This is a genomic window from Stenotrophomonas sp. JAG2, assembly GCF_041080745.1.
Lineage (GTDB): Bacteria > Pseudomonadota > Gammaproteobacteria > Xanthomonadales > Xanthomonadaceae > Stenotrophomonas > Stenotrophomonas maltophilia_AA.
In genome coordinates, this window is the sequence record NZ_JBEUMH010000001.1 from 1 (window position 1) to 230,686 (window position 230,686).

General features: G+C 67.5%; 199 protein-coding genes, 4 tRNA genes, 1 pseudogene and 1 riboswitch (1 of these 205 cut by a window edge). Of the genes and pseudogenes, 80 read left to right on the forward strand and 124 right to left on the reverse strand.

The window, feature by feature from the left end; all coding sequences use genetic code 11:
• Positions 1-122: 122 nt before the first annotated feature.
• The 20 genes from AB9O74_RS00005 to AB9O74_RS00100 all read right to left on the reverse strand — a co-directional run bounded on the left by AB9O74_RS00005 (position 123) and on the right by AB9O74_RS00100 (position 18,362).
• Positions 123-199, reverse strand: a tRNA-Met gene (locus AB9O74_RS00005).
• 217 nt (positions 200-416) lie between these two features.
• A tRNA-Met gene (locus AB9O74_RS00010) sits at positions 417-493 on the reverse strand.
• Between the two features lie 126 nt (positions 494-619).
• Positions 620-2,080 carry an NADH-quinone oxidoreductase subunit NuoN gene (gene nuoN, locus AB9O74_RS00015; RefSeq protein ID WP_176989302.1) on the reverse strand — a complete coding sequence of 487 codons (1,461 nt, stop codon included), beginning with the start codon at positions 2,078-2,080 and terminating at the stop codon, positions 620-622.
• A 36-nt stretch (positions 2,081-2,116) separates the two neighbouring features.
• Positions 2,117-3,625: an NADH-quinone oxidoreductase subunit M gene (locus AB9O74_RS00020; protein ID WP_019182687.1), complete on the reverse strand. Its 1,509-nt coding sequence runs from the start codon at positions 3,623-3,625 to the stop codon at positions 2,117-2,119.
• A gap of 23 nt (positions 3,626-3,648) precedes the next feature.
• Complete coding sequence (gene nuoL, locus AB9O74_RS00025) at positions 3,649-5,835, reverse strand: NADH-quinone oxidoreductase subunit L (RefSeq protein ID WP_369348014.1); 2,187 nt, start codon at positions 5,833-5,835, stop codon at positions 3,649-3,651.
• A 7-nt stretch (positions 5,836-5,842) separates the two neighbouring features.
• Positions 5,843-6,148, reverse strand: coding sequence for an NADH-quinone oxidoreductase subunit NuoK (gene nuoK, locus AB9O74_RS00030; protein WP_019182685.1), 306 nt, complete (start codon positions 6,146-6,148; stop codon positions 5,843-5,845).
• Positions 6,145-6,801: an NADH-quinone oxidoreductase subunit J gene (locus AB9O74_RS00035; protein WP_346478105.1), complete on the reverse strand. Its 657-nt coding sequence runs from the start codon at positions 6,799-6,801 to the stop codon at positions 6,145-6,147. The genes nuoK and AB9O74_RS00035 overlap by 4 nt, the downstream gene beginning before the upstream one ends.
• 9 nt (positions 6,802-6,810) lie before the next feature.
• On the reverse strand, positions 6,811-7,299 hold the full coding sequence (gene nuoI / locus AB9O74_RS00040; protein WP_121038409.1) for an NADH-quinone oxidoreductase subunit NuoI: 489 nt from the start codon (positions 7,297-7,299) through the stop codon (positions 6,811-6,813).
• Positions 7,300-7,302: 3 nt separating this feature from the next.
• On the reverse strand, positions 7,303-8,394 hold the full coding sequence (gene nuoH / locus AB9O74_RS00045; protein ID WP_121038412.1) for an NADH-quinone oxidoreductase subunit NuoH: 1,092 nt from the start codon (positions 8,392-8,394) through the stop codon (positions 7,303-7,305).
• Positions 8,391-10,625, reverse strand: a complete 2,235-nt coding sequence (gene nuoG / locus AB9O74_RS00050) for an NADH-quinone oxidoreductase subunit NuoG (RefSeq protein WP_369348015.1) — start codon at positions 10,623-10,625, stop codon at positions 8,391-8,393. Before nuoG ends, nuoH begins: the two co-directional genes overlap by 4 nt.
• Positions 10,622-11,962, reverse strand: a complete 1,341-nt coding sequence (nuoF, locus tag AB9O74_RS00055) for an NADH-quinone oxidoreductase subunit NuoF (protein WP_123730636.1) — start codon at positions 11,960-11,962, stop codon at positions 10,622-10,624. The genes nuoG and nuoF overlap by 4 nt, the downstream gene beginning before the upstream one ends.
• Before the next feature lie 3 nt (positions 11,963-11,965).
• A complete protein-coding gene (gene nuoE / locus AB9O74_RS00060) occupies positions 11,966-12,493 on the reverse strand; it encodes an NADH-quinone oxidoreductase subunit NuoE (protein WP_121038421.1) in 528 nt (175 codons plus the stop codon).
• A gap of 94 nt (positions 12,494-12,587) precedes the next feature.
• Complete coding sequence (locus tag AB9O74_RS00065; RefSeq protein ID WP_346489752.1) at positions 12,588-13,895, reverse strand: NADH-quinone oxidoreductase subunit D; 1,308 nt, start codon at positions 13,893-13,895, stop codon at positions 12,588-12,590.
• Positions 13,892-14,644 carry an NADH-quinone oxidoreductase subunit C gene (locus tag AB9O74_RS00070; RefSeq protein ID WP_346478102.1) on the reverse strand — a complete coding sequence of 251 codons (753 nt, stop codon included), beginning with the start codon at positions 14,642-14,644 and terminating at the stop codon, positions 13,892-13,894. The genes AB9O74_RS00065 and AB9O74_RS00070 overlap by 4 nt, the downstream gene beginning before the upstream one ends.
• 32 nt (positions 14,645-14,676) lie before the next feature.
• Positions 14,677-15,231 carry an NADH-quinone oxidoreductase subunit B family protein gene (locus AB9O74_RS00075; RefSeq protein WP_019182677.1) on the reverse strand — a complete coding sequence of 185 codons (555 nt, stop codon included), beginning with the start codon at positions 15,229-15,231 and terminating at the stop codon, positions 14,677-14,679.
• Positions 15,222-15,578: an NADH-quinone oxidoreductase subunit A gene (locus AB9O74_RS00080; RefSeq protein WP_026069699.1), complete on the reverse strand. Its 357-nt coding sequence runs from the start codon at positions 15,576-15,578 to the stop codon at positions 15,222-15,224. Before AB9O74_RS00080 ends, AB9O74_RS00075 begins: the two co-directional genes overlap by 10 nt.
• A gap of 112 nt (positions 15,579-15,690) precedes the next feature.
• Positions 15,691-15,775: transfer RNA gene (locus AB9O74_RS00085), tRNA-Leu, on the reverse strand.
• A 49-nt stretch (positions 15,776-15,824) separates the two neighbouring features.
• Positions 15,825-16,265 (reverse strand): preprotein translocase subunit SecG, encoded by a 441-nt coding sequence (gene secG / locus AB9O74_RS00090; protein ID WP_346478101.1) that lies wholly within the window; start codon positions 16,263-16,265, stop codon positions 15,825-15,827.
• Between the two features lie 55 nt (positions 16,266-16,320).
• The gene (tpiA, locus tag AB9O74_RS00095) at positions 16,321-17,076 is read right to left on the reverse strand and encodes a triose-phosphate isomerase (protein WP_176989295.1); all 756 of its coding nucleotides are present in this window, start codon (positions 17,074-17,076) and stop codon (positions 16,321-16,323) included.
• Positions 17,077-17,426: 350 nt separating this feature from the next.
• Positions 17,427-18,362 (reverse strand): 2-oxoglutarate and iron-dependent oxygenase domain-containing protein, encoded by a 936-nt coding sequence (locus tag AB9O74_RS00100; RefSeq protein ID WP_346478099.1) that lies wholly within the window; start codon positions 18,360-18,362, stop codon positions 17,427-17,429.
• Positions 18,363-18,759: 397 nt separating this feature from the next.
• Here AB9O74_RS00100 and AB9O74_RS00105 point away from each other — a divergent pair, with 397 nt between their 5' ends.
• Positions 18,760-19,911: a glycosyltransferase family 4 protein gene (locus tag AB9O74_RS00105; protein WP_176989293.1), complete on the forward strand. Its 1,152-nt coding sequence runs from the start codon at positions 18,760-18,762 to the stop codon at positions 19,909-19,911.
• Positions 19,898-20,752, forward strand: coding sequence for a polysaccharide deacetylase family protein (locus AB9O74_RS00110; RefSeq protein WP_369348016.1), 855 nt, complete (start codon positions 19,898-19,900; stop codon positions 20,750-20,752). Before AB9O74_RS00105 ends, AB9O74_RS00110 begins: the two co-directional genes overlap by 14 nt.
• Positions 20,753-20,824: 72 nt before the next feature.
• Here the strand turns inward: AB9O74_RS00110 and glmM are convergent, their stop codons facing one another.
• From glmM to trpB, 5 genes are all read right to left on the reverse strand, one after another.
• Positions 20,825-22,177 (reverse strand): phosphoglucosamine mutase, encoded by a 1,353-nt coding sequence (gene glmM, locus AB9O74_RS00115; protein ID WP_369348017.1) that lies wholly within the window; start codon positions 22,175-22,177, stop codon positions 20,825-20,827.
• Entirely contained in the window at positions 22,177-23,061 is an 885-nt protein-coding gene (gene accD, locus AB9O74_RS00120) for an acetyl-CoA carboxylase, carboxyltransferase subunit beta (protein WP_019182669.1), read from the reverse strand. Before accD ends, glmM begins: the two co-directional genes overlap by 1 nt.
• Positions 23,062-23,199: 138 nt before the next feature.
• Entirely contained in the window at positions 23,200-24,012 is an 813-nt protein-coding gene (gene trpA / locus AB9O74_RS00125) for a tryptophan synthase subunit alpha (RefSeq protein ID WP_346489759.1), read from the reverse strand.
• Position 24,013: 1 nt separating this feature from the next.
• Positions 24,014-24,712: a hypothetical protein gene (locus AB9O74_RS00130; RefSeq protein ID WP_369348018.1), complete on the reverse strand. Its 699-nt coding sequence runs from the start codon at positions 24,710-24,712 to the stop codon at positions 24,014-24,016.
• A complete protein-coding gene (gene trpB, locus AB9O74_RS00135) occupies positions 24,709-25,935 on the reverse strand; it encodes a tryptophan synthase subunit beta (RefSeq protein ID WP_176989289.1) in 1,227 nt (408 codons plus the stop codon). Before trpB ends, AB9O74_RS00130 begins: the two co-directional genes overlap by 4 nt.
• A gap of 95 nt (positions 25,936-26,030) precedes the next feature.
• Between trpB and AB9O74_RS00140 the strand changes: the two genes are divergently transcribed.
• Complete coding sequence (locus AB9O74_RS00140) at positions 26,031-26,921, forward strand: LysR family transcriptional regulator (protein ID WP_369348019.1); 891 nt, start codon at positions 26,031-26,033, stop codon at positions 26,919-26,921.
• Between the two features lie 120 nt (positions 26,922-27,041).
• On the opposite strand, the gene AB9O74_RS00145 is transcribed toward AB9O74_RS00140, so the two are convergent.
• From AB9O74_RS00145 to prmB, 8 genes are all read right to left on the reverse strand, one after another.
• On the reverse strand, positions 27,042-27,698 hold the full coding sequence (locus tag AB9O74_RS00145) for a phosphoribosylanthranilate isomerase (RefSeq protein WP_369348020.1): 657 nt from the start codon (positions 27,696-27,698) through the stop codon (positions 27,042-27,044).
• Positions 27,695-28,468 carry a tRNA pseudouridine(38-40) synthase TruA gene (gene truA, locus AB9O74_RS00150; protein ID WP_346491908.1) on the reverse strand — a complete coding sequence of 258 codons (774 nt, stop codon included), beginning with the start codon at positions 28,466-28,468 and terminating at the stop codon, positions 27,695-27,697. Before truA ends, AB9O74_RS00145 begins: the two co-directional genes overlap by 4 nt.
• 50 nt (positions 28,469-28,518) lie before the next feature.
• A complete protein-coding gene (locus tag AB9O74_RS00155; protein WP_369348021.1) occupies positions 28,519-28,902 on the reverse strand; it encodes a VOC family protein in 384 nt (127 codons plus the stop codon).
• The gene (locus tag AB9O74_RS00160) at positions 28,899-30,944 is read right to left on the reverse strand and encodes a FimV/HubP family polar landmark protein (protein ID WP_369348022.1); all 2,046 of its coding nucleotides are present in this window, start codon (positions 30,942-30,944) and stop codon (positions 28,899-28,901) included. The genes AB9O74_RS00155 and AB9O74_RS00160 overlap by 4 nt, the downstream gene beginning before the upstream one ends.
• 88 nt (positions 30,945-31,032) lie before the next feature.
• Complete coding sequence (locus tag AB9O74_RS00165; protein WP_319212422.1) at positions 31,033-32,058, reverse strand: aspartate-semialdehyde dehydrogenase; 1,026 nt, start codon at positions 32,056-32,058, stop codon at positions 31,033-31,035.
• Positions 32,059-32,260: 202 nt separating this feature from the next.
• On the reverse strand, positions 32,261-33,316 hold the full coding sequence (locus AB9O74_RS00170) for a 2-hydroxyacid dehydrogenase (protein WP_369348023.1): 1,056 nt from the start codon (positions 33,314-33,316) through the stop codon (positions 32,261-32,263).
• Positions 33,309-34,412 (reverse strand): chorismate synthase, encoded by a 1,104-nt coding sequence (gene aroC / locus AB9O74_RS00175; protein WP_176989281.1) that lies wholly within the window; start codon positions 34,410-34,412, stop codon positions 33,309-33,311. The genes AB9O74_RS00170 and aroC overlap by 8 nt, the downstream gene beginning before the upstream one ends.
• Positions 34,409-35,338 (reverse strand): 50S ribosomal protein L3 N(5)-glutamine methyltransferase, encoded by a 930-nt coding sequence (prmB, locus tag AB9O74_RS00180; RefSeq protein WP_369348024.1) that lies wholly within the window; start codon positions 35,336-35,338, stop codon positions 34,409-34,411. Before prmB ends, aroC begins: the two co-directional genes overlap by 4 nt.
• A gap of 148 nt (positions 35,339-35,486) precedes the next feature.
• Between prmB and AB9O74_RS00185 the strand changes: the two genes are divergently transcribed.
• Together AB9O74_RS00185 and asd are read left to right on the forward strand one after the other, a co-directional pair.
• Complete coding sequence (locus AB9O74_RS00185; protein ID WP_369348025.1) at positions 35,487-36,137, forward strand: SCO family protein; 651 nt, start codon at positions 35,487-35,489, stop codon at positions 36,135-36,137.
• A complete protein-coding gene (asd, locus tag AB9O74_RS00190; RefSeq protein ID WP_176989278.1) occupies positions 36,134-36,976 on the forward strand; it encodes an archaetidylserine decarboxylase in 843 nt (280 codons plus the stop codon). Before AB9O74_RS00185 ends, asd begins: the two co-directional genes overlap by 4 nt.
• Before the next feature lie 158 nt (positions 36,977-37,134).
• Here asd and AB9O74_RS00195 read toward each other — a convergent pair whose 3' ends face one another.
• Positions 37,135-37,476, reverse strand: a complete 342-nt coding sequence (locus tag AB9O74_RS00195; RefSeq protein WP_176989277.1) for a ribonuclease E inhibitor RraB — start codon at positions 37,474-37,476, stop codon at positions 37,135-37,137.
• A 113-nt stretch (positions 37,477-37,589) separates the two neighbouring features.
• On the reverse strand, positions 37,590-39,200 hold the full coding sequence (locus AB9O74_RS00200) for a transglycosylase SLT domain-containing protein (RefSeq protein ID WP_176989276.1): 1,611 nt from the start codon (positions 39,198-39,200) through the stop codon (positions 37,590-37,592).
• 121 nt (positions 39,201-39,321) lie between these two features.
• Between AB9O74_RS00200 and AB9O74_RS00205 the strand changes: the two genes are divergently transcribed.
• Positions 39,322-40,827 (forward strand): helicase HerA-like domain-containing protein, encoded by a 1,506-nt coding sequence (locus tag AB9O74_RS00205; RefSeq protein ID WP_369348026.1) that lies wholly within the window; start codon positions 39,322-39,324, stop codon positions 40,825-40,827.
• A gap of 55 nt (positions 40,828-40,882) precedes the next feature.
• Complete coding sequence (gene greB / locus AB9O74_RS00210) at positions 40,883-41,386, forward strand: transcription elongation factor GreB (protein WP_176989274.1); 504 nt, start codon at positions 40,883-40,885, stop codon at positions 41,384-41,386.
• A 29-nt stretch (positions 41,387-41,415) separates the two neighbouring features.
• Here the strand turns inward: greB and AB9O74_RS00215 are convergent, their stop codons facing one another.
• Positions 41,416-42,249: a DUF3025 domain-containing protein gene (locus AB9O74_RS00215; protein WP_369348027.1), complete on the reverse strand. Its 834-nt coding sequence runs from the start codon at positions 42,247-42,249 to the stop codon at positions 41,416-41,418.
• Positions 42,246-43,610, reverse strand: coding sequence for a 30S ribosomal protein S12 methylthiotransferase RimO (gene rimO / locus AB9O74_RS00220; protein ID WP_176989272.1), 1,365 nt, complete (start codon positions 43,608-43,610; stop codon positions 42,246-42,248). Before rimO ends, AB9O74_RS00215 begins: the two co-directional genes overlap by 4 nt.
• Positions 43,611-43,814: 204 nt before the next feature.
• On the opposite strand from rimO, the gene AB9O74_RS00225 reads away from it, so the two are divergent.
• Genes AB9O74_RS00225 through AB9O74_RS00235 form a run of 3 tightly spaced genes read left to right on the forward strand, consistent with a single transcriptional unit; the run spans position 43,815 to position 45,091 of the window.
• The gene (locus AB9O74_RS00225) at positions 43,815-44,492 is read left to right on the forward strand and encodes a dienelactone hydrolase family protein (protein ID WP_176989271.1); all 678 of its coding nucleotides are present in this window, start codon (positions 43,815-43,817) and stop codon (positions 44,490-44,492) included.
• On the forward strand, positions 44,489-44,911 hold the full coding sequence (locus AB9O74_RS00230) for an HIT domain-containing protein (protein WP_176989270.1): 423 nt from the start codon (positions 44,489-44,491) through the stop codon (positions 44,909-44,911). The genes AB9O74_RS00225 and AB9O74_RS00230 overlap by 4 nt, the downstream gene beginning before the upstream one ends.
• Before the next feature lie 15 nt (positions 44,912-44,926).
• Positions 44,927-45,091, forward strand: a complete 165-nt coding sequence (locus tag AB9O74_RS00235) for a DUF5668 domain-containing protein (protein WP_167390309.1) — start codon at positions 44,927-44,929, stop codon at positions 45,089-45,091.
• A 225-nt stretch (positions 45,092-45,316) separates the two neighbouring features.
• Here AB9O74_RS00235 and dcd read toward each other — a convergent pair whose 3' ends face one another.
• A complete protein-coding gene (dcd, locus tag AB9O74_RS00240; RefSeq protein ID WP_019182646.1) occupies positions 45,317-45,889 on the reverse strand; it encodes a dCTP deaminase in 573 nt (190 codons plus the stop codon).
• Between the two features lie 64 nt (positions 45,890-45,953).
• Positions 45,954-46,808, reverse strand: coding sequence for an iron-sulfur cluster carrier protein ApbC (gene apbC, locus AB9O74_RS00245; RefSeq protein WP_346490122.1), 855 nt, complete (start codon positions 46,806-46,808; stop codon positions 45,954-45,956).
• A 382-nt stretch (positions 46,809-47,190) separates the two neighbouring features.
• On the opposite strand from apbC, the gene AB9O74_RS00250 reads away from it, so the two are divergent.
• The 5 genes from AB9O74_RS00250 to AB9O74_RS00270 all read left to right on the forward strand — a co-directional run bounded on the left by AB9O74_RS00250 (position 47,191) and on the right by AB9O74_RS00270 (position 61,009).
• A complete protein-coding gene (locus AB9O74_RS00250; protein ID WP_369348232.1) occupies positions 47,191-50,136 on the forward strand; it encodes a TonB-dependent receptor plug domain-containing protein in 2,946 nt (981 codons plus the stop codon).
• Positions 50,137-50,498: 362 nt separating this feature from the next.
• Complete coding sequence (locus AB9O74_RS00255) at positions 50,499-53,306, forward strand: TonB-dependent receptor (protein WP_369348028.1); 2,808 nt, start codon at positions 50,499-50,501, stop codon at positions 53,304-53,306.
• A gap of 403 nt (positions 53,307-53,709) precedes the next feature.
• Complete coding sequence (locus tag AB9O74_RS00260) at positions 53,710-56,523, forward strand: TonB-dependent receptor plug domain-containing protein (RefSeq protein WP_369348029.1); 2,814 nt, start codon at positions 53,710-53,712, stop codon at positions 56,521-56,523.
• A gap of 220 nt (positions 56,524-56,743) precedes the next feature.
• Positions 56,744-58,852, forward strand: coding sequence for a M13 family metallopeptidase (locus tag AB9O74_RS00265; RefSeq protein WP_369348233.1), 2,109 nt, complete (start codon positions 56,744-56,746; stop codon positions 58,850-58,852).
• 144 nt (positions 58,853-58,996) lie between these two features.
• Entirely contained in the window at positions 58,997-61,009 is a 2,013-nt protein-coding gene (locus AB9O74_RS00270; protein WP_369348030.1) for a M13 family metallopeptidase, read from the forward strand.
• 91 nt (positions 61,010-61,100) lie between these two features.
• On the opposite strand, the gene AB9O74_RS00275 is transcribed toward AB9O74_RS00270, so the two are convergent.
• The 6 genes and pseudogenes from AB9O74_RS00275 to AB9O74_RS00300 form a co-directional block, all read right to left on the reverse strand.
• Positions 61,101-61,775, reverse strand: coding sequence for a rhomboid family intramembrane serine protease (locus AB9O74_RS00275; protein ID WP_121038514.1), 675 nt, complete (start codon positions 61,773-61,775; stop codon positions 61,101-61,103).
• Between the two features lie 90 nt (positions 61,776-61,865).
• Positions 61,866-62,228, reverse strand: a complete 363-nt coding sequence (locus AB9O74_RS00280) for an MGMT family protein (protein WP_346478744.1) — start codon at positions 62,226-62,228, stop codon at positions 61,866-61,868.
• A complete protein-coding gene (locus AB9O74_RS00285; protein WP_369348031.1) occupies positions 62,225-63,145 on the reverse strand; it encodes a DMT family transporter in 921 nt (306 codons plus the stop codon). The genes AB9O74_RS00280 and AB9O74_RS00285 overlap by 4 nt, the downstream gene beginning before the upstream one ends.
• Before the next feature lie 205 nt (positions 63,146-63,350).
• Positions 63,351-64,706, reverse strand: a complete 1,356-nt coding sequence (gene gorA / locus AB9O74_RS00290) for a glutathione-disulfide reductase (protein ID WP_369348032.1) — start codon at positions 64,704-64,706, stop codon at positions 63,351-63,353.
• Positions 64,703-66,109 (reverse strand): annotated as a pseudogene (locus AB9O74_RS00295) (DUF418 domain-containing protein). The gene gorA and the pseudogene AB9O74_RS00295 overlap by 4 nt, the downstream one beginning before the upstream one ends.
• An 83-nt stretch (positions 66,110-66,192) precedes the next feature.
• The gene (locus AB9O74_RS00300) at positions 66,193-66,672 is read right to left on the reverse strand and encodes a peptidylprolyl isomerase (RefSeq protein WP_176989263.1); all 480 of its coding nucleotides are present in this window, start codon (positions 66,670-66,672) and stop codon (positions 66,193-66,195) included.
• 111 nt (positions 66,673-66,783) lie between these two features.
• Between AB9O74_RS00300 and AB9O74_RS00305 the strand changes: the two genes are divergently transcribed.
• The 3 genes from AB9O74_RS00305 to AB9O74_RS00315 all read left to right on the forward strand — a co-directional run bounded on the left by AB9O74_RS00305 (position 66,784) and on the right by AB9O74_RS00315 (position 69,816).
• Positions 66,784-67,323 (forward strand): C40 family peptidase, encoded by a 540-nt coding sequence (locus AB9O74_RS00305; protein WP_369348033.1) that lies wholly within the window; start codon positions 66,784-66,786, stop codon positions 67,321-67,323.
• A gap of 146 nt (positions 67,324-67,469) precedes the next feature.
• Positions 67,470-68,231 (forward strand): C40 family peptidase, encoded by a 762-nt coding sequence (locus tag AB9O74_RS00310; protein WP_369348234.1) that lies wholly within the window; start codon positions 67,470-67,472, stop codon positions 68,229-68,231.
• A gap of 247 nt (positions 68,232-68,478) precedes the next feature.
• Positions 68,479-69,816 (forward strand): sigma-54 interaction domain-containing protein, encoded by a 1,338-nt coding sequence (locus tag AB9O74_RS00315; RefSeq protein ID WP_369348034.1) that lies wholly within the window; start codon positions 68,479-68,481, stop codon positions 69,814-69,816.
• 31 nt (positions 69,817-69,847) lie between these two features.
• Here AB9O74_RS00315 and AB9O74_RS00320 read toward each other — a convergent pair whose 3' ends face one another.
• The 7 genes from AB9O74_RS00320 to AB9O74_RS00350 form a co-directional block, all read right to left on the reverse strand.
• The gene (locus AB9O74_RS00320) at positions 69,848-71,164 is read right to left on the reverse strand and encodes a hypothetical protein (RefSeq protein ID WP_369348035.1); all 1,317 of its coding nucleotides are present in this window, start codon (positions 71,162-71,164) and stop codon (positions 69,848-69,850) included.
• 48 nt (positions 71,165-71,212) lie between these two features.
• Positions 71,213-71,977, reverse strand: a complete 765-nt coding sequence (locus AB9O74_RS00325; RefSeq protein WP_369348036.1) for a hypothetical protein — start codon at positions 71,975-71,977, stop codon at positions 71,213-71,215.
• 9 nt (positions 71,978-71,986) lie between these two features.
• The gene (locus AB9O74_RS00330) at positions 71,987-72,673 is read right to left on the reverse strand and encodes a C39 family peptidase (RefSeq protein ID WP_369348235.1); all 687 of its coding nucleotides are present in this window, start codon (positions 72,671-72,673) and stop codon (positions 71,987-71,989) included.
• Positions 72,674-72,829: 156 nt separating this feature from the next.
• Positions 72,830-74,290, reverse strand: coding sequence for an adhesin (locus AB9O74_RS00335; RefSeq protein WP_369348037.1), 1,461 nt, complete (start codon positions 74,288-74,290; stop codon positions 72,830-72,832).
• A gap of 56 nt (positions 74,291-74,346) precedes the next feature.
• A complete protein-coding gene (locus AB9O74_RS00340) occupies positions 74,347-74,985 on the reverse strand; it encodes a hypothetical protein (protein ID WP_241696481.1) in 639 nt (212 codons plus the stop codon).
• Positions 74,982-75,512, reverse strand: a complete 531-nt coding sequence (locus AB9O74_RS00345; protein ID WP_369348038.1) for a hypothetical protein — start codon at positions 75,510-75,512, stop codon at positions 74,982-74,984. The genes AB9O74_RS00340 and AB9O74_RS00345 overlap by 4 nt, the downstream gene beginning before the upstream one ends.
• A gap of 581 nt (positions 75,513-76,093) precedes the next feature.
• Positions 76,094-77,422: a dicarboxylate/amino acid:cation symporter gene (locus AB9O74_RS00350; protein ID WP_176989255.1), complete on the reverse strand. Its 1,329-nt coding sequence runs from the start codon at positions 77,420-77,422 to the stop codon at positions 76,094-76,096.
• A 149-nt stretch (positions 77,423-77,571) separates the two neighbouring features.
• Between AB9O74_RS00350 and AB9O74_RS00355 the strand changes: the two genes are divergently transcribed.
• From AB9O74_RS00355 to AB9O74_RS00375, 5 genes are all read left to right on the forward strand, one after another.
• Complete coding sequence (locus AB9O74_RS00355; protein ID WP_369348039.1) at positions 77,572-79,284, forward strand: alkaline phosphatase; 1,713 nt, start codon at positions 77,572-77,574, stop codon at positions 79,282-79,284.
• Complete coding sequence (locus AB9O74_RS00360; RefSeq protein WP_369348040.1) at positions 79,284-79,844, forward strand: WG repeat-containing protein; 561 nt, start codon at positions 79,284-79,286, stop codon at positions 79,842-79,844. Before AB9O74_RS00355 ends, AB9O74_RS00360 begins: the two co-directional genes overlap by 1 nt.
• 66 nt (positions 79,845-79,910) lie before the next feature.
• Entirely contained in the window at positions 79,911-81,200 is a 1,290-nt protein-coding gene (gene tilS, locus AB9O74_RS00365; RefSeq protein WP_369348041.1) for a tRNA lysidine(34) synthetase TilS, read from the forward strand.
• Between the two features lie 36 nt (positions 81,201-81,236).
• Complete coding sequence (locus AB9O74_RS00370) at positions 81,237-81,497, forward strand: exodeoxyribonuclease VII small subunit (RefSeq protein ID WP_176989251.1); 261 nt, start codon at positions 81,237-81,239, stop codon at positions 81,495-81,497.
• The gene (locus AB9O74_RS00375) at positions 81,487-82,365 is read left to right on the forward strand and encodes a polyprenyl synthetase family protein (protein ID WP_369348042.1); all 879 of its coding nucleotides are present in this window, start codon (positions 81,487-81,489) and stop codon (positions 82,363-82,365) included. The genes AB9O74_RS00370 and AB9O74_RS00375 overlap by 11 nt, the downstream gene beginning before the upstream one ends.
• A gap of 102 nt (positions 82,366-82,467) precedes the next feature.
• Here AB9O74_RS00375 and AB9O74_RS00380 read toward each other — a convergent pair whose 3' ends face one another.
• Positions 82,468-82,839, reverse strand: coding sequence for a DUF4870 domain-containing protein (locus AB9O74_RS00380; protein ID WP_346478729.1), 372 nt, complete (start codon positions 82,837-82,839; stop codon positions 82,468-82,470).
• A 78-nt stretch (positions 82,840-82,917) separates the two neighbouring features.
• Positions 82,918-84,285 carry a metalloprotease PmbA gene (pmbA, locus tag AB9O74_RS00385; protein WP_346478728.1) on the reverse strand — a complete coding sequence of 456 codons (1,368 nt, stop codon included), beginning with the start codon at positions 84,283-84,285 and terminating at the stop codon, positions 82,918-82,920.
• Between the two features lie 68 nt (positions 84,286-84,353).
• Between pmbA and yjgA the strand changes: the two genes are divergently transcribed.
• Positions 84,354-84,968: a ribosome biogenesis factor YjgA gene (gene yjgA, locus AB9O74_RS00390; RefSeq protein ID WP_176989247.1), complete on the forward strand. Its 615-nt coding sequence runs from the start codon at positions 84,354-84,356 to the stop codon at positions 84,966-84,968.
• A 77-nt stretch (positions 84,969-85,045) separates the two neighbouring features.
• Here the strand turns inward: yjgA and tldD are convergent, their stop codons facing one another.
• The 4 genes from tldD to AB9O74_RS00410 are packed head-to-tail and all read right to left on the reverse strand — an operon-like array spanning position 85,046 to position 92,498.
• Positions 85,046-86,491, reverse strand: coding sequence for a metalloprotease TldD (tldD, locus tag AB9O74_RS00395; RefSeq protein WP_346491884.1), 1,446 nt, complete (start codon positions 86,489-86,491; stop codon positions 85,046-85,048).
• Positions 86,492-86,545: 54 nt separating this feature from the next.
• Entirely contained in the window at positions 86,546-90,406 is a 3,861-nt protein-coding gene (locus AB9O74_RS00400) for a YhdP family protein (RefSeq protein ID WP_369348043.1), read from the reverse strand.
• Between the two features lie 30 nt (positions 90,407-90,436).
• Positions 90,437-91,924 carry a ribonuclease G gene (gene rng, locus AB9O74_RS00405; protein WP_176989244.1) on the reverse strand — a complete coding sequence of 496 codons (1,488 nt, stop codon included), beginning with the start codon at positions 91,922-91,924 and terminating at the stop codon, positions 90,437-90,439.
• Positions 91,917-92,498: a Maf-like protein gene (locus tag AB9O74_RS00410; RefSeq protein ID WP_369348236.1), complete on the reverse strand. Its 582-nt coding sequence runs from the start codon at positions 92,496-92,498 to the stop codon at positions 91,917-91,919. Before AB9O74_RS00410 ends, rng begins: the two co-directional genes overlap by 8 nt.
• Positions 92,499-92,628: 130 nt before the next feature.
• On the opposite strand from AB9O74_RS00410, the gene AB9O74_RS00415 reads away from it, so the two are divergent.
• The 3 genes from AB9O74_RS00415 (at position 92,629) to AB9O74_RS00425 (ending at position 97,229) form a co-directional block, all read left to right on the forward strand.
• On the forward strand, positions 92,629-93,363 hold the full coding sequence (locus AB9O74_RS00415) for an SIMPL domain-containing protein (protein WP_369348044.1): 735 nt from the start codon (positions 92,629-92,631) through the stop codon (positions 93,361-93,363).
• A 212-nt stretch (positions 93,364-93,575) separates the two neighbouring features.
• Positions 93,576-94,229 (forward strand): energy transducer TonB, encoded by a 654-nt coding sequence (locus AB9O74_RS00420; protein WP_369348045.1) that lies wholly within the window; start codon positions 93,576-93,578, stop codon positions 94,227-94,229.
• A gap of 180 nt (positions 94,230-94,409) precedes the next feature.
• Entirely contained in the window at positions 94,410-97,229 is a 2,820-nt protein-coding gene (locus AB9O74_RS00425) for a TonB-dependent receptor (RefSeq protein WP_369348046.1), read from the forward strand.
• Positions 97,230-97,355: 126 nt separating this feature from the next.
• Here AB9O74_RS00425 and AB9O74_RS00430 read toward each other — a convergent pair.
• The 8 genes from AB9O74_RS00430 to AB9O74_RS00465 form a co-directional block, all read right to left on the reverse strand.
• Positions 97,356-97,432 (reverse strand) — tRNA-Asn (locus AB9O74_RS00430).
• A 57-nt stretch (positions 97,433-97,489) separates the two neighbouring features.
• A complete protein-coding gene (gene rlmH, locus AB9O74_RS00435) occupies positions 97,490-97,960 on the reverse strand; it encodes a 23S rRNA (pseudouridine(1915)-N(3))-methyltransferase RlmH (protein ID WP_088434465.1) in 471 nt (156 codons plus the stop codon).
• Positions 97,961-98,044: 84 nt separating this feature from the next.
• Positions 98,045-98,476 (reverse strand): ribosome silencing factor, encoded by a 432-nt coding sequence (gene rsfS / locus AB9O74_RS00440; protein WP_179458296.1) that lies wholly within the window; start codon positions 98,474-98,476, stop codon positions 98,045-98,047.
• A 58-nt stretch (positions 98,477-98,534) separates the two neighbouring features.
• Complete coding sequence (gene nadD / locus AB9O74_RS00445) at positions 98,535-99,200, reverse strand: nicotinate-nucleotide adenylyltransferase (protein WP_369348047.1); 666 nt, start codon at positions 99,198-99,200, stop codon at positions 98,535-98,537.
• Positions 99,201-99,204: 4 nt separating this feature from the next.
• Positions 99,205-100,242: a DNA polymerase III subunit delta gene (holA, locus tag AB9O74_RS00450; RefSeq protein WP_179458294.1), complete on the reverse strand. Its 1,038-nt coding sequence runs from the start codon at positions 100,240-100,242 to the stop codon at positions 99,205-99,207.
• A gap of 31 nt (positions 100,243-100,273) precedes the next feature.
• Complete coding sequence (gene lptE, locus AB9O74_RS00455; RefSeq protein ID WP_369348048.1) at positions 100,274-100,900, reverse strand: LPS assembly lipoprotein LptE; 627 nt, start codon at positions 100,898-100,900, stop codon at positions 100,274-100,276.
• Between the two features lie 162 nt (positions 100,901-101,062).
• Positions 101,063-103,711, reverse strand: a complete 2,649-nt coding sequence (leuS, locus tag AB9O74_RS00460) for a leucine--tRNA ligase (protein ID WP_369348049.1) — start codon at positions 103,709-103,711, stop codon at positions 101,063-101,065.
• A 186-nt stretch (positions 103,712-103,897) separates the two neighbouring features.
• Positions 103,898-104,509, reverse strand: a complete 612-nt coding sequence (locus AB9O74_RS00465; protein WP_369348050.1) for a DUF998 domain-containing protein — start codon at positions 104,507-104,509, stop codon at positions 103,898-103,900.
• Between the two features lie 125 nt (positions 104,510-104,634).
• Here AB9O74_RS00465 and trxA point away from each other — a divergent pair, with 125 nt between their 5' ends.
• From trxA to AB9O74_RS00490, 5 genes are all read left to right on the forward strand, one after another.
• Positions 104,635-105,504 carry a thioredoxin gene (gene trxA / locus AB9O74_RS00470; protein ID WP_369348051.1) on the forward strand — a complete coding sequence of 290 codons (870 nt, stop codon included), beginning with the start codon at positions 104,635-104,637 and terminating at the stop codon, positions 105,502-105,504.
• A gap of 269 nt (positions 105,505-105,773) precedes the next feature.
• Complete coding sequence (locus AB9O74_RS00475) at positions 105,774-107,378, forward strand: FecR domain-containing protein (RefSeq protein WP_369348237.1); 1,605 nt, start codon at positions 105,774-105,776, stop codon at positions 107,376-107,378.
• On the forward strand, positions 107,375-109,006 hold the full coding sequence (locus tag AB9O74_RS00480; protein WP_369348052.1) for a CHASE2 domain-containing protein: 1,632 nt from the start codon (positions 107,375-107,377) through the stop codon (positions 109,004-109,006). Before AB9O74_RS00475 ends, AB9O74_RS00480 begins: the two co-directional genes overlap by 4 nt.
• Positions 109,007-109,075: 69 nt before the next feature.
• Positions 109,076-109,540, forward strand: coding sequence for a DUF4442 domain-containing protein (locus tag AB9O74_RS00485; RefSeq protein WP_176989233.1), 465 nt, complete (start codon positions 109,076-109,078; stop codon positions 109,538-109,540).
• A 51-nt stretch (positions 109,541-109,591) separates the two neighbouring features.
• Complete coding sequence (locus AB9O74_RS00490) at positions 109,592-110,323, forward strand: hypothetical protein (protein ID WP_369348053.1); 732 nt, start codon at positions 109,592-109,594, stop codon at positions 110,321-110,323.
• Between the two features lie 22 nt (positions 110,324-110,345).
• On the opposite strand, the gene AB9O74_RS00495 is transcribed toward AB9O74_RS00490, so the two are convergent.
• The gene (locus AB9O74_RS00495; protein ID WP_369348054.1) at positions 110,346-111,638 is read right to left on the reverse strand and encodes a hypothetical protein; all 1,293 of its coding nucleotides are present in this window, start codon (positions 111,636-111,638) and stop codon (positions 110,346-110,348) included.
• Between the two features lie 78 nt (positions 111,639-111,716).
• Here AB9O74_RS00495 and AB9O74_RS00500 point away from each other — a divergent pair, with 78 nt between their 5' ends.
• The 8 genes from AB9O74_RS00500 (at position 111,717) to rnfB (ending at position 119,833) form a co-directional block, all read left to right on the forward strand.
• A complete protein-coding gene (locus tag AB9O74_RS00500) occupies positions 111,717-112,394 on the forward strand; it encodes a DUF502 domain-containing protein (protein ID WP_070425632.1) in 678 nt (225 codons plus the stop codon).
• Positions 112,395-112,525: 131 nt separating this feature from the next.
• A complete protein-coding gene (locus AB9O74_RS00505) occupies positions 112,526-114,442 on the forward strand; it encodes a DUF885 family protein (protein WP_369348055.1) in 1,917 nt (638 codons plus the stop codon).
• A gap of 57 nt (positions 114,443-114,499) precedes the next feature.
• Complete coding sequence (locus tag AB9O74_RS00510; RefSeq protein WP_369348238.1) at positions 114,500-115,540, forward strand: serine hydrolase domain-containing protein; 1,041 nt, start codon at positions 114,500-114,502, stop codon at positions 115,538-115,540.
• Positions 115,537-115,956 (forward strand): VOC family protein, encoded by a 420-nt coding sequence (locus AB9O74_RS00515; protein ID WP_176989229.1) that lies wholly within the window; start codon positions 115,537-115,539, stop codon positions 115,954-115,956. The genes AB9O74_RS00510 and AB9O74_RS00515 overlap by 4 nt, the downstream gene beginning before the upstream one ends.
• Positions 115,957-116,057: 101 nt before the next feature.
• Positions 116,058-116,501, forward strand: coding sequence for a DUF2147 domain-containing protein (locus AB9O74_RS00520; protein ID WP_369348056.1), 444 nt, complete (start codon positions 116,058-116,060; stop codon positions 116,499-116,501).
• Positions 116,502-116,598: 97 nt separating this feature from the next.
• Positions 116,599-118,677: a methionine--tRNA ligase gene (gene metG / locus AB9O74_RS00525; protein WP_369348057.1), complete on the forward strand. Its 2,079-nt coding sequence runs from the start codon at positions 116,599-116,601 to the stop codon at positions 118,675-118,677.
• A 60-nt stretch (positions 118,678-118,737) separates the two neighbouring features.
• Positions 118,738-119,379 carry an HAD family hydrolase gene (locus AB9O74_RS00530; RefSeq protein WP_369348058.1) on the forward strand — a complete coding sequence of 214 codons (642 nt, stop codon included), beginning with the start codon at positions 118,738-118,740 and terminating at the stop codon, positions 119,377-119,379.
• A 28-nt stretch (positions 119,380-119,407) separates the two neighbouring features.
• Complete coding sequence (gene rnfB / locus AB9O74_RS00535) at positions 119,408-119,833, forward strand: Rnf electron transport complex subunit RnfB (protein ID WP_369348059.1); 426 nt, start codon at positions 119,408-119,410, stop codon at positions 119,831-119,833.
• A 43-nt stretch (positions 119,834-119,876) separates the two neighbouring features.
• Here rnfB and AB9O74_RS00540 read toward each other — a convergent pair whose 3' ends face one another.
• The gene (locus AB9O74_RS00540) at positions 119,877-120,224 is read right to left on the reverse strand and encodes a RidA family protein (RefSeq protein ID WP_019183404.1); all 348 of its coding nucleotides are present in this window, start codon (positions 120,222-120,224) and stop codon (positions 119,877-119,879) included.
• Positions 120,225-120,417: 193 nt separating this feature from the next.
• On the opposite strand from AB9O74_RS00540, the gene mprF reads away from it, so the two are divergent.
• Complete coding sequence (gene mprF, locus AB9O74_RS00545; RefSeq protein ID WP_369348060.1) at positions 120,418-122,982, forward strand: bifunctional lysylphosphatidylglycerol flippase/synthetase MprF; 2,565 nt, start codon at positions 120,418-120,420, stop codon at positions 122,980-122,982.
• Positions 122,983-123,028: 46 nt separating this feature from the next.
• Here mprF and AB9O74_RS00550 read toward each other — a convergent pair whose 3' ends face one another.
• From AB9O74_RS00550 to AB9O74_RS00565, 4 genes are all read right to left on the reverse strand, one after another.
• On the reverse strand, positions 123,029-124,375 hold the full coding sequence (locus AB9O74_RS00550) for a virulence factor family protein (protein WP_176989224.1): 1,347 nt from the start codon (positions 124,373-124,375) through the stop codon (positions 123,029-123,031).
• 78 nt (positions 124,376-124,453) lie between these two features.
• Positions 124,454-125,101: a DUF998 domain-containing protein gene (locus tag AB9O74_RS00555; RefSeq protein ID WP_369348061.1), complete on the reverse strand. Its 648-nt coding sequence runs from the start codon at positions 125,099-125,101 to the stop codon at positions 124,454-124,456.
• Positions 125,102-125,115: 14 nt separating this feature from the next.
• A complete protein-coding gene (locus AB9O74_RS00560) occupies positions 125,116-125,295 on the reverse strand; it encodes an oxidoreductase-like domain-containing protein (RefSeq protein ID WP_176989223.1) in 180 nt (59 codons plus the stop codon).
• Between the two features lie 48 nt (positions 125,296-125,343).
• Complete coding sequence (locus AB9O74_RS00565; protein WP_369348062.1) at positions 125,344-125,949, reverse strand: hypothetical protein; 606 nt, start codon at positions 125,947-125,949, stop codon at positions 125,344-125,346.
• Positions 125,950-126,179: 230 nt separating this feature from the next.
• Here AB9O74_RS00565 and AB9O74_RS00570 point away from each other — a divergent pair, with 230 nt between their 5' ends.
• Positions 126,180-127,316: a tetratricopeptide repeat protein gene (locus AB9O74_RS00570; protein WP_369348063.1), complete on the forward strand. Its 1,137-nt coding sequence runs from the start codon at positions 126,180-126,182 to the stop codon at positions 127,314-127,316.
• 6 nt (positions 127,317-127,322) lie between these two features.
• On the opposite strand, the gene AB9O74_RS00575 is transcribed toward AB9O74_RS00570, so the two are convergent.
• Positions 127,323-127,658 carry a zinc ribbon domain-containing protein YjdM gene (locus AB9O74_RS00575; protein WP_019183411.1) on the reverse strand — a complete coding sequence of 112 codons (336 nt, stop codon included), beginning with the start codon at positions 127,656-127,658 and terminating at the stop codon, positions 127,323-127,325.
• Between the two features lie 118 nt (positions 127,659-127,776).
• On the opposite strand from AB9O74_RS00575, the gene AB9O74_RS00580 reads away from it, so the two are divergent.
• The 3 genes from AB9O74_RS00580 to AB9O74_RS00590 all read left to right on the forward strand — a co-directional run bounded on the left by AB9O74_RS00580 (position 127,777) and on the right by AB9O74_RS00590 (position 129,939).
• Positions 127,777-129,132: an Hsp70 family protein gene (locus tag AB9O74_RS00580; RefSeq protein ID WP_176989220.1), complete on the forward strand. Its 1,356-nt coding sequence runs from the start codon at positions 127,777-127,779 to the stop codon at positions 129,130-129,132.
• Positions 129,133-129,499: 367 nt separating this feature from the next.
• Complete coding sequence (locus AB9O74_RS00585; RefSeq protein ID WP_019183414.1) at positions 129,500-129,748, forward strand: YkgJ family cysteine cluster protein; 249 nt, start codon at positions 129,500-129,502, stop codon at positions 129,746-129,748.
• An 11-nt stretch (positions 129,749-129,759) separates the two neighbouring features.
• Positions 129,760-129,939: a hypothetical protein gene (locus tag AB9O74_RS00590; RefSeq protein ID WP_019183415.1), complete on the forward strand. Its 180-nt coding sequence runs from the start codon at positions 129,760-129,762 to the stop codon at positions 129,937-129,939.
• Positions 129,940-129,984: 45 nt separating this feature from the next.
• On the opposite strand, the gene AB9O74_RS00595 is transcribed toward AB9O74_RS00590, so the two are convergent.
• Genes AB9O74_RS00595 through AB9O74_RS00605 form a run of 3 tightly spaced genes read right to left on the reverse strand, consistent with a single transcriptional unit; the run spans position 129,985 to position 131,977 of the window.
• Positions 129,985-130,866: a DUF4097 domain-containing protein gene (locus AB9O74_RS00595; protein WP_369348064.1), complete on the reverse strand. Its 882-nt coding sequence runs from the start codon at positions 130,864-130,866 to the stop codon at positions 129,985-129,987.
• Between the two features lie 11 nt (positions 130,867-130,877).
• On the reverse strand, positions 130,878-131,396 hold the full coding sequence (locus AB9O74_RS00600; RefSeq protein WP_346492441.1) for a hypothetical protein: 519 nt from the start codon (positions 131,394-131,396) through the stop codon (positions 130,878-130,880).
• Positions 131,393-131,977 (reverse strand): RNA polymerase sigma factor, encoded by a 585-nt coding sequence (locus tag AB9O74_RS00605; RefSeq protein WP_369348065.1) that lies wholly within the window; start codon positions 131,975-131,977, stop codon positions 131,393-131,395. The genes AB9O74_RS00600 and AB9O74_RS00605 overlap by 4 nt, the downstream gene beginning before the upstream one ends.
• A 135-nt stretch (positions 131,978-132,112) precedes the next feature.
• On the opposite strand from AB9O74_RS00605, the gene AB9O74_RS00610 reads away from it, so the two are divergent.
• Complete coding sequence (locus AB9O74_RS00610; protein ID WP_176989216.1) at positions 132,113-132,304, forward strand: hypothetical protein; 192 nt, start codon at positions 132,113-132,115, stop codon at positions 132,302-132,304.
• An 80-nt stretch (positions 132,305-132,384) separates the two neighbouring features.
• The gene (locus tag AB9O74_RS00615) at positions 132,385-132,966 is read left to right on the forward strand and encodes a mechanosensitive ion channel family protein (protein ID WP_176989215.1); all 582 of its coding nucleotides are present in this window, start codon (positions 132,385-132,387) and stop codon (positions 132,964-132,966) included.
• Between the two features lie 76 nt (positions 132,967-133,042).
• Here the strand turns inward: AB9O74_RS00615 and AB9O74_RS00620 are convergent, their stop codons facing one another.
• Positions 133,043-133,309, reverse strand: a complete 267-nt coding sequence (locus AB9O74_RS00620; protein WP_176989214.1) for a DksA/TraR family C4-type zinc finger protein — start codon at positions 133,307-133,309, stop codon at positions 133,043-133,045.
• A 109-nt stretch (positions 133,310-133,418) separates the two neighbouring features.
• A complete protein-coding gene (locus AB9O74_RS00625; RefSeq protein WP_369348066.1) occupies positions 133,419-133,970 on the reverse strand; it encodes a DUF2058 domain-containing protein in 552 nt (183 codons plus the stop codon).
• Positions 133,971-134,043: 73 nt separating this feature from the next.
• Between AB9O74_RS00625 and AB9O74_RS00630 the strand changes: the two genes are divergently transcribed.
• The 3 genes from AB9O74_RS00630 (at position 134,044) to AB9O74_RS00640 (ending at position 136,959) form a co-directional block, all read left to right on the forward strand.
• Entirely contained in the window at positions 134,044-134,541 is a 498-nt protein-coding gene (locus AB9O74_RS00630; protein WP_123730546.1) for a M48 family metallopeptidase, read from the forward strand.
• Positions 134,542-134,622: 81 nt separating this feature from the next.
• Positions 134,623-135,333 carry an rRNA pseudouridine synthase gene (locus AB9O74_RS00635; RefSeq protein WP_176989212.1) on the forward strand — a complete coding sequence of 237 codons (711 nt, stop codon included), beginning with the start codon at positions 134,623-134,625 and terminating at the stop codon, positions 135,331-135,333.
• A 48-nt stretch (positions 135,334-135,381) separates the two neighbouring features.
• Positions 135,382-136,959: a phospholipase D family protein gene (locus AB9O74_RS00640; RefSeq protein WP_369348067.1), complete on the forward strand. Its 1,578-nt coding sequence runs from the start codon at positions 135,382-135,384 to the stop codon at positions 136,957-136,959.
• Between the two features lies 1 nt (position 136,960).
• On the opposite strand, the gene AB9O74_RS00645 is transcribed toward AB9O74_RS00640, so the two are convergent.
• Positions 136,961-138,058 carry an HDOD domain-containing protein gene (locus tag AB9O74_RS00645; RefSeq protein WP_369348068.1) on the reverse strand — a complete coding sequence of 366 codons (1,098 nt, stop codon included), beginning with the start codon at positions 138,056-138,058 and terminating at the stop codon, positions 136,961-136,963.
• A gap of 305 nt (positions 138,059-138,363) precedes the next feature.
• Here AB9O74_RS00645 and AB9O74_RS00650 point away from each other — a divergent pair, with 305 nt between their 5' ends.
• Positions 138,364-139,461: a Glu/Leu/Phe/Val dehydrogenase dimerization domain-containing protein gene (locus AB9O74_RS00650; RefSeq protein ID WP_369348069.1), complete on the forward strand. Its 1,098-nt coding sequence runs from the start codon at positions 138,364-138,366 to the stop codon at positions 139,459-139,461.
• A gap of 81 nt (positions 139,462-139,542) precedes the next feature.
• Here AB9O74_RS00650 and AB9O74_RS00655 read toward each other — a convergent pair whose 3' ends face one another.
• Entirely contained in the window at positions 139,543-142,410 is a 2,868-nt protein-coding gene (locus AB9O74_RS00655; RefSeq protein WP_369348070.1) for a S8 family serine peptidase, read from the reverse strand.
• A 176-nt stretch (positions 142,411-142,586) separates the two neighbouring features.
• Here AB9O74_RS00655 and AB9O74_RS00660 point away from each other — a divergent pair, with 176 nt between their 5' ends.
• The 3 genes from AB9O74_RS00660 to AB9O74_RS00670 all read left to right on the forward strand — a co-directional run bounded on the left by AB9O74_RS00660 (position 142,587) and on the right by AB9O74_RS00670 (position 144,783).
• Positions 142,587-143,762: an acetyl-CoA C-acyltransferase gene (locus AB9O74_RS00660; protein ID WP_369348071.1), complete on the forward strand. Its 1,176-nt coding sequence runs from the start codon at positions 142,587-142,589 to the stop codon at positions 143,760-143,762.
• Between the two features lie 124 nt (positions 143,763-143,886).
• The gene (locus AB9O74_RS00665; RefSeq protein ID WP_019183430.1) at positions 143,887-144,228 is read left to right on the forward strand and encodes a hypothetical protein; all 342 of its coding nucleotides are present in this window, start codon (positions 143,887-143,889) and stop codon (positions 144,226-144,228) included.
• A 150-nt stretch (positions 144,229-144,378) separates the two neighbouring features.
• Positions 144,379-144,783, forward strand: coding sequence for a hypothetical protein (locus AB9O74_RS00670; RefSeq protein ID WP_176989207.1), 405 nt, complete (start codon positions 144,379-144,381; stop codon positions 144,781-144,783).
• A 67-nt stretch (positions 144,784-144,850) separates the two neighbouring features.
• Here AB9O74_RS00670 and AB9O74_RS00675 read toward each other — a convergent pair whose 3' ends face one another.
• Positions 144,851-146,482 (reverse strand): isovaleryl-CoA dehydrogenase, encoded by a 1,632-nt coding sequence (locus tag AB9O74_RS00675; RefSeq protein ID WP_369348072.1) that lies wholly within the window; start codon positions 146,480-146,482, stop codon positions 144,851-144,853.
• Between the two features lie 109 nt (positions 146,483-146,591).
• On the opposite strand from AB9O74_RS00675, the gene AB9O74_RS00680 reads away from it, so the two are divergent.
• Genes AB9O74_RS00680 through pdeM form a run of 4 tightly spaced genes read left to right on the forward strand, consistent with a single transcriptional unit; the run spans position 146,592 to position 152,296 of the window.
• Positions 146,592-147,599, forward strand: a complete 1,008-nt coding sequence (locus tag AB9O74_RS00680; protein ID WP_369348073.1) for a ligase-associated DNA damage response exonuclease — start codon at positions 146,592-146,594, stop codon at positions 147,597-147,599.
• On the forward strand, positions 147,596-149,200 hold the full coding sequence (locus AB9O74_RS00685; protein WP_369348074.1) for an ATP-dependent DNA ligase: 1,605 nt from the start codon (positions 147,596-147,598) through the stop codon (positions 149,198-149,200). The genes AB9O74_RS00680 and AB9O74_RS00685 overlap by 4 nt, the downstream gene beginning before the upstream one ends.
• A 14-nt stretch (positions 149,201-149,214) precedes the next feature.
• The gene (locus AB9O74_RS00690) at positions 149,215-151,662 is read left to right on the forward strand and encodes a ligase-associated DNA damage response DEXH box helicase (RefSeq protein WP_369348075.1); all 2,448 of its coding nucleotides are present in this window, start codon (positions 149,215-149,217) and stop codon (positions 151,660-151,662) included.
• Positions 151,652-152,296: a ligase-associated DNA damage response endonuclease PdeM gene (gene pdeM, locus AB9O74_RS00695; protein WP_369348076.1), complete on the forward strand. Its 645-nt coding sequence runs from the start codon at positions 151,652-151,654 to the stop codon at positions 152,294-152,296. The genes AB9O74_RS00690 and pdeM overlap by 11 nt, the downstream gene beginning before the upstream one ends.
• 44 nt (positions 152,297-152,340) lie before the next feature.
• Here pdeM and AB9O74_RS00700 read toward each other — a convergent pair whose 3' ends face one another.
• The 8 genes from AB9O74_RS00700 to AB9O74_RS00735 form a co-directional block, all read right to left on the reverse strand.
• Positions 152,341-152,610, reverse strand: a complete 270-nt coding sequence (locus tag AB9O74_RS00700; protein WP_176989201.1) for a hypothetical protein — start codon at positions 152,608-152,610, stop codon at positions 152,341-152,343.
• Between the two features lie 256 nt (positions 152,611-152,866).
• Positions 152,867-154,114: an FAD-dependent oxidoreductase gene (locus AB9O74_RS00705; RefSeq protein ID WP_369348077.1), complete on the reverse strand. Its 1,248-nt coding sequence runs from the start codon at positions 154,112-154,114 to the stop codon at positions 152,867-152,869.
• A gap of 63 nt (positions 154,115-154,177) precedes the next feature.
• Complete coding sequence (locus tag AB9O74_RS00710) at positions 154,178-154,384, reverse strand: cold-shock protein (protein WP_019183439.1); 207 nt, start codon at positions 154,382-154,384, stop codon at positions 154,178-154,180.
• A gap of 88 nt (positions 154,385-154,472) precedes the next feature.
• On the reverse strand, positions 154,473-155,219 hold the full coding sequence (locus AB9O74_RS00715; protein WP_176989199.1) for an S-methyl-5'-thioinosine phosphorylase: 747 nt from the start codon (positions 155,217-155,219) through the stop codon (positions 154,473-154,475).
• The gene (locus AB9O74_RS00720) at positions 155,219-155,773 is read right to left on the reverse strand and encodes a hypoxanthine-guanine phosphoribosyltransferase (RefSeq protein ID WP_019183441.1); all 555 of its coding nucleotides are present in this window, start codon (positions 155,771-155,773) and stop codon (positions 155,219-155,221) included. The genes AB9O74_RS00715 and AB9O74_RS00720 overlap by 1 nt, the downstream gene beginning before the upstream one ends.
• Complete coding sequence (nagZ, locus tag AB9O74_RS00725) at positions 155,773-156,780, reverse strand: beta-N-acetylhexosaminidase (RefSeq protein WP_369348078.1); 1,008 nt, start codon at positions 156,778-156,780, stop codon at positions 155,773-155,775. The genes AB9O74_RS00720 and nagZ overlap by 1 nt, the downstream gene beginning before the upstream one ends.
• A 67-nt stretch (positions 156,781-156,847) precedes the next feature.
• On the reverse strand, positions 156,848-157,540 hold the full coding sequence (locus AB9O74_RS00730) for a DsbA family oxidoreductase (RefSeq protein ID WP_369348079.1): 693 nt from the start codon (positions 157,538-157,540) through the stop codon (positions 156,848-156,850).
• A 45-nt stretch (positions 157,541-157,585) separates the two neighbouring features.
• Positions 157,586-158,089, reverse strand: coding sequence for a CYTH domain-containing protein (locus tag AB9O74_RS00735; protein WP_313219071.1), 504 nt, complete (start codon positions 158,087-158,089; stop codon positions 157,586-157,588).
• A 78-nt stretch (positions 158,090-158,167) separates the two neighbouring features.
• Here AB9O74_RS00735 and AB9O74_RS00740 point away from each other — a divergent pair, with 78 nt between their 5' ends.
• On the forward strand, positions 158,168-158,779 hold the full coding sequence (locus AB9O74_RS00740; protein ID WP_369348080.1) for a hypothetical protein: 612 nt from the start codon (positions 158,168-158,170) through the stop codon (positions 158,777-158,779).
• 12 nt (positions 158,780-158,791) lie between these two features.
• On the opposite strand, the gene rlmD is transcribed toward AB9O74_RS00740, so the two are convergent.
• Entirely contained in the window at positions 158,792-160,126 is a 1,335-nt protein-coding gene (rlmD, locus tag AB9O74_RS00745; protein WP_176989194.1) for a 23S rRNA (uracil(1939)-C(5))-methyltransferase RlmD, read from the reverse strand.
• Between the two features lie 137 nt (positions 160,127-160,263).
• On the opposite strand from rlmD, the gene AB9O74_RS00750 reads away from it, so the two are divergent.
• A complete protein-coding gene (locus AB9O74_RS00750; RefSeq protein ID WP_369348081.1) occupies positions 160,264-160,992 on the forward strand; it encodes a response regulator in 729 nt (242 codons plus the stop codon).
• Between the two features lie 10 nt (positions 160,993-161,002).
• On the opposite strand, the gene recO is transcribed toward AB9O74_RS00750, so the two are convergent.
• The 9 genes from recO to rpoE form a co-directional block, all read right to left on the reverse strand.
• On the reverse strand, positions 161,003-161,728 hold the full coding sequence (gene recO / locus AB9O74_RS00755; protein WP_346492424.1) for a DNA repair protein RecO: 726 nt from the start codon (positions 161,726-161,728) through the stop codon (positions 161,003-161,005).
• A 26-nt stretch (positions 161,729-161,754) separates the two neighbouring features.
• A complete protein-coding gene (gene era, locus AB9O74_RS00760) occupies positions 161,755-162,651 on the reverse strand; it encodes a GTPase Era (RefSeq protein WP_176989192.1) in 897 nt (298 codons plus the stop codon).
• Positions 162,648-163,328, reverse strand: a complete 681-nt coding sequence (gene rnc / locus AB9O74_RS00765) for a ribonuclease III (RefSeq protein ID WP_369348082.1) — start codon at positions 163,326-163,328, stop codon at positions 162,648-162,650. The genes era and rnc overlap by 4 nt, the downstream gene beginning before the upstream one ends.
• Positions 163,318-163,701 (reverse strand): DUF4845 domain-containing protein, encoded by a 384-nt coding sequence (locus tag AB9O74_RS00770; protein WP_176989190.1) that lies wholly within the window; start codon positions 163,699-163,701, stop codon positions 163,318-163,320. The genes rnc and AB9O74_RS00770 overlap by 11 nt, the downstream gene beginning before the upstream one ends.
• 32 nt (positions 163,702-163,733) lie before the next feature.
• Entirely contained in the window at positions 163,734-164,528 is a 795-nt protein-coding gene (lepB, locus tag AB9O74_RS00775; RefSeq protein WP_176989189.1) for a signal peptidase I, read from the reverse strand.
• A 100-nt stretch (positions 164,529-164,628) separates the two neighbouring features.
• Positions 164,629-166,419, reverse strand: coding sequence for a translation elongation factor 4 (lepA, locus tag AB9O74_RS00780; protein ID WP_369348239.1), 1,791 nt, complete (start codon positions 166,417-166,419; stop codon positions 164,629-164,631).
• Positions 166,420-166,587: 168 nt separating this feature from the next.
• Positions 166,588-168,114 (reverse strand): DegQ family serine endoprotease, encoded by a 1,527-nt coding sequence (locus tag AB9O74_RS00785; RefSeq protein WP_369348083.1) that lies wholly within the window; start codon positions 168,112-168,114, stop codon positions 166,588-166,590.
• Positions 168,115-168,196: 82 nt separating this feature from the next.
• Positions 168,197-169,096, reverse strand: a complete 900-nt coding sequence (locus AB9O74_RS00790) for a sigma-E factor negative regulatory protein (RefSeq protein ID WP_369348084.1) — start codon at positions 169,094-169,096, stop codon at positions 168,197-168,199.
• Positions 169,093-169,713 (reverse strand): RNA polymerase sigma factor RpoE, encoded by a 621-nt coding sequence (gene rpoE / locus AB9O74_RS00795; RefSeq protein WP_176989186.1) that lies wholly within the window; start codon positions 169,711-169,713, stop codon positions 169,093-169,095. Before rpoE ends, AB9O74_RS00790 begins: the two co-directional genes overlap by 4 nt.
• Before the next feature lie 238 nt (positions 169,714-169,951).
• Between rpoE and AB9O74_RS00800 the strand changes: the two genes are divergently transcribed.
• The 4 genes from AB9O74_RS00800 (at position 169,952) to AB9O74_RS00815 (ending at position 174,568) form a co-directional block, all read left to right on the forward strand.
• The gene (locus tag AB9O74_RS00800; RefSeq protein ID WP_369348085.1) at positions 169,952-172,015 is read left to right on the forward strand and encodes a 3-hydroxyacyl-CoA dehydrogenase NAD-binding domain-containing protein; all 2,064 of its coding nucleotides are present in this window, start codon (positions 169,952-169,954) and stop codon (positions 172,013-172,015) included.
• A 158-nt stretch (positions 172,016-172,173) separates the two neighbouring features.
• Positions 172,174-173,037: a pirin family protein gene (locus tag AB9O74_RS00805; protein ID WP_369348086.1), complete on the forward strand. Its 864-nt coding sequence runs from the start codon at positions 172,174-172,176 to the stop codon at positions 173,035-173,037.
• 114 nt (positions 173,038-173,151) lie between these two features.
• Positions 173,152-173,874 carry an aquaporin Z gene (aqpZ, locus tag AB9O74_RS00810; RefSeq protein WP_176989183.1) on the forward strand — a complete coding sequence of 241 codons (723 nt, stop codon included), beginning with the start codon at positions 173,152-173,154 and terminating at the stop codon, positions 173,872-173,874.
• 271 nt (positions 173,875-174,145) lie between these two features.
• Positions 174,146-174,568 (forward strand): hypothetical protein, encoded by a 423-nt coding sequence (locus tag AB9O74_RS00815; RefSeq protein WP_369348087.1) that lies wholly within the window; start codon positions 174,146-174,148, stop codon positions 174,566-174,568.
• 124 nt (positions 174,569-174,692) lie between these two features.
• Here AB9O74_RS00815 and AB9O74_RS00820 read toward each other — a convergent pair whose 3' ends face one another.
• Positions 174,693-175,544, reverse strand: coding sequence for a pirin family protein (locus tag AB9O74_RS00820; RefSeq protein ID WP_346478677.1), 852 nt, complete (start codon positions 175,542-175,544; stop codon positions 174,693-174,695).
• Positions 175,545-175,771: 227 nt separating this feature from the next.
• Here AB9O74_RS00820 and AB9O74_RS00825 point away from each other — a divergent pair, with 227 nt between their 5' ends.
• Entirely contained in the window at positions 175,772-177,853 is a 2,082-nt protein-coding gene (locus AB9O74_RS00825) for a carbon starvation CstA family protein (RefSeq protein ID WP_369348088.1), read from the forward strand.
• Positions 177,853-178,077, forward strand: coding sequence for a YbdD/YjiX family protein (locus AB9O74_RS00830; RefSeq protein WP_019183464.1), 225 nt, complete (start codon positions 177,853-177,855; stop codon positions 178,075-178,077). Before AB9O74_RS00825 ends, AB9O74_RS00830 begins: the two co-directional genes overlap by 1 nt.
• 149 nt (positions 178,078-178,226) lie before the next feature.
• Here AB9O74_RS00830 and AB9O74_RS00835 read toward each other — a convergent pair whose 3' ends face one another.
• The 3 genes from AB9O74_RS00835 to AB9O74_RS00845 all read right to left on the reverse strand — a co-directional run bounded on the left by AB9O74_RS00835 (position 178,227) and on the right by AB9O74_RS00845 (position 181,611).
• On the reverse strand, positions 178,227-179,477 hold the full coding sequence (locus AB9O74_RS00835) for a DUF819 domain-containing protein (protein ID WP_369348089.1): 1,251 nt from the start codon (positions 179,475-179,477) through the stop codon (positions 178,227-178,229).
• A gap of 105 nt (positions 179,478-179,582) precedes the next feature.
• Positions 179,583-180,923 (reverse strand): HAMP domain-containing sensor histidine kinase, encoded by a 1,341-nt coding sequence (locus AB9O74_RS00840; RefSeq protein ID WP_176989177.1) that lies wholly within the window; start codon positions 180,921-180,923, stop codon positions 179,583-179,585.
• Positions 180,910-181,611, reverse strand: a complete 702-nt coding sequence (locus tag AB9O74_RS00845) for a response regulator transcription factor (RefSeq protein ID WP_176989176.1) — start codon at positions 181,609-181,611, stop codon at positions 180,910-180,912. Before AB9O74_RS00845 ends, AB9O74_RS00840 begins: the two co-directional genes overlap by 14 nt.
• Before the next feature lie 118 nt (positions 181,612-181,729).
• Here AB9O74_RS00845 and AB9O74_RS00850 point away from each other — a divergent pair, with 118 nt between their 5' ends.
• The 4 genes from AB9O74_RS00850 to AB9O74_RS00865 all read left to right on the forward strand — a co-directional run bounded on the left by AB9O74_RS00850 (position 181,730) and on the right by AB9O74_RS00865 (position 188,084).
• Positions 181,730-183,451 (forward strand): ArnT family glycosyltransferase, encoded by a 1,722-nt coding sequence (locus tag AB9O74_RS00850; RefSeq protein WP_369348090.1) that lies wholly within the window; start codon positions 181,730-181,732, stop codon positions 183,449-183,451.
• A 220-nt stretch (positions 183,452-183,671) separates the two neighbouring features.
• Positions 183,672-184,322, forward strand: a complete 651-nt coding sequence (locus AB9O74_RS00855; protein ID WP_369348240.1) for a phosphatase PAP2 family protein — start codon at positions 183,672-183,674, stop codon at positions 184,320-184,322.
• Positions 184,319-185,971 carry a phosphoethanolamine transferase gene (locus tag AB9O74_RS00860; protein ID WP_369348091.1) on the forward strand — a complete coding sequence of 551 codons (1,653 nt, stop codon included), beginning with the start codon at positions 184,319-184,321 and terminating at the stop codon, positions 185,969-185,971. The genes AB9O74_RS00855 and AB9O74_RS00860 overlap by 4 nt, the downstream gene beginning before the upstream one ends.
• Positions 185,972-186,101: 130 nt before the next feature.
• The gene (locus AB9O74_RS00865) at positions 186,102-188,084 is read left to right on the forward strand and encodes a M2 family metallopeptidase (RefSeq protein ID WP_369348092.1); all 1,983 of its coding nucleotides are present in this window, start codon (positions 186,102-186,104) and stop codon (positions 188,082-188,084) included.
• Positions 188,085-188,222: 138 nt separating this feature from the next.
• Here AB9O74_RS00865 and AB9O74_RS00870 read toward each other — a convergent pair whose 3' ends face one another.
• Positions 188,223-188,609: a hypothetical protein gene (locus AB9O74_RS00870; RefSeq protein ID WP_354273637.1), complete on the reverse strand. Its 387-nt coding sequence runs from the start codon at positions 188,607-188,609 to the stop codon at positions 188,223-188,225.
• Positions 188,610-188,680: 71 nt separating this feature from the next.
• Positions 188,681-189,904: a multidrug effflux MFS transporter gene (locus AB9O74_RS00875; protein ID WP_346489561.1), complete on the reverse strand. Its 1,224-nt coding sequence runs from the start codon at positions 189,902-189,904 to the stop codon at positions 188,681-188,683.
• 280 nt (positions 189,905-190,184) lie between these two features.
• A riboswitch (glycine riboswitch) is annotated at positions 190,185-190,286 on the forward strand.
• 88 nt (positions 190,287-190,374) lie between these two features.
• Here AB9O74_RS00875 and gcvP point away from each other — a divergent pair.
• On the forward strand, positions 190,375-193,254 hold the full coding sequence (gcvP, locus tag AB9O74_RS00880) for an aminomethyl-transferring glycine dehydrogenase (RefSeq protein WP_369348093.1): 2,880 nt from the start codon (positions 190,375-190,377) through the stop codon (positions 193,252-193,254).
• A 713-nt stretch (positions 193,255-193,967) separates the two neighbouring features.
• Here gcvP and AB9O74_RS00885 read toward each other — a convergent pair.
• Both AB9O74_RS00885 and AB9O74_RS00890 read right to left on the reverse strand, forming a co-directional pair.
• Positions 193,968-195,365: an amino acid permease gene (locus AB9O74_RS00885; protein ID WP_369348241.1), complete on the reverse strand. Its 1,398-nt coding sequence runs from the start codon at positions 195,363-195,365 to the stop codon at positions 193,968-193,970.
• Between the two features lie 75 nt (positions 195,366-195,440).
• Positions 195,441-196,151, reverse strand: a complete 711-nt coding sequence (locus AB9O74_RS00890; protein ID WP_019183477.1) for an AraC family transcriptional regulator — start codon at positions 196,149-196,151, stop codon at positions 195,441-195,443.
• 181 nt (positions 196,152-196,332) lie between these two features.
• Here AB9O74_RS00890 and AB9O74_RS00895 point away from each other — a divergent pair, with 181 nt between their 5' ends.
• Positions 196,333-198,423 (forward strand): catalase, encoded by a 2,091-nt coding sequence (locus AB9O74_RS00895; protein WP_369348094.1) that lies wholly within the window; start codon positions 196,333-196,335, stop codon positions 198,421-198,423.
• A gap of 26 nt (positions 198,424-198,449) precedes the next feature.
• Here AB9O74_RS00895 and AB9O74_RS00900 read toward each other — a convergent pair whose 3' ends face one another.
• Genes AB9O74_RS00900 through AB9O74_RS00915 form a run of 4 tightly spaced genes read right to left on the reverse strand, consistent with a single transcriptional unit; the run spans position 198,450 to position 202,455 of the window.
• Positions 198,450-199,271 carry a hypothetical protein gene (locus AB9O74_RS00900; protein WP_369348095.1) on the reverse strand — a complete coding sequence of 274 codons (822 nt, stop codon included), beginning with the start codon at positions 199,269-199,271 and terminating at the stop codon, positions 198,450-198,452.
• Positions 199,237-200,640 carry a sensor histidine kinase gene (locus AB9O74_RS00905; RefSeq protein WP_369348096.1) on the reverse strand — a complete coding sequence of 468 codons (1,404 nt, stop codon included), beginning with the start codon at positions 200,638-200,640 and terminating at the stop codon, positions 199,237-199,239. The genes AB9O74_RS00900 and AB9O74_RS00905 overlap by 35 nt, the downstream gene beginning before the upstream one ends.
• Positions 200,637-201,323: a response regulator transcription factor gene (locus tag AB9O74_RS00910; RefSeq protein WP_369348097.1), complete on the reverse strand. Its 687-nt coding sequence runs from the start codon at positions 201,321-201,323 to the stop codon at positions 200,637-200,639. The genes AB9O74_RS00905 and AB9O74_RS00910 overlap by 4 nt, the downstream gene beginning before the upstream one ends.
• A gap of 4 nt (positions 201,324-201,327) precedes the next feature.
• Entirely contained in the window at positions 201,328-202,455 is a 1,128-nt protein-coding gene (locus tag AB9O74_RS00915) for a DJ-1/PfpI family protein (RefSeq protein ID WP_369348098.1), read from the reverse strand.
• Between the two features lie 190 nt (positions 202,456-202,645).
• Here AB9O74_RS00915 and AB9O74_RS00920 point away from each other — a divergent pair, with 190 nt between their 5' ends.
• The gene (locus AB9O74_RS00920) at positions 202,646-203,506 is read left to right on the forward strand and encodes a PA4780 family RIO1-like protein kinase (protein ID WP_176989163.1); all 861 of its coding nucleotides are present in this window, start codon (positions 202,646-202,648) and stop codon (positions 203,504-203,506) included.
• Between the two features lie 93 nt (positions 203,507-203,599).
• Here the strand turns inward: AB9O74_RS00920 and AB9O74_RS00925 are convergent, their stop codons facing one another.
• Positions 203,600-205,732: a methyl-accepting chemotaxis protein gene (locus tag AB9O74_RS00925; protein ID WP_369348099.1), complete on the reverse strand. Its 2,133-nt coding sequence runs from the start codon at positions 205,730-205,732 to the stop codon at positions 203,600-203,602.
• Between the two features lie 202 nt (positions 205,733-205,934).
• On the opposite strand from AB9O74_RS00925, the gene AB9O74_RS00930 reads away from it, so the two are divergent.
• Both AB9O74_RS00930 and AB9O74_RS00935 read left to right on the forward strand, forming a co-directional pair.
• Positions 205,935-206,912: a L,D-transpeptidase family protein gene (locus AB9O74_RS00930; protein ID WP_369348100.1), complete on the forward strand. Its 978-nt coding sequence runs from the start codon at positions 205,935-205,937 to the stop codon at positions 206,910-206,912.
• A 3-nt stretch (positions 206,913-206,915) separates the two neighbouring features.
• The gene (locus AB9O74_RS00935; protein WP_369348101.1) at positions 206,916-207,611 is read left to right on the forward strand and encodes a M23 family metallopeptidase; all 696 of its coding nucleotides are present in this window, start codon (positions 206,916-206,918) and stop codon (positions 207,609-207,611) included.
• Here the strand turns inward: AB9O74_RS00935 and AB9O74_RS00940 are convergent, their stop codons facing one another.
• A complete protein-coding gene (locus AB9O74_RS00940) occupies positions 207,612-207,965 on the reverse strand; it encodes a hypothetical protein (protein WP_176989159.1) in 354 nt (117 codons plus the stop codon). It abuts the gene before it with no gap.
• Between the two features lie 206 nt (positions 207,966-208,171).
• Between AB9O74_RS00940 and AB9O74_RS00945 the strand changes: the two genes are divergently transcribed.
• Positions 208,172-208,585, forward strand: coding sequence for an EF-hand domain-containing protein (locus tag AB9O74_RS00945; protein ID WP_369348102.1), 414 nt, complete (start codon positions 208,172-208,174; stop codon positions 208,583-208,585).
• Between the two features lie 99 nt (positions 208,586-208,684).
• Here the strand turns inward: AB9O74_RS00945 and AB9O74_RS00950 are convergent, their stop codons facing one another.
• From AB9O74_RS00950 to hflK, 4 genes are all read right to left on the reverse strand, one after another.
• The gene (locus AB9O74_RS00950; protein WP_088432983.1) at positions 208,685-209,977 is read right to left on the reverse strand and encodes an adenylosuccinate synthase; all 1,293 of its coding nucleotides are present in this window, start codon (positions 209,975-209,977) and stop codon (positions 208,685-208,687) included.
• A 306-nt stretch (positions 209,978-210,283) separates the two neighbouring features.
• Positions 210,284-210,469 (reverse strand): DUF2065 family protein, encoded by a 186-nt coding sequence (locus tag AB9O74_RS00955; RefSeq protein ID WP_088432982.1) that lies wholly within the window; start codon positions 210,467-210,469, stop codon positions 210,284-210,286.
• 69 nt (positions 210,470-210,538) lie between these two features.
• Positions 210,539-211,402 (reverse strand): protease modulator HflC, encoded by an 864-nt coding sequence (gene hflC, locus AB9O74_RS00960; RefSeq protein WP_019186091.1) that lies wholly within the window; start codon positions 211,400-211,402, stop codon positions 210,539-210,541.
• On the reverse strand, positions 211,399-212,520 hold the full coding sequence (gene hflK / locus AB9O74_RS00965; RefSeq protein WP_121038866.1) for an FtsH protease activity modulator HflK: 1,122 nt from the start codon (positions 212,518-212,520) through the stop codon (positions 211,399-211,401). The genes hflC and hflK overlap by 4 nt, the downstream gene beginning before the upstream one ends.
• A gap of 231 nt (positions 212,521-212,751) precedes the next feature.
• Here hflK and AB9O74_RS00970 point away from each other — a divergent pair, with 231 nt between their 5' ends.
• Complete coding sequence (locus AB9O74_RS00970) at positions 212,752-213,747, forward strand: YhdH/YhfP family quinone oxidoreductase (RefSeq protein ID WP_369348103.1); 996 nt, start codon at positions 212,752-212,754, stop codon at positions 213,745-213,747.
• A gap of 89 nt (positions 213,748-213,836) precedes the next feature.
• Entirely contained in the window at positions 213,837-214,220 is a 384-nt protein-coding gene (gene pilH, locus AB9O74_RS00975) for a twitching motility response regulator PilH (RefSeq protein ID WP_176990568.1), read from the forward strand.
• 124 nt (positions 214,221-214,344) lie between these two features.
• On the opposite strand, the gene AB9O74_RS00980 is transcribed toward pilH, so the two are convergent.
• Positions 214,345-215,241 (reverse strand): DnaJ C-terminal domain-containing protein, encoded by an 897-nt coding sequence (locus AB9O74_RS00980; protein WP_121038875.1) that lies wholly within the window; start codon positions 215,239-215,241, stop codon positions 214,345-214,347.
• Between the two features lie 251 nt (positions 215,242-215,492).
• Here AB9O74_RS00980 and AB9O74_RS00985 point away from each other — a divergent pair, with 251 nt between their 5' ends.
• Both AB9O74_RS00985 and AB9O74_RS00990 read left to right on the forward strand, forming a co-directional pair.
• A complete protein-coding gene (locus AB9O74_RS00985; protein ID WP_176990570.1) occupies positions 215,493-215,975 on the forward strand; it encodes a peroxiredoxin in 483 nt (160 codons plus the stop codon).
• 29 nt (positions 215,976-216,004) lie between these two features.
• Entirely contained in the window at positions 216,005-216,589 is a 585-nt protein-coding gene (locus AB9O74_RS00990) for a bacterioferritin (protein ID WP_176990571.1), read from the forward strand.
• Between the two features lie 218 nt (positions 216,590-216,807).
• Here AB9O74_RS00990 and pbpC read toward each other — a convergent pair whose 3' ends face one another.
• The 6 genes from pbpC to prpC all read right to left on the reverse strand — a co-directional run.
• Positions 216,808-219,183: a penicillin-binding protein 1C gene (gene pbpC, locus AB9O74_RS00995; RefSeq protein ID WP_369348104.1), complete on the reverse strand. Its 2,376-nt coding sequence runs from the start codon at positions 219,181-219,183 to the stop codon at positions 216,808-216,810.
• Between the two features lie 53 nt (positions 219,184-219,236).
• On the reverse strand, positions 219,237-224,156 hold the full coding sequence (locus tag AB9O74_RS01000; protein ID WP_369348105.1) for an alpha-2-macroglobulin: 4,920 nt from the start codon (positions 224,154-224,156) through the stop codon (positions 219,237-219,239).
• A gap of 131 nt (positions 224,157-224,287) precedes the next feature.
• A complete protein-coding gene (locus tag AB9O74_RS01005) occupies positions 224,288-225,745 on the reverse strand; it encodes a bifunctional 2-methylcitrate dehydratase/aconitate hydratase (protein ID WP_369348106.1) in 1,458 nt (485 codons plus the stop codon).
• A gap of 20 nt (positions 225,746-225,765) precedes the next feature.
• The gene (gene prpF / locus AB9O74_RS01010) at positions 225,766-226,950 is read right to left on the reverse strand and encodes a 2-methylaconitate cis-trans isomerase PrpF (RefSeq protein ID WP_369348107.1); all 1,185 of its coding nucleotides are present in this window, start codon (positions 226,948-226,950) and stop codon (positions 225,766-225,768) included.
• Positions 226,951-227,006: 56 nt separating this feature from the next.
• Complete coding sequence (acnD, locus tag AB9O74_RS01015; protein ID WP_369348108.1) at positions 227,007-229,622, reverse strand: Fe/S-dependent 2-methylisocitrate dehydratase AcnD; 2,616 nt, start codon at positions 229,620-229,622, stop codon at positions 227,007-227,009.
• Positions 229,623-229,761: 139 nt separating this feature from the next.
• Positions 229,762-230,686, reverse strand: the 3' portion of a protein-coding gene (gene prpC, locus AB9O74_RS01020; protein WP_123730477.1) for a 2-methylcitrate synthase. Its footprint extends 233 nt past the window's final position; only the last 925 of its 1,158 coding nucleotides appear in the window; its start codon lies beyond the right edge, outside the window; its stop codon occupies positions 229,762-229,764.

Here is a 230,686-nt window from a genome sequence, read left to right on the forward strand (position 1 = left end):
TGCCGATGCCGATGCCGATGCCGATGCCGATGCCGATGCCGATGCCGATGCCATAACGAAAAAAGCGACCTCGTTGCCGAGATCGCCTTTTCGTCTACTGCATCTGCACTGCAGATTTTCTGTGGTAGCGGGGGCAGGATTTGAACCTGCGACCTTCGGGTTATGAGCCCGACGAGCTGCCAGACTGCTCCACCCCGCAGCAGAAGCGGAATTGTAAGGGAGTTTGAGATCCCGTGCAACCCCTTTGAAACATTTGCTGTGCGGCAGCCATTGGCCAACGCCAACGCCAACGCCAACGCCAACGCCAACGCCAACGCCAAACAACCAGCGCGAGCCGAACCCTGGAACGAAAAAAGCGACACCGTTTCCGGTATCGCTTGATTCGTCCACTGCCTCCGGTTTGCACCGGAGCTATATGGTAGCGGGGGCAGGATTTGAACCTGCGACCTTCGGGTTATGAGCCCGACGAGCTGCCAGACTGCTCCACCCCGCAGCAGAAGCGGATGAGTTGTGTGCCAACCAAAGGTGGGCACCTACCGCAACGATGTTCTGGCGAAACCGCTGCATCAACAACTCAGGAGATGAATATTACACGAGTTGCGCACGTTTGTATCGTTTTTTACGAAATATGTGCAAATGCCTGCTGGCACCACACCATGATCGGGTTCCACGCCACGCCGAGGGCCAGCAGCGCCAGGGCATTCACGCCCAGCACTACGCCCAGCACGCGGTCGTTGTTGGCCGGCAGCGGCTCGCCCACCGGCTCATCGAAGTACATGACCTTGATGACGCGCAGGTAGTAGAAGCAGCCGATCACGGCGCAGATCACGCCGACCATGGCCAGCCACAGCATGTCGCCCTGGATCGCCGCGCCGAGCACGGCCAGCTTGGTCCAGAAGCCCAGGAACGGCGGGATGCCTGCCAGCGACGCCATGATGCACAGCACCAGGCCGGCCATCCACGGGTTGCGGGCATTGAGGCCCTTGAAGTCTTCAATCTTCTCGGCTTCAAAGCCATTGCGCGACAAGGCGATGATCGCGCCGAACGCCGCGGTGGACATGATCGCGTAGCTCAGGGCGTAGAACAGCGCCGCCGAGTAGCCCCGCTCGCCACCCCCGGCCATGCCCATCAGCAGGAAGCCGATGTGCGAGACGGTCGAGAAGGCCAGCATGCGCTTGAGGTTGGTCTGCGCGATCGCCATCAGGTTGCCGATCACCAGCGACAGTGCGGCCAGGCCACCGATCAGGTACTTCCACTCGTCGGCCAGCGGACCCACGCCCATTTCCAGCAGGCGGTAGGCCATGCCGAACGCAGCCAGCTTCGGGGCCGAGCTGATGAACAACGCGACCGGTGCCGGGGCACCCTGGTAGACGTCGGGCAGCCACATGTGGAACGGAGCCGCACCGAGCTTGAAGGCCACGCCGGCGATCATGAACACCGCGCCGGTCAGCAGCAGCATCTTCTCTTCGGTGTGCGGGATGGCCGCATTGATGGCGTCCAGGTGCAGCGAGCCGGTGGCGCCGTAGATCAGCGACATGCCGTACAGCAGCAGGCCCGAGGCCAGCGAACCCAGCACGATGTACTTCATCGCCGCTTCCGAGGCCAGGCCGTTCTCACGGTTGCTGGCGACCAGTGCGTAGGAGCACAGGGCCAGCAGTTCCAGGCCCAGGTAGACCATCAGCAGGCTGCCGGCCGAGACCAGGATCATCATGCCCGCGGTGGCGAACAGGATCAGCACCGGGATCTCACCCTGGTAGAGCTTGCGCTCGCGCAGGTAGCTCCAGCCGTAGATCAGGGTCAGCCCGCTGCACAGCACGATCACGGTCTTCATCACGTCGGCCGCGTTGTCGCGGACGAACATGCCGTGGAAGACCTCGCCCTGCCCGCCCACTCCGGTGGCGAGCATGAAGAACACGACCGCCAGCGCAGCGATCGAGAACAGGTGGGTCCAGATCTTGTTCTTCTCACTGATGAAAAGATCAAGCATCAACAGGGCGAACGCACTGCCGACCAGCACCAGCTCGGGAGCGAGCGGCGGGAGGTCAGCGGCGGTCAGTGGCAACAGCGGCGAGGTGGTCATCATCAAATCCTGGAATCAATACTCTCGACGGCCCGATTACAGCAGCTTGCTGGATGCGATCTGCATCGCCAGCTTCGCGATCGAGGGCTCCATCAGGTCGGTCAGCGGCTTGGGGTACAGGCCCAGGGCAAGGGTGCCCACGGCGAATACACCCAACACCAGCCACTCGCGACCGTTGATGTCCTTCAGTTCGGCGACATGGGCATTGGCCACTTCACCGAAGAACACGCGCTTGTACAGCCACAGCGTATACGCCGCGGTGATCACCAGGGTGCTCGCCGCGCCGAGTGCCAGCCACGGATTGCGCTGGAAGCTGGCCATGATGATCATGAACTCACCGACGAAACCGCTGGTACCCGGCAGGCCGGCATTGGCCATGAAGAACAGCATGGCGAAGGTGGCGAACCAGGGCATCACGTTCACCACGCCGCCGTAATCGGCGATGCGGCGGCTGTGCATGCGGTCGTAGAGCACGCCGACGCAGGAGAACATCGCACCGGACACGAAGCCGTGCGAGACCATCTGCACCATCGCACCCTGCAGGCCCAGGCGGGCCGCATCCGGGTTGCCGGCGTCACGCACCAGCCACATGGCGATGAAGGTACCCAGGGTCACGAAGCCCATGTGCGCGATCGACGAATAGGCGATCAGCTTCTTCATGTCGTCCTGCACCAGGGCGACCAGGCCGACGTAGATCACTGCCACCAGCGACAGCGCGATCACCAGCCAGGCCCACTCGTGCGAGGCGTCCGGCACGATCGGCAGGTTGAAGCGCAGGAAGCCGTAGCCACCGATCTTCAGGGCGATCGCCGCCAGGATCACCGAACCGGCGGTCGGCGCTTCCACGTGGGCGTCCGGCAGCCAGGTGTGGACCGGGAACATCGGCACCTTGACCGCGAAGGCGATCAGGAAGGCGAAGAAGATCCACGTCTGTTCCTTGCCCGACAGCTGCAGCTGGTACAGGTCGGCCAGCTGGAAGCTGCCGCCCTTCAGGTACAGGTAGATCAGGGCCACCAGCATCAGCACCGAGCCGAGGAAGGTGTACAGGAAGAACTTCAACGCGGCGTAGATGCGACGCGGGCCGCCCCAGACACCGATGATCAGGAACATCGGGATCAGCATCGCTTCGAAGAACACGTAGAACAACATCGCGTCCGTCGCCGAGAAGATACCGACGGTGACACCTTCCAGGATCAGGAAGGCGGCCACGTACTGGTTCACGCGCTTGTCGATCGCGCTCCAGGCACCGATCAGGGCCAGCACCGAGACCAGGGTGGTCAGCAGGATCAGCGCGATCGCGATGCCGTCGACGCCGAGGTTGTAGCCGATGTCGTAGGCGGGGATCCAGGCGCGGGTCTCGACGAACTGCAGCGCGTCGATTCCCGTGTCATAGCCGCTGAGCAGCGACAGGCTGGCCACGAAGGTCAGCACCGCGACGCCCAGGGACGCCCACCGGGCGGTTTGGGCATCCCGGATGGCAAGGATCAATGCACCGCCGATGATCGGCAGCCAGATGAGAACACTAAGTAGGGGCCAGTTCGACACGTCTTCTTATTCCGTACAGGTCATCAACGCAGGTAATGCATCAGGACGCCCAGGAGGGCAATCAGGCCGATGATCATCGCGAAGGCGTAGTGATAGAGGAAACCGGATTGGGTGCGACGCAGCAGGTTGGCCGCCAGATCGATCAGGCGCGCCGAACCGTTGACCACCACACCATCGACCACATTCGTGTCGATCGCGCGCGAAACCTTGCCGAGCTTGATACCGCCGCCGGCGAAACCGCCGATCCAGAGCTTGTCGAAGCCGTACTTGTTCTCCAGCACCGACACGATCGGCGCGAAGGTCTTGCGGGCCTTGCCGGCCAGTTCCGGCTTCCACAGGTAGAACAGCGCCGCCAGCAGGAAGCCCACCACCGTCAGGATGAAGGCCGGGGCCATCATGCCGTGGATCGCGAAGGCAACCGGGCCGTGGAACTCTTCGGCCAGCGCACCGATGGTGTCACGCGCCGGGACGTAGAAGTCGACGATGCCGGTGAAGAACGAATGTGCCTGGCCCGGAATGGCGGTCTCGGCGTGGTGGCCGGCCCAGTCGGTGCCGTACAGCATCGGACCGATGCTGAAGAAACCGATGACCATCGAGGGGATCGCCAGCAGGATCAGCGGCAGCGTCACCACCCACGGGGTTTCGTGCGGCTCATGCGCGCCATGGCCGTGGCCATGATCGTCATGATGCGCGTCGCCATGGTGGGCATCGGCTGCATGCGCGTCGGCGGCGTGGTGATCGTCATGACCATGATCATCATGCGCGTCGCGGAAGCGTTCCTTGCCATGGAAGGTCAGGAACAGCAGACGGAAGCTGTAGAAGCTGGTCACGACCACGCCACCCAGCACCGCCCAGTACCCGTAGGTCGCCACCCAGCTAGAGGACACATGCGCGTGGTGCTGCGCAGCCTCGATGATGGTGTCCTTGGAGTAGAAGCCGGAGAAGAACGGCGTACCGACCAGGGCCAGCGTACCGATCCACATGGTGACGAAGGTGATCGGCATGTACTTGCGCAGGCCGCCCATCTTCCGCATGTCCTGCTCGTGGTGCATGGCGATGATCACCGAGCCCGCGCCGAGGAACAGCAGCGCCTTGAAGAAGGCGTGGGTCATCAGGTGGAACACGGCCGCCGAGTATGCGGACACGCCCAGGGCGACGGTCATGTAACCCAGCTGGGACAGCGTGGAGTACGCGACGACGCGCTTGATGTCGTTCTGCACGATGCCGATCAGGCCAGTGAAGAACGCGGTGGTGGCACCGATGAACAGCACGAAGTTCAGCGCGGTCTGCGACAGCTCGAACAGCGGCGACATGCGTGTGACCATGAAGATGCCCGCGGTGACCATGGTCGCCGCGTGGATCAGCGCCGAGATCGGGGTCGGGCCTTCCATCGAGTCCGGCAGCCAGACGTGCAGCGGCACCTGGGCCGACTTGCCCATCGCACCAATGAACAGGCAGATGCAGATCACGGTGGCGACCGACCAGATCACCGGCTCGCTCATCACCGGGATGGAGGTGCCGAACAGGTCGATCGTGCCCGACCAGATCTGGATCACCGCATCCGGGTGGCCCAGCACCTGGGCATTGGCGAACACGGTGGCGTAATCGAGGGTGCCGAACACCCACAACACGCCGGCGATGCCGAGGATGAAGCCGAAGTCACCGACACGGTTGACCAGGAAGGCCTTCATGTTGGCGAAGATGGCGGTCGGGCGCTTGAACCAGAAGCCGATCAGCAGGTACGAGACGAGGCCCACCGCTTCCCAGCCGAAGAACAGCTGCAGGAAGTTGTTGCTCATCACCAGGGTGAGCATCGAGAAGGTGAACAGCGAGATGTAGCTGAAGAACCGCTGGTAGCCCGGGTCATCCTGCATGTAGCCGATGGTGTACACGTGCACCAGGAAGGACACGAAGGTCACCACGACCATCATCATCGCGGTCAGCTTGTCGACCATGAAGCCGACGTGCGCCGAGTACTGGCCCACTTCGAAGAACGTATAGATGTTCTGGTTGAACGGCTGGGCGCCGCCCCACAGCAGCATGTACAGCACGTAGCTGGACAGCACGCAGCTGACCGCCACGCCGAGGATGGTGACCGCCTGCGCGCCAGCGCGACCGACCTGACGACCGAACAGGCCGGCGATGATGCTGCCGAACAGCGGTGCGAGCACCACTGCGATCAACAGACTCTTGGAGAGAGTGATTTCCATCTACGGATCAGCCCTTCAGCGAATCGACTTCGCCGACATTGATGGTGCGGCGAGTACGGAACAGGGTTACCAGGATCGCGAGGCCGATGGCGGCCTCGGCCGCGGCCACGGTCAGGATGAAGAAGACGAACAGCTGTCCGGCCGTATCACCCATCTCACGCGAGAACCCGACGAAATTGATGTTGACCGACAGCAGCATCAACTCGATGGACATCAACAGCACGATGATGTTCTTGCGGTTGAGGAAGATGCCGGCGAGGCTGATGCAGAACAGCACCGCGCCCAGCGCCAGAATGTGGCCAAGAGTGATCATGGCTGCGCCTCCTCGTTGCTGGACGGCTTGATGTTGGTGTGCACGACCGGCTTCTCGACGTCCATCTTGACCACGCGCAGGCGATCGTGTGCCTTCACCATGGTCTGCTCGGACGGGTTCTGGGTCTTCAGGCCGGTGCGGCGACGCAGGGTCAGCATCACGGCAGCAACCACGGCCACGGTCAGGATGACGGCGGCGAACTCGAACGGCAGCAGGTATTCGGTGAACAGGCTGCGGGCCAGCCAGGTGATGTTGGAGGTGTCGGCCGCCAGCGCGGCAGCGTTGTCGGCCGGGAACGGATTGACCGCCCTGCCCTTCACGCCGATCAGCACCAGCATCTGCACGAGCATCGTCACCGCCACCACCAGGCCGAGCGGCAGATAACGCACCCAGCCCTCACGCAGGTTGGAGGGATCGATGTCCAGCATCATCACCACGAACAGGAACAGCACCATGACCGCGCCGACGTAGACCAGCACCAGCGCGACACCGAGGAACTCGGCCCCGACCAGGATCCAGATGCAGGCCACGGAGAAGAAGGTCAGGATCAGGCACAACACGGCATAGACCGGATTGCGCACGCTGATCACCGCCGCGGCGGAAATGCCCGCCACGATGGAGAAGACCCAGAAACTGATATTTACCCAATCCATCATTCGACCTCAGCGGAAAGCGGCATCGGCGGCGCGACGCTCGGCGATCTCGGCTTCAAGCCGATCACCGATGGCCAGCAGCTGCGGCTTGGTAACGATGTTCTCGCCACGGTTCTCGAAGTGGTACTCGAGAATGTGGGTCTCGACGATCGAGTCCACCGGGCAGCTTTCTTCACAGAAGCCGCAGAAGATGCACTTGAACAGATCGATGTCGTAACGGGTGGTACGGCGGGTGCCGTCCTCGCGCTTGGCCGAATCGATGGTGATCGCCAGCGCCGGGCACACCGCTTCGCACAATTTGCATGCGATGCAGCGTTCCTCACCGTTGGGGTAGCGGCGAAGTGCATGCAGACCGCGGAAACGCGGCGACTGCGGGAACTTCTCCATCGGGTACATCATCGTGTACTTCGGCTTGAAGGCGTACTTCAGGGTCAGCCACAGACCACCGAGCAGCTCAAGGAGCAGCAGGCTTTTGAAGTAATGGGTAATTCGGTTCATCGCTTAGACGCCCTTCTGGATCACGCCGTAAAACACCATCAACGCCGTCACTGCAATCCAGAAGATGGTGAGCGGGATGAAGACCTTCCAGCCCAGACGCATGATCTGGTCGTAACGGAAGCGCGGGAAGCTGGCACGGAACCAGATGTAGGAGCTGGCGAAGAAGAAGACCTTCAGCAGCAGCCACGGCCAGCCGCCCTTCCAGATCCAGTCGATCCACGGCGAGATGTCTGCCGTGATCCAGCCCTGGAGCGGGCTCAGCCAACCACCGAGGAAGAAGATCGAGATCAGGAAGCTGATCAGGATCATGTTCGCGTATTCGGCCAGGAAGAACAGCGCGAACGCACCACCGGAGTATTCGACCATGTGGCCGGCAACGATTTCCGATTCACCTTCCACGACGTCGAACGGCGCGCGGTTGGTTTCGGCGACGCCGGACACCCAGTACACGATGAAGAGCGGGAACAGCGGCAGCAGGAACCAGTCGAACAGACCGGAATTGCCCGCCTGCGCCATCACGATGCTGCTCAGGTTGAGGCTGCCCGAGGCGATCATGACGCCGACCAGGGCAAAGCCCATCGCGATTTCGTAGCTGATCATCTGCGCCGAGGCGCGCATGGCACCGAGGAACGCGTACTTCGAGTTGGAGGCCCAACCCGCCAGGATGATGCCGTACACGCCCAGCGAGGTCATCGCCAGCAGGTACAGCAGGCCGGCGTTGGCGTTGGACAGCACGATCTGCGCGTCGAAGGGAATCACCGACCAGGCAGCGAAGGCCGGGCCCAGCGTGATCAGCGGCGCCAGGATGAACATCGCCTTGTGCGAGCTGCTCGGCTGGATGATTTCCTTGAACAGCAGTTTGAAGACGTCGGCGAAGGCCTGGAAGATGCCCATGCCGACATACATCGGGCCATGACGCACGTGCATCCAGCCGATCAGCTTGCGCTCCCAGACCACGTAGAAGGCCACCGAGATGATCACCGGCATGGCGATCACCAGGATCTTCAGGATGATCCAGAGCAGCGCGCCGATGTCGCCCAGTGACAGCAGCCACTGGTGCAGCGGGTCGACCGCGTTCAACAGCAATTCGTTCATGCAGCCACCACCGTTACGCGTGCGGCACCCAGCGGTGCGGTTGCACCGTGGCCCGATTCAATCCAGACCGACCCTGCGGCAACGCGGGCGTCGACCACCACCGGCAAGGTGGCACGGCCGGCATCGGTGCCGACCTTGGCCATCTGGCCTTCCACCAACTGCAGGCGGGCGGCGTCGTCGGCGTTGAGCACGATGCGCGGGGCGTTGTTGAGCGGATGCGACTGCAGCGCCTGGGCGCGACGGACCACCGCATCGGTGCGGTAGATCGCGGCGGTCGAGGTCACTTCCAGGCCCTCGCCCGCTACCGGCGTTGCCGCCGAGGACGAGACGTTGACGCTGACCGGGGCCAGGCTGGCGCGCAGGCCGGCCAGGTCGGTGAACTCGAAACCGGCCAGCGACATCTCGCCGCCCAGTGCACGCAGCACGCGCCAGCCTTCACGCGCCTCGCCCGGCAGCTTGCCGCCGGCACGGGCCGACTGCTCGCGACCATCGAGGTTGGTCAGGGTGGCATCCACTTCCGGCAGTGCGCCGATCGGCAGGATCACGTCGGCGACGTCGCGGGTCGAGGCACAGGCGAACTGGCTGAAAGCCACCACCTGGGCACCGGCCAGCGCCTTGCGGGCAGCAGCGGCGTCGGCGAAATCCAGGCCCGGCTCGATGCCGTAGATGGCATAGGCCTTGCGCGGCTGGGCCAGCATGGCGTTGACGTCCTTGCCGGCCGGCAGCACGCCGGCGCGGGTCAGGCCCACTGCATTGGCGCCCTGCGGGATGCGGCACAGCTTGGCACCGGTCGCGGCAGCGAAATCACGCGCAGCGGCGCGGATCGCGGCGGCCTGCGGGTGGTTTTCGGCGATGCCACCGACGATCAGCACGGCGTTGCTCGCGCCCTTCACGGCGTCGCGCAGCTCGGCGTTGCCCAGTGCGTCGATGAAGGCCGACGGGGCGACGATCTGCTTGCTGGCCAGCTTGAAAGCGAAATCGAAGTCCACCGGATTGACGGCGTGAATCTTCGCGTTGCGCGTGGTCTGCGCCTTGCGCAGGCGGGCATGCAGCAGCGGCAGCTCGTGGCGGATGTTGCTGCCGAGCACGACGATGCTGTCCGCGCCTTCGATCTCGGCCAGCGGCAGGCCGAAGACTTCGGCGGTGGCGGCGTCGGAGAAATCGCGGTTGTTGATGCGGTGATCGATGTGAGGGGTGCCCAGGCCGGTCGCGAGACGGGCCAGCAGTGCGCCCTCCTCGTTCGAGGCCGACGGGTGCACCAGCACGCCGAGGTCGTCACCCTGGTGGGCGGCGAAGATTTCCTTGGCGGCGGCCAAGCCTTCGGCCCAGCTCACTTCCTTCCACTCGCCATTGACCTTGCGCAGCGGCTTGACCGCACGGTCTTCGCTGTACAGGCCCTGGTGCGAATAGCGGTCGCGATCGGACAGCCAGCATTCGTTGACCGACTCGTTGTCGCGCGGCACCACGCGCAGCACTTCGCCGCGACGCACGTGCAGGAACAGGTTCGAGCCCATCGCGTCGTGGTAGCCCAGCGACTCGCGTGCGGTCAGTTCCCACGGACGGGCGCGGAACTGGAACACCTTGTTGGTCAGCGCGCCGACCGGGCAGACGTCGACGACGTTGCCGGACAGCTCGGTGGTCAACGGCTTGCCGTCATAGGTACCGATCTGCAGGTTCTCACCGCGATACATGCCACCCAGTTCATAGGTACCGGCAACGTCGGCGGTGAAGCGGACGCAGCGGGTGCACTGGATGCAGCGGGTCATTTCGGTGGCGACCAGCGGACCGATGTCCTCGTCGGGCACCACGCGCTTGCGCTCGTTGAAGCGGCTGACCGAACGGCCATAGCCCAGCGAAACGTCCTGCAGCTCGCACTCGCCGCCCTGATCGCAGATCGGGCAGTCCAGCGGATGGTTGATCAGCAGGAATTCCATCACCGAGCGCTGGAACTTCAGCGCCTTCTCACTGCGGGTAGCGACCTTCATGCCATCCATGACCGGCGTGGCGCAGGCCGGCGCCGGCTTGGGCGACTTTTCCACGTCGACCAGGCACATGCGGCAGTTCGCGGCGATCGGCAGCTTCTCGTGGTAGCAGAAGCGCGGGATCGGAATGCCGGCCTTGTCGGCGGCCTGGATGATCATCGAGCCCTTGGGCACGACCAGGGACTGGCCGTCGATTTCGACGGTCACATGATCCGGTGGCACGCTCGGGTTTACGGGTTGCGCGCTCATGCGGCGGCTGCCTCCACCTTCTTGCCGTCAACCATCGAATGACCGTTGACGATGTAGTACTCGAATTCGTCCCAGAACTGGCGCAGGAAGCCCTGGATGGGCCATGCCGCCGCTTCACCGAACGCGCAGATGGTGTGGCCTTCAATCTGGCCGGCCACCGTCTTCAACTGATGCAGGTCTTCCATCGTGGCCTTGCCGGCGACGATGCGCTCCAGCACGCGGTGCATCCAGCCGGTGCCTTCACGGCACGGGGTGCACTGCCCACAGGATTCCTTGTGGAAGAACTGCGAGATGCGGCAGGCGAACTTGACGCAGCAGACGCTGTCATCCAGCACCACGATGGCGCCCGACCCCAGACCGGTGCCCAGGGCACGCAGGGTGTCGTAGTCCATCTGCAGGCCCTTGAGCTCTTCGGCCTTCAGCACCGGCATCGAGACGCCGCCCGGGACCGCGCCCTTGAGCGTGCGGCCCGGCTTCAGGCCACCGGCCATTTCCAGCAGGTCGTCGAAGGTGGTGCCCAGCGGCACTTCGAAGTTGCCGCCCTTCTGCACGCAACCGGAGACCGAGAAGATCTTCGGACCGCCGTTCTTGGTCAGGCTCAGGCCTGCGAACCATTCCGGGCCGTTGCGGATGATCGCCGGCACCGAGGCATAGGTCTCGGTGTTGTTGATCGTCGACGGCTTGCCGTACAGGCCGAAGTTGGCCGGGAACGGCGGCTTGTAGCGCGGCTGGCCTTTCTTGCCTTCCAGCGACTCCATCAGCGCGGTTTCTTCGCCACAGATGTAGGCGCCGGCGCCCAGCGCACCGTAGATGTCGATGTCCACGCCGCTGCCGAGGATGTCCTTGCCCAGCCAGCCGTTCGCGTAGGCGTCGGCCAGGGCCTGCTCGAAGTTTTCGAACGGCTCGTGGTGGAACTCGCCACGCAGGTAGTTGTAGCCCACGGTCGAGCCGGTGGCGTAGCAGGCGATCGCCATGCCTTCCACGACCGAATGCGGGTTGTAACGCAGGATGTCGCGGTCCTTGCAGGTACCCGGCTCGGATTCATCCGAGTTGCACAGGATGTACTTCTGCATGGTGCCCTTAGGCATGAAGGACCACTTCAGGCCGGTCGGGAAGCCCGCGCCGCCACGGCCGCGCAGGTTGGACTGCTTGACCATCTCGATGACCTGCTCCGGCGAGATCTTCTCTTCGAGGATCTTGCGCAGGGCGGCATAACCACCGGTCTTGAGGTAGCTTTCATACGACCACGGAGTGTCGTAATGCAGGGTGGTGTAGACCACCTGGTGCGGCAACGGTGCGGGACCGACCGGACCACTGGGTGCGTGATGATGTGCCATGTCTTACTCCAACCCGTCCAGCAGCTCGTCGACTTTCTCGACGGTCAGGCGCTCGTGGTAATGGCCATTGATGACCATCATCGGCGCACCGGCGCAACCGGCCAGGCATTCTTCTTCGCGCTTGAGGTAGATGCGGCCATCGGCGGTGGACTGACCGGTCTTGCAGCCGAGCTTCTTCTCGGCATGCGCGACCAGGTCTTCGGCACCGTTCAACCAGCAGCTGATGTTGGTGCAGAAGGCGACGTTGTGGCGGCCGACCTTCTCCAGTTCGAACATCGAGTAGAAGCTGGCGACCTCGTAGGCCCACACCGGCGGCAGATCCAAGTACTTGGCGACGCCGGCGATCAGCTCGTCGGTCAGCCAGCCTGCATTCTGTTCCTGTGCGGCGTGCAGGCCCTGCAGGACAGCCGAACGCTTGCGATCCGGCGGGAACTTGGCCAGCCAGTGATCGATGTGCGCACGGGTCTTGTCATTCAAGACCACCATCGGGTCGACGTCGCGCGCCGCCTCGAAATTACCTGTCGCCTTCATCGGCCGACCTCAGCGAATACGAAATCGTTAAAAACCAGAACCTGCAGCGCCGGCAGCAGCCGGCGGGTGTCAGGCATCGTGCAGGCGGATGCGATCACCGGTCCACCTCACCGAACACCAGATCGTAGGTGCCGATCATGGCCACCACGTCGGCGAGCATGTGCCCGCGCACGATCGAGTCGATCGAGGACAGATGGGCGAAGCCCGGCGCGCGCAGGTGCACGCGGAACGGCTTGTTGGCACCATCGGACATCAGGTAGCAGCCGAACTCGCCCTTGGGCGCTTCGACGGCGGCGTAGGTTTCACCGGCCGGGACGCAGTAGCCTTCACTGAACAGCTTGAAGTGATGGATCAGCGCTTCCATGTCGTCCTTCATGTCTTCGCGGCTGGGCGGCGCGACCTTGAAGTTCTTGACCATGACCGGGCCCGGGTTGGCCTTCAGCCAGGTGACGCACTGCTTGATGATGCGGTTGGATTCGCGCATCTCGGCCACGCGGCACAGGTAACGGTCGTAGCAGTCACCCTCCTTGCCGAGCGGGATGTCGAACTCGACCGCGTCGTACTTGGCATACGGCTGCTTCTTGCGCAGATCCCAGGCAACGCCCGAGCCGCGCAGCATCACGCCGGTCATGCCCCACGCATGGGCCAGTTCCGGGGTGACCACGCCGATGCCGACCGTACGCTGCTTCCAGATACGGTTGTCGGTGAGCAGGGTTTCGTATTCGTCGACGCGCTTGGGGAACTCGACGGTGAAGTTCTCCAGGAAGTCCAGCAGCGAACCTTCGCGCGAGGCGTTGAGGTTCTTCAGGGCCTTGCCCTTGTGCCAGCGCGATTCCTTGTACTTCGGCATGTGGTCCGGCAGGTCGCGGTAGACGCCGCCCGGACGGTAATACGCCGCGTGCATGCGTGCGCCGGAGACCGCTTCGTAGCAGTCCATCAGCTCTTCGCGTTCGCGGAAGGCGTACAGCATGACCGCCATCGCGCCCAGATCGAGCGCGTTGGAACCCAGCCACATCAGGTGATTCAGGATGCGGGTGATTTCGTCGAACATGGTGCGGATGTACTGCGCACGCTCCGGCGCCTCGATTCCCATCAGGGTCTCGATCGCGCGCACGTAGGCGTGCTCGTTGCACATCATCGACACGTAATCCAGGCGATCCATGTAGCCGATCGACTGGTTGAACGGCTTGGACTCGGCCAGCTTTTCGGTACCCCGGTGCAGCAGACCCACGTGCGGGTCGGCACGCATGATGGTTTCGCCGTCCATTTCCAGGATCAGGCGCAGCACACCGTGCGCGGCCGGATGCTGGGGACCGAAGTTCATGGTGTAGTTGCGGATTTCCTGGCGCAGTTCCGCCGGGTTGCTCGCAAAGGCCTGGTGGGCCTGGGTGAATTCGCTCACTTGCTTGCCTCCGACTGCGCGGATTCACCGGCAGCGGTCTGGAAACGGGCGTCGTCACGGATGACACGCGGCACGCCGACGCGCGGCTCGACCGAGGTCACCGGCTCGTAGATCACGCGCTGCTTCTCTTCGTCGTAACGCACTTCAACGTTGCCGATCAGCGGGAAATCCTTGCGGAACGGATGCCCGACGAAACCGTAGTCGGTCAGGATCCGGCGCAGGTCCGGGTGGCCTTCGAAGATCACGCCGAACAGATCGAACGCTTCGCGCTCGAACCAGTTCAGGCCCGGCCAAATGTTGGTCAACGACGCGACCACCGGCAGTTCCTCGTTCGGCGCAAAGCAACGGATGCGCATCGTGAGGTTGTGCTGGTAGGAACGCAGCTGGGTGACCACGGCGAAACGCTGCAGCGGGATCGGCTGCGGCTGGGCGCCATCGCTGGTTTCGCGGGTGGGGAATTCACCCCAGGCGAAACGACCGACGGACTTGCCCTCGACGCCACGGCTGAAGCCCTGGGACGACACGTCGGCCGTATCCCATTCGTCGCTGCCATAGCCGAGGTAATCCAGGCCGCACAGGTCAACCGCCTGCTCGAAACCGAATTCGTCGCGCAGCGCCAGAGCGGTGGCATGCCAGTCAGCGGCGGGCACTTCCAGCGTCACTTCGCCGCGGGGTTCGACCACGAAGACCTGCGCACCTGCGAAACGTGCGGAAAGTCGGTCGATGAAGGAAGGTGCTTGCTCTGCCATGGGGGCTTGGCGTGCTCTTGTCAGGAGGGATGTCAGCGGGCGATGGTCTGCGTACGCCAGATCTTCTTCTGCAATTGCAGGATCCCGTACACCAGCGCTTCGGCGGTAGGTGGGCAGCCGGGGACATAGATGTCCACCGGCACGACGCGGTCACAGCCACGCACTACTGCATACGAGTAGTGGTAGTAGCCGCCACCGTTGGCGCAGCTGCCCATCGAGATGACCCACTTCGGGTCCGGCATCTGGTCATAGACCTTGCGCAGGGCCGGAGCCATCTTGTTGACCAGGGTGCCGGCCACGATCATCACGTCGGACTGACGCGGCGACGGGCGGAACACCACACCGTAGCGGTCAAGGTCCAGGCGCGCCGCGCCGGCGTGCATCATTTCCACTGCGCAGCAGGCCAGACCAAAGGTCATCGGCCACATCGAACCGGTACGCGCCCAATTCAACAGCGCATCGACGCTGGTGGTCACGTAGCCCTTTTCGAGCAGGGGGTTGTCGCCTTCGGGGCGCAGGATGTCATCGACCCGCCCTTCCGGGACCGGGTTGTTCATCAGGCCGTCGAGCGTCTGAATTACTCCCATTCCAGCGCTCCCTTCTTCCAGACGTAAATGAAACCGAGGAAAAGCATGCCTACGAAGAGGCCCATCGTGACCAGCGAACGTGCGCCCAGTTCCATGAAGACCTGGGTCCACGGCACGATGAAGATGATTTCCAGATCAAATACGATGAACTGAATCGCGATCAGGTAGTAGCGCACATCGAACTTCATGCGCGCGTCCTCGAAAGCCTCGAAGCCGCATTCGTACGGCGAGAGCTTTTTCAGATCAGGACGTCGGGGACCGAGGAATCGGCCAACCAGCATCAGCGCAACGCCGATACCAGTGGCAACGATCAGAAACAGCAGAGACGGCAAATATTCGGCCAGCACAGCGATTCTCTCTTGCCTCTGCCGCTGCGCCTGCAGGCGCTTTGGCATGGGGGAGTGGACGGATACCGCTACCTGGCGCTTTGCGCGCCAGACGAACCCGCTTACAAACAAATGGTGCCCAAGAGGGGACTCGAACCCCTACGACTCTCGTCGCTACCACCTCAAGGTAGTGCGTCTACCAATTCCGCCACCTGGGCTTACGATCGCACCGGTTGTTCTCCAGTGCGCCGCATATTGTAACCGTCTTCAGCGAGTCTGGGTGCCTTCCGAAGGCTTTTCTTCACCAGATTTCGGAGTTTCCGCCTGAGCCGGCACAGTGGCCGACGGAACAGGCTGCTGGACCGGGGTTTCCGGGGCTTTCGGCACGGCCGGAAGCTCGCCTGCCGGTGCGGCCGGCGCGGATGCGGCCGGAGCCGACATCAGACCCAGGTCCTGCTGCGCCGCCGGGCGCGAGCCATGGCTGGCGTACCAGGCCATGAAGAGGCTGATGCCGAAGAACACCACGGCCAGCCACTTGGTCGATTTGGACAGGAAGTTGGACGCGCCACGCGCGCCGAACACGGTACCCGAGGCGCCGGCACCGAAACCCGACCCTGCAGCCGCGCCGGAACCACGCTGCATCAGGATGAGCGCGATCATGGCCACTGCGACCAGCACGTAGACCACATTGAGGATCAACATCAGCATTTCGAATCCGTCCTCGGACATGTCGTGCCGGCGGTTGGGCCGGCAACATTACTAATTAGCGCCCCGCCGCCGCGGCAGCGATGGCAAGGAAGTCCGCGGCCACCAGCGAGGCGCCGCCCACCAGCCCACCATCGACATCGGGCTGTGCGAACAGTTCCGCGGCGTTGTCGGGCTTCACGCTGCCGCCATAGAGGATCGACAGTGAATCCGCAATTCTAGCATCGAGCTTGGCCACTTCGCCACGGATGAACGCGTGGACCTGCTGGGCCTGCTCCTTGGAGGCGGTCCGGCCGGTACCGATGGCCCAGACCGGCTCGTAGGCAATCACGGCCTGGGCGAAGCCGGCGGCGCCGACCAGCTCCAGCACCGGGGCGAGCTGGGCCGCGATGACCGCCTCGGTCTGATGGGCCTCGCGCTGCTCGAGTGTTTCCCCCACGCACAGGATGGGCGTCAGGCCGGCATGCAGGGCGGCGGCGAACTTGCGCGCCACCAGTTCGCTGCTTTCCGCATGGTACTGGCGGCGCTCGGAGTGACCGACCAGGCCATAGCGGGCGCCGACTTCGGCCAGCATGGTGGCCGAGACTTCGCCGGTGTAGGCGCCCTTTTCGTTGCTGCTGACATCCTGGGAGCCGAAGGCGACGGCGCGGCCTTCGAAGGCTTCGACCAGTTCGCCCAGGTACGGGAGCGGCGGGAGGACCACGACTTCGACGCCCTGCAGCGGGAGGTCGGCGACCAGGTCACTGACCAGGTCGGTGGCGAATTGGCGGCTGCCGTGCAGCTTCCAGTTACCGGCGACGATCTTGCGGCGCATGGCGATGGCTCCTTTGGGTATCAGCCGGCCATGATAACGGATGCAACGAAATGGCGTGGGCGGGAAAACGCTTACATTTCAATTGGATATTTATTTTTCGCTGCGGCCGCAAGTTAGAAGCAAGGGCGTCGGGGCCGGTGGACGTGCCCGGGCTGGGGGGCGTGGCACGACCAGGACGCGATGGGTCTGGGCACTGGCCCTGCCCTTGCCCTCCGGCGAGAATCTCTCGGGGGCGAGCGCCGCCAAACAGAGCGAATAGCCGAATGCGGCGAGGCCAGCATTGCGTGGAGCCGGCCAGCGGCCGGCACTACTCGGAATGAAGAAGGCCGCCTTTCGGCGGCCTTCGTGGCTTATTTCAGCTTGATCTCGCGCAGGCGCTCTTCCAGGAAGCCGTGGGCGGTGATCGGCTCCGGGTAGCGGCTCGGGTTTTCCGGGGTGATGCAGGTCGGCAGCACGTCGATCAGGAAATCCGGGTTCGGGTGCAGGAAGAACGGCACCGAATAGCGCGGCTGGCGCGCCTGCTCACCCGGAGGATTGACCACGCGGTGGATCGTGGACGGATACACATGGTTGGTCAGGCGCTGCAGCATGTCGCCGATATTGACCACGATGGTGTCCGCGTCCGAGGTGAAGGGCACCCACTTGCCCTCGCGGGACTGCACTTCCAGCCCGGCCGCACTGGCGCCGACCAGCAGGGTGATGAAGTTGATGTCGCCATGGGCACCGGCGCGCACGTTCGGGATGTTCTCCGCGGTGATCGGCGGGTAGTGGATCGGGCGCAGGATCGAATTGCCGTTGTTGGTCTTGTCCGCGAAGAAATCCTCCGGCAGACCAATATGCAGGGCCAGCGCCGACAGGACGCGCGAACCCAGCTTGTCCAGGGCCTGGTAGATGCCGTAGCCACGCTCACGGAAGCCCGGAACCTCGCTCGGCCACAGGTTCGGGGCCATCACGTCACGGTACTTGGAGTCGTCCGGAATCTCACGGCCGATATGCCAGAACTCCTTCAGATCGAAGTGCTGGGAGCCCTTGGCGGTCTCCACGCCGAAGGCGGTGTAGCCGCGCGCGCCGCCGCTGCCGGGCACGTGGTACTGGCGCTTGGTCTCTTCCGGCAGCGCGAAGAAGGCCTTGAAGACCTCATACGCGGCGTCGATGTCGGCCTGCGGAATGCCGTGGTTGCGGATGCCAGCAAAGCCCCATTCGCGGTAGGCCGCACCCAGCTCGGCCACGAACGCGTCGCGGTCGGTGTCAAAACGGGTGATGTCGAGGGTGGGGATCTGGCTCACAGCGATTCCTGCTTGTTCATGGTGGTCGGTGGGCCAGCTGTGGCCCGGCTGAACATTGTGCCAGATCGGGCTATCCCCGCCACCGATACATTGATACAAACCGATACAATGCGCGCGCCCGGACGGCCACAACGGGCCACCGGCGACGCTTACGCGCCGCCCCCTTTTCTCCTTGCGTCGCCCGGTCCGCCCCATGGTTGCCCTGCCCTCCCCCTCATCGCCGACGGCGTTGCGCTGCCCCACGCCGGCAGGGCCGCGCGCGTGGCCGCGGCCCCCGCACGACCTTCCACCCACGGCACCGCACAGCGCATGGGATGCGCTGGCGCGATCCCGCAGGCAATGACGACGGCCGCCCGCGCATCCCGCGGGCGCGTTTCCACACATGGACTGTCCACCGATGAACGTTCCACTGAAAATTCTCCATACCGAGGCTGCCAAGGGATTTGGCGGGCAGGAGATCTACATCTACCGCCACATGCTGGCCATGCGCGACCGCGGCCACGACGTCTCCCTGCTGTGCCAGCCCGACGCCCGCCTGGGTGAGATGGCACGCGAGGCCGGCTTCACCGTCCACGCGCTGAAGATGGGCGGCCTGCTGCGCATGCTGCGCGGGATCTGGTCGGTGTCGCGCCTGGTGCGCCGCCATGGCTACCACGTGGTGAACACCACCAGCCGCCGCGACAGCCTGATCGCCGCGGCCGGCGCCCGGCTCGGGGGTACGCCACTGGTGGTGCGCTCGCGCCACCTGATGAGCCCGATCAACTCGCTGCTGACCTACACCGGCCTGCCCCACCGGGTGATGACGGTGAGCAGCTTCGTCAAGAAGCTGATGGTCAGCCGCGGCATCGACGACGCGCACGTGGGGATCGTCCCGCCGATCGCGGTGCCGCCGCAGTGGTCGCAGATCGCCAAGCGCGATCCGTGGCAGTGCCGGCAGGACACCCGTGCGGAAACGCGCGCCGAACTGGGCTTCGGCGACGACCAGATCGTGGTCGGCTGCGTCGCCGTGCTGCGCGAGCCCAAGGGCCACCTCGAGCTGCTGCAGGCGATCGCCCCACTGTGCCGCGCCGATCCGCGCGTGCAGCTGGTGATCGTGGGCGACGGCCAGCCGGTGATGGAGCGCCTGATCGCCCTGCGCGAGCAGCTCGGCATCACCGCGCAGGTCCACCTGCTCGGCTACCGCCAGGGTGCTTGCCGGTTGATGACCGCCTTCGATATCTTCGCCCTCGCCACCCACAAGGAAGCGGCCGGCACGGTGTTTCTCGAGGCGGCGTACGTGGGTGTGCCGATCGTCGCCACGCGTGTCGGCGGGGTCCCGGAAATGGTGGTGGAGGGCAGCAATGCCCTGCTTGCGCCACTGGGCGACCAGGCCGCGCTGACCGGCGCGCTGCGCACCCTGATCGAACAGCCCGACCGACGCGAGCAGATGGGGCTGGCCGGCTGGGAATGGATGCGCAGCGCCCACCGCTTCACCCCGACCGGTCACACTGAAGCGACCGAATACTATTACCACCAGTGGTTGAAGGAACTGGGCCATGGCCAACGCTAGATCCGTCCCGGTGCTGATGCACCACCACGTCTCCCCGTCGCCGGGGATGATCACGGTCTCGCCGGAGAACTTCGAAAGCCAGATCGCCTGGCTGGCAGCCAACGGCTGGACCTCGCTGACCCTGGACCAGTACGCCGGTTTCCTTGCCGGCAAGCCGACGCCGGCCAAGTCGATCGTGATCACCTTCGATGACGGCTACCTGGACAACTGGGTGTACGCGCACCCGATCCTGGCGCGGTACGGGATGCACGCGGTGGTGTTCGTGGTCACCGGCTGGATGGGCGAAGGCGAAGTCCGCCCGCATGCCGGGCAGCCCGGCGCCACCCTGCCCGCGACGCCGGACCATCGCGGCTGCGAGGCGGCCATCCTGCAGGAGAACCGCCCCGACGACGTCATGATGCGCTGGAGCGAAGCGCGCGAGATGATCGCCGCCGGCACCTTCGAGGTGCACTGCCACACACACACGCATACGCGCTGGCTCAAGCAGGACATCTCCCGCGAACACAAGCGCCAGGGCATCAGCGGCGACCTGTCGGTGGCACGCGACGTGCTCCGGCAACAGCTGGGCGACGTATCGGACACGCTGTGCTGGCCGTACGGCGATTTCGACGAGGACTATGTGCAGATCGCGCGGGCGCAGGGCTTCAAGTACCTGCACACGACCCACCCGTTCGGCCGCAACGTGGTCGGGGGCGATCCGGAGCACATCTACCGGTTCGCGATCCGCGACCGTCCTGCCCGCTGGCTGCGCAAGCGCATCGCCTACAGCTACCACCCGCTGATCGCGCCGCTGTTCAACCGTTTCAAGGCGAAGAAAAAGAAGATGGTGGCAGGGCCCTGACCCGCAGCGGATCCGCAACGAAAACGCCCCGGTCTCCCGGGGCGTTTTCGATTCAGCCGTGTTTCCGCCGGCTCAGGCCGCAGCCGCCGCCTTCACCGCCGCGGACAGGCTGTCCAGCGTGGCCTGCATCAGCTCGGCGCTGTCCGCTTCGACGGTGACGCGCACCACCGGCTCGGTGCCGGAGGGGCGCAGGAACGCACGGCCGCGCCCCTTCACCGCCTGCTGCGCGGCCACCAGCGCGGCCTGCACGCTCTCGGCCTGCACGGTCGCCTTGGCAGCGCCCTGCAGACGCACGTTGACGGTCTTCTGCGGCACCTTGTTGAGCACCGACAGCACCTCGCGCAGGGAGGTGCCGTCGCGACGCAGCACCTCCAGCACCTGCAGCGCGCTGACCACCGCATCACCGGTGGTGGCGCGATCCAGGCAGAGCAGATGGCCGGAGGCTTCGCCACCGAGCACGCCGTTGTTTTCCACCAGCGCCTGATGCACGTAACGGTCGCCAACGTTGCTGCGCTGGAACGGGATGTTCAACCGCTCCAGCGCCTGCTCCAGACCGAAGTTGGTCATCAGCGTACCGACCACCGGACCATGCAGGCGACCGCTGCGTTGCCAGGCCTGGGCCAGCACGAACAGCAGGTCATCGCCGTCGACCGGGTTGCCGTGGTCGTCGGCCATCAGCACGCGATCGCCGTCGCCGTCGAAAGCGATGCCGAAATCGGCGCCGACCTCGCGGACCTTCTCGGCCAGATTGTCGATGTGCATCGAGCCGACGCCATCGTTGATGTTCAGGCCGTTGGGCGCATCACCGATGCTGATCACCTCGGCGCCCATCTCGCGGAACAGCAGCGGGGCGACGTGGTAGGTGGCACCGTGCGCGCAGTCGAGCACGATCTTCAGGCCACGCAGGTCGAAGCCGCGCGGCACGCTGGCCTTGCAGAACTCGATGTAGCGGCCGACCGCATCGCGCGCGCGCATGGCCTTGCCCAGCCGCTCGGACTCGACGGTAGTGAACGGTGCATCGAGCGCAGCTTCCAGCGCCAGCTCGGTGGCGTCATCCAGCTTCTCGCCATCGGCGGAGAAGAACTTGATGCCGTTGTCGTAGTGCGGGTTGTGCGAGGCGCTGATGACGATGCCCGCATCCGCACCGAGGGTGCGGGTGAGGAACGCCACCGCCGGGGTCGGCATCGGGCCGAGCAGCTGCACATCGGCACCGGCCGCCACCAGCCCGGCCTCGAGTGCGGCTTCGAACATGTAGCCGGAGATGCGCGTGTCCTTGCCGATCACCACCACCGGGCGGCGCCCGTTGCGCTCGGTCAGCGCGCGCCCGAGCGCATTGCCCAGGCGCAGCACGAAATCGGCGGAGATGACGCCTTCACCGACCTTGCCGCGGATGCCATCGGTGCCGAAGTACTTGCGCGAGGCCATCAGGCGGCCGCATCCGGTGCGGGCGCCGGCTGGCGCGCCAGCATGGCCAGGATCTCGGACAGACGATCACGCATTTCGCGGCGGTCGCAGATCTGGTCGATCGCGCCGTGCTCGAGCAGGAACTCCGAGCGCTGGAAGCCTTCCGGCAGCTTTTCGCGCACGGTCTGTTCGATCACGCGCGGTCCGGCGAAGCCGATCAGCGCCTGCGGCTCGGCGATGTTGATATCACCCAGCATCGCGAACGAGGCCGACACGCCGCCGGTGGTCGGGTGGGTCAGCACCGAGATGTACGGCAGGCCGGCGTCGCGCAGGCGCCCCAGCGCGGCCGAGGTCTTCGCCATCTGCATCAGCGAGAACAGGCCTTCCTGCATGCGCGCGCCGCCACTGGCGGAGAAGCACACGTAAGGAGCGCCGATCTCCAGCGCCTTTTCCGCGGCCAGCGAGAAGCGTTCACCGACCACCGAGCCCATCGAGCCGCCCATGAAGGCGAAATCGAAGGCCGAGGCGACCAGCGGGCGACCCTTCATCAAGCCCTGCATGGCGATCAGGGCGTCGTACTCGCCCGTGTTCTTCTGCGAGGCCTTGATGCGCTCGCTGTACTTTTTCTGGTCCTTGAACTTGAGCAGGTCCGTCGGGCCCAGGCGTGCACCGATCTCGGTGGTGCTGTCCGCGTCGAACAGCGCGGCCAGGCGCGCGCGCGCGCGGATGGCCATGTGATGGCCACACTTGGGGCAGACTTCCAGGTTCTCTTCCAGCTCAGGACGGTAGAGCGCGCTGCCGCAGCTGCTGCACTTCTCCCACAGGCCCTCGGGGACGCTGCGCTTCTTGCTGGGGACGTTGTCGGTGCGGATGCCAGACGGCATCAACTTGCTGAGCCAACTCATGCGGGATGCTACTTCCGTTCAGGGCGGCCCGGGGGCCGCAAAGGCGGACAGTCTAGCTCACCGTTTCCATGCTCGGGCACCCCCCGGCGGTTGCCGGGGGGCTGGCTTAAACCATTCTGGTACGTACGTTTGCGTGCTTCAGGCGGCGTCGAGTGCGCGTCGCAGCGGCGTGAGGAATGCCTGCGCGGCCTGTGCGGCGGCCGTGGCATCGGGGGCCTCGCCCAATGCAGCCACCAGCGCGCTGCCCACCACCACGCCATCGGCCTCCACGGCCATGGCCGCGGCACTGGCTGCATCCTTGATGCCGAAGCCAGCCACCACCGGTACCGCCGACCGGCTGCGCAGGTCGCGCAGGCGGGCACTGGCGGCACTGCTGTCCAGGCGATCCGACGCCCCGGTCACGCCGGCGAAACTGACGTAGTACAGATAGCCCTGTGCCATCGCGGACAGCGCATCCAGGCGCGCATCGGCCGTGGTCGGCGAGGCCAGCAGGATCAGCGCCAGGCCGGCGGCGGTGAAGATCTCGCGGGTTTCGGCGGCCTCCTCCGGCGGCAGGTCGACCAGCAGGATGCCGTCCACGCCGGCGGCGATGGCCGACTGCGCGAAGCGGGCCGTGCCGTGGATCTCGATCGGGTTGAGGTAGCCCATCAGCACCACCGGAGTGGTGGCGTCGTCCTTGCGGAACGTGGCGACGGTCTCCAGTACATAGCGCAGCCCTGCCCCACGGGCCAGCGCACGCTCGGAGCTGCGCTGGATGGTCGGGCCGTCGGCCATCGGGTCGGAGAACGGCACCCCGAGCTCGATCACGTCCGCGCCGGCGGCGGCGAGTGCGTGCATCACCGGCACGGTGGCATCCAGGCCCGGATCACCGGCGGTGATGAAGGGAATCAGCGCCTTGCGACGCTCAGCGCGCAGGCGGGCAAAACAGGCATCGATACGGTCCACGGACATCTCAGGCACATCCTTCAATCAGTTCAACGGCGCCACTGGCGCCCCAGTACAGCTTCGATATCACCCCGTCGAAGATCTCCAGCCGGATCGCCAGATCCGAACCGGGGTCCTGCCAGGTCAGGTATTCGCCCGTTTCCGGGTCATAGGCGTGCGGTGCGCGCGTACTGCCGGGCGGCAACCGCTGGAGCGCCTCGTCACGGGTCATGCCCAGGCGCAGGCCGAACGGCCCGGGCTGGGTGATGGCCTCGTAGGAATCTTCGATCGGGGCCAGCTCGAAGCGCTGCACGTGGTCGTCCTCGACCATCATCGACACGCCTTCGGGCAGGTTGCCCCGCTCGTAATACTCGCAGGCGCCGGCGGGCTCGTCCTCGCTCAGGCCGGCCGAATGCCAGGGGCCATCGGCGGCGAGCTCGGTGAACCGCTGCCCGATCACGACATCGCCTGCATGATCCAGCGCGACCGAGACCACGGACGGCACGGCGGCGTCGGCCGCGATTGCCTCGGCGGCCGGTGGCGCTGCCGGCGCGTCCTCGATCGGCCGGTTGGCGATGTCATCGTCATTGCTGGCCTGTTCGCGTGCCGGCGCCACCACACCGAGCGGTGCCGCGGGGGCCGGCAACACCGGCGGGTCCGGCGGCGTGCATCCGGTCAGGCCGACCACCATTAGCAGCGCACTTCCCTGGCGCAGCAGCGGATTCACAGGACCAGACCCTCCCGGGCGGCGATGGTGTGCACGTCCTTGTCGCCACGCCCGGACAGATTGCACAGCACCAGCTTGTCGCGCGGCAGATCGCGCGCGATCTTGATCGCCTGGGCCACCGCATGGCTGGACTCCAGCGCGGCCAGGATGCCTTCGCTGTGGGCCAGCTGGTGGAACGCCGCCAAGGCTTCGTCATCGGTGATGCCGACATACTCCGCGCGCCCGGCATCGGCCAGGAAGGCGTGCTCCGGACCAACGCCCGGATAGTCCAGGCCGGCCGAGACCGAGTGGGTTTCGGTGATCTGGCCGTCGTCGTCGCAGATCACATAGGTGCGGTTGCCGTGCAGCACGCCCGGGCGACCGGCCGCGATGGAGGCCGCATGGCGCCCTGTCTCGATGCCGTCGCCGGCCGCTTCTGCACCGACGATGCGCACGTCGCGATCATTGAGGAACGCATGGAACAGGCCGATCGCATTGCTGCCACCGCCCACGCAGGCGGTGATCGCATCGGGCAGGCGGCCGTAATCGGTGAGCATCTGCGCGCGCGCCTCGCGGCCGACGATCGCATTGAAATCGCGCACCATGCGCGGGTACGGGTCCGGGCCGGCCACGGTGCCGATGATGTAGAAGGTGTCGCGCACGTTGGTGACCCAGTCGCGCATCGCTTCGTTGAGCGCATCCTTCAGCGTGGCGGAGCCGGAGGTGACCGGCACCACCGTCGCACCGAGCAGCTTCATGCGGTAGACATTGATCTTCTGCCGCTCGATGTCGGTGGCCCCCATGTACACCACGCACTCCAGGCCCAGCCGCGCGGCCACGGTGGCACTGGCCACGCCGTGCTGGCCGGCGCCGGTCTCGGCGATGATGCGTTTCTTGCCCATCCGCGCGGCAAGCAGCGCCTGGCCGATGGTGTTGTTGATCTTGTGCGCGCCGGTGTGGTTCAGGTCTTCGCGCTTGAGCAGGATCTGCGCGCCGCCGACCTGCTGGCTGAGCCGTTCGGCGTGGTAGATCGGGCTGGGACGGCCCACGTAATGGGTCAGGTCCTTGTCGTAGGCGGCGATGAAGGCCGGATCGCGGCGTGCTTCGTCATAGGCGGCGGCCAGCTCCTGCAGCGGCCCGATCAGGGTCTCGGCGACGAAACTCCCGCCGTAGCGGCCGAAATGGCCGTTGGCATCGGGGTAGGCGTGGAAATCGACGATGGGGGAGACGGGGGAAGCAGACATAGCGCGACAGCCGGTGGAGACAGACTGCCAATTTAACGCACCTGTCATGACAGGAATATCGATAATATCTGCTACGACCTGTCAGGAAAACTCACATGACCGACGGACCGTTGCCCCCGCTCAACGCCCTGCGCAGCTTCGAGGCGGCCGCCCGCCTGGGCGGCGTCGGTCGGGCCGCCGACGCCCTGCATGTCACCCACGGCGCGATCAGCCGCCAGCTGCGCCTGCTGGAGGAACACCTGGGCGTCGTGCTGTTCCAGCGCGAAGGGCGTGGCCTGCGCCTGACCCGCGCCGGCGAGGATCTGCAGGCCGCCTGCGAGGGCGCCTTCGAGCAGATCCGCGAGGCGGTGATGGCCCTCAAGCGCCAACAGCGGCCCGAAGCGCTGGTGCTCGGCTGCAGCGGAAGCATTCTGGCGCGCTGGATGATCCCGCGCCTGCAGGCCCTGCAGACTGCCCTGCCCCAGCTGCCGCTGCACTGGTCCGCGCAGGACGGCAGCTTCACCGCCGAACAGCAGGGTCTGGATGCGGTCCTGCTGCTGGCCCAGCCACCGTGGCCGCGCGGCTGGCAGGTGCGTGAGCTGGCGCCGGAGCGTGTGGGCGTGGTGGTCAGTCCACAGCACCCGGCCGCGGCACGGCTGCGGCATCAACCGCCTTCCGCGCTGCTGGGCGAACCGCTGCTGCACACCACTTCACGCCCGCAGGCGTGGCCGGCGTGGGCGCTGTCGCATGGGCTGGAACCTGCGCAGTTGCAGCTGGGCAGCGGCTTCGAGCATCTGTATTACCTGCTGGAAGCGGCGGTCGCCGGGCTCGGCGTGGCGATCGCGCCGGAGCCGCTGGTGGCCGATGAGCTGGCGGCCGGGCGGCTGCTGGCCCCCTGGGGATTTGGCGCCACCGGCGGGTTCTGGGTGCTGGCCACGCCCGAGGGCGCGGCGGATCCGCGGGTGGATGCGCTGGCCGGGTGGCTGCAGGCGCAGCTGAAGGGATGAGTGCGCCACGACCAACGGTCGTGGCCTACCGGTGGACCGCAGATGTATCAGGTTGCCGGCCAGCGGCCGGCACTACCGCATCACGACCAACGGTCGTGGCCTACCCGCAGGTACGGCTGATCAATCTGCTTCGTGGCAATCGGCGCGGCGGACTTCTTCCACGAACTTGCGCATCTTGTAGCCGTCCTTGATGCCCGGCTCGGATTCGATGCCGCTGGACACATCCACGCCCCACGGCAGGGTCGCCACGATCGCGTCGAACACGTTGTCCGGGGTGATCCCGCCGGCCAACAGGAACGGCCGATGCAGGCCGGTCGGCAGGCGGGTCCAGTCGAAGGCCACGCCGGTTCCGCCGCCACCGCCGGGCGCATGGCTGTCGAACAGGAAGCCGGCCGCACTCGGGAAACGCAGCTGCAGCTGGCGGGCATTGACCTCGTCCTTGCCGCCCATCGCCACGGCCTTCAGGTACGGCATGTTGAAGCTGCGGCAGAACGATTCGTCTTCATCGCCATGGAACTGCAGCAGGGTCGGCCGCACGGTGCGCAGCACCTCGCGTACCTCTTCCTTGCTGTTGTCGCGGAACAGGGCCACCACGTCGACCATCGGCGCGATCGCCTGGCGCATGGCCCGGGCCTCGGCCGGCGCGACCCGGCGCTTGCTCTCGCGGGCGAAGATGAAACCGACCGCGTCCACGCCGAGTTCGCCGGCCAGGCGCACGTCGCCGGCACGGGTCATGCCGCAGAACTTGATACGGGTGCGGTAGAAGGAGCGGCTCATAAGGTGACCTCGGCAGGCAGCTGCCAGTTGTCGGGGTACAGGGGACCAACGAAGACCAATCCCTGTGGCGGAGCGGTCGGGCCGGCCACGGTGCGGTCGCGCCCGGCCAGCAGTTGCCCCATCCACGCGACCGGCTGCTCACCACAACCGACCAGGATCAATGAACCGACGATATTGCGCACCATGTGATGAAGGAATGCATTGGCCTGAACGGCGACCTCCACCACCTCGCCCTGACGGGTCACAGAGAGCGACTGCATGTTCCGGCGTGCGTGCAGGGCCTCGCACTGCACGCTGCGGAAGGCGCTGAAGTCGTTCTCACCGAGCAGGGCCTGGCCGGCCGCATGCATGAGCCCGGCATCCAGCGGCCGGCGCTCCCAGCTCAGGGTCTGCCGGTACAGCGCCGGGCGGACCTGGCGATTGAGCAGGCGATAACGGTAGCGGCGCGCACGCGCGGCGAAACGCGCATGGAACTCGTCGGCCACCGGCACGCACCAGCGCACCGCAATGGAGCGTGGCAGGCGGGTGGTGGTCCCCAGCATCCAGCTGCGCGGATCGCGCACGACATCGGTATCGAAGTGCACGACCTGGCATTCGCCGTGGACGCCGGCATCGGTACGCCCGGCACATACGACCTGGATCGGCGCATTGGCCACCGAGGACAACGCCTCCTGCAGGCTGGCCTGCACGCTGGGGCAGCCACTCTCACCGAGCTGCTGCCAGCCTTTGAATTCGCTGCCGTCGTATTCCACGCCCAGTGCGTAGCGCATGGTGAACCTCTGTGTTTTCGGGAGAACCGGCGCGGGCGCCGGGTAGTGCATCAGGCGGCGTCGCGCTCGGACCACACGGCCAGCTCGTTGCCGCCGGGCTCCAGGAACTGGAACCGGCTGCCGCCCGGGAAAGCGAAGACCGGCTTGACCACCTGCCCGCCCTGGGCCAGCACGGCCTCGAGCATGGGCGGCAGGTCGTCGGCGTAGATCACCAGCAACGGTGCGCCACCCGCGGAGGCGGTCTGCGGCTCGGCACGGAAGAACCCGCCCTGGAAGCGACCGTCGTCGAAGGCGGTGTAGTCCGGCCCGTAATCCACGAACGACCAGCCGAACACCTGTTCGAAGAAGCGGCGGCTGGCGGCGGGATCGCGCGAGGCGAACTCCACGTAGTCCAAGCGGCGCTCCCGCACTGCTACCGGGCGGGCGTCGCTCATCCCAGCCGCGCCAGCAGTTCGCGCGCTTCGGCCTGGCTGTGCGGATCGGCGCCGACGGCCACTTCATGCAGCAGGGTGCGCGCGGTTTCCGCATCCCCCAGGTCCAGATACGCGATGGCCAGTTCCAGGCGATCACGCCCGGGGCTGCCGATCGGCGCGATGGGCGCCTCGTCGACGGCCGGATCGGCAGCGTCGGAGGTCTCGTCTCCGCTGGCGAGGGCCGGCGCAGCATCGTGGCCGGCGCGATCGTCGCCCGCATCCAAAGCGTGTTCTTCGGCGGTCACCGACTCGTCCGGGAACTCGAACACACCGCGGAACGACGGCTGCGCCGCAGCTTCCAACGCGTGGGCCGGCGGCTCGATCAGCGGGGCCGGTTCGCGGAACAGCGCGTCGTCCACGTTCACATGCTGGGCATCGGCGTCGATGCCGTAGGCTGACGCAGCAGTTGCCTCGACCTCCGGCAACACCGGCGCCTCGTCCGTCGCGGAGGTGCTCCAGCGCGTATCGTCGATGCGATCCTGCGGGACGGTTTCGTCCGAGGAAGCATCGCGCGCGAAGACCGGCTCGCGACGCAGCCCGGCGTAGACGTCGGCCTCTGCAATGGCCTCTTCATCAGGCGCACGGTGCGCGTCATCCTGCTGTGCGGCCAGCGCATCCGCAGGATCGACGGCCGGCACGGCCGCCGCCAGCGAGGCGCCATCGAGCCCATCACGCGACAGCGGCGGCAATGGCGATGGCTTGCGCCGGCGCACCAGCGCCCAGCCTCCGACCACCAGCAGCAGCACCACCAGGCCCAGCCAGTACCAGCCACCGCTGGCGCTGTCGCGCGCCCCGGGTGCCTGCTCCAGCCGCTGCTGCGCGGCGGCCAGATCGTTGTCCTTCATTGCGATCAGCGACTGCTGCTGGGCCTTGAGCTTTTCCAGCTCGGCCACGCGCTCGCGCAGTTCCTGGATCTCGGCATCGCGGGTGGCGACGTCTTCCTTGGCCTGACGCAGTTGTTCGTTACCCAGCATGTCGCCCTCGGTGCCGGCAGCAGTGCCGGTGGTTGTGCCTGCGGTGGTGCCGGCGGCGGCGACGGCCGGCGCGATTTCCAGGCGCGCGCCCTGGCTCGCTGCCGCGGTCGCGGTGGCAGGTGTCGGCGCAGCGGCGACGCCACTGTCTGCCGGTTGCGGGATGGCGGCGCGCGACTGCCGCCATTGCGCGGTGTGCTCGCGGACGATCGCCGCGGCCTGCTGTGCATCGATCTCGGCCACGCCCTCGGCGCCCGGCGTGCGCAGCACGGCGCCCTGCTTGAGCAGGTTCACGTTGCCCCGGATGAAGGCTTCGGGATTGGCCCGCAGCAGCGCGATCATTGCCTGGTTGCGGTTGATGCCCTGCTCGCGCGCCAGCGAACCGGCGATCTGCGACAGCGTCTGTCCCCGTTGCACGGTGACGCTGCCGTCGGCGGCAGCCGGTGCGGCGGGCGCAGCGCGAGGTGCGGCCGGGCGCGGCGTGGCAGCCGGCTCTGCACGGCGCGGCGGCGACGCGGCGACAGGCGCAGCCGCCGGTGCCGGCTCGCGGATGATGGCATTGGACATCGCGCCCGCCGGGGCGACGATCTCCGGCTCGGCCACGGCGGCCGCGCTGTTGGGCGCGTCCACCAGGGCGGAATATTCACGGATCAGACGGCCCTGCCCCCAATCGGCTTCGATCAGGAAGTTCAGCGACGGGGTCACCACCGAGCTCTGGCTGCTGACGCGCACCACGGCGCGACCCTGCGCATTGCGGGTCAACTCGAACTGCAGCTCGCTGACCAGCCCGGACGGCCGTTCCAGCCCGACCCGGGCGAAGGTCGCCGGCGAGGCCAGCGCCACACGGAGGTTCTCCAGCTCGGCCGGATCGGCGGAAATAACGGGAATCTCGGCCAGCAGCGGCTGGCCCGGCTTGGACAGCACCCGGATATCGCCCAGGCCCAGGGCCAGGGCGGAACTGCTGGCCAGGGCCAGCAGCAGCGTCGACACATACTTGAGCGGACGCACTGCGCCCGGAGCCCGGTTCTTCATGGCGGCCAATATAGCGGCTCCCCCCGTGATCGGCGATGTTTCGATGCGGGGTGCCGGCGGCATCCCCATGCCGCCGGCACCCCTGCGATCAGCCTTCGGCAGCAACCAGTTCGGCCAACTGCACCGCATTGAGGGCCGCGCCCTTGCGGATGTTGTCCGAGACGATCCACAGGTTCAGGCCGCGCGGATGCGACAGATCCTCGCGGATGCGGCCGACATACACCGCATCGGTACCGGAGGCATGGGTGACCGGGGTCGGGTAGCCGCCCGCTTCATGCCGGTCGACCACTTCCACGCCCGGCGAACGCGCCAGCAGCTCGCGCGCGGCATCCGGGGTGACCTTGTCGCGGGTTTCGATGGTGACCGCTTCGGAGTGACCATAGAACACGGGCACGCGCACGGCGGTGGGGTTCACCAGGATGCTGTCATCACCGAGGATCTTGCGGGTTTCCCAGACCAGCTTCATCTCTTCCTTGGTGTAGCCGTTCTCCTGGAAATCATCGATGTGCGGGATCAGGTTGAACGCGATCTGCACCGGGAAGCGCTGCGGGTCGATTTCCTGGAAGCTGAGCAGCTGGCCGGTCTGCTTGCCGAGTTCTTCCAGCGCCGAGCGGCCACCGCCGGAGACGGACTGGTAGGTGGCCACGTTGATGCGCTCGATGCCGTACTGGCGGTGCAGCGGGGCGAGCGCGACCAGCATCTGCATGGTCGAGCAGTTCGGATTGGCGATGATGCCGCGCGGGCGGTTCTTCAGCGCCTCCGGGTTCACTTCGGAGACGACCAGCGGCACGTCATCGTCGTAGCGGAAGGCCGACGAGTTGTCGATCACCACCGCACCGGCGGCGGCGAACTTCGGACCGAACTCCTTGGAGACGCTGCCACCGGCGGAGAACAGCGCGATGTCCACGCCGTTCGGATCGAACGTGCTGAGGTCCTGGACCTTGATCTTCTCGCCCTGGTACTCGATCTCGCCACCGGCCGAACGCGAGGACGCGAGCAGGCTCAGCGTGGCGATCGGGAAGTTGCGCTCGGCCAGGATGGCCAGCATGGTTTCACCGACAGCACCGGTGGCGCCGACAACGGCGACGTGGAAACGACGATCTGGATTGCTCATGAGAACCTCTGTTGGGTCTACCGACCAACGGTCGGTAGCTACCTTGTTTGGGGATGTGTACCGACCCACGGTCGATGCCTGCCGGAATGTTGAATGTGCGTGCCGACCAACGATCGGTACCTGCCATGCCTTGGAGATCTGCACCGACCCACGGTCGGTACCTACCGGTTCGGGAACCTCGCCTGTTGGCCAGCGCGGTTCCCTATCGTTTTGCGTCGTCGATTTTTTTGCCGCCCACGGTCGCGCCGCCGGCTTTCGCGGCGGCGACAGCATCGGCGTTGATCGCGCTCGGCGGGTGGCCGGCATCCGGGCCCTGCCCCAGTGCGGCGGTCAGGTTGTCCACGGCCAGCTGCACCATCGCCCGGCGGGTGGCCTGGCTGGCGCTGCCGATATGCGGGGTCAGCACGATGTTGTGCAGGGCGAGCAGTTCGGGGCGCACCGTGGGCTCGCCTTCGAACACGTCCAGTCCGGCGGCGGCCAGGCGTCCGTTGGCCAGCGCATCGGCGAGCGCCAGCTCGTCGACGATGCCACCGCGGGCGATGTTGACCAGGGTGGCGGTCGGCTTCATCTTCGCCAGTGCATCGGCATCGATGATGTGGTGCGAGGACGCGTTGTAGGGCAGCACGAGCACGAGGTGATCGGCCTGCGCCAGCAGGGTATCCAAATCCACATACTGCGCGCCGACCTCGGCCTCGGTGGCCTCGGGCAGCCGCGAACGGTTGTGGTACAGCACGCGCATGCCGAAGCCGTGCGCGCCGCGGCGGGCGATGCCCTGGCCGATGCGGCCCATGCCGAGGATGCCCAGCGTGCTGCCGTGGATGTCGGCGCCAAGCATGGTCTGGAACGACCACTGCCCCCACTGGCCGTCACGCAGCCAGCGTTCGGATTCGGTGATGCGGCGTGCGGTGGCCATCAACAGCGCGAAGCCGAGGTCGGCGGTGGTTTCGGTCAGCACATCCGGCGTATTGCTGGCCAGGATGCCGGCGGCGCTGAGCGCGTCGATATCCAGGTTGTTGTAGCCGACGCCGACGTTGGCGATCGCACGCAGCTGCGGCGCACGGGCGATCTCGGCCGCGCCGATGCGTTCGTTGAGGGTGATCAGCGCGCCGTCGACGTGGGCCAGCTGTTCGGCCAGCATCTGCGGCGTATAGCGGGTGACGTCGCCGGTCATGGCCAGGTCGAAATGCTGCCCGAGCTGATCGACGACATCGTCGAACAGCGGCTGGCTGACCCAGACCCTGGGGCGCCGATCAGCCATCGATCGTGCCCGGGATGCGTGGGGTGATCTCGCCGACATCGCCGCACTGGGCGCGGTGGCGCAGCGCCTGGTCCATCAGCACCAGCGCCATCATCGCCTCGGCGATCGGGGTGGCGCGGATGCCGACGCAGGGATCGTGACGGCCGGTGGTGATCACCTCCACCGAGGCGCCGCTGGCGTCCACCGTGGCGCCGGGCAGTCGCAGGCTCGAGGTCGGCTTGAGCACGATCGAGGCGGTGACCTGCTGGCCGGTGGAGATGCCGCCGAGGATGCCGCCGGCATGGTTGCTGGCAAAGCCCTGCGGGGTCAGCAGGTCACGGTGTTCGGTGCCCTTCTGCGCAGCGCTGGCAAAGCCGTCGCCGATCTCCACGCCCTTGACCGCGTTGATGCTCATCAGCGCCGCAGCCAGATCGCCGTCGAGCTTGCCGTAGATGGGTTCGCCCCAGCCCGGCGGGACGCCATCGGCCACGACGTTGACACGCGCGCCGACCGAGTCGCCGGACTTGCGCAGCGCGTCCATGTAGCTCTCCAGCGCGGGCACCTGGTCGGCGACCGGCCAGAAGAACGGGTTGTCTTCCACCGCGGACCAGTCGAAGCCGGTCGGGGTGATCTCGCCCAGCTGCGAGAGGTAGCCCCGCACGGTGACGCCATGACGCTGCAGCAGCCACTTCTTGGCGATCACGCCGGCGGCGACGCGCATGGTGGTTTCGCGCGCGGAGGAGCGGCCGCCACCGCGGGGATCACGGATGCCGTACTTCTGCCAGTAGCTGTAGTCGGCATGGCCCGGACGGAACTGCTGGGCGATGGTGGTGTAATCCTTGCTGCGCTGATCGGTATTGCGGATCAGCAGCCCGATCGGGGTGCCGGTGGTACGGCCTTCGTACACACCGGACAGGATCTCGATCTCATCGGCTTCGCGCCGCGCGGAGGTATGCCGGCTCTTGCCGGTGGCCCGCCGCTGCAGGTCGTGGGCGAATTCGTCGGCGCTGATCTCCAGCCCCGGCGGACAGCCGTCCACCACGCAGCCGATCGCCGGACCGTGCGATTCGCCGAAGGTGGTGACGGTCAGCAGTTTGCCGAAGCTGTTGGAACTCACGGCCGCTGCGCCGCCAGCTGGGTGATGCGGGCGCTGTGCGCGATCAGTTCACGGCACTCGACCGCGAAGATGCCCATCTGGCCGACCTTGAACTCGACCCAGGCAAAGTCGACTTCCGGCAGCAGCTTGATCAGGTGCTGTTCGGACTCGCCCACTTCACAGATCAGCAGGCCGTCCTCGCTCAGGTGCAGCGGGGCGTCGCGCAGGATCTTCAGCACCAGGTCCAGGCCATCGTCGCCGGCGCGCAGGCCCATGTCCGGCTCGTAGGAGTATTCCCGCGGCAGGGCATCGGTCTCGTCGTTGGTGACGTACGGCGGATTGGTGACGATCAGGTCGTAGTGACGGCCGGTCAGGCCGTTGAACAGGTCGGACTTGAGCAGGGTGACGTTGTGCGCCTGGAGACGTTCCTTGTTCTCTTCGGCCAGCGACAGTGCCTCGTCGCTGAGGTCGACACCGTCCACTTCCCAGTTCGGGTAGTAGTGGCCCATGGCGATGGCGATGCAGCCCGAGCCGGTGCACAGGTCCAGCGCGCGATGGACGTCGCGGCCGGCCAGCCAGGGTTCGAAGCCACATTCGATCAGCTCGGCGATCGGGGAGCGCGGCACCAGGGCGCGCGTGTCGCTCTTGAAGCTCAGGCCGGCGAACCAGGCCTCACCGGTCAGGTAGGCGGCCGGAACACGCTCGTCGATGCGACGCTGGAACAGGTCGAGCACGCGCACCTTCTCTTCCTGCAGCAGCCGCGCCTGGCCATAGGCCGGGCCGAGGTCATGCGGCAGGTGCAGGCTGTGCAGGACGAGCTGGGTGGCTTCGTCCAGGGCGTTGTCATAGCTGTGCCCGAAGGTCAGCCCGGCGGCGTTGAAACGGCTGGTGCCGTAGCGGATCAGATCGATGATCGTGTGGAGTTCGGCGGCCGTTTCGGCAGTCATGGCGGGGCAACAGACAATGTGGCCCTCGATTATAGGCGCTGGGGCGGGCCGGGGCATCCGTTGCAGTCGAAACGGTGGACGGGCCACCCACAGGACGCCACCGCCCCCATCCCTCTATCATGGAGGCCACTTCCGGGACGGGGCCCTTATGTTCAATCGCAATGTCGGCATCATCCTGCTGATCGCCCTCGCCGCCGGGCTGGGCCTGGTCGTGGCGCAGAAGGTCTTCGCGCCCGCGCCGGGCGGTGACCGCCCCGCCACCGAATCGATCACGTTCTATCCGCAACCGCGCCCGTTGCCCGATTTCAACCTCGGCCAGTCCGACGGCACCCGCCTGATCCCGGGCGAGCTGAAGGGCCATTGGACCCTGGTGTTCCTGGGCTTCACCTTCTGCCCGGACGTCTGCCCGACCACCCTGGCCGACCTGGCCCAGGCCCAGAAGCAGTGGGAAGCCCTGCCGGAGACGCTGCGCCCGCGGCTGGTGTTCATTTCGGTCGATCCCGAGCGCGACACCCCGGCACGGCTGGGCGAGTACGTGCACGCCTTCCACAAGGACACCCTGGCCGCGACCGCCGATGTGCCGTCGCTTGAGCGCTTCGCCACCTCGCTGGGCTTCGTGTTCCAGAAGGTGCCGGGCAAGCACTTCGATGAAAATCCCGAGGATTACACCCTCGAACACTCGGCCAGCCTGGCCGTGCTGGACCCGCAAGGCCGCCTGGCCGGCCTGATCCGTCCTCCTTTCCAAGCGCAGGCCATCGCCCGCGACCTGCACCTGCTGACCGAGAAATCCGCCCCATGAGTTTGATGACCACGCTGAGCTACGCCCTGCCCCACCGCCTGCTGTCGTCCATGGCGCGCAGACTGGCGTATTCCAGCAACCCGCGGATCTCGCGCTGGCTGATCGACACCGTGACCGCGAAGTTCGGGGTGAACCTCGCGGAAGCGGCCCATCCGGACCCGCGCAGCTACCCGACCTTCAATCAGTTCTTCACCCGGGCGCTGAAGCCGGGCGCGCGCGTGCCCGATGCCGATCCGCGCACGCTGGTGATGCCGGCCGATGGCCGGATCAGCCAGCTGGGCACGATCGAAGACGGGCGCATCTTCCAGGCCAAGGGCCAGTCCTTCACCGCCGCCGAACTGCTGGGCGATGCCAAGGATGCCGAAGTCTTCCACCACGGCCTGTTCGCCACGGTGTATCTGTCGCCGAAGGATTACCACCGCGTGCACATGCCGTGGACCGGCACCCTGCGCGAGACCGTGCATGTGCCGGGGCGGTTGTTCAGTGTCGGCCCGGCCGCAGTGAACAAGGTGCCGGGACTGTTCGCCCGCAACGAGCGCCTGGTCTGCCACTTCGATACGGACTTTGGCCCGATGGTCTCGGTGATGGTCGGCGCGCTGCTGGTCTCCGGCGTGGAGACGGTGTGGGGCGGCGAGGAGATTCCGGCCTACGGCGATACCATCACGCGCAAGGATTACCGCGGCAAGGGCATCACCCTGGAGCGCTTCGCGGAGATGGCGCGCTTCAATTACGGCTCGACCGTGATCGTGCTGCTGCCGCCCGGCGTCGCCGAGTTCGCGCCGCATCTGGATGCCGAGCATGCGGTGCAGCTGGGGCAGGCGCTGGCGACCCTGAAGTAACGGTAGTGCCGGCCGCTGGCCGGCATCGCAGGTGTTCCGGGGAGCCGGCCAGCGGCCGGCACTACCGGTGGTTCAAGTGCGCGATCGGCGCCCACAAAAAAACGCCCCGGGAAACCGGGGCGTTTTTCGTTGTGTCCGGTTCGATCGGATCGCGCCGATCAGATCTCGACCGGGCCGACGTCCATGCCGTCGTAGTCTTCCACGCCGTTCGCTTCGGCCAGCGCCTGCAGCTCATGGTTGCGGGCGTCCAGCGAGGCTTCGGTGTGTACCTCGGCGCGCTCCACGTGCAGCACGTGGTACGGGGCTTCACCCTCTTCCAGGTCCGGTTCGAACACTTCCACCAGGGTGTAGCCGAGCTCGACCAGCTTCTCGCCCAGGCCGTGCAGCGGCTCCGGAGTGGTGTTGACGAAGAAGTAACCCCACAGCATCGGGCCGTTGAGGTCCCAATCGGTGTTTTCACGGATGTTGGCGAACATCTCGTTGATCGCGGTGATATCCATCTTGCTGTCCTGTATGCGTGTTGCGGTGAGCGCCGGGCACGGCCGGCGCTGCGATGGATGTGCTGGGCCGGGCGGCCGCAGGCGTGATGCCGGCGAGCCTACCCGGTTATGGCTTACTTGTCCTTGTCGCAGCCCTGCAGCTTGATGCTCTGGCCCTGCCGGAGCGAATAGGCCGGTGCCTTGAGGCCGTTGGCCCGCGCCAGGGTGGGCACATCGCACTGGAACTTTGCTGCGATCCTGCCCAGGGTCTCGCCTTTGCCGACCTTGTAACTGCGGGCCGGCTTGGCCTTGGGCTTGGCGGCCGGAACAGCGACAGGCGCGGCCGGGGTCACCGCCGGCATGGCCTGGGCCTGGGCGACCGGGACCACGCTGCCTACCGCCACGTTGCCGGTATAGCTGACCGCGGTGGGCCGCACGATCGCGGCATTCAGATCGGCGGTGATCAGGGTGCGGGCCAGATCGGCGCGCGGACCGCTGACGCAGAAGCGGTTGTACAGGCCGGCGATGCGGGTGGTCGCGTTGATGATCGTCCCAGCGGGAATCCAGCCGTCCGCCTCATAGCGCGGGTTGAGGTTGCGCAGCGCGCGCATGTAACCGTCGCGGGTGCCGCTGCTGCCCAGGCAGATGGTCAGCTCGTAGATGGTGGTCGACTTGGCCAGGCGGATCGTGGCCGGCTGCGCGCTGATCTTCGGGAACTCCACGCCGTACTGCTGCGGGTGCAGGTAGATCCATGCCGCGGCGATCACCATCGGCACGTAGTCCTTGGTTTCGCCCGGGAACTGGTTGTAGACGCTGTCGGTCCAGAAGCCCTGCCCCGGATACTGCCGGAACACGCGGATGGCGCGGCCTTCGCCGCCGTTGTACCCGGCCAGCGACAGCTCGACGCTGTTGTTGAGCTCGCGCATGCGTTCGTTGAGGTACGTCGCGCTGGCCTCGGCGGCACTGCGCGCATCGAACCGGGTATCGAAGCCGGTACCGTCCGGGCCCAACCCGAAACGACGGCCGGTCGCCGGCATGAACTGCATCAGCCCGGCCGCGCCGGCGCGCGAGGACGCATGCACGCGGCCGTTGGATTCCTTGGCCATGATGCCGAACAGCAGTGCCTCGGGCAGGCCGCGCTTCTCCCACTCCGGCCACATCACCGCGCGCAGGTTCTGGTAATTCTCGTAGCTGGTGAGCAGCGCCGGGCGCATGTCGGTCAGCCAGCGGCGGATGCCGGCCTGCACGGCCGGGTTGTACTCGACCATGGTGTCGAAGGCGTGCCGCTTGTCATTGAGCAGCGCTGCGGCGCGGGCAGCTTCGGGGACATCGGCAGCCAATGGCCCGACATGGTCCGGGTCGGCCTCCAGCAGGGTGCCGTCGGCGATGGCCGCGCCGTCTTCGCTGTCCTGCTGGCTGTCGGCGTTGCTCTTGAGCAGGCGCTTGTAGGTCGGCAGCAGATTGCTGACCTGGCAGCCCTTCTGGGCCACGCAGGCGCTGATCACATCCTCCATGTCCTCCAGCGCGGCATCGGCCTCGTTGGTGCCCTTGGGGTCGGCGTTGTTCACCAGCACCAGCGCCGCGTTGTAGCGCTTCTCGGCGGCCGTCATGCGCTGATCGAGCGCTTCCACCTTGGCCTTGTCGCGGGCGGAGACGCGCTGGGCATGGGCTTCGGGGACGAACGACAGCATCGCGGCGAGGGCAAGCAACGGCCAACCACGGACAAGCAAGACAGGAACGGGCATTTTTGGCACTGTGTGCGAACGATGGGGCAGAGTAGCCGTGCCGCTTGCATCGGGGCAACCCGTCCGCCGGCCGGCCCATGCCGACGTTTAGAATCCCGCCTATTCACACTGCGAGTTGACCATGGATCCGATTCTGCTCGGCAAAGGCATCACCGACGATATCCCCGTCACCCTGTTGCCGCGGCTGGGCAACCGGCACGGCCTGGTGGCCGGCGCGACCGGCACCGGCAAGACCGTCACCCTGATGACGCTGGCCGAGGGCTTCTCGCGGATCGGCGTGCCGGTGTTCCTGGCCGATGTGAAGGGTGACGTCTCTGGCCTCGCCGTAGCCGGTGCCGGGACGGATGCGCTGCTGCAGCGCGCGAAGGACCTGGGCGTGGCCGACTATGCGCCCGCCGCCAGCCCGACCATTTTCTGGGATCTGTACGGCAAGCTCGGCCACCCGGTGCGCACCACGGTGAGCGAGATGGGCCCGACCCTGCTCGCCCGCATCCTGGAGCTCAACGACACCCAGGCCGGCGTGCTGGACATCGTGTTCAAGCTCGCCGACGACCGCGGCCTGCTGCTGCTCGATCTGGATGACCTGCGCGCCCTGCTCGGGCTGGTCGCCGAGGAGCGCAAGGACATCTCCACCGAGTACGGCCTGGTGAGTGCGCAGTCGGTGGCGGCGATCCAGCGTTCGCTGCTGCGCCTGTCCCAGGATGGCGGTGAAGCCTTCTTCGGCGAGCCGGCGCTGGAGCTGGCCGACATCATGCGGGTCAATCATGATGGCCGCGGCGTGATCGGCATCCTCGCCGCCGACCAGCTGGTGCTCAAGCCGCGGCTGTATTCGACCTTCCTGCTGTGGCTGCTCTCGGAGCTGTTCGAAACGCTGCCGGAAGTCGGCGACCTGGAGAAGCCGAAACTGGTCTTCATCTTCGATGAGGCGCACCTGCTGTTCGATGACGCACCTGCGGCGCTGGTGCAGCGCATCGAGCAGGTGGTCCGGCTGATCCGCTCCAAGGGCGTGGGCGTGTACTTCTGCTCGCAGTTCCCGGATGACGTGCCGGCCAACATTCTCGGCCAGCTCGGCAACCGCGTGCAGCATGCGCTGCGTGCGTTCACGCCGCGCGACCAGAAAGCGGTGAAGGTCGCCGCCGAAACCTTCGTGCCCAATCCGAAACTGGATGTGGCCGCTACGCTGGCCACGCTGGGTACCGGTAAAGCGCTGGTGTCCACGCTGCAGGACAAGGGGATTCCCTCGCCCGTGCAGCAGACCCAGATCGCACCGCCGCGCTGCCGGATGGGCGCGATCACCGAGGCCGAACGTGCCCAGGTACGTGCCGGCAGCCCGGTCGGCACCCGCTACGACACCGCGATCAACCGCGAATCCGCCGCGGAACTGTTGGCGCAGCGCGCGCAGAAGACCGTCGAGCAGGCCGATGCGCCGAAGGCCCGCACCCGCCAGCAGGACGAGGCCCAGGAAGGGGGCTTCGGGCAGTCGATCAAGGACGCGATCTTCGGCACCAAGCGCCGCCAGGGGATGATCGAAACCATGGCCAAGCAGACCACGCGCACCGTCGGCACCCGGCTGGGCAACCAGATCGTGCGCGGCCTGCTCGGCGGCATTTTCGGCGGAAAGCGTTGATACTGCGTGTCGCGCCTTGTGGCGCGGCACCTTTTGACGAGCACAAGCAGACCTGATGTCGCGTTGGCGTCCCCCCGCGGAAAAAAGCACGGCCCTGATCACCGCACAGGGCCACCAGCGGTTGAAGACCGAACTGGATGAGCTGTGGCGTCACAAGCGCCCCGAAGTGGTGAAGGCACTTGCGGCGGCCGCCGCGGAAGGCGACCGCTCCGAGAATGCCGAGTACACCTACCGCAAGAAGCAGCTGGGCGAGATCGATCGGCGCGTGCGCTATCTGACCAAGCGCCTGGAGGCGCTGCGCATTGTCGATACCGCGCCGACCGATCCGAACGCGGTGTTCTTCGGTGCGACGGTCGAGCTGGAGAACGTCGACTCGGGCGACACCCACGTGTATCGCATCGTCGGCCCGGACGAGACCGACGCCGGTGCGGGCTGGATCAGCATCGATTCGCCGTTGGCGCGTGCGCTGTTGAAGAAGCGCGTGGACGATGAGTTCGAGGTGGAGCTGCCGAGCGGCCGCCACGGGTTCGCGATCCTGTCGGTGGCGTATCCCGGCTGACCGGGAGCGCATCCACGCGTGGCGTGGATCTACCCCAGCGCTGCGGGATACACGCGCCCTTCGCGCCGCGGCCGGAAGTACTCGATCTGCGCGTAGAACCCCGCATCCTGGTGGAGGTGCCACCCGGGTATCCCCGCCAGCGGCAGTGGCCGCAGTTCCAGCGGATCAATGAGCACTGCACCGTCCGTGATCGCCCGTGCTGCCACGGCGATCGCGGCGGCATCGTCATCGCCCTGCACCACCACGCACTTGCCGACCAGCAGGCGTTCCGGCAACAGGGCCTGCTCCAGCAACGCATGACCGATCACCGCCGCGACCGCGATCCCACCGGTGCGCCAGTGCCCTGCCCCCTCCACGAACAGCGCCGGCCAGTCGTGCCGGTCCCATGCGCCCAGCAGCGCCGGATCGCGCACACGCACGATGACGCCGGTCTCGTCGAACTGGGTCAGTGCCGCCTGCGCGCGGTTGCGCTGCCCCGGCGCCATCGCCGCGATATGCCGACACTGCTGCCGGTTGAGCGCCTGTTTGATGGACGGGTAACGCGCCCAGACCAGGGCATTGAACAGGTCGTGCCAGTTGTCCGCACGGGTAGCGATCCGGCCCCGCCCGGCAATGCGCGTTTCATAGTGCAGGCCGTCGGCGAGGAGCGTCGCGTCCTGCTCGACCAGATGCTTGTCCGGCAACGCGAGGCGTGCGTCGAGCGCTGCAACGGTGGGCCAATCGGGCGCCACCATCAGGTCCTGGAACCCGCCCAGCCCCGCGTAGATCGGCTGTGCGAAGCAGGCCGCCTCCACCGCATCGCGCGGCGGCGCGATGAAACGGCGTCGACCGCCGCCATCGGCCTTCGACGCCGATGCGGTCACAGCACCTGCAGATCGAACGGCTTGCGCGCTTCGGCGGCGATGATCGCGTCACCGAAGAGGTCGTGATCGTCGCTCTCGGTGATCTCGACATCGACGAACTGGCCGACACGCAGCTTGGCTTCGTCGGCATTCTGGATATGCACCAGGCCGTCGATCTCCGGCGCATCCGCCTTCGAACGCGCCACCGCGATGCCGTCTTCGATGGCATCGACCAGGCACTGCTGCACGGTGCCGATCTTGGCTTCCAGGCGCGCGGCGGAAATCTCCGCCTGGCGCTCCATGAAGCGGGCCAGGCGCTCCTGTTTCACTTCTTCGGGCACCGCACCGGGCAGGTCATTGGCCGTCGCACCGGTGACCGGGGAGTAAGCGAACGCACCGACGCGATCCAGCTGCGCCTCGTCCAGGAAGCTGAGCAGCTCCTCGAACTCGGCATCGGTCTCGCCCGGGAAGCCGACGATGAAGGTCGAGCGCACGGTGATGTCCGGGCACAGCTGGCGCCAGCGCTGCACGCGCTCCAGGGTCTTGTCGACCGCGCCCGGCCGCTTCATCAGCTTGAGGATGCGCGGGCTGGCGTGCTGGAACGGGATGTCCAGGTACGGCAGGATCCGGTTCTCGGCCATCAGCGGCACGATCTCGTCCACGTGCGGGTACGGGTAGACGTAATGCATGCGCGTCCAGGCATCGAGCTCGGACAGGCCTTCGCAGAGCGCCTTCAACCGGGTCTGGTAGGCCTTGTCGCGCCACATGCGCTCGGCGTACTTGACGTCCACGCCGTAGGCCGAGGTGTCCTGCGAGACCACCAGCAGTTCCTTGACGCCACCGCGCACCAGCCGCTCGGCCTCGCGCAGCACCTCATCGACCGGGCGCGAGACCAGCTTGCCGCGCATCGAGGGGATGATGCAGAAGCTGCACTTGTGGTTGCAGCCTTCGGAAATCTTCAGATACGCGTAGTGGCGCGGGGTCAGCTTGATGCCGTAATCGGGCACCAGGTCCACGAACGGATCGTGCTTGGGCGGCAGCGCGGCATGCACGGCCTCCATCACACTCATGTAGTCCTGCGGACCGGAGACCGCCAGCACGTTCGGGTAGGCCTCGCGGATCTGCTCCGGGCGCTTGCCCAGGCAGCCGGTGACGATCACCTTGCCGTTCGCGTTCATCGCCTCGCCGATCGCATCCAGCGACTCGGTCACGGCCGAATCGATGAAGCCGCAGGTGTTGACCACCACCACGTCGGCCGAGTCGTAGGAGGGAACGATGTCGTAGCCCTCGGACCGCAGCTGGGTGAGGATGCGCTCGGAATCGACAAGGGCCTTCGGGCAGCCAAGGCTGACGAAGCCGACTTTGGGGTTCAGCTGGGACATGGATCGCAAGGACTCTGGGGGCCTGGGCCCATGCCGGAATGGCGTGGGGACCTGGGGCCGGAAACGGCGGCAAGTATACCGGCGTTCAGTCCGCGCCCCTGAACCGGATCGGGCCGATCCCGCCAGATACGGCATCCCCCCTGACATCGCGCTAACCCGCGCGGGGCCGATAATGAATGCCTGAACCAACTGGAGTCTCGCACCATGGGTGAGTGGGTCACGCTCGATACGCATTACGGACCGGTCCGCGCCTGGCAGGCAACGCCGGAAGGCAAGCCGCGCGGGGGCCTGGTGGTGATCCAGGAGATCTTCGGCGCCAACCCGCACATCCGCGCGGTGGCAGATGACTACGCCGCCAAGGGCTATGCAGTGCTGGCCCCGTCGTTCTTCGATCTGGCCGAGTCGGCCCCGGACGGCACCGAACCGCCGGAACTGCCATACGACAGCGATGGCGTGGCCGCCGGCCTGGCCATGGTCGACGAGCTCGGGGTCGAAAAGGCGCTGGAGATTGTCCGCGCGGCCGCCTCGCGGCTGGCCCCGGCCGGCAAGGTCGGCACGGTCGGCTATTGCTGGGGCGGCAGCATCGCCCTGCTCTCCGCACTGCGGCTGGGCCTGCCCTCGGTCAGCTATTACGGTGCCCGCAACGTGAAGTACCTGGACGAAACGCCCAAGGCGCCGGTCATGTTCCACTTCGGCGCCCAGGACAAGAGCATCCCGCCAGAGGCGATCAAGGCTCACCGCGAAAAGCTCCCGCAGATGGCCACCTTCGTCTACCCGGCCGATCACGCCTTCAACCGCAGCGTCGGACATGCGTATGATCCAGACAGCGCCCACCTGGCGCTGGAACGCACCCTGGACTTCTTTGCGGAGCATCTTGGATGAGCGAGTTCGAACTGGATTCACGCCTGGCCACCGACAGCGTACTGGTAGCAGAAGGGCCGTTATCGCAAGTGCGATTGATGAACGATGAAAGGTATCCCTGGCTGATCCTGGTCCCGCGCCTGGCCGGCGTGACCGAATGGATCGACCTGGACGGCGAGCAGCAGGACAAGCTGCGCACCGAATTGAACCGGGCGTGCAAGGCGCTCAAAGGCACCGATGGGGTCGAGAAGATCAACATCGGCTCGCTGGGCAACATTGTCCGCCAGCTGCATTTCCACGTGATCGGCCGCCATGTCGGCGATCCGGCGTGGCCGGGCCCTGTCTGGGGCCAGGGGCAGGCGCACCGTTTTGATCCGGGCGTGCTGGCCGAGCGTGTCGCGCACTGGAAGGAACGGCTAGGATATTCGCCCCAGCCCTAGCGGACCCTGCCCCTGATGCGTTCCAACCTTGTCGCCGCCATCGTCCTGATCCTCGTTGGCCTGTTCCTGCTGGCCAGCAATCTGGGCTGGACCAACATGAACATGGGAAAGCTGATTCTCACCTGGTGGCCGGTGGTCCTGGTGGCGGTCGGCATCGGGTTGCTGTTCGGCCGCAAGTAACGCCGGTCGCTGGCCGGCAAGCACTGAAACGACGGTAGTGCCGGTCGCTGGCCGGCAAGCATTGAAACCACGGTAGTGCCGGCCGCTGGCCGGCAACGGGTGAAACAAAAAAAGCGCGGAGCGATCCGCGCTTTTTTTTGTCTGCTGCCTGCTGCCGGCCAGCGGCCGGCACTACGCGTTTCTGGTCGGTTGCCGGCCAGCGGCCGGCACTACCGGGGCGTGGGCTCAGGTACGCGGCAGGGTGACGCCGGTCTGGCCCTGGTACTTGCCGCCGCGATCCTTGTAGGAGGTCTCGCAGATGTCGTCCTTGTCGGCCTGGAAGAACAGCATCTGCGCCACGCCTTCGTTGGCATAGATGCGCGCCGGCAGCGGCGTGGTGTTGCTGAATTCCAGGGTGACGTGGCCTTCCCACTCCGGCTCCAGCGGGGTCACGTTGACGATGATGCCGCAGCGCGCGTAGGTGCTCTTGCCCAGGCAGACCACCAGGGTGTCGCGCGGGATGCGGAAGTACTCCACGGTGCGCGCCAGCGCGAAGCTGTTGGGCGGGATGATGCACTCATCGCCGACGATATCCACGAAGCTGCCCGGATCGAAGTGCTTCGGGTCCACGATCGTGGAATTGATGTTGGTGAACACCTTGAACTCGCGCGAGCAACGCACGTCGTAGCCGTAGCTGGAGGTGCCGTAGCTGACGATGCGCTGGCCGTTGGCCTGCTTGACCTGGCCGGCTTCGAACGGCTCGATCATGCCGTGCTGCTCGGCCATCTGACGGATCCAGCGGTCACTCTTGATGCTCATGGGGGGTCCTGGGTGCGTAAAGGGTCAACGGCACCGCCAACGGGCGCCCGGGTGTCGATTCTAATCAGATCAGCGAAGACAGGATCGGGATGCTGGCCCGCGGGCGTTTGGCCACTTCCTCGATCAGGCGCTCGGCGGCCCGCACATACGCCTGGGCGGCCAGGGACTCCGGCGCGGCAGCGGTGATCGGCGTGCCGGCATCGCCCTGCTCGCGGATGCCGATTTCCAGCGGCAGCGAACCCAGCAGCGGCACGCCGTACTGGGCGGCCATGCGCTCGCCGCCGCCTTCGCCGAACAGATGCTCGACCTGCCCGCAGTTGCTGCAGGTATGCACGGCCATGTTCTCGACGATGCCCAGCACCGGCACCTCGACCTTCTCGAACATCTTCAGCGCCTTCCTCGCATCCAGCGTGGCGATGTCCTGCGGCGTGGTGACGATCACCGCGCCGGCCAGCGGAATCTTCTGGGTCAGGGTCAGCTGGATGTCACCGGTGCCCGGCGGCAGATCGATCAGCAGGTAGTCCAGATCGTCCCAGAGCGTGTCGTTGAAGAACTGCGTCATCGCCGAGGTCGCCATCGGGCCGCGCCAGATCATCGGCGTCTCGTCCTCGATCAGGTAACCGATCGACATGGTTTCCACCCCGAACGCACGCATCGGTTCGATCGACTTGTTGTCCGGGCTTTCCGGACGGCCGCTCAGGCCGAGCATCGCCGGCACGCTGGGACCATAGATGTCGGCATCGAGCAGGCCCACGCGCGCACCCAGCCGGGCCAGCGCGACCGCCAGGTTGACCGCGGTGGTGGACTTGCCCACCCCGCCCTTGCCAGAGCCCACCGCGATCACGTTGCGGACGCGCGGGTGCGGCGACAAGCCCTTCTGCACTTGGCTGGCGTGGGGACGACGGGCGGAGCTTGTCACTGCGGACTCCAGCTGGATCAGGAAGGGGACCGCACATGATACAAGCACGCCCCCGCTCCTGCCTGACGCTGGCCCGGGACGCGTTTCACGCGGCAAACGGTGAAAAACAGCCCCCATTCAGCCAATAGTCATACTGACAGACTCGGCAAAATCACCGTAAGTTATTGGGCACACTGGAAAAAATCCTGAACGCAAAAGTCGTTGGCGCCCATTCACTTTTCTGTAACAAATGAGACAAGTGCCGTTAACTTCATGTTAATTTCGAGGTCAGGCAAGGCTTGCCTGAACCCACACTCAACACGGAACGTTGTCGTCTTTCGGCCGTTCCGAGGGACGAAATGATTTGAAGATCTCGCACCACAGCGCCCCGGCGCGCAACATCCTGACCTCCGCCCTGATCGCCAGCCTGGTGCTGGTCGCCTCCCCGGCACTCGCCCAGGATGCCCCGGCGACCACCGATCTGGACAAGGTCAGCGTCACCGGCTCGCGCATTGCCCGCACCGGCTTCGTGACCTCCTCCCCGGTCACCGCCATCACCGCTGAAGAGATCCGCCAGACCGGCGCATTGACCATCAGCGACCTGATGAACAAGATGCCGCAGCTCTCGCCCTCGTTCACCCTGGGCAACTCCACCCGCTACATCGGTACCGCAGGCCTGGGCCTGATGGACCTGCGCGGCATGGGGTACGACCGCACCCTGGTGCTGGTCAACGGCCGCCGCCATGTCGGCGCCAACCCCGGCAGCACCGCGGTGGACGTCAACACCATTCCGGTGGAATGGATCGAACGCGTTGAAGTGATCACCGGTGGCGCCTCGGCCATCTACGGCGCCGACGCCGTGGCCGGCGTGGTCAACTTCATCATGAAAAAGGACTTCGAAGGCTTCGAAGCCCGCGCGCAGAAGGGCATTGCCGGCGAAGGCGGTTTCAACCGCTCCTTCGTCGCCGTCACCGGCGGCACCTCGTTCGCCGATGGCCGCGGTAACGTCGCCGTCGCGCTGGAATACAGCGAGCAGGACCGCTTCGGCCGTGGCGACCGTTCCATCGGCCGCCAGTACGACGTGAGCGTGCCGAACCCGAACTATGACAAGAGCATTCCGTCGAGCCAGAGCAACCCGCAGACGATCCTTGCCCGTCCCGGCGGCAACTACTCGACCTCCTACGGCGGCTCCTTCCAGATGGGGGGCGTCTTCGATTACCAGCGCCGGGAGACCTACGGCTACCGCTACCACTTCAATGAGGACGGCAGCTTCAGCCAGAACCGCTTTGATGGCCCGGTGGTCAGCCCGACCAGCTGCGTCAACTGCGATTTCACCGATCTCAACGCAGTGGCCGACCTGCAGCCGAAGTTCGACCGCATCAGCTTCAACACGGCGGCACACTTCGATCTGAACGACCGCCACCGCCTGTTCTTCGAAGGCAAGTACACCAAGACCGAGTCGACCTTCTTCGGTCAGCCGACCTTCGATTCGTCGCTGCGACTGCGTCGCGACAACGCCTACATGACCCCGGAACTCGGTGCAGCGATGGACGCGGCGGGTGCCAGCACCCTGATCGTGAACCGCTTCAACGTCGATGCCGGCCGTCGTGGCGAAGAGGTCAAGCGTGAGACCCGCCGTGCCGTGTTCGGCGCCGAAGGCATGTTCGGTGACAACTGGAGCTACGAGGTTTCGGGCAACTACGGCGAGACCGAGATCAACCGCGTCAACGTCAACAACCGCTACAACGAGCGCTGGTTCGCTGGTCTGGATTCCGTCCGCACCGCCGACGGCCGCATCGTGTGCCGCATGGACGTGAACCCGGCCGCGATCAACCCGCAGACCGGCAGCGCCTATCGCCGCGATCTGATGGGCGATGGCTGCATCCCCTTCAGCATCATGGGCAACGGTGCGGTCTCGCAGGAAGCGGCCGATTGGTTCAACGTGCGCTCGCAGTACCACGGCAAGCTGCAGCAGAGCGTGTTCGCTGCGTCCGTGGCCAACAATGCGCTGTTCGCACTGCCTGCTGGTGATGTCGGCGTGGCTGCCGGTGTCGAGTACCGCAAGGAAAAGAGCACCGAGCGCACCGATCCGCTGGCCGCGCAGGGCCTGACCTTCCTCAACGCCATTGCGGGCGGCGGCGGTTCCTACGACGTCAAGGAAGTGTTCGTCGAGACCAACGTGCCGCTGCTGGCCGACATCCCGGGCATCCGCCGCCTGTCGCTGGACCTGGCCGGCCGTTACTCGGACTACAACACGATCGGCTCGACCAAGACCTGGAACGTGGGCCTGGACTGGGAAGTGCTGCCTTCGCTGCGCGTCCGTGGCACCGTGGCAAAGGCCATCCGCGCCCCGAATATCGCCGAGCTGTACGACGAGCAGTCGCAGAACTTCGCGGTCATCAACGACCCGTGCAACACCAACGCGACCAATCCCAACCGTCCGGGCACGGCGGGCGATCCGGCACTGCGCGCGGCCAACTGCGCGGCACTGGGCGTACCGGCCAACTGGGTGGATTCGTACAGCGCGAACCGTCCGGGCCTGAGCGGTGGCAACCCGAACCTGAAGCCTGAGCAGGCCGACTCGTCCTCGATCGGTTTCGTCTGGCAGCCGGAGTTCTTCGAGGGCTTCGGCCTGTCGGTCGACTACTGGCGCATCACCCTCAAGGATGCGATCGGCTCGGTCTCGGCACAGAACCTGGCGACCCGCTGCGTCGATTCTCCGGCAGGCGTGAACAACGCATTCTGCTCGATGATCAAGCGCGCAGGGGCAGGCGGCACTATCGGCTCCAACGGCGCGGAGTTCCCGGAACACAGCATCTACGACTGGACCGCTGTCACCGAGAACCTGGCCAAGAGCCGCCGTACCGGCGTCGACGTGGAAATGAACTACGACTTCGGCATGGCCGGTGGGCACACCAACCTGCGCCTGGTCGGCACCCGCCTGCTCGAAGCACGCGAGTGGGAGTTCCAGGACTTCCCGAACGAGTACAAGGAGCGTTCCAACTACGTGACCAACCCGCGCTGGCGCGGTCAGTTCACCGCCAAGTACACGCTCAACAACTTCCGCGCCAGCTGGGACATGGTCTACATCCACAAGAACCTGCGTGTCTTCCCGGAGAGCTACAACACCAACCCGGGTTCGCAGCGTCCGATCTGGAACCCGTCGATGACCTACCACAACCTGCAGATCGGCTACACGATGGCCGACTCGGGCGTGGAGGTGTACCTGGGCGTGGACAACGTGTTCGACAAGAACCCGCCGGTGAACTACTTCGGTTCCGACCTGGGTAGCGCGTACTACGACAACATCGGTCGCTTCATGTACATGGGCGTCAACTACAAGTTCTGATTCCTCCAGAACCGCATCACCCAACAAGCCCGGCAACCGCCGGGCTTGTTGCGTTCAGGGCCCTGGCTTCCCGGCTGCATTCCGGCTTGGAAGGCCGAAAACAGGAATCGTTTTCAGCCGGAACCATTCACTCCTTAGTCAGCAACGCACGCGTTACACATTGATACATTTATATACACGATTGTTTTATAAGCACTTTTTTATGTAAATCCGCCTTTATTCCTGATCGTCATGTGACTGCTTTGTGTAAGCCGCGTTAAGGCTGTGTTACGTTCGATGAAGAAGCAAGGAAGTCTTCACATCGCATGTCACCGCCCCCACGGATGGCCTCACCCACGTCGAAACTGCACTCGGGGATGCCCATGTCTCGCCACCGCTCCACTCTCTCGCGCCACCCGCTGACCACCGCCGTACTGACCGGCATGCTGCTGACCAGCGCCGTCACCGCCTTCGCCCAGGACAGCAGCACCACCAACCTGGACAAGGTCACCGTCACCGGTTCGCTGATCCCGCAGACCGAGATCGAAACCCATACCCCGGTCGTGACCATCACCGCCGAAGACATCCAGACGCGCGGCTTCACCAGCGTGGCCGATGTGCTCCAGCAGTCCTCGCTGACCACCGGCGGCCTGCAGGGCGGCCAGACCTCCGCCTCGTTCACCCAGGGTGCCGAAGCGGCCGGCATGTTCGGCCTGAGCCCGAGCTACACCAAGTACCTCATCAACGGCCGCCCGATGCTGTCCTACCCCGCCCTGTACAACGGCGGCGACACGTTCAACAACATCAGTGGTATCCCGATCGACATCGTCGAACGCATCGAAATCCTGCCGGGCGGCCAGTCCTCCCTGTACGGCTCGGATGCGATCGCCGGTGTGGTCAACATCATCCTGAAGGAGCGGATGGACGGCAGCGTGCTGAACGTGCGCGGCGGCACCTACACCGAAGGCGGTGGCAGCACCTTCCGCGTCAGCGGGGCCACCGGCTTCAACAGCGCCGATGACCGGCTCAACGTGCTGGTCAACGCCCAGTTCGAATCGAGCAATCCGATCTGGGGCTACCAGCGCGACGTCACCAGGACCACCAACGGCAACGGCTACACAGCGCAGGTACCGACCAACGATTTCCTGGTCGTCAATCCGGCGGCCGGCAACGCCTACCTGATGATGGACCCGAACCTGTGCGCCAACGTCGCCGGCCAGTTCGGTGGCACCACCGTGCTCGGCACGCGTGCAGCCGGCCAGTCCTGCGGCTCGATCTACAGCCCGGGCTACAAGACCGTCAAGAACGGCAAGGACAGCGCGCAGGTCTACAGCTCGTTCACCTTCGACGCCAACGACAGCCTGCAGCTGTTCGGCGATGTGCTCTACAGCTATGAAGACGTGAAGTACGCCACCGGCTCCAACTACACCTGGTGGGGCACCGCGTCGGGCTACGGCCGCTTCTGGGACCAGACCAGTGGCCAGTGGATGAACCTGCAGCGCGCGTTCGCGCCGGAAGACATCAGCGCCAACGGCTACAAGGACATCCTCAACACCGACCGCAACAAGGCCTACCAGGTCACCCTGGGCGGCCGCGGCACGCTCGGCAACTGGGATTACAGCGCCAGCTTCACCCGCGGCGAGTACAAGCTGACCGAGCGCAACTTCGTGCGCTGGGCCGACCCCATCAACAACTACTTCGAAGAGCACGTGCTGGGCCCGCAGCTCGGCACCCGCAGCGGTTACGCCGTGTTCGCACCGAACTGGGAGGCCTTCTACGCGCCGATCCCGGCCGGCGACTTCGCCACCTTCACCGGTTACACCGAGAGCCAGAGCCGCACCTGGCAGAACCTGGGGCGTTTCCAGATCACCAACGGCACGCTGTTCTCGCTGCCGGGCGGTGATGCCGGTTTCGCCGTCGTCGCCGAAGCCGGCAGCGAAGGCTGGGACTACACCCCGGACGAGCGCCTGATGGATGGCAGCGTGTGGGGCACGACCGCGGTCGCCGGCGCGGGTCACCGCAGCAACTACGCGCTGACCTCCGAGCTGCGCCTGCCGCTGCTCGACTCGCTCACCGTCACCGGCTCGGGCCGCTATGACGCGTTCAAGATCGGGGACAGCACCGTCGACAAGGCCACCTACAGCATCGGCGTCGAGTTCCGCCCGATCGAGAGCCTGCTGTTCCGCGGCAAGTACGGCACCGCGTTCCGCGCGCCCAGCCTGTCCGATGCCTTCCAGGGCCTGAGCGGCTACTACGCCAACGGTGCCACCGACTACTACCGCTGCGGCCAGCTGGGCTACGCCCCGACCGATACCACCGGCTGCGCCTACGACAGCGTCTCGGTGTTCGGCCAGCGCGCCGGCAACCCGGACCTGGAGCCCATCACCGCCGATGTGTGGAACGCCGGCGTGGTCTGGGCACCGCTCAGCAACCTGTCCTTCTCGGTCGACTACTACAACTGGAAGATCAAGAACGAAGTGGACACGCTGAGCTCGGACCAGCTGCTGCTGGCCGAGTACTACTGCCGCAACGGCCAGGTCAACAACACCTCGGCCAGCTGCGACAACGTCAACGACTGGATCACCCGCGATGCCTCCGGCGTGCTGGACGAGATCTACACCCCGAAGATGAACGTGGCCAGCCAGAACCTGCAGGCCATCACCGCCAGCGCCAAGTACGTGCAGGAACTGGGTCGTTTCGGTGCGCTGCAGTTCTCCACCAACTACACCAACATGATCAAGCGCGAGCTGCAGCCGCAGCCGGGCGATGAGTACCTCGATCTGCTGCGCGATCCGTACAACATGTGGATCTACGATTCCTACGCCAAGGTGCGCGCCGATGGCTCGCTGGCCTGGGCCCTGGACAAGTGGACCACCACGCTGTACTTCAACTACGTCGGCAAGACCCCGAACTACCTGGCCTACGCCGGCAACGGCTATGACTACGTGCACTCCTCGGGCGCCAAGGCCGGCAAGTGGGGTTCCTACACCACCTACAACCTGAGCGTGAACTACCGCGCGGCGGAGAACATGACCTTCTCGGTCATGGTCAACAACGTGTTCAACAAGATGCCCGACAACCAGGCGAGCAACTACCCGGGCACCTCGGGTACGCCGTACAACAATTACTTCTACAACATCTACGGCCGTGCCGTGTATGTGCAGGCCAAGTACGAATTCGGCGCGAAGTAAGTTCCACGTCCTGGGATGGACCCTGGAGCCCCGCCGCAAGGCGGGGCTTTTTTCATGTCCGGACGCCGGGTTTCGGAATGCGAATCGGCTTTTAATCTCACTTGTTAAACATCGCCATATTCAGCACTCGGTCATCCGCGCAACATGAATAAAATTTCATGCATTCCCAGGCGATTGTTTTTCAAACGATTTCGGAGCGGGTCGATATTTCTCCCCGGCCGAGGATGACCATTCAGCGAATTTCACGTTAAGCGTGTGTTACGTTCGCCGCATACCGGTTTCAACTGAACGCAGAATGAAACACCCAAGGATGGTCACAGGCCTGGGACCGGTCACCGTTGAACGCCATCAAGACGTCCCACGGAAGGGAAAGCCACGACATCACCACTACACGGGGTTACACATGTCTCGCCAAGGTAATTCGATCTCGCGTCACCCGCTTGCCGCCGCCGTCCTCACCGGCCTGCTGCTCACCAGCGCTACCGTCTTCGCACAGGACAACGGCGCCACCAATCTCGACCGCGTCACCGTCACCGGTTCGCTGATCCCGCAGACCGAGATCGAGAACCACACGCCGGTGCTGACCGTCACCGCCGAGGACATCCAGACCCGCGGCTTCACCAGCATTTCCGAAGTCCTGCAGCAGTCCTCGCTGACCACCGGCGGCCTGCAGGGCGGCCAGACCGCGGCCTCCTTCACCCAGGGCGCCGAAGCGGCCGGCATGTTCGGCCTGGATCCGGGGTACACCAAGTACCTGATCAATGGGCGCCCGATGCTGCAGTACCCGGCGCTCTACAACGGCAGCGATGCGTTCAACAACCTCAGCGGCATCCCGATCGACATCGTCGAGCGCATCGAAATCCTGCCGGGCGGCCAGTCCTCGCTGTACGGTTCGGATGCGATCGCCGGCGTGGTCAACATCATCCTGAAAGAGCGCATGGAAGGCGGTGTGCTCAACGTCCGTGGCGGCGCCACCACCGAGGGCGGTGGCAACAACATCCGCGTCAGCGGCGCCAAGGGCTTCAACAGCGCCGATGACCGCTTCAATGCGCTGGTCAACGTCCAGTACGAAAAGAGCAACCCGATCTGGGGCTACCAGCGCGACCTGACCCGCACCAACAACCGCGTCGGTTACAGCGCGCAGGTGCCGGCCAATGACTTCCTGGTCTACCTGCCGGCGGACAACAACGCCTTCGTGATGATGGATCCGACCCGCTGCGCCAGCGTCGCCGGCCAGTTCGGCGGTACCACCGTGCTCGGCACCCGCGCGGCGGGCGAGTCGTGCGGTTCGGCCTACGGCGCCGGCTACCGCACGCTGAAGAACGACAAGGAAAGCAGCCAGTTCTACAGCTCGATGACGTTCGATGTGAACGACAACTTCACCCTGTTCGCCGATGCGCTGTACAGCCTGGAAGAGGTCAAGTACACCCCGGGTTCGGGCTATACGTTCTGGGGCAGCGACCTGAGTTTCGGCGCGTTCTATGACCAGGACACCGATCAGTACATGAACCTGCAGCGCGCGTTCGCGCCGGAGGACATCGGGCCGAACGGCTACAAGGACATCCTCAACACCGACCGCAACAAGGCCTACCAGGTCACTCTGGGCGGGCGTGGCACGTTCGGCAACTGGGACTACAGCGCCAGCTTCAGCCGCGGCGAATACAAGCTGACCGAGCGCGGCTTCGTGCGCTGGGCCGATGACATCGACAGCTACTTCGAGAACCGCGTGCTCGGTCCGGTGCTCGGCACCACCGATGACGGCTACAACATCTACAGCCCGAACTGGGGCGCGTTCTATTCGCAGTTGCCGGCCGGCGATTTCCAGAGCTTCACCGGCTACACCTACAACGAGAGCAAGACCTGGCAGAACCTGGGCCGCTTCCAGATCACCAACGGCTCGCTGTTCACCCTGCCCGGTGGCGATGCCGGTTTTGCCCTCGTCGCCGAAGCCGGCAGCGAAGGCTGGGACTACCGCCCCGACGAGCGCCTGATGGACGGCAGCGTGTGGGGCACCACCTCGGTGGCCGGCAATGGCCATCGCAGCAACTACGCGCTGACCTCCGAACTGCGCCTGCCGCTGATCGATTCGCTGACCGTCACCGGTTCCGGCCGTTATGACGCCTACAAGATCGCCGACAACACCGTCGACAAGGCCACCTACAGCGTCGGTGTCGAGTTCCGCCCGATCGAAAGCCTGCTGTTCCGCGGCAAGTACGGCACCGCCTTCCGTGCCCCCACCCTGCCCGACGCTTTCCAGGGCGAGAGCGGTTACTACGCCAACGGCGCGGTCGATTACTACCGTTGCGGCCAGCTCGGCTATGCGCCGGCCGATACCCTCGCCTGCCCGTACGGCAACGAGTCGGTGTTCGGCGTGCAGGCCGGCAACACCGAACTGGAACCGATCACCGCCGATGTCTGGAATGCCGGCGTGGTCTGGGCACCGATCAACAACCTGTCGGTCTCGGTGGACTACTACAACTGGAAGATCGACAACGAAGTCGACACCCTGAGCTCGGACCAGCTGCTGCGCGCGGAGTACTACTGCCGCAACGGGCAGGACAACCCGACCTCGGCCAGCTGCGACAACGTCGCCGACTGGATCACCCGCGATGCGGCCGGCAACATCGAGCAGATCTTCACGCCGAAGCTCAACGTGGCGCGCCAGAACCTGCAGGCCCTGACGGCCAGCTTCAAGTACGTGCAGGACATCGGCCGCTTCGGCTCGCTGCAGTTCGCAAGCAACTACACCAACATCCTCAAGCGCGAGCTGCAGCCGCAGCCGGGCGACGGCTACCTGGATCTGCTGCGCGACCCGTATGCGATGTGGTACTACGACGCCTACGCCAAGGTCCGTACCGATGGGTCGGTCGGCTGGGCCAAGGACCGCTGGACCACCACGCTGTACTTCAACTACATCGGCAAGACGCCGAACTACATGTCCTACCTGGGCGAGAGCTACGACTACGTGCATTCGTCCGGCTACAAGGCGGGCAAGTGGGGCTCGTACACCACGTACAACCTGAGCGTGAACTACCGGGCGCTGGACAACCTGACCCTCTCGCTGATGGTCAACAACGTGTTCAACAAGATGCCCGACGGCCAGGCCCACAGCTACGCCGGCAACGTCGCCTCGCCGTACAACAGCAGCATCTACAACCCGTACGGTCGCGCGGTGTACGTGCAGGCCAAGTACGATTTCGGCACCAAGACCAACTAAGCCGCACCAGGGATGACACCCCCGGGCCCCGCCGCAAGGCGGGGCTTTTCCTTGGCCGTCACCGGGCCGGGCGCTGGTCCGCGATTGACCGGATCAGGCCGCTTGCCATCGGCCATGACCTTCGACACCCTTGCAGGCCGGGCCAGCGGCGTATCGTCTGGCCCACAGGCCCTTGCGGGCCATTCCTGCATGACTTTCCGGCCTGGAGGCCAATCACGTGATCGCTCGTACACCCAAACTGGTACTGCTGACCCTGGCCGTTTCGGCCGCGCTGGTCGGCTGCGGCAAGAACGAAACCCCGGCGACGGACAGCGCAGCCTCCACCGCCGCGCCGGCCGCCACGGCCGCCACCGAGTACAAGCTCGACGAGAGCAAGCTGCCGGCCTACAACGCCTTCCATCCGTCCGACCTGGACACCGCGATGGACGCCTGCGGCGCGTTCGGCGACTACGTCAACAGCAAGTGGCTGGCCGCCAATGAAATCCCGGCCGACCGCACCAGCTGGGGCGCCTTCACCATCCTGGACGAGCGCTCGGTCGCCGTGCAGCACCAGCTTGCCGAACAGGTCGCGGCGGTCAAGAACCCGGCCGGCATCGAGAAGATCGTCGGCGACTTCTGGGCCACCGGCATGGACGAAGCCAAGATCAACGCCCAGGGCATCGAGCCGATCAAGGCCGACCTGGCCGCCATCGACGGCCTGCAGGACAAGGACGCGATCGCCAACTACCTGCGCACCAGCGCAGCCAAGGGCGAGAACGTGCTGTTCGGCTTCGGTCCGGAAGCGGACTTCAAGAATTCCAGCATGAATCTGGCCTACGCCAGCCAGGGCGGCCTGGGCCTGCCGGACACCACCTACTACACCGACGCCAAGAACGCCGACAAGCTCAAGGCCTACCAGGCCCACGTGGCCAAGGTGCTGGAACTGGCCGGCGTGGCGACCGCCGATGCTGAAAAGCAGGCTGCCGACGTGGTCAAGTTCGAAACCCGCCTGGCCAAGGCGTCCAAGTCCAGCGTCGAGCTGTCGCGCGATGTCTCGCTGTTCTACAACCCGGTCACCGTGGCCGATGCGGACAAGCTGACCCCGAACTTCAGCTGGAGCGAGTTCTTCAAGGCCCAGGGCATCGCCACGCCGGAGAAATTCTCGCTGGCCATGCCGAGCTTCCACCAGGAAGTGAGCAAGGCGCTGGGTGATACCGATCCGTCGGTGTGGCGCGCCTACCTGCGCTTCCACACCGTGGACGGCGCCTCGCCGTACCTGGCCGATGCGTTCGTCAACGAGAGCTACAACTTCTACGGCAAGACCCTCAACGGCCAGAAGGAGCAGAAGCCGCGCTGGAAGCGCGTGCTGGGCACCATCGAGAACGATGCCGGCGATGCCTTCGGCCAGCTGTACGTCAAGGTCGCCTTCTCGCCGGAAGCCAAGGCGAAGATGGAAGAACTGGTCAAGAACCTGGCCGCCGCGCTCAAGGAGCGCATCCAGGGCCTGACCTGGATGAGCGACGAGACCAAGGCCAAGGCGATCGCCAAGTGGGAAACCTTCACCCCGAAGATCGGCTACCCGGACAAGTGGCGTGACTGGAGCGGCCTGACCACCGGTCGCGACAGCTACCTGGGCAACGTCCGTGCGGCCAATGCGTTCAACTACAAGTTCGCGCTGTCCAAGATCGGCCAGCCGGTGGACAAGACCGAGTGGGGCATGACCCCGCAGACGGTGAATGCCTACTACAACCCGCTGCAGAACGAGATCGTGTTCCCGGCCGCCATCCTGCAGCCGCCGTTCTTCGATCCGAAGGCCGATGACGCGCTGAACTACGGCGGCATCGGTGCGGTGATCGGCCACGAAATGACCCACGGTTACGACGACCAGGGCAGCCGCTTCGGGCCGACCGGCAACTTCGAGAACTGGTGGACCGATGCCGACACCAAGAACTTCAGCGGCCTGACCGGCAAGCTGATCAAGCAGTTCGACGGATACAAGGTGGACGGCCAGGCGGTCAACGGCAAGCTGACCCTGGGCGAGAACATCGCCGATCTGGGTGGTCTGGCGACCGCCTACGACGCCCTGCAGAAGGCCTCGGCCGGCAAGGAAGACCCGAAGGTCGACGGCTTCACCCGCGACCAGCGCTTCTTCTTCAACTGGGCCACCGTGTGGCGCACCAAGTACACCCCGGAGAACATGAAGGTCCGTCTGGCGACCGACCCGCATGCCCCGGCGCAGTTCCGTGCGATGGGTGCCCCGTCGAACCTGCCGACCTTCGCCGCTGCGTTCCAGTGCAAGGCCGGCTCGCCGATGGTGCGCGCAGGCGACCAGCAGGTCGTGATCTGGTAAGCCATCGCGCCCCGGCGTGATGTGATCCATGCAGAGGCCCGGGATTTTCCCGGGCCTTTGTTTTTTGGGTGCGCGCTGCCATCACGCTCGTTTCGCTTTGCTTGGTACACTCGCGCGATCTCATCCCCGCTGGATTCGCTTTACATGTCCAACCTCCGTCCGCTCGCCATTGCCCTGGGCCTGAGCCTGGCCTCCCTGGTCATCGCACACGATGCGCATGCCGCGCCGAAGAAGAAGGCCGCCGCCCGCGCGCCGGCCGTCAGCGCGCAGTGCAGCGACTTCTACGAGGCCACCAATGCGACCTGGTTGAAGGCCAACCCGGTACCGCAGACCGGCGCCACCACCGCGCTGGGCCAGCTCGCCGACCGCACCCGCCAGCAGCAGCGTGAACTGCTGGATGCGGCGATGACCGCACCGCAGGGCAACGTGCAGAAGCTGCTCGGCGACTTCTGGGCCAGCGGCCTGGACGAAGCGGCGGTGGAAGCCGACGGCTCCAACCCGATCGCCCCGCTGCTGACCCGCATCAACGCGATCAAGAAGGCCAAGGACGTGCCGGCCTCGATCGCCGCGCTGCACCAGGTCGGTATCCCGGTCGCCTTCAACTTCGCGCCGGACGTGGACCTGAAGGCGCTGGACCGCCACATCGGCTACTTCATGCAGGGGGGCATGGGCCTGCCGGACCCGGCGTTCTACACCCGCACCGATGCCGACACCGTCGCGCTGATGGGGCGCTACCGCAATTACGTCAAGCAGGTGCTGGCCCTGACCGGCACCCCGGCCGACAAGCTCGATGCCGAGTCGCAGTCGGTGATCGCGCTGGAAACCGAACTGGCGCGCAACGCGCAGTCGCTGGCCGGCATCAACAACCCGTTCAACAACTACGCGCCGATCTCCACCAAGGAGCTCAACAGCCGCTATCGCAACCTGCAGCTGGAGGCCTTCCTGAAGGCACAGGGCGTCAACGACGACCTGGTCTCGCTGGCCGATCCGGCGCTGTTCAAGCAGCTCGACGGCATGGTCACGCGGATCAAGCCGGAGCAGTGGAAGGTCTACCTGCGCTGGCGCGTGGGTGACGCCATGGCACCGTACCTGTCCAAGGCCTACCGCGACGCCGAGTTCGAATTCCGCGGCCGCGTGATCCGTGGCCAGACCCTGCCGCCGGCGCGCTGGGAGCAGGTGCTGGATGCGATCAACGTCGCTGCCGGTCCGATGGTCGGCCGTGAGTACGCGGCCAAGCATCTGTCCGCCGACGACCGTCGCAAGGCCGCCCTGGTCGTGGACAAGATCCGCGAAGTGCAGATCGACGCGGTCAAGCGCAGCACCTGGATGAGCGATGAAGCCAAGACCGAAGCGCAGGCCAAGCTGGCCGCACTGAAGATCGAGATCGGCACTCCGCTGCGCGATCTGGATTACACCGTGCAGCCGATGGGCCGTGGCAGCTTCGGCGGCAACATGCTGATCGCGTCCACCTGGCGCCACCGCGAAGAAATGAAGCGCATCGGCAAGGGCAACGCCGACCGCCGCTGGGACGTGCTGCCGCAGCAGCCGGCGCTGGCGTATGACATCGCGCAGAACCGCCTGATCGTCACCGCCGCCGTGCTGCAGGGCCCGGTGTTCAACGCCAAGGGCGATACCGCCGAGCTGTTCGGCAGCTACGGCGCGCTGGTCGCCCACGAGCTGACCCGTGCGATCGACGCCAAGGGCGCGCTGGTCGATGCCAAGGGCGAACTGCGCAGCTGGTGGACCCCGGCCGACAAGACCGCCTGGACCCTGTTCGGCAACCGCGTCGCCGCGCAGTACAGCGGCTACGACTACCCGGGCGTCAAGGGTGCGAAGGTCAACGGCGAACTCACCCGCGAAGAGAACCTGGCCGATCTGGCCGGCCTCGAACTGGCGTGGGAGGCTTACAAGGCCGTCGAACCGGCTGCCAAGCCGGCCGCCCAGCAGGGCTTCTTCCGCGCCTGGGCCAGCCTGTGGCCGCAGCAGTTGTCGCCGAACGTCGCCGCCCAGCGCGTGACCTCCGACATCCTGGCCCCGGGCCGCTGGCGCACCAACGGCCCGCTGTCCAACCTGCCGTCCTTCGGCGCGACCTTCACCTGCAAGCCGGGCCAGCCGATGCAGCGCGTGGACAACGACCAGATCAAGGTCTGGCGCTGAGTCCTGCACCCTGGTCAACGAAAAAGGGCGCCCACGGGGCGCCCTTTTTTTTAATGGGGACGGAGGTGGTTATTAACCACCTCCGTCCCTGTTATTTGATGCTGCGCAGGTGGTTGGGGCGCTTCGGAGGTCCCGGTGGACGCCGGTTGTTGAACGGCGGTTGGCCGCGCCAGTAGCGGATCAACAGCCAGCCGAACAGCATGCCGCCCAGGTGGGCGAAGTGGGCCACGCCCGGCTGCCAGCCGGTGGCGCCCAGCATCAGTTCCATCGCGCCGAAGACGATCACGAAGGTACGTGCCTTCATCGGGATCGGCGGGAACAGCAGCATCACCCGCTGGTTGGGGAACAGCATGCCGTAGGCCAGCAACAGGCCGAACACGCCACCGGAAGCGCCCAGCACCGTGGCCGGGTCGGCCAGCATCATGCCGACCAGCAGCTGGCACAAGCCGGCACCGGCCACGCACACCAGGTAATAGGTCAGGAAGCGCTTTTCGCCCCAGGTCTGTTCCAGCGGCGCACCGAACATGAAGAGCGCGAGCATGTTGAAGAACAGATGGCCGAAGCTGCCATGCAGGAAGCCATAGGTGAGCAGCTGCCAGGGCTGGAAGTTGCCGCCGGGCGAGAACGGATCGAAACCGCCTCCCAGGGGTTGCAGCATGAAGGGCTCGAACGTGGCATTGCCGAGCAGGAACGGCTGCTGCAGCAGGAACAGCAGGGCGTTGGCGATCAACAACGCTTTGGTGACGGTAGGCAGTCGCGGAAACATGGGGGCATCCTTTGGAACTGCGTCCATCATAGCCGCAGCACCCGGCCGCACGCTGCGCGCCAGCGCGCCCTGTTCAACGCCCAGGCAGCGTCAGCCCGGCCCCCACAGGGCGGCATCCAGATCGTCCGCGCCGGCCACCGGCATGCCCTTGACCCGCCCCCGCTCGATCGCCACGCCCTCGGCGCGCAGCCGCTGGCTCTGTTCCTTCCAGCCGGCCGAGCCTTCCGGCATCGCGATGCGCCCATCCGAGCGCAGCACGCGGTGCCACGGCAGCTCCGGGTCATCATTCATGCCAAGCACGCGCGCGGTCAGCCGCGCCCTGCCCGGCAGCCCCGCCTTGGCCGCGACCTGGCCGTACCCCATCACCTGCCCGCGCGGGATCGCGCGGATCACCGCCAGGATGCGCGCACGCGCCTGTGCCGCCGGGTCATCGCCGATCGCGGCCGCATTCACGCGCGGACCCGGCTGACCAGCAGCACGCCGAGCAGGACCAGCGCCGTGCCGAGGATCTGCCACGGCCCCATGGGTTCGTCGAGCAGCCATAGACTCATCACGATGGTGGAGACTGGACCGAGCATACCCACCTGCGCGGCCAGCGACGAGCCGATCCGCTTCACCGCGAGCATGATCGCCATCACCGGCAGGACCGTGCACACCGTCGCGTTGATCAGGGAGAGCCAGTACACCGGCACCGGTGCCTGGCCCAGCGCCGACATCGGATGCAGCACCGCGAAGTGCAGCACGCACAGCACGCAGGCCACGCAGCTGGCATAGGCGGTCAGCCGGATCGCACCGATCCGCGCCACCACCTGGCCACTGCCGAACAGGTACAGCGCATAGCTCAGCGCACTGGCGAACACCAGCGCGCTGCCCAGCACGATGCGCCCGCCTTCCAGCTTCAGGTCATGGCCGAAGGCGAGCAGTACGCCGAGATAGCTCAGCACCAGTGCGGCCACCTGCCAGCGACCGGGGCGCTTTTTCAGCAGCACCAGGCTGATCAGCAGGACCAGCGTCGGGTTCAAGTACAGGATCAGCCGTTCCAGCGTGACGCTGATGTACTGCAGGCCCTGGAAGTCCAGCAGGCTGGACAGGTAATAGCCGGTGAAACCCAGCCACACCACCCGCCCGCGATCGCCCCATGACAACGCCGGCGCGCGCCGCGCGGACCAGACGGCCAGCAGGGCGAACAGCGGGAAGGCCATCAACATCCGCAGCGCCAGCAGCGTGGTGGCATCCACGCCATGCCGATACGCCAGCTTGACGATGACCGCCTTGCCCGAGGCGGCAATGGCGCCGATCGCGGCCAAGGCGATGCCGCCGGCGGCGATGCGGCTGGAGGACGTGGGCAGCGGGGAAACGGGTGAAGACATCAGGACGGCGGACAGCCGCACGGAGGCGGCTGGGCAGCGGGGGAACTGGAATTGTCGCATGCTCGACACCCACGGATACCAGGCGGGTGGAGCAGCCCCCTTGAGTCAAGGGGGCGCGCCGACAGGCGCGGGGATGTGGGTGATGGTGAGGCGGGGCCCAAGGTTTGCATCGCAAACCTTGGGAGCGGTGCGCGAATGCGCGTTGCTACCGCATCAGAACGACTTCTTCCGCCGAGGTCGGATGGATCGCCACCGTGTCGTCGAACTGGGCCTTGGTCACGCCCATCTTCACCGCCAGCGCGAACCCCTGCAGGATTTCATCCGCGGCCTCACCGAGCAGGTGCACACCGACCACCCGCTCCTCTTCGCCCACGCAGACCAGTTTGAACAGGCTGCGCTGGGTGCCATCGGCCAGCGCCTGCAGCATCGGGCGGAAGTTGCTGCGGTACACGCGGACGTCGCCGTACCTCGCGCAGGCCTCTTCTTCGCTCAGCCCCACCGCGCCCAGCGCCGGGTGCGAGAACACCACGCTGGCGACGTTCTCATAGTCCATCTTCGCCTGCGGCTGGCCGCCGAACAGGCGGTCCATCAGCTTGCGCGCCGCGGCGATCGCGACCGGGGTCAGGCCCACCTTCCCGGCGATATCGCCCACGGCATGAATGCTCGGCACCGCGGTGGTCTGCCACTCGTCGACCTCCACCTCGCCCTTGTCACCCACCACCACGCCCACCGCTTCCAGCCCCAGATCGGCACTGTTGCCGCGTCGGCCGGTGGCGAAGAACAGCGCATCGAAGTGACCATCGGCGGGCCCATCATGGCCGAGCGCGACCACGGCCTCGCCGTCACGCTGCAGCTCGCGCAGGCGATAGCCGAAGTGGACCTGCACGCCCTGATGCCGCAGATTTTCGGCAAGCTGCGCGGTCAGTTCGGCATCGAAACGCTCCAGCAGGCGCTCACCCCGCACCAGCAGGGTCACGCGGCTGCCCAGCGCCTGCAGCAGCCCGGCCAGTTCCACCGCGATGTAGCCGCCGCCGACGATCGCGACCCGCTCCGGCGCGCTGCACAGGTTGAAGAAATCATCGGAGACCAGCCCCAGTCCGGCACCGGGAATATCGGGGCGCTGCGGATGTGCGCCGGTCGCGATCAGGAGGTGCGCGGCACTGATGCGCACGCCATCGCTGCATTCCACCGTGTGCGCATCCACCAGCCGACCGCGGCGCGGCACGCGCACCACCTTGTTTTCGTCCAAGCGCTTGAGATAGCTGGCATGGATATTGGCGATGTAGGCCTGGCGATGCACCACCAGTTCCCTCCAGTCCAGCGACGGGCGCACCGGCACGTCGAAGCCCATCGCCGCGGCCAGGCCGATCCGCCCGGACAGATCGGCGGCCAGCCACATCGCCTTCTTCGGCACGCAGCCGACGTTGACGCAGGTGCCGCCGAGTTCACCCGGCTCCAGCATCGCCACCCGCTGGCCGTGCTGCGCCGCGCGGAAGGCCGCGGCCAGGCCGCCGGAACCACCGCCCAGCACGATCAGGTCATAGTCGTATTGCGTCGTCATTGGCATCGCTCAACTCGGTAAGGGGCAGGATCGAACGCCGGCGTGCGGTCGTTGATCAGGTCTGCCATCAACGGGCCGGTGCCGACGCTCATGCGCATCTCCAGCATGCCACGACCGGCCGCGATCCAGACGTGAGGGGAGGTGGCGCCGCCGTGTCAGGCCCGGCGCAGCGGCGGCCACTGCAGATAGGTCATCGCGCGCCAGATCCACTCCAGCGGCCCGAAGCGGAAATACCGCAGCCACGCATGGCTGATGGCGACCTGCACGGCGAACAGTGCCAGCGCGAACGGGATCTGCCACAGCCGCGGCATCGTCTCGAACGCCCCCAGTCCGTAGCCGTAGAACACCCAGGTGCAGACCAGCGACTGGCCGATGTAATGGGTCAGCGCCATCCGCCCCATCGGTGCCAGCACCTGCAGGCGCGCGCGCCCGTGCACGATCCAGGCCAGATACCCCAGGCACATCAGCAGCCCGGCCAGCGCACTGATCGCATAGGCGACGCCGCCGGCCAGATCGAGTGTGCCGGGCGCCTGGTAGGGGTGCCAGACCGCACTGCCCAGCATCAGTACCAGACCGCTCGGCAGCGCAACCCAGCGCAGCCGTGCATACAGCCGCGCGAAACGCTCCGGCTCGGCCAGCGCACCACTGCGGGCGAACCAGCTGCCGATCAGGAACATGCCCAGCACTTCCAGGCCGATGACGAAGATCCCGGACAACATCGCGCCCAGATCATGCAGGCGCTGACCCACGGCCTGCGCCCAGCTGCCATGCGCATACGCCTGACGCTGCAGTTCGATCGTCTGTTCGGCCTGTGCGATGGCTTCGCGCAGCGGCGCCTGGGTATGCTCCATGCTGGCCATCCAGCTCATCAAGGCGCCCAGCACCATCACCAGGGCGGCCGCGCCCAGATAGCTGATCGCGCCCATCGCCGGCAGCCAGCTGCGCGGCGCCTCGCGACAGGCCAGCAACAGCACTGAGATCAACGCATAGATGACCAGGATGTCGCCGGACCACACCAGCAGCGCGTGGCACAGGCCGATCAGCAGCAGCGCCGCACTGCGGCGCAGATAGAACGGTGCGAACGCGCGGCCGGCGAGGTCGGCGCGCTGCGCCATCACCGAGAAGCCCGCGCCGAACAGCAGCGAGAACAGGGTGAAGAACTTGCCCTGGACCAGCACGTAGATGGCCGCGTCGGCCCAGTAGTCGGCGCCCTGCCAATGCGGATCGATGCCGGTGAACGACAGGTCCAGCGGACTGCTGAACGCCTCCATGTTCATCAGCAGGATGCCCAGCAGCGCGAACCCGCGCAGGATGTCGATGACGGCGATGCGCTCGTGGGCGCCCACCGGCTGCAAAGGAGAAGAAGCTGCGTTCACAGGCAATCCGCTGACCAGGTCCACCATTATGCCGCGCGCGCGCGGGCCTGCCGCACAAACGAAAACGGCCCGCCGAAGCGGGCCGTCGGATCAACGAAGGGTCACCGCACTCAGTGCTGGTGGCCGCCGTCGCCGTGCACGTGGCCGTGCTCGATTTCTTCCTTGCTGGCTTCGCGGACGTCAACGATCTCGACGTTGAAGTGCAGGTCCTTGCCGGCCATCGGATGGTTGAGGTCGACGTCGACCACGCTCATGCCGACCTTCTCGACGGTGACCGCACGCGGGCCGAAGTTGGTCTGCAGCACGACCTGCTGGCCCGGGACCAGCTTGCTGGTGCCGAAGTGCTTCTTGGGCACGCGCTGGGTCAGGCCGTCGCGGCGCTCGCCGTAGGCGTCGGTCGCCTTGACGTCCACCTCGAAGGTGGCGCCGGCTTCCTTGTCCATCATGGCGTTTTCCAGGCCCGGGATGATGTTGCCGTGGCCGATCAGGATCGCCAGCGGATCACGGTCCCTGGAGCTCTCGATCGGCTCCTGGCCCTGCTCGGCGACGGTGTAATGGAAACGGACGACGCGGTCTTTTTCGATCTTCATGCGCAACTCTGGTCTGGAGACTGCCGAGGGCAGACGGGTGAGGCGGGTTGTGGCCTGCCGGATACGCCGCCATCATGACGGCCTTCTAAGGTCGCGCATTATCCGGACAACATGCACATGACGCCAGTTTCGCGCCTGACCCGCCTGCCCGGCCACCTGGCCCTGCTGACGATCATCGCCCTGCTGAGCGCCTGTGGCGGCGGCAAGACCACCCGCCCGGCCGCGCCGCCCGCCTCGACCCAGGTCTGGCCCAGCGTGGCCCCGAACGATCCGCAGGCCGCCAACGCCGTGCTGATGCGCGCGATCGGCCTGGTCGGCACGCCCTACCGCTACGGCGGCAACACTCCCGAATCCGGTTTCGACTGCAGCGGCCTGGTTGCGTACGTGTACCGCGAGATGCTCGACCTGCGCCTGCCGCGCACCTCGCGCGATCTGGCCGCCGTGCAGGGGCCGAAGATCGATCCCAAGCGCCTGGCGCCCGGCGATCTGGTGTTTTTCGGCAACAAGGGCAACGTCTTCCATGTCGGCATCTATGTCGGGGAAGGCCGCTTCGTGCACGCCCCCAGCACCGGCGGCACGGTCCGGCTGGACTCGCTCGGCGGGCCCTATTGGAAGGACCACTACACGGGAGCGAAACGCGTCCTTAACTAAGCTGAACAGGGGTAAGGTCCAAATTTGTGACCGACATCACGCAGTTGTAAACGAAAAATTAACGGAATTTGTACCTAATCACCGCGCTTACACGGCATCATCACCCATCGTTTTTATTCAGTGACCGCCGCGTGACGACAGACGACCTGACGTGCAAAGGCCAGACCGCCGCAACCCGGCGACGCGCCCGACCTGCTTTCTTCGCTGCAGCACTCTGCCTGGCCAGCCTTCCGGCCTGGGCGCAGTCCGCACCGACGACCGCTCCCGAGGTTGCTGCATCCCCCGTCACTGTCACCCCTGATTCTTCCGCGCCGGCCAAGCCCAAGGCTGATGCGCCGGCCCGCAGCAAGGCCGATGCCGCTGCCAGCGCCACCCTCGCCGCCCTGCTTCCGCACCTGGCGGCCAACGACACCATCCCGCTCATGGACCGCTCGGCGATGTTCGCCGGCGATCTGAGCCGCCTGCTCGCCAATTACGACGCCAGCACCGGCGCCACTGCCGTGGTCGGCGACGCCGCCGACAATGGCAAGGTCCAGTCGCTGCTGCGCCGTGCGATGACCCTGCTCGGCACGCCGTACCGCTGGGGCGGCACCTCGCCGGACAGCGGTTTCGACTGCAGTGGCCTGGTCGGCTATGTGTTCCGGACCGCGCTGGGCGTCGAACTGCCGCGCGTTTCCCGCGAGATGGCCCATGACGGCGCTGCCGAACTGATCAATGACCGCAACGCGCTGGCGGCCGGCGACCTGGTGTTCTTCGGCCGCAAGGGCCGGGTCGACCACGTCGGCATCTATGTCGGCGAAGGCCGCTTCCTGCATGCCCCGAGCACCGGCAAGGACGTCCGCGTCGACAGCCTGGTCAGCGGCTACTGGGGCGGCAAGTTCATGCAGGCCCGCCGCGTCGACCTCTGACACGCCCTGCTGAACCGCCTGGTCGAAGGCCGCTGCCCTGCAGCGGCCTTTTTCGTTGGGCGAGCGCCACTGGCCGCTGACCGGCCCAACCCGCGTTCCCTTCTCTGTCACCGCCGTTTTCCCGGCCGGTGACGCGCCCGGCGCTTGCGCACCGTGGCGGGGGACGGACCCGGACGTGGGGCGGCACGTCCGTGGCAACCGATCAGGCAGCAGACACCGCCCGCGATCCTCGTCGACAAGGTGACGCATGGCGGCTGTCCCCGATTTTCCTGCCCGGTGTGTGATCTGGTTTGGGCACCCCCTCACGCTTGAACGGGCGACCCTCGCTGCGGCCGGTTGGCAGGTCCGCGGCGTGGCCCCCGAACAGTGCGCCGGCATCGGCATGCGCGGCAGCGACCAAGTCGTGGGCCTGCTGGACCTGCGCACCGCGGTCCCGGCCAACCTGGCCCATCTCCAGCAGTTGCTGGTCGACCACCGCCACATGAGCCTGCTGGCCCTGTTGCCGGCCGCGCCCCTGCGCGCCTCACCGGTGCTGGATGCGCTGCTCGCTGCCTGCGTGGATACCTACACCGCGCCGATCGACCTGCCGCGGGTCGTGCAGCGGCTGCAGCAGCTGGCCGGCGCGGAACCGCTGCCCGTCAAACATGGCCCGCAGTCCCTGATCGGCGACAGCGCCGTGCTGCAGGTGACCCGCGCGGCGATCCGCAAATACGCGCCGGTGGACCTGCCGGTGCTGATCACCGGCGAAACCGGCACCGGCAAGGAACTGGCCGCCCAGGCGCTGCATGCGCTGTCGGCACGCCACGCGCGCCCGTTCCTGGCGGTGAACTGCGGCGCCATCCCGGCCGCGCTGGTCCAGTCCGAGCTGTTCGGCCACGAGCGGGGCGCTTTCACCGGTGCGGCGACGCGACGCCTGGGCCTGTTCGAATCGGCCACTGGCGGCACCGTGTTCCTCGACGAAATCGGCGACCTGCCGCTGGATGCGCAGACCAACCTGCTGCGCGTACTGCAGGAGGGGACGGTCGAGCGCGTCGGCAGCAATCGGCCCCTGGAGGTGGACGTGCGCGTGCTCGCCGCCACCCACGTGGATCTCGAGAAGGCGGTCGAACAGGGCCACTTCCGTCGCGACCTGTTCTACCGGCTCAATGTGCTGCGCCTGCCCCTGCCGCCCCTGCGCGAGCGCGGCAGCGACATCGCGCTGCTGGCCCACCACTTTCTCGCCAGCTTCCGGCACCGGCACGTCACCCGTGCGCGCGGTTTCACCGCCGAGGCGATCCAGGCGCTGGAGTGCTTCGCCTGGCCGGGCAATGTGCGCGAGCTGCTCAACCGCGTGCAGCGTGCGGCGATCGTCAGCGATGCCGAGCTGATCAGCGCGGCGGACCTGGAGCTGAGCCAACCGCTGCTGCCCACCGCCGAGCGTGGCCTGCAGGGTGCAAAGCAGGTGGCCGAACGCGAGACCCTGCTGCATGCGCTGCGCCAGAACGATTTCAACATCACCGCCTGCGCCCGCCACATGCAGGTCTCGCGGGTGACGGTCTATCGCCTCTGCCGCAAGCACCAGCTCGCGCTGCCCGAACTGCGCTGACGCCGACCGTACAGCGTGTGAGCAGTCGCGCTTACAAGCTGTACGGCACTTTGAAGGCCAGGGTGAAGTCCGGTGCGTCCGGGGTCAGGCCGATGCCGAGCAGGCTCACCAGGGTGGTCTTCTGGTTGAGGGCATAGGTGATGCCCAGGTTGAGCGTGCCCGCGTTGGCATCGCTGCCGATCACCTTGAGCCACTGGCCGTTCTTGTAGCGCGTGGAGGCGCGCGCGCTCAGCTTGTCGCTGAAGGAGATGCTCAGGCTGGTGCGCTCGTTGAACGCGAAGGCCACGCCGGCACCGAAGTAGTACGAGCCACCGAGCTTCACGTCGCCCGGGTTGGTGGTGTCCGGGTTGGCGTCGATGTCGTCGAAACTGCGCGGGAAGGAATGGATGTAGCCGATGTTGGCGAACAGGATCGCCGGATCGGCGGTCTTCACCGCAGAAAGCCCGACGTTGGCCTGCCACACCCCATTGCCGGTGGGTTGCTGCTCGGGCACCGCGAAACGGATGAAGTCATCGTCGTCGCGCTCGAGCACCTTCCAGTCCAGCCCATACGGCGCGCGCCCTGTGGGCGCGGTCGCGCCCACGGTCAGCACGGTTTCCGGCAACCGCCCACGTTCGGCGAACAGCCGGTAGTTGGCGCTCACGCCCACATCCCCGATGCCGTTGCCGGTGGTTTCTTCCTGCGCGATCGCCGCGGCCGAACCGCCGGCGCCGCCCTTCTGGAACACGGTCTTGCGCGCCAGGTAGGGGACGTCCAGGTTCAAGGTCAGGCGTGGGCTGACACCCCAGCGCGCGGCCAGGTTGTAGGTCAGCGTGTCCGACTCGACGTTCTCGATGGCGATGTTGCCCAGGAAGATCGCATCCAGCGCCAGGAAGCCGTTGAGGCTGAGCTGCTTACGGTCGTAGCGGGCGTAGGAGAGGCTGTTTTCCAGCGTGAAGCGGCGACTGAAGAGCGCAGCCTGCTGCTGCTTGACGTCATCCACGCTGCGCCGCGATTCCTGCTTGGCCTGCTGCGCTTCGGCCGCCGAGCTGGCATAGCCGTCGGCGCTGGCCGGTACCGCGGGCGTGCCGGCCGGCAGTGCCTGTTGGGGTGGAGGTGCGGCACCCGCGACCGGCGCGGTCTTGCCGGTCAGTCGTGCCTGCATGGCCTGCACCTGCATGTCCAGTTCGCGCAGGCGTCGTACTTCCTGCGCGTAGTTGGCCTTGAGACTTTCCAGCTGCGCCATCAGCGCCTTGACGTCGGCCGCGTCATTCGGCGCAGGTTGCTGCGCCTGTGCATGGGCGGACGCAGCCGCCATGAGTGCCAGCGCCGCCAGCGCCAGCGGTGTTGCGCGGATCATCGTGTGCATTGCCTTGGCCCACCGTTGTGTTGACGCTCCCCCTGCCGTGCCGATGGATCACTGGCCCGGCCCCATGCCTACCCCGCGTACCAGCGTCATCGCCTGCGCCACGTTCTGGTTGAGCGGAACGTTGTTGGCGAGCGACTGCCGCACGAGGTCGATCTGCAGCCGGTTGGTGACCGACTGTCCATCACTGCCCAATGCGATGCTCTGGCCGACGCTGCCGTTGCGGATCCACTGCTGGACCGCACCAACACCCTCGATCTGCAGCTGCACCCTGGCCGTGTTGCCTTCCAGCTGTGCCAACGCGCTGACACCGCCCTGCTGCACGCTGGCCAGGTGCGCGCCTTCGCCGGTGGGCGTGGGTGCGGTGCCTTCGCGTACGGTCAACTGGGTGGCATTGCTGGCCAGGTTGCCGTCACCGGCGACCTGGATGCTCTGGCTCAGGCCGGCCACGTTCTGCAGGCCGCTGGACTCCACGCTGCGCCCGGGCGTCACCGGCAGCGGCGCATCGGCCGCGGTCACGCTCACGCTTGGTGCGAAGCTGATCTTCGGTGTGCTGCCGCCGTGGCTGAAGTCCATGCCCAGCTTCAGCGCGCTCTGCGCCGACTGCCCGCCGGCGGTCTGCCACTGCGAGACCATGGTGACGCCGAACCACGCCACGGTGTTGCCACCGACGGTGTAGCGGCCACGCATGAGGTTCAATTCCGGATCGGGGATCTCGCTCAATCCCTTGCCGGGCCGGCTGTCGTCGGCGTGCGCCGGCGCGGTGCCCAGCAGCGCGAGCAACACGATGCCGGGCGTCCAGGTTGCGATGTTCATGATGCCTCCTTAAAACAGATCGGCATGGGTGAATCCGAAGTCGACCAGTTCGGCATCGGTGATCGGTCCCTGCCTGGCATACAGCGAACGGGCACTCGGCCGTTCACCGGGCTGCAGCAGTACCGTGTTGCGATCGAAGTCACTGCCGATCACGACAAACACGGCGCGCGACGGCCACGCCTGGAGAAATTCGCTGACGGGAATGCTGCGGTTGCCCAGGATCGGGTCGGCTACATCCACCACATCGCCACGGACCTGTTTGAGGACCACGAAATGGCGGAAGCCCCGCACATCCATCAGCACCAGCCCGGGCACGCGCAGTGAGCGCAGGCGCTCTTCGTTGACGCGGTAGCCGCGGCCGCGCATGCCCATCGATTCGACGTAACGCTTGATGTCCAGCAGCGAGAAACCGCGCTGGTGGACCAGTTGTGGATCCGAAACCCCCATCATCCCTTCGATCACCGTGCCCTCATCCCCCTCCAGGTGGTAGGCGTAGCGCAGGATCGTGGCCAGGGCAGCCGCGCCACAGCTGTAATCGGTGTGTTGCCTCACCACGTTGCGGAAGCGCCGTTCCTGCATGCTTTCCACGCGCTGGGTGAGCACCGCCCCGTTGGGCAGCACGCCACTGAAGCCGACATCGCCGGCACGCACGAGACCCATCGGCATCATCAGCATCGACAGTGCCCAGGCCAGCATCCAGGTGCGCATTCGGGTGGACATCGTGTACTCCGGCTCAGGAAGGAGCCCCTGCCCCAAGGGGGAGAAGGGACAGGGGCTCCCGGGGAGCCCGGTCATTGGCGGATGACCGGGTTTGTTGCGCTCAACGCGTACTGCTTGCGAAAACGGACAGACTTACTGTTCCGGACCGCCGCCACCGCCGCCGCCAGTGGAGGGCTGCGCAACCGCCAGGGCCAGACTGTTGGCCTGCAGGTTGCCGGTACCGGAGGCCACGTTCACCCCGATGTTGCCGGAGGCGCCGGAGAACGCACTGCCGGACAACGCCGCGGTGTTGGTCGCATCCACGTTCACCCAGCGGGTGGTGGACACGGTGCCGCTCAGGCTCGCGTAGAGGTCGGCCACGCCCAGTTCCACGAACTGGCTGGTGCCGCGCTCATCGGTGTCGAACGCAATGCCGCCCACGCCCGGACGATTCGGGTTGGCGGTGGCATTCTGGATATCGCTATCCATGTCGATATGACCGGTTTCGCTGCCGCTCGGATGGTCCAGCGCGCCGCTCCAGGTATCCAGGTAGTAATTGTCTTTCTGGTAGGCACTACCCGTGCCGCTGTAACGACCCGCACCGACGGCCAGGGTGGCACCGGCGACGCGACCACTCAGGTTCACGTCCACGGTGTCGGTCATCGACTGCAGGTAGCCGGCGTTGCTGACCGTGTTGCCCGACGAGACCTGGTTGGAGCTGATGCTCGAGGTCGCATAGGCGCTGGTGGCCACCGACGCGGCGAGCGCATTCTTCTGCTCGTTGTTGTTGCCGGAGGCGACGTTGGCGCCGATGTTGCCGGACGCGCCGCTGAAGGCGTTGCCACCCAGGCCCGCGGCGTTGGTTACGCCGGAGTTGAGGGTGGTGTTGCCACCGCCGAACTGGTTGACGAAGACTTCCGCATCGGCCATGCCGAAGCTGAAGGACGCGTCGGCCGCGGACAGCGAAGCAGCGTTGTCCTGCGCGTTGTTGTCACCGGCGGCGACGTTGAAGCCCAGGTTGCCGGAGGCATCGGCACCGACGTCGTCGGCGATCGAGGCGCTGTTGGTCACCAGGCTGTTGCCAGCCAGGTTGTTGGTGACGGACTGGCGGTTGTCGATGACGGCGATGGCGGCCGAGTCGATATCGATCGAGCCGGTGATTTCCGGATCACCCGAGAAGCGGATGTCCGAGCTCAGGCGCAGGTCTTTTTCGATGTTGACGTCAACGCCGTGGTTGTTCTTTTCCTGGCGTTCGTCGGCCTGGATGTTGCTGGTCTTGTTGACGTTCTCGGTGACGTTGCGATTACTGGTCACGTCGCGGTTGCTGGTGACGTTGGTGTTGCTCGTCACGTTGTCGTTGATGGTGGTGTTGGTGGTGCTGTTGTTGTTGCGGGTGTTGTTCCAGGTCCGGTTCCAGGTACGCGAATCGGTGTTGGTGTTCGTATTGGTTTCGGTGTTGGTATCGGTGTTGGTGTTGGTGCGCGTTTCAGCCACGTTGTGCAGGTGGTTGATGTTGGCGCTCTGGTTCTGGTTGTCGCGGTCATTGCCCCAGCCATTGGCGCCGGCGGAGGCGGATGCGGCGGCAACGGCGATGGCCAGTACGGTCCGTTTCATGTTGGTGTTCATGGTGCCCTCTCTCTCATCACAGACAATCGGGTGGATGTGACTACTCACGGGGTGGACTGCACCGAGATGCTCAGTTGGTTTGCGGTGGCGTTGCCGGATCCCGCGATCTGATTGAGTTGCAGGACGCCGTCGAATCCCTGCAGCGCGGAGGCTTCGACCGCCACCCTGCGAGTTCCGGCCGACCGACCGCTGTTGACGGCCCCCTGCCCCCCTGCTGACGCGAGCGCGCCCGACGCGGCCAAGGCCTCGTCGTTCGTTTCGCGTATGCCCTGTTGCGCCAGCGTGGCGGTGACGACGTTGAGCGTCGCGTTGCCGTTGCCGCTGGCCTGGTTGATCGATGCGACGCCGCTGGCGCCGTTCAGTGCCTGGCCACCGAGCGTGGCGCTGGCGTCCATGGCGGTGTCGCTGAGGCTGACGTTGTTGGACTGCTGCTGGCGCGCGTCCACGGTGATGTGGGCGTTGCGGCCGTTGGCGATGCCCATCAGGTTGGCCTGCTGGTTGAGATCACCGGCGGCCATGTTGACGGTGATGGCGCCATCGGCGCCGGCCAGGGTGCGGCCGTCGATGCGGCTCTGGTTGAGGTAGGAGAGCATCGCGGCGTAGTCATTGCTCTGCTGGGCGTGCACGGCCAGCGGCGCGAGCAGCAGGCAGCTGAGCAGGCTGGTGCGAAGGACGGTGTTCATTTGCCCGGCCCACCGGCAGGCTGGCCCAGCGGGAACTGCGCGAGTGCGCCGCGGACCTGGTCGCCGATGCCGCGCGTGGCGTTGCCGACCGCGCCCATGGGCCCGCCGATGGTGTTGCTGAACTGGCCGCTGGAGAGCATGCCGCTGTCGGTGGCTTTGCCCAGGGTGCTGTTGACGGTGTGGCCGGTGACGCGTTCGATCGTGGTGGCCCCGCGGGGAATGCCGGCCCCGGTATTGGAGCCGAGCGAGGCGTAGTCGTCGTCGCTGAGTTCGTCCATGCCGCTGGAGGTCCCCAGGGCCTGGCCGACTTCGCGCCGCGGTGAGGGATCGGCGATGAGGGCCATGCCCGGCGGTGCGGGGCGGTAGGCGGGACGTGCGGAGACGTCACGCAGGAGGACGATTTCGCCGGGCTGGGCTTTGACGCCCTGACGCGCGCCGGAGGCGTGGGCGGCGGCCGGCAGGATGAGTGCGGCGGCGAGCAGCCAGAGTGTGGTGTCTCGTGTGCGGTATGCGGCAACGCTGTCCATGGCGACCTCCGATTACATGCGGAGGGTTGGAGCAGCATTCGTGCCAAGTTCGGAACGCTAGTGTCTGCGGGGTTTCTGTGCGGTGCGTCTTATCCGCACGCAACATTGCTGTTACAGGGGCGTTGGCGTTGGAGCGGATGAATGGGTCGGTGCGGTGATCACGCGGCGCTGACAGGTAGACGCGGTGCGGGTGTATCACGGGTGTTACACCGGGTGATACAGGGGTTTACGGTGCGGATTCAGGGTGGTTGCCTGGCGCGCGCAACGCTTCAACTGTTCACTGGCGGGGGCGGCCGGTGTGTCGAGCGCTGGGCCTCGCTACGCTTGTCGGCGAATGTCCCCCGGTGCCGGCCTGCGGCCGTCCCCTCCTCCTTGATTTCGCCCACAAGCGCAGCGAGGCCCATCGTGTCCAGCCACTGGCGCCCCCCTCAGCAAGCACATGTTTGCAGTATGCCTACCACCGCGCACGAGCCCCGAAGAGGGGCCTGCCGGTCGCTTCGGGGCGTAACGCTCGCGGCGACCCCAAGCGGAAAAAAAAGACCGGCTCTCGCCGGTCTTTGGGTGCTGCGTTCGTGCCTGCATCAGGACGTTCGTTCTTCGCCTTCATCCACGCCGAGGTTGGTCGATGGGTTGTCGTAGACCGCGCGGTCGAGCAGGCCGGTTTCCTTGGCGACGATGACCGGGACCAGCATCTGGCCGGTGACGTTCGTCATCGTGCGCATCATGTCGAGGATGCGGTCGATGGCGTAGAGGTAGCCGATGGTTTCCAGCGGGAGGTTGGCGGCGCTGAGGACAACGGTCGCCATGACCACGGCGGTGCCGGGGACGCCGGCGGTGCCGAAGCTGCCCAGCACCGAGGCGATCAGTACGACGATGTACTGCTCGGGGGTCAGCGGGACGCCGGTGTACTGGGCGATGAAGACCGCGCACAGGGCGGGATAGATCGCGCCGCAGCCGTCCATCTTGATGCTGGCACCCAAGGGAACGGCGAAGGAGGCGTAGTCCTTGTTGACGCCGAGGTTGTGGGTGATTGAGCGCATCGCGGCAGGCATCGCGGCGAAGCTGGAGGAGCTGACGAAGGCGACCTGCATGCCGGGTGCGGCGCCGCGGAAGAATTTCAGCGGGTTCAGGCCGTGCATGAGCAGGAGGCTGCCGTAGACCACCACGATGTGCACGGCGCAGGCGATGTACAGGGCAAGGACGAAGTTGCCGAGCGGCAGCAGTTTCTCGAAGCCGTAGCTGCCGACCAGGCCGGCGATCAGGCCGAAGGTGCCCAGTGGGGTGATCTCCAGCACGAAGCGGGTCACCTGGATCATGATCTCGCTCATCTGCCCGGTCAGCTTGCGTGCTTCGCTGACCTTGTCGCCCAGCTTGACCATGGCAAAGCCGAGCAGGCCGGCGAAGAAGATCACCGGCAGGATCGAGCCACGGCCCGCGGCGAGGACGGTTTCACCGGCGGCATTGATACGGGTGCCGATGCCGGTCAACGCGTAGAACACGTTGGAGGGCACGACATCCATCAGCACCTTGATCACGCTGGGCACTTCGCGCGGGGTGTAGCTGTGGTCCATGCTCAGGCTGAGCGCGCCACTGCCGGGCTGCATGACGGTGCCGACAGCCAGGCCCACGCAGACCGCCAGCGCGGCGGTGATGATGAACCACAGGAAGGTGCGCCCGCCCAGGGCCGCGACGGACTTCTGCCCGTGCAGCGAGGAGATGGCGTTGATCACGGCGAAGAACACCAGCGGCACCGCGATCATCTTGATCAGGGTGACGTAGAGGTCGCCCAGGGGGCCGAACCAGGTTTCAGCCGCCGGCCCGAGCAGCCAGCCGGCCAGTGCGCCGAGGACGAAGCCGCCGAGGACCCGTTGCCAGAAGGGGATCCGCAGCCAGGCAGAGACCAGCTTCATGCGCGTTCCAGAGGTAATTTGACAGCTAGGCACCTTAGCCCAAGCGGGGCCCTGGAACGAGGCGCGCACGGAAAATCAGCGTGTCATCGGCGTGCCTTGCGGCGTTCTGCATAATGAACGCCCGTTTCACATGTGAGATTTTCCTGTCCATGTCCCGTTTCACGCCTCTGGTGGCCGCCGTCACCACCCTGCTGCTCGGCGCCTGCGCCAGTACCGCTCCCTCCTCCAGCGCCTCTGCCGGCGCGGTCCAGGTCGATGTGCCGGCCATTGCCCACCCCGCCGGGGAGACCCCGCAGTGGTGGTACCGCAGCGGCGCGGCACGTGCGGCCAGTACCGGGGCGATGGACGGCAAGGCCAGGAACGTCATCCTGTTCCTGGGGGATGGCATGAGCCTGACCACGGTGGCGGCGGCGCGCATCTTCGAAGGCCAGCGCAACGGCCACCCGGGCGAGGAAAACCTCCTGTCCTGGGAGCGCTTCCCGGCCACGGCGTTCAGCAAGACCTACAACACCGATTCGCAGACGCCGGATTCGGCGGGCACGATGACGGCGATCACCACCGGCGTGAAGACCCACATGGGCGCCATCGGCGTGAGCGCAGGCACCCGCAATGACTGCGCCGACAGCCTGGGCAAGGGGCTGCTGACCTGGCTGCAGCTGGCCGACAGCGCCGGCATGGCGACCGGCGTGGTCTCCACCGCGCGCCTGACCCATGCCACCCCGGCGGCGACCTATGCGCACTCGCCGGAGCGCAACTGGGAAAACGATACCGACGTGCCCGAGGAGGCCAAGGCCGCCGGCTGCCGCGATATCGCCCAGCAGTTGCTGTCGACCGCGCGCTTCGGACGCGGCCCGCTGGTCGCCCTCGGCGGCGGCCGCGGCGAGTTCACCACCGTGGAAGAACGCGATCCGGAATACGACGACAAGGTCGGCCAGCGCCTGGACGGGCGCAGCCTGGTGACCGAGTGGCAGCAGGCCCACCCGCAGGGTGCGTATGTCTGGAACGCCACGCAGCTGCAGGCCGCCGCGAACGCACCGGCGATCCTCGGCCTGTTCGAGCCGGACCACATGCGTTACGAGGCCGAGCGCAAGGACGATCCGGCCGGTGAGCCGAGCCTGGCCGAGCTGACCAAGGCGGCGATCGCCAACCTGTCGCGCCACCAGGAAGGCTATGTGCTGATGGTGGAAGGCGCGCGCATCGACCACGCCAATCACAGCGGCAATGCCTACCGCGCCCTGACCGACACGGTGGCGCTGTCCGATGCGGTGCGTGCCGCGGTCGAGGCGACCTCGGACCAGGACACCCTGATCATCGTCACCGCCGACCACTCGCACACGCTGAACTTCGTCGGCTATCCGGCGCGTGGCAATCCGATCCTCGGCAAGGTGAAGGACAAGGGTGGCGAAGACGGCGCCGGCAAGCTGGAGCTGGCCCGCGATGGCCTGGGCCTGCCTTACACGACGCTGACCTACGCCAACGGCCCGGGCTACATCGGTGCCACCAACCAGCAGCCGGTCGGGCCGAAACGGTATCCGCACAACCCGAGCAGCTTCGATCCGACCACTGGCCGGCCTGACCTCACCGCAGTGGATACCGAGCATCCCGATTACATGCAGGAAGCGCTGGTGCCGGCCAAGAGCGAATCCCATGGCGGCGAAGACGTCGGCATCTGGGCACGTGGCCCGGGCAGCAAGGCGGTGCGCGGCACGATGGAGCAGAACGCGATCTACCACATGATCGTGCAGGCCACCCCGCGCCTGCGCCAGCGCCTGTGCGAGGCCGGGACCTGCGACGCCAAGGGCGTGCCGGTCGAGCTGCCCAAGCCGACCGCCTTCGAGCGCCAGGCAGGCGATACGAAGTAATGCGTCTGCCTCTCCGCAACGCAACGAACAGGGGCCGCCAGGTGCGGCCCCTGCTGCTGGTGGCCGGCCTGTTCGCCTCCGGCATCGCCTGGGGCGCCGACACCGGGTGCACCGCCTTCACCGAGGAAGACGGCCTGCAACCCTTGGCCGGGTGCCAATGGGCCGACGGCCGTCTTGCGCTCGCGCCCAAGGCGTTGGCCTCGCTGTCCTACGATCAGGACGGGTTGGCGGCGGTCCATGCGGGCGGCGGATTCCATTATGTCCGCGCCGATGGCCGGCAGCTGCCGGTGATCACCTTCGACAACGGCCCGGACTATGTGGTGGAAGGGTTGGTGCGCGGCCGCGTCGGCGCGCGCATCGGCTACTTCGATACCGAGCTGCGTCAGGCCTTCCCGGCCACGTTCGATTTCGGCTGGGCCTTCGAAGACGGCGTGGCCCGCGTCTGCGAGGGCTGCCGGAAGGGGACGCCGGACGAGCACGGCCATACCGCCATGGTCGGCGGCACCTGGTATCGCATCGACCGCCAGGGCCGCTCGGCAATGGACGCAGAGACGCCATGAAGGCTCCGCGTGGCATCGCCACCACGCAGCGCCGATACTGCCGGTCTGCCTGAGGCTGCTCTCCCCATGACTCCCCTGCTTCCGCCACCGCCCTCTGTCGTCCATCCGGTCCTGGTGGGCTTCAGCGGCGGGCTGGATTCCACCGTCCTGCTGCATTGGCTGGCCACCTCGCCGGCGCAGCGCACGGCTGGCCTGCGCGCCGTACATGTCCATCACGGCCTGCAGGAGCAGGCCGATGCCTGGACCGTGCACTGCACGCAGGTCTGCGCCCGCTGGAACATCCCGCTGCGGGTGATCCGCGTGCAGGTACCGCGCAACCGGGGACAGGGGCTGGAAGCCGCCGCGCGGCATGCGCGGCGCGAGGCCTTCGCCTCGCAGCTGCTGCCCGGCGAACAGCTGGCGCTGGCCCATCATCGCGATGACCAGGCCGAGACGTTCCTGCTGCGGGCACTGCGCGGCTCCGGCGTGGATGGATTGGCCTCCATGCAGGTCACCAGCGCATTTGGCGCCGGCACCGTGTGGCGCCCCTTGCTGGAGGTTCCGCGCAGCAGCCTGCGCACACATGCGCAGGCAGAAGGGCTGGACTGGATCGAAGACCCCAGCAATGCCAGCGACGACGCCGACCGCAACTTCCTGCGCCTGCACGTGCTGCCCCAACTGCGCCAGCGCTGGCCGCAGGCGGACGCGGCCTTCGCGCGCAGCGCGGCGTTGTGCGCGCAATCCCAGCATCTGCTCGACAGCGCCGACCGCGACGCGCTGGAACGCTGCAGCGTGGGCCCCGGCGTGATCGACTGCGCGCGCCTGATGCGGCAGCCGGTCGAACGGCGCGCGCGCCTGCTGCGGCACTGGGTGCGTGGCAGTGGCCTGCCGCCGCTGCCGGCCGCGGGCGTCGAGGCGGTCGAACGCGAGCTGCTGCCGGCCGCGCACCATGCCGATGCGCAGTTCGCCTGGCAGGGGGCACGCATCCGTCGCTGGCGCGGGCAGCTGCACCTGCTCTCGGCCAGCCTGGCGCTGCCGGCCGACTGGAGCGTGCACTGGGATGGGCGCGCGCCGCTGGCCCTGCCCGATGGCGGTGAGCTGCGCCTGATCGGTGCGGTGGAGGGCTTCGATACGCCGGTGCAGATCCGTGCGCGGCGCGGCGGCGAGCGCATCCAGCTGCCCGGGCGCGCGCATTCGCACGCACTCAAAGACCTGCTGCAGCAGCAGGGCCTGCCGCCGTGGCAACGCCGCCAGCTGCCGTTGCTGTTCGATGAGGAAACCCTGCTGGCGGCCGGCGACCGCGTGATCGGTGCCGCCCTGCAGCCGTGGCTGCAGGCCCATCATGCGCAGTTGCAGTGGACGCCGGGCGCGGCGTGAATTGACCCCGCCGGGCCGGCGGCCCACACTTGGCGCATGGCAAAGAAGTCCCCCAATGAAACCTCCCCGGTCGCCCACTTCGAGCAGTCGCTGGAAGAGCTGGAGCAGCTGGTGGAGAAGATGGAAACCGGCGAAATGAGCCTGGAACAATCGCTCAGCGCCTACGAACGTGGTGTCGGTCTGTACCGCCAGTGCCAGCAGGCGCTGGAACAGGCCGAACTGCGCGTGCGCCTGCTCAGCGATCCGGCCCAGCCCGACACCGCCGTCCCGTTCGACCCGCCCGGCCATGACGGTTGAGGCCACGTTCGCGCGTTGGCGCGACCGGATCGAACATCATCTAGACGCCAGCCTGCCCTCCCCGACCGATGCCCCGCGTGGGCTGCACCAGGCGATGCGCTATGCGGTGCTCGGTGGCGGCAAGCGCATGCGACCGCTGCTGGTGTATGCCAGCGGCCGGATCTTCGGTGCGGATGAAAGCGCGCTGGATGCCCCCGCGATGGCGGTGGAACTGATCCACGCGTATTCGCTGGTACACGACGATCTGCCGGCGATGGACGACGACGCATTGCGTCGCGGCCGGCCGACCACGCACATCGCCTTCGACGAAGCGACCGCGATCCTCGCCGGTGATGCATTGCAGACGCGCGCGTTCGGCCTGATCGCCGATGCGGCCCTGCCGGCCGCGCTGCGCGTGGCCTGCCTGCAGACCCTGGCGCACGCCTCCGGCGCGGCCGGCATGTGCGGCGGCCAGGCGCTGGATATCGATGCCACCGGCCATCAGCAGCCGTTGCAGGATCTGGAACGCATGCATGCGCTCAAGACCGGCGCGCTGATCCGCGCGGCGGTACGCATCGGCGCGCTGTGTGGCCAGGCACCTGAAGCCGATCTGGCGACGCTGGATGCCGTGGCCGCGTCGCTGGGCCTGGCCTTCCAGGTGCGTGATGACATCCTCGATGTCGAAGCCAGTTCCGAACAGCTCGGCAAGACCGCCGGCAAGGACGAGGCGCAGGCCAAGTCGACCTTCCCGGCGCTGCTGGGCATGGAGGGCGCGAAGGCGCACCTGCGCACCCTGAGCGAACAGATGTTCGATGGTCTGGCCGGATATGGTGAGGCGGCCGATGCACTGCGTGCGCTGGCGAAACTGGCGGTTGAGCGGGATCATTGAGCGATCGTGAAGGCAGCCACGCGTGGCGTGGCTCTACAACGCCAGGACATAAAAAAACGCCCGGGAATCCCGGGCGTTTTTCGTTCCAGCGCTGCGGATCGATTACTTGATCAGGCGCAGGGTGAACGGATAGCGGTAGTACTCACCGTTGTTGGCCTTCACTGCGGCGATGATGCAGAACACGAGGTTCAGCAGGCCGACCAGCGGGGCCAGCAGGCCGCCGATGATCACGATCATCAGCACGATGCAGATCAGCATCGCGATGGTGATGGTGATCTGGAAGTTGAGCGCTTCCTTGGCCTGGTCGATGACGAAGCCCTTGCTGCTGTCGTCCTTGTTGATCATCCAGATGATCAGCGGGCCGATGAACCAGGTGAAGATGCCCAGCAGGTGCGCCACCAGGGCCATGGTGCGCTGGTCGGCCGGGGCCGGGGCACCGACAGGCGGCGGGGTGACGGTATCGAAATCGCTCACGTGAAACTCCTTGTTCGAGGTAATGGGTAGTGCACGCGGCAGGCTCCCCGCCTGCCAGGGCAGCCTCCATAGAATACGTCAATCGTTACCGGCAACGGTCATTCGTCCTACAAGGATGGAGCCGGTATGCACGTGCGAGCGCGTATCGATGTCCGTGCCCACCGCCTCGATGCTGGCGAACATGTCCTTGAGGTTGCCGGCGATGGTGATGCCGTCCACCGGGTAGGTGATCTCGCCGTTCTCCACGCGGAAGCCGCCGGCGCCTCGGGAGTAGTCACCGGTCACGCTGTTGACGCCCTGCCCCATCAGCTCGGTGACCAGCAGGCCGTTGCCCATCTGGCGGGCGATCGAGACCAGGTCGCCCGCGTTGGCGCGGACCTTGAGGTTGTGCACGCCGCCGGCGTTGGCGGTGGTCGGCAGGCCGAGCTTGCGTGCCGAGTAGCTGCCCAGGATGTAGCGCTCCAGGATGCCGTCGCGGATCAGGGAGGAGTTGCGGGTAGCCACGCCATCACCATCGAAGGCCGCCGAGCGCAGCCCACGGCGCAGCAGCGGCAGCTCCTCGATGCCGAACCAGTCCGGGAACAGGCGGGTGCCGACGCTGTCGAGCAGGAAGCTGGCGCGGCGGTACAGCGCACCACCGGAGACCGCGCCGAGCAGGTGGCCGATCAGCGAGCGGGCCACCTCCGGCGAATACAGCACCGGCATCTGCGCGGTGGTCATCGAGCGCGGGTCCAGCCGGGCAACGGTACGCTCGGCGGCACGGCGGCCGATCGAGGCCGCATCGTCCAGATCCTCGCGGGCCAGCGCGCTGCTGTACCAGCCGTCGCGCTGCATGCCATCGCCCTGCCCGGCGATCAGCGCGCAGCCGATCGAGTGGTGGCTGCTGCGCTCGCGGCCGATGAAGCCATGCGAGTTCGCATACACGGAGAGACTCTGCGCGGTCGCGGCCGAGGCGCCGTCGGAGTTGCTGATCCGGGCGTCGGCCTCGCGGCCGGCCGCTTCGCAGGCCAGTGCCAGGTCCAGCGCCGCATCGGCGCTGAGCTCCCACGGGTGCCAGCCGTCCAGGTCCGGGAACTCGCGGGCCATCAGCGCTGCCTCGGCCAGGCCGGCCGCCTCGTCGTCCTCGGTGTGGCGGGCAATGGCGCAGGCCTGGGCCACGGTCGACTCCAGGCTGCTCTCGCGCAGGTCGGCGGTGCTGGCACTGCCCTTGCGCTGGCCGAAGTAGACGGTCACGGCGATGCCGCGGTCGCGGGTGGATTCGACCGTTTCGACCTCGCCCAGGCGCACGTTCACATCCAGCCCGCGCTCGTCGCTGCAGCTGACCTCGGCCTGGGTGGCGCCCAGGGCCTTGGCCCGCTCCAGCAGGCGCTGGGAAATGTCGGCCAGCTGCTCCAGGCGCTGCAGGCTGTCGTCGGCCGGGGAGACTTCAGGGGAGATCACGTTCAATGCTTTATCCTGTACAGGTGAGTGCCCGGCGCGACGCCGGCACAGTTTACGGATGTGGAAATAAGACGATGCGCGGACGCGACGAAGAAACCGGTGAATTCCTTGATATCAGCCGCAGCCAGAACCGCCGGGCTGCGCTGGACGTGCTGGCCCTGGGCGAGAAGCTGGTCTCGCTGACCCCGGCCCAGCTGGCGCGCCTGCCGGTGCCGGAAGATCTGCTGCCGCACATCGCCGAGGCCAAGCGCATCACCGCGCATATCGCCCACAAGCGCCAGTTGGCGTTCCTGGCCAAGCACATGCGCCGCGAAGACGACGCCGTGCTGGATGCGATCCGCGACGCGCTGGACGCCAACAGCGAGACCTCGCGCCGGGAAGTGGCGACCATGCACCGCGTCGAAGACTGGCGCGAGCGCCTCCTCAAGGACGGCGACAAGGCGCTGGGCGCCCTGCTGGACGAGTACCCGCATGCCGACCGCCAGGAGCTGCGCACGCTGGTGCGCAACGCCCAGGCCGAAAAGGCCAAGAACAAGCCGCCGCGCGCGTACCGCGAGATCTTCCAGGTGCTGCGTACGCTGCTGCTGCCCGCCGCGCTCGGCCTTGAGGGCGTGAACGCCGCGTCCGAGGATGCGCTGGACGACGTGGCCGACACGGACAGCGACAGCGACGAGAACGCCGAGGACTGAGTCCCGGCGCTCACGCGGCGGCGCCAGCACCCTGCTGGCGGCCGCGTGATCGGACAGCACGGGCGTACGCATCCGGCTCAGGCCTGGGTGCCGCCCACGGTGATGCCATCGATCAGCAGGGACGGCTGGCCCACGCCGACCGGTACGCTCTGGCCATCCTTGCCGCAGATGCCCACGCCCTCGTCCAGGGCCAGATCGTTGCCGATCATGCGCACCTTCTGCATGGTTTCCGGGCCGTTGCCGATCAGGGTGGCGCCCTTCACCGGCGCGGTGATCCTGCCATCCTCGATCAGGTAGGCCTCGGTGGCCGAGAACACGTACTTGCCGCTGGTGATGTCGACCTGGCCACCACCGAAGTTGACCGCGTACAGGCCGCGCTTGACCGAGCGGATCATTTCTTCGGGATCGTGCTGGCCGGCGCGCATGTAGGTGTTGGTCATGCGCGGCATGGTCATGTGCGCGAACGACTCGCGACGGCCGTTGCCGGTCGGCGCCACGCCCATCAGGCGCGCATTGAGCGAATCCTGCATGTAGCCGACCAGGATGCCGTCCTCGATCAGCGTGGTGCACTGGGTCGGGTGGCCCTCGTCATCGATGTTCAACGAGCCGCGGCGGCCGTCCAGGGTGCCGTCGTCGACGATGGTCACGCCCGGTGCGGCCACGCGCTCGCCGATGCGGCCGGCATAGACGCTGGTGCCCTTGCGGTTGAAGTCGCCTTCCAGGCCGTGGCCGACCGCTTCGTGCAGCAGCACGCCGGGCCAGCCCGGGCCGAGTACCACGGTCATCACCCCGGCCGGGGCCGGGATCGCCTCCAGGTTCACCAGCGCCTGGCGCAGGGCCTCGCGCGCGAAGCCCTCCGGGCGCCCGTCGGCGAACAGTTCTTCATAGCTGTAACGACCGCCGCCACCGGAGTAGCCCGACTCGCGACGGCCGTGCTGCTCGACGATGACCTGCACGTTCAACCGCACCAGCGGGCGGACATCGGCCGCGAGCACGCCATCGCTGCGCGCGATCAGCACCGTGTCCACGCCACCGGAGAGGCTGACCATCACCTGCTGCACGCGCGGGTCCGCGGCGCGCAGGTAGCGGTCCAGGCGCTTGAGCATCTCGACCTTGGCCTCGTTGCCCATACCGTCGATGGGGTCCAGCGCCGGGTACAGCGCGCGGCCACTACCCCGCACCAGCGAGCGGGCCGACTGCGCCCCGCCCTCGCGGGAGATGGCGCGGGCCGAGTGGGCCGCGGCCAGCAGCGCGTCGCTGTGGATGTCGTCGGAGTAGGCGAAGCCGGTCTTCTCACCGGCGATGGCGCGTACGCCCACGCCCTGCTCGATCGAATGCGCACCGTCCTTGACGATGCCGTCCTCCACGCTCCAGCTCTCGCGGCGGGCGTGCTGGAAATAGAGATCCCCGAAGTCGATGCCCGGCCCCAGCAGGGTACCGAACGTGCGTTCCAGACCGTTCGCATCCAGCCCGGCGGGCAGCAGCAGACGGTCGGTGGCCAGCGAGAGTGCGTTGTTGTTCATGCTCTTTGATCTATGGGCGTCGGGCGCGATCGCAACCCGGGCGCGGGAAAGGGGTCAGCGTGCCGGCGGTGCGGCCGGGGCCGGCTTGGGCGCTGCGTCGCGGTCGATCACGTCGACCTTGGGTTCGGCCCAGGGGCCGGTCACGCGGTAGGTTTTGGCACCGATCTCGCCCAGCGGCTTGGACAGCACCGCATTGGCCGCCGCTCCCACCGCCGCACCGACCGGGCCGCCGGCAACCGCACCGACCACGGTGAGCAGGTTGCCCGCGCGCGGGTTGACGTCGATGGTCTGGTCGAAGCGCTGCTGGCGCAGGTCGGTCTGGCCACGGATGGTGATGTTGGCCGCCGGGCCTTCGATCAGCACCTTGTCGGTGGTGGCCATGCCGTCGCTGAAGGCCACGCGGCCCTCGACCTGGTTGAAGGCGAAGCCCTTGGAGAAGAAATCGCGGAAATCGAACATGAGCCGGCGCGGCAGCTGGGTCACGCTGAGCAGGCCAAGCACGCGCCCGGCGCCGGGTTCCAGTTCCAGCAGCTGGCCGTTGCGGGCCTGCACGTCGAGCTGGCCCTGCAGCGCGCCGAGCTGGAAGTCCGACGGGCCGCCCTGCCAGCCGGCGGTCATGGTCAGCTGGCCCTGGCCGCCACGCAGCTGGCCGCCGTAATCGAGGTTCTGCATCAGCCCGCCCAGGTCCTCGCTGTTGACCTGCACGTTGAACTGGCTGCGCGCAGTCTCGCCCATGCCCATCCAACGCCCGCTGACGTCGATCTCCTGCTTGGGCGCGCGGAACTGCAGCTGGTCCACGCTCAGGCCGTTGGCCATCGGCCGGGTGCGCAGCACCGCCTGGCCCAGTTTGGCCTTGCCGAACTGCAGGTCGTCGATGTCCAGCGACAGCGGCGGCACCTTGGCCGGGTTGGTGTCGTTGGCACTGGCCTGGACCCGTGCCGGCAGGGTCACGTCCGGCGGCAGCAGGATCGGCGCGCCGTCGCTCGGCGCTTTCACCGGCGTGGGCAGCGATTGCCAGTGCACGCGGCTGAGCTTGCCGACGATGGTGCCGCCCTCGGCATTGGGGACGCTCAGGGTGCCGGCCAGCGACGGGCCGTCCATGCGCACGTCCACGCTGTTGCCGGTCGGACGCAGCTGCAGCCGGGTCTGCGGGAAGACACCGCCGGCCAGCAGCAGCTGGCCCACCTGCACATCCACATGCCGCAGCGGCATCGGGTCCTTGTCATCGCCCCCCTCCGGCGAGCGCGCCAGGCCGATCCACTCCAGCGCATCCAATGAGCCGCTGCGACCGTTCACCACCAGCCCGCTGGCCGGCGGATCGCGATCCACGTGGTCGCTGCCCAGGGTGACCTGCACGCCGGTCTGGTTGTCACGCGTGCGCGCAGCCAGGGCCAGGCGCTGGCCGAACGCCACATCGACGCGGCCGCTGCCCATCGGCAGCTGCGCAGTGACGTCCGTCGCCAGCGGCGTAGCAGCGGGCTTGTCCAACGGCGCGGGCAGGTCCAGCGTGGTGCCGACCAGATCCGAGTGCAGCTTGAGCACGGTCGGCGGCTCGACCTTGCTGCCGGCCGCGACCTTGGGCAGGGTCACCCCGATGGTCCAGCGCGATGTGCCCTGGATGTAAGGCTTGAGCCAGTTCAGTTCCGGCGCGCGGTCGAGCAGCGCACCGGCCTCCAGCGAGGCGGTCAGTTCGGATTCGAAGGCCTGCTGCGGATCGCGCACGAATTCGCCGGCGCGCAGGCTGAGCAGCCCGTCCTGGCCCTGGTGGCGCACCGCCAGGTTCTCCGCATCGAAGCCACCATGGCCGTAGCGGGCGGTGCCGCGCATGTTTTCGAACAGAAGATCGAAGCGTTTCTCGGCGAGGGTCGCACCATCCAGATCGACCGTGCCCTGCAGGTGACCGCTGCCTTCAACATGGTGCAGCGGCTGCAGCAGATCGAACGTGACCGCTGCGGGCCCCTTCGCGGTGAGGTTGTCCAGCGTCTCGCCGTAGGTGGCCTGCAGCGGGCTCTGCTTGAGCATGGCCAGCAGTGCACCGGCATCGCTGCGGCTGGCCGCCTTGACGTAAAGCGCGGTCACGCCGAAATCCGGAATGCCGGCATCGAAGTGGTCCACCGCCACGCCGGCCAGATCGCCTTTGCCATGCAGCTCGAAGCCCGGGCCGATGAAAGCGATGTCCGCGTCCACCTTGTCCATCGTCGGCCAGTCGTGCTGGAAGCGGATGCTGCCGGCGTCGATGTGCCCGGTCGCTTCGAAGCGGCCATTGTTCTTGTCGAACGGCCAGTCTTCCAGATCGCCGGTGACCAGGCCCACGCCGCCGCGGACCTGCCCGGAGACCAGCGCGGCATCCAGCCAATCGGTGGCGGCCTTGCTCATCTTGGAATGGATCCAGAAACGCTTGGCGGCGGTCATCGGCACATCGTCGATCTTGGCCGCCAGTTCCAGCCACGGGCGGGTGCCGTTGTTCTGGAACCAGATGCCGCCGCGCACGTCGGCGGCGTAGTCGGTGCCCTGCACGCGCAGCGCCGCCGTGCCGATCCGCCAGCCGCCGGCCTCGTCACGCCAGCCGACCAGCCGGCCGCCCAGGCGCACGTCGTGGCGCTCGCCGAACCCGCTCGGCCAATCGAAATGCATCACCCGCTGCGGCTGCAGATCCAGCGTGAAACCGTCGGCATCGCCGTTGAAGCGTCCGCCCACGCCGCTGAGTCCGGGCGAATGACCGACCGCGGCGAAGCGGATGTCCTCCAGATCGCCCTCGATCGACAGCGCGCCGCCCTGCTCGCCCGCCATCCGCACGCGGGTCATGCGCACCTGCGGCGCAGCCTCATGCAGCCACTCGCGCAGGCCCGGGTCGATCCGGTCGGTCAGTGCCAGCCCGCGCAGCAGCGCGGTGGCATCGATGTTGTCGCCGGCCAGGGCGAAGTGCTGGCCGCCGGCCAGCAGCAGGCCATCCAGCTGCTGGGTACTGCCATCCAGACCGATCCGAAGGCGCGGTGCATCCGCGCGCCAGCCGCCCTGCACCCAGCGCCAGCGGGCGCGCAGCTCCAGGGTCTGCAGCGCGAGCTGCGGGTGCGTGCCATCCGCCAGCTTCACGCCGCGGACCTGCACGTTCTGCAGGTCCGCGTCGGTGGTGACCATCACCACCCGATGATCGCGCAGGTCCACCCAGGCATTGAGTTCGCCGGTGCCCTGTTGCAGTCCGATGCCACCGAACTGCAGCAGCGAGGACCACGCACGGAAATCGGCCGGGTCGGCCGAGAGCCACGCCTGCCCATCACCGCGCTTGCGCTCGAAGTCCAGCACCGCCGTCAGCGGCTGCGCGGCCGGGTCGGCCCAGGCACGTGCGCCGACGCGCAGGCGCTGGCCGTTGACGCGCAGGCGCAGGTCGATCCGCGGCAGCGTCGCGCTGACGCCCAGCGAGGGCGCATCCACCCTCAGCCGGCCCCCGATCACCTGCAGCTCGCCCAGCCGGCGCAGGGTTTCCAGCGGGTCGCCCGCGGTGGACTGCGGCAGGCCCTGCACCGACCAGCGGCCGTCGTCGGCACGCTGCAGTACCAGTGCAAGGCCGCGCAGGCGCAGCTCGGTCAGCGAGTGCCCCGGCAGCAGGCCGGCATACATGGAGACCAGCACCTCCGCTTCGCCGATGCGCAGGCCCTGGCCTTCACCGATGCGCAGCCCCTTGAGCTGCAGCAGCGGACCGCGCCGGGTCCAGGCGGTATCCAGCGCGTCGAAACGCACCGGCTGCCCGGCGCGCGCACTCAACCACGCCGCCACCTTGTCCGGGTGACGCTCGGCCAGGGGCAGCAGCTGGCTGGCAGTGCCGACCAGCAGGGCCACGCCCACGAGCAGGATCGCCACCGCATACACGGCATGGCGGCGGATCCGGCGCAGGCGCAGGCGGAGCGGTGTGCTCATCGGAACGTGGGAATGCCGGACCGGCCGCGATCAGAGCAGCACGACATCGAACTGCTCCTGCAGGTACTGCTCGTCCGCCTGGAAGCGGATGCTCTTGCCCAGGAACTCCTCCAGTTCGGCCACCGCCGAGGATTCCTCGTCGGTGATGCGCGCCACGACCTTGGAGGAGGCGATCACCAGCAGGCGCGCGGCATCGAACTGGCGCACCGCCCGGGTGATCTCGCGGAAGATTTCGTAGGTCACCGTTTCGGCGGTCTTGATCGAGCCACGCCCGCTGCACTCCGGGCACGGCTCGGACAGCTGGCGCTCCAGGCTTTCCACGGTGCGCTTGCGGGTCATCTCGACCAGGCCGAGCGGCGAGAAATCGTAGACGGTGGTCTTGGCATGGTCGCGAGCCAGCGCCTTCTCCAGGGTGCGCAGCACCTGGCGGCGGTGTTCGGCATCGTCCATGTCGATGAAGTCGATGATGATGATGCCGCCCAGGTTGCGCAGCCGCAGCTGGCGCGCGACCGCCTGCGCGGCCTCCAGATTGGTGCGGAACACCGTCTCTTCGAGGTTGCGCTGGCCCAGGAAGGAACCCGTGTTCACATCGATCGTGGTCATCGCCTCGGTCTGGTCGATGACCAGGTAGCCACCGGACTTCAGCGGCACCTGCTTGTCCAGCGCGCGGCCGATCTCGTCCTCGACCCCGAACATGTCGAAGATCGGGCGATCGCCGCTGTACAGCTCGATCTTCTCGGCCAGCACCGGCATGTACTTGGCCACGAACGCCTGCAGCTGGTTGAAGGTCTCCTTGGAATCGACCTTGACCTTGTCCACGTCCTTGCGGATCAGGTCGCGCACCGAGCGCAGCGGCAGGCTCAGGTCTTCATAGATCACGCTGAGCGGGGCGGCATCGCGGCCACGGCGCTCCACCACGTTCCAGACGCGCGACAGATAGGCCACGTCCTCGGCGATCGCCTCGGCCGGCTGGCCTTCGGCATTGGTGCGCACGATGTAGCCATAGCCGCCGTGCTGGGCCGACAGCTCGGTCACCAGCGTCTTCAGGCGCGCGCGCTCGGTCTCGTCCTCGATCCGCGCCGACACGCCCACCACCTTGGACTGCGGCAGCAGCACCATGTAGCGGGAGGGAATGCTGATCTGGGTGGTCAGGCGGGCGCCCTTGGTCCCGATCGGGTCCTTGACCACCTGCACCACGATGTCCTGGCCGTCGCGCAGCAGCTCCACGATCGGCACCGAGGACGGCGGCGGCAGGGTCGTGCCTTCGGTATCGGGGCTGGCCACCGGGGCCGGCCGGATCACGTCGTTGGCGTGCAGGAACGCCGCGCGCTCCAGCCCGACTTCGACGAAGGCCGCCTGCATGCCCGGCATCACCCGCTGCACCTTGCCCTTGTAGATGTTGCCGACCACGCCGCGGCGCCAGCCGCGTTCGATGTGCAGTTCCTGCAGCATGCCGTTCTCGATGACGGCGACGCGGGTTTCCCGCGGGGTGACATTGACCAGGATTTCTTCAGACATGGGCGACTCCCTTCAGTTCAAACGTCTGCAGCAACTGCTCGGTCTGTTGCAGGGGCAAACCCATCACACCCGAATAGCTTCCCGCCAGATGGCGGATGTATCGTTCGGCGCCGCCCTGGATCGCATACGCGCCGGCCTTGTCCATCGGCTCGCCGCTGGCCACGTAGGCCGCGATCCGATCCTCATCGATCGCCGCGAACGTCACCTCCGAGACCACCAGCACGCCCTGCTCCCGGCCCGCGGCGACCAGCGCCACGGCGGTCATCACCTGGTGGGTGCGCCCGGCCAGGGTGCGCAGCATCGCGCAGGCGTCGTCGGCATCGGCCGGCTTGCCGAACACGCGCCCGTCCAGCACCACCTCGGTGTCCGAGCCCAGCACCACCGCGTCCGGATCGTGCGCGACCAGGGCCAGCCCGGCGCGCGCCTTGTCGGCGGCGACGCGCTGCACGTAGTCGGCGGCCGACTCGTCGGCGGCACGGACTTCGGGCACGTGAAGGTCGAGCGCCTGGAACGGTCGGTCCAGGCGCGCAAGCAGTTCGTTTCGTCGGGGGGATCGAGAGGCGAGATAAAGCATCGAGGAAGCATAACCTGAGCCTACTGTCTGAATCGCGAGCAACACGCTTGAATCGTGATCGACCCCATCAAACCTCACGACGCGTTCATCGCCCCGACACCAACCTCAACGTCTTCACAAGGAGATGTACATGCGCCGCCCGTCCCTGTCCCCGTTGCTGCTCGCCCTGTCCCTTGCCCTGGGAGCTTCGATGACCGCCCACGCCCAGTCCCAGCCCACCATCGCCGTGCCGGCCGACGGCACCCTGCTCAACATCTCGGCCAATGCCGAGGCCAGGCGCGTGCCGGATGTGGCCACGCTCTCGGCCGGTGTGGTCACCCAGGCCGTGGACGGCAACACCGCCATGCGCCAGAACGCCGAGCAGATGACCAAGGTACTGGCCGCGATCAAGGCGGCCGGCATCGCCGAGCGTGATGTGCAGACCAGCGGCGTCAACCTGAGCCCGCAGTACCGCTACGCCGACAACGAAGCGCCGAAGATCACCGGCTACCAGGCCAGCAACACGGTCAGCCTGAAGGTGCGCGACATCGCCAAGCTGGGCAAAGTGCTCGACGCGCTGGCCGCCCAGGGCGCCAACCAGATCAACGGCCCGCAGTTCGAGATCGACCAGCCCGAACCGGTCTATGACGAGGCCCGCCTCGCCGCGCTGAAGAAGGCCCAGACCCGCGCAGAGACGTACGCCAAATCGTTGGGCCTGCGCGTGCGCCGGATCGTGAGCATCTCCGAGAGTGGTGGCGGCAACTTCCGTCCGGTGATGATGCGTGCCCAGGCGGCGCCGATGGCGGCCGATGTGTCGACGCCGGTTTCGCCGGGCGAATCCACCGTGTCGGTCAACCTGGACGTGGTGTTCGATCTGGGCCGCTGATCCGCGCGGCCACCCGTTTTCCATGACGGCGCCCGCGGGGCGCCGTCATGCTGTGCGCGGTCCGATTCTGACTGCCAGCCAACTCCCCACCCTGCCCCTGACTTCCGGCCCGTGCCGGGCTCGGGTATTGCTGTCATTGCGCGGCCCCGCCTGACCCCATCCGCCGCGCAGGCACGTTGATGTTTCCGCACATCTGGCAAGGAGAGTGGAGCATGGTCCGTACCCCGTCCCCGGTTGTCCCGCTGCACATCGAAGCGTCCCGCGTGCTCGGGTGGAGCACTGCCATCGCGGTCCATGCGCTGGCCCTGATGTTGTTGTTGATTCCTGCCGCACAGCCGCTGATCACGGCCCCGCGCGAGCGCATGCGCGTGAGCTGGGTGCTGCCGCCGCCTCCGCCGCCGATACGGGTCCATGCCGAGCCGGCACCGCCGAAGGTTCCGAGGGCAGCGGTGAACACGCAGCGACCGCCGACGCCCCTGCCGACGCCCACTGCCCCCGTTGATGACGCTCTGGCGGTGTCCCCGCTACCGGCCACCGAGGCGTCACCGCCCTCGCTGGTGCCGGCGCCTGCCGCAGCCGCACCGGCGCAGGGGGCTCAGCTCGAGTACCGCAGCGCCCCGCCACCGCCGTATCCGATCACCGCGATCCGCCTGGGCCAGCAGGGCACGGTCGTGCTGCGCATCCGGGTCGGTACCGATGGCAATCCGCTGGCGGTCGACATCGAAAAGAGCAGCGGCTCGCGCGTGCTCGACCAGGCCGCGCGCCAGCAGGTCATGCGCCACTGGCGCTTCGTGCCCGCCACCGTCAATGGCCAGGTCGTCGAGGCCGATGGCCTGGTCCCGGTGGAATTCACGTTGCCGCGTTAGATGTGCCGGGGAGAGCCTGCGACGGGCTCTCCCCATTCACACAGTCCCCTCACACCCTCTTTCGCGAATTAAGCAATTTTTCACACTTGCGTCACCTGCCGGAAACCTAGATTGGCGCCGTTGCCACCGTTCTGGTGTCGACTTATTGACATCTAGGTTTTCCCAGTCAGGAGAGAAGCTGTGAAACACCCGATCCAACGCCGCGACGACAGCCGCCGCACCAGCCTGGCCACTTCCATTTCCACGATCCTTACCGGCGGCGCGCTGCTGCTGGTGGGCGCCATGGCGTCGTCCTCCGCGTTCGCGCAGGAGCAGGCGACCAACCTTGACCGGATCACCGTCACCGGGTCGAACATCCCCCGCACCAATACCGAAACTCCCTCCCCCGTCCAGGTGGTCACCCGCCAGGAAATCGACCGCACCGGCAAGACCACGGTCGCCGAGTACCTGCAGACCCTGACCGCGGACGGCTCGGGCTCCATTCCCAAGACCTTCGGCAACGGCTTTGCCGGTGGCGGCGCGGGCATCTCGCTGCGCGGCCTGGGCGCCGGCTCCACGCTGGTCCTGTTGAACGGCCGCCGCATGGCGACCTACGGCCTGGCCGATGACGGCCAGAAGGTCTTCACCGACCTGAGCACCATTCCGCTGGATGCGGTCGAGCGCATTGAAGTCCTCAAGGACGGCGCTTCTGCGATCTACGGTTCGGACGCCATCGCCGGCGTGGTCAACATCATCCTGCGCAGCGACTTCAACGGCGCCATCCTGCGCGCCTCCTACGGCCTGTCCGGCGACAGCGACGGCGATGCCAAGAAGGCCACCCTGACCGCCGGTACCGGCGATCTGGCCACCGACGGCTGGAACGCGTTCTTCAGCCTGGACGTGGGCAAGACCGACGCGATCAAGATCAGCGACCGCAAGGACCGCAAGTGGATCGGCACCGGTGACATCCGTCGCTACGGCTATGGCAACAATGCGCAGTTCCTGGGCGGTGCCTTCCTCAATGGCGGCACCAGCGGTGGCGTAGGGCCGAACGGCTCGGTGTTCGACGACCGCGCCGTGACCGATGACAATCCCGCCTTCCTCGTTGCGCTGCCGGGTTGTGCTGGCCTGACCACCATCCCCGGCCAGAACGATGTCACCGCGCAGCAGCAGGGCTGCCTCTGGGATCCCGCCCAGCTGTATCGTGACCTGACCCCGGAAGAGAAGTACGTCAACGTGTTCGGCCGCGCCAGCTTCGCCTTCGGCGAGGGCGGTGAGATCTACACCGAGATCGGCTACTCGAAGAAGGAAACCACCTTCAGTAACACACCTTCCGGCGTGTCCGGTGGCTGGGGCTATCCCGAGGGCCCGGTCAACGCCAACAGCGGCCCCGGCGCCACCGTCCTCAGCCCGACCCATCCGGACAACCCGATCCCGGGCCAGGCCTCGCGCCTGCGCTATTCGGCCTGGGACGTGGGTCCGCGCGTGACCGAGAACACCAACGAGTTCAACCGCTTCCTGGTCGGGGTCAAGGGCAATTGGGGCGAGTGGAGCTACGACACCGCCTACCTGCATTCGGGCACCGATCTGGTCAACAAGCGCACCGGGTTCCTGAATTACGACGCGGTTCGTTGCGTGCTCGGCAACCCGGCCTGCCCGGCAGGTGTGTGGCGCATCGGCGACAACGCAGGCCTGAACTCGCAGGCACTGTATGACTACATCTCGCCGGACATCAGCGCACGCGCCAAATCCAGCCTGGACATGTTCGACTTCACCGTGTCGCGCAGCCTGGCCGACCTCAAGGGCGGCCCGCTGGGCCTGGCGCTGGGTACCGAATGGCGCAAGACCAGCAACAGCCTGACTCCGCAGACGTTCACCGATCAGGGCCAGATCATCGGCCTGGGCTACTCGGCCTACGACGGCACGCAGAATGTGTATGCCGGGTATGTCGAACTGTCCGCCCCGGTACTGGAGCAGTTGGAGCTGTCCGGCGCGGTCCGCTACGACAAATATGAAAGCGGTGAAGGCAAGGCAACCCCGAAGCTCGGTGTGAAGTGGACGCCGGCCGATTGGATCGCGGTCCGCGGCAGCTATGCCGAAGGCTTCCGTGCACCGAACCCGGCCGAGAACGGTGACGGTGGCCTGGCCGCCTTCTCCAATGCCCGCGATGCACTTCGCTGCGACCTGCAGCCGAACGGCACCAACTGCAGCTCGCGGCCGGTGGCAATCATCACCCGCCCCAACCCCGACCTGAAGCCGGAGGAATCCAAGAGCTACTCGTTCGGCGTGGTGCTGCAGCCCACCTCCAGCACCTCGATGACGGTCGACGCATGGCAGATCAAGCGCACCAACGAAATCGCCCAGGGCGCCACGGCCGATGCGATCGCGGCCGGCGACGTGCTGCGTGACAGCGACCTGATCAACGGCATTCCCGGCACCGGCACCATCCTGGCGGTCAACACCGCGTACATCAATGCCGCATCGACCCGCGTGCGCGGTATCGATACCGACATCCGCCAGACCTTCGACATCGGTCCGGGCCAGCTGGAAATGGACCTGCAGTGGAGCCACGTGCTCAAGTTCGAGCGTACCGATTCGGACGTGACCGTCGACTACGCCGGTACCCACGGCAACTGCGACGTCACCAACTGCATCGGCACGCCGAAGGACCGCATCAACTTCGGCACCACCTGGAAGCAGGGCCCGTGGAGCGTCAGCGGCGTGGCCAACTACATCTCCAAGATGGAGAACACCGACTTCCGCGGTCCGGATGGCGAATACCAGTTCTCCTACGCTGACGGTACCGACGTCACCAAGATCTCCTCGTTCACCACCTTCGACCTGTCCGGTCGCTGGAACATCACCGAGGCCTTCGAGTTGAACGCGTCGGTGCAGAACCTGTTCGACCGCATCGCTCCGCTGGATCCGACCACCTACGGTGGCGTGAACTACAACCCGCTGCACTTCAGCGGCGCGATCGGCCGTTACTTCACCGTGGGGGCCAAGTACACCTTCGAATGAGGTAGCCGCACTTGGGGAACAAGGAGCCCGGGCATTGCCCGGGCTTTTTGTTTGCCGGTCATGCGTGCCGCGCGGATCGCGGACAAAAAAAAGCCCCGCATCGCTGCGAGGCTTTTTTTCAAATCTTGGCGCCCGAAGTTGGACTCGAACCAACGACCCCCTGATTAACAGTCAAGTGCTCTAACCGGCTGAGCTATTCGGGCGGGGTGCGCATTGTAGCCCGTTTTTCGCGAGATGTAACCCGTCTGGCGACAACTATTTCACGCGCGGTGATACGGATGGTTCGCCAGCATCGCCGCGGCGCGGTACAGCTGCTCGGCGACCACCAGGCGCACCAGCATGTGCGGCAGGGTCAGCGGCCCGATCGACCATTTCTCGTCGGCCATCGCCGACACCTCGGCGGAGTGACCTTCCGGCCCGCCGATCAGGAAGGCCAGGTCCCTGCCCTGCCCGCGCCAATGCTCCAGGCGCTGGGCCAGCTGTTCGGAACTGAGCGGCCGTCCCGGCACATCCAGCGCGACCACGTAGGCATTCTTCGGCAGCGCCGCGATCACGCGCTTGCCTTCGTCATCGGTGGCGCGGCGCGCGTCGCGCCCTTTGCCACGCAGGCCGGGCTCGATCTCGACCAGCTCGAACGGCAACCAATGCGAGAGCCGCTTCTGGTACTCGGCAAAGCCCTGCGCGACCCAGGACGGGGCACGTTCGCCGGTGGCGATCAACTTGGCTTTCATCTCTGTCCTCGGCAGGCACCGCACGCGGCGCCGCAAAAGACAACGGCGCCATCGGCGCCGTTGTCGTGACCCTGCGCGCTGCGATCAGCGCGCGTCGTAGTCGTCGTCCGCATCGTCGAGCAGTTCGATCGGCGGCTGGTCGCCCACGGTCCACAGGCGCTCGAGCGCGTAGAACTCGCGCACGCGCGGCAGCATCACGTGGACGATCACGTCGCCCAGGTCGACCAGCACCCACTCGGCTTCGCGCTCGCCTTCCACGCCCAGCGGCATCACACCCAGCTTCTTGGCGAACCTCACCACTTCGTCGGCGATCGACTTGACGTGACGGCTGGAGGTACCCGACGCGATCACCATGTAATCGGCGACGCTGGAGCGGCCGATGACGTCGATCTCAACGAGATCCTTCGCCTTCAGTTCTTCGGTGGCCCCGCGCACGCACTCGAGCAGCTGCAGAACGGAGGGCGCCGGATTGGGCAGTTGGACCTTGATGGTCTGGGGCTGGGCTTGGTTGCTCAAAGCGGGTCAACTCGATAAATGTGGGGTCGATTATACGGGGCAGCGCGCCCGCGCGTATTCACGACGGTGTCGCGCCGTACAGGCGGTGGTCGAGGATATAGCCGGCCACCGGCTCGGGCAGCAACTCCTGCCAGGGGCCACCGGCCTGGATCCGGGTCCGCACGGCGGTGGCCGATTCCTCGCGCAGCGGGGCCTGCAGGCGCAGCAGGCGCCCGGCCGGGGCGGTGAACAGCGCGCGCTCATGGCTGGCCCAGCGCCCTTCCAGGGCCTGTGCCAGGACCGGGTCGAGCGTGTCGGCCAAGGGGCTGCCCGGGCGGTCGGCGACGATGAAATGCGCCAGATCGAACAGCGCGGTCCACGCGTGCCAGCTGGGCAGGGCCAGCAGGCTGTCGGCACCGACCAGCCAGGCGATCGGCTGGCGCGGGCCCAGCTCGGCGCGCAGCTCGCGCAACGTATCGACGGTATAGGACGGCACGCCGGGGCTGCGCGCGGCCCGGTCCAGCTCGCGGCGGTCGAGCAGCAGGCCGGGCTCGTCGCCGATGGCCAGGCCCAGCATCGCCAGGCGTTGCGCGGCGTCGGCGCCGGGGGTGGCGCGGTGCGGCGGATCGGCGGCCGGCAGCAGGCGCACGGCGACCTGCAGCTGGTCGCGTGCGGCACGGGCAATGGCCAGGTGGCCCAGATGGACGGGATCGAAGGTCCCGCCGTAATAGATGCGCAGCCCCATGGGCTCAGGCCCGGGCGAGCAGGCGCACGGCACGGGCTTCGGACACGGCGATCAGCAACCGCTCCAGCGCCAGCCAGGCATCGCCGTCGGCGCGCCCCTTGGCGATGCGGTCCACCAGCCCGGCCTCGGCCACGAAGCGCTCCCAGCGCTTGACCTCGGGGTGACGCTGCAGCGCGCGCTTGAAGGGCGCCTGCCGCGATTCCCAGATGCCACGGCTCTTCATTTCCGCGGCCAGGTTGCCACCGCGCGCCTGCACCCGCGCCAGGCCGGCGGTGGAGAGCAGCTCGCGGATCACGATCGGGGTCAGCGCGGCCACGGCTTCGCCTTCGGCACGCAGGCCGGCGATCATGCGCAGCACGGCGGCGGGCTGGCCGGAGAAGGTCGCTTCGACCAGGCGGAAGACGTCATAACGGGCGGCATCGGCCACCAGCGACTCCATGGTCTCCACGTCCAGGGTCTGGCCATCGGCCAGCAGGGCCAGCTTGTCGATTTCCTGGGCGGCGGCCAGCAGATTGCCCTCCACCCGCTCGGCCAGGCGCTGCACGGCCTGGGGATCGGCGCGCAGGCCCTTGCCGCGCAGGCGGCGCTCGATCCACTCGGTCAGTTCATGCGGCTTGATCGCCCAGGCCACCGAGATCACCCCGGCGCGGCCGACGGCATCGGCCCACTTGGTCTGGTGCGCCTTGCTCCATTCGTTGCAGGTGATCAGCAGGATCACGTCCGGGGCCGGATTGGCGCAGAACTGGCTGATCACCTCCGCGCCTTCCTTGCCCGGCTTGCCGCTGGGCAGGCGCAGTTCCATCAGGCGACGCGCACTGAACAGGCTGGGCGCGTTGAAGCTGGCGTCGAGCTGGTTCCAGTCGAAGTCGCGGCCATCGGCATCGAACACTTCGCGTTCGTTGACGCCATCGGCGCGGGCACGTGCCCGCACGGCATCGGCCGCTTCAAGCACGCGCAGCGTCTCGGGCCCCGCGATCAGGTAGACCGGTGCCAACGGCTGGCTGGCCGGTTGGCTGGCGAGCTGTTCGGGGCGAAGTTCCATGCGGGCAGGCCGATCCGCAGGCGGACCGGACTCAGCGCCCCTGCGGAACGTCGGCGGGTACCGCCGGCGTCGGGATCGTCGAAGCCGGGGTGGCCGCCGGCAGCTCGACCGGCGTCTCCACCGGCGGGGTGCCCGGCTTGGCCGGGGCACGGCCGTGCTCCAGCTCGGCGCGGACCACGCTGTCGATGCGGCGCATGATCGAGGCGGACATCTCGCGACGCAGTTCGTCGGCGAGGATTTCGCGCTCGGTGGTGGTACCGGTGGCGTCGGTCGGCGGCGACACGTAATCGCGCGAGAGTTCGATCACCTGCTGCGGCACCAGTTCACTGCCATCTTCGCGGCGGAAGATGAAGATCACCGCGTAGCGCAGGCTGTACTCCTGGGCACGGCCCTGGGCATCGATCGCGATCGGCAGATCGCCCCAACGTTCGGACAGCACCTGCAGCTGGGCCGCCGGCTCGCTGCTGTCGCTGTCGGCGATCTGCGCTCCGGAGGCCTGCAGGCCACGGCGCAGCAACTTGACCAGTTCGCTGTAAGGCGCGGTGGAGACCACCTGCACCGCCGCGGTATCGGCCGGCAGCATCAACTTGTTGCGCAGATGGAAGCCGCACCCGGCGAGGGTTGCGGTCAGGACAAGGGCAAGCAGGAATCGGGTCATGGACACAGTCTGTAGGAGCCGGGCGGTCGCGGCAACAAGCGGTGATCGTGCCGGATGCCGCGTGAACAGGACTTGATACCGGACCGCCCGCGCGGCGCGTCCCGTATCGGTCCCTGGAGATCCGTGCCACCGGGCGCACAGGCACCCGGTGGCACGACAGGATCAGCCCTGCGGGGCCGCCACGATGTTCACGATCTTGCCGGGCACGATGATGATCTTGCGCACGGTCAGACCTTCCAGGAACTTGGCCGCGTTCGGCTCGGCCAGGCCCAGCGCTTCGATCTGGTCGCGCGGGGCATCGGCGGCGACGTCGATGGTGCCGCGCAGCTTGCCGTTGACCTGCACCGCCAGCGTCACCGCATCGCGCACCAGCGCGGCCGGATCGGCCTGCGGGAACGCCTGGTCTTCCAGCAGTTCCTCGGCGTGGCCCAGCACCTGCCACAACGCATGGCTGGCATGCGGGGTGATCGGGTTGAGCAGCAGCACGGTGGCACGCAGCGCTTCCTGGCGGACCGCACGGCCCTGCTCGCTGACGTCATCGAACTTGGCCAGCGCGTTCATCAGTTCCATCACCGCGGCGATCGCGGTGTTGAAGCTGTGGCGGCGGCCGTAGTCGTCGCCGACCTTGCCGATGGTTTCATGCGTCTTGCGGCGGAGCGCCTTCTGCTCGGCGTTCAGTACGGCCACGTCCAGCGCCGGGGCGGCACCGTCGGCGGCGTGCTTCTGCACCTGTGCCCACAGGCGGCGCAGGAAGCGGGCCATGCCATCCACGCCGGCTTCGTTCCATTCCAGCGACTGTTCCGGCGGGGCGGCGAACATCGAGAACAGGCGAACGGTATCGGCGCCGTACTTGCCCACCATCACCTGCGGGTCCACGCCGTTGTTCTTGGACTTGGACATCTTCTCGGTGCCGCCGATCACCACCGGCTGGCCGTCGGCGATCAGGGTCGCGCCGACGATGCGGCCGCGCTCGTCGCGCTGCACATCGACATCGGCCGGGTTGATCCAGTCCTTGGAGCCGTCCGGGTTCGGGCGGTAGTAGGTTTCGGCGATCACCATGCCCTGGCACAGCAGGTTCTGCGCCGGCTCGTTGCTGTCCACCATGCGCGCATCACGCAGCAGCTTGTGGAAGAAACGGAAGTACATCAGGTGCAGGATCGCGTGCTCGATGCCGCCGATGTACTGATCGACCGGCAGCCAGTAGTTGCCGCGCTTGTCGACCGCATCACGGGCGCCCGGCGAGGTGTACCGCGCGTAGTACCAGCTCGATTCCATGAAGGTATCGAAGGTGTCGGTCTCGCGCTCGGCCGCGCCGCCGCAGTCCGGGCAGGTGGTCTTGCGCCATTCCGGATCGGCCTTGATCGGCGAACCGGTGCCGACGAAGTTGACGTTCTCCGGCAGGATCACCGGCAGCTGCTCTTCCGGTACCGGCAGGGCGCCGCACTTCGGGCAGTAGATCACCGGGATCGGGCAGCCCCAGTAGCGCTGGCGGCTCACGCCCCAGTCGCGCAGGCGGTAGTTGACGCGGCGCTGGCCCTGGGCCTTGCGCTCGAAACGCTCGGCCAATGCCTCGAAGGCGCCCTGGAAATCCAGCCCGTCGAACTCTTCGGAGTTGACCAGCTCGGTCTCGCGGGTCTTGTCGCCGTACCAGTCCTGCCAGCGGGTGGCGTCGTACGCGCTTTCTTCCTTGCGCAGCGACTTCAACGCGATGACCTGGCGGATCGGCAGGCCGTACTTGTTGGCGAATTCATTGTCGCGCTGGTCGTGGCCGGGAACGGCCATCACCGCGCCGGTGCCGTAGCCCATCAGCACGAAGTTGGCGACCCAGACCGGCACCTGGGCGCCGGTGACCGGATGGATGGCGCGCAGGCCGGTGTCCATGCCGCGCTTTTCCTGGGTTTCCAGTTCAGCCTCGGACACGCCGCCCTGCTTCATCTCGGCCAGCAGCGCGGCCAGCGCCGGGTTGGACTTCGCCGCATGCTGCGCCAGCGGATGCTCGCCGGCGATCGACACGAAGGTCACGCCCATCACGGTGTCCGGGCGGGTGGTGAACACGCGAAGCGGGTCCAGCGTGCTGCCGTCGGCATCACGCACGTCGAACTGGATCTCCAGCCCTTCCGAGCGGCCGATCCAGTTGCGCTGCATGGTCTTGACCGAATCCGGCCAGCCCGGCAGTTCGTCCAGGCCGTCCAGCAGTTCCTGGGCGTAATCGGTGATGCGCAGGAACCACTGCGGGATCTCGCGCTTTTCCACCAGTGCGCCGGAGCGCCAGCCACGGCCGTCGATGACCTGCTCGTTGGCCAGCACGGTCTGGTCGATCGGGTCCCAGTTCACCACCGCGTTGCGGCGGTAGGCCAGGCCCTTGCGCATCAGGCGGGTGAACATGCGCTGCTCGTGCACGTAGTACTCGGGCGTGCAGGTGGCGAACTCGCGCGACCAGTCGATCGCATAGCCCATGGCCTTGAACTGGCCACGCATGTGCTCGATGTTGGCGTAGGTCCACTTGGCCGGCGCGGTCTTGTTCTTGATCGCCGCGTTCTCGGCCGGCAGGCCGAACGCATCCCAGCCCATCGGCTGCAGCACGTTGTGACCGGTCATCCGCTTGTAGCGGCTGATCACGTCGCCGATCGTGTAATTGCGCACGTGGCCCATGTGCAGCGCACCGGACGGATACGGCAGCATCGAAAGGCAGTAGAACTTCGGCTTGTCCGAAGTCTCGGTGACCTCGAAGGCACGGGTGGCATCCCAATACTGCTGGGCGGCGGATTCAACCTGCTGCGGATCGTAAACGTTGGGTTCGACGCTGGTCATAAAAACGCTAGTGCGGCGGCAAAGCGGCACAGGGTACCGCAGTGCGGCAAAGGGCTCCAATCGACGGTGCCCACCGCATCGCCCAAACCCGTCATCTCATTGAATTGACTGGGGATTGGCCAAATACGTCATCGCCCTGCCCTGGTCCCGGCGCGGTGCCGGGGCGCAGCGGCGGGCAAACCGCGCTCAGGCGCGGCGCGCGCCCGGGGCCAGCGGCAGCACCGCGACCAGCCAGACCAGCCACACACCGAAGGCCACCCGCTGGGCCAGCGGCGCCGGCAGCAGCACCTGCAGCGCGAAGGCCGACAGCAGCACGCCCAGCCCGCAAGCCAGGTGCAGCGCGCCCACGGCCTGCCACGCCGGCAGCCGCAGCGCACCGATCCCGGACATCACCGCCCCGGGCACGAAGGCCAGCACCCAGACCATCCACGCACTGGCGTGGTACTGGCTGGCGGGATTGTCCAGATCGCTGGTATCCAGCGGCAACACCCCCATCGCGGTAAAGCCGACCCCGGCCAGCATCAGCAGCTGCGCGCCCACCCGCATCGACCAGGGCGCCGTCCGCGGCACCCGCAGCAGCAGGCGCAGGGCGACGAGGCTGGCGAGCAGGCCCGGCAGCGCGAAGCCGACGATGTTGAACGCCAGCGCATGCGGCACGCCCATCGCGCCGAGCAGCGCGACCGGGTGGCCGATCGGATCGAACAGCGGCAGCGCTGCGCCGAAGCCCAGCACTGCGCCCACGAACAACACGGCAGCGGCAATGCCGAGCGCACGTTCCCAACGATGAAGTCCCGACATGCTGCACCCGGCCTGTTCACAAGGCCTGCATTGTCGCCGTTCCCGGCCGATTCCGCCCGTGGGGTTGCGTCCGGCGGCGGGCGGCACCATACACTTCCTCTCCAGTTTCCCGTTGATCTGAAACCATGAGCGATCTGCCGCACGTATTTGACGCCACCACCGAGACCTTCGAGACCGAGGTCCTGCAGAAATCCCTGCAGACCCCCGTGCTGGTCGATTTCTGGGCCACCTGGTGCGGCCCCTGCAAGACCCTGGGCCCGATGCTGGAAAAGCTGGCCGGCGAATACCACGGTGCCTTCGAGCTGGCCAAGGTCGATGTCGACAAGGAACAGCAGATCGCGGCCGCCTTCCAGATCCGCTCGGTGCCGACCGTGTTCCTGGTCAAGGGCGGGCAGATCGTCGATGGTTTCCCCGGCGCGGTACCGGAAGGTCAGCTGCGCGAGTTCCTGACCCAGCATGGCGTGGTGCCGCTGGAGGCCGCAGCAGAAGCCGAAGCCGAGGACGCCGTCGAAGCCGCTCCGCTCGATCCGCAGGCCCAGGTCGACGTGCTGCGCGCGGCCATCGCCGCCGAGCCGGACAAGGAGGAGCTCAAGCTCGACCTCGCCCTGGCCCTGCTGCAGACCGGCGCCACCGCCGAAGCCACGGCACTGATCGATGCGCTGCCGGCCAATCTGTCCACCGATGATCGCGCCGTGCGCGCCCGGGCCCGCCTGGAGTTCGCCAGCGCGCTGCAGGACGCGCCGGCTGCCGAGGTGCTGGACGCCCGCATTGCCGCGAACGGCGACGATCTGCAGGCCCGCCACCTGCGTGGCGTGCAGCTGCTGCTGTCCGGGCAGGACGCGGCCGCGCTGGAGCAGTTCCTGGACATGCTGCGGCGGGACCGCACGTATGACGACGGTCGCCCGCGCAAGCTGCTGATCGACGCCTTCAAGGTGATCGAGGATGAAGATCTGGTCGGCCAGTACCGCCGCCGGATGGCGTCGCTGCTGTTCTGATCGATCAGGGCCAGCGCCTGCCGGTGCGCTGGCCCTGCAAAGTTGTCTATCCGAACGCTCGTCTTCGATGTGTGACGTGAATCACGTTCAGAAACCCTGCACGGCTCCCGGGCAATAATGCCGCCGCGGCCCATTGGAGGCCGCGATCCATCGGGGAGGATGAGGTCTGGGCCATGGCGGCCTACTTGGCTGCGCCCCGCCTTGCAGGGCCGTGAACGACCGTGAGATTGACCCGATTGCCTTGTTTCTCTTTGGCTGCCCGCCTGTTGATGCTGGTGGCCTTGATGCTGTCCGCCGCGCCGCTCCTGGCCCAGGATTGGACCTACCGGGTCCGGCCCGGCGATACGATCTGGGACCTCAGCGCCCGCTACCTGAAACCGAGCATCGCCTGGGAACAGCTGCAGTCGCACAACCGCATCGCCGATCCCTACCGCCTGCCGCCCGGCAGCCAGCTGCGCTTCCCGGTGGCCTGGCTGCAGGTGCAACCCGCCCCGGCGCGGGTGCTCGCCGTCCGCGGCCCGGTGCAGAGCCAGGCCGACGGTCAGCCCCGCCGCGATGTGCTGGAAGGCGATCTGCTGCGGATCGGCCAGGAACTTGTCACCGGCGAGGATGCCAGCGTCACCGTGGTGTTCGCCGATGACTCGCGCCTGCAGCTGCGCGAACGTTCGCGCCTGCGCTTCGATCAGCTCTCCCGCTACGGCCACACCGGCATGGTCGACACCCGCCTGCGCCTGGAGCAGGGCCGCGCCAGCAACCGGGTGACGCCCGCCAATGGTCCGGCGTCGCGCTTCATCATCGATGCGCCCACCGCGACCAGCAGCGTGCGTGGCACCGTGTTCCGGGTCAGCGCCGGCCTCGAGGGCCGCGGCGCGGCGACCGAAGTGCTGGAAGGGCGCGTGCAGGTCGGCAACCGCCGCGGCCAGCGCCTGGTCACCCGTGGCCAGGCCACGCGCAGCCCCTCGCTCGATGCCCGACCGGCCGGCGTGGAAGCCTTGCTGCCCGCGCCCGTGCTGTCCACCGATCCGCAGCGGCTGGCCACCCTGCCCGCGGCCCTGGCCTGGCAGCCGGTGACGGACGCCGTCGGCTACCGGGTCGAAGTCGTCCGCGCCGATCAACCCGACGTGCTGATGTTCGCGCGCGACACCGACGCCACCGCGCTCACCCTGCCCGACCTGCCGCCGGGCGAGCTCCGCGTGCTGGTGCGGGCGGTCAGCGTGGCGCAGGTCGAAGGCCTGGATGCCGGGCAGGATTTCGAGGTGCGTGACCAGCCGGTCGCACCGCTGACCGTGCGCCCGCTGCATGGCCAGACCGTCAACAGTGCCCGACCGCGCTTCGAGTGGGCCCGGGTCGCCGATGCCGAGCGCACCGTGCTGCAGATCGCCCGCGATCCGCAGTTCCTCGCCCCGGTGCTGGAGCAGGACGGCCGCGGCACGCATCTGCGTCCGGGCCAGGACCTGGCGCCCGGCGACTACGTCTGGCGGGTGGCGTCGGTGGACCGCAACGGCCATCGCGGCCGTTTCGGCCAGCCCCTGCCGCTGACCATCACCGATCTGCCGGTCGACCCGGCCCTGCAGCCGCCCGAAGCCGCCAAAGGCCAGCTGACGCTGCGGTGGCAGGCCGGCGAACCCGGCCAGCGCTATCGCGTGCAGCTGGACCGCCGCGGCGATTTCAGCGCGCCGCTGCTCGACCGCGAGCTCGACCAGCCGGAGGTGTCGATCAAGCGCCCCTGGCGCGGCACGCTGCACGTGCGCGTCCAGTACATCGACGAGGACGGTTACGCCGGTCCGTTTTCGCCGGCGCAGCAGATCGCCCTGCCGTGCCGCACCTGTTACGCCGCCGGGGGTGGTGCACTGCTGTTGTGGCTGCTGTTGTGACCCCCCTGCACCTGCCCTGGCCGCAACGCATCGTGCTGGCCGCCCTGGTCGGCGCGCTGGCGGTCGTGGCCAGTCACTGGCAGTGGTTCTGGAAACAGGATGAGGCGGTCTACGACGCGTACGTCGGCGGCTGGGAGTACACGCCGGATGCGCGCCTGCTGATCGTGGCGATCGACGACAACAGCCTGCAGCAGCTTGGCCAGTGGCCGTGGCCGCGCGGCACCCACGCACGCCTGCTGGACCGGCTCACCGACGCCGGCGCCGAGCGCGTGGTGCTGGACCTGATGCTGTCCGAACCGGATCGCCAGGACAGCACCCAGGATGCGGAACTGGCGGCGGCGATCCGCCGCAACGGACACGTGGTGCTGCCGGTGCTGGCCGCGCCGGCCAGTGGCCCGCGCATGGCCGAGGAACTGCTGCCGATCCCGCTGATCGCCGCCAACGCGGCCAGCCTGGGCCACACTGATATCGAAGTCGACGGCGATGGCGTCGCGCGTGGGCTATACCTCACCGCCGGGATCGGCGCACCGCACTGGCCGGCGCTTGGACTGGCACTGGCCGACACGCAGGGGCCGCTGCCCGGCCTGCACGACGACCAGCCGACGGTGGCCTCACCCTACCAGTGGCGCCGCGACCATTACGTGCGCGTGCGCTACGCCGGACCGCCCGAACGGTTCCCGCAGGTGTCCTACGCGGATGTGCTCGACGGCGACGTCGACCCGGCGCTGCTGCGCGGGCGCCTGGTGCTGGTCGGCATGACCGCCAGCGGCATCACGCCGCGCCTGCTCACCCCGACCACCCGCGAGCGCTGGATGAGCGGCAGCGAGTACCAGGCCAATGTCGCCTCGATGCTGCTTGCCGACAAGGTGATCAACCCGCTGCCGTCGGCCGGGCAGAGTGCCCTCACCGGGCTGCTGGTGGCGCTGTGCTGCCTGTTGCTGACGCTGCCGCGGGCGTGGCTGAGCGGGGTGCTCGCCCTGCCGCTGACGCTGCTGCTCAGCTTCGCCCTGCTGCGTGCGGGCAATCTCTGGTTCGCACCGGCCGCGGCCTTGACCGGCATGTTGACCGTGCTGCTGGCGTGGACGCTGTGGCGGGTCAGCGCCTGGCGGCGCCAGGCCAACAGCGATGCGCTCACCGGCTTGGGCAACCGGCTGCGCTTCGAGCAGACCCTGCAGGCCGAGCACGACGCCGGCCGGCGCAGCGGGCGGCCGCTGAGTCTGGTGCTGATCGACGTGGATCACTTCAAGCGCCACAACGATGAGTTCGGTCATCAGGCCGGCGACACCGTGCTGCGCCGGATCGCCCAGGAAATCCGTGCGCACGCGCGTCGTCCGCGTGACATGGCCGCCCGCTTCGGCGGCGACGAGTTCGCGCTGATCCTGCCCGACACCACGCCGGAAGGCGCGGTGCAGGTGGTGCAGGATCTGGTGGCCCGGGCGCAGGGCCTGGAGATTCCAGCCGGCCGCGGCGCGACCACGCATATCACCCTGAGCGCGGGCGTGTTCACCCGCATCCCGAGCCCCGGCACGGAACCTCGGCATTATTTCGAAGGGGCCGACGCGGCGCTTTACCAGGCCAAGGCCGCGGGGCGGAACGGCTATGCGGTCGACGACGGCGGCCCCGGCTGAGCCTCCACCGCCCACCATACGCAAGCGAATGGTAGACTCCGATCACCTCCCCAGCGTGACGTGATCCGAATGAAGGCCTCCGTCTTCCGCCACGGCATCAATCTATGGCCGCCGTTCCTGTTCACCGGCATCCACGTGACCGATGTCAGTCCGGACTACCGCCATGTGCGCGTCGAGCTGCGCATGCGCCCGTGGAACCGCAACTACGTGGGCACGCATTTCGGCGGCAGCCTGTTCGCGATGACCGATCCGTTCTGGATGCTCACCGTGATGCAGAACCTCGGCCGTGATTACTACGTCTGGGATCGCGCCGGCGAGATCGAGTTCCTCAAGCCGGGACGCGGCACGGTGGTGGCCGAGTTCCGGCTGGACGAGGCACTGCTCGACCAGCTGCGCGCCGCCACCGCCAGCGGCGGGAAATACCTGCACTGGTTCAGCAATGACATCGTCGATGCCAACGGCGAGGTGATCGCCCGCGTGCGCAAGCAGGTCTACCTGCGGCTCAAGCCCGAGGCACGCCAACGCGCGGGGTGAGTCCTGTCGCGCTTGCTATGCTCGCGCGCCTGATCACCGCCACGGAAGACCATGCGCCTGCTCCTGTTGACCCCGCTGCTGCTCACCGCCCTGACCGCGTCTGCGCAGGAACTGCGGATACCGCCGGTCGACTATCCGGTGCTGCCGGCGCGCGCCACCACGGCCGAGGGTTTCCTGCCGTCCGGGTGGCGCATCGAGGAACAGCTCAGCGGCGATCTCAACGGCGACAAACGCGATGATCTCGTTCTGGTGCTGCGCCAGCAGGATCCGCGCAACATCGTCGAACACGATGGCTTCGGCATCAGCCCGCTGGACAGCAACCCGCGCATGCTCGCCATTGCGTTCGCTGGTCCGGCGGGCGGTTACACGCTCGCCGCGCAGAACCACACGTTGATCACCCGCCACGAGGCGCCGAACCTGTCCGATGTCTTCGAGGACGGTCCCGGCGTCTCGATCGTGCGCGGCACGCTGCGCACCACGCTGTACTTCTTCTCCAACGCCGGCAGCTGGTCGACGGGTTCGGCCAGCTTCACCTTCCGCTGGCAGGACGGCGCTTTCGCGTTGATCGGCTACGACAACAGCTCGCTGATGCGCAACTCGGGGCACACCGAAAGCCTGAGCATCAACTACGCGACCCGCCGCGTGCGCTACACCGAGGGCAGCATCGACTCGGACGAAGACAGCGTGCGCTGGGAGACGCTCACCACGCCACGCCGCTGGACGCTGGAGACGGTGGGCGATGGCAGTGCATTCCAGCCGCTGGAAGCGACGGACGACCGCTAGGACGCCGCCAACCGCGCGCCGCTTACCGTGCCGGCGCGCGCATCGGCACCCGCAGTGTCGGCCCGAGCTCGTCCACGACCACGCGCCGATCCACCTGCAACCACTGCCCCTCTTCGCTGAGCACCGGCGTGCGCGTGGGCGAGCGCAGCGCCTCCGGCAACGTCTGCAGCGCCACGGACGCCTCCACGGGCTGTTGCCGCAGCCAGCGCTGCGCCGCCACCAGGCGCAGCATCGCGGCGGCGTCCTGCGGGCGGCCCGCGTACTGCCGCATGTCCGGTCCGCTGATGTTGGCCAGGGTGCAGCCCAGCGGATTGGCGATGCAGGCGAAGCGATCCTGCGCCGGCCCGGGAATCGGCGTGGGCGCATCCCGCGCGGCCACCAGCTCGGCGCTCGCCGCGCATGCCCACGCGTAGCGAGGCGCGATGCGTGCCTGGGTGCGTGGCACATCCAACAGCAGGCGATTCCCCTCCGGATCCCCGCTCGACAGACGCAGCCCCGCCCCGGCCAGCGCGAACTCACCGCGCATCGCGGTGCACAGGCTCTGCTCGTCAGGCGTCATTGGCGCCAGTGCAGCGTCGCAGACCGCAGGCACGGGCGCATCCGCGGGCAGTTCGACCAGGATGTCGGCCAGCACCCGCGCGTTGCTCTCCACCATCGCCGCGCCGATCATGCTGGTGACCAGGGTGTCGCCCTGCCCGGCCATCCGGCGCCCACTGAGGATGTCCCCACAGGCACCGGCCAGTGCGGCGCCACTGTCGCCACGCACATGGGCAAGCGCGTGCGCGGACACCGGATCGAACACCGGCTGGAAGGCCGGCAGCGGCACCATCGGGTCGGTGTCGAACGGCGTGAACGGGGAGACGAAGTGACCGTAGCCGGCGATCGCAGCCACGCGCTGGTGAAACGCTTCGTGGCCGGCATGCGCGGCCTGGAACCTGTCGGGGTCGGCGCGCACCGCCTCGAGACAGCCGACGGCCCGGCGGCCGCAGCTCGCCGAGCCCGGACGCGGGGTCGTGGGGTAGCGCCCGTCCGCGCTGGAGTCCTGGGGCCGCTGGCCGGGCGTCCCCTGGCGCCAACGCGCGGCATCCTGCGCCATCACGGCCTCGCGGCCGGCGGCATCCAGGCCGTCATGGCGCAGGGTCCACAACGCGCTGAAGCCATTCGCGCCGGGCGTGGGCAGCGGTGCCTGCAGCAGCCGCATCGCCTCGCGCTGCTCGGCCGGCAGCGGCCAGAACCGCGAGGCGGCCCAGAGTCCGACCAGGGCCAGCAGCAGGCTCAGGATCGAGACGACCACCCATTTCAGTCCATTCCTCACCACAGTGTTCTCCCCGGACCCCGCGTCCTGCGGGGACCGGCAGCGTAAACCGGGCATCGCCCCCGCTACAATGCGCGGATGTCGCCCGAAGCCCCCCAACTCGTTCCGCGTCCCTCCCTGCAGCGGCTGTTCCTGACCGGCCTGCTGACCCTGCTGCCGATCTGGCTGACCTGGGTGGTGGTCAAATTCGTGTTCGTGCTGCTCTCGGGCATCTCCAGCCCGCTGGTGGTGCCGCTGTCCGAGCAGATCGCCGCCTCGTTCCCGCATTACCTGGGCTGGATCAAGGTCGAGTGGATGCAGGACATCATCGCCCTGGCCGCCACCCTGCTGGTGATCCTGTCGGTCGGCGTGCTCAGCCGCCGCGTGATCGGCCAGCGCCTGCTGCGCTGGTTCGGTGCGGTGATCAAGCGCATCCCGCTGGCGAGCATCATCTACGACAGCGCCAAGAAGCTGCTGGACATGCTGCAGACCGAACCGGGCAGCACCCAGCGCGTGGTGCTGATCGACTTCCCGCATCGCGACATGAAGTCGGTCGGCCTGGTGACGCGGGTGATGAAGGAAGAAGGCAGCGGCCGCGAGCTGGCCGCCGTATACGTACCCACCACCCCCAATCCGACCTCGGGCTATCTGGAAATCGTGCCGGTCGAGCTGTTGACGCCCACCGACTGGACCGTGGACCAGGCGATGAGTTTCATCATCTCCGGCGGCGCGGTCGCCCCGGAAACCATGCCGTTCACCCGCGCCGGCGATCGCTGATGCCTGCGGCAGCCCTGCGCTGCCGCAGCTGACTGGGCGCCGTACATGACAAAGCTGACCGGGGATCGATGCTGGCCGTACGCAGGCGAATCGGGCAAGCTCCCGTGTCTGTGCGTTTACGGAAACAGCCGATGCCCCACCCCGCCCGCGCCCTGGCGCTTGCCATCGCCGCATTGATGGCCTTCAGCGCCGCCGCCCCGGCCGAAGCTGCCAAGAAAAAGGCCACCCGGCCCGCCGCGACGCAGTCCCGGCCCGCCGCCAAGCCCAAGGCCAAGCCGCGTGCACGCCCGGCCGCCGCCCCGGCCCGCCAGCCGCTGGTGCGCCAGCAGAGCAAGGCCGCCCAGCTGGACCGCATCTACGACGAATACTGGGATGCCTCGATGCGGCTCAATCCGCTGCAGGCCACCTTCCAGGGCGACAGCCGCCACAACGATCAGCTCTCCAACATCCTCTCGGCCGCCTATCGGCAGCAGTCGCATGACTTCACCGTGGAATGGCTGGGCAAGGTCGAGAAGATCGGTCCGGACGGCCTGACCGGCCAGGACCTGCTCAGCTACGAGATCTTCGTGCGCGATGCGCGCATGTCGCTGGCCGCCGAGCAGTTCCCCGGCTGGATGTTGCCGGTGAGCCAGTACTACAACCTGGGCAGCATCATGGCCATCCTCGGCTCCGGCTCCGGCGCGCAACCGTTCAACACGGTGCAGGATTACGACGGCTGGTCGCGCCGCTCGCTGGGCATTCCCGCCCTGTTCGAACAGGCCATCGCGAACATGCGCCAGGGCATGGCCGCCGGCGTGGTGCAGCCGCGCGATCTGATGGAAAAAGTGCTGCCGCAGCTGGATGCGGTGATCAAGCCGACCGCCGAAGAGAGCATCTTCTGGGCGCCGGTGCGCAACCTGCCCGAGGATTTTCCGGCGGCCGACAAGGCGCGGATCACCGCCGAGTACAAGCGCATGATCGAGTTCCGCATCATGCCGTCCTACCGCGCCCTGCGTGGTTTCATCGCCACCGAGTACCTGCCCGCTGCACGCAGCACCGATGGCCTGGCCGGCCTGCCCGGCGGCAAGGCCTGGTATGCGCAGACCATCGTGCAGAGCACCGCCTCCACGCTGACGCCCGAGCAGATCCATGCACTGGCCGAACAGCGCGTGGCCTCGCTGCAGGCGCAGATAGCCACGATCATGAAAGAGAACAGGCTTCGCGGCTCGCAGCAGAAGCTGCTGCGCACCATGCGCACCGACCGCGATTTCCAGTACGCCAACGCCGATGCGCTGATCAACCGGTACAAGCAGCTGCAGAGCCAGGTCAATGCGCGCCTGCCGACCCTGCTCGGCACGCTGCCGAAGGCGCCGATGGAGATCCGCGCGGTCGAGCCCGAGCGCACGGCCACCGCCGGCGCGGTGAGCTACCAGCAGCCGCTGCCGGACGGGATGCGCCCGGGCGTGCTGTACATCAACACCGGCGATCTGCCGAGCCGCCGCCGCTGGTCCGCGCCGATGCAGTTCCTGCATGAGGGCGTCCCGGGCCATCACGTGCAGCTGGGCCTGCAGCAGGAACTGGACAAGCTGCCGCGCTTCCGTCGCCTGGGCGGCGATATCGCCTTCGTCGAGGGCTGGGGCCTGTATGCCGAATCGCTGGGCGAGGAACTGGGCGTCTACCGGGATCCGTACGAGCGCATCGGCTACCTGCAGGCCGCGCTGACCCGCGCCGCGCGCATGTCCGCCGACACCGGCGTGCACGCGCAGGGCTGGAGCAAGCGCCAGGCGGTCGATTACCTGGTCAAGACCGCGGACATGAGCGCCGCCGATGCCACCGCCGAAGTCGAGCGCTTCATGGCCCTGCCCGGCCAGACCCTGGCCAACGGGCTGGGCGAGCTGAAGATGATGGAGCTGCGCGACAAGGCCAAGGCGGCGCTGGGGCCGCGTTTCGACGCGCGCCGCTTCCATGAGGAAGTCCTGCGCGACGGCTCGATGCCGCTGGACATCCTGGATGCCAAGATCGCCCGCTGGATCGCCAGCGAGAAGGGTGCGACAACACCTGCGCCCTGACCCCCGAAGGAAACGAGCATGCACATCGTCCGGCATCTGCGTGTGTGGATCAGTGCGATGTGCATCGCCGGGAGCGGTGCTGTCGTGGCAGCGCCGGTGCTGACGCCACCGGACCCGGGCATCGATGCGCTGATGCAGCGCTACGACGGCCAGGTTCCGGGCGCGGCAGTGCTGGTACTGCACGACGGCAAACCGGTGTTCCGTCGCGGCTACGGGTTGGCGGTGCTGGAAGATGGCACCGCGGTGACCGCGCAGACCAATTTCCGCCTGGCCTCGGTCAGCAAGCAGTTCACCGCCGCGGTGATCCTGCTGCTGGCCGAAGATGGCGCGCTGACCCTGGACGATCCGGTGAAACGCTGGCTGCCCTCGCTGCCGGCTGCGGCGGATGCGATCACCCTGCGCCAGCTGCTCAGCCACACCGGCGGCCTGCTCGATTACGAAGACCTGATGGCCGCCGACGCGACCGCGCAGGTGCATGACCAGGATGTCCTGCATCTACTGGAAGGCCAGGATCGAACGTACTTCGCACCGGGCACGGCCTACCGCTACAGCAACAGCGGTTACGCGCTGCTGGCGCTGGTGGTCGGCAAGGCCTCCGGCACCGATTTCGCCCGCTTCCTGCGCCAGCGCATCTTCCTGCCGCTCGGCATGCACGACAGCGTCGCCCACCAGGACGGCGTGGACGACATCGCGCGCCGCGCCTACGGTTACAGCGAGCAAGACGGGCGCTGGCAGCGTACCGACCAGAGCCCGACCAGTGCGGTGCTCGGCGATGGCGGCGTGTATGCGTCGCTGGATGACCTGGCCCGCTGGGACGCGGCGCTGTATGACCAGCGCCTGCTGAAGGCGACATCGTTGAAGCAGATGTTCTCGCCTGCCACGCGCACCGCCGAGCCGGACGTGCCGTTCTACGGTTTCGGCTGGCGTCTCAACGGTAGCGCGCAGTGGCACAGCGGCGAGAGCATAGGCTTCCGCAACGTGATACTGCGCTATCCGGCGCAGCGCCTCACGGTGATCGTGCTCAGCAACCGCAACGCCCCCGAACCCTATCCGCTGGCGCTGCAGATCGCCCGGCGCTGGCTGGACACCCTGCAATGAACGATACGCACACTTCTCTCTTGTTCGGCGTGCACCACGTGGCGTTGATCGCCGCGGACTACGCACGCTCGAAGGCGTTCTACACGCGCGTGCTCGGGCTGCGGGTCATCGCCGAGAACTACCGGCAGGCGCGCGACTCCTGGAAGCTCGACCTGGCCCTGCCCGACGGCAGCCAGCTGGAGCTGTTCTCCTTCCCGGGCGCACCGCCCCGGCCCAGCCGCCCGGAGGCGCAGGGCCTGCGCCACCTGGCCTTCCGCGTGCACGCACTGGAACCGATGATCGAGCGGCTGACCGCGGCCGGCGTGGCCTGCGAGCCGATCCGGGTGGACGAGTACACCGGCCGCCGGTTCACCTTCTTCGCCGACCCGGACGACCTGCCGCTGGAGCTGTACGAAATCCCGGCCGACGCCGGCTGATCCGTGCGTCGGGCACGTTCCGTACCGGAGCGAATGGGTATACAGTCGGCCCTGTACCGGCCGCCTGCGCCGGCGTTCACGGACATCCCTGGGAGGGGAACATGCGCAAGACTTTCAAGACCCTGTTGCTGGCGCTGCCGCTGATGATGGCCGCGATGTCGGCCAGCGCCGCCGACGGCGCCGGCGGCCGCTGGAAGACCATCGACGACAAGACCGGCAAGGTGAAGTCGATCGTGGAGATCACCCAGGCCACCAACGGCACCCTGACCGGCAAGGTCGTGGACATCCTGCACTCCGACAAGGGCCCCAATCCGGTCTGCGACGGCTGCGAGGGCGCCAACAAGAACAAGCCGGTCAAGGGCATGACCATCCTGTGGAACCTGAAGGCCGATGGCGCCAACGCCTGGTCCGGCGGCACCATCCTGGATCCGGGCAACGGCAAGACCTACAAGTCCAAGATGAAGCTGCAGACCGGCGGCGCCAAGCTGGACGTGTCCGGCTGCGTGGCCTTCATCTGCCGCGCCCAGACCTGGGTCCGCGAGTAAGCCCGGCGCGGGTTCCAGCCCCCGTAACCCGGCTTCGGCCGGGTTACTGCGTTTTGGCGTGCGATAATCCCCGGTTCCCCTGGCAACAGCGCCCATCATGACCCGCACCGCTCTCGTCACCACCGCCCTGCCCTACGCCAACGGCCCGCTGCACCTGGGCCACCTGGTCGGCTACATCCAGGCTGACATCTGGGTGCGCGCGCGTCGAATGAGCGGCGGCAAGACCTGGTTCGTCTGCGCCGATGACACCCATGGCACCCCGATCATGCTCGCGGCCGAAAAGGCCGGCGTGACCCCGGAGGCCTTCATCGCCAACATCCAGGCCAGCCATGAGCGCGATTTCGCCGCGTTCGGCGTTGCGTTCGACCACTACGACTCCACCAACTCGGCGGCCAACAAGGCGCTGACCGAAGCCTTCTACCTCAAGCTCGAGGCCGAAGGCCACATCGCGCGCCGCTCCGTGGCCCAGTTCTATGACCCGGCCAAAGGCATGTTCCTGCCGGATCGCTACATCAAGGGCATCTGCCCGAACTGCGGCACCCCGGACCAGTACGGCGACAACTGCGAAGTGTGTGGTGCCACCTATAGTCCGACCGACCTGAAGGACCCGAAATCCGTGATCTCCGGCGCCACGCCGGAAATCCGCGATTCGGAGCATTTCTTTTTCGAGGTCGGCCGCTTCGAAGGCTTCCTGCGCGAGTGGCTGGCCGGCGACGTCGCCCTGCCCGGCGTCAAGGCCAAGCTGGGTGAGTGGCTCAACGCCGAAGGCGGCCTCCGCGCGTGGGACATTTCGCGCGATGCGCCGTACTTCGGCTTCCAGATTCCGGGCCACCCGGGCAAGTACTTCTACGTCTGGCTCGACGCGCCGATCGGTTACCTGTCCAGCTTCCAGGCCCTGTGCGCGAAGACCGGCGAAGACTTCGACGCGCACCTGCGCGCCGGCACCAGCACCGAGCTGCACCACTTCATCGGCAAGGACATCGTGAACTTCCACGGTCTGTTCTGGCCGGCGGTGCTGCATGGCACCGGCCACCGCGCGCCGACCCGCCTGCACGTCAACGGCTACCTGACCGTGGACGGCGCCAAGATGTCCAAGTCGCGCGGCACCTTCGTGATGGCCCGCACCTACCTGGATGAAGGGCTGGAACCGGAAGCGCTGCGCTATTACTTCGCGGCCAAGTCCTCCGGCGGCGTCGACGATCTCGACCTCAACCTGGGCGACTTCATCGCGCGCGTCAACGCGGACCTGGTCGGCAAGTTCGTCAACCTGGCCAGCCGCTGCGCCGGCTTCATCAGCAAGCGCTTCGAAGGTCGCCTGGCCGCTGCGCTGCCCGATGCGGCCCAGTACGACCGCTTCGTCGCCGCGCTGGCGCCGATCCGCGAGGCGTACGAGCGCAACGATCCGGCCAGCGCGCTGCGCCAGACCATGGCACTGGCCGACGAGGCCAACCGCTACATCGACGATGAAAAGCCATGGGTGATCGCCAAGCAGGAGGGCGCGGACGCGCAGCTGCAGTCGGTCTGTACCCAGGGCCTGAACCTGTTCCGCGTGCTGGTCACCGCGCTCAAGCCGGTGCTGCCGGCCACCGCCGCGCAGGCAGAGGCCTTCCTGGCCGCGCCGGTGCACGCCTGGACCGACATCGCCGCCCCGCTGACCGCGCACACCATCGCGGTGTACGAGCCCCTGTTCACCCGTATCGACCCGAAAAAAATCGACGCCATGACCGACGCTTCCAAGGACACCCTGCAGGCCGCCATCCCGGCCCCCGCCGCCCCGGCCAAACCGGCCAAGCCCGCTGCCGCACCGGCACCGGTCGCTGCGGCCGATGGCGAGGCCACACCGGCCTACATCGGCATCGACGACTTCGCCAAACTGGATCTGCGCATCGGCAAGGTGCTGGTCTGCGAGTTCGTGGAAGGCTCGGACAAGCTGCTGCGCTTCGAACTCGATGCCGGTGACCTGGGCAAGCGCCAGATCTTCTCCGGCATCCGCGCCAGCTACGGCGATCCGGAACAGCTGGTCGGCCGCAGCGTGGTGTTCATCGCCAACCTGGCCCCGCGCAAGATGCGCTTCGGCCTGAGCGAAGGCATGATCCTGTCGGCCGGTTTCGACGGTGGCGCGCTCGCCCTGCTGGACGCCGATAGCGCCGCGCTGCCGGGCATGCCGGTCCGCTGACCGCGGCGGCAGGGCGGCCACGCGGTCGCCCTGCCACGCTCTTCTGCCTGGAGGTGTGGGTTGGAACTGGCGCTGTTCGATTTCGACCACACGGTCACCAGCTGCGATACCTACGGGCGTTTCCTGCGTCGCGTGGCCACACCCGAACAGCTTGCACGGGCCTGGTGGAAAGTGGGTCCGTGGCTGCTGGCGTACCGCCTCAAGCTGATCTCGGCCAAGCGCCTGCGCGCGCGCGTCACCCGCCTGACCTTCACCGACCGCCATGTCGAGGACATCACCGCGCAGGCCGCGGGCTATGCGCGTGACGTGCTGCCCGACGTGATGCGGCCGGAGATGCTCGACCAGATCCACTGGCACCTCACGCAGCAGCACACCGTGGTGATCGTGTCCGGCTCGCTGGACCTGTATCTGCGGCCGTGGTGCGAGACGCTCGGGCTGGACCTGATCTGCAACCGGCTGGAAAGCCGCGACGGACGCCTCACCGGGCGATACGCCGAGGGCGACTGCGGGCCGCGCAAGGTGGAGCACATCCGCCAGCGTTACGACCTCACGCGCTACCTGCGCATCCACGCCTACGGCGACAGCCGCGAAGACCGCCCGATGCTCGCGCTCGCCCACGAGCCCTGGTATCGCGGCAAGCCCATCAAGTCCCGTCGGGCGGAACCGGCGAGCACGCCCACTGCCCGGCACAGCCGGGCCTGATGCCCCACCGCGCAGCCACCGCCACGCCATGAGCCCCACCATCGACACCTTGACCGAACGCCTCGATCGACTGTTGCCGCAGACCCAATGCGGGCAATGCGGCTACGACGGCTGCCGCCCGTATGCCGAGGCCATGGCGCGTGGCGCGGCGGGCATCGATCACTGCCCGCCCGGCGGCGATGCCGGCGCGCGCGCGCTGGCGAATGCACTGGGTGTGCCGGCGGTGCCGTTCGACCGCTCGCGCGGCGAACACAAGGCACCGCAGGTCGCGGTGGTGATCGAAGCGGACTGCATCGGCTGCACCAAATGCATCCAGGCCTGCCCGGTCGATGCGATCGTCGGCGGCGCCAAGTACATGCACACCGTCATCGCCGATCTGTGCACCGGCTGCGAGCTCTGCATCCCGCCGTGTCCGGTGGACTGCATCGACCTGGTCAGCGCGCGCCGGCCGTAACGCGGGGCGCTGGACGCCTCGCGACGGCGGCGGGAGGGTGCGGTTACGGCAGGGCCGCCGTCACCACGATCTCGACTTTCCAGCTCGGATCGGCCAGCTTGGCTTCCACGGTGGCGCGTGCCGGGGTCATGCCTGCCACCACCCACTCATCCCACGCGGCATTCATGCCGGCGAAATCGCCGATGTCGGCGAGGAAAATCTCCGCACGCAGGATGTGCTGCTTGTCGCTGGCCACCAGCGCCAGCAGCTTGTCGATTTCTTCCAGCACCTGGCGGGTCTGGCCGGTGATGTCCTGGCTGGTGTCTTCGGGGATCTGCCCGGAGAGATAGGCGACCTTGTTGTGCACGGTCATTTCGGACATGCGCGGGCCGACATCGAAACGTTCCAACATGGCAATTACTCCTCTGGATGAAACCGCATTGTCACCGATGCGGCGCGCGCCTGCCGGATGCTGCGCGCAAAGCGGCCACAGCATGCACAGCGCACCCGCTTGGCAAGCGTCGGCATCAGGCGCACGATTTGCCGGCCAGGCGGCCACGCCTGCGTTGACTCCTTCATCGCCCACCCCGGAGCACGCTGTACCGATGACCGACACCGCCGCTGCTCCAACCCCGGCCCGCGCCCCCTGGCGCCGCGCTGCCACCGTCGTCATCCCGCTGGTGATCCTGGCCCTGGCCCTGCGCGGCCTGGCCAACGAATTCGACGCGCACGGCTACCGCGCGATCCGCGAGGCCTTCCACCATCTCGGCGCCGGCCAGATCGCGCTGACCGTGCTGCTCGGGCTGGCCAGCTATGCGTGCCTGATCGGCTTCGATGCGATCGGCCTGCGCCGCAGCGGCAAGCGCCTGCATCCGGCACGGGTCGGCATCACGGCGTTCCTCGCGCATACGCTGGGGCAGACGCTGGGCTTTGCCGCGCTCACCGGGGGTGCGGTGCGCCTGCGCGGGTATGGCCGTGCCGGCCTGACCCTGGGCGAGATCGGCCAGGTCGTGTTGATGAGCACCCTGGGCTTCGTGTTCGGCGCGTGGCTGTTGCTGGCGCTGGCCTTCGTGCTTGAACCGGGCGCGGCGGCGCTGGCCCTGCCGATCCCGGTGCAGGCGGTGCGCGCGATCGGCATTGCGGGCCTGCTCGCGTATGCGGGCACGGTGCTGCTGGTCGGCCGCGAGGGCCGCAGTTTCCAGATCCGCGGGCACGCGCTGTGGCTGCCCGACCGGCGCACCATGCTGGGCGTCACCGCGCTGAGCGTGGTCGAGCTGGTGCTGGCCAGCGCGGCCTTCTATGTGCTGCTGCCGATGGATACGCCGACCGGCCTGCCCGGTTTCGTCGGGCTGTATCTGGTCGCGGTGCTGGCCGGCCTGATCTCCAGCGTGCCGGCCGGCCTGGGCGTGTTCGAGTGGAGCCTGCTCAAGCTGCTGCCGCAGGTGGCCCCGGCCGCCGTACTGGCCGCCGCGCTGATCTACCGCGTCACCTATTACGTGCTGCCGCTGCTGCTGGCCACGGTGCTGGCGGTCGCGCCGGCGCTGCGGCGCCCGCTGCGTGCCGGTGCCGGGGCGACCCGGGTCGGCTGGACCGCGCTGCGCCCGTGGCTGCCCCAGATCATCGCGCTGGCGGTGTTCAGCGTCGGTGCCGCACTGGTGATCGACGGCACCCTGCCGACGCCGCGCCGGCACCTGGTTACCGCCTCGCTGCCGATCCTGGAAACCTCGCACCTGCTCGGCAGTCTGGCGGGTGTCGCGCTGCTGCTGATCGGCCAGGGCCTGCAGCGACGCAGCCATGCCGCGTGGATGCTTGCACTCGGCATCTGCGTGCTCTCCCCCTTGCCGATCTGGCTGCGCGGGGGGCAGGTATTGATCGCGCTGTCCGCGCTGCTGGTGGCCACGGCGCTGTGGGCCTCGCGCCGCGAGTTCTACCGCCAGGGCGCGTTGCTGGATGAAGCCTGGTCATGGCCGTGGATCCGCAACCTAGGGCTGGTCTTGGTCGCCGTGATCTGGCTGCTGTTCTTCGTCTACAGCCACGTGGAATACCAGAACGAGCTGTGGTGGCAGTTCGCGCTGCAGGGCAACGCGCCACGTGCGTTGCGTGCGTTGCTGCTGGTGGCGATCGCGCTGACCATCTTCGGCCTGGCGCGGTTGCTGCACAGCACGCGCAGCCCGCTGCCAGCCGCCGATGCGTCCACGCTGGACGCGCTTGCCCCGATCCTGGCCGCCGCCGAGGACACCCAGGCCTGCCTGGTGCTCACCGCGGACAAGGCGGTGCTGCGTGATGAGGCGCAACTGGGCTTCGTGATGATGCAGCGCTACGGCGGCTCACTGATCGCGATGGGCGATCCGGTCGGCCCACCGGAGGTGGTGCGCGCGCTGATCTGGCGCTTCCGTGAGGAAGCCGATCGGCTCGGCCTGCGCCCGGTGTTCTACCAGGTCGGTGAGGCGCACTGGCAGACCTATCTCGACCTGGGCCTGACCCTGGTCAAGCTTGGCGAAGAGGCGATGGTGCCGCTGCAGGAGTTCACGCTGGAGGGCCGCGATCGCGCGGATCTGCGCCAAGCCTGGAACCGCGGCAAGCGCGGTGGCCTGAGCTTCCGGGTTGCGACGCCCGAGGAAGTACCGGCATTGCTGCCGGCATTGTCGGTGGTCTCCCAGCAATGGCTGGACGACAAGGCCGGCGATGAAAAGGGCTTCTCGCTGGGCAGTTTCGATGCTGCCTACCTGTCACGCTTCCCGGTGGCGCTGGTCGAAGCCGAGGGCCGTATCGTGGCCTTCGCCAATCTGTGGCAGGCGCCGGCCGGAAACGAACTGTCGGTCGACCTGATGCGGCATGTCGATGACGCGCCCAAGGGCACCATGGATTTCCTGTTCATCGAGCTGTTCCTGTGGGGGCGCCAACAGGGCTTCCACCGGTTCTCGCTGGGCATGGCACCGCTGTCCGGGCTCGCCCAGCATCGCCTGGCCGGGCGCTGGAACCGCTTCGCCAACGTGGTGGCACGGCACGGCGAACGCTTCTATGGATTCAGCGGACTGCGTCGCTTCAAGTCGAAGTTCGCGCCGGTCTGGCGGGCCCGTTACCTGGCCGCGCCGGGCGGCGTGCACCTGCCTGCCGCCCTGCTCGATGCAACCCGGTTGATCTCGCTGGACCCGCGCCGGCACGATTGATCCCGTGCCGGCACCCAGCGTCGGTGCTGACCGCTGGCGCTGGCGCTCAACGCGCGGGCAGATGCTGCACGATGGTGTCCGCGAGACGATCGTAATCGCCCTTGAAATGGTGATCGCCGGGCAGCGCGATGATCTGCGCGTTGCCGCCGGGCGGGAGCGACGGGCAGAGCGCGTCGCCATCGTCCTGGCCGTACACGCACAGCGTCCTGCCGGCCGGAAGCCGGGCCACCTCCGGCGCGATCGGCAGGCCATCGCCGCCGCCGCCGAGCCAGTTGCTCACATGGAATTCGTAGTCCGCGGTCTTGCCGACCGACAACAGCGCAATCATCGACACCGACTCCCGCGTGGCCGGTGACAGCTGATTGATCGCCGCCGGCAGTACATCGGCCCCCTGCGAGAAACCGACCAGCACCACGTTGCGGCGCTGCCATTGGCGGCTGTAGTGATTGGCGATGCGCTCCAGGTCGCGCGCGAAGCCTTCGGGGGTGCGTGCGGTCCAGAAGTAGCGCAGCGAATCCACGCCGACCACCGGCACCCCGGCCTCGCTCAACGAGGCGGCCACCTCTTTGTCCAGGCCTGCCCAGCCGCCGTCGCCGGAAACGAAGATGGCGAAGGTATCGCCGGCCTTGCTCGAGGGCACGTCGACCACCGGCAAGCCTTTGAGATCATCCGGCGGCGGCGCCAGGCTGACGCCCTTCTGCGCCCCGATCACCTTTGCCGCGGCCAACAGGCCGGGCAACGCGTCGCCTCGTGCGGTGCGCTCGAACTGGCGCCCCATGCCGACCCTGCGCACGAACGCGGCCGACTCGCCGGCCGGGCAATGCACATCGCCGGCCGCGTTCAACCACGGGAAATTCAGTTCGGCCGGCTGCAGGCGGCCATGGCTGCTGCCGGCGCCGCAGACCTTGCGCTCGCGTACCCCCGATGGGCAGAAGCCGGTGGTGAGCAGCCCGGCGAACACCTGGGTGTCGGCCTGGGCGGCCACGGCATAGGCCAGCGCGGCGCCCTCGCCATCGCCGCCGATCAGCGGCAGGTGGTAGCCCGGCACGTGCAGGTAGGCCTGGAACCAGCGCGAGAAATTCTCCACATCACCGGCCCCGAATGCGCAGTCACCACTCTTCTCGCGGGCCAGCACCTGGCGCAGATGCGCGACATCGATCTGGGCGACCAGGGCGCCCTCGGCACGCAGTGCATCGATGCGCTGTTGGCTGTCGGCATGGCCGGCGGTGCCGTCGAACCACACCACCACCCGTTGCGGGCGACCGTCCGGCAGATACACCGGCACGTTCTCGAAACGCCCATGACTGAGCTGCTGTGGCGGCGCGGCCAGCGCCTGTCCGGACATCCCCGCCAGCACCACACCCAGCATCATCCCCCAACCGGCTCGCCGCATCGTCGCGCATCCCATGACTAGTGCGCCAACGATACGCCCCTGCCCTGCCAAGGGCATGTACACAGCGTGGCCGGAGGCTCAGCGCGCGTCGCGGCGTGCCTGCCGCCACAGCTGCCAGGCCACCGACACCAGCCAGACCAGCACCACTGCGATCACCAGCTTCTGGCCGGCGCCGCGCGGCGGCCCGCGCCAGAGCACGTGCAGCCACAACAGCACGAAGCACAGCCAGGCCCACCACCACGCCGGACCGGCCCAGTCGCGCCAGCGGGGGTCGGCGCGCAGGTACCAGCTCTGCAGCAGCATCGCCACGCTCACGCACAGGAAGGCGGTATTCGCCGACACCCCGTGCACCAGCGGTGCCAGCAGGGGCGCGCGCCCGGGCAACCAGCTGTCGCCGATCGCCACCCCCATCAGCCCCAGCGCGGCGACCGAGAACAGCAGCGGTGCGGCCGCACTGCGGCGCGGTGAACGGCTGTTGGCATGCAGGGACAGGGCCAGCAGCATGATCGCCAGCGCCAGGACACAGTAGGCGCTGCGCAACGCCAGCCCCCACGGCCCGTGCAGGTACAGGCTCAGCGTGGCCTGCACCCAGTCCAGGTCATCCCGTGCCCATTGCGTCCACAGCGCGGTGGCGATGAACAGTCCCAAGGCCAGCAGCGTGGCCAGGGCGACCCGTCCGTGATGCGTCGGCGGCCAGCGGGAGGGGCGTGGCAGGGGAAGCGACATCGCAGCACCTTTGCTCAGTCGGTGGCCTCGGGGTGGCGCTGTTTCCACGCCGCCAGCGCAGCGCGGTAGCGCTGCAGCTCATCGCTGTACAGATCCAGCACGCACAGCGGGCAGCCGCTGCCGCAGCACTCGTTGGGGCCGGGTTCTTCCGGCGGCTGCGGACGCGGATCGGAATCTGGAACGGACACGGACATGGCCACACACGGAAGGAAAAACAGCGCGCACAGTGTAGCGGGCGTGGTTCAGCGCTCAACCCGGCGACGCAGATTGTCGCGCGCCGCCGCATCCAGGCGTTGGTGGAAGAAGTCGCTCAGGAAGATGCGCGGTTGCCCCAGCACCTGCTTCAAGAAGCGTCGTCGATTCAACCGGAACAGGAAGCCCGGCACGTGGCCGGCGTATTCCTCCGCGATGCCCCGGTCGTAGGCATCGAACACCGCCGCCGGCGCACCCAGAATGGCCATGTCGCAGTCCAGGAACAGCGCGGCCTCGGGGTCCACATCGCCAGGCGCGAGTCTGCTGTGGCGCGCGGTCAGTTCGATCAGCTCGACCACGCGCGCCGCATCGATCCCGGCATCAGGGAGCCAGCGCGCGATGGCCTCGCGTGCCATGGCCGCCGAGCGCGCTTCGTTGTCACCACGGCCCGCGTCATAGATGGCGTCGTGGTAGAGCGCAGCCAGCTGCACCTCGCGCGGACGGCTCCAGCCCGGCCCGGCCTCGGCGACCGTGCGGCAGTGCTGCAGCACGGCCTGCACGTGCGACCAGTTGTGGTACGCCCGCGGCGGCACGGCGTAGGCGGTTTCCAGCGCGGCGAGCTGCCCGGCAGGGAGGGGGATGGGTTCAAAGTGCATGCCGCCATGATTGGCCGTCGCGGCGGCGCTGGCAAGCCGGGCGGTGTTTTTTTGACCACCTTCACAGACCCGTTGCCGCGCAGTGGCTGCGCACGGTTATCCACATGTTTGTCGACCGCTGGTCCACATCCTCTGTGGATGGCGCGGACAGCCGATGAACGGCACGCCGCCCACCGACAACGCGCCTAGACTGGGCCCGACGGACTCCAGCGCCCCGCGAGGTGACGGCGATGACCGCATGCAGAGTACTGATCCTGTGGATGGCCCTGGCCGCCGCGCCGGTCTGGGCGGCCGACACCACGCCGCCGTCCATCGCCGCCGAACCGGGCACCACCGCCCTGCCCACGCCGGCGCAGATTCTGGACGTGCCGGCCCCGCTGCTGACCCTGCTGCACGAGCGGGTCATCGATCCCGGTTACTCGCGCGAGCGCCGCCTGCAGCGTCTGGTCGAGATGATCTTCGACGCGCAGGGACTGCACCTGGCCTACGACGCCGATGCAACCCACACGATCGGCGAGACATGGCAGACACGGCGCGCCAACTGCCTGTCGTTCACCCTGCTGTTCGTCACCCTGGCCAACCTCGCCGGCATCGACGCGCATGTGCAGGAGGTGGCCCAGGTGGTGAGCTGGTACCAGGCCTCCGGGGTGATCTACAGCGTTGGCCACGTCAATGCCGGCATCGTGCTGGACGGGCGCAGCGGCACCGTCGATCTGGACCACAACGTGCTGTATGACCGCTACGGGCCGCAGAAGATCAACCGGCAGCGGGCACTGGCCCACTTCTACAATAACCGGGGGGCCGACCGGATGGCCGCCGGGGATGCCGCCGGCGCGCGCGCCAACTTCCAGGCCGCGCTGCGCATGGCGCCGGACTTCGTGGGGAGCTGGAACAATCTCGGCGTGCTCGATGCGCGCATTGGCGACACCGCCCAGGCCCGCAGGGACTATGAAACCGCCCTGCGGCTGCAGCCACGGCACGGTGCCAGCCTGAGCAACGCCAGCGTGCTCTACCGTCGGCTGGGCGATACCCGGGAGGCCGAGCGGCTGGACGACCGTCTGGCCCGGGTGCAGCGCAACGACCCTTTCGCGCAGTACATCCTCGGGGCACGGGCGGAACAGCGGCGCGATTATGCGGGGGCCGTCCGCTTCTACCGCCGCGCGGTGCGCCTGTATGACACGGCCCACCCGTTCCACTTCGCCCTCGCCCGCGCCTACTTCCTGGCCGGCAACCCGAACCGCGCCTCGCAGGAGATGCAGCGCGCGCGTGACCTGGCCGCGGAAAACGGCGATGCGCTCCAATCCCGCTACCAGGCCAAGCTGGACAGCCTGCAGCGCTGGCGCCAGTGGGGCGCCCACGCCGACTGAGGCCGATCAGGCCTTCTTGAGGAAGCAGGTCTTCAGGACCAGCCCCTTGATCTTTTCCGAGTTGCCTTCGATGTGCTCGGCATCGTCCTCGACCAGGCGGATGTTGCGGATCACGGTGCCCTGCTTCAGCGGGATCGAGGAGCCCTTCACCTTCAGGTCCTTGATCACGGTGACGGTGTCCCCGGCGGCCAGCACGTTGCCGTTGCTGTCGCGTACCACCAGGGCCTCGCCGCCGCCATCACCGGCCGCCCACTCGTGGCCGCAGTCCGCGCAGATGAACAGCGCGCCATCGGCATAGGTGTTTTCCAGGGTGCACTGCGGGCAGGCGGGAATCGCGGACATCGACAGCTCTTCGGTAACGAAACGGCCGCCATTGTAACCGCCCGTTACCCCCTGCCCTTGCGTCGGCGGTCCCGTTGCCGCAAAGTGCGCGCCCCCTGACCACCGGCCCGGCCCGCGCATGAAACTCGGCATCGACTTTGGCACCAGCAACTCCGCCGCCGCCGTGGTGATCGACGGCAAGGTCGTGCCGATCCAGTTCGGCCAGGCCGAACAGTTCCGCACCACCGTGTATTTCCCCGAGGTGATGCGCGACCCGAACGACTTCGAACTGACCCCGGCGCTGGAGCACGATCTGGCCCGGCTGGTCGATGCGGCCGCGCGCGATGCCCGCGCCGCCGGCCAGGAGCGCACGCCCGATGCACTGCGCCGCGAGGCCCTGCGCGTGGTGCGCCGGCAGTGGATGGAAGAGCAGATGCGCGCGCCGCTCAGCTCCACCACCCTGCTGCAGAACGCGGTCTACGGCGACGACGCGCTGGAAGCCTACTTCGAAGAGAACGAAGGCAACCTGGTGCAGAGCCCCAAGTCGATGCTCGGCTACAACCTGCACCCGCGCGCGCGCCAGACCATCGCCGGCATCGCCACGCACATCCTCGAGCACATCCGCCTGACCGCCTCGCGCCAGCTGGACACCCCCATCCGCACCGCCACGCTGGGCCGCCCGGTGCAGTTCCGCAGCTCGATCGGCGAGGCCGGCAACGCACAGGCGCTGGACATCCTGCATGGCGCGGCGATCGCGGCCGGCTTCGACAGCATCGACTTCCTCGAAGAGCCGGCGGCCGCCGCGATGCATTACCACGCCGAGAGCCCGCAGGAGCACGACGCCGTGGTGGTGGACATCGGCGGTGGTACCACCGACGTCGCGCATGCCCGCGTCGGCGGTGGCCAGGCCCCGACCATCCACCGCGCCTGGGGCATCGCCCGCGGCGGTACCGATATCGACCTGGCCCTCAGCCTGGGTGGCTACATGCCGCTGTTCGGCCGCGGCATCACCCGGGTGCCGGCCCACCATTACGTGGAGGCGGCGATGGTCCAGGACATGACCCGCCAGCGCGATTTCCGCCAGCACACCTACCGCGACGTGGATGCGCCGTTCGGTCCGCGCCTGACCGCCCTGCAGGACACCGGCAATACCGCGCGCCTGTACCGCGAGGTCGAGCGCTGCAAGATCGCCCTGAGCAGCGTGACCCGCCACGACAGTGCGCTGGACTTCATCGAGCGTGGCCTGCAGGTGCAGATCGACGCCGCGCGGCTGGAAACCGCCGCCGGCGGCTACCTCGGCGAGCTGACCGCCCTGCTGGAGCAGGTGCGCAGCGATATCGGCCACGACCCGGCCGCCGTGTTCCTGACCGGCGGCATGTCGCGCGCCGGCTATCTTCAGCAGGCGGTGGCCAACGCCTTCCCGGGCTCGACCCTGGTCCGCGGCAATCCGTCCTTCGGTGTGGTCCACGGGCTGGCACTGGCCGCCGCCCACTGACCCCGCTGTTGCGCCAGGCCTTGTCCCACAAGGCCTGAAGAGGCGTGAAAGGCCTTATTAACAAAACGTTACGCCGAAAGCGCTATCATCTTTCGGCTTCAAAGCGCAATGCGCTTGACGCACCCAGCATCGTCTTCCGGGCCTGACTGGCCACCGTCCTCTTCGATACTGCCACCGTCGGCCTGTCCGCGGTGCCGGGATCGCTCATCGCTGTGATCCGGCTCGTTCACAGCATGCTTCACCCCGAGCCGCCAAAGAGACACTCAGATTGGGCGAACGCCTGGCTGCACTCCTTACATCGTCCGAGCCCGACCCCATCGACTGCCGTCGTTGCGATGCGGTGTGTTGCCGGCTCACCGTCACCGTGATGCCCGACGACAACGTGCCCGGCTATCTGCTGGACACCGATGCGCGTGGCGGCACGGTGATGGCACGCAACGAAGAAGGCTGGTGCGCCGCGATCGACCCCTATCACCTGCGCTGCACGATCTACTCGCAGCGACCCGCGATCTGCCGCCAGTTCGACATGGGCGGCGATGATTGCCGCCTCGTGCGGCAGGACTACCGTCGACAACAGCAGGATCTGTCGACGTTTTCTTCCACGCTTCATCCATAGCAGGAGCATCCATGGCTCGTACGCCAAAGACCTCCCCCAAGGCAAGCAACACCGTTCGCGTCGACCGCAAGCAAGGGTCCAATTCCGCCGTCAGCAGCCAGAGCATCGCTGCGGATCTGGCTGCCTTCCGCAAGGGTGGCGGCAAGATCGAAGTGCTGGGCAATACCCTGGCACTGAAAAAAGCCGGCTGACATTGCTGCCGACCGCACCGGCATCGGCCGGTGCGGTGGCCGCACTCAGCGGCCCAGGCTGACCCGCACGCTCCCGGAATGGGAGTTGATCGAAATATCCCCATCGCCCGAGCCAAGACGCGCATCCAGGCTGCTGCCCGGGCCATAGCGCGGCTTCTCCACCTGCCCGGCATCGGACTGGATCCCGCCACTGAACGTCTTGACGTTCAACTGCGCCGATACGTTCACCGGCAGCTTCAGCGCGACCGAACCGCTGACCGTCTGCATCGTCACCTTGCCGCCCGGCGCCATGCCGGTCGCGCTCACGTCCAGGCTGCCCGAGACGGTTTCCACCGCCAGCCGCTGGATCCGCCCGGCATTGACATTGACCCGGCCGGAGACCGATTCGGCCGCCACTTCCCCCGATGCGCCACCGCCGGCCAGCAGCTGGCCGCTGACCGTGCGCGCATCCAGCCGTGCGGTCTGCAGCTGCGAACGGATGCTGCCGCTGACCGTGTTCAACGTGGTCTCGCCACTGCGCCCGGCCGCGGTGATGCTGCCGCTGACACTGTTGGCCTGCAGGCGGCGTACGTCGATGTCGGCCACGTCGATGTCCGCGCTGATGGTGCCCAGCTGCACTTCCACCGAACGCGGCACGCGCAGCTCCAGGGTCGCCCCGCCGTTGCTGCGTCCGCGCGGATACTCCACTTCCCAGCGCACGCGGTTGCTGCTCTTGTCCTGCTTGAGGGTGAGCCCGTCGGCCAATGAGCCGGTCAGCGCCACGTCACTGCGATCCCAGCCACGGACAGTGACCTTGCCGGAGATGTTGCTGATTTCCACGCGCCCGCCAGCGCCCAGGGGATGGCGCTCGTTGATGCTGGTAGCGGCCTGGGCGACCAGCGGCAGGCACAGGGCGAGCGCAGCGACCAGGGACAGAGGAATACGCATGGGGTTCTCCTTCAGGTGGGCAGGCCGGTGGACAACACCGCCTGCTGGGTCAGTTCCAGCCGCAGCGCATAGGTACGCTGCAGTTGCCCGAGCAGATAGCGCGAGCGGGGATTTTCAGCGATGGCCGCACGGATGTTGTCCGCACTGGCGTCGAGTTCGTGCAGGGCCGGGCGCCATTCCTCGGTGACCTCGGCATTGGGCAGGGCCGCGATGGCCTGCTGGTACTCGCCGGCCATCGCATCGGCCTGGCGCTGCAGCAGCGACGGTGCCGGCGTATGCGGGACCGGGGTCGGCACCACCATCAGCACCGCCAGCGCGGCCGCCAGGCCGAGCCCGATGCGCAGCGGCCAGCGCCGACGCCGGTGACGCGTTGACAACGTGGGCACGGTCGCCGCCGGGGACGGGGCCGCGCTCTGGGCCGGCAGTTGGGCGGCGATGGCCTGCCACACCCGCGCCGGCGGGACGCGCTCGGCCGGCAGGGCATGCAGGCGTGCAGTCAGCTCGTCGTGATCGGAATCATGGGGGTTCATGCGGTTTCTCCTAGGCGCGCACGCAGCAGGCCGCGCGCACGGTGCAACTGTGCTTTGGAACTGCCGACGGCCATCTGCAGCTGGTCGGCGATTTCCTGGTGTTTCCACCCTTCGATGTCATGCAGGACCAGGACCGCCCGGGCCCGTGGCGGCAATGTTTCCAGCGCCCGCTCCAGGTCCATCGAGGTGCCGGCGCAGCGGTCCTGGGCCGGCAGCATCGCCAGTGACTCCCAGCCCTCCTCGCCGGCATCGCGTGCATCGCCGGTGGCGTTGGCACGCAGCTCCATCAGCGCGGCGTTGACGCCCAGGCGGTGCAGCCAGGTGCCCAGGCTGCTTTCGAAACGGAAGCCCGGCAGCGCGCGCCATGCCTGCAGGAAGGCCTCCTGCAGGGCATCCTCGGCGCGGGCCGCATGGCCGCCACACAGGCGCCACAGCACGGCGTACACCCGCGGCGAATGCCGCCGGTAGATGCGCTCGTACGCCGCGACGTCACCGGCCGCCGCGGCACGCACCAGGGCGTGGTCATCGGCGGCATCGGCCTCGGTCGGAGCGCTGGAAGTGGGCATGGTCGTGTCGAGCATATCCGTTGGATGCGGGGGGCATGGAAAAGGTTTAAGCCGCCGGTGGATTTCTTTTTCTGCGCGGCCTTTAAACCTTCCTGGCCGGCGCTGCATCCAATCCCTTGTCACTACCGGCGCCCGCCAAGGAGTATCCCCATGTCATCCAGTTGCCTGGCCGTGCTGCTCTCACTGGCCACCGGCTGCACGCTGCCGTGGAGTCCGCTGCAGATCCGGGTCACGCTGGCGCCCGAAGCGCCGGATGTCTGTGTGCAGTACGCACAGAATGCGCCGCTGTGCGCCTCCACCATGATCGCTGCGTTCGACGTGTACGGCAGGCCCGTGCAGTAAGCGGGCACCACGATGCGCTGACGCGCATCGGCATTACCATGGCGGGATCGGCACTATCGCTGCAAAGGAATTCCGCCCCCATGAAAGACCATCTGCCCGCCTGGACCCACGACTGGCTGCAATACGGTGTCCCTGCCCTGCAGATCCTGGTGACCGTGCTGGTGGCCTGGCTGCTGCGCCTGATCGCGCGCAGGCTGATCCGACGCCTCGGCGAGCACTACACCCTGCCGCCGGAAATGGTGATGGGCGCGCGCCGCATCAGCAGCTTCGTGATCAATTTCGGTGCGGTGCTGATCGTGCTGAGCATCGTCGGCGCATCGGCCTCGGTGCTGTGGACTGCCTTCACCGGTTTCGCCGCCGTCGGTGCCGTAGCGTTCTTCGCCGCGTGGAGCGTGCTGTCCAACATCTTCTGCACGTTGCTGATCTTCACCACACGTCCGTTCCGCCTGCACGACTACATCGAGCTGCTGGAGAACGGCGAGAAGCCCGGGCTCAAGGGCCGGGTGATCGACATCAACCTGATCTACACCACGCTGCAGGAAACCGGCAACGGCCATGAAGGCACGGTGCTGCAGATGCCGAACAACATGTTCTTCCAGCGCACGGTACGCCGGTGGCGAGATCCCTCGCAGGCACCCGGCGGGATCCAGGGGGACGGTTGAGGGAGCGTGCCACGCCGGTTGTAGATACCGACCGTTGGTCGGTATGCGTTATTGCGTGCCGACCAACGGCCGGCACCTACCGAAGCTGGCTGTCCTTGCTGCCGCGACGGTTGTAGCCGCTGCCTTCGTGCTGGGCGGCGTCTTCTTCTTCCTGGCAGCGCACGCACAGGCGAACGCCGGGGACGGCCTTGCGCCGCGCCTCGGGAATGGGTGCCTCGCACTGTTCGCAGTGGGTCAGCCCGGGGCCGTCGCGCAGTTGTGCGCGCGCCCGCTGGATGGCGTCATCGACGGTGGCGTCGATCTGATCCTGGACCGCGCCGTCGCCTGCCCAACCTGTCGCCATGATGTATCTCCCATGCCGGTGTCAGGTCTCCAGCATAGACCCGGGCCCCGGTGCCCAGCCGACGTAGGGCTGAACGCGCGCGGCGCCGGGTGAACGCTTCAGGCGAGGCTTACCAGACCAGGTCGTCCGGCACCTGGAACTGGGCGTAGTACGCATCGTCCTCGGCGTTGCCGGTGCTCGGTTCGCTGCCGGGCTGGCTGTTGTCGAGCACGATCACGCTGGCATCGCGCTCGCGGACCTTCTCGGCGGCGGCACGCGGCAGCAGTTCGAAGCCCTCGCCATGGCGCGCGATCACCAGGCTGCCCGAAGCCAGCTGGCGGCGCAGCACGTTGTTGACCAGCAGGGTGCGGATCAGCGTGCCATCGTTGAAGCGGTACTCGCTCTCGCCGTCCCGCTTGACCTTGTGCGCCTCGATGATCTGGCGGACCTGGGCCTGCAGTTCCTGGGCGTGGGCCTTGGCCTTGCGGTCGGCTTCCAGCGCGCGATCGCGCTCGGCCTTCTCCGCGCGCAGGCGTTCGGCCTCGCGCTGGCTCTCGCTGGGCGCGACCGGGGCCTTGCCGTGGCGGGCTTTCACCTGTTCACGGGCGGCCTGGGAGACCTGGGATTTCTTGACCAGCCCAGCCTTGAGCAGCTGCTCCTGCAGGGGATTTGCCTTCGCCATACGCCTAGCATCTGTTGTTGCGGGATTCCGGAGCCCATCATACTGGTCTGCCCGCCCCGCCCCAACCGCCTGCATGACCGCCCTGAAGTACCTCGCCGGCTATCCCGACGCCCTGCAGCAGCAGGTGCGCGAGCTGATCGCGGGCGACCGGCTGGGGCCATGGCTGGAACGCCGCTACGCCGAGCTGCACACGGTGCGCAACGACCGCCAGCTGTACGACTACACCCAGGGCCTGAAAGAGCGCTACCTGCGCCAGTCCGCGCCCCTGTCCAAGGTGATCTACGACAGCAGGCTCCAGGTCCTCAAACACGCGCTGGGCACCCACACCACGGTCTCGCGGGTGCAGGGCAGCCGGCTCAAGGCCAGCCGCGAAATCCGCATCGCCACCGTCTTCCGCGAGGCCCCGGCCCCGTTCCTGAAGATGATCGTGGTGCATGAACTGGCCCACCTGAAGGAATCGGACCACAACAAGGCCTTCTACCAGTTGTGCACCCACATGGAAGCGGACTACCACCAGCTGGAGTTCGACCTGCGCCTCTACCTGACCCACCTGGAACGCACGCCGGGCTGAGCCGCGGCGGCCGTCATCGCGCAGCGCCGGGCCCCAGCCAGTACACTCCCCGCCCGCTTCCCGTTTTATGTTGCCTGCCCGATGACCGACCCGATCCGACTCGACAAACGCCTGACCAGCCTGATCGGCTGCTCCCGTGGCGACGCCCAGCGCTATATCGAGGGCGGCTGGGTGACCGTCAACGGCCAGGTCGTCGAACAGCCGCAGACGATGGTCACCGACGAGACGATCGTGCTGCGCGAGAACGCCGAAGCGACCCGTACCGAAACCGTGAGCATGCTGCTGCACAAGCCGGCCGGCATGCGCTCGGACGAACTGTGCGCGCTGGTCACCCCGGAGAGCCGCAGCGACCTCGATGCCACCGGCGTGACCCTGCTGCAGCGGCATTTCCACGCGCTGCAGCTGGTGATGCCGCTGTCCGACGACGAGAGCGGCCTGGTGGTGGTCAGCCAGGACGGACGCGTGATCTCGCACCTGAAGGATCGCGGTGCGACGCTGGAGCAGGAATACCTGGTCGAAGTCAGTGGCGAGCTGGCGCCCTACGGCATGAAGCGGCTCGCGCACGGCCTGAGCTTCCGCAGCTGGCCGTTGCCACCGTGCAAGGTGAGCTGGCAGAACGAAACCCGCCTGCGCTTTGCGATCAAGCCGGTGCATCCGGGCCAGCTGCGCGACATGTGCGCCCAGGTCGGGCTGGAGGTCATCAGCATCCGCCGCCTGCGCATCGGCCGCGTGGCGATGGGCAAGCTGGTGCCGGGCCAGTGGCGTTACCTGGCGCCGGACGAGCGCTTCTAAGCCCCCGCACCCCTCGCGCTGCACGCCCCTGCCGCTTACGATCGGGGCATGACCGAGAAAAAACCGCTCTGGCGCCGGCTGCTGCGCTGGCTGGGAATCGTTGTCGCCCTGCTGATCCTGCTGGTGCTCAGCGGCCTGCTGCTGGCCGATCACCTGACCCCGCAGGCCGTGGGCGAGCGTTCCACGGTGCTGCCCACGCAGGCCGACCAGACCGCGATCGATCGAGAGCTGGTCCGCCTGCAGGCCGAACACCCCGGCCAGAGCGGCGTCGCCTTCCTGTCCGACGGACTGGACGCCTACGCCGCGCGCGCGGTGATCACCCAGCACGCCGGCCGCAGCCTGGACCTGCAGTACTACATCTGGCACGACGATCTGATCGGCCACCTCATGGCCAACGAGCTGTACCGCGCGGCCGAGCGCGGCGTGCGCGTGCGGATCCTGCTCGACGACATGAACGCGCAGGACAAGGACGCGCTGATGATGGCGCTCGATGCGCATCCCAACATCGAGATCCGCCTGTACAACCCGTTCCGCAACCGCAGCGGGCTCTGGCGCCTGGTCGAGATGGTGCAGCGCGTTTTCAGCGTCAACCACCGCATGCACAACAAGTCATGGATCGCCGACGGACGCGTGGCGATCGTCGGCGGCCGCAACATCGGCGAGGAATATTTCAGCGCCCGCCCCGACGTGAACTTCCGCGACCTGGACCTGCTGGTGGCCGGCGAGGCGGTGCAGCAGGCCAACACGATCTTCGACGACTACTGGAACAGCGACACCGCGGTGCCGATCCGCGCCCTGGCGTTCTACACCGAACCGCAGCTGCGCCTGCTGATCCGCGAAAGCGAACACGAGGCGCGGCTGGACAGTGCCAAGCCGTACCTGGCACGCGTGGCCCGTTCGCAGGCGGAGCACTCGTATTACCGCGATGCGCTCGACCTGCACTGGACGCCCAACGTGGAGATCGCCTCGGATCCGCCGATGAAGCATCGCCGCGACGATCAGGCCGGCTGGCTGGTGACGCGCCTGGTCGAGGAACTGGAAAGCGCACAGCACAAGGCGCTGCTGATCTCGCCCTACTTCGTGCCCGGCGAGGACGGCACCGAAGGGCTGGGCGCGATGGTCGCGCGCGGTGCCCAGGTCGGAGTGATCACCAACTCACTGGCCGCCAATGACGTGGCCGCCGTGCACAGTGGCTACATGCACTACCGGGCGCCGCTGCTGCGCAGTGGCGTGCAGCTGTACGAGCTCAAATCGCGCGGCAACGTCGATGGCGGCGGCCTGTTCGGCAGCAGCGGCGCCAGCCTGCACACCAAGGCCTTCATGGTCGATGACCGGCGGGGCTTCGTGGGCTCGTTCAACCTCGACCCGCGTTCGGCCTATCTCAACACCGAGATGGGCGTGCTGTTCGACGACCCCGTGCTGGCCGGGCAGTTGCGCCAGGAGTACCTGCGCCTGGCCAGCCCGAGCCAGAGCTACTGGGTGGCGCTGGGGCCGGACGGTGACGTCCGCTGGCTGGAACGCGATGCCCAGCCACCGCAGTGGCTGTATACCGAGCCGGATACCGGGTTCTGGTTGCGGGCCAGCGCGCGCGCGATCAGCTGGCTGCCGCTGGAATCGCAGCTGTAGCTCAGCCGGCCCCGGCGACCTCGAGCTCGGCCTCTTCACCGTCCAGGGTCTCCACCGCGCGCCCGTGCACGCGCCGCCAGATCCACTGCAGCGCATGCGGCGGCGTGCCGTCCAGTTGTTCCAGCAGGGCCAGCGCCTGGACCTGGCCGATCTGGCCGTGCCGGCACAGCAGGCTGGCCGCCGCCGCCGCGCGGGCGAAACGCAGGCTCGCCGCCAGTCCACTGCCGCTCTGGCGGATCAAGGCGTCGTGCACGGCCTTGGGCAGCTCCCATGCCGCCGCGATGCGGCTGGCGACCGGCAGGGTCCAGCTGTCGAGCAGGTCCGCCGCCAGCGCACGCGGCGGCGCGGCCACCGACTGCTGCGCACAGGCATCGAGCAGGTGGCGCATCACCAGCGCCGCGCCCAGTCCCTGGGTCAGGCCCAGCCACTGCGCGGCGAAGCCATCTTCGTGGGTCACCGTCCGGGCATGGTCGGCGGCCGCGCGCGAGGCCAGCAGCGCGTGTTCCCAGATCACCGCACTGAACTGCGGAAACGCATCGCACTGCAGCTGCATCACCGGCTGCACCAGCACGGCGCTGATGATCTGGCGGATGCCATCGGTCCCCACCAGGGTGACCGCGCGCTGCAGCGTCTCCACCGGGCGCGCCTGCACCCGGTAGACCGGGCTGTTGGCGATGCGCAGCAGGTTGCCGGTCAGCACCGGATCCTGGCTGATGATCGCGGCCATCGCACGTGCCGATGCATCGCTGTCGTTGACGGTCTGGATCAGCTGCGGCAGCAGCTGCGGCCGGCGTGGCAGGTGCTTGGCCGACCAGTCACGGGCCAGCAGCGACGCCGTGACGGCATCGCGCAGCTCCACCGTGTGCGGGGCCGCGGCATCGGCGGCATCGCCACTGCGGGGGACCAGCGCGAGCGTGTGCAGCCCGGCCTGCAGCACTGCGACCGGATCGGTGCCCGGCGACAGAGCGGCGGCAGGCACTGCCGTCGCCCCCGCCTGCTCGGCGGCGGCACGGCCCCTCGATGGCTGCGCCACGGCACGCCGGTGGCGGACCAGGCCGATCACCCCCAGCAACGCCAGCACGGCGGCGCCAACGAGCATCACGCCGATCACGCCCACGGCCCTGCATACGCCGGATCCCGCACTTGCCTTGTTGCGACTGCGCCCACGTGATCCTTCCTGCGATGACCGGCCATCCACACCGTTGCCACGGCATCGGCCTGCGCTTCAGCAACTTTAATGGCGACGCGGCGGGAGACCCCTGACAACACCCTCCGCCGGAATGCACTAGAATGGCGCCGCGCGACCCGTCCGAGACCCGACGACGTCGCTTTTTTTGTTTTACAACCCACCTTTTGCTGGCGCGTTCGCCGCTGTTCGCCACCGTTCGCACCATCGGAGCCACCATGTTATTTGAAACCCTCGAAACCACCGGTCACGAACAAGTGGTGTTCTGCCACAGCCGCGACGCCGGTCTGAGGGCGATCATCGCCATCCACAACACCACGCTCGGCCCGGCCCTGGGCGGTGTGCGCATGCGTCCCTACGCCAGCACCGACGAGGCCCTGGCCGACGCGCTGCGGCTGAGCCGCACCATGACCTACAAGAACGCGCTGGCCGGTCTGAACGTGGGCGGCGGCAAGGCGGTGATCATCGGCGACCCGAAGCGCGACAAGTCCGAGGTGCTGTTCCGCGCGTTCGGCCGTTACGTGGATTCGCTGGGCGGCCGCTACATCACCGCCGAGGACGTCGGCACCGATGTCAACGACATGGAGAACATCTACCTGGAGAGCGAGTACGTCACCGGCGTACACCAGGTGCATGGCGGCTCCGGCGATCCGGCGCCGTTCACGGCGTATGGCGCCCTGCAGGCCTTGATGGCGTCGATGCAGCACAAGCTCGGCCATGAGGAAGTCGGCAAGGCCAGCATCGCGGTGCAGGGGCTGGGCCACATCGGCATGGAACTGGTGAAGCTGCTGCGCGACCGCGGCGCCAAGCTGTACGTCAGCGACCTGGACAGCGCGCGCGTTGAGCGTGCGGTCACCGAATACGGTGCCGAAGCGGTCAAGCCGGAGGATATCTACGACGTCAACGCGGACATCTTCGCGCCGTGCGCGCTGGAAGGCGCGATCAATCCGGATACGCTGCCGCGGCTGAAGTGCAAGATCGTCTGCGGCACTGCCAACAACCAGCTCTCGAGCCTGGAAGTGGGTGACGAACTGCATGCCCGCGGCATCCTCTACGCGCCGGATTACGCGGTCAATGCCGGCGGTGTCATGAACGTCTCGCTCGAGATCGACGGCTACAACCGCGAGCGTGCGATGCGCCTGATCCGCAGCATTTACCACAACCTCGGCCGCATCTTCGCGCTGTCGCAGATCGAGGGCATCGCCCCGCAGCGCGCCGCCGACCAGATCGCCGAATCGCGCATCCTGTCGATCGGCAAACTGAAGATGCCGCTGGGTCCCAGCACGCCGCGCCGGGGCACCCTGCGCGGCAACTGAGCCGTGGGGCGATACAACGAAAGAGGGCGCGATCATCGATCGCGCCCTCTTTTTTTACACACGTCGCAGTGAGACCGGCTGTCAGAACCCGGCCGAATAGCGCAGCTGCACCTGGCGCAGATCGCCCCGCGGGCCGAAGCGCTGGTCGTAGCCGAACGCCAGGCGGCTGGTGCGGCTCAGCCACGACTCCACCGAGAGCCCGAACAGACCGCCCGAGCGGGCCGGCTGCAACCCGGCCACCGGTGCCCAGGCCTCGACCCCGACGAAGCTGGCGTCCAAGGCCAGGCCGTCGCTGGCGAGATGCTGTTGCCACTCGGCATAGCCGCGCAGCGACCAGCCGCCCCAGCGACGCTCGGCGCGCAGACCGGCCAGGGCCTGGCTGCGCGTGCTCGCGGCATCGTGCGCGCGCAGGCCAAAACCCATGCCGCCCGCTTCGCTGAAGCCGTCGCTGTCCACCCGGGCGTACTCGGCGCCCAGGTAAGGCGTCAGCGATGCCGTGGCGCTGCCGAAGCGGTAACCCGACTCCACGCTGGCCGCGCTGAAGCTGCCGCCGTAGCGCGCATTGACCCCGTACTGGCCGGCACCCAGCAGCAGTTGGCGATCGATCTCACGGGTGAACTGGCCGGCGCCGATCTGGCCCATCGCATACGCACGGCCGGTCCCCCAGCCCGCATAGACCTGCGCCTGCGATTGACGGTCGCGGCCGCGGTCACTGCCCCACTCGCGGCTGCCGTAGCTGCGGGTTTCGCCGAACGCGAAACCGAGCATGCCGTGGCTGCCCAGCGCCATGTCCTGGCCCATCATCCAGCCCCGGGTCGCCACCCCGTTGCCGGCGAAGCTGCCCTGGCCGGCCTCGCCCAACGCGCTCTGCCAGGCACCGCGCAGGCGCGGCGCGGCCTGCACGTCACCGACCCGTGCCGACAGCGCACGACGGTTCATGTCGATGCTGTCGAAGGTCGCCGCCGTCGCCAGCGCATGCGCCTTGCCGGACAGGCTGTCCAGGCTCGCCTGCAAGGCGTTGGCCCCGTCGACCTGCTGCAGCTGGCCGGCCGCGTCCGCGAACCCGTCCAGCGCCGCCCCCTTGCCATCGAGCACCTCGAACGCGGATTCCACGCGCGCCGCCGACGCCAGGGCGGTTCCACCGAGGCCGGCCTGCAGGCTCGCGCTGGTCACGTTGATGCGGTCGGTGACCAGGGTGACGTCGTTGTTCGCATGCAGCAGGCTGGCCTGGAGCAGGGTGCCGGGCGCCAGCCCGTTGGTGACGCTGGCGAAGGTGCCGGTCACCCCACCATCGGCATGCAGCAGCGGCTGCGTGCGTCCGTCCTGGGGCACGTAGCCGCTGATGATGCTGTCCACGCGCACCGTGCCGGCCAGCGTGGCGCTGCCGTTCACCATGAGCGGGTTGGCACCCAGTGCGACCACCAGTTGCGCGCTGGCACGCTGGATGTAGTTGCCTTCGATGACCGCATCGATGTTGTCGCTGCGCAGGATCACGCTGGCGCCGTTGTCCACGTTGCCGCTGACCCGCGTCGTGCCGTTCATGAACTGCAGCGCCGCAGCATTGGGATTACCCGCCTGCGGCGCGATGACCACGTTGGACCGCAGCGACGCACCGCCGCGCAGCGCGAGGGTGCCGCGCTCGATGATGGTGTCACCGGTGTAGGTATTGGTGCCGGCCAGGGTCAACGCACCCGCACCCTGCTTGGTCAGCCCGCCGTCGCCGCTGATGTCGTTGCTCCACACCGAATCCAGGCCCACCGTGGCGACATTGACCGTCACATCGCCCCAGTCCAGCCTGGCCGGACCATTGATCGCCTTGGCGATGTTGAGCAGGCCGTAGCCGAACGTCCGGTCCACGCCGGCCGCGCCGAGATCGGTCGCGGTGCCCAGCAGCGTCTGGCGCACCAGGTCGTTGGTGAAATACGGATATTTCTGCCACACCAGCGCCGCCGCGCCGGAGACCAGCGGCGCCGCATAGGACGTGCCCGAGCCATAGTAGTACTCCGGCGTGCCGCCCTTGTTGGCCGGATCGACATACGCCACCGTGCCCGGTGCGGCGAGGCAATACTGCGCCGCGACGCCGCAGGCGTTGGCATACGAAGCCAGCTTGCCCGGGTCTGCGGTATCGACCGCGGTCACGCTCAGCCAGCCGCGTTCCAGATCCGCGGCGGGCAGGCTGCCGCCCGGACCGACCTGGCTGGGCAGCGCCGCCATGCTGGAGGGATTGGGCTTGCTCTCGTTGCCGGTGGCGAACACCACCAGGCCGCCGTTGCTGATGATGAAGGGCCGGTATTCCTGGGCGATCGGCGCGGTGGCCGACGGGTTGGTCCAGTACAGGCCACCCCACGAGTTGTTCATGATCTTGACGCCGGCCGCGATCAGGTCCTGATGCACGCCGTCCAGGCCGATCGCACCGGTCACTTCGTTGCCACTGCCCGAGCCGTCATCGACGGGACGCTTGTCGGCGATGATGCGCGCCGAGACGATCTGCGCTTCGCTGGCAACGCCGCCCGGCCAGCTGCCTACACGGCGACCGGCGGCCAGTTCGGCGACGACGGTGCCGTGGCCGACCACGTCGTCCACATTGACGTTGTTCACGCGCGGATCGACGTAGGTGTAGTTCGCCAGCACCCGCCCGCTGAGCGCGGGATGCTCACGGTTCACGCCCGAATCGACGATGCCGATGCGCACGCCGGCACCGGTCCAGCCGGCGGACTGCGCTGGCCCCGCCTGGACGATGGCCAGGTGCGCGTCGATCGCCGGCTGCGGCGTCGGCGCCGTGGTCGGCGGTGGAGAAGGTGGCGTGGTGGGGGGCGGCGACGGGGGCTGGGTCGGAGGCGGCGACGGCTCCAGATCCCCGCGGACATTGCTGCCTCCGCCTCCGCAGGCACTCAGTGCCAACGCCAATGCCGCGGCCAAGGCCGACCTGCCGATCACAACCTGCTTCATCCCTGCTCCCCTTGTGAATGGACCTTCCCCACCTGCCTGCCTCCCGGGCAGACACCGGCGGTCAATGCCGACCCTCTATACTGGACCGACCCCCACGCAGTCTGCCGGGAAATGCGTCGGCTTCCAACGCCCGCGTTCCCATTCCGCTCTTCGCTCACGCACCAAAGAGATTGCACATGTCCAACATCGTCATCGCCGCCGCCAAGCGCACCGCCATCGGCTCCTTCCTGGGCCAGTTCAACGGCGTGCCGTCCCCGACCCTGGGGGCCACCGTGATCGCAGCAGCCCTGGAGCAGTCCGGAGTACCGGCTGCGGACGTTTCCGAAGTGATCATGGGCTGCGTGCTGCCGGCCAACCTCGGCCAGGCGCCGGCCCGCCAGGCCGCGATCGCCGCCGGGATTCCGGTCTCCACCGGCGCCACCACCCTCAACAAGGTGTGCGGCTCGGGCATGAAGGCCATCATGCTGGGGCATGACCTGATCAAGGCCGGCTCGGCCAGCGTCGTGGTCGCCGGCGGCATGGAGTCGATGTCCAACGCCCCGCACATGATCCCCAACTCGCGCACCGGCAACCGCTTCGGCAACTTCCAGGTGATCGACCACATGGCGCACGACGGCCTGGTCAATGCCTACGACGGCAAGGCCATGGGCGAGTTCGCCGAATGCACGGTGGAGAAGTACCAGGTCAGCCGCGAGGACCAGGATGCCTTCGCCATCGAATCGGTCCGCCGCGCGCAGGCCGCGCAGGCCAATGGCGCCTTCGACGGAGAAATCGTGCCGGTGAAGGTCAGCACCCGCAAGGGTGAGGTCGAGTACGCACAGGACGAACAGCCGAGCCGCTCGGACATCGCCAAGATCCCGACCCTGCGCCCGGCGTTCAAGAAGGACGGCACTGTCACCGCCGCCAGCTCCTCGAGCATCTCCGACGGCGCCGCCGCGGTCGTGCTGCTCACCGAGGAAGACGCCGCCGCCCGCGGCCTGAAGCCGCTGGCCCGCATCGTCGGCCACGCCACCCATTCGCAGGCGCCGGAGTGGTTCACCACCGCGCCGATCGGTGCGATCCACAAGCTTCTGGAAAAGACCGGCTGGACGCTGGACCAGGTGGACCTGTTCGAGATCAACGAAGCCTTCGCCGTGGTCGCGATGGCGCCGATCCGCGAGCTGGGCATTCCGCATGACAAGGTCAACGTCAATGGCGGTGCCTGCGCATTGGGTCATCCCATCGGTGCGTCGGGTGCACGCTTGGTGGTCACGCTGGTGAACGCGTTGCGCAAGCGCGACGCCAAGCGCGGAATTGCTACCCTGTGCATTGGCGGCGGCGAAGCAACCGCCATCGCTATCGAATTGATTTGATTTGGTTTAACGCGCATTTCTCAAAACTGAATGCGCGATCGCTTGACAGCCAATCGTGGCTTGTCATCATGTTGCCGGGCGCGCAATAGCGCGTTGCCTAATCTAACGACGAGGATTCACAACAATGAGCATCAACAAGCTGCTGATCGCAATGGCCCTGGGCCTGGCTCTGACCGCCTGCTCGAAGCAGGAGCAGGCTGCTGACGCCGCCGCTTCGGCCAACGAAGCCGCCGCTGACGCCCAGGCCGCTGCTGACCAGGCCGCTGCTGCTGGCGCCCCGGCTGCTGACGCTGCCCAGGCTGCTGCTGACACCGCCACCACCGCTGCTGACGCTTCGGCTGATGCCGCTGCCCAGGCTGCTGGCGCTGCCACCGACGCTGCTGCTGAGCAGGCGAAGGACGCTGCCAAGACTGCGGAAAACACCGCTGAGCAGGCCAAGGACGCTGCTGAAGAAGCCAAGAAGTAATCACTTCTTTCTTCAAGCAAGTCTGAAGAAGCCGCTGGTTCGCCAGCGGCTTTTTCTTTGGGTGTTCTTTGCCGCGCTGCCGCGCGCACCGCGTCTTCACAGGCGCATGAATAGGCTGGCCTCCCATCCATCGCCGTTCTGGAGCGCCACATGAAGATTCGTCCGCTGACCACCTCCCTGCTGGCCGCTTCCCTGCTGCTCGGCCTGGCCGCGTGCAAGGGCCCGGAGGCCGAACAGGCCCGCCGTGACGCCGCGCAGGCCGCCGACAGCACCAATGCCGCCGCGCGCGAAGCCGTCGACAAGGCCGCTGCGGCCACCCGCAGTGCTGCCGATGATGCCGCGGCCGCCTCCGAGCGCGCTGCCGCCGATACCCAGCAGGCACTCGACCGCGCTGCTGCGGCCACCTCCGAGGCTGCCGGCGAAGCCAAGGTCGCCGCCAAGGATGCGGCTGCCCACGCCAGCGAGTCCACCGCCGATGCCGCGCAGAAGGTCGCCGACAAGGCGCGCGACGTCGCGGACGATGCCAACAAGAACGCCAACGAAGCCAAGCGCTGAGTCCGGCCGCCCCTTCAAGGGCATCACGTGGGTCACGACGCCCCCTCCCTTGGAGGGGGCGTCTGCGTTATGGCAGTGCGCGGCCCAGCACGGCGCCGACATCGATATCCGCCGGCAACGTGCCGAAGGCCATCCCGTGCTCGGCGCCGAGCCGTGAACGGATGAAGGCGGATGTGTTCGGACTCTGCGCCCGCAGCAGGACCGCGGCCTGCAGCAGCAGCGCCAGGCGTTCGGTGATGCGCCGGGCCTGTGCCTGCTCCGGCGTGGCCGCGAGCTGGGCGCGCAACGCACGCAGTGCGGCGTCATAGATCGCATCGGCACCGGCCACCGCATTCAATTCCGCATCCAGCGCGTGCAGCACCTGCGGTTCGCGTGACAAGGCACGCAGTACGTCCAGGCACTGGATGTTGCCGCTGCCTTCCCAGATCGAATTCAACGGCGCCTGCCGGTAAAGCCGCGGCAGCATCGACTCCTCCACATAGCCCGCGCCGCCGAGGCACTCCTGCGCTTCATTGACGAACACGGCCGCGCGCTTGCACACCCAGTACTTGCCCACGGCCGTGGCGATGCGCGCGAACGCGGCCTGCTGCGGATCGGCCGCGGCCTGGTCCACCGCGCGTGCCACACGCATGGCGAACACCGTGGCCGCTTCGGATTCGATCGCCAGATCGGCCAGGACGTTGGCCATCAGCGGCTGCTCGCTCAGCCGGGTGCCGAAGCTGCTGCGGTGCCGTGTGTGGTGCAGCGCCTGGGCCAGGGCCATGCGCATCTCGGCGGCGGCACCGAGCATGCAGTCCAGCCGCGTCATCATGACCATGCCGATGATGGTGGCCACCCCGCGCCCTTCTTCGCCGACACGCTGCGCCCAGGCACCGCACAGCTCCACCTCGCTGGAGGCGTTGGACCAGTCGCCAAGCTTGTCTTTCAAGCGCATCAGCCGGAACGCGTTGCGGTTGCCATCGGGCAGGCGTCGCGGCATCAGGAAGCAACTCAGGCCTCCCGGCGCCTGCGCCAGCACCAGGAAACCATCGGACATCGGCGCGGAGAAGAACCACTTGTGGCCGACCAACGCATAGCTGCCATCGGCCTGGGGCTCGGCCCGCGTGGTGTTGCTGCGCACGTCCGAGCCGCCCTGCTTCTCGGTCATGCCCATGCCCAGGGTGATCCCGGCCTTGTCCGCGATCGGCACGTCACGCGGGTCGTAATGCGGGGCCGCCGCCTTGTCCGCCCAGGCGGCGAGTGACGGATCCTGGAGCAGCACGGCGACGGCGGCGTGGGTCATCGTCAGCGGACAACTGGTCCCCGCCTCGGCCTGGTGATGCAGATAACTCAACGCCGCGCGCGCGACATGCGCACCCGGCCCACCATCGTGCCAGGACAGCCCGGCTACGCCGTGCGTCTTCGCCGTCGTCATCAGCTGGTGGTACGCCGGATGGAACTCGACCGTATCGATGCGATGTCCCTGCGCATCGTGGGTGCGCAGGCGCGGCCGATCGCGATTGGCGTCGAAGCCGATCCGGTACAGCTCATCGCCGGCGAGGCCGCCATAGCGCGCCAGCTGGCCCGCGAACGCGGCGCCTCCTTCGCGCTGCACTGCCTCGGCCAGTGCGACGTCGTCGGCCCACAGATTGCGCCCCCCGAAAGGTGGCGGCTGGTTGCTCACCTCGTGCGTTTCGAACGCGGGCAGTGCTGACGTCATCACGGCAAGCTCCTTGCAGACAGATGCACCGATTCTGCCGCATCCCCCTGCAGGCCGCCGTTCATGCGGATTCTCACCTCCTGCACGAGCGCGGCGGCACAGTGCAGGCATGAACGCGGATGCCGACAACGACGACCTGGTGGTGCTCCGGCCCGAGGGGCTGTACTGCCCCGCCGGTGATTTCCATATCGACCCGTGGCGACCGGTGCCGCGGGCGGTGATCACGCACGGCCATGGCGATCACGCGCGCAACGGCATGGGCCACTACCACTGCACCACACAGACCCTGCCGATCCTGCGCTGGCGCCTGGGCGATGTGGACTGCAGCGCGCACGCCTATGGTGAACGCTTCACCCTGGGCAACACCGAGGTCTCCCTGCATTCGGCCGGGCACGTGCTCGGCTCGGCCCAGGTACGGATCGCGCATGCGGGGCGGGTCTGGGTCGCCTCCGGCGACTACAAGCGGCAGCACGATCCGAGCTGCGACCCGTTCGAGGTGGTGCCCTGCGACACCTTCATCACCGAGGCGACCTTCGGCCTGCCGGTGTACCGCTGGCCGGACACGTCGCAGGTCGCGGCGGACATCGTGGCGTGGCGGCGCGAATGCGAAGCGCGCGGCGAGGCGGCCGTGCTGCTCTGCTACGCGCTGGGCAAAGCACAGCGGATCCTGGCCGAACTGCTGCCGCTGGATACGCAGCCGGCGCTGCTGCATGGCGCGATCGCTACCGGCGTGGCGGTCTACCGCGAGGCCGGGATTCCGATGCTCGCCACCGAGCCGGTCAGCGAGCAGGCGCGCGGTGCGGAGTTCGCCGGCAAGCTGATCCTGGCCCCGCCCTCGGCGGCGGGGAGTGCGTGGATGCGCCGCTTCAAACGCGCGCAGCTTGGTTTCGCGTCGGGATGGATGCGGGTGCGCGGCAACCGCCGCCGCCGCAACTACGACCGTGGCTTCGTCGTCTCCGATCATGCCGACTGGCCCGACCTGCTGCGCACCATCGCCGAGACCGGTGCCCGCCGCGTCATCGCCACCCATGGCAACACCGACGCGCTGATCCGTTTCCTGCGCGAGCGCGGCGTCGCCGCCGAGGCCTTCGCCACCGGCTACGGGGACGAAGAATGAAACGCTTCGCCGCGCTCTACAGTGAACTCGACCGCAGCACTGCCACCGGCGACAAGCGCGCCGCGCTGGTGCGCTACTTCCAGCAGGCGCCCCCGCACGACGCGGCGTGGGCGCTGTTCCTGCTGGCCGGCGGCAAGGTCACCAGCGCGCGCCGGAAGATCGCCGGCAACGCCGAGCTGCGCGCGTGGGTCGCGGAGCTCTCCGACACGCCGGCCTGGCTGGTGGACGACAGCTACGACCAGGTGGGCGACCTGGCCGAGACGCTGACCCTGCTGATGGACGATCCGCTGCAGGTCGGCGCGGATATCGCGCTGGCCGACTGGATCGAGCAGAAACTGCTGCCGGTCGCCAATCAGCCCGAACCGGTACGCCACGCGGCCATCACCGGGGCGTGGCAACAGCTCGCCTTCGACGAGCGGCTGGTGTTCAACAAGCTGCTGACGGGTGCGCTGCGCGTGGGCGTCTCACAGCGGCTGGTGCAGCAGGCACTGGCGGAGTGGTCGGGGATCGATATCGCGCGCATCGCCCAGCGCATGCTCGGCAGCTGGGTGCCGACGCCCGGATTGCTGGCGGCCCTGCTGTCACCCGAAGAGCGCCCTGAAGATCGCCAGCAGCCCTACCCGTTCTTCCTGGCCTCGCCGCTGGAGGCGGAGGTCGACACGCTCGGTCCGATCGAAGACTGGCTGCTGGAGTGGAAGTGGGACGGCATCCGCCTGCAGGTGCTGCGCCGCCAGGGCGAGGTCGCGCTGTGGTCGCGCGGCGAAGAACGGCTGGATGGCCGCTTCCCCGAAATCGACGCGGCGGCGATGGCGTTGCCCGATGGCTGCGTGATCGATGGCGAGCTGCTGGCCTGGGCCGACGGCGACGCATTGCCGCTGCCGTTCACCGCGCTGCAGACCCGCATCCAGCGGCTGAAGCCCGGGCCGAAGACACTGCGCGATACGCCGGTGCGCGTGCTCGCCTACGACCTGCTCGAGCTGGGCGGTGAAGACCTGCGCGCGCTGCCGCTCGCGCAACGGCGTGCGCGCCTGGCCGACGTACTCGCCACGCTGGACGACCCGCGCCTGATGCTGTCGCCGGAGGTCAGCGTCGCGGACTGGAGCGCCGCCGCCCTGCACCGCGATCTCGCCCGCGAGCGTGGTGTGGAAGGGTTGATGCTCAAGCGACGCGATTCGGTCTACCAGGCGGGACGCCGGCGCGGCGACTGGTGGAAATGGAAAATCGATCCACTGACCATCGATGCGGTGATGATCTATGCGCAGTCCGGTCATGGCCGGCGCAGCACGCTGTACACCGATTACACCTTCGGGGTGTGGGATGGCGAGACCCTGGTGCCGGTGGCCAAGGCGTACTCGGGCCTGGACGACAAGGAAATCCTCGCGCTGGACCGCTGGATCCGCGCGAACACGATCGAACGGTTCGGGCCGGTGCGCAGCGTCCGTGGCGAGCAGGTGTTCGAACTCGGCTTTGAAGCGGTGAACCGCAGCAAGCGCCACAAGTCCGGCATTGCGGTGCGCTTCCCCCGCATCCTGCGCTGGCGACACGACAAGCCGGCCAGCGAGGCCGACACCCTGGCCCAGCTGCAGGCGCTGGCGCGGTGACGCGACGGGAGGCCATGGCCCGCCTGACGGCGTGGTTCGCCAGCCGGGGCTGGGCGCCGCTGCCCTTCCAGAAAGCGATGTGGCGGCACTATCTCGCCGGCGAGTCCGGCCTGCTGCACACACCGACCGGCAGCGGCAAGACACTGGCGATGTTCGGCGGTCCGCTGCTGCAGGCGCTGCACGATCCGCCGCCACGGACGACCCGCGGCCGTGCAAAGACACCGGTGCCGGTCCTGCAGGTCCTGTGGATCACGCCGCTGCGTGCGCTGGCCGCCGACACCGCGCGCGCGCTGCGCGAGCCGCTGGACGCGCTCGGGCTGGACTGGCAGGTGGGCCTGCGCACCGGCGATGCCAGCGCGCGCGACAAGCGCCTGGCGCGCGAGGGACGGCTCGATGTGCTGGTGACCACCCCGGAGTCGCTGGCGTTGCTGCTGAGCTATCCCGACACGATGGCGCGCCTGCAGCACCTGCGCTGCGTGGTCGTGGATGAGTGGCACGAACTGTTGGGCAACAAGCGCGGCGTACTGCTGCAGTTGAACCTGCGCCGGCTGCGCGATGCGCTGCCCACCCTGCAGGTGTGGGGGCTCTCGGCGACGCTCGGCAACCTGGACGAGGCGCGCGAGGTGCTGTTGCCCGACGTGCCCGACGCGCCGCTGGTGGCCGGCGCGCGGCCGCGCCCGGTCAGCGTGGAGACGCTGCTGCCGGCCCAGGGCGAGCGTTTCCCGTGGGCCGGTCATCTGGGCCTGTCGCAGCTGCAGCGTGTCCTGGAAAAACTGCTGGCGGTGCGCACCAGCCTGCTGTTCACCAACACGCGCGCCCACGCCGAACTGTGGCACCAGGCACTGTCGGCGGTGTGGCCGGAAGATCCGGATACCCTCGCCCTGCATCACGGCTCGCTCGACCCGGCCCTGCGCCGCGCCGCGGAACAAGGCCTGCGTGAAGGCCGGTTGCGCTGCGTGGTCGCCACGTCCAGCCTCGATCTCGGCGTCGATTTCCCCAGTGTCGACCAGGTCCTGCAGATCGGCAGCCCCAAGGGCATTGCCCGGCTGCTGCAACGTGCCGGCCGCGCCAGACATCGCCCCGGCGAATCCGGGCACATCGTGTGCGTGCCCTCGCATGCGCTGGAGCTGGTCGAGTACGCCGCGGCGCGACGTGCGCTGGCCCAGGGCCATATCGAGGCCCGCCGGCCGCTGCGGCTGTCCCTGGACGTCCTGGCGCAGCACGCGGTGAGCTGCGCGCTCGGCGGTGGCTTCGATCCCGAGGCGCTGTTCGCGCAGGTGCGACGCACGCATGCCTTCGCCGCACTGGACCACGCGCACTGGGAGGGCGTGCTGGAGTTCATCGTGCAGGGCGGTCGCGCGCTGTCGCAGTATCCGGATTTCCACAAAGTCGTGCGCGATGACGATGGCATCTACCGCGTGCATGACCGTCGCGTCGCGCTGCGACATCGTTTGTCGATCGGCACCATCACCAGCGATGGCAGCGTCATGGTGCAGTTCCTGCGCGGCGGCCGGCTCGGCGCGGTGGAGGAACAGTTCCTCAGCCGGCTGCGCCCGGGGGATCGCTTCCAGTTCGCCGGGCGCCTGCTCGAACTGGTGCGCCTGGAGAATCTGACCGCGTACGTGCGACTGGCGCGCGGCGGCGACGGTGTGGTGCCTCGTTGGCAGGGCGGGCGCCTGCCGCTCTCCGAGGCGCTGGGGCATGAAATGGAAGCGGTGCTGGCCCGCCCGCCGGAGAGCCCGGAGATGCAGTGGCTGGCGCCGTTGTTGTCGCTGCAGGCGCGCCTGTCCGCGTTGCCCGCGCCCGAACTGCTGCTGGTGGAACACGTCCGCCGCCGCGACGGTCAGTTCGTGTTCGTGTACCCCTTCGCCGGCCGCCAGGTCAATGAAGGGCTGGCCGCGTTGATGGCGATGCGCTGGACGCGCCTGCAGACCAATACGTTCGGCTACGCGGCCAACGACTATGGGTTCGTGCTGGCGCCAGCCCGTGCTGTCGAAATCGATGCCGCGCGCGTGCGCACCCTGCTGGAACCGGAAGGACTGCTCACGGATCTGCGCGAGAGCCTCAACCTGGGCGAACTGGCGCGACGCCAGTTCCGCGACATCGCGCGCGTGTCCGGCATGCTGGTGCCGGCACTGCCTGGCCGTACGCCACGCAGCCTGCGCCAGCTGCAGGCCTCCAGCGGGCTGCTGTACGACGTGCTGCGCCAGCATGATCCGGATCACATCCTGCTGACGCTGGCCGAACACGAGGTGCTGCACGATCAACTCGATCTCGACAGCCTGGCCCGTGCGTTGGCGTCCTGCCAGGCTCGCACGTTGAGCCTGCAGCACCCCACCAGCCTGGGCCCGCTGTCCTTCCCGTTGTGGGCCGAACGACTGCGCGGCCAGCTCAGCAACGAAGACTGGAAGACCCGCGTCCTGCGCGCCGCACAGCAACTGGAGAAACGCCATGGCGCCTGAACTGCCGATCACCCTCGCCGGCGAAACCGTCCAGCTGCTTGGCGCGCGTGCGCTGCATTGGCCCGCGCGGCAGGGCCTGCTGATCGCCGATCTGCATCTGGGCAAGGCGGACCTGTTCCGGCGCTCGGGCATCGGCCTGCCCAGCGGGGGCACCTCCGATGATCTGCAGCGCTTGGGCACGATGGTGCAGCAGTACGCGGTGCGCCAGCTGTGGATACTCGGCGATGTACTGCATGGCGCTGCACACCGCGCCGCGTGGTACCGGCAATGGCAGGGCTGGCGTGAACAGCATCCACGGCTCTGGATCGGCGCGCTGGAGGGCAATCATGACCGGGTGCTGCCCAAAGCCGATCTCGGCATCGAGCTGCTGGGTGAACGTGTCCAGGAGGGACCGTTCCTGCTGCGTCACGCACCGCAGCGTCACCCCGGCCTGCACGTGCTGTGCGGCCACCTGCATCCACTGGCCAGGCTGCCGGGCATGCAGCGGCGCTGGCCATCGTTCTGGCTTCGCGAGGGAATGACGATCCTGCCCGCCTTCTCAGGATTCACCGCGGGTATCGCGCCGGTGCTGGGCACGGGCGAAAGACTGGTGGCCTGCGTCGAAGACCAGGCCATCGCGTTGCCGGCGCGCTAGGTCGAGCAGCGCGCGACAACAGTCACTCAGTCAACGTGTGTGGATCAGGCCGCCGAGACCAGCAGGTCCGGCATCAGCCGGATATCCGGCGCGTGCGGATTGGGCCGCACCGGTTGCCGCTGGATCGCGGTCAACATCTCGTGGGCGGCGGCACGGATGCGCGGATGGTGCTCCGGCGCGGCGTGCGTGATGAGGCTGGTCACATGGAACTCGAACACGTCTTCCATCACGTCCGGCTGATCCTCATGCAGCATCTGCAGTAGTCCGCGCAGTTTGCGGATTTCACTTTCCAGAGTTTCGGCCGAGAACAGCATTTCAATCTCCTTGGGTTGCGATCGGTCCACCGGACCGTAGGTCGCAAACGCAGCACCACCCTACCACCCGTCAGTCGGGGGCCTCCAAGCGATCAGGAATCGGACACCGCTTCGGCGTGAGCAGCACGGGGCGCAGGAAGAAAAGCCGCGTACGCTGCGTTTGCCACGCTGTTGTCCCATGCCGACGGTGAGTCCACCGTCAATGAATGTTATTCACGTCCTCACATCGGCGCGCAGGCACCGCTACGCCGCGTTATCAGCTGATGCCATCGGGTGCGTGCAACGCGCGCATCGCCTGCGCGAAGCCGGGCGACAACGGCAGTCTGCCGAGCCAGCCGTGCTGCGTTCCGCTGAGCACGCGGAGCATGTGCCCGCGCCCGCCGGGCACGCGGCCCATCGGCTGGAACAACAGATCGCGTGCGCGCGCCCAGCCGTCGCGCTCGGACTGGAACAACGGCGTCAGCCAGCGGCTCCAGTACTGGTAGATCGCGACGTGGGCGCGGCGCTGCGCCTGGTAGGCCTGCAGCGCGGCGTCGCGATCGGCATGCGTGCGCAGCGCATCGCGCAGGGCCATCGCGTCCATCAGGGCCATGTTCACGCCCTGCCCCAGCTGCGGACTCATCGCGTGGGCGGCATCGCCGACCAGCACCAGCCGCTCGCGATGCCAACGCGAGAGCACCGCATCGCGATAGCCGGCGCGGGCCAGTTGCGCCGGTCCGGTCACGCCGGCGAGGCGCTCATGCGCCTGCGGCCACAGCGCGGCGACCTCATCGAGCCAGCGCGCCATGCCGTCACGCTCCCATTGCGCGAACCGGTCGCGGGGCAGGCTCCAGAAGAAACTCAGCTGCGGCGTGTCGTTGCCCGGTCGCGTCCCCACCGGCAGCAGGCCGATCATCCTGCGCGCGGCCACGTAGCGCTGCCGCAGTTCATCGATGTGCGGCCAATCGGCGCGCGGCAGCAGGCACCACAGCGCGCCCCACGGGTACTCGCGGTCCAGCACCGTGCCCTGCACCTGCGCGCGCAGCGACGAGGCGGCGCCATCGGCGGCGATCACCAGATCGTAAGGGCCATGCCAGTGCCCGCGTGCGTCGCGCAGGCGCCCCTGTGCGGCGTCCACCGCGACGATGGCGGTGTCGGCCTGCAGGTTGCCCGGCTGCTCCCACGCGTCGGCCAGCAGCGAGAACAGCGCGCCGCGCTGCATCCCCACCCCGTGCAGCGATGGATCCAGGTCGGCATAGCGCATGTCCATCACCGCGCGTCCGCACGGGGTCTCGCCGTACAGCCGGCGCACGGCGGCGCCATGACGGAGCACCGCCGGCAGCAGCTCCATCTGCCAGAGCACGTCCAGGCCGCTGGGCTGGAGCAGGAACCCCGCCCCGACCGGACCGGGCGTGGTGGCACGCTCGAACACGTGCACGTCGTGATGGTCACGTGAAAGCAGGATCGACAAGGCTTGGCCAGCCGTGCCGTAGCCGACGATGGCGATGGTGCGACGAGGGGTCATGCGCGGACTCACTGATAAAAAAAACCCCGCCGAAGCGGGGTTTTCAATGCGCAGCTGAAAAAATCACTCAGCCGGCACGATGTTCGAGGCTTGGGCGCCCTTCGGGCCCTGGGTCACGTCATAGGTGACCTTCTGGCCTTCCTGCAGACTGCGGAAGCCCTTGGAGTTGATCGCGGAGAAGTGCGCGAAGACGTCGGCGCTGCCGTCCTCCGGCGAGATAAAGCCAAATCCCTTGGCGTCGTTGAACCACTTGACGGTACCGTTCGGCATGGTGATGCGAGACCTTCTTCTATGAATGGGTGGTGTACGCTCAACCAGCGCACTGGCGGAGTATGCAAACCTTGTACCGGAATGACAATCACCCCCGTGCCAATTCACCGATCAATTCGGGCAGGCCGGAGGAGGCAGCGTCCACATTGGCCAGCACTTCGGCCATCGTGATCTCATCACCATCGCCACAGCCGGCGGCCCAGTTGGCCACGATCGCCAGGCAGGCGTAGTCCAGCCCAAGCTCGCGGGCCAGGCTGGCTTCGGGCATGCCGGTCATGCCGACCAGATCGCAGCCATCACGGCGCATGCGCGCGATTTCCGCATTGGTTTCCAGCCGCGGGCCCTGGGTGGCGCCGTAGCAGCCCCCGTCCTGCAGGCGCACGCCGGTGACTTTCGCCGCGGCCAGTACCTTGCTGCGCAGCATCGGCGTGTACGGATGGCCGAAATCGACATGCAGCACGTCGGTACCCGGCTCTTCGCACAGGGTCGAGATGCGACCCCAGGTGTAGTCGATCAGCTGGTCCGGGCAGGCCAGCACGCGCGGGCCGAAGTGCTCGGTGATCCCGCCGACCGTGTTGAGCGCAAGCACGCGCTGCGCGCCGATCTGCTGGAGCGCAGCGAGATTGGCGCGGTAGTTGATCTTGTGCGGCGGCAGCGAATGGCCTTCGCCATGGCGCGCGAGGAAGGCCACGCGCTGGCCCAGCAGCGTGCCGACGCGGATCGGACCGGACGGCGTGCCGTAACGGGTCTCGACCTGGTGGCTGCTCACGTCGTCGAGCTGGGCCAGCTTGTAGACGCCGGTGCCGCCGATGACGGCGAGGGAAATGTGTTCCATCATTCCTTCATCGCGTAGATGGCCGGCACGCAGCGCAGCGTCTCGTTGACGTCCATGCCGAAACCGAACACATAGCGGTCCGGCAGGTCGATGCCGGCGTAGTCGGCCTTGACGTCCGGCAGCGCGCGGTCGTGCAGCTTGACCGTCAGCGCGGCGATGCGCACGTCGGTCGCGCCCTGCTCCAGGCACCAGGTGCGCACGCCCTGCAGCGTGTAGCCCTCGTCGAGGATGTCATCGACCAGCAGCACGCGGCGGCCGAACAGCGCGGTGGCCGGCTTGTGCTTCCAGACCAGGTCGCCGCCGGTGGTTTCACCGCGGTAGCGGGTGGCGTGCAGGTAATCGAACTGCACATCCTGGCCACGTGCGCCCAGTTCCAGCGCGAGCTGGCCGGCGAACGGCAGCGCGCCATGCATGATCGACAGGAACAGCGGGACCTCGCCCTTGTAATCGCGCGCGATGGCGTCGGCGATGCCAGCGATGGCCTTGTCGATGGTGGGACGGTCGACCAGCAGGTCGGCCTGGGCCAGGGCCTGGGAAATGGTGAGGTTGGGCATCAGACGGTTCTTCCAAGGGTGTCAAGCAAACGGGATTGGGTGGTGCCATGGCGGGAATCGGCCAGCAGGCCGTCCCAGCCCAGCGCGCCGCGACCGATCAGGCCGAGCAGCGCAGCAGTGTTGAGGGTGCGGCCTTCGACCGCGCGCAGCGATTCTTCCACCAGTTCGGGGTGGCAGACCAGCACCACGTCGCAGCCGGCGTCCAGATGCGCATCCACGCGCGCCTTGACGCCACCGGCCGAGAACGAGGCCGCCATGCCGATGTCATCGGAGAAGACCACGCCGCGGAAGCCCATCTCCTCGCGCAGGATCTGCTGGATCCAGCGCGGCGAGTAGCCGGCCGGCTCCGGCGCGACCTGCGGGTAGACCACGTGGGCCATCATCACCGCATCGGCGCCGGCGCGGATGCCGGCCGCGAACGGGATCAGGTCCAGCGCGCGCAGTTCATCGAGCGTGCGCGGGTCGCTGGCGTCGTCGAAATGGGTGTCTTCCAGCACGGTGCCGTGGCCCGGGAAATGCTTGAGCGTGGCGGCCATGCCGACGCTGTGCATCCCGCGCACATAGGCCGCGGTGAACGCAGCCACCACCTGCGGATCTGCGCTGAAGGCGCGATCGCCGATGGCCCGATTGCCGCGACCCAGATCGACCACGGGGGCGAAGCTGAGGTCCACGCCGCTGGCGCGCACTTCGCTGGCCATCAGCCAGGCGTGCTGCTCGGCCAGGGCCAGCGCGGCCTGCGGATCGGTGGCATACAGGGCATCGAAGCCCTGCAGCGGCGGCAGGGCGCTGTAGCCCTCACGGAAGCGCTGCACGCGTCCGCCTTCCTGGTCCACGCAGATCAGCTGCGGGCGCGGCGCGGCGGCACGGATCGCCGCCGACAGCTCGGCCACCTGCTCGCGCGAGGCGAAGTTGCGCTTGAACAGGATGACGCCGGCCACGGCGTCGTGCTGCAGCCATTCGCGTTCCTGGGCGGTAAGTTCGGTCCCGGCAACGCCGATCACGAGCATGGGGTGTCTCCAATACGGGGCGCCACCATGGCGCACCGCCGCATTGTCGCAGAACCCGCGCGCAGCGTCAGACCTCGCAGCCGTCCGGGCCGCAGCCATCGCCCTGCCCGGCAGCCCCTGCGGGCGAGCTCTCCGCCGCGATCTGGCGCAGTGCCTGGGCGAAGGCCTCCGGCGGCTGGGCGCCCTGGATGGCGTACTTGTCGTCGATCACAAAGGTGGGCACCGACTGAATGCCAAACCGCTGCGCCTGTGCCAGCTGGGCCTGGATCTCTTGCAGCCCCTCCTCGCCCGCCAGCAGCGCAGCGATGCGCCCCGCGTCGAGACCACCGGCAGCGCCGGCGGCGATCAGGGTCTGCGGGTCGGCCAGGTTGCGGCCTTCGACGAAATGCGCGCGGAACAGCGCCTCGCCGACCGCCGCCTGGACGCCCTCACGCCCGGCCAGCCACATCAGACGGTGCGCCGGCAGCGTGGTGACCCGGACCTGGCCCTGGTCGAAGTCCATCGGCAGGCCTTCGGCGCGCGCCGCGGTCTGGGTCTGGGTCAGGATCTGTTCGGTGCGCTCGGCGCTGCCGAACTTGGCCGCGTAGGCCTCGCGGAGTGGAACGGGCGTGGTTCCCGCATCGGGGTCGAGCAGGAACGGGTGCCAGTGCACCTCCACCTCGGGCGCGTCATCGCCCAGCAACGCCAGGCCCTGCTGGAACCGGTGCTTGCCGATCCAGCACCAGGGGCACACCACATCCGACCAGATATCGATTTTCATCTGGCCAGATTGTGGGTGCCGCGGGGCGTTTACAAGGTCTGGCGGTCAGCCGCGTTCAGCGCTGGACCAGCGTGAAAACGGGTGCGCGGCCAGCGCCAGATTGTAATAACGGACCTCGTCGGTCACTTCAGCACCGGCCCAGTCGGGCAGCGTGATCGCCTGATCGGCGTGCTCGAGCTCGACTTCGGCCACCACCAGCCCGGCGTTCTCGCCCAGGAACTCGTCCACTTCCCAGAGCAGCCCTTCGTGCTCGACCAGATGCCGGCGCTTGTCGATCAGCCCGCCGACACACAGCGCCAGCAGCGCGCGCGCGTCGTCCACCGGGATCGGGTAATCGAACTCCTGCCGGGTATGCCCGATCTCGCGCGATTTCATGTTGAGGAAGGCCTGCTCGCCCTGGATGCGCACGCGCACGGAGGCCTTCTGTGCGCCACTGTCGAGCGAGGCGGTGTCGTTGAGATAGCCCTGCGCCATCGGAATCACCGCGTGTGCGGCGGTGCGCCAGCCTTCACCGGTGACAAGGTATTTGCGTTCGATTTCGATGCCCATGCGCACAGTATGCGGCGATCCCGGCACGGCGGCCACGCGCTGCTTCTATACTGGTCGGCTGCCCTGCAAGGACGCCCGATGAAACCCCTGTTCCCCACCCTGCTGCTGTCGTTGCTGCCGCTGGGCGTGTCCGCCGCCACGCCTCCCACGCACGCGCAGATCGAAGCGGCCATCATGGCCATGATCGAGGCCGAGAAGAAACCGGCCGCCTCCGCCCAGGATCTGGTGCTGCAGTCGATGTTCACGCCGCGCGGATTCGACCACGGGCCGTGCTTCGCGAGCACGACGGTGACCGGCGCGTACGAGTGCCTGGTCGGCATGGAGATCGGCCTCAAGAACCGCTACCGGATGCTGCGCTTCGTCCCGCAGGGGCTGGGCTGGGCGATGCAGCGCGCCGATGTCGACGCGCCGGTTCCTCCGCGTGAGCGTGTCCGCGAACTGCTCATCGAGCAGCTCGATCATCGTGCCGCGGCCATCGACGATGCCGCTGCCCGCGAGGAACTGCGCGCCTTCCAGCAGGGCCTGCAGATCCTGGCGATCGAGGACTGCGAACTGCACTCCATGCAGGCGCCGGAAATCCGTTGCGACGTCACCGCCGGGGACGGCACCGAGCGCGGTACCGACCCGCAGACCTATGTGTTCGATGCACAGGGCGAGTGGCAGAACGCCGCGCCGGAAGACCGCCGCTGAGCCCGAACGCGGTCAGCGCTTTTCGAACACCGCGATGCTTTCCACGTGCGCGGTGTGCGGGAACATGTCCATCGCGCCGGCCGAGACCAGGGTGAAACCCTGCTCGTTGACCAGGTAGCCGGCGTCGCGCGCCAGCGAGCCCGGATGGCAGCTCACGTAGACGATCCGCTTGAACTGCTTCAGCGGCAGCTGCTGCAGCACTTCGATCGCACCCGAGCGCGGCGGATCCAGCAGCAGCTTGTCGAAGCCCTGGCGCATCCACGACGCCTGGCGCTGGTCCTGGGTCAGGTCGGCGGCATGGAACTCGGCATTCTCCAGGCCGTTGCGCACGGCATTCTCTTTGGCACGCGCCACCAGGCCGGGATCGCCTTCCACGCCGACCACGTTGCGCACGGTACGCGCCAGCGGCAGGGTGAAGTTGCCCAGGCCACAGAACAGATCGAGCACGCGCTCGTCAGGGCCGGCATCGAGCAGCGCGAGCGCGTGCGCGATCATCTGCACGTTGAGCTTGGCGTTGACCTGGATGAAGTCCAGCGGGCGGAACGCCAGCTCGACGTCCCACGGGGCCAGCTTGAACGACAGCGGTACTTCGGCCGGCCACAGCGGATGCACGGACTCCACGCCACCGGGCTGCAGCGAGATCGCGAAGCCGTGCTCCTGCCCGAAGGCGGTCCAGGCCGCGCGGTCAGCGTCGCTGAGCGGCTGCATGTGGCGGATGGTCAGGACGATCGCGTCATCGCCGGCGATGAATTCGATCTGAGGGATATCGCGTTTGCCATCGAGCGTTTCGATGAACTCGGACAGCACGCCGACCTTCATGCCGATCTCGGGAATGACCGTCAGGCACTGGCTCAGGTCCGCGACGAAACGCGGATCCAGCTCGCGGAAGCCGACCAGGGTCTTGTCTTTCTTCTCGACGCGGCGCACCGAGAAGCGGCCCTTGCGGCGGTAGCCCCAGCTGTCGCCGACCAGCGGCGGCAGCACGGTGCCGGGGCTGACGTGGCCGATCCGGGTCAGGTTGTCGATCAGCACGCGCTGCTTGGCCACGATCTGCTGCGACTCCTCCAGGTGCTGCAGCACGCAGCCGGCGCAGACGCCGAAATGCGGGCAGCGCGGGGTCACCCGCTGCGGCGAGGCCTGTACCACCTCGAGGGTCCGGGCTTCATCGAAATGGCGGTTGCGCGCGGTCGGTTCGGCGGTCACCACCTCGCCCGGCAGCGCGCCGGTGATGAAGGTGACCTTGCCACCCTCGCCGTCGCGGCGGGCAACGCCACGGCCGTCATGGCTGAGGTCGAGGATGTCGGTCTGGAAGGGGGTACGGTCGAGGCGGGAGCGGGTTCGGGCCACGTGGCAACAGGCTGCGGGCAAAAAGGGTGCGTATTGTCGCAGATACCAACTGCCAACTGACTTGCCGCCCGCTGAAACCGCTTGCAGGCGGAGCCTTCGCGTTTACTATGGAGGCAGCTGACATGGAGGCAGCCCATATGCAGATGACCCCGAGGGATCCCATGCCCCGATTCCTGCTCGTCGAGGACGACACCATCAGCCGCGGCTTCTTCAAGGCCGCGCTGGAAACCCTGCCGGCCCAGGTCGATACCGCCGATTCACTGGCCACGGCCATGGACCGCGCCCGCGGCAGCCAGCATGACCTGTGGCTGATCGACGTCAACCTGCCCGACGGCAACGGCACCCAGCTGCTGCAGGAGCTGCGCCGCTCGCGGCCGGACACCCCGGCGCTGGCGCACACTGCCGATGGCGATACTTCGATCCATTCGCGCCTGCGCGACGCCGGCTTCAGCGAAACCCTGGTCAAGCCGCTGAGCCGCGAGCACCTGCTCAAGGCGGTCCGTCGTGCGCTGGTGCATACCGCCGGCAGCCTGTCGGCCCCGCTCGACGCGGACGATGCCGACAGCCTGCGCCAGGATTGGGACGAGACCACCGCCCTGGCTGCGCTGAATGGGCAGCGCCACCACCTGATCGCCCTGCGCGAACTGTTCCTGGCCGAGTTGCCGGGGGTACGCGACGCCGTGGCCCAGGCCCTGCGCGAGGACGATGTACGGGCCCTGCGTGGGCAGCTGCATCGGCTGCAGGCCAGCTGCGGGTTCGTCGGCGCCGCACGCCTGGCGCGAGCGGTCCGCCAGCTGCACCAGGCCCCGGAATCCACCGGTGCCCAGGGCCGCTTCCGCGTCGCGGTCGACGCGCTGCTGCAGTAGATCCCCGGCGCTACGGGCGGCGCCGGGCCAGATCCTCGAGCATTTCCCAGGATTTCAAACCGCGTCCGCCCAGGTGGTGCATCAGCACCGCGCGCATCGGCCGGCGCAGGCTGCCCAGATCCTCGGGCCCGGGCATCGCATCGGCGGCCAGCGCCAGCAAGGCGCTGCCAGTCGCCGTGCCGCGGCGCTGATCGACACCGCGGTCGCTGAGCAGCCGACGCGGCCCCTCCTGCGGGTCCAGTTCGTAGCGCGCGGCCGGGTCGACCGGCTCGTCGTCGCTACCGTGCAGCAGATCGAAGCCGAAACCCAGTGCCTCCAGCAGATCGCGCTCGAAACGCCGCAGGGTCCAGGCCAAGGGCTCGCCATCGCGCAACCGCGCACGCACCTGCGCGTAGTGGTCGTAGAGCTCGGGCAGCGGGTCCTGGCGGGGTGCCAGCCGCATCATCAGTTCGTTGATGTAGAACCCGGCCAGCATCGCCTCGCCGGTCAGCCGCGGCGCGGCATCGAGCGCTTCGGCCCCACGCAGCTGGGCCAGTTCGCCCCGCTGCACGGCGGTCAGGCGGATCCACTGCAACGGCTGCAGGGCCGCGCGCAGCGCCTGGCTGCGCGGGCTGGAGACACCCCGGGCGAGCACCCCGATCCGGCCGTACTGCTCGGTCAGCACTTCAACCAGCAGGCTGGTCTCCCGCCACGCCCGGGCATGCAGTACGAACGCCGGCTCATCGTCGATGCGCATGACTCAACCGCCCGCGAAGGGAGGCATTACTCGTAGCCGAACGCCTTGAGCGCGGCTTCGTCGTCCGACCAGCCTTCGCGCACGCGGACCCAGGTTTCCAGGAAGACCTTGGCCCCGAACAGGCGCTCCATCTGCAGGCGCGACTTGGCCCCGATTTCCTTCAGGCGGGTGCCGGCCTTGCCGATCACGATCGCCTTCTGGCCTTCGCGCTCGACCCAGATCACCGCGCCGATGCGCAGCAGGTTGCCGTCTTCGACGAAGCGCTCGATCTCGACCGTGGTCGCATAGGGCAGTTCCTCACCGAGCTGGCGCATCAGCTGCTCGCGCACCAGTTCACCGGCCAGGAAACGCTGGCTGCGGTCGGTGATCTCGTCCTCGCCGAACATCGGCGGGGCTTCCGGCAACAGCTTCATCAGGTCGCGGACCAGCGACTCCAGGCCGTTGCGCTTCTGCGCGGAGATCGGATGCACGGCCGCGAACGTGCGGCCTTCGGTGACCTGCTGCAGGAACGGCAGCAGGGCGCCCTTGTCCTTCAGGCGGTCGATCTTGTTGACCACCAGCACCACCGGGATGCCCGAGTCGCTGAGCACGTTGAAGGCCAGGGTGTCTTCGTCATCCCAGCGGCCGGCTTCGATCACCAGCATGCCGGCGTCCACGCCCTCGAGCGAGCCGCGCGCGGCGCGGTTCATCACCCGGTTCATGGCGCGCTTCTGCGCACGGTGCAGGCCGGGGGTGTCGACCAGCACGATCTGGCCGTCCGGGTAGCTGGCAATGCCCAGCAACCGGTGCCGCGTGGTCTGCGGGCGGTTGGAGACGATGCTGACCTTGGCGCCCACCAGGGCGTTGGTCAGGGTGGATTTGCCGACGTTGGGGCGACCGATGACGGCCACGCTGCCGGAACGATGGGGGGTTGCTTCGTTCACTTGGAATCCAGTTGCTCAAGGGCGGCGGCAGCCGCTTGTTGTTCGGCCAGCCGTCGCGAGGCACCTTCGCCTTCGGTGCTGACAGCGGGGTCGGTTACGCCGCAGCGTACCCGGAAGGTCTTGGCATGATCGTCACCCGATTCTGACACCAGCTCGTACAGCGGCAGCGCCTTCTGTCGGGCCTGCAGCCATTCCTGCAGCCGCGTCTTGGGGTCTTTCTCGGGCTTGCCGGTGGCCGGCAGGGCCTGCATCGAGGCACTGAACCAGGGCAGCACCACCGTGCGGCAGGCGGCAAACCCGGCATCGAGGTAGATCGCGGCGACGACCGCCTCCAGAGCGTCGGCCAGTATGGAGTCGCGGCGGTGGCCGCCGGTCTTCATCTCGCCGGGCCCCAGGATCAGCCGCTCGCCCAGCTGCAGCTCGCGCGCGATCACCGCCAGCGCGCCTTCACGCACCAGCTCGGCGCGGGCACGGGTCAGCGCGCCCTCGTCGGCCTTGGGCCAACGTTCGTAGAGCGCCTGGGCCACCATCATGTTGACGATGCTGTCGCCGAGGAATTCCAGCCGCTCATTATTGGGCGTGCCGGCGCTGCGATGCGTCAGCGCCTGCTGGAGCAGGCCCGGATCGTTGAAGGCGTGACCGATCAGGTCACCGCGTTGGAAGGTCTTAGTCGGCACCGCGGAGAGTCAGATCCTGGTTTGTGTCAAATTTGCCCACGACATCAAGGTTGCCGATCAACGGACGACGTACTTCGTAGTTGACCTTCAAGTTCCAACCGCCATCGATGCGATCGAACTTGATATCAGAGGGCTTGAGGTTTTCGGAGTAGCTCATGTGAATGCGCTTGAAGAACAGCTCCTGGACCCGTGCCGGCTCCATGTTGGCCACGCCCGGCTCCTTGGCCAGGCTCTTCAGCGCCGTACGCACGGCGTAATACTCCTGATACATCGGGAACAGCTTCATGCCGATGTACAGGCCGAAGGCGACCACGATGAGCACCACCAGGAACGAGGTCAAGGTGATGCCGCGCTGCGATGTCCTGTTCTTCATTGCGTTCTCCCCAGATACGCGTGTGCCATGAATCAATGGATGGCCGTGCCGATCCGCGACGGTTCGAAGCCGTCCTTGCAGAACCAGCCCGAGCAGTTCAGCCAGATCAGGAATGCCTTGCCGCGGAGGTTCTCTTCCGGCAGCAGGCCCCAGAAACGGCCGTCGTCACTGTTGTCGCGATTGTCGCCCATCACCAGATACCTGCCGGCCGGGACGGTCCACTGCCCTTCGCCGCGGGCGTAATCGGTCTCCAGCACGGTATGCGTGCGGCCCGGCAGATGCTCGACCAGCAGCGAACTGCCTTCGCCTTGGCCGTTGTGGCCGGCGTACAGGCCCTTGTTGTCGTATTTGACCGGTTCGCCATTGAGGATCAGGCCGTTGCCCTGGAACTCGATCTGGTCGCCCGGCACGCCGATCACGCGCTTGATGAAGTTCTCGCCCTTGGCCGGATCGTTGTCCGAATGGCCCGGGAAGTGGAACACCACCACGTCGCCGCGCTTGGGCTCGCCGAACGGGATCACCTTGGCATTGTTCAGCGGCAGGCGCAGGCCATAGGAGAACTTGTTGACCAGGATGAAATCGCCGATCAGCAGGTTGGGCATCATCGAGCTGGACGGGATCTTGTACGGTTCGGCGATGAAGCTGCGCACCACCAGCACGATCGCCAGCACCGGGAAGAACGCCCGCGCGTAATCGACCATCACCGGCTCGGTGTCCAGCAGGCCGGCGCGCTGGGCGCGGCGCTTGGCGAAGTACAGCTTTTCGGCCAGCAGGATCAGGCCCGAGGCCAACGTCAGTACGACCAGGAGGAGCTCAAACAATTTCATGCAGTGTCCTTGGGAACGATTGCAGCGGTGTGGTGTGCCCCTGCGCGTCCGGCGACACCGATCCGGTGCCGCCCGCCGCTGCCGGGAAAGCCATCCGGCCTTACTTGTCCATCTGCAGCACGGCCAGGAAGGCTTCCTGCGGGATTTCCACGCGGCCGACCTGCTTCATGCGCTTCTTGCCTTCCTTCTGTTTCTCGAGCAGCTTCTTCTTGCGCGAAACGTCGCCACCATAGCACTTGGCCAGCACGTTCTTGCGCATCGCCTTGACCGTGGTGCGCGAGATGATCTGCGAGCCGACGGCGGCCTGGATCGCCACGTCGAACTGCTGGCGCGGGATCAGTTCCTTCATCTTCTCGCACAGCTCGCGGCCGCGGCGGTCGGCATGGCTGCGGTGCACGATCAGCGACAGCGCATCGACCTTGTCGCCGTTGATCAGCACGTCCACGCGGACGAACGGGCCAGCATCGAAGCGCACGAAGTGATAGTCCAGCGAGGCATAGCCACGGCTGACCGACTTGAGCTTGTCGAAGAAGTCCAGCACCACTTCGGCCATCGGCAGCTCATAGCTGATCTGCACCTGGCTGCCCAGGTAGTTGATGCCGATCTGGCTGCCGCGCTTTTCTTCGCACAGCTTGATGATGTTGCCGATGTACTCCTCGGGGGTGAGTACGTTGGCGCGGATGATCGGCTCGCGGATCTCATCGACCATGTTCACCGGCGGCAGCTTGGCCGGGTTGTCCATGTTGATGATGGTGCCGTCGGTCTTGAGCACTTCATAGACCACGGTCGGCGCAGTGCTGATCAGGTCCAGGTTGTACTCGCGCTCCAGGCGCTCCTGCACGATTTCCATGTGCAGCATGCCCAGGAAGCCGCAGCGGAAGCCGAAGCCCATCGCTTCGGAGCTTTCCGGCTCGAAGCGCAGCGCGGCATCGTTCAGGCGCAGCTTGTCCAGCGCTTCGCGCAGGTCCGGGTAATCCTCGGCATCGACCGGGAACAGGCCGGCGAACACGCGCGGCTGCATTTCCTGGAAGCCCGGCAGCGGCTTGGCGGCCGGATCGGCGGCCAGGGTCAGGGTGTCGCCGACCGGCGCACCGTGCACGTCCTTGATGCTGGCCGTCACCCAGCCCACCTCACCGGCGTTCAGTGCCGGCATCACCTTGCGCTTGGGGGTGAACACGCCGACGTTGTCGACCTGGTGATTGCGGCCGGTGGACATCACCTGCAGCTTGTCGCCGGCCTTGATCTGGCCCTGCATCACGCGCACCAGCGAGACCACGCCCAGGTAGTTGTCGAACCACGAGTCGATGATCAGCGCCTGCAGCTTGTCGGTATCGCGCGGCACCGGCGGCGGGATGCGATGCACGATCGCTTCCAGCACGTCGCCCACGTTCAGGCCGGTCTTGGCGCTGACCGCCACGGCGTCGGTGGCATCGATGCCGATCACGGCCTCGATCTCGGCCTTGGCACGGTCGATGTCGGCGGTGGGCAGGTCGATCTTGTTGATGACCGGCACCACTTCCAGCCCCTGTTCGACGGCCGTGTAGCAGTTGGCCACGGACTGCGCTTCCACGCCCTGGGCCGCATCGACCACCAGCAGCGCGCCTTCGCAGGCGGCCAGCGAGCGGCTGACTTCATAGGAGAAGTCGACATGCCCGGGGGTATCGATGAAGTTCAGGTGGTAGGTGTGGCCATCTTTGGCGACATACGGCAGCGAGACCGACTGGGCCTTGATGGTGATGCCACGCTCGCGCTCGATCGGGTTCGAGTCGAGCACCTGCGCCTCCATCTCACGGGCCTGGAGGCCGCCGCAAAGCTGGATGATGCGATCGGCCAGCGTGGACTTGCCGTGGTCGACGTGGGCGATGATGGAGAAGTTGCGGATGAACCGCATCGAATCAGAAGACATAGGTGGCGGCGGCGCGTCGCGTCGTCAGGATGACTGCGGATTATCGCATGGCCGGCCCGGTCCCGCGTGCGGCCGCCCGCGATTGGCGTGATCGGCCCGCCAGAAACGACCGGGCCCGCCGAAGCGGGCCCGGAAACGCAGGCGGGGCGGGGCTTACTGCCCGGCCTTGACCGCCACGAAGGCGCTGTTGCCGTTGGCGCGGATCAGCAGCATGACCACATCGCCCTTGGAGTAGCCGCCCAACGCCTTGTTCAGCGCGGCCACGCTGCCGACCGGGGTCCGGCCGACCTGCAGCACCACCAGGCCCGGCGACAGCCCGGCGTCACGCGCCGACTGGCCATTGACCCGGGTGATGCGCACGCCCTCGCCCGCCGACAGGCCCAACTGCTGGCGCTGCGGGGCGGTCAGATCGGCCACCTCCACCCCCAGCAGGGCATTGGCACCGGTCTCCGGCTTGGCCGTTTCCGCGGCCGGACGGGCCGGACCGCGCTCGGCGTCTTCGGCCAGCTCGGTGAGGGTGGCGGTGATCTCCCGCTCCTTGCCATCGCGCAGCACGCTCAGGCGCACCTTGCTGCCCGGCGGCAGCGCGCCGATGGCCGGCGGCAGATCGCTGAAGGTATTGATCGGGCTGCCGTTGACCGAGCGGATCACGTCCCCCGGCTCGATACCGGCCTTGAGCGCCGCGCTGCCTGCGACCACTTCGTTGACCAGCGCGCCGCGGCTGTCCGGCAGGCCCAGCCCCTGGGCCTTCAGGCCATCGATGGGGCCGACCGCCGCGCCGAGCTGGCCGCGGCTGACCCGGCCGGTCTTCTTGATCTGTTCGACCGCACCCATGGCCAGGTCGATCGGGATCGCGAAGCTGATGCCCATGTACCCGCCTGAAGCGGAGAAGATCTGCGAGTTGATGCCGACCACTTCACCGCGGGTGTTGAGCAGCGGGCCGCCGGAGTTGCCCTGGTTGATCGCCACGTCGGTCTGGATGAAGGGCACATAGCGCTGGTCCGGGCCGCCGGTGCTGCGGCCGACCGCGCTGACCACGCCGGCGGTGACCGAGTGGTCCAGTCCGAACGGCGAGCCGATCGCGACCACCCACTGACCCGGCTTGAGCGTATTGGAATCACCCACGCGCACCGTCGGCAGATTCTTGCCGTCAATCTTGAGCAGGGCCACGTCGTACTGCTGGTCGCTGCCGACCACCTTGGCGGTGAACTCACGACGATCACCGAGCTTGACCTTCACCTCGCTGGCATCGGCCACGACGTGGTGATTGGTCAACACGTAGCCGTCGGCGGAGATGATGAAGCCCGAGCCCATGCCGCGACCGCGGATGCTCGGGGTGCCGTCATCGGGGCCGTCCGCGCCCTGCCCCGGCATCTGGAAGTCCGGGCCGAAGAAACGGCGGAAGAACTCGGGCATGTCCTGGTCGGCCGGCCCGGCCATGCGGGCCTGGCGGTTGCTGCGCACGATGGTGGTCTCGACATTGACGACCCCCGGGCCCACCTGTTCGACCAGGTTGGTGAAGTCCGGCAGGCCGCTGACCAGCTGCGGTGCAGGCGCGCGCGGTGCAGCGGCCGCCGCCGGGGCGGCTGCGGTGGCCGGCGACGGCGACTGGGCGCAGGCCACCAGCGGGAGCGTCATGGCGACCAGCGCCAGGGCGTGGGTACGGATACGGGCGGTCATCAGACACGAACCTCCGGGTCAGGGAACAAAGGGGAGAACGCTCCGGCGCACAGGCCGGAGCGGAACGTCAGGGCGACGATGCTCAGTCGCGGTGCCGGCGCGCGGGTTCGGCCGACTCGGCCGACTCCTGCAGACGCGGCTCGAACGGATAGAACGCGGCCTGCGGGGCCTGCGTGGAGAAGCTCGCGTTGAGCGCGCCACCCGCGGCAGGGGCCAGGCTGGACCGCGGCCAAGGCTTGGCCTGCAGGCTGCCGACCTCACCGAACGGGAACTGCCGCGCGGTGGCTGCCGGCACGGCCGGGGTCAACGGCGCCTGGCTGGCGACCGCCCGCTGCGGTTCGGCACTGCGCTCGGCGGCGCTGCGCGCGGCCTGCTGGGTACGCGTGGCGCTGGCGCTGGCGCGGCGTGCAGTTGCCACGTCCTGGCGGCGGCTGGCCGCCGCCACGGCCGCGGCCGGCACTGCCGCCACGGCGAGTGCCTGTCCGGCGGCCGACGCCTCGGTCACCGGCGCCGCAGGCAATTCGGCCTGGCTGGCGATGATGGTGGTCGGCGCGTCCAGTGGTGCCGGCGCCGGCAACTGCTCGCGGGTCATGAACATCGCCACGGCCGCGACGGAGGCGGCCAACGCCGCACCGCCACCCCAGCGTCGCCATCCGCCGCGACGTTCCTGGCGGTCCGGGCCGCGCTCGACCCTGGCCTGCATTACCGGGGCCGGCTCCGACGCAACGGAGGCGCGCACACGGTCGGCGAAATCCACCGGGGCCGGCGCGCAGGCCTGCCCGCGCAGCACATCGCCGAGCATCTGCCAGCGTTCGTTGCAGCTCGACAGGGACTCATCGTGTTCCAGCCGACGCAGCATGAAACGGGCTTCATCGGCCGACAGCTCACCGTCGATCAACGACGACAACTGCTGCCGGTAATGGGCGTCGAATTTATCGGGGGACGCGCCCCGGGAAGCATCATTGGACATATCGTGGCTCATGCGCGGCTCTTCTCGCGGGTGGCGCTGCCCACATCGAGCAGCGGCCGGAGTTCAGTGTCGATCGCCTCGCGGGCACGGAAGATCCGCGACCGCACGGTGCCGATCGGGCACCCCATCTTCTGCGCGATTTCGTCATAACTCAGGCCCTCCACCTCGCGCATGGTGATGGCCGAGCGCAGTTCTTCAGGCAGTGCGGAGACCGCCTTCATCACCGTCTGCTCCAGCTCCTGGCGCATCAACTCGCGCTCGGGCGTGTCGGTGTCGCGCAGGCGCGTGCCGCTGTCGTACTGCTCGGCGTCCCCGATCTCGATGTCATCGGTGGGCGGGCGGCGGTTGTGGGCGGCGAGATGGTTCTTGGCAGTGTTCACGGCGATCCTGTGCAGCCAGGTATAGAACTGGGCGTCGCCCCGGAAACTGCCGATCGCGCGATACGCGCGGACGAAAGTGTCCTGGGCCACGTCCTGACATTCACTCCAGTCCGCGATGTAGCGCCCGATCAGCGCGATGATCCGATGCTGGTACTTGCGTACCAGGACATCGAACGCCGCGCTCTCGCCACGCTGCACACGTCGGACCAGTTCCAGGTCCAGCTCCTGTGGTGTTTCAACCTCGGCCATGGGGGGCCGCACTCCTGTCAGCCCAACCGACGTCGGGCAATGAGACTGCCAATCCCGGGAAAAGTTCAGCGCGCGATCACACCGCGCCGCACCAGCTTTTAACCACCGTTCCGTTAAGGTTTCCGATCCAGGCAATGGATCGACGGCTTCTCTCCCCCAGCTATAGGGATTTGACGGGGAGGAAACAACCTCTGGATCATAGCCCCCTTCTCCATACACAACCGGATGGAACGTTCCCATGCTCTCAGGCTTCGATGGGCTCCGCTTCTCGCATTGGCACCCGCAGATCCGTGACGATGGCGTCGTCGTGCTCAGCCTCGACCGCCAGGACAGCAGCGTCAATGCCATGTCGCAGGACGTGCTGCTCGAACTGGGCGACCTGATCGAGCGGATCGCGATGGACCCGCCCAAGGCGGTGGTGATCCAGTCGATCAAGGCGGCCGGCTTCATCGCCGGAGCGGACCTGAAGGAATTCCAGGAATTCGACCGCCGCGGCACCGTCAATGACGCAATCCGCCGTGGCCAGAGCACCTACCAGAAGCTGGCCGAGCTGCCCTGCCCGACCGTCGCCGCGATCCACGGCCATTGCCTGGGCGGCGGCACCGAGCTGGCCCTGGCCTGTCGTTACCGCGTGGCATCCAACGATCCCTCCACCCGGATCGGCCTGCCGGAGACCCAGCTGGGCATCTTCCCGGGCTGGGGCGGCAGCTCGCGCCTGCCGCAGCTGGTCGGCGCACCGGCCGCGATGGACATGATGCTGACCGGCCGCAACCTGTCGGCCTCAGCCGCACGCAACATCGGCCTGGTCGACAAGGTCGTCGCACCGGCCGTGCTGCTCGATACCGCCGTGTCGCTCGCGCTGAAGGGCACCACCCGCCCGTTCAAACAGCGCGCGACCGCCTGGATCACCAATACCTGGCTGGCCCGCAGGCTGCTCGCCCCGCAGATGGCCAAGCAGGTCGCCCGCAAGGCGCGCAAGGAGCATTACCCGGCGCCGTACGCGCTGATCAACACCTGGGCACGCACCGGCGGCAGCCCGATCCAGACCCGTCTGGATGCCGAACGCCGTGCCGTGGTCAAGCTGGCCGGCACCCCGACCGCCCGCAACCTGATCCGCATCTTCTTCCTGACCGAACGCCTGAAGGCCCTCGGCGGCAAGGACCACGGCATCCAGCACGTGCACGTCGTCGGTGCCGGTGTGATGGGCGGTGACATCGCGGCGTGGTCGGCCTACAAGGGCTTCAACGTGACCCTGCAGGACCGCGAGCAGCGCTTCATCGACCCGGCCATGGAACGCGCGCAGGCGCTGTTCGCCAAGCGGGTGAAGGACGACAGCAAGCGCCCGGCCGTGGCGGCACGCCTGAAGGCGGATCTTGCCGGCGAGGGCGTGGCCCAGGCGGATCTGGTGATCGAAGCCATCATCGAGAACCCGGAGGCCAAGCGCGAGTTGTACCAGTCGCTGGAGCCGAAGATGAAGGCCGATGCGCTGCTGACCACCAACACTTCCTCGATCCCGCTGGACGAACTGCGCGACCACATCCAGCGTCCGGCGCAGTTCGCCGGCCTGCATTACTTCAATCCGGTCGCGCAGATGCCGCTGGTGGAAATCATCCATCACGACGGCATGGCGCCGGAGACCGAGCGCCGCCTGGCCTCGTTCTGCAAGGCGCTGGGCAAGTTCCCGGTACCGGTCGCCGGCACGCCCGGCTTCCTGGTCAACCGCGTGCTGTTCCCGTACATGCTTGAAGCCGCCACCGCGTATGCCGAAGGCGTCCCGGGCCCGGTGCTGGACAAGGCCGCGGTCAAGTTCGGCATGCCGATGGGCCCGATCGAACTGCTCGACACCGTCGGCCTGGATGTGGCGGCCGGCGTGGGCAAGGAACTGGCGCCGTTCCTCGGCCTGCAGGTGCCGGCCGCACTGGCGACCGTGGAACAGGGCAAGCGCGGCAAGAAGGACGGCCAGGGCCTGTACAAGTGGGAGAACGGCCGCGCGCAGAAGCCGGACGTCCCCGCCAACTACGAGGTGCCGGCCGATCTGGAGGACCGCCTGATCCTGCCGCTGCTCAACGAAGCGGTGGCCTGCCTGCACGACGGCGTCGTCGCCGATGCCGACCTGCTCGATGCCGGCGTGATCTTCGGCACCGGTTTCGCCCCGTTCCGCGGCGGCCCGATCCAGTACATCCGCGCCACCGGTGCCGACGCCCTGCTCGAACGGCTCAAGGTCCTGCAGCAGCGCCATGGCGACCGTTTCGCGCCCCGCCCGGGCTGGGATTCGCCGGTACTGCGCGAACCGGTGATCTGAGGATCGCCGTGACCTGAAACGACGACGCCACCGCAGGGTGGCGTTGTTGTTTCCGCCGCCGGCGTGCAACCAGAACACCCTGTTACCGATACAGGCCTCCCACCCCCACACCCCGCATGCGATCCTCCCGCTCTGTCCCCGCCAGCGAGACCGCCCGCATGACGACCATCATCGCCCCCCGCATCCATGACATCGGTGGCCTGCAGGTGCGCCGCGCCGTGCCGACCCTGCAGGCGCGCAGCGTCGGCCCCTTCGTCTTCGTCGACCAGATGGGCCCGGCCGTGCTCTCCCCCGGCACCGGCATCGACGTGCGCCCGCACCCGCACATCGGCCTGGCCACCGTCACCTTCCTGTGGTCCGGCGCCATCGGCCACCGCGACACGCTCGGCTCGGACCAGGTCATCCGCCCCGGCGACGTCAACTGGATGACCGCCGGCCGCGGCATCGCCCACTCCGAACGCACGCCTGCCCTCGAGCGCGAACACGACCATCCGCTGCACGGCATGCAGACCTGGCTGGCGCTGCCGAAGAGTGCCGAAGAGACCGATCCCGCGTTCTACCACCATGCCGCCGACACCCTGCCCCAGCAGCGCCGCAACGGTGCGTGGCTGCGCGTCATCGCCGGCCGCGCGTACGGCGAAGAATCCCCGGTCAAGGTGTTCGCCGATACCCTCAACGTCGCCATCGATCTCGACGCCGATGCGGAGATCGACCTGGATACCGGCCACGCCGAGCGTTCGCTGTACATCCTCGAAGGCCAGGCCCAGCTCGATGGCGTGGACGTTCCCGCCCAGCACCTGATCATTCCCGAACCCGGCGCCCGCGGCCGCCTGCGCGCCAAGACCCCGATCAAGGCGATGCTGATGGGCGGCGAGCCACTCGATGGCCCGCGCCATCTCTGGTGGAACTTCGTCTCCAGCTCCACCGAGCGGATCGAGCAGGCCAAGCACGACTGGGAATCCGGCCGCTTCGGCACGATTCCGGGCGACGACAAAGAGTTCATTCCGCTGCCCGCGTACTGAGCCGCACACCCGGCGGCCAACCGTTCGTCGGGTCTTGACGTGGTCGTCACCCCGATGAACCCCGATTCAGCTACGTTGCGCCTGCCCACCCCGGGCATAACGTGGAGCACATCGATGAGCATGGGCAAGCGTCTGGCCGCCGAGTTCCTGGGCACGTTCTGGTTGGTATTGGGTGGGTGTGGCAGCGCGGTGCTGGCCGCCAGGTTCGGCGGCGACGGCAATCCGCTGGGGATCGGTTTCGTGGGCGTCGCGCTGGCCTTCGGCCTGACCGTGCTGACCGGCGCCTATGCGTTCGGGCATGTCTCCGGCGCGCACTTCAATCCAGCGGTCAGCGTCGGCCTGTGGGCCGGCGGCCGCTTCCCGGCCCGTGACCTGCTTCCCTACATCGTCGCGCAGGTGCTCGGCGGTGCGCTGGCCGGCTTCATCCTGCTGCAGATCGCCTCCGGCGCGCCCGGCTTCCAGATCGATGGCAGCCAGGCCGGCGCATTCGCCAGCAACGGGTATGGCGCACTCTCACCGGGAGGCTACAGCGTCGCGGCCGCGTTCCTGTGCGAAGTGGTGCTGACCGCCTTCTTCCTGATCGTCATCATGGGCTCGACCCACGGCAACGCACCGGCGGGCTTTGCTCCGATCGCGATCGGCCTGGCCCTGACCCTGATCCACCTGATCAGCATTCCGGTCACCAATACCTCGGTCAACCCGGCCCGCTCCACCGCCGTGGCCCTGTTCGCGGGCAGCGGTGCGCTGAGCCAGCTCTGGCTGTTCTGGCTGGCGCCGCTGCTGGGCGGCCTGATCGGCGGCATCGTCTACAAATGGATGGGGGCCGCACCCCGCTGAGGATCCGGCCGGGCGGCCGCGCGCTGCCCGGCACCCCGGTGGAGAAAGATTCACCAGAAACCGTTATTTGTACACTGAGTCACATTCCGTTAAGGTCCGGGTCACTCGTCCGACACTGACGGCAGCGAGTCATCCGGTACGCGCGCGGGGAATGCGCCACCACGGCCTGGGTTGTCAACGGCCGCCGGAATGCCTGTCAGCGATGGACGCGATCATCGACCCTGGGGGAACCATGAACGTCCTGCGCGCTGTCGTGTGTGTGTGTCTGTCGATGTCTGCCGGCGCCGTTGCGGCGCAATCCACCAGCGAATGTCCGTCCCTGCCCGCCAGCAGCGGCCTGCAGTGGCAGGAACTGGCCCAGCGGGATCTGATCCTGTGCAAGGCCAGGACCGCCGATGGGCGTGAAGTGCTCAGCCTCACCATGAGCGCCCGCAACCCCGAGCTGCCGTTGAACCGCGCGCTGCGCCAGGAAAAAGGCAGCTTCGCGGGTGAAACGCTGTACTGGTACCAGCCCGACCTGGGCGGCCAGAAACCGCCGGGCTACGACACCCGCCGCATTACCGTGGTGAAGTTCGACAAGAACCGCTTCGCGCAGATTGCGTTGTACGCGGGCGACAGGAGCGAACTGGGTTCGCTGCAGTCGCTTGCGCAGGGCATGAACCTGACGCCCTCGGCTGTCGCCGCCGGGCGCTGAGGAAGAGGACGGGACGGTGCACCGCCCTCATCCCGTCCTCCATGGCAGCGCCGGCCGCTGGCCGGCGCCTCCTACACCGTCAGGTGTCATGCGGTTGCCGGCCTGCGACCGGCGCCCACGTGCCTCAGAAGCGGCCTTCCTGGAAATCCACGAAGGCCTGCATCAGCTCCTGCTTGGTGTTCATCACGAACGGACCGTGCCGCATGACCGGCTCGCGCAGCGGGCGGCCCGCCACCAGGATCAGCCGCGCACCGGTTTCGCCTGCGCGCAGCGCCAACTGCTCACCGCCGCCCAGCACCGCCATTTCCTGCTTTGCTACCGGGCGCGCATCGTCGCCCTCGCCGATCTCCAGTCCCCCTTCGAACACGTAGGCAAACGCGTTGTGGCCATCGGGCAGCGTGTAGCTCCAGCCCGCGCGCGCCTCCAGGGTGATGTCCAGATACACCGGGTCGGTGGCCGGCTGCACGATCGGCCCGACGGTGTCACCCACCTGCCCGGCGATCACCTTGACCTGCACGCCCTCGGCCGGCGCCGTCACCGGGATATGGTCCGGCGCGAACTCCTGGTATTTCGGATCCGTCATCTTGTCGCGCGCCGGGAGGTTCACCCACAGCTGGAAACCGCGCATCTGGCCGGATTCCTGCTCGGGCATCTCCGAGTGGATCAGGCCGCGTCCGGCGGTCATCCACTGCACGCTGCCCGGCGTGAGCAGGCCCTCGTTGCCGTGGTTGTCCTTGTGCCGCATCCGGCCGTCGAGCATGTAGGTGACGGTCTCGAACCCACGGTGCGGATGGCTGGGGAAGCCGGCGATGTAGTCCTCGGCACGGTCCGTGCCGAATTCATCCAGCAGCAGGAACGGATCCAGGTCGGGCAGCGACGGCCCACCGATGACCCGCGTCAGGCGGACGCCGGCGCCATCGGAGGTGGCCATGCCACGGATGGTGCGCAGCACGCGCACCGGGGTTGGGCTGCTCATGGTGACTCCAGGGTCGGTGATCTATCGACAAGATGGCCTCGCCGGCCCCGCCGGCCAACCGTCATGCCCGCAACCGATTGTTCCAAGCGTGATGTTCCGATGACGTGCACGGGCACGCCCCACACCCACCCTACGACCAAAGTACTAGCGGCAAGCCCCCGCCATTGCATTGACCCCGTCAGTGCCAAGGCGGACTCTTACGACGATCTCCAGGGAGACGCAATCTCATGAAAGGTTTTTCGAAACTGGGTTGGGCAGTCATCGCACTGCTTGGCGCATTCTGTCTAGGCACCGTCGCGCTGCGCCGCGGTGAACCCATCAATGCGCTGTGGATCGTCGTCGCTGCGGTCTCCATCTATCTCATCGCGTATCGCTTCTACAGCCTGTTCATCGCCGACAAGGTGATGCAGCTCGATCCGACCCGGGCCACGCCCGCGGTGATCAACAACGATGGCCTGGACTACGTTCCGACCAACAAGCACGTGCTGTTCGGCCACCACTTCGCCGCCATCGCCGGTGCGGGCCCGCTGGTCGGGCCGGTGCTGGCCGCGCAGATGGGCTACCTGCCCGGCCTGCTCTGGCTGGTGGTGGGCGTGGTCGTGGCCGGCGCGGTGCAGGATTTCATGATCCTGTTCCTGTCCAGCCGTCGCAACGGTCGCTCGCTGGGCGATCTGGTGCGCGAGGAAATGGGGCCGGTGCCCGGCACCATCGCCTTGTTCGGTGCCTTCCTGATCATGATCATCATCCTGGCCGTGCTGGCGATGGTGGTGGTCAAGGCGCTGGCCGAAAGCCCCTGGGGCATGTTCACGGTCATCGCGACCATGCCGATCGCGATCCTGATGGGCGTGTACATGCGCTACATCCGCCCGGGCAAGATCGGTGAGATTTCCGTGGTCGGCCTGATCCTGCTGCTGGCCGCGATCTGGTTCGGTGGCAAGGTCGCCGCCGATCCGGTCTGGGGCCCGGCCTTCACCTTCACCGGCATCCAGATCACCTGGATGCTGATCGGCTACGGCTTCGTCGCCTCGGTGCTGCCGGTGTGGCTGCTGCTGGCGCCGCGCGATTACCTGTCCACCTTCCTCAAGATCGGCACCATCGTGGCGCTGGCGATCGGCATCCTGATCGTCATGCCGGAACTGAAGATGCCGGCACTGACCCAGTTCGCCGCCACTGGCGACGGCCCGGTCTGGAAAGGCGGGATGTTCCCGTTCCTGTTCATCACCATCGCCTGCGGCGCGGTGTCCGGTTTCCATGCGCTGATCGCCTCGGGCACCACGCCCAAGCTGCTCGCCAATGAGCGCCACATGCGCTACATCGGCTACGGCGGCATGCTGATGGAATCGTTCGTCGCGGTGATGGCGCTGGTGGCCGCCTCGATCATCGATCCGGGCATCTACTTCGCCATGAACGCGCCGGCCGCCGTGATCGGTCCGGATGCGGTCTCCGCTGCGGCCTACATCAGCAATACGTGGGGCTTCATCATCACCCCCGAGCAGCTGGAGGCTACGGCCGCCGCCATCGGCGAGCCGACCATCCTGCACCGCGCCGGTGGCGCACCGACGCTGGCGGTGGGCATCGCGCAGATCCTGCACGAGGCGATCCCAAGCGGCAGCAACGCGATGATGGCGTTCTGGTACCACTTCGCGATCCTGTTCGAAGCCTTGTTCATCCTCACTGCGGTCGATGCCGGTACCCGTGCCGGTCGCTTCATGCTGCAGGACCTGCTGGGCAACTTCATCCCGGCCCTGAAGAAGACCGAATCGTGGACCGCCAACATCATCGCCACCGCCGGCTGCGTGGCGCTGTGGGGCTACCTGCTCTATACGGGCGTGGTCGATCCCTTCGGTGGTATCCAGACCCTGTGGCCGCTGTTCGGCATCTCCAACCAGATGCTGGCGGGTATCGCACTGATGCTCGGCACCGTGGTGCTGTTCAAGATGAAGCGTGACCGCTTCGCCTGGGTGACCGGCGTACCGGCGGTGTGGCTGCTGATCTGCACCACCTATGCGGGCCTGATCAAGATCTTCGACAGCAACCCGGCACAGGGCTTCCTGGCCCAGGCACACAAGTACCAGGACGCGATCGCCACCGGCACCCTGACCGCGCCGGCCAAGACCGTCGGCCAGATGCACCAGATCGTGGTCAACGCCTACGTCAACACCGGCCTGACCGTGCTGTTCCTGTTCGTGGTGTTCTCGATCCTGTTCTACGCGATCAAGACCATCTTCATGGCCCGCCGCACCCCGCAGCGGACCGACAGGGAAACCCCGTACGTGGCACTTGAGCCGCACCAGATGGCGGACCTGTGATGAGTACCGAACTCGTCCCCGCCGGTCAGTACCAGGCCCACCGCCGCATCTGGCGGCGCCTGGTGCAGACCGCGCGGCTGTGCTGCGGGATTCCCGACTACGACAACTACGTCCGGCATGTGCTGGAAAAGCATCCGGACCGCGTGCCGATGGACTACAAGACGTTCTTCCGCGAGCGCCAGGAGGCGCGTTACAGCGGCAAGAACGGGGGACGGTGCTGCTGAAGCCGCAGTGTCCGCACGGTCCCGACCGTTGATCGGGACACCGCTACAAAAAAACGGCGGCGCGAAAGCGCCGCCGTTTTTGTTGGGCCGCCCTGCGGCCGGGCCCCGGGACCCGCCACGACCGTGGGTCGTGGCGCCTCGATCCCGCCTTACGCGCCGGCCATCCACTTCAGGATCAGGCCGGTCACATAGGCCAGCCCGGTACCGGTGGCATATCCCACGGTGCCCAGCAGCACGCCGACCGGGGCCAGTGACGGATGGAATGCCGCGGCGACCACCGGGGCCGATGCCGCTGCACCGATGTTGCCCTGCGAGCCGATCGCGAAGAAGAACAGCGGTGCACGCAGCAGCTTGGCGGCGATCCACAGCACCAGGATGTGCGTGAGCATCCAGATCGCACCGAGCGCGAACAGCCACGGACGGTCGAGCAGCGAGAGCAGATCCATCTGCATGCCGATGCAGGCGATCAGGAAGTACAGGAACAGCGTGCCCAGGCGCGAGGCACCGGCCGACTCCAGGCGCCGCGCGCGGGTGAAGCTCAAGCCCAGGCCGAGCGCGGTGGACAACAGCACCACCCAGACGAACGCGCTGTCCAGGCTGAACTGGCTGGCCCAGCTCACGTTGGCTTTGAACCACCCGCTCAGCGGCGCGGCGATGGCATGCGCCAGGCCGACGCCGCCCAGCCCCACACCGACGATCACCATCAGGTCGGTCAGGCTGGGAATGCGGGCATTCTGGGCTTCGTATGCCGAGATGCGCTCCTTCATCTCATCAATGGCGCGGGTATCGGCCCCGCTGCGGGCATCGATCTGCTTGGCGCGGTTGGCCAGGAACAGCAGGACCGCCATCCACAGGCTCGCGCAGGCCACGTCGACCACGGCGAACTGGCCGAACGTGGTCGCATCGGTGCCGAACACTTCACGCATCGCCACCATGTTGGCGCCGCCGCCGATCCAGCTGCCGGCCAGCGCCGCCATGCCTTTCCAGGTATCACCGGCCACGGTGGCTGGGTGGATCCAGGACATCGCCTGGAACGACACGATGGCGCCGAGGATGATACCCAGCGTGCCGGCGCAGAACATCACCAGCAGCTTCGGGCCGAGCTTCATGATGCCCTTCAGGTCGATCGAGAGCGTCAGCAGCACCAGCGCGGCGGGCAGCAGCACGTCACGGGCGATCGGGTTGTAGAGCGAGGTGTTGTGGCCATCGATGAGGCCGGCGGTGTTGTAGATGGCCGGGATGAAGTAGCACAGCAGCAGCGCCGGCACCCAGGCGAACACCTTCTTGAGCAACGGCGTCGGGCCGCTGGCGGCCCAGAAAATCACGGCAAGCGTGGCGGCGATCAGGCCGAGGCCGACGATGTCATTGGTGATCAGGGCAGTACTGGGTTCGGTCGGCATCACGCCATCCTCTGTCGATCGAAGGGATAAAAAAAAGCGCCGCATAGAGCGGCGCCTCCGGAGCTTAACATTGTCTTCACGAGGCCACACTTTGCAGCGCAGCGATCAGGGCGGTGACGACGCTGGCAGCGAGCCCCTGTCACTGCGCTCCGGCAGCGAAGCACCCAGATCGAGAATCACGCAGGTTCCGCGCGGCACGCAGGGCTGGATCTGCAGCGCCCAGCCCAGGTGTTCGCAGAGCCGGGCGATCAGCTCCAGGCCGATCCCGCTCTGTTCGTTGCGGTCGCCCCGCGCCATGCGCGCGTGCACCGCCGCGATCTCTTCCGGGCTCATGCCGAGCCCCGGATCCTGCAGGGTCACCACCGCCTGGTCGGAGACCTGGATGTGGATGGTGCCGCGGCCACTGTTCTCGATCGCGTTGCGCAGCAGGTTGCCGATCGCTGCCTGCACCACGCCCAGCGGCGCGATGATGTCCACCCGCGCCAGGCCATCGATCTCGATGCGCAGGTCCTTGTCGCCCATCAGGTGACGATGGTCCTCGATGATGTCCGGTACCAGCAGGTCCAGGGGAATGCGTTCGCCCAGTGCGGCCAACCGCGCAGGATCGCGCGCGAGCACCAGCAGCAGCTGGATCAGCTGCTCCACGCCCTGGGCCGTGCGATGCACGCGCTGCATCTGCTGTCGTGCACGCTCAGGGATGTCAGGCTGGCCGAGCGCCAGCTCCGAGGCCCCGGTGATCACCGCGATCGGCGTACGCAGCTCATGGCTGGCCGTGCTGATGAAGACGCGCTCGCGCTCGACGAACTGTTCGTTGCGCGCTAGGTAGTCATTGAGCGCATTGGCGATGACGTACAGCTCCGAGCTGGCACGCGGGTCCACCTCCACCCGCTGCCCGGGAACACCCGGGTGCAGCTCATCGATGCGCCTGGCCAGCGAGCTCAGCGGGCGCACCAACCGGCCGACGCCGAAGGACGCCATCAGCACCGTGACGATGATCATCAGCACGCCGGCCAGCAACACCCAGCGCGTGGCGAACTGTTCCAGCTCATGGAAATCGTTGATGTCCAGCACCAGCGCCAGCCGCCCCAGCTGCGGGGTCTCGCGGATCATCACCGCACTCTGGCGGTCATTGACCATCACCCCGTCGTGCAGGCCCGGGTGCAGCGTGCGCAGGCTCTCCGGCACCGCAGGGCTGCCGTTGATGTAGAACAGCCGCAGTGTGTCCGAATCCTGCCAGCGGTAGTGCGGCTCGTGTTCGATGTGGTTGACGATGCTGTCCAGCTCGGAGTTGAGCAGCGCGCGCCATGCCGAGTGCTCGGCGTGTTCATGCACATAGTTGCCCACGCTGAACACCGCCAGCGAGATCAGCGCCAGATAGCCCAGCAGCCACCACACCATGCGCCGATGCATCGGCGCTGGCTTGGCCACGCGCTTATGCCACTGCATCGGAACTGTCCGCAGCCGACACGCCCAGGCGGTACCCCACCCGCGGCAGGGTATGGATCAGCTTCTGCTGGAACGGGCCATCCACGCTGCGGCGCAACTCGTAGACATGCGAACGCAGCAGGTCGCCGTCGGGCAGCTCGTCGCCCCACAGCGCGAACTCCAGCTGCTGGCGGGTGACCGCCCCCGGGCTGGCGCGCATCAGCACTTCCAGCAGTTTGCGGCAGGCCGGATACAGGTGCAGTGGCTTGCCGTCGCGCTGCGCCTCCAGCGTGGCCAGATCCAGCCTGAGATCGGCCACCTCCAGCACCTTGCGCGGGTTGCGACCGTTGGCACGCACCATCAATGCTTCCAGGCGCACTTCCAGCTCCGGCAGCGCGAACGGCTTGGTCAGGTAATCATCGGCGCCGGCGCGGAAACCGGCGATCTTGTCCGGCAGCTCGTCGCGGGCGGTCAGCATGATCACCGGCACTTCGGAACCGTGGTCGGCGCGCAGCCGTCGCAGCACTTCCGGGCCTTCCATGCGCGGCAGCATCCAGTCCAGGATCAGCGCGTCATAGGGCTGCGACACGGCCAGATGCAGCCCGGTCACGCCGTCGGGCGCGACATCGAGCACATGGCCCCGGGATTCGAAGTAGTCGAAAAGATTGGCAACCAGCTGACGGTTGTCTTCAATGACCAGCAGCCGCATGGGACACTCTCTTGACCGGTTGGGCGCATGGTAGCGGGAACCATGTCGGAATCCGGTCGCAATGGGGTGGTTACGACGCTTTTCCTACGCTGTCGGGGAGACAGTGGCTGTTTTGCCGATGAGCCTGGGCGTGACCGAATCCTTCTTCCTGCGGCGCTGGCCGCGTGTGCTGGTCTGCCTTGGCCTGCTGCTGGCGCTGGCGGCCGGCATCGGCCTGCGCCAGCCCTCGCCGCCGGATGAGCCGCGTTTCGTGCTGGCGGCCCGTGCCATGGTCGACTCCGGCCAGTGGCTGCTGCCCCACCGCGGCAGCGAACTGTATGCGGAAAAACCCCCTGTTTTCATGTGGATGCAGGCGGCCAGCCACCAGCTGTTCGGCGGCTGGGCCCTTGCCTTCCTGGTGCCCTCGCTGCTGGCTGCCCTGCTGACCCTGTGGCTGACCTGGGATCTGGGTCGGCGGCTGTGGACCCGGCGCGTCGGGTGGTGGGCCATGCTCGCCTTGTTCAGTTGCCTGCAGTTCGGCCTGATGGCCAAACGGGCCCAGATCGACATGGTGTTGGTGGCGATGACCACCCTGTCGCTGTGGGGCCTGCTGCGCCACCTGCTGGAGGGTCGCAACCGGCCGGCGCTGTGGCTGGCCGGCTTCGCGGCCGGTCTCGGCACGGTGACCAAGGGCGTGGGCTTCCTGCCGCTGCTGGTGCTGGTGCCGTTTGCCCTCTGGCGCTGGCGCACCCGTGCCACGGCGCTGCCGCCGGGCACCGCGCGCGATCTGTGGTGGCTGCTGCCGGCGTTCCTGCTCGGCACCGCGGTCTGGCTGGCGCCGTTGGGGGTGGCACTGCTGCACTCGCCTGATCCGGCCCTGCACGCGTATGCGCGTGAACTGTTGTTCAAACAGACCGGCACCCGCTACGCCAACGCCTGGCACCACGTAAAGCCGGCCTGGTACTACCTGCAGGTGATGGCGACCTTGTGGCTGCCCGGCAGCCTGCTGCTGCCCGCGCTGATGCCTGCATGGTGGCGGCGCCTCAAGCGCCTGGACGGGCGCTGGTGGCTGCTGCTGGGCTGGGCCCTGCTGGTGCTGGCCTTCTTCAGCGCCAGCCCTGGCAAGCGCGAGGTCTACATCTTCCCGATGCTGCCCGCGCTGTGCCTGGCCGCCGCGCCCCTGCTGCCCGGTCTGCTGCGTCGTGGCGGGCTGCGTTGGCTGCTGTGGGCCTATGTCGTTCTGCTGGGCGCGGCCGGGTTGTACATCGGCCTGCAGCTCTGGAACGGCAGTGCGTGGGCGCATGCGCAACTGGCACGGCGCGCCATGCCCGACAGCCTGCTGCCGGTGCTCGGCGGCTGGCTGCTCGCCTTCGGCGTGGTGCTGCTGGCCTTGGCACTCTGGTGGCGGCCACGCCGTGTCGGCGCGCTGGTGGTGGCGACGTCATTCCTGCTCTGGAATCTGTATGGCTGGGTGCTGATGCCGACCCTGGATCCGTACAGCTCCGCCTCCGCCGTGATGCGGCAGGTGGGCGCGCGGATCGGCCCGCAGGCCGAACTGGGCGTGGTCGCCTGGCGCGAGCAGAACCTGCTGCAGGCCGACCGCCCCGTCACCGACTTCGGTTTCAAGACACCGTGGGAGCAGCAGTGGCAGGCCGCCGGCCCGTGGCTGGCGCAGGCGCCCGCGCAGCGCTGGCTGCTGGTGCTGGATGAAGCGATCAGTCCCTGCGTGGACCCCGCGGCCGTGATCGAGATCGGCAGCGCGAACCGCAACCGCTGGCTGCTGTTGCCGGGCACCGCGTGGCAGGCCGACTGCCACGCGGCGGTGACCGCGACCGACACCGCGCAGGACGAGGAAGACTGAACGGCAGGCCGCGCTTAACCGGCGGCCAACATCGCTCCGACCGCTCTCCGACAACCCGCTGACGACCATGGCGCCGGAATCTCCGCCGGCCCCTTTGTCCATGTTCCCAGCGTCCACCGTTGCTCTTTCCTCCGCGCCCGTTGCCACGGCCACGCCGGGTTTCCTCCGCGACCACCTCTGGGCTCCGCTGGCGTTGACCCTGCTCGCCAGTGCGGTGCTGATGGGCGCCAGGGGCGACCAGTGGCTGGCCGACCAGTGGTATCGCCTGGAAGGCCAGCAGTGGGCGCTGCAGAACGCCTGGTTCACCACGCATCTGATCCATCAGGCCGGCAAATGGGCCAGCAGTGTGGCGGCGCTCGTGGCGATCGTGCTGTGCTTCCACGCGTGGCGCAGCGAGCGTGCAGCCGGGTGGCGCTGGCCGCTGCTGTACCTGGTGCTGGCGGTCGCGCTGGGCACCGGTCTGGTCTCGCTGCTCAAGTCATTGACCAACATGGACTGCCCGTGGGATCTGACCCGCTACGGCGGCACCCGCGCGTTCATCGGCCTCTTCGCCACACGCCCACCGGGCATGCCGCGCGGGGTGTGCTTCCCGGGCGGGCACTCCAGCGCAGGCTTTGCATGGATCAGCCTGTACTTCTTCGCCCTGATGGTGCGCCCCGCCTGGCGCTGGCGCGGCCTCGCGGTCGGCCTGCTGGCCGGCGGCGTGTTCGGGATCTCGCAGCAACTGCGTGGCGCGCATTTCCTCTCACATGATCTGTGGACGCTGGCCACCTGCTGGTCGGTGTCGCTGGCCCTGTACCTGCTGGTGGAACGCATCCGCGTGCTCGAACGCAGCGCGGCGCCCGTCCGTGCGCAGGGAGACGTGGCATGAGCGCCGCCCTCCCGCGTGCTACACGCTTCCCGGCGCTGGCCACCCTGCGCGCCTGGCGCCCGCAGTGCACCACCGAGACCCTGATCCTGCTCACCAGCGTGTTCTTCGCGGTCGCCTGCAACGGCCTGTTCTGGCACAGCGCGATGGCGACCCACCCGGGCAGCATTGGATTCGCACTCTCGCTGTTCCTGTTCCTGGTCGGCGCGCACAGCCTGCTGATGGGGCTGCTGGTCTGGCGCTGGAATGCCAAAGTGGTCCTCAGCGTGCTGCTGATCTGCACCGCACTGGCTGCGCACTACATGGGCAGTTACCACATCTATCTGGATGCGGACATGCTGCGCAACGTGCTGGCGACCGACCACAAGGAAAGCCGGGAACTGATCACGCCCACCCTGATCCTGCCGTTGCTGCTGTTGGCCTTCGCACCCATGCTGCTGCTGTGGCGCGTGCAGCTGCGCCGGCGCACGCTGGGCGCGGCGCTGCTGTGGCGTATCGGTTTTCTGCTGCTCTCGGCGTTGATCGCCTTCGGCGGGGCGATGCTGTCCTTCCAGGAAATGTCGTCGCTGATGCGCAACCAACGCGAAGTGCGCTACCTGGCCACGCCCGGCAACGTCCTGCTCGGCCTGCCCAAGGCACTGCGCGGTGACAATCCGATCCAGCGCGCCCCCAAGCTGCCGATCGGCATGGATGCCAAGGCGACCCCGCGTGCCGCCGGCAGCCGCCCGCGCCTGCTGGTGATCGTCATGGGTGAAACCGCGCGCGCGCAGAACTGGGGGCTCAACGGCTACGCCAGGCAGACCACGCCGGAACTGGCCCAGGCCGGGGTGATCAACTTCCCCGACATGCATTCGTGCGGCACCAGCACCGAAGTCTCGCTGCCCTGCCTGTTCTCGCCCTACGGCCGCCACGACTACGACGAGAAGAAGATCCGCGCGCACCAGTCGCTGCTGCACGTGCTGGACCACGCCGGCATCGCCACGTTGTGGCGCGACAACCAGTCCGGTTGCAAGGGCGTCTGCGAGGGCCTGGAGATGCAGGCACTGGACGATGCCAAGCACCCGACCCTGTGCACCAACGGGCGCTGCATGGATGAAATCCTGATCGACGACCTCGCCGCCCAGGTCCGCGCCAGACCCGGCGACCGCGTGGTGGTGCTGCATCAGCTGGGCAACCACGGGCCAAGCTACTTCGAACGCTATCCGGCACGCTTCCGCCGCTTTACCCCCACCTGCGATACACCGGACCTCGGCAAGTGCAGCCGCGAGCAGATCACCAACAGTTACGACAACGCGCTGCTGTACACCGATCACCTGCTCTCGCGCACGATCGGCACCCTCAAGGGCATGAACGACTACGACACGGCGATGATCTACCTCTCCGATCACGGCGAGTCGCTGGGCGAGAAGGGTCTGTACCTGCACGGCGTGCCGTACGCGATCGCCCCGCAGGAGCAGACCCGCGTGCCGATGACGATGTGGTTCTCGCCGTCCTTCGCCGCCAACCGTGGGCTCAACCTGGCCTGCGTGCGGGAGCGCGCGGGCAAGTACACCGACCACGACAATCTGTTCCCGTCGGTCCTCGGGCTGATGCAGGTCAAGACGTCGGTGTATGAGCGTGACCGGGATCTGTTCGCGGCATGCGAGGGATGACAAGGCGGTTTCCATGCGCACCGGCCCACTGTCGACGGGGCGGTGTGGGGGCCCCTGCTGCCCTGCCCCTTGCGGTGCGCCCGGCGCTTCACTAGCCTTCGCCGGTCTGTCACCACCCAAGGATGTGCCCGTGAACCACCGCCCGCTCCTGCTGGCCCTGGCAGTCAGTGCTGCCGCACTGACGCTGGCGGCCTGCCAGAAGGAACCGTCCCCCGCCGATGCACCGGCTGCGGGCGCCACCCAGTCCAAGGAAACCGCGGACCAGTTCATCGCCCGCGTCAACGCCGAGTACAAGGCCATGTACCCGGAAATGACCTCGGCGCAGTGGCTGTCCTCCACCTACATCAATGACGATTCCGAGCGCGTCGCGGCCAAGGCCAACGAACGCTGGCTCACCGTCCTCAACGGCTGGATCACCCAGGCCGGCCAGTACGACGGCCAGCCCATGAGCGAAGACACCAAGCGCCAGATCCACCTGCTCAAGCTGATGACCTCCATGCCCGCCCCGCGCGACCCGGCCAAGCTCTCCGAGCTGACCCGCATCGCCAGCCGCATGGAAGGCGCCTACGGCTCCGGCAAGTACTGCACCGACGAAGCCAACCCGCAGACCTGCCGCCAGCTCGGCGACCTGGAGCAGGTGCTCGCCCGCAGCCGCGACTACGACACGCAGCTCGACGCCTGGCAGGGCTGGCACGGCACCACCAAGCCGATGCGCGCCGATTACGAACGCTTCGTCAGCCTGGTCAATGAAGGCGCCAAGGAAATGGGCTTCGCCGACGCCGGCCAGATGTGGCGCAGCGGCTACGACATGCCCGCCGACCAGATCGGACCGGAAACCGACCGCCTGTGGGACCAGGTCAAGCCGATGTACGAGCAGCTGCACTGCTATGCGCGTACCAAGCTCGACGCCACCTACGGCAAGGACAAAGCCGAGGTCAACGGCGGCCTGATCGCCGCGCACCTGACCGGCAACATGTGGCAGCAGGACTGGTCCAACCTGTGGGACCAGCTGGAACCGTATCCCGGCGCCGGCAACCTGGACATCACCGCCGCACTGGAAAAGCAGTACCAGACCAACCTCAGCGGCGCGCTGGCCAAGGCCGGCAGCGGCGCGAACGTGGAGACGCTGTACAAGGCGCAGCGTGAGGCCGAACTGCGCACCGCCAAGCAGATGACCGAGCGCGCGCAGGACTTCTACGTCTCGCTCGGCATGCCGGCCCTGCCGAAGTCGTACTGGGACAAGACCCAGTTCATCAAGCCGCTGGATCGTGATGTGGTCTGCCACGCCAGCGCGTGGGACATGAACATGGACGGCGACGTGCGCACCAAGATGTGCATCAAGCCCAACGAAGAGAACTTCACCACGATCTACCACGAGCTGGGCCATATCTATTACGACCTGGCCTACAACCCGCTGCCGCCGTTGTTCCAGGGTGGCGCCAACGACGGCTTCCACGAAGCCATCGGCGATACCATCGTGCTCGCGATGACGCCGCAGTACCTCAACTCGATCGGCCTGGTCGACACGCCGCAGGAAAGCCGCGAGGCGACCATCAACGCGCAGATGCGCATGGCCCTGAGCGGTGTGTCGTTCCTGCCGTTCGGCCTGATGATCGACCGCTGGCGCTGGGGCGTGTTCGACGGTTCGATCACCCCGGACCATTACAACCAGGCCTGGTGGGACCTGAAGGCCAAGTACCAGGGCGTGGCCCCGGCCAGCGCGCGCGGTGAGGAGTTCTTCGACGCGGGTGCCAAGTACCACGTGCCAGGCAACACCCCGTACACCCGCTACTTCCTGGCGCGCATCCTGCAGTTCCAGTTCTACAAGGGCCTGTGCGATGCGTCCGGCTACAAGGGCCCGCTGCACCAGTGCAGCTTCTACGGCAACAAGGAAGCCGGGCAGAAGTTCTGGGCGATGCTGAGCAAGGGCGCCAGCCAGCCGTGGCAGGCCACGCTGAAGGAAATCACCGGCGGCGACAAGCTCGATGCCGGCCCGATGATCGAATACTTCACCCCGGTCAACGAGTGGCTCAAGCAGCAGAACCAGGGCCAGATGTGTGGCTGGCAGGCTCCGACGGCCGCGGCTGCACCGGTGGCCCCCAAGGCACCGTAACGGCTGCCGCCGGGGCCCTCCCGGCGACAGCGGTAAAACGAAAAACCGGCCGCAAGGCCGGTTTTTTTCATGCGCACATCCGGGGCTGCAGCCGGGGGACAGGCACGGCCACGCAACGCATCCGCGCAGGGCGCGGCGTTATGACTTCGGTTTCAAGGCTGCCGCCAGCTCGACCTTGAACTGCTCGAAATCCATGCCGTCCGCTTTCGCCTCGGCATGCGCGGCGTCCTTCAGTGCATCCGAATACACCAGGCGCACCGGCGTTCCCTGGCGTTCGTGCAGTTCGGCGGCCTGCATGATCAGGGCCAGCACCCGCGCCGCGCTCGGCGTCTGGCCGGCGATGCGACCATCCATGCCCAGCACCCACTCGCCGTCCCGGCGGACGATGCCGGCCAGCAGCGTGCGCTGCTGGTCACGCAGTTCGGCATGCGGCTCGACCGGCGGGGTGGCGGCCTGCTCGCGGTTGGCGGCCTGGGTTTCGCGGCGCCGGCGGATGTCGCGGCGCAGTTTGGAGGTGGTCGACATGGGGAAATCCGGACTGCGTCAAAGCGCCAAGGATACCGCACGGACCCTGGCAGGCCTGTGCGGCAAGCGGATCACTCGATGGGCGTCAGCACTTCACGGCGGCGCTCGGCGTGCCGCTCCCAGTACCAGAAACTGCCACCGATGGCGAAGAACGCCGCGTAGCCCAGGGCCAGATGCAGGGGGCTGCTGCTGAGCATCGGCGAGACCACGCCGGCCACCACCGTGTTGATCATCAGCTGGATGAACATCTGCATGGACGAGGCCAGGCCGCGCTGATGCGGATACATGTCCAGCACGGCCAGCGCCAGGATCGGGAAGATCAGCGCCATGCCGACACCGCCCAGGAAGATCGGCATCACCGCCCACGGCAATGCGATCTGCGGCACCGACACCACGTAGCCGAAGTTCAGCAGCGCCGAGACCGCGCACAGCGCGAAGCCGATCGCGATCTGCCGCTGCGGCACGATCCGCCCGGCCATGCGACCGGACAGGAACGAGCCCACGGTCATGCCGCCGATGGTCGGAATGAACAGCCACGCAAAGCCGCCCTCGCCCAGTTGCAGGTGCTGCATCACGAACACCGGCGCCGAGGCGATGTACAGGAAGATGCCGGAGAAATTGAACGCACCGGCCGCGGCCAGGCGCAGCAGGCGCGGGTTGGAGCCCATGCGCGCGTAGCTGCGCAGCAGTTCGCGCATCGACAGCGGCGTGCGTGCTTCCACCGGGTGGGTTTCGGGCAGCCACTTGCTGGTGGCCAGCAGCAGCACCACGCCGAACAGCACCAGGAACCAGAAGATCAACGGCCAGTCGCCGCCGCCCAGCAGGATCCAGCCACCGATGATCGGCGCGATCGCCGGCGCGACACCGAAGATCATCGAGACCTGGCTCATCAACCGCTGCGCATCGGCACCGTGGTACAGATCACGGATCACCGCGCGGCCCACGATCACGCCGACACCGGCGGTCACGCCCTGCAGCGCGCGGAACACCAGCAGCGTGGTCATGTCGCGCGACAGCGCACAACCAATCGAGGCGCCGATGAACAGCACCAGCCCGCCGATGATCACCCGCCGGCGGCCGAACGCATCCGAGAGCGGGCCGTGCGCCAGGCTCATCAGGCCGTAGAACAGCAGGTACACGCTGATGGTCTGCTGCACCGCGACCTGGTCCACCTGCATGCGGTCGCCCAGCAGCAGGAAGGCCGGGAAAATGGTGTCGATCGAGAACGGACCGAACATCGCCAGGCCTGCGAGCAGCAGGGCCAGACGGCGGGTCGAGGGTGAGGCGGGCGTCATGCGGGCTTCCGTCAGCGGCCGTGCGCAATGCGCGGCGGGCGCCAGCCCGGTACGGGCGGCGCCAGATGAATACGAGGATCCGGCGATCATAGGCCTTTGCCGCGCCCGGCACCATGCCCGGGGGCACGTTTCCGGGGTCCGGACGGCCCCGTATTCATGTGCTGGAAAGGCCCAGCGGCCGAAAGCGCTGGGCTATAATCGCCGGGCTACATGGTGGGAGAAGCGGACACCCGCTGCCGAAGGCGCAACGCCCGTAATCGCTCAGGCCCGATACCACCCGCATCAAAACTCTGGAGAGACCGGCGAATGCCGGCGCCGAAGGGGCACGGAGCACGCAGATGCGCGCTTTTAAACTCTCAGGCAAAAGGACAGAGGGGCACCCAGGAAGACCGCAAGGTCCGGTGGATCGCTGTCGCCCGCGACGCGCCCTGGCCCGACCGCCTTCCGAACGTGCGTGCCCACTCTCCGAGATGCCAGCCATGTCCCAGAACACCCCCTCCCTGCGCGAGCTTGAACACAGCCACGCGTTCGTCGAACGCCACATCGGCCCCAACGACGCCGAAATCGCGCAGATGCTCGACGTGGTCGGCCACGCCTCGCTGGATGCGCTGACCGATGCGATCGTCCCGGCCGGGATCAAGTCGCCGGCACCGCTGGACCTGCCCGAGTCGCTGACCGAAGTGCAGGCACTGGCCAAGATCCGCGCCATCGCCGACAAGAACCAGGTGTTCCGCACCTTCATCGGCCAGGGCTACTACGGCACGCTGACCCCGAACGTCATCCTGCGCAACGTGCTGGAAAACCCGGCGTGGTACACCGCCTACACCCCGTACCAGGCCGAGATCTCGCAGGGCCGCATGGAAGCGCTGATCAACTTCCAGACCCTGTGCGCCGACCTGACCGGCATGGAGATCGCCAACGCCTCGCTGCTGGATGAAGCCACCGCCGCCGCTGAAGCGATGACGCTGGCCAAGCGCTCGGCCAAGTCGAAGTCCGACACCTTCTTCGTGCACGACGCGGTGCACCCGCAGACGCTGGAACTGCTGCGCACCCGCGCCGAGCCGATGGGCATCGTGCTGCGCGTGGGCACCCCGGCCGAGGCGATGGAAGCCGAGGCTTACGGCGTGCTGCTGCAGTACCCGGATACCTTCGGCCATATCGGCGACTACAAGGCGCTGGCCGATGCCGTGCACGCACGTGGCGGCCTGGTCGCGGTGGCGACCGACCTGCTCGCGCTGACCCTGATCGCCGCTCCCGGCGAATGGGGCGCGGACATCGTGGTCGGCAACTCGCAGCGGTTCGGCGTGCCGTTCGGCTTCGGTGGCCCGCACGCCGCCTTCATGGCCTGCCGCGATGCGTACAAGCGCTCGATGCCGGGCCGCCTGATCGGCGTCTCGGTCGATGCGCAGGGCAATGCCGCCTACCGCCTGACCCTGCAGACCCGCGAGCAGCACATCCGCCGCGAGAAGGCGACCTCCAACATCTGTACCGCCCAGGTGCTGCTGGCGGTGATGGCCTCGATGTATGCCGTGTACCACGGTCCGGAAGGCCTGACCCGCATCGCCCGCCGCACCCACCGCCTGGCCGCGATCCTGGCCGCTGCCCTGCGCAGCGCCGGCGTCAACGTGGGCGAGCACTTCTTCGACACCCTGCACGTCAAGGACATCGACGCCAAGGCGATCCACGCCAAGGCCGCCGCGGCGCGCATCAATCTGCGCGCGATCGACAGCGATGCGGTCGGCATCAGCCTGGATGAAACCGCCACCCGCGCCGACATCGTCGCGCTCGGCCAGCTGTTCGGTGCGACCGTCGACGTGGACGCACTGGATGCGGCCACCGCCGATGCGCTGCCGGCCGATCTGGTGCGCACCAGCGCCTTCCTGACTCACCCGGTGTTCAACACCCACCACAGCGAACACGAACTGCTGCGTTACCTGCGTTCGCTGGCGGACAAGGACCTGGCCATGGATCGCACCATGATCCCGCTGGGCAGCTGCACCATGAAGCTCAACGCCACCGCCGAAATGATCCCGGTGACCTGGCCGGAGTTCGCCAACATCCACCCGCTGGCCCCGGCCGACCAGGCCACCGGCTACAAGGAACTGATCGACGGCCTCGAAGCGATGCTGGTCGAGTGCACCGGCTACGACGCGGTCAGCCTGCAGCCGAACTCCGGCGCGCAGGGCGAATACGCCGGCCTGCTGGCGATCCGCGCCTACCACCGCTCGCGCGGCGAAGGCCACCGCGACGTCTGCCTGATCCCGGATTCGGCGCACGGCACCAACCCGGCCTCGGCGCAGATGTGCGGCATGAAGGTCGTGGTGACCAAGACCGATGCCAACGGCAACGTCGACCTGGACGACATCCGCATCAATGCGGAGAAGTACAGCGACCGCCTGGCCGCGCTGATGATCACCTACCCGTCCACGCATGGCGTGTTCGAGGAAGAGGTGGTGGACATCTGCGAGATCGTGCACAAGCACGGCGGCCAGGTGTACACCGACGGCGCCAACATGAACGCCCTGGTCGGCGTGGCCAAGCCCGGCAAGTGGGGCTCGGACGTGTCGCACCTCAACCTGCACAAGACCTTCTGCATCCCGCACGGCGGCGGCGGCCCGGGCGTCGGCCCGTGCGCGGTCAAGTCGCACCTCGCGCCGTTCCTGCCGAAGGTGCTGGGCGGCGAAGGCGATGTCGGCATGGTCAGCGCGGCCAGCTTCGGCAGCGCCTCGATCCTGCCGATCAGCTGGATGTACATCACCCTGATGGGCACCGCCGGCCTGCGCAAGGCGACCCAGGTCGCGCTGCTCAACGCCAACTACATCGCCAAGCGCCTGGCCCCGCACTTCAAGACCCTGTACACCGGCCGCAACGGGCTGGTGGCACACGAGTGCATCCTGGACGTGCGTCCGCTGGAGAAGACCTCCGGCATCGGCGCCGAGGACGTGGCCAAGCGCCTGATCGACTTCGGCTTCCACGCCCCGACCCTGAGCTTCCCGGTCGCCGGCACGCTGATGGTGGAACCGACCGAAAGCGAATCGCTGCACGAGCTGGATCGCTTCATCAACGCGATGATCCAGATCCGCGAGGAAATCGCCGCGATCGAAGACGGCCGCCTGGATCGCGAGGACAATCCGCTCAAGCACGCCCCGCACACCGCCACGGCGGTCTCGGCCAGCGAGTGGGCCCATGCCTACCCGCGCGAACTGGCGGCCTTCCCGCTGGCCAGCCTGCGCCAGCAGAAGTACTGGCCGCCGGTGGCGCGCGTGGACAACGTCTACGGCGACAAGAACGTGATGTGCGCCTGCATCCCGGTCGATGCGTACAAGGAAGACGAGGGCGTGGAGGTCTAAGCCCTCCTGCCCTGAGGCAACAGCAGACGGCCCGCGCAAGCGGGCCGTTTTTGTTATGGGCTGCTGCCGACTCCCCACCTCCCACCTCCCGCCTCCCGACTCCCGGTTCCCGCGCGCTTTGGAGGAGAGCGGCCCTCAGATTCTGCAGGCTGGGCGGGGGTGTGTGGGTTCGCGGGACACGCCGTGAATCCATCCATGGAGGCTCATGTCGCGCCATCCATGGCGCTCATGGTCCCGCCAACCCACACCCCCCCGCCCCTCGACAGTGGGTCGGTCGCCTATGAGAAAACAAACGCAGATGCCGCGCGGCGGAGACGAGCCTAGGCACGCCCTGCGGTCGTCGCATTGCTTTTCAGCCAATCGCATCGGCATCGGCACCGGCGCTGGTGCTGGTGTTGGTGCTGGTGTCGAGCGTTGAGTACTGAGTGCCGAGCGCTGAGCGCTGAGCGCTTAGCGGTGAGCAATCAGACTCGAGAAGCGAGCAGCGCAGCGCCAGCTCGGCTGCTTTCTGCTTTCTGCTTTCTGCTTTGGACTTTCCATTGCCCACCAGCCCCCTGTCAAAGGGTGGGCATGGGTGGGTTGGCGGGACCGTGTGTTGCCATGGATGGCAACACACGAGCCTACAGGGACGTACTTGCGGCGGGTCCCGACAACCCACCCGTGCCCGCCCCAACCAGCGGACCCCAAAACCTGCCGCTGTTAGCTGTTAGCTGTTAGCTGTTGGCTGCAGCACGCACCCGACGCGCGATCTCACTGCTCGCCGCAATCACCACCGTCAGCGCCGCCATCGACAGGAACTGCACCCGCGTGTGCGCCTCGGACAGCAACAGACCGAAGATCAGCGCCAGCACCCCCAACCCGAACACCGTCAGATACGGATACCCCGCCATCCGGAACGGCAGACGCGTCCCATCGCGGTTCGCACGATGGCGCAGGATCAACTGGGACAACAACGAAATCGTCCACACCAGCAGACACGTCGAACCCACGATATTGAGCAGCACCGGCAGCACCTTGTCCGGGAACAGCAGCTCCATCACCGTCGCCGCGAAACCGAACAGCACACTGGCCAGCACCGCGATGATCGGCACCTGGCGCGGGTCGGCCCAGCCCAGCACCGCCGGCGCCTCGCGACGCTGCGCCAGCGAATACATCATCCGCGACGCACCGTAGAGATTGGCGTTCAACGCCGACAACAGCGCGATCACCGCGATCAGCGTGATCGCCGTCGCCGCGCCCGGAATCTTGGCCGCTTCCAGCACCGCCGCGAACGGCGACTTCAGCGCCTCGCTGGTCCACGGCACCACCGCGATGATCACGCTCAACGAGCCGATGTAGAACACCAGGATGCGCCAGGCCACGGTGCGGATCGCCCGGGCGATGCTGCGCTCGGGATCCTCGGTCTCGGCCGCGGCCACCGCCACGATCTCGGTGCCGCCAAAGGCGAATATCACCACCAGCAGGGCCGCGCCGATGCCGGCCAGCCCCTTGGGCATGAAGCCGCCATGCTCGGTGAAGTTGCGCAGGCCCGGCGAGGCCACGTCCGGCAGCCAGCCCATCAGCAGCGCCACGCCGATCAGGATGAAGCCGACGATCGCGGCGACTTTGAGGATCGCAAACCAGAATTCGAACTCGCCGAAGTTCTTCACCCCGAGCAGGTTGATCGCGGTGAAGAACAGCATGAACGCCAGCGCCGCCATCGGGACCGGAATCGCCGGCCATACCGTGGCGAGCAGGCCGGCCGCACCGACCGCCTCGGCGGCGATCACGATCACCAGCTGCACCCACCACAGCCAACCCACCGTTGCGCCGGCGGTCGCCCCCATCGCGTCGGCGGCATACACCGAGAACGCACCGCTGGTCGGCTTGGCCGCGGCCATTTCGCCCAGCGCGTTCATCACGATGATCACCAGCGCGCCGGCGACGAGGTACGACAACAGGACCGCCGGGCCGGCGGCCTGGACACCCACACCGGAGCCGAGGAACAGGCCGGCACCGATCGCGCTGCCCAGGCCCATCATGATCAGCTGGCGGGGCTTCAGCGCGTGCCCGAGGCGGGCAGCGGCGGGCGGAGTGGCGGGAGCCGGAGTCTGGGATGCGGGCATCGGAATCGATTGGCGGGCAACAAGTGCGACACCATACCCTGTCGGCCGCGCGGCGGCATAGGCCGGAAGCCCCTCCCCGCCTCAGGCGGCGGCGCGCTCGCCGATCTGGGCGCGGTAGGCCCGGGGCGACAGCCCGACTTCGGCCTTGAACTTGCGGGTGAAGGCACTCTGGTCGGTGAAGCCGCAGGCCTGGCCGATGCTGGCGATGCTGTCCGGGCCATGCAGCAGGTGCACCGCCATCTGGATGCGCAGGCGGGTCAGGACCTGCTGCGGGGTCATCTGGAACACCTTGCGGAAGGTGCGCTCCAGCTTGGACAGCGAGAACCCGGTGATGTCGAGCAGAGTCTGCATGCGCACGTTCTCCGCGTAATGCGCATTCAGATGGGCAAGGGCCAGGCGCAGCTGTTCGTACTGGGTGCCCAGGCTGTCCTTCTGCCCCAGGTCGCGCGAGATTCCGATCAGCCCGCGGATCTGCCCGTCGACCAGCAGCGGCCGCTTGCAGGTCAGGCACCAGCCCGGTTCGCGGTTGGCGAACAGGTGCAGTTCCATCAGGTTCTCGATGACCTTGCCGGCCAGCACCTGTTCGTCCTGGGTCGCGTAATCCGCGCCCAGCCCGGTGGGATAGATCTCCGCCGCGGTGCGCCCGATCACCTCCTTGCGCGACTTCAGGCCGAGCCGGCGCAGCATGGTCTGGTTGATGTGCGTATAGCGCCCGTCGCAGTCCTTCATGAAGAACAGGACGTCGGGGATCGCATCAAACAGGGCTTCGATGTCGGCGGGTTCAACGCGCATGCGGCTGGGAAACACAGGAGAAGACGCGCCCAAGGATACCTGCCCGGGCCCCGCCCACACAGCGGCCGGATGCGGCATGTGAAGCGCGGGTGCAAGCAGGGCCGCGTATTCGCACCCTCGATTAACGCCCCGGCCGCCAGTGTGAGGCGATCCCCTTCCCGCCAGCTCCCGGAGTCGCCTCATGGCCGCCAGCAAGAAAAGCACGAAGAACGCCCCTGCACCTGCCACCGATGTCCGCGGCGAGGGGGATGAACTGCACCAGCGTGCGGGCAACGGCCACCCGGTGCTGACCACCAACCAGGGCATCCCGGTCGCTGACAACCAGAACTCGCTGCGGGCCACCCCGCGCGGGCCGACCCTGCTGGAAGACTTCATCCTGCGCGAGAAGATCACCCACTTCGACCATGAGCGCATCCCCGAGCGCATCGTGCATGCGCGCGGCAGCGCAGCGCACGGTTACTTCGAGCTGACCCGCTCGCTCGGCGAGTACACCCGCGCCCGGATCCTCAGCGAAGTGGGCGTGCGCACCCCGCTGTTCACCCGCTTCTCCACCGTGGCCGGCGGCGCCGGTTCGGTCGACACCCCGCGCGATGTGCGCGGCTTCGCGGTGAAGTTCTATACCAAGGAAGGCAACTGGGACCTGGTCGGCAACAACATCCCGGTGTTCTTCATCCAGGACGCGATCAAGTTCCCGGACCTGATCCATGCCGTGAAGATGGAGCCGGACCGCGCCTTCCCGCAGGCGGCCAGCGCGCACGACACCTTCTGGGACTTCGTGTCGCTGATGCCCGAGTCGATGCACATGATCATGTGGGCGATGAGCGACCGCACGATCCCGCGCTCGCTGCGCACCATCGAAGGCTTCGGCATCCACAGTTTCCGGCTCATCAACGATGCCGGCGAATCGACCTTCGTCAAATTCCACTGGCGGCCGAAGCTGGGCATCCAGTCCACGGTATGGGACGAGGCGGTCAAGCTGCAGAGCGCGGACAACGACTTCCACCGGCGCGATCTGTTCGAGGCGATCACCGCCGGCGACTTCCCCGAGTGGGAGCTGGCCGTGCAGCTGTTCACCGAGGAACAGGCCGAGTCGTTCCCGTTCGACCACCTGGATTCGACCAAGATCATTCCCGAGTCGCTGGTCCCGCTGACCGTGATCGGACGCATGGTGCTGGACCGCTGGCCGGACAACTTTTTCGCCGAGACCGAGCAGGTCGCCTACTGCCCGGCCAACGTGCCGCCGGGCATTGATTTCAGCAACGATCCGCTGCTGCAGGGGCGCCTGTTCTCGTATCTGGATACCCAGCTCAGCCGCCTGGGCGGTCCGAACTTCCACCAGATTCCGGTCAACGCCCCCAAGTGCCCGTTCGCCAACCACCAGCGCGATGGTCATATGCAGATGAGCATCCCGAAGGGGCGGGTTGCCTATGATCCCAGCTCCCTGCAGGGCGACACCCCGCGCGAAACCCCCGACGGCTTCCCCAGCCACGCCACCGCGCCGGATGATGGCCGCAAGGGCCGCGTGCGTGCGGAGAGCTTTGCCGATCACTACAGCCAGGCCCGGATGTTCTTCCGCAGCCTGGAAGCCCCGGAGCAGGCGCACCTGGCCTCGGCGCTGGTGTTCGAGCTGTCCAAGGTGGAGACGGTCAAGGTGCGCGAGCGCACCGTGAGCCACCTGCGCAACATTGACGACACGCTGGCCAAGCGCGTGGCCGACGGTCTGGCGATGCCCGCCTTGCCCGAACCGGCCGCCACGCAGACCCCGGCGCAGGATTTCCCGAAGGCACCGGAGGTGCGCATCATCGGCCGCACCAAGGACCTGCTCAAGGGCCGCTGCATCGGCATCCTGTTCGACGAGGGCTCCGATGCCGCGCTGATCGCCAACCTGCGCAAGGCCGCCGACAAGGCCGGCGCCAGCGTCAAGCTGGTGGCGCCGAAGATCGGTGGCGCCAAGCTCAGTGACGGCAAGACGCTGGCGGCGGACGGCCAGCTTGCAGGCACGCCGTCGGTGATCTTCGATGCGGTCGCCGTCGTGCTCAGCAATGACGCGGCCAAGAAGCTGAGCAGGGAGTCGGCCGCGATCGACTTCGTCAGCGACGCCTGGGCGCATCTGAAGGCAATCGCCGCCGACGATGGGGCACAGGCGCTGCTGAAGGTGGCCCGCGTCGGCAACGATGCCGGCGTGGTCGAGGCCGAGGATGCCAAGGCGTTCCTCGCGGCTGCCGCCACCCGCCAGTGGGCCCGCGAGCCGAAGGTGCGCACGCTCGCCTGAGCCGTGCGCGGTGCGCCGTGCTGATCTCAGCGCGGCGCGGGGGCCGCCGGGGCCGGCGTGGGCACCGGCGCCGGCTTCACGGGGACGGGCATCGACTGCAGCCGGCGGATCGAGCCGATCGGCACTGCCTCGGCGCGCCGCTGCTCCGGCCACCACAGGAACACGAAGGCACTGCTGGATCCCAGCATTTTCGCGGTGCCCGGAAGCGCCGCCGCGTCATCACCGAGCACGACCTGCACCGACGTACCGCCCCTGCCCTCGAGGATCTTCTCGGCCGAGCTCAGGGCATACAGCGCCGCGCCGAATGCCATGAAGCAGACCACCGCAATGCACATACCGGTCAGCGGACGCAGCCCGGAGAATTCCCAGTTCATCCACGGCGACTCCGAGAACAGCATCCGCCATCCCCAGTGCCGCGCACGCAGGCGTGCCACCTTGGCCGGGTTGCGCCGCCGCAGTGTTTCCGGCCAGCCCAGCAGCACTGCCAGCAGGGCGCCCAGCAGCAGGATCAGGACGTAGGCCGGATCGCGCAGCCCGGCGACCAGGAAGTCGCTGACCTGCAGGTAGTCCAGGATCGACAGCCGGAATTTGAAATAGAAGAAGTAGCTCGACCACAACCCCAGCACGGAGAGGAACACGTAGCCGGCGCTCACCATCAGCGCCGGCTCCTGCCGCAGCAGGCGCCAGATCACCGCGACCATCGAATCTTCATTGCCGTGCGTGACCGGCAGCAACGACCAGTCGGTCGGCGCCTGATCATCCACCGGTGCCCGCGACTCACCGCCAGCGGTGGTCGCGATGCCCGCCGGTACGTCACCGTGGATACTGCCCTCGTCCCTGTTTCCCATGCGCCCCTCCCCCGTTCGGCAGAGCATCGCGTACTTTTGCGGTCGACGGAAGCGGGCCGGCCCCCGTTGCCACGCCCTGCGTGGGGCAGCCGTGAGCGCGGCCTTGCTGCACGCTGAAACTGGCGACCGTGGCGTGCTCGGTTCCCTCGATGCGCAGGTCGATGGCGAAGCGGTCGCACAGCCGGTGCACGATCGCCAGGCCGAGCCCGAAGCCGGCACTGCCCTCCCCTTTCGCGAAGGGCCGCACGATCGTGTCGGGGTCGCCTGCCGGCGCCGTGTTGCGGATGCGCAGCCGTCCGGCCGCGACATCGATGTGCACTTCCCCCGCCCGCGTGTGCGCGAATGCATTGCCCACCAGATTGGCCAGCAGCATGTGCAGGACCGGCCCGGGCACCGTCAGGCGCGCGTCGCCGGGCACATCGACCCGCACCGCCACCGGCTTGCCCTCCAGCAGCGCCGCCTGCTCGACCACCACCTGTTCCAGCACCGGCAGTACCGCCAGCGGCGTCGCGTCCCGTTCCACGTTCTCTTCGCGGGCCAGCGTGAGCAGGGTGATCACGGTCTGTTCGAGGTGACGCGCGGATTGTTGAACATGGTCGAGCTGCAACCGCCCGGCCGCAGACAGTCCCCGTTCGCGGGCCAGCTGTTCGGTCGCGCTGCGGATCACGGCCAATGGCGTGCGCAGCTCATGGCTGGCATCGCGGGTGAAAGCATGTTCGCGCGCAACGAAGGCGCGCACCTGCCCGCTCAGCCTGTCCAGGCCACGGGCCAGCACACCGACCTCGTCATCGGGGAAGTCAGCCGCGAACCCGACCGGCAAACGCGCCGGTGCCATGTCATCCACCAGTGCCGCGAGTTTCGACAACGGCCGCGTGGTACGTCGCGCCAGCCACGCACCGGCCAGCACCGCGACCACGACCACGGCCACGCCGGACCAGGCCAGCAACGCCAGAATCTGGCGGCGCATCGGCCGGACCACCAGCTGCTGGCTGACCTCGGCGACCAGCCACCCCGGTGCACCGGATCCGCCCGGCTGCAGCGCGCGCAGGTGATAGTGCCGCCCCTCGTTGCCGGCGATCTCGCGGCGCCACGGCTCGGCATTGAAGGCGACCTTGAGGTCCGCCGGGAACGTGGCAGGGCTGTCGTGCATGGTCATGAAGGCATTGCGCGGCGGCGACCACGTCCCACGGGTGGCCCGCTGCTCCAGCTGCTGCCGTGCCTCCTGTTCAAGCATCGCCTCGAAGAAGCGATCCTCCACGCTGTACACGAACACCGCCACGTACAGGCCGAACAGGCTGGCCACCGCGAGTGCGAACACCGCGAAGGCCAGCATCAAGCGGTTGCGCAGGCGGTGCACCGGTGCCGTCATGCGTCGGCCTCCAGCTTGAAGCCAACATCGTGCACGGTCTTGAGCATCGGCCGCTCGAACGGCCTGTCCAAGGCTTGGCGCAGCAGGTACAGGTGCGAGCGCAGCGGATCCGATGGCGGCGCTTCATCACCCCAGAGACGGCGGATCAACTCGCTGCGGGTGACCGTGCGCGGCCAGGCGTCGGCGAGCAGCACCAGCAGCCGATAGGCCGTCTGTGGCAACTCGATCGTCTGCCCACTGCGGCACACAGCGCCGCTACGGCGGTCGATGCCGAGCGACCCGATGCGCAGCACGTGCCCGTCGCGTCGGCCGTGCCGATGGGCCAGCGCCAGGCATCGCGCCAGCAGTTCCTCGCCGGCGAACGGCTTGACCAGGTAATCATCGGCACCGGCCTGGAAGCCGATCAGTTTGTCGCCCAGCGTATCGCGCGCGGTCAGCATCAGGATGGGGATGTGGCGGTCGGCCTGTTCGCGCAGATGACTGCACACGCGCAGGCCGTCCATGCCCGGCAGGGTCAGATCCAGCACCAGCACATCGGGAGGTTCGTCCAGCGCCATCTGCAGGCCGCTGCGGCCATCCGCGGCAAAGGCCACGCGATGACCACGCGCCTCCAGCAGCGTGGCCATGCCGGCGCGCAGCGCCGGGTTGTCCTCGATGACCAGGATGTGCAGGCCGTCGTGCATGGGGTCAGCCTTCGATCGTGGCCTTGAGCTGCTTAGCTTCGGCCATGTCCGGGTGGGATTCCAGCAGTTTGCCGAGCACGCTGCGCGCCTGCGCCACCTCACCCAGCCGCCAATGTGCCTGTGCGATGCCCAGCGGCAGCTGCGGCTCGCTCATGTAGGGCGCAGCCAACTGCATGATCGCCAGCGCATCACGCACCGCGGCGTCGTCCTGCGCGGCCTGCAGCTGGTAGTAGCCGAGCACTCCGATCAACTGGTCGTGATAGCCGGTGCGGTCGCTGGCCAGCGTGCGCCTGACCGCGTCGCCCTCGCCGTCGAGCAGGCGCTGCACCAGCGCCATGCTGGCTTCATCGCGCCACGGCGTGCGGGCGACCGGGGTGCGACCGATGGCGCGCACGATCGCTTCGGCGACCGCCGGCGTGGAGTACGGGTTCTGCCCGGTGATCAGCCGACCGTCCACCACCAGCTTGGGCATCATCAGCGGCGCCTGTTCCCAGTGCGCACCGCGCTCGCGCAGCGCGGTTTCCAGCAGGAACGGGAACTCCTTCGCCCAGCGTTTGCCGAACACGCCCTCCTCCGCGTTGGTGAAGCCGGTCATGCGGCGCCCGGCGACCAGCCGGGATCCATCCGCCTGCCGCACCTCCACCAGCGCCGCCGGGCCATGGCAGACCGCCGCGACCACGCCGCCGCGGTCGTGCACCGTGCCCAGCAGAGCGCGCAGTGCGCCATCGGTGGGCAGGTCGAACATCGCGCCCTTGCCGCCGACCACGTAGACCGCCGCGTAGTCGGCCGCGCTGAGCGTCGCGGTGGCGCGGGTATCGGCCAGCAGCGCGGTCGCCGCCGGATCGGCCAGGACGCGCGCGTTGAACGGCTCCTTCGGATCGAATTTGTCGGCTTCCACCGGCCCGCCACGCGGGCTGGCGACCTGCACGGCCAGGCCGTTGTCGCGGAAGATCAGGTAGGCCTGGGCGAACTCGTCCATCTCGAAGCCAGGCCGGGTCTTGCCGTGATCCCGTCCTTCGCCGCTGACCACGATCAACACCGTATCGGACGTCGCGGGGCGGGCGTGCAGTGTCGGGACGGCCAGCAGCAGGGCCAGGACGGCACCGGTGCGGCGCAGCAGGGACAGCATCATGAGCGGCACTCCTTGGGAAGTGACCCCAGCCTGCCGCGCGGATGTGAAGCAGATTTCAAGCCGCCCCCGGCGTGCACACAGCTGAACAACCCGGCCGCCGGGCGCCGTGTCGATGGCTCCCTCGGCCCGAAGATGCGAAAATCCCTCCCCCTCCAGGGCAGGCCCCGCGCCCGCCGATTCCCGAGATACCGTGAAGACCCCCCAAGGCTTGCAGGCGCTGATCGACGACGGCGTGATCGATGAAGTGCTCCGCCCGCTCAAGAGCGGCAAGGAAGCAGCGGTATACGTGGTCCGCAGCGGCGACGATGTGCGCTGCGCCAAGGTCTACAAGGACATGGCCCAGCGCAGCTTCCAGCAGCGCGTGCAGTACCAGGAAGGCCGCAAGGTCCGTGGCAGCCGCGAAGCGCGCGCCGTGGGCAAGGCCAGCAATTACGGCCGCAAGCAGCAGGAAGCGGCCTGGAAGAACACCGAGGTCGATGCGCTGTACCAGCTGCGCGATGCCGGCGTGCGCGTGCCCGAGCCGTATGGCTATTTCCACGGCGTGCTGGTGATGGAACTGGTCACCGATGCCGAGGGCTATTCCGCCGCGCGCCTGGGTGAGGTCGAACTGAGCCCGGAACAGGCACGCGCGTTCCACCAGATCCTGGTCCGCCAGGTCGTGCGCATGCTGTGCTGCGGGCTGATCCACGGCGATCTGTCGCCGTACAACGTACTGGTCGGCCCGGAAGGCCCGGTGGTGATCGATTTCCCGCAGGTGGTCAGCGCGGCAGGCAACAACGCCGCACGCACGATGCTGCTGCGCGACGTCAACAACCTCACCGCCTACCTCGGCCGCTGGGCGCCGGAGCTGCTGGAAACCTGGTACGGCGAGGAGATGTGGGCGCTGTTCGAGGCCGGCGATCTGCTCCCGGACAGCGTGCTGACCGGCGAGTTCGAGCAGGATGAAAGCACCATCGACCTGGACGGCGTGCGCCACGCCATCAACGATGCGCGCGAAGAAGCGCTGATCCGTCAGCAGGGTCGCGAAGCCGCCGAAGAAAACGAGGACTGAGCGGGGCGCGCCGCTGCGTCGGGCGGCTGGATCGGCATGAAAAAAGCCCCGCCGATGCGGGGCTTTTCCGTCCAACTCAGCGCGCAGGTGCCGTCACGCGGCCTGCAGTGACGCCGGGCGGCGCAGGCCTGCAGCGGGGTCCTCCAGCGTGAACACCGCCACCGATTCGGTCAGTGCGTGCGCCTGCTGCTCCAGCGCGCGGCTGGCAGCGGTGGCTTCCTCCACCAGCGCCGCGTTCTGCTGGGTCACCTGGTCCATCTGCACGACCACCTGGTTGACCTGCTCGATGCCGGCGGCCTGTTCCTTGGTCGCGGCGGCAATGTCGCTCATCAGCTGATTGGTACGCGAGCTGGCCTGGGTCAGGCGGGCGATCGCCGCTTCGGACTGCACGGTGACGCTCAGCCCGGTCTTGACCTTGCTGCTGGACTCATCGATCAGGTCCTTGATCTCCTTGGCCGCCGTGCCGGCGCGCTGCGCCAGCGTGCGTACCTCGGTGGCCACCACCGCGAAGCCGCGTCCGTTCTCACCGGCACGGGCCGCTTCGACGGCCGCGTTCAGGGCGAGGATGTTGGTCTGGAAGGCGATGCCGTCGATCACCGAGGAAATCTCGGAGATACGCGCCGAGGACTGGTCGATCTCACTCATCACCGCGGCCATCTGCGCGATCGCCTGCTCGGTCGCCTTGACCGCCGCACCAGCCGCATGGGCTTCATGGTCGGCCTGGTTGGCCAGCTCGGCGTTCTGCCGGACCGTGGAGGTCAGCTCCTCCATCGAGGCCGCCGCTTCTTCCAGGTTGGCTGCCTGCTGCTCGGTACGGCGCGACAGGTCATTGTGGCCGGCCGCCAGTTCCTGCGCGGCATCGTTGATGCTGCCGGCCGCGCCCTGGATCTGCTGCACGATGCCGGTCAGCTGCACCGCGGTGGCGTTGGCATCGTCGCGCATCTGCGCAAAGACACCTTCGTACCGGCCGTCCATGCGCGAGGTCAGGTCGCCGGTGGAAATCGCGCGCAACACCTGCGACAGGTCCGCGATGCTGGCCTGCGAGCTGGCCATCATCCCGTTGAGCTGGGCGACCATCGCGCGGAACTGGAACTGGAACGCCGGCTCGTCGCCGCGCACGGAGAAGTCGCCGGCACGCGCGGCCGAGGCCAGTGTCTCGATCTGCTGGTTGATCGCCATCAGGCTGGCCTTGACGGTGGCCATGGTGGTGGTCAGCACGGCCTTCTCGCCCGGATAGCTGTCCAGATCACGGCTCAGGTCGCCGATGGCGTAGCGCTGCATCACCTCGACCATGTGGAACTCGACGGCCACGTGCGAACCGACCAGTTCGTTGGTGGCGCGGATCATCCGGCCGAAATCGCCCGGGAAGGCCGTTTCGTCCATGCGATGGCTGATGGCACCGGCCTCATGCTGGCGGGCCATGTCCAGCTGCGCGGTGATCGCACCCTGGACGCTCTGGCGGACCGTGGCCATGGCGTTGCCGAGCTGGGTGATCTCATCGCGGCCGCCGAGATGGACGTCATGGGCCAGATCACCCTTGGCCATCCGGGTGGCCAGGCCGACGGCGCGGGCCAGCGGACCGGTCAGGCTGCGCCCGATCAGCACGGAGGCGGCGATGCCGACCACCAGCGCGATCGCGCCCAGCACCAGCAGCTGCAGCAGGGTCCGCTCGCCCAGCCGGATCGCTTCGGCAGCGGCCTCGCGGCTTTCCTTTTCCTCGTAGACCACGCCCTCGCTGAGCGCCTGGTTCCAGCCATTGGCAGCAGCCTGCACGGCGCCCAGGGTGAGGGCCGTGGCAGCGGCAAAATCGCCCTGCTGCAGCTGTTCGCTCATCTGCTTGTTGAGCGGACGCGCCACCGCGCGGGCGGCCGCGATGGCGTCACCGACGGCCTTGTCTTCCGGCTGTGCGGGCAAGGCCTGGTAGGCGGCCCAGCTGGCTTCGTAGCGCGCGACCAGCGCGGCGATGCGCGCCTCATCCTCGGCCAGACCGTCGCCCTGGCGGATCAGCATCTCCCGGCGCACGACCATCATCTGGTTGTTGGCATCCAGCATGTCCGAGAGCAGCCGCACCTTGGCCACGTTGACCTCGACCACCTGCTGCATCGCGCGCTTCTGTACCGCACTCCCGGTGGCGCCGGTGGCGACGACGGCCGCGACCAGCAGCAACAACAGGCCAAAGCCCATACCTAGACGCCAGACAACGCTGACGTTCCGCAAAAATTCCATGAGACATCCGAAAAACGTGGGGGGTGGGCTGGTATCGGCGCCAGGCGCAGCGCCTTGACCGCTGGCCGTGAGCCCGCTGTGAATGGATTCACATAACGCCGGCATTACCCCCGCGTCGCCGCTCAGCCCCCCGTCAGGCTTTTCACGGCAAGTGCGCACGCCCGGCAGGCATGGTGGAAACACGTTCCCGCTGGAGTTGCCGATGTCCCTTCGCCTGCACCGTATCGCCCGCCTCACCGCGCTCGCCCTCGCCCTGGGGGCCTCCTCCGGCTGGGCGGTCGCACAGACGGCACCCGCGCCCGCCGCGATCCCGGACGCCGACGCGACGCCGCTGGCGACCGGGCCACGCTCGGATCTGCATGCGCAGGTGCTGCTGGACCGCGCGCACTTCTCCCCCGGCCAGATCGATGGGGAGCGCGGCTCCAACCAGAAGCGCGCCGTGTCCGGCTTCCAGGCCGCACGGGGGCTGAAGGTCAGTGGGGAACTGGACGATGCCACCTGGCAGGCGCTGCAGCCGGATGCCGCCCCGCCGCTGGTGCGCTACACGCTCACCGCGGAAGACGTGGCCGGTCCGTTCCAGCCGGTGCCCAAGGGTCCGGCCGCGCAGGCCAAGCTGAAAACCCTGGGCTTCGGTTCGATTGAAGAAGCGCTGGGCGAGCGCTTCCACGCCTCCCCCGAGCTGTTGAAGACGCTCAATCCGGGCGTCGACCTGGGCAAAGCCGGCAGCGTGATCCAGGTGCCGAACATCGCGGCCGCCCCGCTGCCGAAGGCCAGCAAGCTGGTGATCGACAAATCCGACTCCACGCTGCGGCTGTTCGATGCGGACGGCAAAGTCTACGCGCAGTTCCCGGTGTCCTCGGGCAGCAAGCATGACCCGCTGCCGATCGGGAAATGGAAGATCCTGAGCATCTCCCGCGATCCCACCTTCCACTACAACCCCAAGCTGTTCTGGGATGCCAAGGCGGGCGACAGCAAGGCGGTCCTGCCGCCGGGCCCGAACAATCCGGTCGGCGTGGTCTGGATCGACATCTCCAAGCCCCACTACGGCCTGCACGGCACGCCCGAACCCGGGCATGTCGGCAAGACCGAATCGCACGGCTGTGTGCGCATGACCAACTGGGATGCGCTGCAGGTCGCCGCTGCGGTCGATGCCTCGGTTCCGGTCGTGATGCAGGAGTAAGCCATGAAGACCTTTCGACTGCTGGCAGTAGGACTGGTGATCGGCGTGGTCGGCTACTGGCTCTTGGGGCCCGGCCCTTCCGCCCGGCTCGGCGCTGCCGAACCGGCCAAGGTGGGATCGGCCACGAGTTCGGCCCGCGCTGCGCTTGATGCCCCGGCGCCACCTACGCCGGCCACGACGCCGGTGCCCGCCGACACCTCAGCCACACCGCCCGCGCCGGACGCGGGCGGTTTGACACCCGCACCGACAAGCGGCGCGGTGGGCGCGCTGCTGCTGCCCGTGCAGGGCGTCGGGGCCGATCAGCTGCAGGACACCTTCACCGATGCGCGCAGCGAAGGCCGCGTACATGATGCGATCGACATCCTGGCGCCGAACGGGACGCCGGTACTGGCCGTCGCCGATGGGACTGTGGAAAAACTGTTCGACAGCGTGCGGGGCGGCCTGACGGTGTACCAGTTCGAGCCAAGCGGTCGCTACTGCTACTACTACGCGCATCTGGACCGCTACGCCGATGGGCTGGCCGAGAAGAAGACGATCAAGCGCGGTGAGGTGATCGGCTATGTCGGCAGCACCGGCAACGCCAGTCCCGAGGCGCCCCACCTGCATTTCGAGATCCATGTACTGGGTCCGGAAAAGCAGTGGTGGAAAGGCGAATCGATCAATCCGTATCCGATGTTGAAGGGGCAGCAGGCCCTTTGATCAACGCGTACCGGGGGGGGCGTCCCGGATCGCCCGCGCCAGTTGCCAGGCGCGACCGCGCAGTGCATCCAGGCGCTCATTGAGTTCACCCGCGTCTGCGCGCCACTGGAAGTGGCCGTTGCTGTAATCCAGGCCCAACGCAACATCATTGAACGACCCCATGCCGCCATAGGCGCGCAGCACGCTCTCCGGCGCGCCTGGATCGCCCTGCTCAAGCTGGGTGATGACCCGCTGCATCCAGTCGGCCCAGTGGGTTTCCCCGTCGCCGCGCAACAGCGCTTCAAGCTCGGACACCACCGCATGCAACGCGCGGTCCGCGCTGCTCATGCCCGTGGCCACGTGATCTTCAGACACCCTGTCGCCCCTGCTGATTGGTGAGGCTGCACAGCATGCCATGGCCCCGCGCTGGCGGACGTGGTCACGCCGGTCCGATGGGCGCGGGCAACCAGTAAAACTACTGGCGCGAATGCGGGAAATTGCCGTTGCCCCGGGCATCCACGCGGCGGACACTGCGTGCTGAAGGCATGCCCCCTCCCCCTGAGGTCTTGGAGACAACTGTGATGATGCTCGCGCACCGCGTTGCCCTGCTCCTTCTCTGCGGCGCTGTCGCCGCAAGTGCCGCCGCGGCGCAGGACCTGCCCGCCACCGCGCCGGATCGTTTCGCGATGCTGGACCGCAATGGCGACGGCAAGGTCAGTCGCGATGAGTACGACGGAGATGCTTTCTTCCGCCTGGTCGATGCGGATCACAATTACCGGGTGAGCGTGGAGGAAGTGCAGGCGGTGCTCGGCCCGCAGCGTGACGGCGAGTTCTCGGCGGCCGAATGGGTCCGCATCGCCGACCTCAACGGCGACGGCGAATTGAGTGCCGAGGAGATGCGTCGCTCATCGGAGATGCGTTTCCAGAACCTGGATGCCAACCACGATGAGAATCTGGAACTGTCGGAACTGCAGATGGGCCTCGGCCGGCGCTGACCCGGGCTCGGCAACGGAAAAGCCCCGCTTGCGCGGGGCTTTTCTTTACGCCTTAGACCTTCACGCCATACCGGACATGGCCCGGCACTACGCGCCTGATCAGGCGAACGGATCCTGCAGGACCATGGTGTGGTCGCGGTCCGGGCCGGTCGAGACGATGCTGACCGGGCAACCGGCCAGCTCTTCCAGCGCGCGCAGGTAAGCGCGGGCGGCCGGCGGCAGGTCGTCCCAGTTGGTGATGCCGTGGGTGTTCTCGGTCCAGCCCGGGAACTCCAGGTACACCGGCGTGCATTCTTCCCAGCCCTGCGCGTCCAGCGGGGCGTACTCGGTACGCTTGCCGCGGTATTCGTAGGCGATGCAGACCTTCAGCTTTTCCATGCCGTCGAGCACGTCCAGCTTGGTGATGCACAGGCCGCTGATGCCGTTGATGGCCACGGCGCGCTTGAGCGCGACGATGTCCATCCAGCCGCAGCGACGCGGGCGGCCGGTCGAAGCGCCGTACTCGGCACCGCGGTCGCGGATGCCCTGGCCGACTTCATCGTCCAGCTCGGTCGGGAACGGGCCACCGCCGACGCGGGTCGCGTAGGCCTTGGCGATACCCAGCACGTAGTCGATCGCATCGGCGCCCACGCCGGCACCGGCCAGTGCGCCACCGACGGTGGTGTTGGAGCTGGTGACGTACGGGTAGGTGCCGTGGTCGATGTCCAGCAGCGCGCCCTGGGCGCCTTCGAACAGCACGCGCTTACCCTGCTTGCGCAGGTCGTGCAGGATGCCGGCGACGTCGGACTTCATCGGCTCGACGTACTCGCCGAAGGCCAGTGCTTCGTCGTAGGTCTTCTGGAAGTCGACCGCGTCGGTCTTGAGGTAATTGGTCAGCACGAAGTTGTGGTAATCCAGCGCGGTGCGCAGGAGTTCTTCCAGCTGGGCCGGGTAATGCAGGTCGGCGATGCGGATGCCGCGACGCGCCACCTTGTCTTCGTACGCCGGGCCGATGCCACGGCCGGTGGTGCCGATCGCCTTGCCGCCGGCAGCGCGTTCGCGCGCCTGGTCCAGGGCGATGTGGTACGGCATGATCAGCGGCGCGGCCGGCGAGATCTTCAGGCGCGAACGCACTTCCACGCCGGAGGTTTCCAGCTCGGCGATTTCCTTCTGCAGCGCGGCCGGCGAGATCACCACGCCGTTGCCGATCAGGCACAGGGCGTCTTCACGCAGGATGCCCGACGGAATCAGGTGCAGGACGGTCTTCTTGCCATTGATGACCAGCGTGTGGCCGGCATTGTGGCCGCCCTGGAAGCGCACGACAGCGCCGATTTCCTCGGTGAGCAGATCGACGATCTTGCCCTTGCCTTCATCGCCCCACTGGGCACCCAACACGACAACTGACTGACCCATGACGGGTAACTCCTGGTTTTTGTGCGGCCATCGGGGCCGCGGGTTTGGGACCATGCCGGGGTGGCCGATCAGCGCGGATTGGCGGGCTCCAGCGGGGAGCACGCCGACGCTGGGGTACCCAGACACGGAAAAAGCCGGACGAGTGACTCTGAAACAGAGTGCCCGTCCGGCTTTTGTGCATTATCCGGGTTTCCGGTGGCCGCTGCCACCCCGGCGGCGGGCGGACTTCACCGGCCGGTCAGGACCGCCGCGGGATGGAGCCGGCCAGCGGCCGGCACTACCAGACAGGGCATGGCGGGAACCCGCTCAGTGCTTCAACCACCACAGCGTGGTCAGCCCGGCCAGCAGGATCACCCCGCCCCAGGCACGCAGGGCGCTGCTGCGCAGCATCAGCAGCTGCTCGGCCATCCGCTTCCAGGCCAACGGGGCGGCGAACAGGAACAGGCCTTCGAGCACGGCCACCAGGCACAGGGCCGAGAACAGATCTTTCATGACATCTCCACAAACAAAACGGGGACCCGGTCTGCACCGGGTCCCCGTGGATGACTACCGCCTGCGGCCTCAGCGATCGCTCTTGAGGTACTGCAGGAACGGGTCGTTCTTGTCGAGCACGATCACGCCGTTGCCGTCGGTCATGGAGCCACGGTAGGCCTCCAGGCTGCGGTAGAAGGCGTAGAACGACGGGTCGGCCGAGCCGGCCTTGCCGTAGATGCGGGCGGCGTCGGCATCGCCGGCACCACGCAGCTGCTGGGCATCACGCTCGGCTTCGGCCACGATCACGGTGCTCTCGCGGTCGGCCTGGGCACGGATGGTCAGCGACTGCTCCTCACCCTCGGCGCGCAGCTTGGCGGCTTCCTGCTTACGCTGGGCGCGCATGCGTTCGTACACATCGTTGATCACCTGGCTGTCGGTCGGCAGGTCGATCTGCTTGATGCGCAGGTCGATGATCTGCATGCCGAGCGCCTTGACCGACTCGTTGATACCGGTCAGCTGATTGGCGATCAGTTCGCTGCGATCCCCGGACACCAGCTGCTGCAACGAACGCGAGTTGATCTGGTTGCGCAGGGAGTCGGTGATGATCGGGGCCAGGCGGGCATTCGCCACGCGGGCATCGCCGCCGGTCGCACGGAAATACGCGCGCACGTCGGAGATGTAACCGATCGCGAAGAAGTCGACGCTGACGTCCTTCTGCTCGGCGGTGAAGTAACGCGCCGGGGCGGTGTCGAGCACCTGGAAGCGGCGATCGAACACGCGCACCGTTTCCACCAGCGGCACCTTGAAGTGCAGGCCCGGCTTGATGTCCGCACGGACCACCTTGCCCAGGTTCAACACCATCGCGGTCTGGTCCTCACGGACCACGTAGACCGAACCCAACAGGCCGAGCAGGACCGCTACGGCCAGACCAATCCACAGTGAACTTCTCATCGGCTGCCCTCCTCACGACCGGTCGGGCGCGTCGTCGGACGCTCCGCATTGCGAACGCCATCGACGGCCGTGCTGGCAGGCAGCGACGGCAGCATGACTTCCGGGGTCACCGCCGGAGCGGCATTGGTGCTGGTGCGGTTGTCGCCCGGCATCGGCACGTAGATCAGCTGGCGGCCATCGCCACCGATGATCTTGCGGTTCTCCGAGAGCACCTTCTGCACCGTTTCCAGCCACAGGCGCTTGCGCGTGACTTCCGGGGCATCCTTGTACTGGACCTGCAGCAGGCTGAAGCGCGAGGCATCACCCTCGGCCTTGGCGACCACGGCCTGCTTGTAGCCTTCGGCGGTGGTACGGGCCCGCGAGGCCTGGCCGCGCGCTTCCGGAACCACCTTGGCCGCGTAGGCCTGGGCTTCGTTGATCAGACGCTCCTTGACCTGCTGGGCACCGTTGACCTCGTCGAAGGCCGGCTTGACCTCCTCGGGCGGGCGGGCATCGGGCAGGGTCAGGCCGGTCACCGACAGACCGGTGCGGTAGCTGCCGAGCGAGGCCTGCAGGCGCTCTTCGGCCGCCACGGCCAGCGGGCCACGGTTGTTCAGCACGTTGTTGAGGTCCGCACGACCGACCTGCTCACGCACGGCGCTCTGCGCGGTCTGTTCCAGCACCTGGTCGGCATCGACCGAGCCGAACAGATACAGACGCGGATCGTCGATGCGGTACTGGACGTTGAGCGAGACGTTGACGATGTTCTCGTCGCGGGTCAGGACCGGCACCTGGCTGCTGAACGTCTTGATCTCGGTGGCATTGACCTTGGTCACCGATTCCAGCGGCCACGGCAGCTTGAAGTTCGGGCCAGGCTGCAGGATGCGATGGAACTGACCGAAGCGCAGCACGACGCCGCGTTGCTGTTCGCCGATCAGCTGGAAGCTGGAGAACAGCAGCAGCAACACCGCAGCCACTGCGACCCACCGCAGGATGCCGCCATCGAACAGGTCTTTCAGCGGACCGGGCAAACCGCCCCAACCGCCGCCATTGCCGCCACCGCGAGGACCGAACGGCCCACGTCGATTCTCGTCGGGGCCTTGTCCGCCCTTGTTGCCGCCGGGTGTATTCCAGGCCATGCACGCTCCATCAAGGTAAGGTTGCCTGCGGGCCATTCCCGCACCGTCAACCGTTAAAACGTTAAATCGCTGTCGATTCTACTAGATGGGGCAGATCGACAGGATTGGAAGGGGTCACGCATCTCGGGGAACGATTCATAACCGCATCCGCGAAGGTCCGTGAGGGTCCGTGAGGGTCCCCGCGCGCCGGAGCAGCGGGTAAGGTGGTGTTTTCCCCCGTCAGGCATCTTCATGGCAATTCCCGACCGGTTCAACGCTTTCCGCATCCACCAGGACGATACCGGCTACCACGCCGGGCTGGAACCGATCGGCCTGGAACAGCTCAACCCGGGCGAGGTGGTGATCCGCGCGCACTGGTCCTCGGTCAACTATAAAGATGCGTTGGCCGGCACCGGCAAGGGCAGGATCCTGCGCCGCTTCCCGCTGGTCGGCGGCATCGACGTGGCCGGCACCGTGGTCGCCTCGACCGATCCGGCCTACCGCGAGGGCGATGCGGTACTGGCCACCGGCTGCGGGCTGAGCGAGACCCGCGATGGCGGCTACAGCCCGTATGTGCGCCTGGCCGCCAGCGCGGTGATCCCACAGCCGACGGGACTGACCCCGCGTGAGGCGATGATCCTGGGCACGGCCGGCTTCACCGCTGCGCTGGCCCTGGTGCGGATGCTGGACAACCGGCAGACCCCCGCCCACGGGCCGCTGGCCGTGACCGGAGCGACCGGCGGGGTCGGCTCGCTGGCGGTGGACATCTTCACCCGGGCCGGTTTCGAGGTGCATGCGATCAGCGGCAAGGCCGACCAGGCCGACTACCTGCGTGGACTGGGTGCCCGCGAGGTCCTGCCGCGGGACGTGCTGGCGACCACCCGGCCGATGGAATCGGCACGCTTCGGCGGCGGCCTGGACAATGCCGGCGGCGCGATGCTGACCAGCCTGCTGGCCCAGACCGCGCCCTACGGCTCGGTCGTGAGTGCCGGCCTGGCCGCGAGCCCGGCGCTGGACATGACGGTCATGCCCTTCATCATCCGCGGCGTCTCGCTGATCGGTGTGTCGTCCTCCAGCGCACCGCGTGATCTGCGCGAAGCGGTCTGGGCGAAGCTGGGCGGCGCGTGGAAACCGGCGCATCTGGAGACGATCTGCACGGGCGAAGTCGGGCTGGATGGCCTGTCGGCAGCGTTCGATGCCCTGCTCGCAGGCGGCAACCACGGCCGCACGGTGGTACGAATCGACTGAGCGTGGCAGCCGGGCGACGGACGGCACGTCCGGCGCTTCACGACGGTGCGAGGCCCGCACTACACTGCGGGCATCACACGGGGAACAACATGGCACGCATTCTGATCGTCGACGATTCACCGTCGCAGCTGTTGGGGATACAGCGGATCGTCGAAAAACTCGGGCACGAAATCCTCACCGCCACCGATGGCGCGGCCGGGGTGGAAGCGGCCAAGGCCGAGCTGCCCGATCTGGTGCTGATGGACGTGGTGATGCCCAACCTCAATGGTTTCCAGGCGACCCGTACCCTGGCACGCGATGCCTCGACCAAGCACATCCCGGTGATCCTGGTGACCACCAAGGATCAGGACACCGACCGCATGTGGGGCATGCGGCAGGGCGCCAAGGCCTATATCACCAAGCCGTTCTCCGAGGACGAGCTGTCCGAGGTGCTGGAGCGCGTTTTCAGCCACCAGGAACCGCCGACGGCATGAGCCGATGGCACGATGAGCCGACCAACGGTCGGCTTCTACCGCGAAGGCAATCGCGGCCGACCCGGTAGATACCAACCGTTGGTCGGTACGCAACGATGACCGGGACGCCGCGCAACGCCTTGCCTCACACCTTCTCGCCGAACGCCTTGGCCAGCGCCTTGTAGGCCTTCTTCTGCGCTTCGTCGGTCGGCGCCGGCGCGATGATCTCCAGCTCCACGATCTGGTCGCCATCCGGGTTGCCCGGCAGGCCCCGGCCGCGCAGGCGCAGCTTGCGGCCTGCGTCGGACTCGGCCGGCACCTTCAACTCCACCGCCCCGCCCAGGGTCGGCACGCTGATGCTGGTCCCCAGCGCGGCCTGCCACGGGGTGACCTGCAGCGTGTACAGGATGTTGCGCCCGTCCACCTCGAACTGGGGGTGTTCGGCGTATTCCACTTCCAGCAGCAGGTTGCCACCGCCGGTGCCCTGCCCGGTCAGGCGGATCACCTGGCCCGGGCGGATGCCCTTGGGCACGCGCACATCCAGCTGCTTGCCGCCCACGTTGATGCGCAGGCTGTCGCCCTGGTAAGCGGCTTCCAGCGGCACCGACAGCTTGGCGCGGGTGTCGCGGGTGGGCTGCGGGCCCTGGCTGGCGCCGCCGAATCCGCTGGCGCGGCCGCCACCGCCGCCCCGCTGGCGCGCGAACAGGCTTTCGAAGAAGTCGCTGAAGCCGCCGCCACCGGCGCCGCCCCCGAACACCTCTTCAAAATCGTAGCCCTGCCCACCGCCATAGTTCGGCGGGGTGTGGAACTCTTCGCCGGGCCGGTAGCCCTGCGCCTTCAGCTGGTCATAGGCCGCGCGCTTCTGCGGGTCGCGCAGCGCCTCGTAAGCCTCGTTGACCGCCTTGAATTTGTCCTCCGCCCCCGCTTCCTTGCTCACATCCGGGTGGTACTTGCGCGCCAGGCGGCGGTAAGCGGTCTTGATCTCAGCATCGCCCGCGGTGGGTTCCACCCCGAGCGTGGCGTAGTAATCCTTGAATTCCATCCAAACACCTCGACTAAGTTCGGCCACCCGCGTGGGCGGGCGCCGTCCGCGCAATTCTAGCCGCTGCGGACCGGCCCACCGTGACGCCGGGCACGAATGATCCTGCGCAATGCGGCGGACATCCCGGCCGGCTACGCTGCCCCCGGTAGCCCGCCTCTCCCGCTCCAGATGGGTCTGCACGTCCGGTTTTCAACGTGTTGACATGGCCATCCCATGCCCCTCACTACCCTGCCTGTGTCCAAGGAGTCCGCATGACCATCCACGTTGGCGACCGCATTCCCGAAGTCACCCTCAAGCGCATCCGCGAGGGCATGGAGACCATCGACACCCATGCCCTGTTCGATGCGCGCAAAGCGGTGCTGTTCGGCGTGCCCGGCGCATTCACCCCGACCTGTTCGGCCCGGCACCTGCCCGGCTTCATCGAGCAGTTCCCCGAGTTCCGCCACCGCGGGATCGAAGTGTTCTGCATGGCGGTCAACGATCCGTTCGTGATGAAGGCCTGGGGCGAGAGCCAGCAGGTGCCCGACGGCCTGCAGCTGTTGTCCGACGGCAATGGCGAGTTCACCCGGGCCCTCGGCCTGGAGATGGATGCCAGCAGCTCCGGGATGGGCATCCGTTCGCGCCGCTTCGCGCTGTACGTCGAAGACGGTGTCGTGCGCGAAACCTTCATCGAGGAACCCGGAAAATTCGAGGTGTCTTCGGCGCAGTACGTGCTGGAGCATCTCCCCCGCTAGACCCACGCAACAGAGGAATCCGGCCAGCCATGTCCAAGCCAGCCAAGAACACCCCCGATACCGCCCCGAACACCGCCCGTCCGCCGGGCATCAGCGATACCGCCACCCTGCGCGCCAAGGCCCGCAAGGACATCGAAGACGGCGCGATCACCGACAGCTACAGCGCCGACCGCGAGGCGGTGATCAAGCTGCTCAACGATGCGCTCGCCACTGAGTACGTGTGCGTGCTGCGCTATTACCGCCATTACTTCATGGCCAAGGGCATGCTCGCCGATTCCATCAAGGCCGAGTTCCTGGAGCACGCACAGCAGGAGCAGGCGCACGCCGGCAAGCTGGCAGAGCGCATCGTGCAGCTCGGCGGCGAGCCGGATCTCAATCCGGATACGCTCACCGCACGTTCGCATGCCGAGTACAAGGAAGGCAGCGACCTGCGCGACATGGTCCGCGAGAACCTGATTGCCGAGCGCATCGCGATCGACAGCTATCGGGAGATGATCAACTTCGTCGGCGACAAGGACACCACGACCAAGCGCATCCTCGAAGAGATCCTCGCGCAGGAAGAAGAGCACGCCGACGAATTCGCCGATCTGCTTGACGGCTGGATCGGCGAGTAACGCCGGCCGCGTGCCGGCTTCTCGCAGGATCCGAACGCACGTGTAGTGCCGGCCGCTGGCCGGCTCCTCGCAGAATCCGAACGGACGTGTAGTGCCGGCCGCTGGCCGGCTCCTCGCAGAATTCGAACGCACTGCAGTGCCGGCCAGCGGCCGGCACTACCGTTCATGGTGTGATGCCGGCCAGCGGCCGGCACTACCAGCGTCTGCTTAGCGCGACGTCAGCGCAGGATACGGAACCGGACCTGCGTCCAGGCACCATCGGCGGCCAATGCGGTCAACGTGTGCTCGCCCACCTCGTCGAAATCGCGCTGGAACAGCCGCGCGCCTTCGGTGCGGGCGATCCAGCGATCATCCAGCAGCCAGTCCACCGTGGTCTCATTGCCCAGCGCCCGCAGTTGCAGGCGCACGCCGTGTTCGGCATTCGGCGCGCGTGCGAGGGTGGCGCGGTCGTTCAGCCCCTCGATGTGCAGGGTGCCGCCACTGTCGCGGCCGTCCGCGCTGCAATCCGGCGACAGCGCCGGCAGTTGCGAGGCCTGGCGCTGCGCCTGCGGCAGCCACGGCGACAACAACGCCGGCCAGCGTGCGATCTCACGCGACTCCGCCTCATGCGGTCGGCTGCACTCCGGCGACAGCCGCAGCCCCGTGCGCGCATCCACCTGGAAGCGCTGAAGTCCCGGCTGCCACAGCCGCGCATCGCGCTCGGCGAAGGTCGGCGGCACCGCCCCGTCCAGCACGAACGCCGGCATCCGCCGCTGGCACAGCGCGGGCGCTGTCTGCTCCGCCAGACCACCGGTCGGCCAGCAGATATCGGCCTGCGCCACGCTCGCCGGCATCGGCGCCGCACTGGCATCGCCGGCCTGGCGCGGCAGACTGTCGATCACCTCGAACATCAGCGGCAACGCGGTCACCGCGCCGTACTGCCCGGGCAGCGGCGTGCCATCCGGACGCCCGACCCAGACGCCTACCGTGTAATGCCGCGTCGTGCCGATCGCCCAGGCATCGCGGTAGCCGTAGCTGGTGCCGGTCTTCCAGGCCACGCGCGGGCGGCCGGTGACGTCGAAGGTGCCCGCGCCATAGCCCGGGCGGGGATTGGATTCGAGCATCTCGCGGGTGATCCAGGCCGCGCCCGGTGACATCAGGCGACGCTCGATCACCGCATCCTCGGCGGTGTAACGCACCCGCCCGGCAATGCCGTTGCGATTGAACGCGGCAAAGGTACCGACCAGATCCTCCAGCCTCGCGCCGGTACCGCCCAGTATCAGCGACAGGTTCGGCGCACTGCCGTGCGGAAAGCGCAGGTTGATGCCCGCATGCGAGAGGCGTGCCGCGAAGCGCGCCGAGCCGACCCGGTCCAGCAGGTCCACGGCCGGCACGTTCAGCGACAACCGCAGCGCCGTGGCCACACTGACGGGCCCGTTGAAGGCCGCATCGAAGTTGCCCGGCCGGTAACCGCCGAAACTCTGTGGCGCATCCACCATCAGGCTTTCCGAATGGATCAGGCCATCATCCAGTGCCATGCCGTACAGGAATGGTTTCAGCGTGGAGCCCGGCGAGCGCCAGGCCTGCACCATGTCCACATGGCCGAGCCGTTGCTTGTCGCCGAAGGCGACCGAGCCGACATAGGCACGCGCCTCCAGCGTGCGGTTGTCCACCACCAGCAGCGCGGCCGAGGTGCGCTCGGGCAACTGCGAGAAGTACGACGACACACGCTCTTCCAGCGTGCGCTGCAGGCCGATATCCAGCGTGCTCTCGATCCGCGCCACCCGCGGCTGCGCCGAGCGCAGGCGCTGGGCCAGCAACGCTGCATGCAGCGGGGGCTGCAGGGCACGCGTGACCACCGGCTCGATGCGCGCATCGTCGACCTCCTCGCGTGACCACACGCCGAGCGACACCATCCGCTCCAGCACCTTGTCGCGCGCACGTTGCGCCGCTTCCGGGTGCCGGTCCGGACGCAGCCGGCTGGGCGACTGCGGCAATACCGCCAGCAACGCCGCCTCGGCATGCGACAGCTGCGAGGCCGGCTTGCCCAGATAGGCCCAGCTCGCCGCCTCGACGCCTTCAATGGTGCCGCCGTAGGGCGCGCGCTCCAGATACAGCGCCAGGATCTGCGCCTTGCTCAGGTGCAGCTCCAGCTGCACCGCGCGCAGCAGCTGCTTGGTCTTGCCCCATGGCGTGCGCGTATGCGGATCGAGGATGCGGGCGACCTGCATGGTCAGGGTCGAGCCGCCGGAGACGATCCGTTGTTCGAACAGCCATTGCTTGCCGGCGCGCAGCAGTCCCCACGGATTGATGCCCGGATGCCGCCAGAACCAGCGGTCTTCGTAGTTCAGCAGCGCCTGCAGGTATAGCGGCGAGACGCTGTCGGCGGAGGCCGGGTAGCGCCACACCCCGTCGGCATCGGCGAAGGCGCGCAGTGGCGTGCCATCGCGCGCGACGACCAGGGTGCTGGTGTCGCGCTGCCTGGGCAGCGGTGGCGGGAACGCAAGATCCATCACCAGCAGCAGCGCGAGCACCGCCGCCGTGCCCCAACGCAGGCAGGGCAGCACGTTGCGTCGTACGGAGGCCCACGACCGCTTGGAAAAAAGAGACGTCATGTCCATTCAGCAGCGAGGCAGGCGGGCCGTCATCGCGACGGCCCGCCCTGCGATCAGGGCTGCACCACGGTCAGCGAGGCCGGGAGACTGCGACCCACGCCGCGCAGGTCGGGACGGTACATGTCCTCCACCAGCGGCGGCGGCACGCGATACGTGCCCGGCGTGACCGCACGCACCAGGTAGAACACCTTGGCGGTGCTGCCACGCGAGAGTTTCAGCGCGGCCACATAGCGGTCGTCGCGGAACTCTTCGTGCTTGATGTTGGCCGCATCGCCACGATCGTTGACGCTCAACCCGTCGACAACGACATCGGCCCACTGCTTGGCATCGCCCAGGTTGAAGTTCTCGATCTCCAGCCCGGCCGGCAGCAGATCGGTCAGCAGTGCATCGGGCATGTCCACGTTCGGGGTGACGCTGACCCGCACGATCAGGGCCTCGCCTTCCTTCAGCGGACGCGGCGTCCACGGCTTGCCGTCGGTGGTGTACCAGCTGCGCTCCACGCCGAGCGTGCGGCTGTCCGGTTCCGGCGGGTTGCGCGGAATGCCGGCCACTTCCAGGCTGGCGAACATCGGCGGCTCCCCCTGCGGGCTGAAGCGCACGCCCTTGGCCAGCGCGGCGTAGTCGAAGCTGCGGCCGAACATGCGGCGCGCCGAGATGCTCTCGCTCTCACCACCGACCACCAGCTCGCCGGACACCAGCTTCTTCTGGTTGGCCGACAGCGCCTTGCCCATGCGCGCCAGCGCCACCTGCTCCTGGGTGCTCAACCACATCCAGCCGCTGTTGCGGCGGGCGTCCAGCGCGCGGCCGAGATCGACCGCGCGTGCATCGTAGGCCGGCTTGGACAGCTTGCGTTCGTGCAGCAGCGCGATCATCAACGCGTCATCGCGCACCGCGCTGCCGTAATCGCCGAAGTAGGCCGGACGGTCGTCCGCGCTCTTGGCAAAGCCGGCGGCAATGGCCGCATCACCGCGCTTGTGGTCGCCCTGCAGGGACAGCGCGATGCCCAGGTGCACCAGCGACAGGCCGGTCAGCGACTTGCTGCGCTCGTTGTCGTACAGCGCACGCAGGGTACCCAGCGGCGCGCGGTTGACCCGGGCCAGCACGTAGCCCGAATAGGCCTGGTTGGCGAACTTCAGATTCTCGCGGCGGTCCTCGCCATAGAACTGGTTGCCGCCGGACAGCAGATCTTCGCTCAGGCGGTTCAGCGCCTTCTGCAGCACGTTGTCCGGTACCGCGAAGCCGGCGTCCTTGGCGTCGAGCAGGAACTCGGCGATGTACGGCGTCAGCCACGGATTGATGTAGCCGTCGTCGCCCCACATCGAGAAGTTGCCGTTGGCTACCTGCATCGAGGCCAGGCGGCCGAACGCACCTTCCATGCGCTCGCGGCGGGTCTTGGCATCCAGCCCGTCCGCACCCAGCATGGCCGAGGTCGCTTCATCCAGCATCAGCGCGGCATAGCCCTTGCTGGTGGTCTGCTCGGCGCAGCCATACGGATAGTTGAGCGCGCCGTTCAAGGCACTGGCGAACGGAATCGGCGGCAGCGCGCTGACCAGCATGCGTGCGGTCACCGAGTCGTTCATCAGGCCATCGGCCAGCCCGGCTTCCATCGTGACTGCGGCCAGCGGATCCAGCGTGCGGGTCTGTGCGCGCAGCACCTGCGGCCACGCCGCGCGCACCGGCAGGTCATAGCGGCGATCGACCTTGAAACCGTTGCCGTCCACGCGTACGCGGACCTTGGCTACCGTGTAACCCTCGCGCGCAGTCAGCGGGAAGCTCAGCGTGCTCTTGGCGTCGGCGTTGAGCTTGAGCGTGCGACTGGAGTCGCCCAGGGTCAGCGGCCCGATGCCATCCACCTGCACCTTGAACTCGCCCGGCGTGCCGGTGAAGTTCTGCACGTCCAGGGTGACCGTGCTGGTATCCCCGGGCGCCATCACGCGCGGCATGCTGGCTTCGGCCAGGATCGGCGCGCGCACCACGGTCTCCACATCGCGCTTGCCATACTGGTCATCGGCGTACACCAGCGCCGAGACGCGTAGGGTACCGTTGAAATCCGGCACCTTCAGCGCGATCCGCGCGATGCCCTTGGCATCGAGCTTCACCGGGCCGGAGAACAGATCCACCGTCTGCACGCGCGCGGTCGGACGCTTGGCCTGGGGCATCGCGGCCAGGGCCATGTCGCCACCGAACTTCAGCTTGCCGCTGCTGCCGTCGAAGCTCTCGATCACGCGGCTGTAGATGTCATACGCATCCACGCCCAGGCGGCGCTGCGCGAAGAAGTGCGCGGCGGCATCGGGGACCGGGAAGCGGGTGATGTTGAGGATGCCCACATCCACTGCGGAGACAGTCACATGCGCGACCTTGCCGGCCAGCTGCGGGGCACTGACGGTCACCGGCAGCGTCTGCTCCGGGCGCATCTGCTTCGGTGCCACCAGGCCGACCGCGATCTGGCGGGCCTTGCGGTCCATCGGCACATGCACCACGCCGACCGCACGGGCCGGAGTGATCTTGCTCGGCGCACTGCCACCACGGAACACCAGCGCGGTGATGTAGACGTCGTGGCGTTCCCACTCGGCCGTGACCGGAATGTCGTAGGTGCTGCCCGGCTTGGCGTCGATGTCCTGGACGTAGAGCATCTTGTCGCTCTCGACCATCAGCACGCCCTTGCCGGCATGCGGCGGGGTCACGGTGACGCGCACGGTATCGCCGGCCTTGTAGCCGGTCTTGTCCAGCGCCAGCTTGACCTTGTCCGGGCGCGCATCCAGGCCGCGGTTGTCGTCGTTCCAGCTCCAGCCGGCGTTGAACGGATAGCGGCTGGTCAGCCCGGTGGCCGGGTCGAACACGTCCAGCCGGTACTCACCCCACTCCACCGGGACATCAACACCGACCGCCGCGCTGCCGGCATCGACGGTGCGGGTGTCCTTGTTCTCGAAGCGGCGGGTGAAATCGTAATCCCAGCGGTTGTCGTTGAAGGTCCAGTGGTAATCGCGCAGCTCGCGCACCAGCGTGACCTTCAGGCCCTTGGCCGGCTGCGGCTTGCCCGCCGCGTCCACGCGCATCAGTTCGAAACGCGCGTTGCTGTTGGCATCCGCGCCATCCTTGGGATCGAACAGCGGGCGCACGCCGACCAGGGCCGCGGCCGGCCACATCACCCGCTTCAGGGTGCGGGTCACGGTGCGGCCACCGGTTTCATACACGCTGCCGGACAGCACCACGGCGATCGGCGCGGTCGGCTTGACCTCGGCCGGCAGTTCCACGTCCTGGCGCAGCTTCCCGTCGGCCGGGAATTCGGTATCGATGACGTCGCGCGCCTCGCGCGGCAGCGCGGTGGTCGGATCGCCGAAGAAATAGCCCGGCAGCGACTCCACCGGCGACTGCTCGGCCGCCACGGCCAGGCGTGCGGTAAAGCGGTTGCCGTCGGCCGGCGCGCCGTACAGATACGCGGCGTCGGCCTGCAGCTTGAGCGGCTCGCCCGGCTTGAGCGTCTTCTGTGCGCTGTCCAGGTCCAGCTTCATGCGCTCGGGCAGGAACTCCTCGATGCGCAGGGTCATGCCCTGGATCGCTTCCTTGCTGGCCGGATTGGTGCGGAACTCCACCTGCCAGCGCCCGGTCGGCGCCTCGGCCGGGATCAGCTGCTCGAAGCTGAAGTAGCCCTGCTCGCCCGGGGTCAGGCGGGTCTCGCGGAAGGTTTTGCCGTCCGGCTGCTTCAGGCGCAGGAAGACGGGCTGTGGCTTCACCGGCTTGCCGTCGTTGTCGCGCAGCAGCGCGGAAATGCGCACGGTCTCGCCGGGGCGGTACAGGTCGCGGCCCGACCAGGTGAACACGTCGAACCAGGCATTGTCGCGCCCGGCCACGGCGAACTCGCTCAGGTCCAGCGCGGGCTGGTTGAACGGCAGCATCGAGGTATCGCCGCCACTGCTGGCGATCAGCACATGGCTGGCATCCAGCGTGTAATTGAGCAGCGCATTGCCGTTGCCGTCGGTCGCGCCCTTGAGCACCACCTCGCCCTTGCCATCCAGGATGCGCAGCTCGATCTTCTTCAGCGACGCCCCGCTCTGCAGCGAGGCCGTATGCACGAACAGCTTGTCCTTGTAGGCGCGCGTATGCAGGCCGATGTCGCTGACGGTGAAGAAGGCGGTGTCGTACTCACCTTCGAACGAACCGCTGCGCTTCATCACCGCGAAATACAGGCCGGGCTGCTGCAGCTCCTTGATGTCCTGCGTCGGCAGGTAGGTGAGCACGCGCTCGTTCTGCTTGCCGCCGATCACGAAGCGGTTCACGTAGACCGGCTCGGCCAGCTGCGACATCGGCGTCTTGTCGCCGTAATCGCTGTCCAGCTCCCAGCTGCCGCGGCGGCCGCCACGCTGGTACTGGCTGAAGAAGTTCGGCAGTTCCTTCTCGCGTACGCGCAGGAATTCTACGTCCACTTCCGGCACGTTGACCGAGACCACCGGCAGGCCGCGGCTGTCCTTGGCCGGCAGCACGCTGCCCTGCGAGGCGAACCCGGCCACCGGCTTGAGCTCACCGGTGAAGACTTTCTGGCGCAGCTCCTTGCCGATCCGGCTGCCATCGGCGGCAAGCAGGTCGGGCGAGACGATCAGCGAGTATTCCTTGGCCGCCTCCACGAACGGATAGCGCAGGATCTTGCCGTCATCGGACAGCGACCAGCTGCTGTCCTCGGTCCCGACCTTCTCGGCGAAACGGACCAGCGTGTCGAAGTCCTGGGTGCCGACCAGCGGGCGCGAAAACTCCAGGGCCAGCGACAGGCCGTCGCTCTTCTGATCGGGGTAGGCCCGGACCAGGGTGAACTCGGTGACCGCCTCGGCCTTGGCCGTGATCGGCGCGCCGGACGGTGCCGGCAGCTGGCCGCTGTCGTTGCGCTTGCAGCCCCCGACGCCGATGGCCAGGCCGGCGACCAGCGCCAGGCCCGCGATTCCCTTCCAGCTCCACTGCCCAAACCGACTGCGGCTAGCCATGACGTCACTCCTTGAACAAGGCCGCCAGTATACGGGCCGTCCCCGCTCGTTCGCGGGCGACCCAGGGCGATCCGTGCGTCATGGGCGGCGGGCGGGGCCACGGCGAAGGGCAGCCGACCAACGGTCGGCGTCTACCCGGCCACGTAGAGGTCCACATACTCGTGCACCGGCATCGCCTCCAGCGCGACCGGGTCCAGCGACGCCTCGAGGATCCGGCGCTGCTGCACGGTCGGGAACACCCCGGCCAGGTGACGGCGGAACTTGTCCTCCAGCAGCGGGATCCCCTCGGCGCGGCGGCGGGCATGGCCCAGCGGGTACTCGACCACCGCGTCCATCGTGCTGCCATCGGTGAAGGTCACCTGCAGCGCGTTGGCGATGCTGCGCTTGTCCGGGTCCATGTAATCCGCGGTGAACCGTGGATCTTCCACGCAGGTGATCTTCGCCCGCAGCGCATCGATGCGCGGATCGGCCGCCACGTCGTCCTCGTAGTCCTCGGCGACCAGGCGGCCGAAGATCAGGCCGATCGCCACCATGTACTGCACGCAGTGGTCGCGGTCGGCCGGGTTATGCAGCGGGCCGGGCTTGTCGATGATGCGCAGGCAGGCCTGCTGGGTGCGCAGGGTGATCTGCGCTATGTCTTCGCTGCGTTTGCCGCTGGCGCGCATCTGCGCGTGCAACTGCATCGCCGCCTCGACCGCGGTCTGGCCATGGAACTCGGCCGGATAGCTGATCTTGAACAGTACGTTCTCCATCACGTAACTGCCGTAAGGCCGCTGGAAGCGGAAGGGCTGGCCGCCGAAGGACACATCGTAGAAGCCCCAGGTCGGCGCGGTCAGCGCACTCGGATAGCCCATCTCCCCGGCCGCGGCCATCAGCGACAGGCGCACCGCACGGCTGGTGGCATCACCGGCCGCCCAGCTCTTGCGCGAGCCGGTGTTGGGCGCGTGCCGGTAGGTGCGCAGCGACTGCCCATCGACCCAGGCCAGCGACAGCGCATTGAGCATGCGCTCGCGATCCAGGCCCAGCATGTGCGAGACCACCGCGGTGGAGGCGACCTTGACCAGCACCACGTGGTCCAGCCCGACCCGGTTGAACGCATTCTCCAGCGCCAGGCAGCCCTGGATCTCATGCGCCTTGACCATTGCGGCCAGCACATCGCGCATGGTCAGCGGCGCCCGGCGCAGCGCCTCGGCATTGCGGCTGAGCCAATCGGCGGTGGCGAGGATGCCGCCGAGGTTGTCGGAGGGATGGCCCCACTCCGCCGCCAGCCAGGTGTCGTTGAAATCCAGCCAGCGGATCATCGCGCCGATGTTGAAGGCGCCCTGCACCGGATCGAGCTCGAAGCGGGTACCGGGCACGCGTGCGCCATTGATCACCCGCATGCCGGGCACCAGCGGCCCGAGCAGCTTGCTGCAGGCCGGGAACGAGAGCGCCGCCAGTCCGCAGCCCAGCGTATCGATCAGGCAGTGCCGCGCGGTGGTGTACGCCTGCGGCGAGCTGACCTGGTAGTCGCGGACGTAATCGACGATGTCGGTCAGGACCGTGTCCCATGGCGGGCGCTGGTTGCTGTGGCTGTCGTGACCGGACATCGCGATTCTCCTGTTGGGTATTACAAGGTAGTGGCAGGCACCCGTACCGCACCGTCCATCAATACGCGGGCGCTGCGGCTCATGATGGCCTTGGTGACCGTCCACTGACCGTCAACGTGCATCGCCTGTGCACCCACGCGCAAGGTGCCGGAGGGATGACCGAAGCTCACCGATTCACGCTCACCACCGCCGGCGGCGAGATTCACCAGCGTGCCCGGAATCGCGGCGGCAGTGCCGATGGCGACCGCGGCAGTGCCCATCATCGCGTGGTGCAGCTTGCCCATGGACAGCGCGCGCGCGTGCAGATCGATCTCTCCGGCAGCGATCTGCCTGCCACTGGACGACACGTAGTCCTGCGCCGGCGCGACGAAGGCGACCTTGGGCGTGTGCTGGCGGGTCGCAGCCTGTTCGATCGTCTCGATCAGGCCCATGCGCACCGCGCCGTGCGCGCGGATCGCTTCGAAACGCGCCAAGGCGGCCTTGTCCTCATTGATCGCCGGCTGCAGTTCGGTACCGGTGTACCCCAGGTCCGCGGCATTGAGGAAGATGGTCGGAATGCCGGCGGTGATCATCGTGACCTGGAAGCTGCCCACGCCGGGCACGTCGAGCGTGTCGACCAGGTTGCCGGTCGGGAACATCGCCCCGCCCTCGCCTTCATCAGAGGGATCCAGGAACTCCAGCGGGATCTCCGCGGCCGGGAAGGTCACGCCATCCAGCTCGAAATCGCCGTCTTCCTGCACCTGGCCATCCACGATCGGCACGTGCGCCAGGATGGTCTTGCCGATGTTGGCCTGCCAGATGCGCACGGTGCAGAGGCCGTTGTGCGGAATACGCGCCGGATCGATCAGGCCGTTGCTGATCGCGAACGGGCCCACCGCGGTGCTGAGATTGCCGCAGTTGCCGCTCCAGTCGACGAAGGCGGTCTCGATCGAAATCTGGCCGTACAGATAATCCACGTCGTGCTCCGGCACCGACGGTGCGGAGAGGATCACGCACTTGCTCGTACTGGAAGTCGCGCCGCCCATGCCATCGGTGTGCTTGGCATACGGATCAGGCGAGCCGATCACGCGCATCAGAAGCGCATCGCGCGCCGGACCCGGCACCTGCGCCGCGGCAGGCAGGTCGGTCAGCTTGAAGAACACACCCTTGCTGGTGCCACCGCGCATGTAGGTGGCGGGAATGCGGAGCTGGGGAAGAAACGCCATATCGAAATCCTGATGGAAAGACGGGCCGTTGCCGGGCCGTCGTGATGCGGGTGGGATCAGGCGACCTGCGCCGATTCCAGGAAGTCCTGGGCGAACCGCTGCAGCACGCCACCGGCCTCGTAGATCGAGACCTCTTCGGCGGTATCCAGGCGGCAGGTGACCGGCACCCGCAGCTGTTCACCGTTGCGGCGGTGGACGACCAGGGTCAGTTCGGCACGCGGCACGCGATCCCCGAGCACGTCGAAGGTTTCAGTGCCATCGATGCCCAGGGTCCTGCGGTTGACGCCTTCCTTGAACTCCAGCGGCAGCACGCCCATGCCGATCAGGTTGGTACGGTGGATGCGCTCGAACCCTTCGGCGGCGATCGCTTCCACGCCGGCCAGGCGCACGCCCTTGGCGGCCCAGTCACGCGAGCTGCCCTGGCCGTAGTCGGCGCCGGCGATGATGATCAGCGGCTGCTTGCGCGACATGTAGGTTTCGATGGCTTCCCACATGCGGGTGACCTGGCCTTCCGGCTCCACGCGCGCCAGCGAGCCCTGCGTGACCTGGCCGTCGATCACGGCCATTTCATTGATCAGCTTCGGGTTGGCGAAGGTGGCACGCTGCGCGGTGAGGTGATCGCCGCGGTGGGTCGCGTAGGAATTGAAGTCTTCCTCGGGCAGGCCCATCTTCGCCAGGTACTCACCGGCCGCGCTGCTGGCCATGATCGCGTTGGACGGCGACAGATGGTCGGTGGTGATGTTGTCGCCGAGTACCGCCAGCGGTCGCATGCCGGTCAGGCTGCGCGCACCGGCCAACGCGCCTTCCCAGTACGGCGGGCGGCGGATGTAGGTGCTCTGGGGGCGCCAGTCGTACAGCGGGCTGATCGGGGCGCCGTGTTCCACCTTGAAGGTGAACATCGGGTCGTAGACCTTGCGGAACTGCTCCGGCTTGACGCTGGCCTTGACCACCGCATCGATCTCGGCATCGCTGGGCCACAGGTCCTTCAGCGTGATCGGGTTACCGTCGGCGTCATGGCCGAGCGCGTCCTTCTCGATATCGAAGCGCACCGTACCGGCGATCGCATACGCCACCACCAGCGGCGGCGAGGCCAGGAAGGCCTGCTTCGCGTACGGGTGGATGCGGCCATCGAAGTTGCGGTTGCCCGAGAGCACGGCGGTGGCATACAGGTCGCGGTCGATCACTTCCTGCTGGATCTTCGGGTCCAGCGCGCCACTCATGCCGTTGCAGGTGGTGCACGCGAAGGCGACGATGCCAAAGCCCATCTGTTCCAGCTCGGTCAGCAGGCAGGCCTCTTCCAGATACAGCTGCACGGCCTTGGACCCCGGCGCCAGCGAGCTCTTCACCCACGGCTTGCGGGTCAGGCCGGCACGGTTGGCGTTGCGCGCCAGCAACGCCGCGGAGATCACGTTGCGCGGGTTGCTGGTGTTGGTGCAGCTGGTGATCGCGGCAATGATCACCGCGCCATCGGGCATCAGGCCCTCGGCCTGTTCCAGCTTGCCCGAGGCCAGCTTGCCTTCATCAGCGATGCCGCGGGCGGCCAGGTCGGTGGTCGCCACGCGCTTGTGCGGGTTGGACGGGCCGGCCATGTTGCGCACCACGCTGGACAGGTCGAACTGCAGCACGCGCTCGTACTGCGCGGTGACCAGATCGTCGGCCCACAGGCCGGTGGCCTTGGCGTAGGTTTCCACCAGCGCGACCTGGGCATCTTCGCGGCCGGTCAGGCGCAGGTAGTCCAGGGTCTGCTGGTCGATGTAGAACATCGCCGCGGTGGCTCCGAACTCCGGCGTCATGTTGGAGATCGTGGCACGGTCACCGATGGTCAGCGCGTTGGCGCCCTCCCCGTAGAACTCGATCCACGCACCGACCACGCGCTCCTTGCGCAGGAATTCGGTCAGCGCCAGCACCACGTCGGTGCAGGTGATGCCGGGCTGCGGGCGGCCGGTCAGCTCCACGCCGATGATGTCGGGCAGGCGCATCCAGGAAGCACGGCCGAGCATCACGCTCTCCGCCTCCAACCCGCCGACGCCGATCGCGATCACGCCCAGCGCGTCCACGTGCGGGGTGTGGCTGTCGGTGCCCACGCAGGTATCCGGGAAGGCCACGCCATCGCGCACCTGCACGACCGGCGACATCTTCTCCAGATTGATCTGGTGCATGATCCCGTTGCCCGGCGGAATCACGTCGACGTTCTTGAACGCCTTCTTGGTCCAGTTGATGAAGTGGAACCGGTCTTCATTGCGGCGGTCTTCGACGGCGCGGTTCTTCTCGAACGCAGCCTTGTCGAAGCCCGGGAATTCCACCGCCAGCGAGTGATCGACGATCAGCTGGGTCGGGACCACCGGATTGATCTGCGCCGGATCACCGCCGGCATCGGCGATGGCATCGCGCAGGCCGGCCAGATCGACCAGGGCGGTCTGGCCGAGAATGTCATGGCAGACCACGCGGGCCGGGAACCACGGGAAATCCAGGTCCTGGCGGCGTTCGATCAGCTGGCGCAGCGAGGGCTCCAGCGTGGCCGGGTCGCAGCGGCGCACCAGGTTTTCGGCCAGCACGCGCGAGGTATACGGCAGCGTGGCATAGGCACCGGGCTGCAACGCGTCGACGGCGGCACGGGTATCGAAATAGTCCAGCGCGGTGCCGGGGAGGTTCTTGCGGTACTGAGTATTCATGGCTGGCGATAGCTGCTTGTTGGCGGGCCGGGGCGTCGTGACACCGGCGAAGAAGGAGTAGCGACGCCGCAACGGAGCAGACCGGCATCGCGCCGGCCTGTTCCGCAAAGCACCCGCGAACGGGTGCGGTACGTCTGTCTTACTTGCGCTGGTCGATCGGCACGAAGGCCTGGTCTTCCGGGCCGGTGTAGTTCGCGCTCGGCCGGATGATCTTGCCGTCGATGCGCTGCTCGATGATGTGCGCGCTCCAACCGGAGGTGCGGGCAATCACGAACAACGGGGTGAACATCGCCGTCGGCACGCCCATCATGTGGTAGCTGACCGCGCTGAACCAGTCCAGGTTCGGGAACATCTTCTTGATGTCCCACATCACCGATTCCAGGCGCTCGGCGATGTCGTACATCTTGACGTTCTGCTGCTCGGCGGACAGGTCGCGCGCCACCTCCTTGATGATGTTGTTGCGCGGATCGCTGACGGTGTAGACCGGGTGGCCGAAACCGATCACGACCTCCTTGCGCTCGACGCGGGCCTTGATGTCAGCCTCGGCATCGTCAGGGCTGTCGTAGCGCTTCTGCACTTCGAAGGCCACTTCATTGGCGCCGCCGTGCTTGGGACCGCGCAGCGCACCGATGCCACCGGTGATCGCGCTGTACATGTCACTGCCGGTGCCGGCGATGACGCGGCAGGCGAAGGTCGAGGCGTTGAACTCGTGCTCGGCGTACAGGATCAGCGAGGTGTGCATCGCCTTGACCCACGAATCCTGCGGCTTCTCGCCGTGCAGCAGGTGCAGGAAGTGTCCACCGATGGAGTCGTCGTCGGTTTCCACGTCGATCGCACGACCGTTGTGGCTCCAGTGGTACCAGTACAGCAGCATCGAACCCAGGCAGGCCATCAGCTTGTCGGCGATGTCGCGCGCGCCCGGATGGTTGTGGTCGTCCTTCTCCGGCGACACGCAGCCGAGCACGGACACGCCGGTGCGCATCACGTCCATCGGGTGCGCGGACGGCGGCAGTTCTTCCAGCGCGGCCTTGACCGCGGCCGGGATGCCACGCAGCGACTTCAGC

Coding starts and splice junctions, on each gene's coding strand:
- nuoK (WP_019182685.1), bottom strand. CDS start 6,148: ATGATCACTCTTGGCCACATTCTGGCGCTGGGCGCGGTGCTGTTCTGC.
- AB9O74_RS00945 (WP_369348102.1), top strand. CDS start 208,172: ATGATGCTCGCGCACCGCGTTGCCCTGCTCCTTCTCTGCGGCGCTGTC.
- AB9O74_RS00360 (WP_369348040.1), top strand. CDS start 79,284: ATGCGTCTGCCTCTCCGCAACGCAACGAACAGGGGCCGCCAGGTGCGG.
- lepB (WP_176989189.1), bottom strand. CDS start 164,528: ATGAAATTGTTTGAGCTCCTCCTGGTCGTACTGACGTTGGCCTCGGGC.
- trxA (WP_369348051.1), top strand. CDS start 104,635: ATGAGCGATCTGCCGCACGTATTTGACGCCACCACCGAGACCTTCGAG.
- AB9O74_RS00620 (WP_176989214.1), bottom strand. CDS start 133,309: ATGGCGACAGGTTGGGCAGGCGACGGCGCGGTCCAGGATCAGATCGAC.
- AB9O74_RS00225 (WP_176989271.1), top strand. CDS start 43,815: ATGGGTGAGTGGGTCACGCTCGATACGCATTACGGACCGGTCCGCGCC.
- AB9O74_RS00840 (WP_176989177.1), bottom strand. CDS start 180,923: ATGCAGTGGCATAAGCGCGTGGCCAAGCCAGCGCCGATGCATCGGCGC.
- AB9O74_RS00510 (WP_369348238.1), top strand. CDS start 114,500: ATGTGCATCGCCGGGAGCGGTGCTGTCGTGGCAGCGCCGGTGCTGACG.
- gcvP (WP_369348093.1), top strand. CDS start 190,375: ATGCCAGCCATGTCCCAGAACACCCCCTCCCTGCGCGAGCTTGAACAC.
- AB9O74_RS00710 (WP_019183439.1), bottom strand. CDS start 154,384: ATGCCGAACGGTACCGTCAAGTGGTTCAACGACGCCAAGGGATTTGGC.
- AB9O74_RS00350 (WP_176989255.1), bottom strand. CDS start 77,422: ATGAAGCTGGTCTCTGCCTGGCTGCGGATCCCCTTCTGGCAACGGGTC.
- AB9O74_RS00805 (WP_369348086.1), top strand. CDS start 172,174: ATGACGACCATCATCGCCCCCCGCATCCATGACATCGGTGGCCTGCAG.
- AB9O74_RS00400 (WP_369348043.1), bottom strand. CDS start 90,406: ATGAGCACACCGCTCCGCCTGCGCCTGCGCCGGATCCGCCGCCATGCC.
- AB9O74_RS00520 (WP_369348056.1), top strand. CDS start 116,058: ATGCGCAAGACTTTCAAGACCCTGTTGCTGGCGCTGCCGCTGATGATG.
- AB9O74_RS00315 (WP_369348034.1), top strand. CDS start 68,479: ATGGCGGCTGTCCCCGATTTTCCTGCCCGGTGTGTGATCTGGTTTGGG.
- AB9O74_RS00355 (WP_369348039.1), top strand. CDS start 77,572: ATGTCCCGTTTCACGCCTCTGGTGGCCGCCGTCACCACCCTGCTGCTC.
- AB9O74_RS00195 (WP_176989277.1), bottom strand. CDS start 37,476: ATGGATATCACCGCGATCAACGAGATGTTCGCCAACATCCGTGAAAAC.
- AB9O74_RS00105 (WP_176989293.1), top strand. CDS start 18,760: ATGAACGTTCCACTGAAAATTCTCCATACCGAGGCTGCCAAGGGATTT.
- AB9O74_RS00300 (WP_176989263.1), bottom strand. CDS start 66,672: ATGAAGATCGAAAAAGACCGCGTCGTCCGTTTCCATTACACCGTCGCC.
- AB9O74_RS00200 (WP_176989276.1), bottom strand. CDS start 39,200: ATGCCCGTTCCTGTCTTGCTTGTCCGTGGTTGGCCGTTGCTTGCCCTC.
- AB9O74_RS00275 (WP_121038514.1), bottom strand. CDS start 61,775: ATGTTTCCGCGACTGCCTACCGTCACCAAAGCGTTGTTGATCGCCAAC.
- AB9O74_RS00635 (WP_176989212.1), top strand. CDS start 134,623: ATGACCGACCCGATCCGACTCGACAAACGCCTGACCAGCCTGATCGGC.
- AB9O74_RS00630 (WP_123730546.1), top strand. CDS start 134,044: ATGACCGCCCTGAAGTACCTCGCCGGCTATCCCGACGCCCTGCAGCAG.
- AB9O74_RS00270 (WP_369348030.1), top strand. CDS start 58,997: ATGTCCAACCTCCGTCCGCTCGCCATTGCCCTGGGCCTGAGCCTGGCC.
- recO (WP_346492424.1), bottom strand. CDS start 161,728: ATGCGCATCGACGATGAGCCGGCGTTCGTACTGCATGCCCGGGCGTGG.
- AB9O74_RS00645 (WP_369348068.1), bottom strand. CDS start 138,058: ATGCTCGTTGGCGCCGCCGTGCTGGCGTTGCTGGGGGTGATCGGCCTG.
- AB9O74_RS00815 (WP_369348087.1), top strand. CDS start 174,146: ATGTCTGCCGGCGCCGTTGCGGCGCAATCCACCAGCGAATGTCCGTCC.
- AB9O74_RS00590 (WP_019183415.1), top strand. CDS start 129,760: ATGGCTCGTACGCCAAAGACCTCCCCCAAGGCAAGCAACACCGTTCGC.
- AB9O74_RS00860 (WP_369348091.1), top strand. CDS start 184,319: ATGAGCGCCGCCCTCCCGCGTGCTACACGCTTCCCGGCGCTGGCCACC.
- rlmH (WP_088434465.1), bottom strand. CDS start 97,960: ATGAAAGCCAAGTTGATCGCCACCGGCGAACGTGCCCCGTCCTGGGTC.
- AB9O74_RS00035 (WP_346478105.1), bottom strand. CDS start 6,801: ATGGATTGGGTAAATATCAGTTTCTGGGTCTTCTCCATCGTGGCGGGC.
- AB9O74_RS00910 (WP_369348097.1), bottom strand. CDS start 201,323: ATGCACGACGGCCTGCACATCCTGGTCATCGAGGACAACCCGGCGCTG.
- AB9O74_RS00985 (WP_176990570.1), top strand. CDS start 215,493: ATGACCATCCACGTTGGCGACCGCATTCCCGAAGTCACCCTCAAGCGC.
- AB9O74_RS00905 (WP_369348096.1), bottom strand. CDS start 200,640: ATGACGGCACCGGTGCACCGCCTGCGCAACCGCTTGATGCTGGCCTTC.
- dcd (WP_019182646.1), bottom strand. CDS start 45,889: ATGAGCATCAAGAGTGACCGCTGGATCCGTCAGATGGCCGAGCAGCAC.
- AB9O74_RS00550 (WP_176989224.1), bottom strand. CDS start 124,375: ATGCGGCGAGCCGGTTGGGGGATGATGCTGGGTGTGGTGCTGGCGGGG.
- AB9O74_RS00890 (WP_019183477.1), bottom strand. CDS start 196,151: ATGCGCGTTGAACCCGCCGACATCGAAGCCCTGTTTGATGCGATCCCC.
- acnD (WP_369348108.1), bottom strand. CDS start 229,622: ATGAATACTCAGTACCGCAAGAACCTCCCCGGCACCGCGCTGGACTAT.
- AB9O74_RS00735 (WP_313219071.1), bottom strand. CDS start 158,089: ATGGGCATCGAAATCGAACGCAAATACCTTGTCACCGGTGAAGGCTGG.
- pdeM (WP_369348076.1), top strand. CDS start 151,652: ATGGCGCCTGAACTGCCGATCACCCTCGCCGGCGAAACCGTCCAGCTG.
- nuoL (WP_369348014.1), bottom strand. CDS start 5,835: ATGGAAATCACTCTCTCCAAGAGTCTGTTGATCGCAGTGGTGCTCGCA.
- leuS (WP_369348049.1), bottom strand. CDS start 103,711: ATGACCAGCGTCGAACCCAACGTTTACGATCCGCAGCAGGTTGAATCC.
- nagZ (WP_369348078.1), bottom strand. CDS start 156,780: ATGCTCGTGATCGGCGTTGCCGGGACCGAACTTACCGCCCAGGAACGC.
- trpB (WP_176989289.1), bottom strand. CDS start 25,935: ATGTCTGCTTCCCCCGTCTCCCCCATCGTCGATTTCCACGCCTACCCC.
- nuoF (WP_123730636.1), bottom strand. CDS start 11,962: ATGGCACATCATCACGCACCCAGTGGTCCGGTCGGTCCCGCACCGTTG.
- AB9O74_RS00625 (WP_369348066.1), bottom strand. CDS start 133,970: ATGGCGAAGGCAAATCCCCTGCAGGAGCAGCTGCTCAAGGCTGGGCTG.
- lptE (WP_369348048.1), bottom strand. CDS start 100,900: ATGACCCGATTCCTGCTTGCCCTTGTCCTGACCGCAACCCTCGCCGGG.
- AB9O74_RS00700 (WP_176989201.1), bottom strand. CDS start 152,610: ATGCTGTTCTCGGCCGAAACTCTGGAAAGTGAAATCCGCAAACTGCGC.
- AB9O74_RS00820 (WP_346478677.1), bottom strand. CDS start 175,544: ATGAGCAGCCCAACCCCGGTGCGCGTGCTGCGCACCATCCGTGGCATG.
- yjgA (WP_176989247.1), top strand. CDS start 84,354: ATGCGCGGACGCGACGAAGAAACCGGTGAATTCCTTGATATCAGCCGC.
- AB9O74_RS00340 (WP_241696481.1), bottom strand. CDS start 74,985: ATGAACACCGTCCTTCGCACCAGCCTGCTCAGCTGCCTGCTGCTCGCG.
- AB9O74_RS00675 (WP_369348072.1), bottom strand. CDS start 146,482: ATGACGTCAGCACTGCCCGCGTTCGAAACGCACGAGGTGAGCAACCAG.
- accD (WP_019182669.1), bottom strand. CDS start 23,061: ATGAGTTGGCTCAGCAAGTTGATGCCGTCTGGCATCCGCACCGACAAC.
- AB9O74_RS00330 (WP_369348235.1), bottom strand. CDS start 72,673: ATGCTGGCCTGGGCACTGTCGATGCTGATGATGCCGATGGGTCTCGTG.
- AB9O74_RS00825 (WP_369348088.1), top strand. CDS start 175,772: ATGAAAGGTTTTTCGAAACTGGGTTGGGCAGTCATCGCACTGCTTGGC.
- AB9O74_RS00370 (WP_176989251.1), top strand. CDS start 81,237: ATGGCAAAGAAGTCCCCCAATGAAACCTCCCCGGTCGCCCACTTCGAG.
- AB9O74_RS00925 (WP_369348099.1), bottom strand. CDS start 205,732: ATGGAATTTTTGCGGAACGTCAGCGTTGTCTGGCGTCTAGGTATGGGC.
- hflC (WP_019186091.1), bottom strand. CDS start 211,402: ATGAGAAGTTCACTGTGGATTGGTCTGGCCGTAGCGGTCCTGCTCGGC.
- AB9O74_RS00585 (WP_019183414.1), top strand. CDS start 129,500: ATGCCCGACGACAACGTGCCCGGCTATCTGCTGGACACCGATGCGCGT.
- AB9O74_RS00705 (WP_369348077.1), bottom strand. CDS start 154,114: ATGACCCCTCGTCGCACCATCGCCATCGTCGGCTACGGCACGGCTGGC.
- AB9O74_RS00785 (WP_369348083.1), bottom strand. CDS start 168,114: ATGACCGCCCGTATCCGTACCCACGCCCTGGCGCTGGTCGCCATGACG.
- AB9O74_RS00375 (WP_369348042.1), top strand. CDS start 81,487: ATGACGGTTGAGGCCACGTTCGCGCGTTGGCGCGACCGGATCGAACAT.
- hflK (WP_121038866.1), bottom strand. CDS start 212,520: ATGGCCTGGAATACACCCGGCGGCAACAAGGGCGGACAAGGCCCCGAC.
- mprF (WP_369348060.1), top strand. CDS start 120,418: ATGACCGACACCGCCGCTGCTCCAACCCCGGCCCGCGCCCCCTGGCGC.
- AB9O74_RS00230 (WP_176989270.1), top strand. CDS start 44,489: ATGAGCGAGTTCGAACTGGATTCACGCCTGGCCACCGACAGCGTACTG.
- AB9O74_RS00650 (WP_369348069.1), top strand. CDS start 138,364: ATGTTATTTGAAACCCTCGAAACCACCGGTCACGAACAAGTGGTGTTC.
- AB9O74_RS00185 (WP_369348025.1), top strand. CDS start 35,487: ATGTTCAATCGCAATGTCGGCATCATCCTGCTGATCGCCCTCGCCGCC.
- AB9O74_RS00575 (WP_019183411.1), bottom strand. CDS start 127,658: ATGTCCGCGATTCCCGCCTGCCCGCAGTGCACCCTGGAAAACACCTAT.
- AB9O74_RS01000 (WP_369348105.1), bottom strand. CDS start 224,156: ATGGCTAGCCGCAGTCGGTTTGGGCAGTGGAGCTGGAAGGGAATCGCG.
- AB9O74_RS00170 (WP_369348023.1), bottom strand. CDS start 33,316: ATGGCTGATCGGCGCCCCAGGGTCTGGGTCAGCCAGCCGCTGTTCGAC.
- AB9O74_RS00900 (WP_369348095.1), bottom strand. CDS start 199,271: ATGGGAAACAGGGACGAGGGCAGTATCCACGGTGACGTACCGGCGGGC.
- AB9O74_RS00670 (WP_176989207.1), top strand. CDS start 144,379: ATGAAGATTCGTCCGCTGACCACCTCCCTGCTGGCCGCTTCCCTGCTG.
- nuoN (WP_176989302.1), bottom strand. CDS start 2,080: ATGACCACCTCGCCGCTGTTGCCACTGACCGCCGCTGACCTCCCGCCG.
- AB9O74_RS00930 (WP_369348100.1), top strand. CDS start 205,935: ATGTCCCTTCGCCTGCACCGTATCGCCCGCCTCACCGCGCTCGCCCTC.
- AB9O74_RS00260 (WP_369348029.1), top strand. CDS start 53,710: ATGTCTCGCCAAGGTAATTCGATCTCGCGTCACCCGCTTGCCGCCGCC.
- AB9O74_RS00640 (WP_369348067.1), top strand. CDS start 135,382: ATGACCGAGAAAAAACCGCTCTGGCGCCGGCTGCTGCGCTGGCTGGGA.
- AB9O74_RS00615 (WP_176989215.1), top strand. CDS start 132,385: ATGAAAGACCATCTGCCCGCCTGGACCCACGACTGGCTGCAATACGGT.
- pbpC (WP_369348104.1), bottom strand. CDS start 219,183: ATGACGTCTCTTTTTTCCAAGCGGTCGTGGGCCTCCGTACGACGCAAC.
- AB9O74_RS00235 (WP_167390309.1), top strand. CDS start 44,927: ATGCGTTCCAACCTTGTCGCCGCCATCGTCCTGATCCTCGTTGGCCTG.
- AB9O74_RS00140 (WP_369348019.1), top strand. CDS start 26,031: ATGACCGACGGACCGTTGCCCCCGCTCAACGCCCTGCGCAGCTTCGAG.
- AB9O74_RS00205 (WP_369348026.1), top strand. CDS start 39,322: ATGGATCCGATTCTGCTCGGCAAAGGCATCACCGACGATATCCCCGTC.
- rpoE (WP_176989186.1), bottom strand. CDS start 169,713: ATGGCCGAGGTTGAAACACCACAGGAGCTGGACCTGGAACTGGTCCGA.
- AB9O74_RS00345 (WP_369348038.1), bottom strand. CDS start 75,512: ATGGACAGCGTTGCCGCATACCGCACACGAGACACCACACTCTGGCTG.
- AB9O74_RS00770 (WP_176989190.1), bottom strand. CDS start 163,701: ATGAAGAACAGGACATCGCAGCGCGGCATCACCTTGACCTCGTTCCTG.
- nadD (WP_369348047.1), bottom strand. CDS start 99,200: ATGGGGCTGCGCATCTATTACGGCGGGACCTTCGATCCCGTCCATCTG.
- AB9O74_RS00955 (WP_088432982.1), bottom strand. CDS start 210,469: ATGAAAGATCTGTTCTCGGCCCTGTGCCTGGTGGCCGTGCTCGAAGGC.
- AB9O74_RS00160 (WP_369348022.1), bottom strand. CDS start 30,944: ATGAAGAACCGGGCTCCGGGCGCAGTGCGTCCGCTCAAGTATGTGTCG.
- AB9O74_RS00750 (WP_369348081.1), top strand. CDS start 160,264: ATGCAGATGACCCCGAGGGATCCCATGCCCCGATTCCTGCTCGTCGAG.
- AB9O74_RS00600 (WP_346492441.1), bottom strand. CDS start 131,396: ATGAACCCCCATGATTCCGATCACGACGAGCTGACTGCACGCCTGCAT.
- AB9O74_RS00305 (WP_369348033.1), top strand. CDS start 66,784: ATGCACATGACGCCAGTTTCGCGCCTGACCCGCCTGCCCGGCCACCTG.
- AB9O74_RS00870 (WP_354273637.1), bottom strand. CDS start 188,609: ATGTCGACCACCTCCAAACTGCGCCGCGACATCCGCCGGCGCCGCGAA.
- AB9O74_RS00155 (WP_369348021.1), bottom strand. CDS start 28,902: ATGAGCGACGCCCGCCCGGTAGCAGTGCGGGAGCGCCGCTTGGACTAC.
- AB9O74_RS00790 (WP_369348084.1), bottom strand. CDS start 169,096: ATGAGCCACGATATGTCCAATGATGCTTCCCGGGGCGCGTCCCCCGAT.
- gorA (WP_369348032.1), bottom strand. CDS start 64,706: ATGACGACGCAATACGACTATGACCTGATCGTGCTGGGCGGTGGTTCC.
- AB9O74_RS00685 (WP_369348074.1), top strand. CDS start 147,596: ATGAAACGCTTCGCCGCGCTCTACAGTGAACTCGACCGCAGCACTGCC.
- AB9O74_RS00655 (WP_369348070.1), bottom strand. CDS start 142,410: ATGAAGCAGGTTGTGATCGGCAGGTCGGCCTTGGCCGCGGCATTGGCG.
- lepA (WP_369348239.1), bottom strand. CDS start 166,419: ATGCGGTTCATCCGCAACTTCTCCATCATCGCCCACGTCGACCACGGC.
- glmM (WP_369348017.1), bottom strand. CDS start 22,177: ATGGCCTCGCGCAAGTACTTCGGCACCGATGGCATCCGCGGCAAGGTC.
- AB9O74_RS00835 (WP_369348089.1), bottom strand. CDS start 179,477: ATGCCGACCGAACCCAGTACTGCCCTGATCACCAATGACATCGTCGGC.
- tilS (WP_369348041.1), top strand. CDS start 79,911: ATGACTCCCCTGCTTCCGCCACCGCCCTCTGTCGTCCATCCGGTCCTG.
- AB9O74_RS00490 (WP_369348053.1), top strand. CDS start 109,592: ATGCGCCTGCTCCTGTTGACCCCGCTGCTGCTCACCGCCCTGACCGCG.
- AB9O74_RS00690 (WP_369348075.1), top strand. CDS start 149,215: ATGGCCCGCCTGACGGCGTGGTTCGCCAGCCGGGGCTGGGCGCCGCTG.
- rimO (WP_176989272.1), bottom strand. CDS start 43,610: ATGTCCCAGCTGAACCCCAAAGTCGGCTTCGTCAGCCTTGGCTGCCCG.
- prpF (WP_369348107.1), bottom strand. CDS start 226,950: ATGGCGTTTCTTCCCCAGCTCCGCATTCCCGCCACCTACATGCGCGGT.
- AB9O74_RS00595 (WP_369348064.1), bottom strand. CDS start 130,866: ATGCGTATTCCTCTGTCCCTGGTCGCTGCGCTCGCCCTGTGCCTGCCG.
- AB9O74_RS00915 (WP_369348098.1), bottom strand. CDS start 202,455: ATGATGCTGTCCCTGCTGCGCCGCACCGGTGCCGTCCTGGCCCTGCTG.
- AB9O74_RS00570 (WP_369348063.1), top strand. CDS start 126,180: ATGACCGCATGCAGAGTACTGATCCTGTGGATGGCCCTGGCCGCCGCG.
- AB9O74_RS00255 (WP_369348028.1), top strand. CDS start 50,499: ATGTCTCGCCACCGCTCCACTCTCTCGCGCCACCCGCTGACCACCGCC.
- AB9O74_RS00515 (WP_176989229.1), top strand. CDS start 115,537: ATGAACGATACGCACACTTCTCTCTTGTTCGGCGTGCACCACGTGGCG.
- AB9O74_RS00485 (WP_176989233.1), top strand. CDS start 109,076: ATGAAGGCCTCCGTCTTCCGCCACGGCATCAATCTATGGCCGCCGTTC.
- holA (WP_179458294.1), bottom strand. CDS start 100,242: ATGGAACTTCGCCCCGAACAGCTCGCCAGCCAACCGGCCAGCCAGCCG.
- AB9O74_RS00475 (WP_369348237.1), top strand. CDS start 105,774: ATGCTGGTGGCCTTGATGCTGTCCGCCGCGCCGCTCCTGGCCCAGGAT.
- tldD (WP_346491884.1), bottom strand. CDS start 86,491: ATGAACAACAACGCACTCTCGCTGGCCACCGACCGTCTGCTGCTGCCC.
- AB9O74_RS00800 (WP_369348085.1), top strand. CDS start 169,952: ATGCTCTCAGGCTTCGATGGGCTCCGCTTCTCGCATTGGCACCCGCAG.
- AB9O74_RS00605 (WP_369348065.1), bottom strand. CDS start 131,977: ATGCTCGACACGACCATGCCCACTTCCAGCGCTCCGACCGAGGCCGAT.
- rng (WP_176989244.1), bottom strand. CDS start 91,924: ATGTCTGAAGAAATCCTGGTCAATGTCACCCCGCGGGAAACCCGCGTC.
- trpA (WP_346489759.1), bottom strand. CDS start 24,012: ATGTCCGTGGACCGTATCGATGCCTGTTTTGCCCGCCTGCGCGCTGAG.
- AB9O74_RS00500 (WP_070425632.1), top strand. CDS start 111,717: ATGTCGCCCGAAGCCCCCCAACTCGTTCCGCGTCCCTCCCTGCAGCGG.
- AB9O74_RS00680 (WP_369348073.1), top strand. CDS start 146,592: ATGAACGCGGATGCCGACAACGACGACCTGGTGGTGCTCCGGCCCGAG.
- AB9O74_RS00660 (WP_369348071.1), top strand. CDS start 142,587: ATGTCCAACATCGTCATCGCCGCCGCCAAGCGCACCGCCATCGGCTCC.
- AB9O74_RS00730 (WP_369348079.1), bottom strand. CDS start 157,540: ATGAAAATCGATATCTGGTCGGATGTGGTGTGCCCCTGGTGCTGGATC.
- tpiA (WP_176989295.1), bottom strand. CDS start 17,076: ATGCGCCGCAAGATCGTCGCCGGTAACTGGAAGCTGCACGGCAGCCGC.
- AB9O74_RS00110 (WP_369348016.1), top strand. CDS start 19,898: ATGGCCAACGCTAGATCCGTCCCGGTGCTGATGCACCACCACGTCTCC.
- AB9O74_RS00145 (WP_369348020.1), bottom strand. CDS start 27,698: ATGAGCCGCTCCTTCTACCGCACCCGTATCAAGTTCTGCGGCATGACC.
- AB9O74_RS00410 (WP_369348236.1), bottom strand. CDS start 92,498: ATGCTTTATCTCGCCTCTCGATCCCCCCGACGAAACGAACTGCTTGCG.
- pilH (WP_176990568.1), top strand. CDS start 213,837: ATGGCACGCATTCTGATCGTCGACGATTCACCGTCGCAGCTGTTGGGG.
- aqpZ (WP_176989183.1), top strand. CDS start 173,152: ATGAGCATGGGCAAGCGTCTGGCCGCCGAGTTCCTGGGCACGTTCTGG.
- AB9O74_RS00950 (WP_088432983.1), bottom strand. CDS start 209,977: ATGGGTCAGTCAGTTGTCGTGTTGGGTGCCCAGTGGGGCGATGAAGGC.
- AB9O74_RS00075 (WP_019182677.1), bottom strand. CDS start 15,231: ATGGGAGTAATTCAGACGCTCGACGGCCTGATGAACAACCCGGTCCCG.
- nuoI (WP_121038409.1), bottom strand. CDS start 7,299: ATGAACCGAATTACCCATTACTTCAAAAGCCTGCTGCTCCTTGAGCTG.
- AB9O74_RS00990 (WP_176990571.1), top strand. CDS start 216,005: ATGTCCAAGCCAGCCAAGAACACCCCCGATACCGCCCCGAACACCGCC.
- AB9O74_RS00070 (WP_346478102.1), bottom strand. CDS start 14,644: ATGGCAGAGCAAGCACCTTCCTTCATCGACCGACTTTCCGCACGTTTC.
- nuoE (WP_121038421.1), bottom strand. CDS start 12,493: ATGAAGGCGACAGGTAATTTCGAGGCGGCGCGCGACGTCGACCCGATG.
- AB9O74_RS00560 (WP_176989223.1), bottom strand. CDS start 125,295: ATGTCCGTGTCCGTTCCAGATTCCGATCCGCGTCCGCAGCCGCCGGAA.
- AB9O74_RS00565 (WP_369348062.1), bottom strand. CDS start 125,949: ATGCACTTTGAACCCATCCCCCTCCCTGCCGGGCAGCTCGCCGCGCTG.
- AB9O74_RS00720 (WP_019183441.1), bottom strand. CDS start 155,773: ATGCCCAACCTCACCATTTCCCAGGCCCTGGCCCAGGCCGACCTGCTG.
- greB (WP_176989274.1), top strand. CDS start 40,883: ATGTCGCGTTGGCGTCCCCCCGCGGAAAAAAGCACGGCCCTGATCACC.
- AB9O74_RS00610 (WP_176989216.1), top strand. CDS start 132,113: ATGTCATCCAGTTGCCTGGCCGTGCTGCTCTCACTGGCCACCGGCTGC.
- truA (WP_346491908.1), bottom strand. CDS start 28,468: ATGCGCTACGCACTGGGCGTGGAATACGACGGCAGCGAATTCAAAGGC.
- AB9O74_RS00850 (WP_369348090.1), top strand. CDS start 181,730: ATGAGCCTGGGCGTGACCGAATCCTTCTTCCTGCGGCGCTGGCCGCGT.
- AB9O74_RS00665 (WP_019183430.1), top strand. CDS start 143,887: ATGAGCATCAACAAGCTGCTGATCGCAATGGCCCTGGGCCTGGCTCTG.
- secG (WP_346478101.1), bottom strand. CDS start 16,265: ATGCTGATGTTGATCCTCAATGTGGTCTACGTGCTGGTCGCAGTGGCC.
- AB9O74_RS00165 (WP_319212422.1), bottom strand. CDS start 32,058: ATGAGCAATCCAGATCGTCGTTTCCACGTCGCCGTTGTCGGCGCCACC.
- AB9O74_RS00420 (WP_369348045.1), top strand. CDS start 93,576: ATGGTCCGTACCCCGTCCCCGGTTGTCCCGCTGCACATCGAAGCGTCC.
- AB9O74_RS00935 (WP_369348101.1), top strand. CDS start 206,916: ATGAAGACCTTTCGACTGCTGGCAGTAGGACTGGTGATCGGCGTGGTC.
- metG (WP_369348057.1), top strand. CDS start 116,599: ATGACCCGCACCGCTCTCGTCACCACCGCCCTGCCCTACGCCAACGGC.
- AB9O74_RS00285 (WP_369348031.1), bottom strand. CDS start 63,145: ATGTCTTCACCCGTTTCCCCGCTGCCCACGTCCTCCAGCCGCATCGCC.
- AB9O74_RS00555 (WP_369348061.1), bottom strand. CDS start 125,101: ATGTCGCTTCCCCTGCCACGCCCCTCCCGCTGGCCGCCGACGCATCAC.
- asd (WP_176989278.1), top strand. CDS start 36,134: ATGAGTTTGATGACCACGCTGAGCTACGCCCTGCCCCACCGCCTGCTG.
- AB9O74_RS00320 (WP_369348035.1), bottom strand. CDS start 71,164: ATGCACACGATGATCCGCGCAACACCGCTGGCGCTGGCGGCGCTGGCA.
- AB9O74_RS00970 (WP_369348103.1), top strand. CDS start 212,752: ATGGCAATTCCCGACCGGTTCAACGCTTTCCGCATCCACCAGGACGAT.
- AB9O74_RS00580 (WP_176989220.1), top strand. CDS start 127,777: ATGAAACTCGGCATCGACTTTGGCACCAGCAACTCCGCCGCCGCCGTG.
- AB9O74_RS00895 (WP_369348094.1), top strand. CDS start 196,333: ATGGCCGCCAGCAAGAAAAGCACGAAGAACGCCCCTGCACCTGCCACC.
- AB9O74_RS00715 (WP_176989199.1), bottom strand. CDS start 155,219: ATGGAACACATTTCCCTCGCCGTCATCGGCGGCACCGGCGTCTACAAG.
- AB9O74_RS00740 (WP_369348080.1), top strand. CDS start 158,168: ATGAAACCCCTGTTCCCCACCCTGCTGCTGTCGTTGCTGCCGCTGGGC.
- AB9O74_RS00540 (WP_019183404.1), bottom strand. CDS start 120,224: ATGTTGGAACGTTTCGATGTCGGCCCGCGCATGTCCGAAATGACCGTG.
- AB9O74_RS00465 (WP_369348050.1), bottom strand. CDS start 104,509: ATGTCGGGACTTCATCGTTGGGAACGTGCGCTCGGCATTGCCGCTGCC.
- AB9O74_RS00325 (WP_369348036.1), bottom strand. CDS start 71,977: ATGAACATCGCAACCTGGACGCCCGGCATCGTGTTGCTCGCGCTGCTG.
- AB9O74_RS00830 (WP_019183464.1), top strand. CDS start 177,853: ATGAGTACCGAACTCGTCCCCGCCGGTCAGTACCAGGCCCACCGCCGC.
- nuoG (WP_369348015.1), bottom strand. CDS start 10,625: ATGAGCGCGCAACCCGTAAACCCGAGCGTGCCACCGGATCATGTGACC.
- AB9O74_RS00980 (WP_121038875.1), bottom strand. CDS start 215,241: ATGGAATTCAAGGATTACTACGCCACGCTCGGGGTGGAACCCACCGCG.
- AB9O74_RS00855 (WP_369348240.1), top strand. CDS start 183,672: ATGGGCGCCAGGGGCGACCAGTGGCTGGCCGACCAGTGGTATCGCCTG.
- AB9O74_RS00335 (WP_369348037.1), bottom strand. CDS start 74,290: ATGAAACGGACCGTACTGGCCATCGCCGTTGCCGCCGCATCCGCCTCC.
- AB9O74_RS00875 (WP_346489561.1), bottom strand. CDS start 189,904: ATGACGCCCGCCTCACCCTCGACCCGCCGTCTGGCCCTGCTGCTCGCA.
- AB9O74_RS00415 (WP_369348044.1), top strand. CDS start 92,629: ATGCGCCGCCCGTCCCTGTCCCCGTTGCTGCTCGCCCTGTCCCTTGCC.
- AB9O74_RS00505 (WP_369348055.1), top strand. CDS start 112,526: ATGCCCCACCCCGCCCGCGCCCTGGCGCTTGCCATCGCCGCATTGATG.
- AB9O74_RS00845 (WP_176989176.1), bottom strand. CDS start 181,611: ATGCGGCTGCTGGTCATTGAAGACAACCGTCAGCTGGTTGCCAATCTT.
- AB9O74_RS01005 (WP_369348106.1), bottom strand. CDS start 225,745: ATGTCCGGTCACGACAGCCACAGCAACCAGCGCCCGCCATGGGACACG.
- nuoH (WP_121038412.1), bottom strand. CDS start 8,394: ATGAACGAATTGCTGTTGAACGCGGTCGACCCGCTGCACCAGTGGCTG.
- prmB (WP_369348024.1), bottom strand. CDS start 35,338: ATGACTGCCGAAACGGCCGCCGAACTCCACACGATCATCGATCTGATC.
- rnfB (WP_369348059.1), top strand. CDS start 119,408: ATGAGCCCCACCATCGACACCTTGACCGAACGCCTCGATCGACTGTTG.